Source organism: Comamonas sp. BIGb0152, assembly GCF_024809975.1.
In the GTDB taxonomy this organism is placed as follows: Bacteria; Pseudomonadota; Gammaproteobacteria; order Burkholderiales; family Burkholderiaceae_C; genus Comamonas.
Window position 1 is genome coordinate 1 of record NZ_JANUDY010000008.1, and the last position, 230686, is coordinate 230686.

Consider the following 230686-nt stretch of genomic DNA (forward strand, 5'->3'; position numbering starts at 1 on the left):
TTATTACAACGCCCGAAGACCGCACTCAGCCCTGGGCTACAAGTCTCCAGCATCCCGACTTGCCTTGAACAACCTATTGCAAATCAACACCTAGGCATGCACCCTTCTATGGCACCGCCGCCGGCGCGGCAGCCGCCATTCAGCGTTGGCGTCTGCGTATGCGCTGGGCGCCTACCATCGCCAGCAACAGGCCCATTCCGGCCAGCGTCCATTGGCTCAAGGTGGGCACCCGTTGGGCCTCGGCCGTGTAGATGGGATGGTCGTCATTGCGAACGGCCACTTCGGCTGCCGAAGGTGTGCCCAGCAGATAGTCATCGGTGGCAGCCGGTGGGGCCAAGGCAATGGCCGCCGTGACATCGCCATCGTCGACGATGTTGTTGGGGGTGGCCGTGATGCTGCAGGTCGCGCTAGTCTGCCCGGCATTCACCACGATGGCACTGCCGCAGCTGCTGCTATAGCGCGGGTGGGCTGCGGGTGGCGTCAGGGTGATCGCCATGCCCCCGGCAGGTGCGGGCTGGTCCAGGGTGATGGTGCAGGTGGCGACATTGCCCGCTGCATCGACCAGTGCATCGGGCGTGCACACCAGGGTAGCGGTCCACTTTGGCAAGCAGGCGGCTGCATCGCCGCTGGTGGCGCCTGCCGTGCTTTGGCTGGCGCCCACCGTGCCGGCTGGGATGGTCATGATGCGCGTGCCCAGGCCGTAGAAAGCCATCTTGTCCGTGGCATTGGGCAGGCGGGCCGCTGCACCATAAGGGGCATTGAAGGGTGCAGGCGCCACCGCTACCAGGGTCTCGACAGCACCCGAGGACAGGTTGAAGCGGTAGCTGACGGAGGTTCCGGAGAACAGGCCGCCCGTGGTTGCAATGCCGTAAGCCCATTGCCCGCTGGCATCGATGGCAAAGTCGCCCGACTGCGCGCCGGGAATATTGCTGGCCAGGTTCAAGGTACCCACATAGAGCGGCGGGGTCTGCGTCACATCTATCTTGAAGACCCGGTTGAGCAGTCCCCCGGTTTGGAAGTTGGCCAAATACAGGATGCCGGTGACCGGGTCGATATCGGCGGCGTTGAAGTTGGGGCCCAGGCGCAGGTCGACCGCACCGCTGACCAAGCTGCTCGCATCGGTGGGGTCGGTCTGGTAAGTCCCCAGCCCGCTCACGATGCCCAGGTTGTCCACGCCATCGCGGCCATAGCGCAGCATCTCGTAGTAGCGGGTGTGGCTGCGCCAGCCGCCCCCGGCAGCGCTGCTCCAGCCTGCAGCCGGGCTGGTATCCCAGCTGTTGTCACCATCCACAGCGCGCATGCTGTAGAGGTAGCCATCCTTGCCCATGCCGCCTGCCACAGAGGCACCTGCGGGCAGCGGTGGGTTGGGTGGCGTCGGCGATATTTCGCGGGGCGAAACGGTGGGCGCTGCAGCGCCGCTCCAGATTTGTGAAATCGCCACGCTGCCTGTAGCCGGCACCGTTGCCAAATCCAGCACGGCCGTTGGGGGCCTGCCTGTGGAGGCGGGGCCGGTGTAGCGCGTCAGATAAAAAGATTGTTCGCTTGCAGCGCAACGTGGAAGCGGGGCTCCCGCTGCAGCCATGGCCGCCGGGACCAGCGCAGCGCCAGCGGTGATCAGCACCCCCATGCGGACCAGTGTCGTATTTCTAATAAAGGACATACAGGGTCTCCTTATTTCAAAGAATTACATCGTAGCTAGCCTTGAAATAAATGCCGGAAAGGCATTGTTAATGAATTTATAACTACACATTAGGTTTATTTTTTTTAGATATTTAATTATGGGCGTAAAGTGCTGATGGTGCAAATGTAAAAAAAATCCGTGCATATAGAGATGGATGATATTACGGGGTTTGTTGCTATGTTTTCAATAGCTTTATTTTGTAAAAGGCAATCTATTATTATTAATTGATTGATACGCGCTATCTGATTAATTCACAATTGTTTTTGTTGAGGGAGATAAATCCGCGCAAGAGAGGCTGGTGCCGCCTCCGCCTTGCCGAGGTGTGGTGCTCCGCTTCCGCCGCGAGGGAGGCTCTGCAAAACCTTCGCCAAGTGGGATGGACGCGGATCGGGATGAGGCGCAAGGCGTCTTTTGCAGTCGAGCTGTAGCTATTGACAAGGAAGACAACGCAGCTGATCGCCCGAGACCGCGTTCAGCCCATGGCAGGGAGTTTTGCAGAGGTTCCCTAGGTGATGATGCAGTCGGGGGCGTTCCAGTGGTGGGTGCCAGGGCGGCGGTGCTGGCTTGCCCGGGCCTGCAGACGCTGGGTGGGTCGGGGCAGTGGGAGGGCGGCGCCACGGTGGGTAGCAGAAATGCCATAGGCTGGCTATCTGCGCGGGATGGGCCGGGTTGGAGGGCCTTGGTGAAGGCCCCGGCCGCAGCGCTGAATGGGGGCGCAGGGCAGGCTGGCCCTGGCCTGCTCCCAATGCTCCGGCCGGCCCGTTCCCGCCTGCCTTTTTAGGCGCGCGCCCAAAAGCTATCCGGAAAGGCCACTGCGCTCAGGATTTGACCAAGGGGCACTTGCCTTCGGACAGCGGCCGGAAGGCCTGTTCGCCCGGAATGGTGGCAATGATCTTGTAGTAGTCCCAGGGCGCCTTGGATTCCTCGGGCTTTTTGACCTGGACCAGGTACATGTCATGCACCATGCGGCCGTCCTCGCGGATCTTGCCGTCGTCGGCAAAAAAGTCCTTGATGGGCATTTTCTTCATCGCGGTCATCACGGCAGCGGTCTCGTCGGTGCCAGCGGCTTCGACCGCCTTGAGGTAGTGCATCACTGCCGAATAGGTGCCGGCCTGCGCCATCGTCGGCATCTTGTTCATGACCTTGAAGTATTTTTGCGACCAGGCGCGGCTGTCGGGCGTGCGGTCCCAGTAGAACGCGGTGGTAGCGTACATGCCCTGCGCCGTCTTCAGGCCCAGCGCATGCACATCCGAGATGAACATCAGCGCTGCGGCCACCTTTTGCTTGTCGGTAATGCCAAACTGCCGTGCACTCTTGATGGAGTTGATGGTGTCGTTCACGCCATTGGCCAGCGCAATCACATCGGCCTTGGAGGCCTGGGCCGTCAGCATGTATGACGAAAAATCCGGCGCATTGAGCGGGTGCTTGACCGAGCCGATCACCTTGCCGCCGTTCTTGTCGACGGCCGCCGTGATGTCGCTCGACAGTGCCTGGCCAAAGGCATAGTCCACCGCCACGATGTACCAGCTCTTGCCGCCGCCCTCGGTCACTGCCTTGACGGTACTGTTGGCCGTGGCATAGGTGTCATAGGTGTAGTGCACGATGTTGGCCGCGCAGTTCTCGCCGGTGATGGAGCTGGAGCCCGCCTCGGTGTTGATCAGCACCTTGTTCTTTTCCTTGGCCACGGTGGCCACCGCGTTGTGCACGGCGGTGTTGCCCAGTCCGATGACCATGTCCACGTTCTCGCGGTCAAACCATTCGCGCGCGCGGGTGGCGCCAATGTCGGCCTTGTTCTGGTGGTCCACCGACAGCAGCTCGATCGGCTTGCCCAGCACCTTGCCGCCAAAATCTTTGATCGCCATCGTGGCTGCAGCCACCGTGCCTTTGCCGCCAATATCGGCATAGGCGCTGGAGGTGTCGCTGATCACCCCGATTCGCACGGCGTTATCGGATACGCCCTGCGCCCATGCGCCAGACGCCAGGCCAACAGAGGCAAGCAGGGTGGTCAAACAAGTGGTTCTGAACTTCATGGAAATGGTCTCCTGGTATTTTTATCGTTGGCCACGGTCTGGCGGGTTTGCCCATTGCTGAAAGGTGCAGGGCAAGGGCGGCAGACGGGCGCGGGGTAGCGGTTTGCACAAGGGGCTGTGGCCGGTGGCCAAAGCCCGGTGGGGGCAGGGCGGCGTGTCAGGTCATGCGGCGCTCCTTGGCTGGTGGCCGGGCAGCTTCGGGGGAGGGTGTCTGGCCTTGCAGCTCGGCCAGGATCATGGCCTTGAGCTTGAACTTCTCGATCTTCTGCGTCAGCGTGCGCGGGAACTGTTCCACCACGCGGATATGGCGCGGCCGCATGAACTTGGGCATCTTGCTGTCGCACCAGGCCTGCAGCGCCTGGCGGTCGATCACCTGCTGCTCGCGGGCCACCACATAGACGACGACATCGTCCTCGTCGCCTTCATGGGCGGGGATGGCGAAGGCAGCCGTCATCTCCACCGCTGGGTACTGGTTGAGCATGTCCTCGATATGGAAGGACGAGATGTTCTCGCCCCGCACGCGGATGCGGTCGCCCATGCGGTCGACAAAGCTCAGGCTGCCATTGGCATGGCGCAGCGCCGAGTCACCCGTGTGGAACCACAGGTTGCGAAAGGCCTTGGCGGTCGCCTGCGGCTTGCCCAGGTATTCCACCAGCAGGTAATAGGGCAGCTTGGAGCGGAAGGCCAGCTGCCCGGCCACGCCCACCGCGCATTCGCCATCGCGCTCGTCCAGCACGGCGGCTTCCACAAACAGGCAGGGGTGGCCCAGGTAGCCCTTGCCCACCTGGCCGGCTTGCGCGGGCGCTAGCAGCTCCACACCTAGCGCTGCCGCCTGCGCGCGGATGGCCTCACGCGTCTGCCCGCGCCGGTAGGCGGGCGGGGATTCGCAGCTGGCGTCCGTCTCTTCAATGATGGTGAAGCAGGACATGCCCGACTCGGTCTGGCCAAAGCCGGCCGTCACAAAGTCAAAACCAAAGCGGCGAGCAATCTCCCCATGGCGCTCGGGCAGCGGCTGCATGTAGACCTTGTTGAGGCTGTTGTGGCGGTCGGTAGCGGCCGGCGCTGCCTTGGCCAGCCAGGAGATCATCGTGTCCACCAGCACCGCGCTGGTAGCACCGCTCAGCGCAATGCGGCGCCAAAAATCATTGGGGCTAAAGCGGTCCCAGCAGGCCAGGCCACTGCCGGCCCATACCGCCCGCACCACGTTGAACACCGCGCCGCCCACGTGGTACATCGGCAAGTCGTTGTAGACCACGTCATGGCCATTGAGCATCTGGCGGAACAAATAGGTGTACTGGTTCATCCAGCGGTGGCTTTGCACCACGCCTTTGGATGGCCCGGTCGTGCCCGAGGTGTAGATGATGTTGCACAGGTCGTCATAGGCCAGCGCCACATCCGGCTTGGGTGCCGGTTGCAGCAGCGCAGCCCAGTCCCGCTCTGCGTGCGGACCGCTGTAGGCCACGCCATCGGCCACTGCATCATGGCTGCCCGCGGGCGGGTCGTAGACCACGACATGGGCCAAGGGCGCCACCTGGCCCAGCTGCTCGCTGATCGCATTGAGGGCCGGCACCAGCGCACGCTCGGCCAGCAGCATCACCGGCTGGGTGTCGCCGACCTGGTAGGCCAGCAGGCGCTCGGTCAGGCCAAAATTGATAGGCGCAAAGATGGCACCGGCCTTCCAGATGCCAAACATCGCCAGCGCGCTGATGAGCTGGTTGCGCATAAACACCGACACCGGCATGCCCCGGCCGATACCGGCTGCGGCCAGGTTGCCGGCGATGGCATCGGTGATGCGGTCGAATTCGGCATAGCTCAGCCGCACATCGTCTTCGCCATACAGGTAGAAGAGCTGGTCGCCCTTAGTGCGCGCCCAGTGCGCCAGGCGCTCGGTCACCAGCTCGCCATCGCGCTGCAGCAGCTCCAAAAGCGCCTGGTTATCCAGCGCTGCAACCGCGTGCTCTTGCGCGTTCATGCGGCACTCGCTTTCTGCGGCTCCTTCAGCAGGCGCCGCAGCACCTTGCCGGTGCCCGTGGTGGGCAGCGCATCGCGAAACTCAATCTCCCGGGGCGCTTTGTAGACCGACATCTGCTCGCGGCACCAGTCGATCAGCTGCTGCGCGCTCACCGCCGGCGCGCCCTTGCGGGCAATGACCACCGCCTTGACCGCCTGGCCCTTGTGCGGGTCCTCAATGCCGATCACCGCCACCTGCGCGACCGACGGGTGCTTGATCATGATGGACTCGACCTCCTCGGGGAAGACGCTGTAGCCCGAGACCTTGATCATCTCCTTGAAGCGGCCGGCAAAGGTCAGGTAGCCATCGGCGTCGATCTTGGCCATGTCGCCGGTGTACACCCAGCCGTCCTTCAAGGTGCTGGCCGTCGCCTCGGGCTTGTTCCAGTAGCCCTTGAAGTTGCCCGGGCTGCGCAAAACCAGCTCGCCCACTTGGCCAGCCGGCAGGTCCTGGCCCGTATCCGCATCGATCACGCGGCATTCCACCCCTTGGATGGGAATGCCGTGTGCGCCCCATTTGATGGCATCGATCGGCATCGAGGTGTCCCAGGTGTGGGTCTCGGACATGCCATAGGTCACCTCGAACAGCTGGCAGTTGGGCGCAAAGCCGCGCCACTGCTCGGCCAGCGCCTGGTTGATGGTGATGCCAAAGCTGGTGCTGGGGTTCATGCGCAGGGCGCCCAGGTCATAGCTGCGTGCGTCTTCCACCTGCATCACCGCCGCGTTCATGCTGGCCACGCTGTACCACCAGGTCACCCGGTAGCGCGCCAGCGCCTGCAGCACCTGCACAGGGTCAAAGCGGTACAGCAGCACGCAGCTGATGCCCGTGTAGAGCGTGACATTGAGGCCGATCAGCATGCCCGCAATGTGGTTCAGCGGAGCGACCGCCAGCATGGTGTCGTCATCGCGGATGGGGTTGTTGTCTGCCGCCGCATGGGCCTTGAACAGCGCATTGCGGTAGCTCAGCATCGCGCCCTTGGGCAGGCCGGTGGTCCCCGAGGTATAGGTCATCAGCGCCACATCGTCCATGTCCAGCGGGCCCACATCGGGCGCTGGCTGCGGCGTGCGCAGGCAGTCCAAAAAGTCGGTGGTGCCTTCGATATGGCGCTTGGGTGTGTCGATTTCTGCGGGCAGGTCGATCGTCGGCTGGGCCGGCAGCAGATCGGCGTAGTGGGTGAGGAACACATGTTCAATCGCCGTCTTGGGTCGCGCCGCCTGCACGATCTCGTAGAGCACATCGGCGGCCACAATCACCTTGGCGCCCAGGTCGGAGAGCTGGTATTCCAGCTCATGGCCCTTGAACAGCGGGCTGCAGGGCCCCACCACCGCGCCCAGCTTCTGGATGCCGATATGCGCAATCACATACTGAGGGCAGTTCTGCATGAACAGCGCAACCCGGTCCCCCTTGACCACGCCGCGCTGCTGCAGCTGGTGAGCGAAGGTATCGCTCATCTGGTCCAGCTGGGCGTAGCTGATGGCAGTGCCGTACCAGATAAAGGCGGGCTTGTCGGGCTGGGTGCGCGCATGCTGGCGCAGGTATTCATGCAAAGGCTTTTCTTGTTGCCGGTAAGCGATGGGGGTCATGTTGTCTCCTACGGTCCTGGTGTTTTTTGGGGATCTCGGTCGCAGTCTTGAGGTGGATGCCTACCAGGGCGATACGCCCGATGCCGCCCGCCCCGGGCTGGCCGCTGGCAGGCTGGCCAGCATGCTGGCCAGCCAGTCGCGGGTCTGCGCCGGGTCGATCACATCGTCGATCTCGTTGTAGCTGGCCACATTCAGCGCCTTGCCCTGGGCATAGATCTCATCGGTCTTGGCCTGGAAGTAGGCGGCCTTCTCGCCCGGGTCCTCCAGCGCTTCCAGCTCGCGCCGGTAGGCCAGGCGCACCGAGCCTTCGATGCCCATGGGCCCTAGCTCGCCGGTGGGCCAGGCGACCGTGGCCACCGGCACAAACAGGTTGCCGCCCAGCATGGCCTGCGCGCCCAGGCCATAGGCCTTGCGCAGCACAATCGCCAGCACGGGCACCTTGATGTGGCTGGCCGTCACAAAGATGCGGGCAAAGTGCCGCACGGCCGCAGCCTTCTCGCTCTCGGGCCCCACCATAAAGCCTGGCGTATCGCACAGCGATACCACCGGCAGGCCGTAGTTGTCGCACAGCTCCAAAAAGCGCGATATCTTGTCGGCGCTGTTGGCATCGAGCGCGCCGCCCAGGTGGCTGCCGTCGTTGGCCAGCACACCCACGGCCTGGCCTTGCAGCCGGGCAAAGCCGGTGACGACGCTGCGGCCAAAGTGCTCGCGCAGCTCCAGAAAGCTGCCGCTGTCAAACAAGGTCCGCACCACCGCGCGGATGTCGTAGCCCTTGACCCGGTTCTCGGGCACCAGCGCGCGCAGCTGGCGCTGGTCGGCATGTTCGCCGGGCGGCAGCTTGCCTTGCACAAAGCCCAGGTAGGTCTGGGCCAGGGCCACGGCCTCGGTCTCGTCGCGGGCCAGCAGGTCAATCACGCCATTGCGGGTTTGCACGCTCACCGGGCCGACGTCGTCAGCCGCCACCACGCCCAGGCCGCCGCCTTCGATCATTGCCGGCCCGGCCATGCCGATGCTGGCATCCTGCGTGGCGATGATCACATCGCAGCAGCCCAGCAAGGCGGCATTGCCGGCAAAGCAGCGGCCCGAGACGACGCCGATGGTGGGCACCTTGCCCGACAGCCGTGCCATGTGCGTGAAGGTGGTGAACTCCAGCCCCGACACGCCCACATAGTCGGTATCGCCCGGCCGCCCGCCGCCGCCTTCGGCAAACAACACAAAGGGCAGGCCCAGGCGTTCGCTGGTGTGCACGATCCGGTCCATCTTGCGGTGGGCCATAAAGCCCTGCGTGCCGGCAAACACCGTGTAGTCATAGGCCATCACTGCGCATCGCGCATGCTCGGCCCCAAACAGCTGGCCGTTGATGCGGCCCAGGCCGGTGATGGTGCCATCCGCTGGGCTGACGCGAATCAGCTCCTCCTCGCTGCGGCGGCCGCGTTGCATGGCCAGGGTCAGGCCGCCGTATTCCACAAAGCTGCCAGCATCGAGCAACTGGTCCAGGTTCTCGCGCGCGGTGTTCTTACTGTGGCGCCGGCGCTTGGCCACGGCTTCGGGGCGGGCGGCATCCAGCAGCCCTTGCTGGCGCTGCAGCACCTTGGACAGGTCAGGGCGGATGGCATCCAGGTCGGCCTGTTGCAGCTCGCTGGCCAGCCCATCGGCTGATGCATCGGGCAGCACCCAGCCCAGCAAAGTGCCTGCCGCTACCACCTCGCCCAGCAGCGCCGTGCGGGCCACAAAGCGGCCCCCCAGGGCCAGGTCCACGCTGTGCTCCAGCTTCATGGCCTCCAGCACCGCCACCGAGGCACCCTTGGCCTGCACGGTATCGGCATCGCTCTCCAGCGCAATCAGCCGCCCGCGCATGGCAGCGCGTACTGCATGGGCGCCTTCGGGCAGCGCGGGCTCGTCGTTGGTGCGGGTCGGCGTGGCGTTCTGGCCGGTGGCTTGCGGATCAGGCTGGCGCTGCGCGGCCAGGGCCGCCGCTGCTGCATGCAGGGCCGGGCCTTGGCGCTCCACATAGGTGGTGTCGATCTGGCCGTGCAGCACCTGCGCATCGCGCAGCAGTGCGCGCAGGTAGTCCAGGTTGGTCTCCACCCCGCTGATATGGAACTCGGCCAGCGCGCGGTCGGCCTTGGCGCAGAGCACCGCGAACTGGTTGGGGCCGCTGACGATCACCTTGGCGAGCAGGGAGTCGTAGTTGCCCGAGGTCTCGTAGCCGGTATAGCCAAAGCTGTCCACGCGCACGCCCGGGCCGGTGGGCGGCTCAAAGCGCGCTAGGGTGCCGCCGGTGGGCAGGGCCTGGGCATCGGGCTGCATGCTTTCCATGTTCACGCGCGCCTGCAGCGCAAACTGGCGGGGCAGCGGCAGTGCCTGGGCCAGGCCCAGGTCTTGCAGGCTGGCGCCATCGGCCAGCGCAAACTGCAGTGCCACCAGGTCCAGCCCGGTGATGGCCTCGGTGATGGTGTGCTCCACCTGCAGGCGCGGGTTGCATTCGATAAAGATGTACTGGCCGCTGCGGCTGTCCACCAAAAACTCCACGGTGCCCAGGCCTTGGTAGTGCAGCGCTGCACCCAGCCGGCAGGCGTGTTGCAGCAGTTGCGCGCGCAGCGCTTCGTTGATGAAGGGGCTGGGTGCAATCTCCAGCAGCTTTTGGTGGCGGCGCTGCAGGGTGCAGTCGCGCTCAAACAGGTGTTGCACGGCGCCGCTGCCGTCGCCCACGATCTGCACCTCGATATGGCGCGCGCCGCTGATGAGCTGCTCCACATACAGATCACCCCGGCCAAAGGCGCCCAGGGCTTCGGAGCTGCAGCGCTCAAAGGCTGCGGCCAGGTCCGCCGGGGCCATCACCGCACGCATGCCCCTCCCGCCGCCGCCCGCCAAGGCCTTGAGCATTACCGGCCCACCGACCTGCTGCATAAAGTGTTGGGCTTGTGCCAGGCTGGTGGCACTGTGCGTGCCCTGGGCCACCGGCACCTGCTCACGCTCGGCCAGCGCGCGCGCCTGGGCCTTGTCGCCAAAGGTCTCCAGCGCCTGGGCCGACGGGCCAATAAAGCGCAGACCGGCTGCCGTGCATGCCTGCGCAAACACCGCGTTCTCGCTCAAAAAGCCATAGCCGGGGTGGACGGCATCGCAGCCTTCCTGGCGGGCGATCTCAATCAGATGCGCGCCATTCAAATAAGCGGCTGCACCCTGGGCGCCCAGCGCGCGCGCATGGTTCGCCGCGCGCCGGTGCAGGCTGGCTGCGTCGTCGCTGGCATAGACCGCAACGCTCTCGATGCCCCGGTCTGCGGCCGTGCGTGCAATGCGCACCGCAATTTCCCCCCGGTTGGCGATCAATACCTTGTGCATGGAACTCCTTTGTCTCTTCAATCGCGGTACGCCGCGCAAGGGGCCCGCAGGCTGCGGGCCCGCGCGCTCAGATGGTCTGGCTGACAAACTTGCTGCTGAGGTAGAAGGCCAGCGCATCGGCGCCGCCTTCGCTGGCGTAGCCCGAATCCTTGACGCCGCCAAACGGCTGCTCGGGGTAGCCCATCGCAATCGAGTTGATGCCCACCAGGCCGCTTTCGATCTCGTTCTTGAACCACTCGCCCCGCGTGGCCGAGCCGGTGAACACATAGGCGGCCAGGCCCCAGGGCAGGCGGTTGGCTTCTTGCAGCGCTTGCGCATCGCTGTCAAAGCGCGCAAACGCGGCAATCGGGCCAAAGGGCTCTTCGTTGAAGATGCGCGCATCCTGCGGCACATCGGCCAGCACCGTGGGCGCAAAAAAGTAGCCCTTGCCGTCCGGCGCCTTGCCGCCCGTCACCAGGCGGGCGCCCTTGGCCACGGCGTCGTCCACCAGCGCCTGCATGGCGGCCACGCGGCGCGGGTTGGCCAGTGGGCCCATGCGGGTGGCCTTGTCCAGGCCATTGCCCATCACATAGCCTTCGGCAATGCGCTGAAAGCCAGCGACGGCCTCGTCATACAAAGGCGCCTGCACCAAAAAGCGCGAGGGCGAGATGCAGGCCTGGCCGGCGTTCCAGAACTTCTGCACGCCCAAGAGCTTCAGGCTGCGCGCCAGGTCGGCGTCGTCGCAAATGATGGCCGGCGCATGGCCACCCAGCTCCATCGACACGCGCTTCATCGCCGCGCCCGCTTGCGCGCTCAAGAGCTTGCCCACCGAGGTGGAACCGGTGAACGAGATCTTGCGCACCACCGGCGAGGCAATCAGGTGCTCGGAGATATCCGCCGGCACGCCATAGACCAGGCCCAGCACGCCCGCGGGCAGGCCGGCCTGCTCCAGCACCTGGATGAAACGGGCGAGGGCGACGGGGGTTTCTTCCGAGCCCTTGACGATGATCGAGCAGCCCGCCGCCAGCGCGGCCGCGATCTTGCGCACGGCCTGGTTGATGGGGAAGTTCCAGGGCGTGAACGCCGCGACCGGGCCCACGGGCTCATGCTGCACATACTGGCGCAGCTCGGGCGAGCGCGGCGGGATCATGCTGCCGTAGCAGCGGCGCGCCTCTTCGGCAAACCATTCCAGCACCTCGCTGGCGCCTGACAGCTCGATGCGCGCCTCGGTCAGGCGCTTGCCTTGCTCATGCACCAGCATCAGCGCCATTGCTTCGGCATGCTCGCGCACCAGCGCGGCGGCCTTGCGCAGATAGGTGGAGCGCTCCATCGCCGAGGTTTTGCGCCAGGCGGCAAAGCCGGTTTGGGCGGCGGCCAGTGCGGCATCCAGATCGGCGCGGCTGGCCTTGGCGACGCGGCCAATCAGGCTCTCGTCGGCGGGGTTGACGATGTCCAGCCATTGCTGGCTGCTGCTGTCGCGCCACTGGCCGTCGATCAGCAATTGGACTTGGTAGTTCATGCGGTGCTCCTTGTTGTTGTGGGTTCAGCTTTGCAAAATGGCGCGGCCCGTGACCTTGCCGGCACGCAGCTCGTCCAGCACGGCCTGCACATCGCCCAGCGGGCGGCTGCTGAGCGGCAGCGGCGGCAACACCCCTTGCTGGGCCAGTGCCACCAGTTCGCGCAGCTCGGCCAGCGACCCCACATACGAGCCGCCGATGGAGATGGCACGCATGGGGATCAGCGGCAGTTGGATGCTGGCGCTGCCGCCAAACAGGCCCACGATGAGAATCTTGCCGCCCTTGCCGACAACGGCATTGGCAAACTCGAAGGTGCGTGTGGAGCCGACAAAATCGAGCACAGCCGACACGCCTTCGGCGCTGGAGCGCGCCAGGGTCTTGGCGGCATCGGCTTCTGCCGGGTCCACCACGCGGCTGGCGCCGGCATCTAGCGCGGCCTGGCGCTTGGCCGGGTCGATGTCGACGACGATGGGCCCCAGGCCATGCAGGGCCTTGGCCAGTGCCACGGCAGCCAGGCCCACGCCGCCCGCGCCGATGATGACCAGCGGTGCGTTCTCAGTCGCAGGCGCCACTTTTTTGAGGGCGGAGTAGGCCGTCAGCCCCGAGCAGGCCAAGGTGGCGGCAAAGGCGGCATCGATGCCGGTGTGGTCGATCAGGTAGCGCGAATGGGGCACGCGCACATGGGTGCTAAAGCCGCCATCGCGTGTGGTGCCCAGGCTCTCGGGGCGGGCACACATATGCTCGTCGCCCCGGACGCACAGCGCGCACTGGCCGCAGCCAATCCAGGGGAAGACGATCACCGAGCGGCCCAGCGCGCCTTCGGCATCGGGCCCGTTGGCAGCAACGGTGCCGACGATCTCATGGCCCAGGGTGCGTGGCGGCTTGAGCACTTTTTCCAGCCCGAAGTGGCGGCCATCGCCCAGGTCAAAAAAGCCCTCGGCCATGTGCAGATCGCTGTGGCAGACGCCGCAGGCGCTGATGCGTACCAGCACTTCGCTGCCTTGCGGCGCGGCTATGGCGCGGCGCGCCAGTTGCAGCGGTTGGCCAAAATCGACGACCTGGTAACTCAGCTGTTCGCCAGCGGTGGCGGTTGCGTTCGACATGCGCTTGTCTCCTGTATCAAAGGGCTCAGGTGCTGCTGGCGCGGCGCCGAAGCGCTTGCATCAAAACCGCCAGCCAGCAGTGGAAAACCCCAAAGATACTGATCAGTATCGTTTGGTACCATTGGGGATTTCACGCATGCCCTATGTCTGCATCCGCTGCAAAACGCATCGCCTTTCCACTATGCTGGGGCCCATGCGCTTTGCAAGCCGGCGTCTGTGGCGCGAGTCACCACGGCAGCCCCCGCGCCCACCAGGAGAAATTCAGCAGTGCAGCTTCAACCCACCGACACCAGCGCAGCCGATGCCAAAAACCAGATCCAGGAATACAAGGACACCTTGATCATCAATGCCGCTGCCGAGCTGTTTTACAAGCGCGGCTTTAAGAGCGCGACGCTCGACGACATAGCCGCATCCATCGGCGTGACCAAGCCCTTTATCTACAAGCGCTTCAAGTCCAAGCATGAGCTGCTGGAGCGCCTGTTTGACAAGGTGTTCTCCGGCCTTTACGAAGCGGTGAGCCAGTGCGAGCAATTGGAGGACAAGGACCCGGTGCGGCGCTTCGAATTTTTTATCGACACCTATACGCGCAGAAAGATCGAGCTGAGCACGTTCTCTGCCATCCTGCTGGAAGAGGAAAAAAGCCTGAGCCCGGAGAAAATCAGCGACATCCGCAGCAAGTACCATGGCTTTGATGCGCTGGTGACGCGGCTCATCGTCAATGGCGTAGAGGCTGGCGTTTTTGACGTCAGCAATCCCAAGGTAACGGCCTTTGCGATCAGCGGCATGGTGCAGTGGACGCACCGCTGGTACCAGCCCAACGGCAAGCTGTCCATCGAGGCGCTGTGCCAGGAGATGACGCAAATGGCGTTGCGCCTGGTGGGCTGGACGGGGCAGTACGTGCTGCCCGAGCCGCCTGCGCCGCAGCGCTGATCTGCCGCATGCATTGGGCGCGGTGGCCCGCCGCGAATGTCCTGCGTAAAGACAGTATTTACAATTGAATATAATTGAGATTCATTCTCAACTATAAGCTTTTGCACCAGGGCGCGGACATCGCATGGCATCTCCCGGATACTCCGCTTCGCCCATCGAAGCGCTCTACAAAAACCACCACGCCTGGCTGCAATCCTGGCTGCGGCGCCGCCTGGGCAATGCAGGCGATGCCGCCGACCTGGCCCATGACACCTTTATCCGGCTGATGCTGTCGCCCCGCCATGTGGGCGTAGCCGATGAGCCGCGTGCCTTTTTGACCCATGTGGCCAAGGGCCTGGTGGTCGATCTGTGGCGCAGGCGCGAGATCGAGCGGGCCTACTTGGAGACGCTCGGGAACTTGCCACAGTCGCATGCACCATCGCCCGAGACGCAGATGCTGGTGATCGAGGCCTTGGTGCAGATCGACCGCCTGCTCGCCAGCCTGCCGCCCCAGACGCGCACCGTCTTTTTGCTGGCGCAGCTCGATGGCCTGACTTTGCAGCAGATATCGGAGCAGGTGGCCATGCCGGTGATCACCGTGCGCCGCCATATCCACAAGGCCTTGCTCATGTGCCTGGAGGCTGCTTGATGGCAGGCGTTGCATCCCCAAATAGCTTGCTGAGCGAGGCGGCGGACTGGCTGATTGTGCTGCGCTACGAGACGCCCACTGCCAAGGAGCAGGCGAGTTTTGAGCAATGGCGCAGCCAGAGCCCCGCGCATGAGGCGGCCTGGCACAAGGCAGAAGCCATGATGGGTGTGTTTGCCCAAGTGCCACCCGACGTTTGCCAGCAGACCCTGGGCGCCGTGCAGCGGCCCGACCGCCGCAAAAGCCTGGCCTGGCTCGGTGGCTTGCTGGTGGCGGCCCCGGCCGGCGGGCTGGCCTGGCGGGAGCTGTCCTGGCGTGATTGGATGGCCGACCAGGCCACCGCCGTGGGGCAATCGCGCTCGATACTGCTGCCCGATGGTTCCACCTTGACGCTCAACACCGCCAGCGCGGTGGCTATCCATTTCAACCCGCAAGAGCGCCGGGTACGGCTGCTGGGTGGCGAGATCTTGTTGACCACCCATACCGACCCATCGCCCAGCTACCGCCCCTTTGTCGTGGAGACGCGCCAGGGCAGCGTGCAGGCGCTGGGCACACGTTTTAGCGTGCGCCGTGTGGATGCCGACACCAGCCGCGTAGCGGTATTCATCCACTCCGTCGCCATTACTAACCGGCAAGGCGCGACGCAGCTGCTGCAAGAAGGGCACACCGCTGATTTCAGCACCAGCCATATCGGCCCGCAAACCGATGTGCAAGCCAGCGCCGCGCTGTGGGAGCAGGGCATGCTGCTGGCCAAGAATATGCCGTTGGCAGACGTTGTCGCCGAGATCGCCCGTTATCGTGCGGGCCCGCTGCAGTGTGATCCTGCGGTTGCCCAGCTGCGGCTATCGGGGGCCTTGTCGCTCAAGGACACGGATGCTAGCCTGGCGCTGCTGGCGCAGTCGTTGCCGGTGCGGATTGAGCGGTTAGCGCATGGGCAGGTGAGGGTGGTGGGGCGATAAACGGGGTGCTGGGTTCGCCATCCATGGCTTTGAATCGAAGCGCTAACCAGCGCCGCCAAACTTCGGTCTCGCTTATCTGCAACCGGCGTTTTATGCTGGTCTTGTGTGCTTGCCAAAGCATCAGCGCTGTTTGATTGGATCCTGAATCACCGGATTTTGCAGCGGCTCATAACCATTGCCTTTACCGCTGAGCCAGCTCAGCTCGGTTCTCCCCGCTTGCCTTAAATAGGCCTGTGCTTCCAAAAAAAGTGGTGCGCATAAATCTTTGGCTGTCAATGGCCGTGATCGACCGGCTTTTTCTGCATTGAGAAAGTGCGCCCCGTGGGGCTCATCGGTATAGCTGCGCGCAAAAAAACTTTCTTCGCCTTCAGAGAATTGGTAGATGTGATACTCATAATGGTATTCATGGAATCCAGCCTCGTCCGGTTCGCTGGCATCCAGGTGATAAGTACAAATGACGTGCATCTGAAAATGATTCAATCCAGGGAGATAAAGTGGCAAACAAGAAGCGCATTCCGAAGCTGGCATCCATTCTCGCAGTATCTGTACTAGGTCTGTCCCTATCTCCCAGCTGGGCAGCACGCAGTTTTACGCCACAGGCCGGCACCTGGGTCATCAGCGATGAAGTAGACGGCAAACCAGGCCGAGGTTTTGCCATCGATGTGCAGGGCAATACTTTCTTTATGCAGGTATTTGGCTACGAGAAAAATGGCGATGCCACCTTCTACGCTGCATCGGGCCAGATGGAAGGCGACACCGTCACCGCCCCGCTGCTGCGCTACCAAGGAGGCCGCAGTTTTGGCAGCGAGCCACGCGATGCGCAAGAAGACAAAAGCATTGGCGATGTGACGCTCAGCTTTCGCAATGGCTTGCAGGGAACAATACAGCTGCCTGGCGAGCCAGCAAAGGACATAGAGCGCTTTATTTTTACCTCGCCAGATGCCGCCTATTACCAGACTGAGCAGTGGAAGAATGCAACGCGCTCTAGCCGGTGGCTTGCGCTGAATGCGCAAGGAGAAGTCGTGAATGCCTGGTTTGCCAGTCTTAAATCAAGTGCAACCGAACCCACGCGCTTGCAGCTGTACCGTGAAAACGGGTCTGAGATGCTGGAGTGCAATCGTTCAGTCCCAAGCGATATTTTCCGCTGTGTTGCGGCAGGGGTGACAGACCCTGCGATAGCACCAGAGGTCAAAGAGGTGAAGTTTCGCCTGGTGGGCGCGCAGGTGGCTGGCATTGTCAGTCTGCATGCCGAAGGCGCTGCCCCCCTGCAGTTGCTGGGTTTCAATACCCGCGTAGATTTTCCGTACCGCGGGGTGACCTTCACCGGTTGCTGTTCGAATGGGCTGGAGTCGTATTTGCCAGGGGCATTTGGCTATGCGCACAGGCCGAATTATCTGCCCAGCAATGGCACATGGGTAATCGTGGATGAATTGACGGGCAAGCCTGGGCGAGGGGTGAGTCTGGATGTGCAGGGCGGAAAAATGTTGATGCAGGTCTTTGGCTACCAGGCCAATGGCCAACCTACTTTCTCAATGGGGGTTGGAGATTATGCGGCTGATCCGGAAACGCACGGAACCAGCGGAGCACGTTTCAGCCTGCAGCAGTACCGGGGTGGCCGCAGTGTGGGCGGTGCAGCTGCTAGTGGGCAATGGCTGCGGGACGATGGAGAAGTAGAGATTCGGGTTTCTGGCGCCTCGGGCGTGGGCCTGGCCGAGGCGGTGATGAAGTTCCCGGGAGAGCCCGCCAAACCTATGCGCCGTATTTCCTTGCAACCTTGGCAAACAATAGAGGACAAGCTGTTTGGCGAATGGTATATCCCGCGCTCGTTCAGAGCTGGAGTGCCGGCTACTATCACTCTTAATCGCTTGGATGGCGAGTTAGCCACCACTGAAGATGGCTCGGTGAGATGCAAATTTAACGCGCAGGTATTGCGAGGTGAGTGCCAAAAAAGTGGTTCGACGGATACCGCGTATGTCATGGAGCTGTACGACGAGTTTGTCGTGAGCAACTTTTCAATTCGCTTACGTGATCGCCATGGCAATCTGACCGGACTTGGTCATGTGCCGATGGATTGAGTATGCGCTGCGGATTTAGGGCGTTCTGATTGATTAAAAACTGCATCCATGTTCGGATGCGTACATCGGGAGATGATGTGAGGAAATCCAGTTTTTTGCAGACCTTGCGCCCCACGCTGATGGCGTCTTTGCTAGCGTTGTCATGCGCGACCAGTTGGGCCGGGCGGGATTTCACCCCGCAATCAGGCACCTGGATCGTGAGCAGCGAAATCAATGGCAAACCCGGCCGAGGTTTAGCCATTGATGTGCAAGGCAACACCTTCTTCATGCAGGTCTTCGGATACGAGAAGAATGGCGACGCGACCTTTTACACCGCGACTGGCCAGATGCAGGGCAATAGCGTTACCGCTCCGCTGATGCGCTACAAGAATGGCCGTAGTCTGGGCGGGCCGATGCAGGATGCCGTCGAAGACCAGAGCGTAGGGCCTGTCACGGTCAGCTTTCGCAATGGTCTGAAGGGAACGCTACAGTTCCCCGGCGAATCAGCGATGGCAATCGAGCGCTTTATGGTGACCAGTGACGCATTGAGCGTCACCAACCCTTTGGCACAACAAGGCGGGCGCTCATTGCGGCTGTTTACGCTGGATGCACAAGGGCAGCCTGATTACACGACCCGAGCGCAGCTTTGGCGGAGCGATGATGGCACCACCCATTTGAGCTGGGTCAGGCCTGCGGTCGTAGGCACGATTGACCACAAGCCCGTATTCCGATGTGATGTGCTGCCAGGAACGGCTCGCATGAAATGCACTCCAAGAGGCGTTCAGATGCCTGATGTGAGACCTGCCGATATCGCTGATATCGAGAGCCTGGAGTTGCTGTTCGTTGGCTTTGATATTCAAGGTGTGTTGCGCATTGGCGGCAGCCATCCCCATACCCGGACCATCACTGGTTTTGATCTGGGCGCTGCCTTGAATGAAGCCCCCTACGTTGAAGGCCGCACCTCGATCACCCCGGTCCAGCACCATAGTTATCTGGCTTCCAATTTCGGATACGGCCCCGCCTGCCAGGTGACCTGTTACTCGTCCATCACGACCAACATCCTGATGCCGATGAACGGTACCTGGGTGGTGGAAGATGAATTGACGGGTAAGCCCGGTCGTGGCATTGCGCTGGATGTGCAAGGCGATACCGTCATCCTGCAGCTGTTCCATTACCGTGCAGATGGCCAGCCTACTTTCCACATGGGCAGCGCCATTTACCAGAGCAAAGGTGCAGGCAGCCGAGCCAGCGTGGCAACGATTCCCTTGCGGCAGTACCGTGGTGGGCGAAGCCTGGGCGGCCCAGGAAAAGCGGCCGAGCTGGAGGCCGAGGCGGGCAATGCCATTGTGGAGTTCTACAGCCCCCCACTGGAAAGCGGAGCCATAGACCGCAATGTTTGGTGGACACAAGGGCAGTTGCAACTGCCCGGCGAGCCGCCCGTCAAGATTCGGCGCCTGCAAACCGATGTGCCGGCGAGTTTTGCTGAACGTATGTTTGGCGACTGGTATGCACGAAGCAACGAAGCTGTTACCCGGTTTGATCGGGTCCAAGGCGAGGGTGTCATCACCGCGGATGGCAAACTTCTTTGCTTGCCTGTGGGCTTGACACCCGGATCCAACATGAGTTGTGGAGAGCCGGATGGCGATCGGTGGCTTTCGCACTATTCCACCTATCTGCCAGACATGGGGCGCTCTGGACCATTCTTGCGCCTGCGCGATCGATTTGGCAATGCGACGGGGCTGGGTGCGCTTGATTGACCGGGCTTTTGGCGCGTGCAGCTTGCATATCTTGCGCGTGGCCCAATACGCCATATTCAGCCCGCCGCCCCAAACCGCAGCACCGTACGCCCACTCGTCGCCCCCTCCAGCTGCCGCCCCGCATGCGCCAGCAGATCGTTCAGCCCGATAAAGCGCACATGGGGCTGCAGCGCGGCAAAGTCCGGCTTCCAGTCGCCCGCCAGTTTGTCCCACAGCCTGCGCCGTTGCGGCCAGGGGGCGTTGGCGACGATGCCGAACATCTGGGCGCGGCGCATGATAAAGGGCAGCACGCTGCCATCAAAGCTGTTGCCCGAGGCATTGCCCACGCTGGCCAGCAGGCCGCCATCGGCCAGGGACCGCAGCATCCATGACAGTACCGCGCCGCCCACGTTGTCGATCGCAGCAGCGAACTGCGGCTTTTCGATGGGGCGTTTGGAGTCGATCACTTGGCTGATGTCGATCACCTCGCTGGCGCCCAGCGCGCGCAGCGCCGCTTCGTTGCCGAGCTTGCGTGTCAAAGCCGCCGTGCGGTAGCCGGCGCGGTGCAGCATATGGATGGCCAGCCGGCCCACGGCGCCGCCCGCGCCGGAGACGGCGACCAGGCCGCTGTCGGGCTTCAGCCCCAGTTCCTCAAAACGCTCCAGCGCCATCGCGGCGGTAAAGCCGGGCACGCCTAGGATGGCGACCTGCTCAGCGCTCAGGCCTGCAGGAATGGCTTGCAGGTGCGCGGCAGGGGCCTGCACCAGCTCGGCAAAGCCGCCATCCACCTCAATGCCGCGCTGGAAGCCATGGCTGAGCACCCTGTCGCCAGGCAGGAACTGTTCGCTGCGCGATTCAATGACCTCGCCTACCACTTCGATCCCCGCCACCCGGGGGAACTGGGTGATGATCTTGGCCGCCCCGTGCAGCGACAAACAGTCCTTGTAGTTCACGCCCGCATAGTGGGCCTGGATCCGCACCTCGCCGGGTGCGAGTTCACCACTTTGCAAGCTCTCTATTTGCGAGCGGATGGTGTTGTCCACGCTGCGCGTGACCATGGCCTGGTAGCTGTTCATGGGTTCTCCTTGAGAAGGGGTAGATTCAGACCACGCCTTGCGCACGCAGCTGCGCCAGCTCGTCCGCAGACACGCCGAATGCGGCATACACCTCAGCGTTGTGCTCGCCCAGCGCCGGGCCGGTTCGGGGCACCGGCATGTCGCGGCCGATGATGCGCGGAACAATGCAGGGCGCAGGCAGGCTGCCATGGTCGGCATCGGGCAGGCGGATGATGGTTTCTCGCGCCTGAAAATGCGGGTCCGCTTCGATGTCGGCGATGTCATAGACCTTGCTGAACGGGATCTCGCAGGCCTCGAGCTTCTGGCTGATCAGCGCAAAGCCATGCTCGGCAAACCAGCCGCTCACGATGGCATCGAGCGCATGCACATGGGCGACGCGATGGGGGAGGGTGTCAAAGCGCGGGTCGTCTGCCAGCTGGGACTTGTCCATCGCCTTGCACAGCCGAAGCCAGACGGCTTGGGACGATGCCACCATCGAGAAGAACACGCCGTCCGCGCTGCGGTACATATTGGACGGTGCGGTGTAGGTGGCCAGATTGCCTTCGCCACGCCGGGCCAGGCCCAGCTGTTCATGCTCGACGGGCAGCGGGTCAAGAATGCGGAACAGCGCCTCGGTGGCCGACAGGTCCACTTCCACCCCCAGTGCCTCGGGATTGGCGCGCAGGCGCGCAATCTCTGCCGCGATCGAGAACGCGCAGAAGATGCCGGCGACCGAGTCACCAATGGGGTAGTTGCTGTGCATCGGCGCGCCGCCTGCCGGCGCCGTCAGGTTGGTCAAGCCACTCATTGCCTCAAACACCCGTGCAAAACCGGCGCGGGCGCGGTAGGGGCCCGTCTGGCCAAAGCCGGTCAGCCGCACCACGATAAGGCGCGGGTTGGCGCGGTGCAGGGTGGCAATGTCCAGGCCCCATCGGTCGAGGCTGCCGGTGCGAAAGTTCTCCACCAGCACATCGAACTGCGCCAGCATGGCCAGCAGCAGCTCCCGCCCACGCGGCTTGCGCACATCCAAGGTGATGCCGCGCTTGCCCCGGTTCGCCACCTTCCACCACAGCGGTGATCCGTCCTTGATGGGCTGCATGTGGCGCAGCGCGTCGTTGCCATCGGGCAGCTCCAGCTTGATGACATCGGCGCCATGGTCGGCACACATCGTCGCGCCGCTGGGCGCGGCCAGCACCGTGGCCATGTCAAGGATGCGAACGCCGGCAAGTGAGCCCGCGTTGTTGGGTTGGTGGGTCATGAGAACTAGTTCGGGATTAAGCGCAATAGCCGCTTTGTCCCACGGCGGTTTTGCGGGCGCAATAGCATGTTTCGCTGAGCGAAACACTTGGCTCAGACGATTGACGTCCACAGGCCGCAGCCCAATCATGACCCAACGAACCACCGCCAAACCTGCCGTGAACACCATCCCCCTGCCCGGGCTCGTCAGCCCGCATGACCTCTCGCAAGACCGCCAGTTCGCGATGAACCTGGCGCGCGGTCTGGAGGTGCTGCGCGCGTTCACGCCCGCCAGTCCGGTGCTCGGCAACCGGGAGATTGCCGACCGCACCGGCCTGCCCAAACCCACGGTCTCGCGGCTGACCTACACGCTTACCTTGCTGGGTTATCTGAGCCGCGACGGCCAGTTGCAGAAGTACCGGCTGGGCCCGGGCGTGCTCTCGCTGGGCCATCCGCTGCTGGCCAGCCTGCAGGTGCGCCAATCTGCCAAGCCACTGATGGAGTCGCTGGCGCGCAGCACCGGCTGCACCGTCAACATGGGCGTGCGCGACCGCGATCTGGTGGTCTATATCGACTCGGTGCGGGCCGATTCCACCAACCAGCACTTGCCTGATATCGGCTCCACCCGCCCGCTGCTGTCCAGCGCCATTGGCCGGGCGCTGATCCTGGCCTGTCCGGCGGCCGAGCAGCGTGCCATCCTCAATTACCTCCAGGTCAAGGACCGTGCTGAGTACGACGCCCAACTCCCCAACTGGCTGGCTGATGCAGCGTGCTTCCAGGACGAAGGCTACTGCCACTCCAAGGGCGACTGGCGCAAGGAGATCCATGCGATTGCAGTGCCGGTGCGCGCGCACCTGGGCGGATTGCCAGTGGCGCTGAACTGCACCTTGTCCACGCACCGGGCATCGAAGAATCTGCTCACCCGCGAGGTGGCGCCCCTTTTGAAAGAAGCCGTTTTTCAACTAGAGCTGGCGCTGGGCATGCGTTAGGGCACCCAGCCTGACCCTTGCACCGTGCGGCTATCGATCAACCCGAAGGATGTTTGATGATCCGAGACCCCCAGAAGTTTGAAGCCATGCTGGCCGAGCTGCGTGCCTTTCTGCGCAATGAATGCCAGCCGATCGAAGTACAAGTCGATGAGCAAGACCTGATTCCGGAGCCGGTGGTGCAGCGCATGCGCGAGCTGGGCCTGTTTGGCCACAGCATCCCGGAGGCCTATGGCGGCGCGGGCCTGACGACCGAGGAGCTGGCCCTGGTAAATATCGAGGTCTCGCAGGTGGCCACCACCTTCCGGGCGCGCTTTGGTGGCAACACCGGTATTGCGTCGGAGTCGCTGGTGGTCGATGGCACGGAGGCACAAAAGAACCACTACCTGCCGCTACTGGCCAGCGGCGAGGTGACGGGCTGCTTTGCGCTGACCGAGCCCGAGGCCGGCTCGGACGCCACCGCGCTGCGGACCACCGCAGTACGCGACGGCGATCACTTTGTGATCAGCGGGCGCAAATGCTTTATCACCAATGCGCCGATTGCCAACCTGTTCACCGTGTTTGCCCGGTCCGTGCCCGGCAGCAAGGGTGCCAACGGCATCAGTGCCTTTTTGATCGAGCGCGGCACGCCGGGGCTGTCCACACCTCCGGCGATGCGTAAGATGGGCCAGCATGGCTCGCCGGTGGGCGAAGTGGTGCTGGACCAGGTGCGCGTGCATGAAAGCGCCATCGTTGGTGGCTTGGAGGGCAAGGGCTTTCGCACGGCGATGCGTGCCCTCAACAAGCAGCGCATCAACCTGGCCGGGCTCTGCGTGGGGCCCGCCATCCGCCTGGTGCAGGAGATGGCCCAGCAGGCGCAGCGGCGCCAGCAGTTTGGCCAGCCGATTGGCGAGTTCCAGCTGGTGCAGCAGTTGATTGCCGAAAGCAATACCGAGGTGCATGCCGCCCGCGCGCTGGTGCTGGAGACCGCGCGCAAACGCGACGATGGCCAGGACGTGACCATGGAGGCCTCCATGTGCAAGCTCTTTGCATCCGAGGCCTGTGGGCGTGTGGCCGACCGGGCCGTGCAGATCTTTGGCGGCAGCGGCTATGTGGCCGGTAATGTGGCCGAGCGCTTCTACCGCGATGTGCGCCTGTTCCGCCTCTACGAAGGCACCAGCCAGGTCCATATCACCAATATCGCCAAACGCACGATGGCGGCGTTGAGCGCCTAGCGGCCATCACCGCGCGCCAAGACAAGCACAGAGACAAGAACAGGCGCAGACAGACAAAGCCGATTGAGCCCTTCTCAGGAGACAAAGCCATGCAGACCCTCTCACCCATTGCCCATGCGGCGCGCACTTTGCTGGCGTGCAGTCTGGTCGTTAATGCCGCTGCGCACGCGCAGCCTGCCGCCGACGGTTACCCTAACAAGCCGGTCAAGGTCATTGTTCCGTTCTCTGCGGGTGGTGTCGTCGACTCGGTCGCACGCATCATCAGCGACAGGCTCTCCAGCCAGTACGGCAAGCCCTTTATCGTGGAGAACAAGACGGGCGCAGGGGGTTCCATCGGCACCGACTACGTCGCCAAATCGGCCCCTGATGGCTACACCTTGCTGGCGGTCAGCCCCAGCCATGCCGTGGCGCCGGCGCTGCAAAAGAGCCTCACCTGGGATCCGGTGCGCGACTTCAAGGCGATTGCTGGTTTTGGCTATGTGCCCAATATCATCGTCGTACACCCCAGCCTGCCGGCCAAGACCATGGCCGAGTTCATCGCGCTGGCCAAGAAGAGCGACCCGTCTTTGACCTATGCCACCGCCGGCCTGGGCACCTCCAACCACCTCTCGGGCGAGCTGCTGGCGCAGGAGGCCAAAATCTCGCTCGCACATGTGCCCTACAAAGGCCAGTCCGAGGCCTTGAACGATCTGCTGTCCGGCAGGGTCAACATGATGCCGCTGACCTCGGCGCTGGCGATCCCGCATGTCAAAAGCGGCAAGCTGCGCGCGCTGGCCGTTACCACCGCCAAGCGCTCCAGCGCATCGCCCGATCTGCCCACCGTGGCTGAGTCGGCGCAGCTGCCCAACTACAACGTGGGCACCTGGTTTGGTTTTGTGGCCCCGTCCAAGACACCGGCGCCGGTGCTGCAAAAGCTGTCGGCAGACATCGACAAGATCCTGGCGCAACCGGAAGTCAGAACCAAGCTCGAATCGCTGGGCATGGAGATGGCGCCGCAAAACGCCCAGCAGTTTGACAGCTTCATCGCGCAGGAACGGGACAAATGGCGTGCCGTCATCCAACAAGCCGGTATTGAGCCCAATTGAATCCGACAAGAAGACAAGTCCACCCCATGCTCCCGTTCCAAACACCCCTCTGCCAGCGCCTGGGCATTGCACATCCCATCTTTGGCTTCTCGCATGAGCCCGATGTCGTGGTCGCCATTGCCCAGGCCGGCGGCTTTCCCGTGCTGGGGCTGGCGCGCGATGCGCCGCAGGATATTCCGGCCATCGTCCGTGATGTGGAAGCGCGCCTGGCGGGCCTGCCCTATGGCATTGACCTGATGCTGCCCGCCCAGGTGCCAGAGCAGGCCGATCCGCAAAGCCTGCAGGCGGCGTTGCCGCCTGCGCATGTGGCCTTTGTCGCCGGGCTGCGCGAGCGCTTTGCGATCCCGCCCCCTGGCAAGCCCAGCTTTTTTACCGCCCATGCCCGGTCGGAGGCGCTGTTCCAGGCGCAGATCGATGCGGTGCTGAACTCCAAGGCCTGCGCCGTGGCCACAGCCATCGGCCTGCGTGCTGAGCTGATTGCCGAGGCCAAGCGCCGGGGCAAACTGACGTTCTCGCTGATTGGCTCAGTGCGCCATGCCCGCAAGGCGCTGGACATGGGCGTTGAGGTGCTCGTGGCCCAGGGCTATGACGCGGGGGGCCACACGGGCACCGTGGGCACCATGTCGCTGCTACCGCAGATTGTGGAGCTGGCGCAGAACACCCCCGTGCTGGCTGCCGGCGGCATTGCCACTGGTGCGCAGATTCTGGGCTGCATCTGCAGCGGCGCGCAAGGTGCCTGGCTGGGCACCTTGTGGATGGCCGCGCAAGAGAACCATACGCCACCTGCGCTGCTGGATCGACTGATCGCCAGCAACAGCGAAGACACCATCATCTCCCGCGCCCACAGCGGCAAGCCTTGTCGCGTGCTGCGCAGTGACTGGATCGATGCCTGGAACGAGGCGGGCGCGCCGCCACCGCTGGGCATGCCCCACCAGCAAGCGCTCACGGGCGATGTGTTCGCCTCCATCCATGAACATAACAACGCCCGGCTGATCTACGAGGCGGCAGGGCAAAGCGTCTTTGGGATCCGGGAGCGTACGACCGTGGCCGCGCAGATGGACCTGCTGGTGGCGCAGATGGACCGGGCCTGGGATCGGATGGCAGGCTGGGCGCAGCAGCCCGCCTGAAAGGCGGGTCACCCCGCACCGGCCCTCAATCCAGGCGCGGGTGCAGATCGATGTACTGCTGTTTGCGTAGCTCCAGCGCCGCGATTTGCGCCTGCAGCTTGGCGATGTCGGCGTCGATGTCTTCCACGCTTTGCTCGATGTGGTCCAGCGTTTGCACCAGCAGCTCCTTGGCCTCTTGCTTGCTCGACGCCGCAGGGGTGGCGCCGCGCAAAGGCTTGTTGGCGGTTTCCTTCATGAAGATGCCGGTGACGATGCCCACCACCGCCACCGCCATCAGGTAGTAGGCAGGAAGGTACAGGCTGCCGGTGGTATCCACCAAGGCCGCTGCGATGGTGGGAGTGAGTCCGGCCACGATGATGGCAATGTTGAACGATGCGGCCAGCGCGCTGTAGCGGATGCGGGTGGGGAACATGGCGGGCAAGGTCGAGGCCATCACGCCGGTAAAGCAGTTCAGCACAATGGCCAGCATGAACAGGCCGACAAAGATCAGACCGATCTTGCCGCTGATGATCAGCGTAAAGGCCGGAATCGCCAGCACCAGCAAGCCGATGGAGCCCACGATGACAAAGGGTCTGCGGCCAAAGCGGTCGCTGGCCAGGCCGATAAGGGGCTGCACAAAGAGCATGCCGATCATCACCGCAATGATGATCAGCACGCCATGGTCTTCGGAGTAATGCAGGTTGTGCGACAGGTAGCTGGGCATGTAGGTCAGCAACATGTAGTAGGTGATGTTGGTGGTGAGCACCAGGCCGACCGATACCAGCAAGGGGCGCCAGTAGCGCGTGGCGATTTCTTTGAAGGAGATACGTGGGCGGTTCTCCACGTCTTGCTGGTCGTCCTTCTCCATCTGGGCCAGTTGCTGCTGAAACGCGGGCGTCTCTTCGGCCGCATGGCGCAGGTACAGGCCCACCAGCCCCAAGGGTGCCGCCAGGAAGAAGGGCACACGCCAGCCCCAATCGAGAAAGCTGGCGTCACTGAGCAGGCTTTGGAGCAAGACGACGACACCGGCCCCCGTGACAAAGCCCACGATGGAGCCGAAATCCAGAAAGCTGCCCAGAAAGCCGCGCTTGCGATCAGGTGCGAACTCGGCGACAAAAATCGCGGCGCCCGTGTACTCGCCGCCGACTGAAAAGCCCTGGGCCAGCTTGCACAGCAGCAGCAAAATCGGCGCCCATATCCCAATGCTGGCGTAGGACGGAATCAGCCCGATGCAGAAGGTGCTGATGGCCATGATGATGATGGTGATCGACAGCACCTTCTGGCGCCCGAACCTGTCGCCCATCACGCCAAAGAACAGGCCGCCCAGCGGGCGCACCAGAAACGGAATCGAAAAGGTGCCCAGCGCGGCAATCATCTGCACGCTCGGCGATGCGTCCGGAAAGAACACCTTGCCCAGCGCAAAGGCGACAAAGCCGTAGACGCCGAAATCGAACCATTCCATCGCATTGCCCAAGGCGGCGGCGGAGATGGCTTTTTTGAGCTTGACCTGGTCGACGATGGTGATGTCGTGCAACTCCAGGGTGCCGCTTTGGGTCGGGATGAGGGGCGGCGATGGAGGTGTCGGATCGGCCGCAGCATTGTTGTTGGTGGTGTCCATGCGGTTACCCAGTTGTGGTGGGTCGCCATCTTCGCCAATTGCAGCCGGCCCGTCTGTAGGACGAGGCGGGCGTGCGCTGCCACCCAAAGCCGCCAATGCTCCGGCCCCCCTAAACCGAAAAGGCAGCGCCCCAAGGCATACATGCGCAGGCGGATGCACCTGCAGGCAAGCATCGCAAGTGCTGATACAAGCCGCTTGTCAGGGCAAGCCAAGCCAAGCCAAGCGCTCAGGGTGGCTTGGCACACAAGCGGCGCAGACGATGCCGTCAGCCGATTGTCAATGGCGGCTCCGGAGACCGGGCGCCCTCACCAGGTGCAGCTCACACGGCAGCCAGCCGCTGCTTGGCCAGCTGGGTGCCTGCGGCCAGCGCCTTGAGCTTGCCCCAGGCCACGTCCCGCGACATCGGTGCCAGGCCGCAGTTGGTGCAGGGAAAGAGGCGGTCCGCTGGTACAAACTCCAGCGCGCGGGCGATGGTGTCTGCCACTTCCTCCGGCGTCTCGATGACGTCGCTGGCCACATCAATCACGCCCACCATCACGTCCTTGCCTACCAGCAGCTTCATCAGGTCGGGCGGCACATGGGAGTGGATGCACTCCAGGCTCACCTGGTCGATGCTGCTGCGCGCCAGCGCGGGGAACACCGTCTCGTACTGGCGCCATTCGTCCCCCAGGGTGCTCTTCCAGTCGGTGTTGGCCTTGATGCCGTAGCCGTAGCAGATGTGCACCGCCGTGGTACAGGTCAAGCCCTGCGCCGCACGCTCCAGCGCCTGCACGCCCCAGTCGGCTGCGTCCTTCATGTAGACGTTGAAGGCCGGCTCGTCAAACTGGATGATGTCCACGCCATCGGCCTGCAGTGCCAGCGCCTCTTGGTTGAGCAGCTCGGCAAAGGCCATGGCCATCTTGACCTTGTCGCCGTAGAAACGGTCGGCCACGGTATCCACAATGGTCATCGGGCCGGGCAAGGTGAACTTGAGCTTTTTCTTGGTGTGCGCGCGCGCCAACTGTGCCTCAAAGGCATGCACGCGGCCTTTTAAGCGCAAGGCGGCCACCACCTGCGGCACCATCGCGTCGTAGCGGTTGTCGCGGATGCCCATCTTCACCTTGTTGTCGAAGTCGATGCCCTCGACCTGCTCCAAAAAACCATGCACGAAGTGCTGACGCGCTTGCTCGCCGTCGCCCACGATATCGAGGCCGGCGTCTTCCTGGGCCTTGATCCACAGCAGGGTGGCATCGGCCTTGGCCTGGCGCAGCGCATCGCCTTCGGCCTGCCACTGGGGCCAGAGCTTGTTGGTTTCGGCCAGCCAGGCGGGTTTGGGCAGGCTTCCGGCGATGGAGGTTTCAAACATAAAACGAATCCTTGTAATCGATGAGGGAGTGTTGCGCGTGCGTGGGGCGCATTGTGCCCACGCAGCCGCGCGATGGGGTGCCATAGGCGACACGGCGGCAGGCAGCGTGCGCGGATGCACGCGGTTGCGCGCTATTGCCAATGGGTGGGCGCAGTCAGAGGGGGGTGTGGGTAGCCCACTGTTCCAGTACGCCTTGGTAAGGCTTGATGAAATGCGCTTCCGCAAACTTGCCTTGTTTGACCGCCAACTGGCTGCGCTCCTCGCGGTCATAGACGATTTGCGTCAGCGAATAATCCTGGTTCTTCAGACTGGGTTGGTAGAGCTTGCCTGCCGCAGCATTGGCGTTGTAGATCTCTGGGCGGTAGATCTTCTGGAAGGTCTCCATCGTGCTGATGGTGCCGATCAGCTCCAGATTCGTGTAGTCGGCCAGCAGGTCACCCTGGCAGTAAAAGGCCAGCGGCGCAACGCTGTTTGGTGGCATAAAAAACCGGACCTGCAGGCCCATCTTGGCAAAGTACTGGTCGGTCGATGACAGCTCGTTTTGCTGGTACTCGATACCCAGCACAGGGTGCGTGTTGCCGGTCCGTTGGTAGGTCTTGCTGGTGGACGCGCTGATGCAGATGACGGGCGGCTTGTGAAAGCAGGCCTGGTAGGTGCTGGAGGCGGCAAAGAGCTTGAACAGCTTGCCATGCAGATCGCCAAAATTATCGGGGGTGCTGAACGCTGCCCGATCCGCGTTGTGCGCTGCCAGCACCACACTGAAATCATAGTCCCGCACATAGGACGAAAAATTGTTCCCCGCGATGCCCTCCATGCGGCGGTTCGTCTGCTTGTCGAGAATGCTGGTTTTAAGAATCTCGATCAGCGGAAAGGCAGCCTGGCTGCTGGCGGCGCCCATGGCCATCTCGACCGAGATGATCTCCAGCTCCACGCCATAGCGATCGGCCCTCGGATTGTCCCAATGCGCCAGCGCATTGAAGCGGTTGTCAATCATCTGCAAGGTGTTGCGCAGGTTCTGCTGCCGGCTGGCGCCCCGGGCGAGGTTGGCAAAGTTGGTGGTGATGCGTGTGCTGTCCGAGGGCTGGTAATGCTCGTCGAAGCGAATGCTGCTGAGGTGGAATGAAAAGTCGTTGCGCATGGTGATCCAGGAAGGAAAGCTGAGAACCGTGAGAGCCGGCGGTGGCCCTGGAGCCATGGTGCCAAGCACCGCAGGCTGCGAGGTGGATGGGCTGGATGTTAGGGTTAATGACCCATGAAGTAAAATGGTTTTATTTCATAAATCCATGAGCGGAGTTCATTTGAATGTTGGAACGCATCCACCTCAGCATCGTTCAGCAGGTTGAACGACAAGGCTCTTTGACCGCCGCTGCCGGCGTGCTGAACCTGACCCAATCGGCGCTGAGCCACAGCATGAAAAAGCTGGAGCTGCAACTGGGCACCGACGTGTGGCTGCGCGAAGGCCGCAGCCTGCGCTTGACGCAGGCCGGCCAGTACCTGCTGGCGGTGGCCAACCGCGTGCTGCCGCAGCTGGACCTGGCCGAAGAGCGCCTGAGCCAGTTTGCGCAGGGCGAACGCGGCGCCCTGCGCATCGGCATGGAATGCCACCCCTGCTACCAGTGGCTGCTCAAGGTGGTGGCTCCCTATCTGGCCGCCTGGCCGGATGTGGAAGTGGACGTCAAGCAGAAGTTCCAGTTCGGCGGCATTGGCGCGCTTTTTGGCTACGAGATCGACTTGCTCGTCACGCCCGACCCGCTGTTCAAGCCGGGGCTGCGGTTTGAGCCGGTGTTTGACTATGAGCAGGTGCTGGTGGTGGCCAAGGGCCATGCCCTGGCTTCGGTCGCCTATGTGAAGCCCCAGCAACTCACCCAAGAGGTGCTGATCAGCTACCCCGTGGATATCGAGCGGCTGGACATCTATAACCAGTTCCTGCTGCCCGCCGGCGTCACGCCCCGGCGCCACAAGGCCATTGAAACCACCGACATCATGGTGCAGATGGTTGCCAGCGGGCGCGGCGTGGCGGCCTTGCCGCGCTGGCTGGTGGAGGAATACGCCACCAAGATGGAGGTGGTGCCTGTGCGGCTGGGCCAGCGCGGCATTGCCAAGCAGATTTTCCTGGGCGCACGCGAGGCGGACACCGCCATTGACTATGTGCGGGCTTTTATTGAACTAGCGCGCCAGCCGGCTGCAACCCAGCCCCCTGCCAAGAGGGAGCAGACCGCACCGTAGCGGGCGCTCGGCCTGGTGCTGGCGCCATGACACTGGTGGGCATCCGGGCATCCGGGCAGTCGCCATCACCTGCTTGTCTCTGCCACTAACCAAAGCAAATGCAGGCTGAGCAAATGCGAGGAAAAAAGATAGCGACACAACGGAGAAATGGCTGCAGAGCTGAATGGCGTGACCGATGTCCAGCAGATGGAGTGCTGAATGCAGAGGTACTTGCCATGGCGAACAAATTCCAACCCATGCTGGATGCGCAGAAGGCGCGTTTCTTCAGCGACCTGAGCAAATCAGCCCAGTGGCGCCTCGCACAGCTGGATCGCATGGAGCGGACCTCAAAGGCCTCCGTCAAACGGCTCTGACCTGGGCCAAACCACCATCAACAAACAGCTCGATACCGGCGATGAACTTCGCCTGTGGCGAAGACAGGAACAGCACGGTGTCTGCAATCTCATCGACTTCACCGACGCGGCCGATCGGCACCTGGCTGGCCATATAGTCCAGCAGGCCTTGCTGCTGCGCGGCATCGTTGCTGGCCAGTTCCACCAAGCCAGGGGTGCGGATGGGGCCGGGGCTGACGACATTGACGCGGATGCCGCGTTCCTTCAGGTCCAGGGTGCAGCTGCGGGCAAGATTGCGCACGGCGGCCTTGGAGGCGCTGTAGATGCTGAAGGCGGCGGTACCGATGGAGCCGACGACCGAGCCGGTCAGCACGACGGAGGCGCCATCACGCAGCAGCGGCAAAGCCTTTTCCACGGTAAACACGAGGCCCTTCACATTCGTGCCAAAGGTGGCGTCGAAATGCTCCTCGTTGATGGCGCCCAGGGGCAGCATCGAGCCACCGCCGGCATTGGCGTACAGCACATCGATTTGCGGGTGGCCTTGCTGCACGGCGTACTAGTGGCGCTGCTGCAGCCAAGCCTTTCAGTGTTTTTCTGTAGGCAGCGCAAACTCCCCCAGCCGCGCACGCAGATGCTCGGACAAATGCTCGACCAAGGTCGACACGCGCGCCGTGCCATGCTGCTTGCTGGGGTAGACCAGGGACAGCGGGCGCGGCGCAGGCTCCAGGCCGGGCAGGATGCGGACCAGCTCGCCGCGCGCAATCGCATCGAGCACCTGGTAGTGCAGAAAACGGCCAAAGCCCTGGCCGGCGATGCAGCCGGCGATATTGCCGCCGACGGTATTGCAGCGCATGCGGCCCTGCACCTTGACCCGCTCCAAGCGGCCCTTGCTGCCAAATTCCCAGAGGTTGGCGTCGCCCACACCGCCAAACTCTATGCAGGGCAGGGCGGCCAGGTCTTGCGGCTGCTGGGGCATGCCGCAGGCGGCGACCAGGGCGGGGCTGGCGGCAATCACCTGGTGGATGTCCACGACATGGCGCGCCACCAGACTTGAATCGGGCAGCGGCGCAATGCGCACCGCCAGGTCCAGGCCTTCTTCCACCAAATTGACCACGCGGTCGAGCAGCAAGAGCTGCACCTCTACCTGCGGGTAGCGCTGCAAGTAGCTGGCCACCAGCGGGGCCACATGCAACTCACCAAATTTGACAGAGGCCGTCAGGCTGATGCTGCCCGAGGGCTCGGCCTGCGCCCGGCGCATCGCCTGCTCCGAATCGGCAACCGCAGCGCGGATGGCCAGCGCATGCACGCGGTAAGCCCGGCCTTCGTCGGTGATGGCCAGGCGCCGGGTATTGCGGTTGAAGAGGCGCACGCCCAGGTGTTTCTCCAGTGCAGCCAGCGTGCGCACCACGCTGGGCAGGGACAGCTCCAGCGCCTCGGCGGCGCGGGTCAGGCTGCCCAAATCGGCGATCGCAAGAAAGACATCAATGGCGTGGAGGCGGTCCATGGTGCGGGTGATTACTGCAAAAAATGGAAGAATTAAATCAATTTTCTGGCATTTATCACGTTTGAGTAAATAGATAAATTTGCTTCCGAGACGGCAGCTCCAGTTTTGTCACTAGCCGTCCTCGAAAGGACTATTTATGAAAACCGTCATCGTTGTTTTTTCCGATCCCCAATCCGGCACGCAAGAAGCGCTGGGCCGCCTCGTGAACGCCCTGTTCCTGGCCTATGAGCTCAAGGAAAAGAACCGGGACTTCGACCTGGTGTTCCAAGGCACGGGCGTGCGCTGGCCCGCCGAGCTGGTCAAGCCAGAACACCCCGGCCATGCACTGTATGAAGCCGTGCTGGACCACATCGTTGCCTGCGGCGGCTGCGCCGACGTGTTTGGTGCGGGCGCAGGCCTGGCACCTACCGGTATCGAACTGGTGCGTGACAAGACCATCCCTGGCACCACCGGCGTGCTGGATCTGTCGCGTCACCTGGACGCGGGCCACACCTTGGTCACGTTCTAAGTCAGATTGCTGATATCCGTTGCGACCCTGCCGCCATCAAGGAGCCAATATGGACGAAACCATCTTTCACGCTGGCGAACGCCTGGTGCAGGAGCGCACCGGCGAGCGCGGCACCGCGCTCATCAACAGCCGCAGCGTCAGCCCTGGCATCCCAGCGGCAGCGCGCAACTTTGTGGGCCAGCAGCGCTGGTGCGTGGTGGGTGCGGCCGATGCGGCAGGCGCCATGTGGGCTTGCCTGCTGAGTGGCGAGCCCGGCTTTGTGCAGACCAGCGATGACCTGCGCAGCCTGCATGTGGCCAGCAGTGACCCGCAGGGCGTGCTGGCCCGCATAGCGCCCATGGCAGATCTGCAGCCCGAGCAATCCATCGCCGTGCTGTTGATTGAGTTGCAGACCCGCAGGCGTCTGCGCATCAATGGCCATGTGGCTCAGGCATCGGCGCAGGCGCTGGACGTGGCGGTGGGCCAGGCCTTTCCGGTCTGCCCCCGCTATATCCAAAAGCGCGAACTGCTGCCGCTGGAGGCCGCACCCGCAGCCGACAACAGCACCGGCACAGCTAGCACCTCGGGCACGGTGCTGGACGAGGCCACGTCGGCCTGGATCGCTGGCGCTGACACCTTGTTTATCGCCAGCCTGGGCCCCACCGAGGACGCCGATGTATCGCACCGGGGTGGCCGGCCTGGCTTTGTGCAACAACAGGGCCAGGTGCTGCGCATCCCTGATTTCAACGGCAACAGCATGTTCAACACCTTGGGCAATCTGGAGCTGGAGTCGCGCTGTGGCCTGGTCTTTCCGGACTTTGAAGGCGCGCGCCAGTTGCAGCTGACCGGCCATGCGCGTACCCATTTTGGCGTCGATGCCGACATCGACCAGACCGGAGGCACCGGGCGCTGGATCGAGTTCCAGGTGGACAGCTGGCGCAGCACGCTGCTGAACCTGCCCCAGCGCTGGCGCCTGCTGCAAGCCTCGCCCTACAACCCTTGAGAGTGCTATGCAACCCCTGACAAGCCTGGACCTGGTGGTTGCTGACAAGCAAGCCATCGCCACCGACATCGTGCGCCTGGTGCTGCGCCACCCCGCAGGCCAGATGCTGCCCGGTGCAGAACCCGGCGCGCATATCGCCTTGGATCTGGACGGCCGCGTGCGGCGCTACTCCTTGCTGCACACCGGCCCGGCACTGGACCACTACAGCATCGCCGTGCTGCGCACCGCGCAGAGCCAGGGCGGATCGCATTTCATCCACGACCAGCTGGCCGTGGGGGACAGGCTGCGCGTGCTGGAGCTGGCCCATGAATTCGCGCTGCAGCCCGATGCACCGTACACGCTCTTGATTGGCGGCGGCATTGGCATTACGCCGTTGCTGAGCATGGCCGAGCATCTGCAGCAAGCAGGGCAGAGCTTTGCCCTGCACCAGATCGTGCACGACCTCGCACGCCAGTGGCCGCTGGCTCCAAGCCTGCCTGCCCAGCCCCACATCGGCCGCAGCAGCCTGAACCTGCCTGGTTTGCTGGCCGCGCAAGTGCCCGGCAGCCAGGTCTATGTCTGCGGGCCCGCCGGTTTGGTGGGCGCCGTGCGCGCCGCTGCCTCCCAGCTGGGCTGGGCCAAGGAACGCATCCACAGCGAGAGCTTTGGCGCCGCTGCGGATGCCTGTGATGGCCCATTGCGGGTCAAGCTGGTCCAGTCGGGCCTGAGCATCGATGTAGAGCCCGGCCAATCCTTGCTGGATGCCTTGCTGGCTGCAGGCGCCTGGACGGGTTACGAGTGCCGGCGCGGCGTCTGCGGCGCCTGTCTGACCGAGGTGGTCAGCGGAACTCCTATCCACCGCGACAGCATCGCACCTGCATTGCGCGGCGATGCGATGTGCACCTGTGTGTCCTGGGCGGAGGGGCCGGAGCTGGCGCTGAATCTCTAGCACTCGGCAAAAATCCTTGTTGTGGTCTGAACACGGGCTCGGGATATCCGCGTTCATTCCATGGGGCAAGGATTCTGCAGCGTATCCCTAATGCAGCATCCGCAGTGGGGCGTCAATACTCTCTGCAAACTTACTGGCGGTATTAATGCAGGCTAGGCCGATCAATGGCGCGCTGGTTCGGAGCGATCAATCGCCGGCACCGTTGTGATGGTGGTCACTTTTCGTGCGGAATTTATAGTTGCTCGCCTATACTGATTCGATAATCAAATAGGAGAGAGAGTGCGCCTTCCCATCCGTATTCAAGCCTTACGCACGGCCGTGCTTGCAGCAGGCCTTGCTTTTTCCTATGTCTCCAGCTGGGCTGCGCGGGATTTCACGCCGCAAGCGGGCACCTGGATCATTAGCGAAGAGCTCGATGGCAAACCAGGGCGCGGCCTTGCCATTGATGTGCAGGGCAATACCTTTTTCATGCAGGTATTTGGCTATGAAAAAAATGGCGATGCCACTTTCTACATGGCCACTGGCCAGATGGCTGGCAATACCATCACTGCGCCGCTGAACCGGTACAGCGGTGGGCGCAGTTTTGGCAGTGCCGCAAGGGATGCCGTGGAGGATGGATCGCCCGGCAATGTCACTGTCAGCTTTGCCAATGGCCTGCAAGGCACGGTGCAGTTTCCCGGCGAGGAGGAGGTCGCCATACAGCGCTTTCATATGCAAACTGCTGAATTTGAAGACCGCTATTGGGTACAGCAGCGCGCCCGCAGTTTTTTCGTTTCAGCGGCGGACCCTGCGCAGCAGATTGAATTCGCTGCAGATATGTTTTTGGGCGCTTCGGGGACTAGCAGTGGCGGGCTGCAACTCTATCTCAGCAATATGCCTGGTGATTTGAGACAGCGCATGTCTTGCGAAAAACTGGCAGGGCGTGATGTATATACCTGCACCAAAGTGTCCGATGAATCCCCGCAAGAGCGGGGCAATGTGCAGGAGGCGCGGCTGCATATTGCCGGCATTAATGTCTATGGGACGGTGGATGTCGTGAGCAATGGCGTCAGCCATCGCCTGCCGCTGCAAGGTATTACGGTGGGAGGTGGTGGCGAATCGACTATTACAGGCTGCGGACAGTACGTGGACCTTTATGTCTCCGACATCATCAACTGCCGCCAGGTCAGCAGCCCCAGCAGCGGGACTTGGGTCGTGGAAGAGGAATTGCTGGGCAAGCCGGGACGGGGCTTTGCCATCGATGTGCAAAACGGCATGGTGCTTGCCCAGGTGTTCAATTACCTGCCCAATGGGCAGCCCACTTTCCATATGGGCAGCGGCCTTTACCAAGGCATCGACACCAGTGTTCCGCTCAACCGGTACGCAGGAGGTCGCTCGCTAGGGGGGCCTGCAGCCAGTGGAGCCCTGGTGGATTCGTCGGGCGACCTGTCGATTCGATTCTCTGAAAGCGCAACTGATAGTGGTTTCTCGGCCAATCGCGTGGTGGGGATTGTCCACCTTCCTGGAGAGGCGCCAAAGCGTATGGTGCGGATGTCCCTGGATGCCGAGGCTAGCTCGTTGCAAGCCTTGCTGGGGCAGTGGTGGATAAGGCGCTACGTCGTGCAGGGCGGCGCACGGGGCCTCAAGCGGATAAATTTGACGAGCTTGGAGGGGGAGCGCTTGTTCAACGACGATGGCAGCGTCGTGTGTACCCGTAATGCGCAAACGACTATCCCAGCCGCACAATGCACATGGACGGAGGATGGTGTGGAGATGATGGCATGGCTAAGCAACGAGCCCAATAACCGCACCCGTCGAGCCCTTCAGGTCACCGATCGCCTCGGCAACCGCATGGGGTTGGGGGAGGTGCCCCTCGATTAAAAGGGGAGGCGCATCCCCTGCAGATCACTTGCTGACTTTGTGTATCCAATTTGTAGCCTCAGGCTATTTTCGGGATGGAAGCAAGGCCAAACGCAGAGGTCATCCACCAGCCCAAGGTGAACTTGCCGCCGCAAGCGTGCCACGGCAACCCGGGAAGGTCGAGCAGCCCCAGAAGGACTTGCCGGCATTGGCACCCTGGCGTGCGGTGCGCAGTTCCATTGCGGCGCTGCAGCGCGGGCAGTTGGGTTTGGTGGAAGGTGGCTGGGGTGCTGCAGGCGCTGTTGCTGAGGCAGTCGCAACAGCGGTGCGCGCAGGTGCTGCAGGCGGGCTGCCACCGGCTTGGGCAGCCTTGGGCCCATTGACCAGCGATTGCCGAGCGCGCTGGACCATCGCCAACAGCTGGGGGCCATCGACCAAGGTGATATTGCGACCCCGTGCAAAGGCCTGGGCATCGTTGCTGAAGCGGCCGGAGGTGACCACAAAGCCGCCCGTCGCGCCCCTGGCGGCCATCACGCCATAGAGCTCACGCACGATCGCAACACCGACTCTCTGGGCCTTCCACTGCTTGCACTGCACGAGAAATTTCTCGCTGCCTTTGATCATCACCAGGTCCACGCCGCCGTCGGGCCCGTTGCCACCCAGCTCGATGATGCGGAAGCCTTGCAGGCGGTAAGCCTCGCCCACCAGCAGCTCAAACTCGCGCCAGCTGATATCGCCCAGCGCGGCCACATCCTGCGCCTGCGCCACGCCTTTGACGAGGGCCTTGCGCTGCTTTCTGCGCCAGGCCGACATGGCAGCGGCCACCAGGCACATGAAGGGCAGAAGGTACTGGCCGATGGAGGCCAGCCCATAAATGAGCCCCTTCTGAACGACGGCCGCCATCATGTCGCCGGGGCGGCCTGCGATATCTGCTGCCTGCGGCACCACCGCCCAACTGTGCAGGAAGAAATAGCTCGCTGCTGCCAGTGCCACGCAGAGCCACCAGGGCAGCATTGCCAGCAGATCCAGCATGTCTTCAAACCCGCTGCTTTTCTTGCGTCTTGCCATGGTCTCCCCCCTGTCCTTGTTTGTTGATGCATGCCTGTCTTGTGCGGCTTGCTGGTAGCTGCGCAGTGCTTTTTGAAGCGCTGCGCGCATACCGTCTGATGCTTTATATTACAAAATGTATCTTTGTGATCTTACGCTTGGCTGACGCCGGGAGCAGCGCTGTCACTTTGGTGGAGTCGTTGATGGATCCAGCGGTCCAGGCCCCAGGGCCCACAGCCTTGAACGATCAGCAGGATGGACATCAAGATATAGCCGCTCTCGGGCAAATACAGCAGCCAGCTGTACCAGGTCAGCAGGTTGATATGGGGAGGAATGTGGTGCAGGCCCACGGTGAAGAGCGCTACCGTGCTGATGCACAGCAGCACCAAGGCGCTAAGTCGGGTCAGCAGCCCGATGGCGAGCAAGAGCCCGAAGACCGTCTCGCAGGCGGCCACAAACACCGCCATGAAGGCGGGGAACGGAATGCCCGCCTCGATCATCGTCTCCAACATGAGGGCCTGGTTCTCCGGCACAAACACCTTGTTGAAGCCAGAGGCAAAAAAGAACAGGCCGAAGGCAATGCGGATCAGGGCCAGGGGTGCAAAGCATCGTCCACCGGGTGAGGACAGGGCAGGCAAATAGCGGTTCATCGATGGGCTTTCTTGAAGGGGCTCCGCCTTGGTGGTTGGAGCAAGGGCAAAGTTCCAGCCCGCTATCGCTGCTTGCTGCCTGTTGCGTTATCGCCATCTGGCAGCTTGCCCTGGCGCCGGGGCAGCGTGGATTGCAGCGCGCTCCCAAAAATTTTTAAGAAATTTCTGGTCCCAGGTGATCACTTTTCCAATCTCGTTCGGTGTACAGGGCAATGGCGCTATGCAGTGCCGCTCCTTTCTTTCCAGATCACCAGGACGACGAACCATGACTACCTCTTCCCACCGCCGCAGCCGGCACGGCGACCGCTTTGCGCTGGCTTTGCTGCATGGCGCCATCCGTGCCACCCTGGTCGGGGGCAGTGCCGCAGGCCTGGCGCTGGCAGCACCTTGGGCGATGGCGGCAGAGCCGGCCGCCGGCGCCAAGAGCTATGCGATCGCTGCCGGGCCGCTGTCGGATGTGCTGGCGCAGTACGCGGCAACGGCTGGCGTGCAGCTGGTGTTTGAGCCGTCCACCCTGGCGGGGCTGCGCAGCAGCGGCCTGCAAGGCCGCTATGGCGAGGCCGAGGGCTTTGCCCAGCTGCTGGGCGGCAGCGGTTTTGAGGTGGTCCGACAAGGTGGTGCCACCTATGTGCTGCGCAAAGCGCCGGCGGCCACCCCAGCTGCAGCCGGTGCGACACCCGCATCGGACATGACTTTGAACACCGTCACGGTGACGGCGGCCGCCAACCGCAGCGGCACGACCGAAGGCACGGGCAGCTATGCGGCGGCGCACTCTAGCACCAGCGCCAAGCTGAACCTGAGCCAGCGCGAAACGCCGCAGACGCTGACGGTGATCACCCGCAAGCAGATGGACGATGCGGGCATGACCTCGGTCGACGATGCACTGCGCGCGGTGAGTGGGGTGTTTGCAGTAGATGGCGGCAGCATTGGTGCCAACTACTACAGCCGGGGCTTTAGCATGCAGGCCCAGGTCGATGGCATGGCCACGCCATCGGGTATCGACAGCGGCAACCGCTCGCCCAAGTTTGACAGCGCCTTTGTGGACCGGGTGGAAGTGCTGCAAGGCGCGGCGGGTTTGATGGCGGGCGCAGGCAGCCCAGGCGGCACGGTCAACATGGTGCTCAAGCGCCCGACCGACACCTTCCAGGCCCAGGGCGAGGTGCAACTGGGCTCCTGGAAAGAGCGGCGTGTGGTGGGCGATGTGTCGGGCCCGCTGATCGATTCCGGCGTCATCCGGGGCCGCCTGGTGGCCGTGGCGGACAACAGCGAATCGTTTACCGACTATGTCTACCGCGACCGCTATGCGGGCTACGGCATTGTCGAGGCCGACCTGGGCCCCACGACCACCTTGAGCGCCAGCGTGCAGCTGCAAAAGGACACCAGCCGGGGCCATTTTGGCGTGCCCTTGGCAGCGGATGGCAGCGATGCGGGCCTGCCCCGCTCGTCCTTCTGGGGTGATGCCGACCACCGCTCGGTGCGCGACTACAACATCTACACCGTGGGCCTGGCCCAGCAGCTGGCCGGCGCCTGGAGCCTGAAGGCCAACTATTCCTGGCAAAAGACCAACAACGATATCGAGAACTTCAGCAGCCTCTCGGGCAACCTGAACCCCGCCACCGGCGATGGCCTGTTTATCGGCAGCCGCCAGCGCAACTACACCTCGGTGATGCATGCCAATGTGGTGGATGTCTATGCCACCGGGCCGTTTGACTTTTTAGGCCGCCGCCATGAGCTGACCTTGGGCGTCAACGGCACCAGCTACCGTGATGAGAACGCCGGCACCGGCTACTCGTCCACCACGCCGATCAATGTCTACAGCTTTGATCCCGAAGGCCTGGGCCCCATCCCCGATGGGCTGCGTGCATCGACCAGCAAGACGAAGACCAGCAATATGGGTGTCTATGGCGTCGCGCGCTGGAGCCTGAGCGATTCGCTCAAGCTGATCACTGGCACCCGCATCAGCAACTATGAGCGCAAGAACACCTTGACCGGTGTCGTGGCGCCCAAAGAGAAGGGTGTGGTCACGCCGTATGCCGGGCTGGTGTATGACATCAACGCCCAGTACTCGGCCTATGCCAGCTACTCGGACATCTTCAACCCCCAGACCAACCGCAGCCAGGATGGCAATGTGCTCGACCCGGTGGTGGGTGCCAACTACGAAGTGGGCATCAAGGGTGAGCTGCTGAACAAGCGCTTGAATGTGTCGGCCGCCGTGTTCCGCCTGGCGCAGTCCAACCTGGCGGTGCTTGATTCGTCAGTGCCCAATAACCCCAGCAACGCCTGCGGTGGCGCCTGCTACACCGCAGCGGGCAAGGTGGTGAGCCAAGGTTTTGACCTGGGCATGAACGGCCAGGTCAGCCGCGAGCTGAACCTGGCAGCGGGCTACACCTACACCAGTGCCGAGTATGTGGCCGGTCCGCAAAAGGACCAGCGCTTCCGCACCGAGCAGCCGCGCCACAGCATGCGCCTGGCGGCCAACTACCAGCTGCCGGGCACGCAATGGTCGCTGGGTGGCAATGTGGCTGCCACCAGCAAGGCCTATAAAAACGGGGGCTCGGGCGCCAATGCCTGGACCATCGAGCAGGGCGCGCTGGTGTTGCTGGGCCTGAACGCCAAGTACCGCATCACCCCCAAGACCCAGCTGAGCCTGGTGGTGAGCAACCTGACGGACCGCAGCTACCGCCATCTGTATGGCCGCGAGTACGCGCCGTTTGGCGAGCCGCGCAAGTTCAGTGCTAATCTGCGCCATGATTTTTAAGACGCCGATGACCTTCTCTACGATTCATCGGGGCGCCCGCGCGGCGCTGCTGGCCGGCTTGCTGGCCACTGCGCCGCAGGCTTGGGCGCAGGCCGCCCATGAAGGCGTTGCGCCCGCCGCCGCCGCTGCCCCTGCACCCACACCCGCCAGCCCCTATGTGATGCCCGCCACCCAGGTCTGGGACATGGCGTCTGACAACGGCGAGGTTTACCGCATCTTTGTGTCTGCGCCCGACAAGGGTGAGCCACCCAAGGGCGGCTACCCGGTGCTGTATGTGCTTGACGGCAATGCCTACTTTGGCTCGTTTGCGCAGGCGCGCTGGGTGCAGGACTACTTGCCCGTGGGCAAGGCCATCATCGTCGGGGTGGGCTACCCGGGCGACAAGGCTTGGGATGTGCGCCGCATGGCCGACTACACGGCGCAGCTACGCGAGCCGCTATCGCCCGAGGTGCGGGCCTTTGCCCAATACAAAAGCGGCGCACGCGCGCCGTTTCTGGATTTTTTGACCGGCAAGCTGCGCAGCGAGATCGCCCAGCGCTACCCCGTCAACCTGGAGCGGCAGTCGCTGTTTGGCCATTCCTTTGGCGGGCTGTTTGCGCTCTATGCACTGTATGAGCGCCCGCAGGCGTTCGAGGCGATTGTGGCGGCCAGCCCCTCGATGGAATGGAACGGCCAACACATTCTGGACGAGGAGCGCGTGTTTCGCGCCAAGGTGCAGGCCGGCAAGCTGGGCGCTACCAGCCGGCTGATGGTGGTCGTGGGCGATCGCGATGCCGATGGCGATCCCGAATCGGCCCGCATGCTGGCTGAGCGGCTGCAAGCGCTGTCCGGCTGGGGCCTGCGCGTGCGGCTGCAGCGCTACCCCAACGAGGTGCATGCCAGCGTGCCGGCGCAGGCGGCCAATGACACGCTGCGCTTTGCGTTTACGGTGCGTTAGGGGAAGCGCGCAGCGCCGGCAGTGCCGTTGCGCTACCAGGCCGCCGTCCATCCCTCCCAAGCGGGCGGAAAGCGGCGCGGCTTTTACTTAGCGCACCAAGCAGGGGCGCTTGTTGTCAAAGCGCCAGTTGGGTACCAGGTACTGCATGGCCATCGCGTCATCGCGTGCGCCCAGGCCGTGCTGCAGGTAGAGCTGGTGGGCGCGTTCGACGGCATCCATGTCCAGCTCAATGCCCAGGCCGCCTTGTTGGGGCAACGCAATGTAGCCGCCTTGGATCTGCAGCGGGTGCTTGGTGAGGCCCTGGCCGTCCTGCCAGATCCAGTGCGTATCGATGGCGGTGACCTTGCCAGGTGCGGCAGCGCCCACATGGGTGAACATCGCCAGCGACACATCGAAATGGTTGTTCGAGTGCGAGCCCCAGGTCAGGCCAAAGGCCTGGCAGAGCTGGGCTACGCGCACCGAGCCGGCCATAGTCCAGAAATGCGGGTCGGCCAGCGGAATATCGACCGATTGCAGCGACAGCGAATGTGCCATCTGGCGCCAGTCGGTGGCCACCATATTGGTCGCTGTTGGCAGGCCCGTGGCACGGCGGAACTCGGCCATCACCTCGCGGCCGGAGAAGCCTTCTTCGGCACCGCAGGGGTCTTCGGCATAGGCGAGGATGCCGTGCAGATCGCGGGTGATGCGCACTGCATCTTTGAGCAACCAGCCGCCATTCGGATCCAGGGTGATGCGGGCTTTGGGAAAGCGCGCATGCAGCGCGCGGATGGCCTCGACCTCGTCCTCGCCGCGCAGCACGCCGCCCTTGAGCTTGAAATCCTCAAAGCCATAGCGCTCGTAGGCCGCTTCCGCCAGGCGCACGATGGCCTGTGGGTCCATGGCTTTTTCATGGCGCAGGCGCTTCCAGTCGTCGGCCTCATCGGGGGCTGTTTGGTAGGGCAGGTCGGTCAGTTCGCGGTCACCCACATAGAACAAATATCCCAGCATCTGCACTGATGTGCGCTGCACGCCTTCGCCCAGCAGCGCTGCGACTGGCACACCCAGGTGCTGGCCCAGCAGGTCAAGCAGGGCCGATTCGGCGGCGGTGACGGCATGGATGGTGGTGCGCAGGTCAAAGGTCTGCAGGCCACGGCCGGCGCTGTCGCGGCCAGCAAAGTTGCTGCGCATCGCGTTCAAGAGGGCGTTGTAGTTGCCCACGGGCTGGCCCAGGATCAGTTCGCGCGCATCTTCCAAGGTATTGCGAATGCTCTCGCCACCCGGTACCTCGCCCACCCCCGTGCGGCCTGCGCTGTCGGTCAGGATCAGCAGGTTGCGGGTGAAGAACGGCGCATGGGCGCCGCTCAGGTTGAGCAGCATGCTGTCATGGCCGGCCACCGGCACCACGCGGTAGCCGGTGATGCGTGGGGTGGAAGAGGAGGTGGCGGTGTGGGTGGCTTGCATGGTGGGCGTGGGTACAAAAGATTAAAAAGCAGGTTGTGCAGCGGGCATGGACTGGGGGCCGCTGCACGACCAGGTGGTGTTGGCGCTTATTGTGCGGTGATACCGCCGGTGGTGATCACCTGCTTCCAACGCGCAAACTCCTTGCGCTGAAACTCGGTGAAGGCCTCGGGGCTGTTGCCCACAATCTCCAGGCCCATGTCGGTGAATTGCTTGCTCACAGCAGGGTCGTGCAGCGCTTTGACAATGCCGTCATGCAGCTTGGTTTTGATGTCGGCGGGCAGGTTCTTGGGGGCGGCAAAGGCTTGCCAGGCATAGACATCCATGCCGTCGATGCCGGCTTCGGCCATCGTCGGCACATCGGGCAGCACGGCGGAGCGCTTGTTGCCAGTCACCGCAATGGCCTTGAGCTTGCCCGACTTGATGTGGTTGAACACGGTGTTGACGTTCTGGAACGACATATCCACCTGGCTGCCCAGCAAATCGGCGGTGGCCGGCGCGCCGCCCTTGTAGGGCACATGCAGGCCCTTGGTGCCCGTCTTCTGCCAGAACAGCTCGGCGGTGAGGTGGTCTGACGAGCCCGCGCCCGAGGTTGCAAAACTGACCGTATCGGGCTTGGCCTTGAGCAGGGCCACCACGTCTTGCACGCTGTTGACCTTGGGGGCGAGGTTGGGGTTGACCACCAGCACATTGGCCGTTTGCACTGCCACGGTGATGTAGCTGAAATCGCGGGTCGGGTCATAGGCCAGTCCCTTGATCAGGTGGGGCGCCACCACCAGCGGTGCCAAGGACGAGACCAGCAAGGTATAGCCATCGGCCGGCGCACGCGAGACCTGGGTGGCGCCAATGCTGCCGGTGGCGCCGGCCTTGTTCTCCACCACCACCGTCTGCCCCCATTGCTGGCCCAGGTGGTTGCCCACGGCGCGGGCCACCGAGTCGGTGGCGCCCCCGGCCGGGAAGGGCACGACGATGGTGATCGGCTTGTCTGGCCAAGCCCAGGCGCTGGGGCTGGTTGCCAATGCGGCAGCGCTGGCGCAGACAAGCGCGGCAATTTTTTTCCAGGGGGTTGCTGTGGTGGCGGTCATGTTTGTCTCCTGCAAGTGAGGGTTGGCTGCAATCTCGGTGAGCGATGCTTCGCTTCGAATAGTTAACGTTAACATTGGAATTTGTTGTATTGTTAACGTTAACCTCATTGCAGAAATCAGTAATTACCCGATGTTGTCGCTGTTGTTGGATGGCGAAGAGCGGGGGAGGGGGTGCTCAGCTGCTGCTGCGCTGGGCGATGGAGAAACCGATATCGACGCGGCGTTCAGGAACCGGCTGGTCCAGCGATCGGGCCACCACCATGTCGGCCGCCAGCTGGCCGATGCGGGTGCCATCCAGCCGCACGGTGGTGAGCGGCGGCGCGGTGTCCTTGGCAAACTCCTGATCGCCCAGGCCTACCACCGCCAGGTCCTGGGGCACGCGCAGGCCCTGGTGCTGGGCTTCGATCAAGGCGCCCAAGGCCAGGGTGTCCGAGCTGCAGAACACAGCGGTCACCTCGGGCCGCTTGGCCACTATGTCTGCCAGGCCGCGCCGGCCGCCCCCCAAGGTGCTGGGCGCCGGCGTATACGCCACCGTCACTGCGGGCAGGCCCGCAGCTTGGGCTGCCTGTGCATAGGCGGCCACGCGCACCCGGGCCCGCGCATCATTGCCGCTAACCATGCCCAGCTGCCGGTGGCCTTTGGCGATGAAATGCTCGGCCACTGCGGCGCCAATGGCGCTGTGCGAAAAGCCCACCAGCATGTCGATAGCGGTATCGGCCAGGTCCCAGGTCTCCACCACCGGAATGCGTGAGGCCTGCAAGAGCGCCCGGCCTTCATCCGACGCGGCCATGCCGATCATCACAATGCCATCGGGCCGGCGCTGGATGATGGCGCGGATCAGGTCCGCCTCCTGCGCCGCGTCATAGCCGGTGCGGCCAATCATCAGCTGGTAGCCATGCTGGTTGAGCGCATGGTCCAGCGACTGGATCAGCTCCTGGAACACCGGCCCCACCAAGGTGGGCAGCAATGCCGCCACCAGCCGCGCCCGCGACAGCCGCAGGCCACTGGCCAGCGCATTGGGCACATAGCGCATGCTGGCGATGGCATCGCGCACGCGCTGCAAGGTTTCGGGGTTGAGCCGCTCGGGGTGGTTGATGGCCCGCGAGACCGTCATCGCAGACACGCCCGCAGCGCGGGCTACATCTTGAATATTGGACGGTCGGTCAGTGGGGTACACGGGCAGGTGAGGCAAGAGCGGAGAGTGCCGCTATCGTAGACCATGCCAGGTGCTGTGGGGCTGTGGAGCGGGATTCGGCTGGTATTTCGACGGCGGCAGTCGCCTTGCGTCAACAACGACGTGCCCAATGCTTGCCCACCGTGCTGGCTTAACCCACCCGCCCCACCTCCAACACCGACACGGCCCCACGCGCAGGCCATAGCGCCAGCAGCACTAGCAGCAGCGCCACCAGCGCATAAGGCGCGCCTGGGTTCAGGGCGTACACCATGGTGCCCACCAGCGGGCCCAAAATCATCCCCAGGCCATGGGCCGCCGCGACGGTGCCGGCGGTGGCGCCTTGCTCATGCGCGCCCACGGCATTGGCGGCCAGTGCCATGACGGAGGGGAACACCCAGCCCATGCCAGCAGCTGCAACAAAATAGCCGGCCCACAACGCCCAAGGCGTGCTGGCCAGCAGCAAGGATGCAAAGCCCAGCGCAGACAAGCCGCAGCCCATACGGATCAGGCGCTGGGGCGTCCATGTCAGCTTGCGCACCAGCAGCTGCGCCAGGATCAGTGCCAGGCCCACCACGGCCAGTGCCATGCCGGCGGCGCGTGCGGCGGCGGTAGCGTCCAGCTGCAGGCGGTCCAGCGCAAAAAAGCCCACCACCACCTGGGCCGTGGTCACGCTGAACATCGCGCAAAAGGCGACAGCCATCGGGCGGCGCAGGCGCGGGTCGCTGATCTTGAGGTGGCCGGCAGCGGCGTTGGCATGGTGCTCGGTACGCGGCAGCCAGCGCCACAGCACCAGCAGGGCCAGCGCCGGTAATGCGGCGGTGATGAGCAGCGGCAGCTCCAGGCTGTGCGCAGCCAACAAGCCCGCTACGCCGGGCCCCGCCACCATGCCGATGCCGCTGGCGGCCCCCAAGGTGGCCATGGCTGCGGCGCGCTGGGGGCCGGGTACATGGTCGGCAATCAGCGCTGCACCGGTGGCGGGTACCGCAGCATAAAAGCCGCCCGCCATGCCGCGCAGCAGCACCAGGCCGGCAAAGGCCAGCCATACCGGTGGCTGCGTGCGCAGTGCAAACACGATAAAGGCGCACAACATCGCATAGCTCAGCACAAAGCCGCCCAAGCCGCGCAGCAAGATGGGCCGCCGGCCCCAGCGGTCGCTGGCTGCGCCCCAGCGGCGTGCGAGCAGCACCCAGGCCAGGCCGCCTACGGTCACCGCCATGCCGGCCTGCCAGGGCGCCAGCCCCAGCAAGCGGGCAATGGGGCCGATCAGCGCCACAAAGGACATCATCGACAGGGTGCAAACAAAGTTCTCGAACATCAGCGGCTGCAGGCGCAAGCGGGGTGTGCCTGCGGCGGGCAGCGGCAAGCCGGGCGGGCCAGCGGGGGTGTAGGGGGCGGGCATCTGACTCCTTCAATAGAATGGTTTTTAAATGATAATCAATCGCATTCAATGCTAGACTTCGTTCCTGTGATTTGCCCCTCTTGCCATGAACGTCATCCCGCGCTGCGCCGTAGCGCTGGCGCCGCTCAAGCCCATGCGTTGGCAGGGCGTGTGAGCAGGGGCACCCTGTCTAACACTACTTTTCTTTCATCCTTGGGGTGCAGCAATCTGGCTGCATCTGTCTGACCACCCTCCAAACCGCCATGACTGCCACCATGACCCCTTTGCATACCGCCACCAGCGCCCGCCGCACCCTGCAACTGCGCCGTCCCGCTGTCCCGCAATCTTTGGACCTTGCCCAGGCGCCTGCCGCTTGCGACAGCCAAGCCGAGCCGCTCAGCATCGCCTTGCAACCGCGTGTGCTCAACGATGCCAACCTGCAGGTGCGCAGCGTTGACAGCGCCAGCCTGCTGGCCGGCCACAAGACCGTGCAGATTGCCCACAACGGCTCGGTCTACACCTTGCAGGCGACCAAGCTGGGCAAGCTGATATTGACCAAGTAAAAGCAGGGCCTCTGGGCCTTTATGTGCCGCATAAAAAACAGCCCGCTGGCCATCCGATGCCAGCGGGCTGTTGTGTTGATGGGCTTGGCACTTTGGTGCCGGAGCCCTTCACTTTTTTCTCGATCAGAACGACACGGTGGCCGACAGTCGGTAAGTACGCGGTGCGCCCGGCATCACAAAGCCATCGTTGAACATGCCGATCCAGTAGTTCTTGTTGGTCAGGTTCTCCACGCTGGCGTTAAAGCGCACGGGGGTGGCGCCAAACTTGGTGGCGTAGCGGGCCATGGCGTCAAGGCGGTTCCAGGATGGCACCTTCAGGCGGTTGCCCGAGTCCGCCCACTGCGAGCCGGTGTGGAAGAAGCGCCCACCCACCGACAGGCCTTGCACGGGGGTGTCCCAATCGAGGCCAATGCGGGTGCGCAGCTTGGGCACGCCATAGTTCTCCAGCCCGGTGTTGATCTGCTTGGACTTGATGTACTCGACACCGCCCAGCAGCGCCACGCTTTCGCTCAGCTTGCCAAACGCGCTCCACTCCAGCCCGCGCAGGCGCTGCTCGCCATCGAGCACCTGGAAGTTGGCACTGTTGGTGATGACCGAGGGCTTCTTGATCTGGAAAGCACTGAAGGTGTGGGTGGTCTGGCCGGCCTGCAGCTTCACCCCCACTTCGCCTTGCTTGGTTTGCATGGGGGCGAGGGTGTCACCCTGGTTGGCAAAGCCGGTGCCCACGGTGCGGCCGGGCTCCAGGCCTTCGGTGTAGTTGGCAAACAGCGCCACATTCTCACCCCAGGGGCGCACCACGGCGGCGATCATCGGCGAGACGCGGCTTTCGCTGTAGTTAGATGCAACGCCATTGACCAGCGGCGTCTTCACCGTCTGGTGGCGCAGGCCCAAGGTCAGCAGCACTTTTTCATCGGCAAAGCCCATGGTGTCGGCAATCGCGATCGAGCGGAATTCGTTCTCCGTCGTGTAGTCCTTCCAGATCGGTGCGGTGGGGAAGGTCGGCTCAGTCGGCCGGTACATATTGGTCGTGTAGCAGTAGTTGCAGGCGGTGTTGACCGTGCCTTCCTTGTGCTTGAGGATGTTGAACGACAGCTGCAGCCGGTGCTGCACGCTGCCGGTATCGAACTTGCCGATCACGCCGGCCTCGGCCGTGCGGCGTTCCGACTTGGTATGCACGTTGTAGATGGCCCCGCGTGTGGTGCCGTCGGCACCGGTGACGATGGCGCGGGTGCCAAACAGCAGGCCCTGGCCTTCGGCCTCGGACCCGCCTGCAGCCACATAGCCTTGCCAGTTTGTGTTGAAGTCAAACTCGGCGCGGGCCAGCAAGCCGCTGTTGTCGTATTTGCCGTGCGTGCCTTTGAACAGGTTCACATCGCCATCGGGTGGCGACAGTAGGGTGCCCACGCCGGGGATGGCCGCGCTGCCCAAAAAGCTGAACATGCCAGGGCTGCCGCCATCGATCTTGTTGACGCTGTTGTACAGATCCAGGTAGAGGCGGAAGTTGTCACCCAGGTAATCCAGGCCCAGCGCGCCCACATTGCGCTTTTGCTTTTCGTCCTCGGCACCCATATCGCCAGAGCCGTACACGCCATTGAAGCGCAGACCCAGACGCTGCTCGGGCCCAAAGCGCTTGCCCACGTCGGCATGCAGCTGGTAGTACGAATCCGAGACATAGGTGGCGGTCAGATCGGCAATGGGCTGGGCCAGCGCGCGCTTGGTCACCATATTGACCGAGCCGGCCACGCTGGCGAGCGGCGGCATGCCCGAGAGCAGCACATTGGGGCCGCGCATCACCTCGACGCGCTCAAACATCTCGATTGGTACCGAGTTGGCCGGCGCAATGCCGTAGAGGCCATTGGTTGCGATATCCATCGCCGTCACATCCAGCCCGCGCAGGTTGAAGTTCTGCAGCAAATGGCCCTTGTTGGTGGTGAAGACCACGGCCGCATCGTTCTCCAGCACATCCTGCAGCGACAGCGCCGACCAGTCCTCGGCCAACTCGCGCGTATAGGCATTGACGTGCACGGGTGCCTCCATGATCGAGGTAGCACCCAAGATGCCCAGCCGCGCACCCTTGGCCGCCTTGCGCCCGGGTGCGAGCGCGGGCAGGTCTTCGCGCTCATAGCGGTCGCGCACCGTGATTTGGGGCAGGTTGACGGGGGCGTTCGCGCTGGCTTCGGGGCTGGTACTGCCCACGTCTTGGGTGGAGGCTGCCTGCTGCGCCTGTTGGGCAGATACCCCGGAGCTGGCGGCTGCGGCCATCAAGGCCAGGACGATCAGGTTGGGCTGGTGTCTGCGTTTTGTTGTGTGTGACATGAGAGTGACGCTTAGCTTTATATATGAACAAGAATCATTCTCAATCGTATTTGCTCATGGTCATATTTGCAACTTTTTGTTGTATTTTTGGGATAAGCCTGCGGGTCTGGTGGGTTTCCCTGCATCAGCACGGCGAGTTTTCGCCGCTGGATCAAGGGCGAAGGGTTTGTATACTGCTTTGAATACCAGGAGACAAAATTGAATAACACCCGCCTTATTTACAGGATGCGCCCCGCCATCCTGTCCACCGTGCTGGCGCTTTCCTGCACCGTTGCTTGGGCCGCGCGCAGCTTCACCCCCCAAGCAGGCACCTGGGCCATTACCGAAGAATTGGATGGCAAACCGGGCCGGGGCTTGGCGATTGATGTGCAAGGCAATACCTTCTTTATGCAGGTATTTGGGTACGAGAAGAATGGCGATGCCACCTTCTACACCGCTACCGGGCAAATGGAGGGTGACTCCGTTACTGCGCCGTTGATGCGTTACAAAGCTGGCCGTAGTTTTGGAGGCAATGCGCAGGATGCGGTTGAAGATGGCTCGCCAGGCATGGTGACCGTTTCCTTCTTGAATGGCATCCTGGGGGCTATCCGCTTTCCTGGTGAGCAAAAAAAGCAAATCGAGCGCTTTTTGGTCAACGATCCAGATTTTGATGATGCGGTACTTGCTCCCTCACCAGAATCCACAAATATAGGTAAAACCGGCAAGTGGCTGCTTCTTGATCAGGGCGGTAATTTTGTAGATTTTTTGGATGCAGGTCTCAGCAAAGCAGAAGGGAAGAATTACCGACTTTCGTTGGCATCCCGCATTAGCGGTTCTCGATCGTCATATGACTGTCAGCGATTGCCCGGAGTGCAGTCTTTTAGCTGCCAAACTCGCGCTACAGACGCAGCGACAAGCCCGTATGCCGAGGTTAAATTTCAGATGATAGGACCGGAGATCGTGGGGATGCACACGAACAGCAGTGGCGATATTCTGGAGATTGCCGGTGTGCAGCGTGCAATGGGTTCCCTGGGTGGGGCCATCGCCCTGTGCGGCATGTATGAGTATGCGTATATGCCTGCAGGCTGTGATCAATGGCAAATGCCATCCAACGGGACCTGGGTGTTTGCTGACGAGTTGACGGGTAGGCCAGGGCGCGGGATCAGTGTGGATATGCAGGACAAGGTCGCAATTTTGCAGATCTTCAATTACCTGCCCGATGGCCGGTCCACGTTTCACATGGGGAGCGCAGTGATTGGCTATAACCCGGTGTCGGGAACGGTAAATCCGAGGATCGTACCCATTCAGCGTTACCAGGGAGGGCGGTATTTAGGCGGGCCAGCGTCAGCTGCGGCACCGGTGTCGTATGACCAAGAGGCCGGGGCAGCAGTCATCGAATTCTCTGGCAGAAATGAAGACAGGATTGCCCCCTATGTTGAAGGCACGTTCCAGCTTCCTGGTGAAGAAGTCAAGCCTGTCAAACGCTTGGATTTACAAGGGCTAACGCCGTTTAGTCGCTTTGCTGGCGAATGGGCGATGGCGTTTTCAAATGCAGTACCTCCAGGCATACCCATCCTTCGGAAGGTGCGCTTTTCATCTACGAATGAAGCATCTGCTAGCAGCGATGATGGATTGGTGAAATGCATGAAGAACCCTCACGATCTCTCACGATATGTCTGCCATCTCTATGCGGATTCGACGAGAGCCGTTGTCCATGGCAGTCTGTACGGGCGGTTCAATGGCTTTACGGCTGACGGTGATGCCATTCAGCTCAGAGACCAGTTCAGCAACTGGCGTGGGGTGGGGAAGATGTCGAATGATTGATGCGCTTGGCTCATACTTGGCTGCTGGGCTATTTATGCAGCCAGCTTGGGCTGCGCAGCGTGCCACATGCGGGCGCTGCAGCGGCTTAGGGAGTGGTTGAACACCGTAGCGCAGGTCAGCGCTTCTTCCGCGTATCCGGCAAAAACGCCGTCGCCAACCCCAGCAGCGGCAAAAACGAGGTCAGGCCATAGACCCAGACGATGCCATGCACATCGGCCAGCTCGCCCAGGGCAGCGGCTCCCACGCCGCCGATGCCGAACATCAATCCAAACATCAAACCCGAGACTAGGCCTACGCGGCCGGGCACGGCCTCTTGCGCATAGACCACCAGCGCGGCAAAGGCCGACGACATCACCAGGCCGATGACGATGGCGAGCACTGCGGTCCACACCAAACCCACATAGGGCAGGGCCAGCGCAAACGGCGCAACGCCCAGGAACGAGATCCAGATGACGGCCTTGCGGCCAATGCGGTCACCGACCGGGCCACCCGCAAAGGTGCCGGCTGCCACAGCGGCCAGAAACATAAAGAGAAACAGCTGGCTGCTCTGCACGCTCAGCTGGAAGCGCTCGATCAGATAGAACGTGAAGTAGTTGGTGAACGCCGCGATGTAGACAAACTTGGCGAACATCAGAATGCAGATCACCGTGATGGCGCGGATGACGCCAGCGCGGTTCAGGCCTTCACCCGCATGGTTTTTGGCCAGGCTCTTGGCCTTGGCGCTGCCGTTGTGGCGCACCCAGATGGTCAAGCGGTACAGCACAAAGATGGCGACCAGCGCCACCACCATGAACCAGGCCACGGCGCGCTGGCCGTGCGGAATGACGATGGCCGCCGTCAGCAGCGGGCCAATGGCCGAGCCGGTATTGCCGCCCACCTGGAAGGTGGACTGCGCCGTGCCAAAGCGCCCGCCTGATGCCAGGCGCGCAATGCGCGAGGCCTCGGGGTGGAAGGTGGCCGAGCCCACGCCCACCACGGCGGCTGCCACCAGCAGCATCTCGTAGCTTTGCGCGGTAGACAGCAGGCCGATGCCGATCAAGGTCATGCCCATGCCGGAAGGCAGCAAAAAGGGCTTGGGGTGCTTGTCGGTGTACATGCCAATCCACGGCTGCAGCAGCGATGCGGTGACCTGGTAGACCAGCGCAATCACGCCAATCTGGCCAAAGCTCAGCGAAAAGCTGGCCTTGAGCATTGGAAAGATCGAGGGCAGCATCGCCTGGATCATGTCGTTGAGCAGGTGCGCCAGGGCCGCGCCGCCCACGATGGGCAATAGAAAACCGTGCTGCTGGGGGGCTGCAGCCGGCGCTGCCAGTGAGGCGTTTGAATTGAGTGTGGCGGTTTCGGCGGTCATGGCGGCGGTTTAGCAAATCAAAAGGGAATGCCAAGATGGGTAGCAAGCCGGTAGCGTACGTGATCCAAGGATGGCGGAATCGCGTAACTTGGACAAGAAGTATCGAGTTCTTGCCAGTTCGCCGAATGACAGTCATTCGCTGGGCGGGCTGACCGTGCCAAATGCGGGCGCTTATGATGCCTTGGCACCCCCGGATCCGCATTCTCTTCAACACTAGGACGGCCCCCATGACACAGATTGCCCATCTTCGTGACGCCATCGCGGCGAGCCAGCTTCTCCAGAACGTGGAGGCAGACGACGGCTTTGTGGTTGGCAGCGTGCGGTTTCAGCCGGCCGCTGCGGACATCCCCGTCAACGTCGATCCGGAGCTGGCCGACAACCCGGTCATGGATACGGATACCCTCATTGCCAATACGCAGCGGTTTTTGGCGATGCCGGTGGACCGCTGGAAGCAGCTGATCGATGAGATTGCGCTGGAGGTGGAAGAGGCCGTAGAAGACGATGAGGTGGACGAGCCCAGGGATCTGCGCGACGACCTGCGCCTGCATTCGGTGGCTGTTTTTGCCGATGCCGTGCTGCTGTCCTTCGTGGCGCCGCAGCAGTTTCCCGACTGCTGGGTGCGCGCGCAGCTCGGTGTGGGCCTGGCGCTGGAAGACATCTCCATCGACGAGAACGATGGCGTGGAGACCATCGAATTCAAGTCGCTGGATGATCTGCTGGACAAGCTGAGCGCGAAACCCGACGAGTAGCGCAGGTGGCTGTAGCCATCTGCCACCAGCCGCCACCGCGCAACCAGCGCAAGGTTGCGGCTGTGCAGCTGGTTGATCTTCCAGTCCGCCGCTTTGAGTTCTGCTTGCGCCGCTGCGAACAGCGCATCCTGCCTTCCTCCGGTCCTGGTCGCTGTGCACCCAGCGTTGTTTCCGCCTAAACGGGCGTCGGTGTTTGCTGTTGGCCTTGCATCCATCCGATGAAAAGGTCTAATTTCTCGTTGAACACACCAGCCGCTGCCCAGGGTGCCTTGGCATGCACCAGAAAGAAATCGGCCCGCTCCGCCATGTCCGGGAATCGGTCTGAGAAATACCGCGCATAGTCATCCAGCGACTGGGGCCAGTACCCGCCTACGGCCGGGCGCAGCACGTTGGTGGCACGGACCAGCTTTCTCGCCGCCTCCTTTTGCAGCTGCCGTAGCGTGGCCAGGTCTTGCGCTGCAGCGATGCGCGCTCTGTAGCCTTGCAACACCTGCACGTAGTCGCCATTGACGGCCTGTGCCACGGCAAGCGAAGGTGCAAAGGCTGCAAACCGCAGGCCCAGATCCTGGCCCTGGATGCAACGGCATTCATGCTTGAGCCAGTAGCCCCAGCTGTACAGATTGGCGGGATCGGTCACATCGGCCAGCACGCCGAGATCGAAGTCCACCTTGCTCACTTGCGGGTGACGTGCCTGCAGTCCCAGGCGCAGCTGCTCAAGCGCCTGGGCTTGGGCGGGGGCCAGCGGACGGGCCAGGACCACCGTCAGGTCCACGTCCGAGACCCCGGGCGTGGCAGCGGCCCGGGACACACTTCCGTAGAGGTAGACACTGTGCAACAGGGGCCCCAGTGCCCGCAACAGGCTGGCCTGTGCGTCATCGACCAGTGCCACGAACGCGGGTTGCAGAGGTGGGGCAGGGGGCGTGTCAATCGTCGTGGTGCAGGTGCTGCGATGGGCGCTGGTCATGCTCGGCAGCATAGCGCAGCCCACACGCATGGAACTGCTAACCCGCTGTCAGCATCGCCAGGCACCCCGTGCAGATGCAAGATGGGCCATTATGAAAAAAGCGGACCACCCCGCCAGGATGTCCGCTTCATGGGCCGGTGCCGATTGGCAGATCAGCGTGTTTTACCTGTTCTGCGCAGGGCAATACCTGCCACAAGTGCCGTTGCCAACCATAGCCATAGTGGCCCGCCCAGCGGTACTGCTTGCACGCTCGCCGTCGCTGCAGCCTCTACGGTGATGCGCAAGATCGATGTGTCCGTGCCACCACGTGCATCCGATAGGGTGTAGCGCACTTCAGGAACCTCGCCTTTGAATTGCGCATCTGGCTGGAAGCTGAACTGGCCATCACTTTCCACGCGCAGCGTGCCTGTATTGGCCATGGTCGCGGTGTCGGTTGGCTGGTAGGTTTGGCCATTCACGGTAAACCCGGTGATGCGCATGGCATCTCCCTCAACATCGCTGGCATTGGCCAACAGATTGCCGGTCAGCGTTTGCCCTTGCGGGATCGTGAACGCCTCATCGCCATCGCTCGGATTTGTGTTGGGCACCACGGTGATATTGACGCGATATTCGTTGGTGCCGCCAAAGCCATCGTTCACGACAAAGCTGAAACTGTCGGGGCCGCTGTATCCATTGTCAGGGGTGTAAACAAAGGATCCGCCTGCTTGAATCGTCACGCTTCCATGCGATGGCAGGCTCGCACCAGGCGCATAGGCCACGGTGTCACCATCCACGTCCGATGCGGCTGGCAGCGTCTGTGACAGCGGCGTGTTTTGCGGCGTGGTCAAGCTGGTGTTGCTGGATACCGGCGGCGTGTTCAGGCCGACGATGGTCATCGTCAGTGAGGCTTCACCAAACAAAGGAATGCCGCTGGTGCGGGAGATGCTGACACCGTCGATGGCCATTTCTGCCCAGCCCCCACCGGCATCAGGCACCCCTCTGAGCTCCAGCAGCTGCGTGGTTGCGGTAGCCGTAAAACTCACGGTGATGAGCTGCCAAGGCGCTGCTGTTCCCACTGCAGGTGCGGTCAGCACTGGTGAGTTGTAGACGTCGCTGCCAAAGGTGACTCGAATGTGGCCGGGAACCGTGCCGATGCCCGCAAAATTATGCGCTGAGATCGTCTGGTAGAACTTCAGCGCATACGTGGTGCCTGCCACCAGCCCTGAAAGCGTCTGTTGGATGACACCACTGGAGCCCAACGGATCGTAGCCATTGCCTTGGAGCTTGAGGAAGTTGCCGCCATCTGGAGATGGGTCATACACCTCACCACCTGCCGTGTCTGATGGGTCGGAGATTTGGGCATTATGAGGCGAATACCAGCCTGGCTCTGAAGGACCTACCAAGTCGTTGTTGAATGATCCATCGACCGTCTGCGCTCCCACCTCTTCGATCCTGTAGACAGCGCTGTCCTGCAGTGATTGGGTACGCGTCAATGCTGCAACGGCAGGGTGGTTGGTGTCCAACAGATAGGCGTAATTGCCATCAGGGTTGATGGTCCAGTTTCCATAGCTTCCTGTGTGTACCAATGGGCCCGTCACGGGGGTGCCTGCAAAGCGGCTGAGCACGAACGCATCTCCGTTAGGGTCATAGTCGACGCCGCTGCCATCATCGTCGGTCAGCAGATTGCCTGTGACGGTTGCTGTGTGGGCCTTGTCTATGGTTTTGCCATTGTTGGTGGCGACGGGATTGGCATTGATCTCAATGGTGGCGGTTGCCGTATTGGAGTTGCTGGTGCCATCGTTCACTACGAATGTGATGATGCGGTCGGTGATATCGAGCGGCGACGCTGTGGGCTCAAAGCTGAGCATTTGCAGCGCACCGATATAGGTGGTGCTGGATGCTGGCCCGGTCAACACCAAGCGCAAGCTGCCGCCACCGCCGGCAGTAACCGTATAGGCAATGCCATTGGCAACACCGGCACTGCCAGCCGCAATCGTTTGATTGCCCAGGCGCACCACATCACCGGCCAGCAGGTTGGTGAAGGTCACCGTTGCACTCTGCATGGTGCTGCTGTCCACATCGTCGATGGTGGCAGCCGATCCCACGATGGCGACCGGCGGATCACCCTCGTCAAACCTCACTTGATTGCCTCGGCCGGGGGATGCATCCCGGTAGGCCTCGGCGACGACATTGTCAATGCACAGGGTATCGGTGCTGCTGGACTCCTCACCGGTATAGCTAAATGCCAGAGTCGTGTCGTCCTGCACGCTGGTTGGCAGGTTGAGCACGAGTGACGTAAACGACGCGGATGCCGCCAATGCCGTCAAATTGCCGGTGGCTCCGTTCTGGTAGGTGATGGTTGCCTCTGCGCCTGTGGCGGCTGAGGTGGTAATGGTTGCGTATGGCGTGCTACCCAGGTTCACCGTCAGAACATTCTGCTGACTGGGGGCGGCACCATCAGCCCAGCGTACATCGACGCTCACGCGCGCACCTCCCAGCGAGCTCGGCCCATAGGCCCAACCCGCAACGGAGGGTGCACTCAAATCGTGCGGGCCGGGGTCGGGTGTGCCATAGGATTGAGAGGGGTTGGTACAAGCCATGCCAATGTTCCTGTGCAGCCATTTATCAGTGGATGCCCAGGTACTTGTCTGCGTGAAATCGCCGTTCTCAACCAGGGAAATCAGTGAGGGGCCAGAGTTCAGATCGAGTATTGGGGGCTGCTGAGCAGAGGCATTGCTGGCTAAAAGTATTGCGGAGCTTCCCCAGAACAGGACATGGCCCAACGTGGCCGATAGCGCATTGCATGGCATGGTGAAAATCCTCAATACAAAAAGTGACTTATTGCCGCTTTGTGGACTGTAGATCGTTCTTATAAATTTGTACAGTTTGTTTCATTTAAGTGTTTTTGTACGCTAACGCTCGCTAGAAAGTACCGAGGAACCTGGTGCACAAGCCTCCCCCAATGGGATGGGTGCCGATTGGCATGAGCCGCAAGGCGTCTTGCGAAACCACCTTGAAAAGCGAGCACAAAAAGCAAACGCCACCCGAAGGTGGCGTGTGGATGGTGTGTCGGGTTGGGAGATCAGCTGATCAAGCCATTCTTCAACGCGTAGTAGGTCAAATCGCTGTTGGAGCTGAGGGTCATCTTCTCCATCAGCCGGGTGCGGTAGGTGCTCACCGTCTTGACGCTGAGCGACAGCTGCTCGGCGACATTGCTGGCGGTTTCGCCCTGGGCCAGTTTCAAGAACACCTGGAACTCGCGCTCGGACAGGTGCTCGTGCGGCGGGGCATCGTCCTTGCGGCCCAGCTGCTGGGCCAGCAGGTTGGCCACCATGGGGGTCAGGTAGCGCTTGCCCAGCGAGATGGTGCGGATGGCTTCCACAATTTCGCTGGGGTCACATTCCTTGTTCAGGTAACCGTTCACACCCTGGCGGATCAGGTTGATCGCATAGTGCTCGGCCGGGTAGCCACTCAAAATCAGGATGCCCATATCAGGCTCCTTGGCGCGCAGCATGGTCAGGGCATCGATGCCGCTTTGGCCGGGCATCGACAGGTCCATCACCAGCACGTCAATGGATTCATTGCGCACCAGGTCAATGGCTTCGCGTCCGTTGGAGGCTTCGCCTACGACGCGGATATCTACAAAGTCCGCCAGAAATTGCTTCAGGCCTGAGCGAACGATGGCGTGGTCATCGACAAGTCCTACGTTGATCATTGGTCTTCCTTGGTGGCGGCAGCGCAGGGGGCTGGCTGCGTGCTGTTTTATTGAAATAGGGCAAACGGATCGATAAACGTGCAGCGGGCGACAAAGGGCATCATGATTATCTTTGGCTGCGAATGCTGCAATGGTTATCGACCTGCGTAAATACCAAAAACCGTATTTATATTATATAAATTTGATACAAGATAAGGGCCTGCCGCAATGGCGGTTCATATACCTTGATATCAAAGCCTCAATGGCTAGAGCACTAGTTTAACCATGGTTTGCAAATGCCATGTGGGTGCGCGCAAACGGTCCTTGTCAGAGGAAGACTACAAAAAGCCAGGTGGATTTTTTTGACACCCGCCTAGCATGAAAGTTTTCCAGTTTTCAGCCTGTGGTATATTCCATCGGCATAAAAAGAAAATGTCCTACATGGATAAATTCCCTGGTGCAAATCGCGACTTGCAATAGTTTTATTGCAATAATATTTCATTATTGGATTTGCAATGAGAATAGTCTACATAGAAGACAATGACGAGCTGCGCGAGACCATTGGAAGCCTGATGGAAGCGCCGGGCCGCAGCGTGACTTGTTGCGCCAATGCGGAAGAGGCGCTACAGCTCGATGCGCAGGCGCCGTTTGACCTGGTGGTCACCGATGTCAGCCTGCCCGGCCAGTCGGGCACCGAGCTGGCGCAAGCCCTGCTCAAACAATCGCCCCAGCGTTGGATTGTGCTGTGCTCGGGCTACGACCTGGGCCACTACCCCGCCCAGTGGGGGCCCCATGTGCGCAGCTTGCTCAAGCCCTTCGAGATTGAAGAGCTCGAAGCCTTGCTCGGCCAGATTGAGGCCCAGCGCGCCGGTGCGGCGCTGCAGTAACTGGCCTCAAGAAAGTCGAAGAGGGCCGAGGATGTCCTCTGCGCCCATCACCACCGGATTCAAAGCACCGCCTGGCGGTGCTGCGCCAGGGGCTGGCGCGGCAGCCGGATCTCGAACCGGGTCTGCCCATCAGCGGACTGCACCTGGATGCTGCCCCCATGCGCCCGGGCAATCTGCTGGGCAATATAGAGCCCCAGGCCCAGGCCTTCACTTTGCCCCGGCTGGCGCTCCCCACCCCTGAACGGCTTGAACAGATCGGGCAACAAGGCCGGCGCAATGCTGCCGCCGTTCTGGATGGACAGCAGCAGCTCGCCGGGCTGGCTGCCATCCAGCGCCACCGTGATGGGCTCGCCCGCTGCGCCATGCTTCATGGCATTGCCCAAGATATTGCTCAGCACCTGGGCCAGGCGTTCGCCGTCCCATCGCCCCTGGGTGTCACCCTGCGCTGTGTAGTGCAGCACGCGGTCCGCTGCACACTGGCGGGCATCTTCCACTGCCGCCTCGCACAAGCGGGCCAGGTCCATATCGGCCAGGCTCAGGCGCAGGCCCCCGGCCTGGCGGATGCGGGTCACGTCCAGCAAATCCTCCACCATGCGCGCCATGCGCTGGCTGTTGCCCAGCAGCCGCTCGGCCAGCTCTTCGTTCTTGCTGGCATCGGTCTGGCGCTTGAGCAGGCTGGCGGTCATCTTGATGGTCTGCAAGGGGTTGCGCAGGTCGTGGCTGAGCACGGCCATGAACATCTCGTTGACGCGCAGCGCCTCGGTACGCTCCTGCAGCTGCTGGGCCAGCTCTTGCTTGCGGCGGTGCAGCTCGAAAAAGATATTCACCTTGGCGCTGAGCATGTCCGGGTCGATGGGCTTGTACAGAAAGTCGACCGCGCCGCTCTCATAGCCCTGGAACTGCCAGTTTTGCTCATGCGTGCCGGCGGTGATGAAGATCAGCGGAATATGGCGCGTGCGCTCGCTGCCCCGGATCAGTGCGGCCAGGTCAAAGCCGTTCATCTCCGGCATCTGCACATCCAGCAGGGCCAGCGCCACATCGCTGTGCAGCAGCAGCAGCTCCAGCGCCTCGCGCGCTGAATGGGCCTTGAGGAACTGCACACCGTCGCGCTGGAGCAGGGCTTCCAGGGCCACCAGGTTCTGCGGAATGTCGTCAACGATCAGGCATTTGATGCCATCAATGGTATTCATGGAGCTACAAGTCAAAAGCTAAGCCTACCCAGCGATGCACGGTGCATCGCCATTGGCAGGGCGGATATTCTTAAAACTACGCAATACTAGTTTTCTTTTGGTAAATCTTTTCCACCGGGGCCACATCATCAAAAGCATGGGCCTGGTTGGAAAATCGCAAGGATTCTTTCATGCCCAAACCCAAAAACCCCCGGTGGCATAAAGATTGCCTGAAGAGATCAAAGGCACGGTTCTGCAAATCCGAGTCAAAATAGATCAGCACATTGCGGCAGGATATCAAATGCATTTCTGCAAAAACACTGTCGGTCGCCAGGCTGTGGTCGGCAAATACCACGTTTTTGCGCAGCTCTTTATCCAGTACCACATGGCCATAATGGGCGGTGTAATAATCGGCCAGCGAGCGCGTACCGCCCGAGCGCAGATAATTTTCTGAGAAAGACTCCGCGCGTTCAATGGCAAAAATGCCTTGCTCGGCCACCCGCAGTGCCTGCGAGTTGATGTCGGTCGCATAGATCAGGCTGCGCTCCAGCAGGCCTTCTTCCTGCAGCAAGATCGCCAGCGAGTACACCTCTTCGCCGGTGCTGCAGCCGGCCACCCAGATCTTGAGCGAGGGGTAGGTGCGCAACAGCGGAATCACCTCGCGGCGCAGCGCTGCAAAATACGCCGGATCGCGAAACATGTCGCTGACCTGCACCGTCAAATAACCCAAGAGCGCCGTAAAGGCGGCGGGGTCATGCATGATCCGGTCCTGCAATTGCGACAGGGTTTTGCAGCCAAAAGTGGCCAGCGCTGCCCCCAGCCCGCGCTTGATCGAGCCCTGCGCATAACCGCGAAAATCATAGTGGTAGCGGTAATAAATACCGTCGAGCAGCAGGCGCTGCTCAATCTCGGCAATCTCGGCCTTTTTGCGTAATGGCATAGGGCTTTTACTTGGGCATCCACACCCGCACCAGGGACAGCAGTTTTTCCACGTCCAGGGGCTTGGCGATGTAATCGTTGGCACCGGCCGCCAGGCATTTTTCCTGGTCGTCCTTCATGGCCTTGGCGGTCAGCGCAATGATGGGCAGGCGCTTCAAATGCGCGCGGCTGCGAATCTCGCGCATGGCGGTATAGCCATCCATCTCGGGCATCATGATGTCCATCAGCACCAGGTCCACGCCGCTGTCCTCGCGGTCCAGCGCCTCCAGCGCTTCGCGGCCATTGCGGGCAATGTCCACCGCAATGCCGGTAGGCTCCAAAATGCTGGTCAGCGCAAACACATTGCGCACATCGTCTTCCACCACCAGTACCTTGCGGCCCTCCAGTGCGGCCTCGCGGCTGCGGGCCTGGGCCAGCATTTGCTGGTGCTCGGGCGACAGGCGCGACTCCACCTGGTGCAGGAACAGGGTCACCTCGTCGAGCAGGCGCTCGGGCGAGCGGGCATCCTTGATGATGATCGAGTGCGAGAAGCGCCGCAGCTGCGTCTCCTCATCGCGCGACAGCGCCCGGCCGGTGTAGACGATCACCGGCGGGAAGGACACGCCGTCTTGCTCCGACATGCGCTCAAGCAGCGCAAAGCCGCTCATGTCGGGCAGGTTCAGGTCCATGATCATGCAGTCATAGGTGCCCTGGGCCAAATGTGCCAAGGCCTGGGCGGCCGTGCCTGCGCAGACCACCTCGACCTCGCTGTTGCCCAGCAGGCTGTGCACGCTGTCGCGCTGGCGCTCGTCGTCTTCCACCAGCAGCACGCGGTGGATGTTCTGGGTGAACTTGGCCTCCAGGCGCTTGAGTGCCTGGGCCAGCTCCTCGCGCTGCACGGGCTTCAAGGCGTAACCCAGCGCGCCGCGCACCAGCGCTTCTTGCGAGTAGTCGGCCACCGAGACGATGTGCACCGGAATATGGCGCGTGGCCGGGTTGCGCTTGAGCTGGTCGAGCACGCCCAGGCCAGAGAAATCGGGCAGGTTGATGTCCAGCACAATCGCATTGGGCAAAAACTGCAGCGCGGCTGCCAGGCCATCGGCCGCATTGCGCGCCACCTGGCAGCTAAAGCCCATCTCGCGCGCCAGCTCTTGCAGGATGTCGGCAAAACGCGGGTCGTCCTCTACCACCAGAATATGCCGGCCCTGGATGATGGTCGGCAGCGCGGTCGCCATCGCCGTCGTCATTCCTGCAGCGATCCCCGCCGCGATGGCCACCGTGGGGGCCGGGGCCGTTGCAGGGGCTGCTGGCATGCTGGCGGCCAGGGTGCGGGGCGCTGCTGCCGGGGGCAGTTTCTGCAGTGGTGCGGCAGCGGGTGCAGCGCGCAGCGCGTCTGCCGCTCTGGGGGTAGCCGGCGTTTCTGCAGCCGGCGCAGCGGCCTGCACCAGTGGCATATGAAAGCTGAACACGCTGCCCTGGCCCGGCGTACTTTGCACGCTGACCTGGCCGCCCAGCAGCTGCGCCAGGTCGCGTGCAATCGACAGGCCCAGGCCCGTGCCGCCGTACTTGCGGTGGGTGCTGCCATCGGCCTGCTGAAACGCCTCAAAAATCAGCTGCTGCTGGTGCTCGGGGATGCCGATGCCCGTGTCGTGCACCGCAAAGTTCAAGGTGCCCGGCTGGCTTTGCGACAGCTGCAGGCTGACGCTGCCCTGGTCGGTGAACTTGATCGCATTGGACAGCAGGTTTTTCAGAATCTGGCCCAGGCGCAGGCTGTCGGTCTGGGCATAGGCGGGCACACCGGGGGCGATATCGCAGTGGAGGGCCAGGCCCTTTTGCTGGGCCAGCGGGCGCAGTGGCTCAATCAGGGACTGCATCGCGGTGCTCAGGTTCACCGGCTCCAGCACCACATTGGCCTGGCCCGCCTCGATCTTGGCCAGGTCCAGAATGTCGTTGATCAGGGCCAGCAAATCATTGCCAGCGGCATAAATGGTCTGTGCGTACTTGACCTGCTCGCCCGTCAGGTTGCCCTTCTTGTTATCGCCCAGCAGCTTGGCCAGGATCAGGGTGGAGTTCAGTGGCGTGCGCAGCTCATGGCTCATATTGGCCAGGAACTCGCTCTTGTACTGGCTGGCCACTTCCAGCTCGCGGGCCTTGTCGGTCAGCGCATCCTTGGCGCGCAGCAGCTGCTCGCGCTGGTGTTCCAGCTTTTGCGTCTGCTCTTCCAGGTAGGCATTGGTCTGCTCCAGCTCCTGCTGTTGCTGCTCCATCTGCGCTTGCGAGCGCTGCAGCACCTGGCTTTGCTGCTCCAGCTCTTCATTGCTGGCGCGCATCTCTTCTTGCTGCACCAGCAGCTCTTCGGACTGCTGGCGGGTTTCTTCCAGCAGGTTCTCCAGGCGCGAGCGGTCCAGCGCCGAGCGCACGGCGATCGCCAAAATCGGTGATGCGCCTTCGAGCAAGTCCAGCTCGGCCTGCGTGGTGTGGCGCAAAAAGCCCAGCTCCAGCAAGGCATGCACCTTGCCGTTCTCCACCGCAGGCGCCAGTACCAGCTCTACCGGCTGCGACTGGCCTGTGCTCGATTCGATCTTCAAATGGCGGTTATCCAGCCCGCCCACCTTGAGCAAGCTGCCACTGCGCAGCACCTGGCCGGCCAGGCCTTCGCCGGCCAGCAAGTGGGCCGGCAGCGTCTCCTTGGGCAAGGCATAGCCACCAAACAGCTGGTAGCGGTCATCCATGCCATGGCGGGCGTAGCCGGCACCCACCCGGGCGCCCAGGTAGGTGGCCAGGTAGTCCAGTGCGCGCGCGCCCACTTCTTCGAGCCGGTGGTCGCCTTGCAGGGTTTTGTTCAAGCCCGCCAGGCCATCGGCCACCCAGGCCTGGCGCGACTTGGTGCGGAACTCGCGCATCGACAGTGCTGCCGATATCAGCACCAGCACCAGCATCACCACCGAGCCGCCCCAGGAGATATAGGTCGAGGCAATCGCCGCCTGCTCCCAGGCGCGGCGGCGCTGGTCCAGCTCGGCGTTCTGCAACAGGTACAGGCCCGCGACCTCGTTGTTGAGTTCATCCATCACCTGCTTGCCCTTGTCGGTGCGCACCAGCGCCAGGGCTTCATCGCCCCGGCCGGCCTGCTTGAGCTCGATGGTGGCTTCCAGCTCGGCCAGCTTTTGGTGGGCCAGGGTGTCAATGGCCTGCACCCGCTCCTGGCGGGTGGGGGAGCCGCTGTTGCTGGTGGCCAGGCCGCGCAGCTGCGTCTCTAGCGCATCTTGTGCACGCCGGTAGGGCTGCAGATAGGCCGGGTCGCCGGTCAGCAAAAAGCCGCGCTGGCCGGTTTCTGCATCTTTGAGGGATACCGAGAATTCATTGAGCTGACGCAAGGCGCCTGTCATTCGATCAATGCTAGCCACCGCCTGGGCCCGTACATCGGCGGAGTAGACATTGACGATGGCGATGACCAGTGCGGCAATCGCCGCAGCGGCAAACCCCAGCAGCATGGGCAGCGGCAGAGGGAACAGGCTGCGCGGCTGCGAAGAAGGAGATTGGGGCATGGAGGTAGCGGAGGTGGGGGCGGCAACAGGCGCCAAAATCAACCGCAAATTGTACTTGTACCTTTGTTAACAAAGCTGTAGGCATCCTCCTACGGGCTGCCCCTGGCGGCTGGCGGCAATCCGCGCCCTGGCAGGGTGCCCGTGTGCCCGTTCCGCCGCGCAGGTGTTACCGCCGGTTTATGGCGTAAGACAAAAAAAAGGCCCGCACAAGGCGGGCCCAAGGGTCGTCTTCCTAAGAAGCGCTTTTCCTCCCTCCAGAGGAATCCGGATCATAAATTAAAATTATGACAAAACCAAGATGATAGCTAAGAATTATGTAAGTTTTTTGTAAGTTTCAGAGCCCAGGGTGCTGCCCCGTCTGCCATTTTCGCGGCCCTTGCATCGGTATCGCATCGGCAATGCGGCTGTATTGCGCCGCAACCCTGCGCAGGCTTGCGGGCAAAAAAAGAGCCGGCAGCCACCCCGGTTGGAGTGGCTGCCGGCCCATGGGCGAGCGGCCTTTTGGGGCCACACCTGGGGTGTGGCTGGCGCTAAAGGCGGCGCTGCTTAGGCGCTGCGCCCCATTTGCTGGCCTGTGCGGCAAGTGCGGCGTGTGCGGCGCATGCCCAGCACCCCCATCAGCGATGCCAGCGACACCAGACCCAGTGCGCCCAGCGATGGGACCGGGGTGGGCGCAGGCCGGGTGGCGCCCGCGTCTTTGATCAGCACCTGCGCGGCAGGGCCTGCCACGCTGTAGGCATCGACAACGCTGGGCGGGGCGATGGAGAGTTCTGCCACCACATCGCCATCATCGGCCGTGGTGTTGGGGGTGGCGGTGATGGTGCAGGCGGCCTGGGTGGCATTGGCTGCAATCAGCATGGGCGATACGCAGCTTGTTGTGTAGCGGGGGTTGGCGGCTGGCACACCCAGGTTGAGGCTCAGGTCCGAGGCGGCCGGCGCGTCCAGCACTACCGTGCAGGTACTGACCTGGTTTTCCGTGTCCGTCAATTCAGCCGGCGTGCAGGTCACGCTGGCTTCGGGGACCAGCGTTTCCGTTCGGGTGACGGTTTGCAAATACCAGTGCTTGTCCACCTGGATCAGCGCGTACTGGAATTCGCCCGCTTCTACATAGCCAGGCGCCGGCAAGCTGAAAGTGCCCTCCGAGGCACCGTCTACTTGCACCACCAAAATGCCGTTGCCCGTGGTTTGCGCACCCGCACCACCCAGGTTGCGGATGTGCAAGGTGGTCGTGCCGCTGGAGTCGCCGTTGATCACCAGCCGCTGGCTGGCGGCGTCCTCTGCCTCCAAGACGGTGTTGAGCTGAACGGCGCCGCCATTGCCCGCATAGTGGTTGGCGACGGTCAACACGGCATTGCTGCCACCCGACTGCAGGGTCACGGTACCCGCATTGGCCAGGCTATTCAAGGTTGGGCTGTAGCTATGGATATCCAGCGTGCCGCCACTGGCCACTACAAAATCAGATGCAGTGCTCAAACCGCTGGCCGAGCCTGCGCGCAGCACGCCTGCGTTCACGCTGGTCAGGCCGCTGTAGTCATTGCTGGCCGTGAGCAGGGTCGTGCCGGAGTTATTGACATTGACCTGGCCGGGCCCCGAGACCGGTGTGGAAAATTGATAATTCCCGGAGGCATCGCTGTGGTTGAAGTTGAGGGTTCCTCGGCCGTTGAGGCCAAATACCAAACTTGCAGCGCTTAATGCACCCGGTGTGGTGGCTCCTTCGATATTGATGGTGCCTGTACCGGTGGCAGCAGCGTTAATAACGTTAGGAAGCCTCAAGGTTCTTGCAACCTCGACAGCACTGGCTTCTCCGATGTTGAGGGCGGCCTCGCTGAGATTTGTATTATCTCCAATATCCAGATTGGCTCCCAGCACCCATTTTGAGTTAGCGCCACTGAGCGAGGCATTGCCAAAAGTCAGTATGCTGTCGGTTCCGCAGCTGACCAAGCCCCCACCGGTAATCCGCATGGTGGATATGCCTGATATGCCAAGCCAGCAGCGCGTACGGGCTGTGAAACTTGAATGGGCACCATCGACTTCAATCAACCCAGTGGTTACTACACCTGGCACTGTGGAACGACCAATGGCACTGTAAATTTCACTGGTGGTAGAGACTGTCGCGCCATTCAGCACTCTGAGCGTGCCGGATCCACCGTTATTGCCAATCCAAAAATCATTGTCGTAAACGGGCGGAATGGTCCAAGACGATTCGGGGCCGTCGACCAGTACCGTGCCCGTGCTGCCAGAGAAGCGGCCAATGTAGCCATTAGCAGACACCAGCTTGCCGCCATTGCGGATAGTCAGCACGCCGTTACCGCCTCGGCCGATAGAGACAGTGATTGTATTCCACAAAGCATCATCAGCAAGTATTACAGTGCCTGTGCTCCCTGCCCGTGAAGCGATATACGCTTCATTGGTGTTGTTAAGCACAGCACCAGATACAACGCTGAGGGCTCCCGTGCCGGTATTGCCTACGGTAATACCTTGGGTGCTGTAATTGGCGCCCATGTCACCCAGTGGGGTGCTATCGCCGGTGAAATGGATACTCTGTGCATGGCTGGTACCGGCCATAAAAGCCAAGGCAAGCCATGCGTGTTTTCTGTGAGGGAGGGAGGGGTATTTCATGATCTTCCATGTAGGGAGCGCGATAAAAAAGCATCCCCCTGCGCGAGCCTTAGGGCTTCTATGCAAAGGAAATGGGACGCTTCTTGAAGGCGTGTTGGCAGGGATGGCGGCTGAAGCCGCCCCATCGCTTATGCCGATTTGCGCATACGGCGCAGGCCCAGCAGACCCATGATGGATGCCAGGGACAGCAGACCCAGGACGCCCACGGTTGGGACAGGTGTCGGGGGGGTGATGGGGTCAATGTCGACGACCTCTTCTACAGGCAGCACCGTCAGCCGCACGGCGGGGGTGACGGCGTTATTTATTTCCCAGTTGGTGCCGCTGTCTGTGGTTTGCAGATAGCCCTGGGCCGCAGTCGAGAAACCGCCGCTGTAGGTATACGCATTCACAGGGCCGTCGTTATCAGATAGCGAAATGGCAGAGCCGGAAGGGCTGGAGAGGATCAGCGCATATTTCTTATGGGCCAGCAAGGTAATGCCGGGGATGCTGCCCAGTTGCGCCGCGGTATAGGTGTTGGCGTTCAGATTAGCGTCGTCGTTGGTATTCACGATGGGCAGGGAAGCGCTGGCCAATGCCGCGCCGCTGGGCAGCTCGGTGGTGTCGTCCAGCTGAAAAAGGCGCAAAGTGGCTTGGGCAGTCGGGTCTACGTTTGTCAAACCGAATGTGATTTCGGTAATTTGCGTGGGCACGGCGCCGGTGGTAAATGCCGGCCCACGCCACTGCACATCGCCGACTGGGTAACTCGAATAGAAATCGGTGGTAATGCCATCCACCACGGTCGTTGGCTGGCTTTGTGCTGAGGCCAAGGTGCTGCAGCAAGCGGCATAGGCCAATAGACCGATAGCGGCGTATTTTTTCAAATGGCTGTATGGGGACTTCATCAGGGTTCCTGTTCTTGAACGGAAAATTGGAAAATCGCGGCGGTGCTTGCCATCCATAGATGTATGCAAGGCGATGCGATGAGGGTCATAGCGTAAAGTAAATGAAAAAATAGGACTGATAACAAATGTCTATCAAATGTGCGTTATTGTTGCTAGTGTGACTATTCCTCTTTCAATGTAAATTGTTGATAGTTTTGGATTTTTACGAGTTTCCGTCTCGGTGATCGAAGGCCTGGATACGGCGCAGCAGTGGCAGCCCTAGGGCTATGGCAGGGCCCAGCCCGGTAAATCTAGAAACGCTTTATTCCCCGTTGAGACGGCATGGGAATGCCGACTTTGACCCTGTACCGCCCTGGGAGCGGGATGGCCTTCTGCCTGTGGCTGGTGCGGCGGCCGATGGCGAAGTGCCCAGCTCCCACGGCCGATCTGCATGCCGTGCCGAAGCCAAGCTGGACAGCGCCATTTTTTGGGGAAAGTAGCCGGTGGTTTTCACGAGAAGCTCCCATGCTTTTTATTGATCCAAATCAATGTGCGCAAACTATGTATACAAGATGAATTGCGCGGCATAGGTTATCACAATGAATTCATTAAGTTAATAGTAAAACCTACATTGATAGGGTATTACTTTCGTTCAAAAGCTTTAACGGGCATAGATATAAGTCGATGTAATGAAATGATATTTTTTGGAAGTGCTTGCTGCGGGCAGCCCCCATGCCGAGCAAAGCAGCTGGGTGCTTGCTTGGTTGCAGCCCATGCTGCGTGCCTGCGGACCGGCGGCCAGGCCTTCTCCCGCGGAACTCGGGTTTCAGTGGTTGGCCGCTGAGAGGCGTGTGCGGGGACCAGATGAAATAGCAGGTAACGGACTGCCAAAGCGCCCGAAATGTAGAGTAAGCGCCCGCACATGGGTCTGACCCCGTCCAGTTGTAGGCCTGGAAACCGTAAGCCCACAGTTGGTAGAGCCGTGTGGCAGAGGCGCGGCCCGCCGGCAGTGAAGCCCGCTCAGGGCATTGCTACGGTGCTAGGGTGCTAGGGAACCTGTGCCGACACTTCACCTAATGGGGGCGGGGGCTAGAAGCGGATCGGCCCGCTATGGACTAGAAAGGCGGCGCAGCGGATGGGCCGCGCCCACGTGCAGACGGCGGCAGGGCGTTTTGCAGCGCTTGCCTAGACAAGGCTGCGCTGCAAAGCTTTTGCCCAATGGGATGGATGCGGACTGGGATGGGGTGCAGGCCTTCTTTGAAGACCAGCGAGGCTGGTTGCGAGCAAGGCAACGCAGTCGATCGCTTGGGACGATCTACAGACGCCGGACCCAGGGCAGGGCCTGGTGCAGACAGTCCCAAGCCCTTTTTACGCAGATTTGCGTGTGCGGCGCAGGCCCATCAGACCCATCACCGAGACCAGCGAGATAAGGCCTACGGCACCCAAAGCGGGTACCGGCGTGGGGGCAGCGGGGGGAACTACCACCACCTCATCCACGGGCACCACGGTCAGCTTCATCGCGGGCGTGACCAAGTCATTCTTGAACCAAACCGTGCCGCTGTCGGTGGATTGCAGATAGCCGGCTGCTGCAACAGAGAAACCTCCGCCATAGGTGTAGGCATTTCCAGGGCCGTCATTGTCAGACAGCATTATTGTTCCGGCAGAAGGGCTGGAAAAGATCAGCGCATATTTCTTATTGGCCAGCAAGGTGGTTGTGGGGATGCTGCCCAGTTGCGCCGCCGTGTAGGTGTTGGGGCTGAGGTTGGCGCTGTCATTAGCCGTGACCACAGCCAGGGTAGCGCTGGCCAGTGCCGCCCCGGTAGGCAACTCGGTGGTGTCGTCGAGTTGAAAAAGGCGCAAGGTGGTTTGGGTGCTGGGATCCGTGACTGACAAGCCGAAGGTGATTTCTGAAATTCGGGTGGGCACGGTGCCGGTGGTGAATGCCGGACCACGCCAGTCGGTCTGGCTAATGATGTAGTTGGAGTAGTTATCGAACGTAGTGCTGTCCATGACGACTACCGGCGGCTGGCTTTGTGCCAAAGCCAGAGGTGCCCAGAAAGCGGAGCATGCCAATACACCGATGGCGGTATATTTGCGCAAAGAGAGGGGGCAAGGGCTGGCATGTGTTTCTCCGTCTGTTTAAAAAACTATCGATTTGAACCAATTAATGCACATGCCAAAGCATATTTGCAGGCGTGCCCAGATGTTGGTTAGACCTAGGGACCCTCTGCAAAACTCCCTGCCGTGGTCTGAACGCCGCCTTGAGCGATTCGCGTCCATCCCATTTTGCGAGGGTTTTGCAGAGCTTTCCTGGGGTAAATATTAATCGTTAATCCAGAATCGATGTTTTATAAAATTACAGTGTTGGAGAAATGGAATTTTCCATATTAATAGTTTTTGAGAATAATTAGCTGTTTTATCTGAATTTTTAAAATCTGGAGCCAGTGATGGCCCTTGCGGGCTTGGCCCAACTTGGCATATTCAGGGCGGGTTGCCGGGGCTGCACTGCCAGTTGCCGCCCATGCTTTGGCAGCTCAGGCCATTGGGGCCCACCAGGCGCTGGGGGCCCGAGCGGGTGAGGAAGCGGCCCTGGTTGTCATTGCAGCCGCTGGGGTTGCAACTGATGATGAACACGGGTTGGGGCGCTGCCGTGCTTGCGGCGGCAGGGGGTGTTGGCGGCGATCGGCGGGCCTGCGCATCCTGGCTATCCTGCTGCGCGGTGCAGGGGGTGGGTGTCTGGCGCTCGGACTCGCTGGCTTTTGGGGGCCGATTGCAGGCAGCAGCCTGGGCGGCCACGCAGCCAAGCGCTGCGGCCAGGATCAAGGCACGCATGGTTGGGCTGCTTTGCGCAGGGGCGAAGAGGTGGTGCTGAAGAGCATGGGGAGGGGGCTTTCTTGGGCGCATGGCGCTGTCATGCTTTCTGTCCTTTGTCCGACGCGCGCGCGCCAGGCGGATGGCTAGATTCACAGGTATGAACCCACCAGACCTCAAACCTACCAAGCCCACCAATTCCCACACCCGCGCTGGGCGATTCGCCAACAAGCGTTTTGCCATCATCGGCGCGGTGGTGCTGGTGTTTTTGTTGATCGCGATCTTTGTGCCGTTTTGATGGCGCATTGGCCTCGCGAAGCCGTGTACCGGGCAGCCAATAGGCTGCCCGCGTTGCTTTTGGCAGGCGGCTAATCCGATGGTCTTCCCCACCGTGATTGCCTTCACAAAGTTTGCCTGCTGAGCCCCTCAGCCTTAGAGTCGCTAACACGACCCAGCAAACCGCAGGTTTGCGGTTGAGACTAGGCGTCCCCGACTAGGCGTCCTGCCGCAGGCAGTACAGTAGTACGACAAGGCAGGGCAACGACGTATCAAGGGTTGTGTTAGCGACTCTTCGAGGCCTTCTGCAAAACTCTCCGCCGTGGTCTGAAGGCCGGCGCGGGCGATCCGATGCTTTGTCTCCCCTGCCAATAGCGACAGCTCGCCTTCAAAAGACGCATTGCAGCTCCTCCCGATCCGAGTCCATCCCATTTGGCGAGGGTTTTGCAGCGCTTCCTTAGGAAGAGCACTTTCACAAGGTCGTGTTAGCCCATTCAGTGCGCAGGGTTGGAGCACCCAGGGTGGTACCAAAATGCCGGTCTCCGCACCATGGGTGTGGAGGCCGGCATAGGCAGCGTGTTGAACAGTTGATTAATGCTATTGAAGAATGTCGACTTCGTAAATGTGGCCATCATAAGCGCCAGCTAGGAATTGGTATTTTTCCGTATCAAAGCACAATGATGATATGCCAGACGAAGTGGGCCGGATGAGTGGCTGCCATTTGCTTTCATCATTGTCATAGACCGCAACGTAACCATGGTAGGAGCCGGATGCAATAAATCTTCCATCAGTTGTTGTTGCTACACATTTTATGGAATGTTGATGAGGGGTTTCATAGTCAGTGGATGAGAAATTTTCCCAGATTCTGAGCTTGTGATCCCGGCCGACGCTGACAAATCTGTCTTGGGGCAATGCTGCACAACCATTGGCAATCCGGCTATGGGCATCGCATTTTCTGGATAGTTCGCTCAAAGTTGCAATCGAAAACCATGCAGCGCTGGTGTCTGCGCAAACGGAAAATATCATATTGTTGGAGGCTGCAATAGATTTCACGGCGTTTTCATGGAGCTTGAGCGTTGACACATGGTTAAGAGCCCCTTGCTGCGAGATGGAGAAAATGACGCCCTCTCCGGTATAGGTGCCAATAATCAAATGGCTGATGCCGTTGCGCGCGAACGTAGCACCACAGTTGAGCGGTGATCGGTGTTGGTATATTATTTCTCCCGTTTTGGCATTAAATAGTTCCCCCGTTTGGCCGCCCGTGTATATTTTGTCGCCGATGGGTGTGAGGAAGTTGCATAAACTGGGATTGCTATTGACTGGCTGGTGATTGATTTTTAGAACTCCAGCATCGCCAATAGATAGCAATTCAGAGTTATGTTTTATCGTTGCATTGATGCCACCGGTTGCGAAGACTTTGTCGAGGTTCCATTCGCCTGTTTGGATATGGAAGGTCGCATAGGTGGAGCCAAAGGTTGCGAAAACCAAGGTGTTTTCATCTAAAAAAGCGCAAGACCTTGGCCATATTTCAGGTGGCATAGTTGATTGTGCGATGGGGATAAGATTGCTTGATTCCGTTTTCCATACCCGCACTAACCGATCGTAGCTTAAGCTAACCAATAATTGATCGATCTCTTGGTATACTAATCGCTTGATGCCAGCGTTATGCGCTGGTGTTTTTTGGATCTTGGCACCGTCAATGATGATAATGATGCCAGCATCATTTCCTGCGTAAACTTTCCCATCGCTTGCGAGGGCAATGGTATCTGTCTCGACCCCTCCCAGGTAGATGTCATTCACCAGCTTCTCTGTGGCGAATGACCATTGTTTCAAGGTGCTGTCGTCGCTGGAAGACATTAGGTCATCGCCATTTTTGGACCAAGCGATGGATATCACATCGGCGGTATGGCCTTTAAAGCATTTTCTTAGCTGGCCTTTGAAGTCGTAGACCCTGACGTGGTGATCGCGTGACGCGGTTGCAATCAGCGCTTCGGTTGGGTGGAAGATGGCCATTTCCACATCGTCTTCATGATCGGATAGCACTGAAATTAACTTCATGCTGGGCACAGACCACAACCTGGCTGTGTGGTCACTGGATGCACTTATTAAATAGTTTCCGTCACTGCTAAATGACAGTTGGTTTGCTAAGTGGTCATGCCAAGCGCGGGCCAGTGCTATTTTCTGGTGGGCATCCCATAATATAATCTGGTTGTCGTATCCAGCGGTCGCAATGAAGCGACCGTCGTAGGTAGCGACGCCGCTGATGGGGGATAGATGGGAGATCATGGGATTTCCTTCTGGATCGGTGGAAAGTCAATCGAGTGAAGTGAATATTTGACCTTGGCTTCTAGATAGTTGCGATTTTCTGCGTCGACAAAAACGCCGGTGGGGATGCGTGATTCGACGACGATGCCCGAGTTGATGAGCTGTGTCTGTTTGTCTGGGTTATTGCTAAGCAGGCGGATTTTTTTAATGTCCAGCGCTTGCAGCATTTCCGCTGCGACTTGGTAACTGCGTTCATCGTCCTTGTGGCCAAGGGCACGGTTGGCTGCAAAGGTATCCAAACCCCGCTCTTGTAATAGGTAGGCTTCCAGCTTGCGATAGAGTCCAATTCCCCGGCCTTCTTGGCGCAAATACAATAGCAATCCACCTTCTAAATGCAGACGTTGTAGCGCCTCCTGGAGCTGAGGGCCGCAGTCGCAACGTGCGGAAGCCAAAACATCACCAGTGACACATTCGGAATGTAGGCGAACCAGCGTTGCTTTTGCATCCGAACGATCAAACCGCACTGCAAAATGCTCGCCCTGGTCGCTCAGGCCATGAAAGCTGATGATTTCTGACCTGGATTTGAGGCCGTTTGTGAGAATGATGGGCACTGAAACGATACTTCGAACTCTGGGCCTTTGCTTTGTATCCCCTGTATTTTTCGGGAATGCGCTCTCCAATTGTTGTCTATCCATGGTGAACCCTCGTTGATATAGTATTCGAATGCATGACTCGAATGAATTTTTCATCTCATGGGAATAAAGATACCATGTGGATATGCAATCGTCTGAAATTCAATTGTTTCCACGGGGAGACATTTATAATAATTTGCTTTTTATTTTATTTTTATATTTATAAATTGAGGTTGTAAATATTTCAGCTTCCGCCAAATAACACTTGGAGGGAAAGCGGAGAATTTTCGGTAGTTACTGACATTCGCAAGTGAATGTGCTCTTCGCTGGATTTTGAATGGCATATACCAAGGATTTTTGGCGGTAACGTGTCACAACCAGAGGCTTGGTTGTTTGCAGGCGTAGCTTTTCTTAGTGCCGCCAACACTAGCCTTGATACCTTGTTGCCTGGTCGGCCGAACCCCGCCTGGTCGATGCTCTGCGCCTCCCCCGGCAGCCTTGGTCTAAGCGCCATGGGCTTTGTTGATCAGATGCGTTCACAGGGTCTTGCGGTATGACATGGCTGTAGCGGTAGCTGTAGCTGGGGTTGGGGTTGGGGTGGGGGTGGGGGTGGGGGTGGGGCGATCTGCTCTGAGTTCTTTTTGGAACATGGCTGCGACGCCAGCAGTAAAAGACGCCTGGCACGGCATTCCGATCCGCATCCCATCCATTAGGTGAGGCCTCTGCCGAGGACCGCGAATGGCGCCGTAGCACGCACAACAATGGGCTTGTAGAAGCGCGTTTTTCCCGTCCTGCAAAACCGGTGCGGCCCGTCCTACGGCTATCGGACGGCGATGACTACCTGGGCGGCGGGTGGCGCTGATTAGCATTGAATCCAAGGCCGAGGCATGGCGCAAATGCCCATCCACCGGCCCCTTTGCAATCCCGCTTTCCAACTCAGGAGAAACCTATGAATACGATTAACACAGCATCGAGCGTGATCTCTTCGGACAAGGTGCAAGGCACCAAGGTGTACAACCCCAATGGCGACAAGCTGGGTTCGGTCGAAAGCCTGCTGCTGGACAAGCTGAGCGGCAAGGTGCGCTACGCGGTGATGGAGTTTGGCGGCTTTCTGGGCATGGGCACCGATGTGTACCCGCTGCCTTGGGAAACCCTGAAGTACGACACGGGCCTGGGCGGCTATGTGGTGTCGCTCACCAAGGAGCAGCTGGAAGGCGCACCGCGTTATGCGCGTGAGACGACGCAGGACTACAACGACGAATACGGCCGCAAGGTCAATGAATACTACGGCGTCCCTTGGATTTGATCGGGGCAGGGCTAATACAGCCCTTGATACGTCGTTGCCCGGGCTTGTCGTACTTGCAGTACTGCCTACGCCCGGGACGCCTAGTCTCAAGAACTGTCTTAGCCCCTTGAATGGGTACATTGCTGGGGGTCAAATTCCCTACTGCATTGGCCGTTGAATGGGTAGCGCAGTTCGTTGCCCAAATACAAAGCAGCCCGCTGATTATTCAGCGGGCTTTTTTTGCGTTGTTGGTATGGGGCATGCTCTGCGCGCTGTCTACGGCCGCGCGCCTAGTTGGGGGGCGCCTGATTTAGGGTTGTCTTGGTCTCTTTTCGGTTAGCTGGGCCGTGTTACCGGCTCATCGACCCCGTCCTGTATCAAGCGCCTGGTTTATTCTTGTCCGCCTAAAGAACCACAGGCAGCCTGATCGTGAATGTGGTGCCTGAATCTGAACGAGATAGGACGGTCAAATTTCCGTGGTGGGCTGCGACGATCTGCTTGCAGATACTCAAGCCCAGCCCCATGCTGGTAGCGGCAGACTTTGGGCCTTGGAAGTGGGCATCGAACATCTGGGCAATCACTTCGTCCGGTACCAGAGGCCCCCGGTTGTTGACCTCAATGACCATGTCTTTTCCTTCCAGGCTTCCGGTGATCTGAATCGGAAAGTCCGACCCACCGTAGGCAACAGCGTTTCCTAGAAGGTTGGATAAGAGCTGCTGAATGCGTGGGGTGTCGACACGCACGGCAGCTGGTAGCTGAAGCGATGCAATGAAATCATGGCGGGGATGCGCTTCTACAAACTCATCGATGACGGTTTGTAAAGCCGCAGAGAGGCTTGCCGTGGGTTCGGTGGCAATGGATATTTCGTTGCCGGCTCGACCTTTGGCGTAATCGACCAGATCATCTATGAGCTTACTCATTCGGCGAGCGCTCGTAGCCATTCGTTCGCCCAGCTTTGCCGCTTTGGGCTCGTCGCCTCGTGCGAGCATCTTCGCTCCCATCGTGATCGCTTGCAAAGGGTTGCGTAGATCGTGGGCGACAACAGCCAAGAAAACCTCTCGGGCGTTGCCAGTCTCTTTAAAGCTCTGAATCTCGTTGCTGAGCTGTTGAGATATCAGCTGATCTTGAAGAAGCTTGCCGAGAATGCCGGCGCAAGCGGTAAAAATCGCTCGGTTTTTCTCGCTCGTGATGGGCCTGGGCTCTGCGTCCAAGGCAAACAAATTACCGAAATAGGAGCCATCCGTTAACAGAATCGGCTCGCTGATGTAGGCGCGAAATCCGTAGAGCTTGGGCGTTTTATGGTCGTGAAAAACAGGGTGGTTCAGTGCGTCATCAAATGCAATCCCAACCTGGGATTGCATGACGTCCTTGCACAGTGTGCTGTCCACATCCAGTTCATCGCCGGCTTTCATGCCGAGGCCCATGTCGTCCACCACAGCGCATGCACGCCACATGTTGGAGCGAACCCAGGCCATGCCTACCAGCCCCATGCCAGTCTGCGCTTTAACGATTTCAAGAATGTAGTGTGCGGCCCTTGAGTTCGTCGCAGTCAGGACGCTCAGGTCGATGTCAGCTGGGGTGTTGATGGCGTCTCTCCTGCCTGTGCGCGGCAGTATAGCAAAGGCCTCGACCTGCGAGAGAGAGGCCAATTTTGACTTTCGGGGCGCTAGCGCGCGGGTGCTGAAAACATATCGCCTCACCTGGTGGGTACGCTGCCCCAGGTATTGGGAATCTTTGCAAGGGTCTGAGAATGAATCGATGAACCGCTCTCACTGATTTTGCAGATGTTCTGGGTCTTCCATGACCCACATTTGCCAGACCCATGAGACCCAGCAATCGGGCAGAGCAGGGGTTCTACGACCCCTTCACCAAGCCTATGGCAAGCAGCCCGCTGGTTATGCCAGCGGGCTTTGTCGTTGCCGCTTAGTGCTGCTTAGAAGTCGTACTTGGCCGTGAGCGTGAACTTGCGCGGGGCGCCGTAGTAGATCTGGCTGCCGGCAAAGTCGTAGTAGTTCTTGTCGAACAGGTTGTTGATGTTGAGCTGCACGGACAGCTGGCGCGATATGTCGTAGCTGGCCATCATGCTGGCCAGGGTGATGGAGCCCTGGTCGCGGCGGGCGTCAACGCCAGTCGACGTGGTGGTGGTGGCGTAGGTGGCGCTTTTCCAGGTGAGGCCACCGCCGACCTTGAGCGCAGTCCAGTTGCCGGGCAGGCGGTAGGTGGTGTAGAGGTGGGCCATGTTGTTGGGGCGCTGCGATTGCAGGCGGGTTTGGTCGGCGTTGCGTGCATCGGCCCGGGCAAAGCCGGCGATCAACTGCCAACCACGGGCCAGCTCGCCCGATACCTCGGCCTCAAAGCCTTTGCTGGTGACCCCTTTCTCGCCCCGGTAGGCGGGGTTGCCGGTGCCGCCAATCATGTTGTCGCCGTCTTGCACGGCGACATTGTCTTGGGCGATGTGGAACACGGCCAGCGAGGCATTGACCTTGCCATCCAGGAAGGCGGCCTTGATGCCGGCCTCATAGGATTTGCCGGTGACGGGGTCGAGGTAGCGGCCTTGGGTGTCTTGGTAGTTCTGCGGCTGGAAGATGTCGGTATAGCTGGCGTAGACCGTGTACGTGGCGTTGATGTCATACAGCAGGCCCGCGTACGGGGTGAAGACATCGTGCTTGCGGGTGGCGGTCAGGCTCTGGCTTTCCCAGCGGCTTTCGCGGCCGCCGATGATGAGCTTGAGGTCGTCGGCCAGCGACAGGCGCAGCGCGCCATACACGGCGCTTTGGCGCGTGCGGTCATCGCCCAGTGGGCGGAAGGCACCCCAGACGGGCTCGGGGTAGGAGCCATCCCATTCAAAGATATTGCCGATGGGCGTGGCGGTGTAGGCATGGTTGCCGTAGGCGTAGTTGGACTGGCTGGCGGTGAGGCCCACCACGGCCTCGTGCTTGCGGCCCAGCAGATCAAAGGGGCCGGTGGCCTGCAGGCTGCCGCTGTTTTGCGTAAAAGTCTGGCGCGAGTAGTTGGGGTAGGGCCCCAGGCCCAGGCCAGTGCCTTGCTCTGGCTGGTTGAGCAGGTACAGCAGTTTGGAGCTGTAGTCGGCATCCAAGCGGCTGGCGCTGGCTTTGATGGACCAGCCATTGTCAAAGCGGTGCTCCAGCCCGGCATAGGTGGTGTTGCTGGTGGTGTTCCACGATGTCCAATCCGCGCCGATGCTGAATGAGCGCGGCCAGTGGGTGGCACTGCCGTCTTGGTAGACCATGGGCAGGCCGCCCCAGGTGACGCCGGTGGGGCGCTTGGCCTGGTGTTCCAGCCCGATCCAGGCGGTGGTGTCGGGCGTCAAATCGGCCTCCACCGTGGCCAGCAGCGCGCGGTTGCGCGTGTGGTAGCGGTCCAGGTGCGAGTCGCGCTCATCGGCCATGGCGGCTACGCGTGCGCGAATGCGGCCGTCGTCGGTCAAAGGCGTGCTCAGGTCCAGGGTGGCGCGGCGCTCGTTCCAGGAGCCCAGGCTGACGCTGGCCGAACCGGTGAAGGTTTTGCTGCTGGCGCGCTTGCGCACCAGGTTGACCGAGGCGCCGGGGTTGCCGGCGCCGGTCATCAGGCCCGTAGCGCCGCGCACCACTTCGATCCGGTCATACAGAATCGGGTCGAGCATCGAGGCGCCAAAGAAGTCATTGGCAACAAAGGTCGGCACGCCGTCGTACTGGTAGTTGTCGATGTAGAAGCCCCGGGCGTCCAGATCGGTGCGGTCGCTGTCCGAGCTGATGGCCGAGATGCCGGTGATGTGGCGCGCTGCCTCGCCGATGCTGGTGATGCCCTGGTCCTCGATCTGCTGGCGGGTGAGCACGCTGACCGATTGCGGTGTCTCGCGTGGCGACAGCTGCAGGCCGGTGGCGGCGGCGCTGCTGCGGATGGTGTAGTTGCCGCTGCCTTCGGTGGTGGCGCTGCGCTCGGCCTGGGCAGTTACGCGCAGCTCGGGCAGGGTGATGCTGGGCGCGCCCGCTGCTGCGGCGGATGCCGGCTGCGCGGCTGTCTGGGGTGCGGCGGGGGCTGCGCGCCGCACCACATAGCTGCCACTGGCATCGCGCTGGGCCTGCAGCGGTGAGCCGGCCAGCAAAGCTGCCAGCGCCTGGCCCACATCGGTAGCGCCTTGCACGCCAGGGCTTTGCAGGCCGGCGACGGTATCGGGCGCAAACGATATCAAGGTGCCCGAGTCTTGGCCCAAGCGGTTCAGGGCAGCGGCCAAGGGGCCGGCGGGGATGGAGTAGCTGCGTACCGCCTGCGGGCTGGCGGGCTGCTGGGCCTGGGCGGTTTGCGGCAGCGCCCCGAAGGTGGCGCAAGCTGCCAAGCCCAGGCAGAGCAGGTGGGCGGAGACGGCAATGCCACGGGGTTGGACGGGGGCGGAGAAGCGAGGGCGGTACATGCGATAGGGTCCCGGTTGAACAAGCTAGCAAAAGCGCACCGCAATGGGTTTTGCGGCACTTCTGCAGGGCTTGACACGCGGCGCAGGCCAATTGGCCATGTTTTTTGGGGAAGGCTAGCGGTTTCGCTCCACCGTTACCCACCAGCGGGTGCGGCTGATGGTGTGCACCGGCAATGCGCGGCTGAGCGCTGCCAGCACCCGGTCGGTATCGCCCAGCGGGTAGCTGCCCGATACGCGCAGCGCGGCGGCCTCGGGGCTGCAGTGCAAATGGCCAGAACGGTAGCGGGCCAGCTCGGCGACAAAGTCACCCAGGCGCATGTCATCGGCCACCAGCATGCCCTGGGTCCAGGCCATCTCACTGGCGGGGGCTGCCGCTTCATGCAGCAGCTGGCTGGCACCTATGCGCCCTTGCTCGCCAGCGGCCAGGCGCAGGGTCTGGCTGCGGTCCTGGCGCAATTGCAGCTCGACCTGGCCTTCTTGCACCTGGACCAGGGTGTGGTCCGGGTACTGGCTTACGCTAAAGCGGGTGCCAATCGCCCGTGCCCAGCCTTGGCTGCTGCGCACCCGCAAAGGGCGGGCCTGGCCAGTCGCTGGGTCGGGGCTGGGGTCGGCGGCGCTTTCAATATGGATCTCGCCGGCGCGCAGCACGATCAGCCGCTCGCTGCTGCTGTAGCGCAGATCCACCGCCGAGGCGGTATTGAGCAGCAGGCGCGTGCCATCGGCCAGCACGCTGCGCTGCTGCTGGCCGGTGGCGGTGGATAGATCCGCCGTAGCGCTGAGCCAGGCCTGCGTGCCCAGCGGGCTGTGGCCGACGGCCAGCAAACCGCCGGCACCAGCGCCCAGCATGACCGCCAAACGCACCGCGTGGCGGCGCGACAGCGCGGGCGATGCGAGGGTCTGCACCGCCACCGCCGTGGGCACGCCGCGCAACTGGCTATCGACCTGGGCCATGCGCTGCCAGGCCTGGGCATGCAGCGGGTCGGCATCCAGCCACTGCTGCCACTGCTGGCGCTTGCGGCGGGCAGTGGCGCTGTCGCCGGGCTCCAGATCAAGCAGCCAGCGCACCGCGGCTTGGGCGACGGCGGGCGGGATGGCGGATGGCATCGATTGCGCGCCCAGCGGCATGCCGCCGGGCAGGTGCTGCGGGGCGGCCATCTCAGCCCTGGCCCGCAAAATAGCAGCGCTCTGCGGCCAGCGCCAAGTGGCGGCGCACGCTGGTGCGCGATATGCCCAGCTGCTGGGCAATCTCCTCTTGCGTCAGGTCCTCCAGCCGCCACAGCAAAAAGGACTTGCGCGCGACGACGGGCAGGCCGCCCAGCAGGCGGTCAATCGCCACCAAGGTCTCCAGCACCATCAACTGGGCATCGGGCGGCGGGGCCACAGGCTCGGGCAGCAGGGCCAGCGCATCCAGGTAGGCCCGCTCGATCTGCCTGCGCCGCAGGTGGTTGGACAACAGGCGTTGCGCAATTGTGGTGAGGTAGGCGCGTGGCTCCAGCAGCTCTTGCAGTTGTTGGCGCTGCGTGCCCAGCACGCGCACAAAGGTGTTCTGCGCCAAATCCGCCGCATCCCATGCACAGCCCAATTTGCGCCGCAACCGCGCAACCAGCCAGCTGTGGTGCGCCTCGTACAGGGTTTGCACCGGATCGACTGCAGCTGAGGGCGGGATGCCGGGGCTTGGGTGCATGGTGTTGGGGGAGTTATGGAATGAGAATGGTTCTTATTATATGTGTGTATCCAGGTGTGCGTTGCAGGCGCGGGTGGCGATGGCGAGTAGCGTTTCTGGCGCTTTGGCCCAGTGATTGACCTGCACTTGTAAGGATCCCGCTTGGCCTAGCGATGTCAGTTGTCAATCACCTGTCCGCCCCGTTCAACTAGATTTACACCGAATCCCTCCGTGTAGTTCTGCGTCAAGGCATCATCTCGTAACTCCTGAAGCACCTAATGCCTAGATGGTTGTGAGCTCGTTGCCATTACCTCGTACTGTTCATTACGCCGTAGCCCTTGGCCTGCCTAAGACACAAGCACCACATGAACACCATAGTCTTTGAGCGATAACACTTCACCTCCGGTGAACTGCCGCTGCTATATCCGGGCTACGTAAGAGGGCTTGTCATCTCTTACCATCAAGTAACGGGATGAAGGTGCGAGTAACGCATTTGGCCGCTTGTGCAGCGCTCGTCTTTTTAGCGAGTCGATTTACATTTGAGGAAATTGTCCTCCGGCACAGGTCACTTCATATTTTTAGGAAAATTAGGCGGATTTGTGGTTGAGTAGTTATGCATTGGAAATGCAGAAATGAATAAGGCCAGAATTTGCTGGCCTGAGAATATTTGCATCTATTTGCATTAGTGAAAATTGCTGTGAATTCTTCGATCTTTGATGCTTTTTCACCGATTTGAGTATTTTTTTTCTCTATTCCGGATGAGTAGTTTTCATTTCATGTATAAATTCAAATAAACCGGCCTTTGAAATGCGAGCGCTATTAGTAAGCTCTTTGGTCAGTGCTTCCGCGTCGACCTCAAATAGAGGGTCGATTTCATCTTTCCAAACCGAAAACTGCACCACAATAAGTGCTGCTGTAGGGTCAAGTGGATCTGCATTATTTCTATAGATGTTGCTAAAATAATGTGCATGTTTTAGAACTTCATAATCGAGGCTTAAGTAGAATTGGTGGCGCCAAAACTCTCTTTGCTCTTTCAGGATTGTGTTGAGTTCAGGAGTTACTACTGATCCAAAAATCTTCTCTGCTCGTAATAGATGGCGAGCGCAACTTGACCAGTTCATTCGGTCTGCTTTTGGTGGACCATCCTTTTTTCCATCCATCAGGACGCTGTATGCCCATTTATAAGATGTGATGATTTGTTCGATGTATTTTTCGTCACGCCTCCATTGCCGATCGGCTGTATACGCTCTTCTTGCTAAGTCGGTGCTGATTGCAACAGCTGCCAAAGCAAGACCTGCGAATAATGCATTTACCCCGCCAAATACGTCACCCAATGATGCAAGTTGATTCAGGATTTTACATTCTTGGTCATTTTTGCATAGCTTGTCTAGGAAATATTGACCACCACCAAGACCCCACAATCCCCAGAGTACTACTAGTATGGTCATCGTAATGGGTACCATCAACCAATAGGCATTTCTTTGAAAAAACCCTCGCACTGCTTTCCTTTGCGCTTCGCACTGATCCATGATCGATCTTTATATCAGTTGTTGAGAGACCAGTACTCTACCTTTAAATGGCATTCAAATCAGCCCGCTGAGGCATCTCTTTTTGGGTAGCTGCAACAGATTGCTTTAAAGTCTCTTAGCCGCCGAGAATTCCGTTTTCTACTCAGCCAACTTTGGGCGCTTGGTCAAGTCCAGCCTCCTATCACATTGCTGCAAATCAATCTTGGTGACTTTATGCCTTGTATGGGGATCTCTTTTTTCTTGATCGAGGGCAGAGAGGCGCGCCCCCACAGTGTGGATTACGTGTTAGATAGCTGCGAACGGGTCATATAGAGATGCATTGGGTTATGCCTCTGCATGGCGAAGCAGGGGGCCGAGCATGTGTGATCGCCGTTGAGCAGGGACTTGCTTATGCACAGGCCGGCACTGCCGGCATCTGAGAAGTGAAGCACGGCAAACTATTGATCCACGCAGGGTGCGACCTATCTCATGAAATTCCTGTGGATGCCCACGAGTCGCCCAGATTTGCCGTTTCGGTAGTAAAGGCTGCTTCCTGGATTGCTTCATTCCATAGCGGCCCGCCCCATAAAACGCTGGGAGACACAGCACATTGAAAGGCAGCGACAGCAGCAGCACCAGCCAACCCACTTGCACCCCGCTCTGCACGCCCCACCCAACATCCTCCCAAAGGCGATGACTCGGCGGAAAAAAGCCCGCCTGCATATCGTGCAGCGACCACAGTGCGCCACCCAAGGCGGAGCCCAGCAGCACGGTCAGCAGCAGCATCAGAGTTGTCAGCGCCCAAGCTGGCCACTGCCGCGCTCTTGGCCAGCAAGCCAGCATGGATGCCAAGCCGGCCGCAAACACCGCGCAAAAGAGGGCGATGTACTGGAAGGGATGCTGCGCGTGGTACATGAACATGCGGTAGAGGCCGCCAAACACCAGCTGCAGCCCAACGACATCACGCAGCACCAGATAGACCGCTGAACAGTACAGAGTCAGGCCGGCAAAGACGAGCGCAAAAACCTTGGCCGCCAGGACGGTGGGATCTGGAGGTCTCATGCGGGAGGCCGCGCAACGAAGGCCTGTTTTTCATGGCTGTCAAAACCGGCCTCGGCATAAAAGCGCAAGGTGGCCTCATCCTTGCTGCCCGTCATCAGCATGGCCTTGTGGCAGCTCTTGGCCCAGGCCTGCGCCAAGGCGGCATGCAGCAGGGCTCTGCCATAGCCGCGCTGGCGGTAGTCGGCGTGGGTGACGACGTTCTCGATCAACGCATAAGGTCGGCAACCCCGCGTGAGATTGGCGATCACCAGCAGCACGCAGCTGCTGACCAACTCTGGGCCGACAAAGCCGCCGAGGTACAGATTGCGCGGGTCCGCCATCAAGCCTTGCCAGATGGCTTGTACCTGTGGCAGCGGCGGCAGGGCGTCGTCTGCGGGGTGCAGATGGGTGTACAGCGCAAGCACAGATTCGACAAGGGGGCGAATGGCGAGAGGCGGTGGGGAGGGGTGCATGACGAAAGCGGCCCTTGCAGGCTAAGTGGGCCGTCGATCTTATGTCAGTACACATCCCGCCGATACCGCCCCTCGTCGATCAAGGCGTTCAGCCCTGCTTCACCCAGCAGCTCCGTCAGTGCCTGGTCCACGCCAGTGGCCATGCCCTCGTAGCTGCCGCAGACGTAGATGACGGCGCCACGGGCCAGCCAGGCCTGCAAGGGCTCGGCGGCGGCGCGCAGCGCGTCTTGCACATAGCAGTGCGGGCCTTGGCCGGGGGCTTGGTCGCGGGCATCGCGGGCGTCGCGTGAATAGGCGTAGTCGGCGCGCGCGATCTGGCCCTGGGCCTGCCAGACGCAGACCTCGTCTTCGGCGTAGGAGTCGTGCGCGCGGCGGCGCTCGCCAAAGACCAGCCAGTTGTCAAACTGGCCGTTGGCGATGCGCTGGCGCAGATGGCCGCGCAGGCCGGCATAGCCCGAGCCATTGCCCATAAAGATGGCGGGCCGCGCACCGCCGGCCAGTGGGGCAAAGCCGGGGTTGTCGACCAGGCGCACAGCGATGTGGCTGCCCAGCGCGGCATGGGCCGTGAGCCAGCCCGAAGCCAGGCCGAGCTGTGGGGCGGCGCCCGGCTGCTCGCGCAGGGTTTGGCGTACATAGAGGCGAATGCGGCCATCGGCCGGCAAGGAGGCCAGCGAGTAGCTGCGTGGGGCCAGCGGATGGAGCTGGTCGGCCAGGGCCTGGGCCGATGCTGCGGGGGCCGAGAGCGTGGGCAGCTCGCAGGCGCTGAGCGCATCGCGCAGGGTGCTGGCGCTGCCCCGCCACTGCACGGCGGCGTTGCCGTCAAGCTGGTGCGCTTGCAGCCAGGCATCGACCTGGGCGGGTGCATGCTGGGCCTTGACCTCCACCAGGCCACCGGCCTGCCACTGCAGCGCATGCTCGGGCGCAAAGCCCAACTCCACCTGATACAGCGGTTGGCCGCTGCTGCTGGGGTTGAGGTGGTGGCGGCTGAGCAGCTGGGCGGGCAGGAAGAGGGCATCGGGCGCATCGGAATCGGCCACGCTGGCAGCAGCATTGTCTGCAGCGGTGGCGGGCGCGGCGTTCACGCCCCAGTGCTGGACCAGCGCCTGCAGCCAGGCTTGCCAGGCAGCGTCGTCCTCGGCATCCATCGTTATGGGGGCAAACACGGGCTGTGCCCCCAGGCGCTCCAGCTGCGCGGCCAGTGCCAGGCCAAAGCCGCAGAACTGGCTGTACTGGCGGTCACCCAGCGCCAGCATGCCAAAGCGCTGGTGGGCAAATGGAGTGCCTTCGGCCTGCTGCAGCAAACGCGCCAGGCGCCGGGCACTGTCGGGCGGTTGGCCTTCGCCAAAGGTGCTGGCCACCCACAGCAGTTGGCGCTGGGGTTGCAGCTGGGCCATATCCAGACTGGCGGCGGGCAGCAGCTGCGCGGCCAAGCCCGCGCTGCGCAGGCGCGCAACGGTACGCACGGCCAGTTGCTGGGCATGGCCGGCCTGGCTGGCGTAGACCACGGCAATGGCCGCGCCGGCATGGGCCCCGGTCGCGGGGTCTGCCTGCGGCCCATCGTCCTCCAGCAGCGCGCGCTGGGCCTTGGCGGCGGCGCGGGAGCTGCGGCGGCGCTCCAGGTAGAGCAGCCAGCCGGTGATCGCAAACAGCGGCATCATCAGCGCCGCGACGGTGACGATGATGCGGCCCGTCATCCCAAAATAGGTGCCGGTGTGCAGCGGGTAGATGGCGGCCAGCGCGCGGCGGCCGGCGGGCAGGTCGGCAAAGCGGTCATCGCGCTGCACGCTGCCGTCCAGGCTGAGGCTGAGCTGGTTGCGCGCGCGGTCATGCGGGGCATTGGCGCCCCACCAGCTGAACTGCACGGGCTGGTCGGCGCGCTGGGGCAGGCGCATTTGCGCAAACTGCCAGCCACTGGCCAGCTGGGTAAAGCCCTGCCAGGCGGGCTCCAGGGTGGCGGGCTCGATCTGCAGCGGCGGGGCTTTGCGGGCGGCTTCTTGCGCGGCCGATTGCTCGGCCCGTGCTGCCGCGCGGGAGGGCGCGCCCATCCAGCGGTCCACCGGGGCGCGTACTGCGTCAAAAGCCCAGTACATGCCCGTCAAGGTCAGCATCACATAGACCACCAGCACCCAGGTGCCGGCGACCGAGTGCAGGCCCCAGAGAAAAGGCCGGCCCTTGCGCCGCACATTGAAGGTGAGCCAGCTGCGCCAGGACAGCGGCTTGGCTGGCCAGCGCAAATACAGGCCCGAGAGCGACAGCAGCAGCAGACACAGCGAGAGGCTGCCTGTTATCGGCTTGCCATCGTCGCGGGGCAGCAGCAGCCAGCGGTGCAGGCGCTCGTTCCATTCAAAGAATTCGCGGCCGCTTTGTGCCGGCAGCTGGGCGCCGGTGTAGGGGTGGAGGTAGACGCTCTGGCCCCGGCGCTCGCCCTTCTCAGGCGCAAAGGCCAGCTGGGCGCTGCGCCCAGGCTCGGCGTACAAGGTGATGCGCTCGATACGGCGCTGCTCGCCCGCTGCCCTTACCGCTGCCAACAGCTGGGGCGGGGTCAGCGCCGGGCTTTGTTGCAGCGGCACGCTGGCGGTACCTGGGTTGGCCCAGTCCAGCACCTCGTCCTGGAAGGAATAGGTGGCACCGGTGAGGCCAATGACGATCAGCACGGTGCCGGCCGTGATGCCGATCAGCCAATGGATCTGGAACCAGATATTTTTAAAACTCCACATGCTTGTCTTTGTTGTCTTTTGATTTTGTCGAACGGCCAGCGCTTAAAAATCCACGACCGCGCGCAGCACGGCCTGGCGGCGCTCGCCCAACGACACATAGATGGGGCTGCCCGAGGAGCTGACATAGTTCTTGTCGAACAGGTTCTTGACGTTGAGCTGCAGCTTGACCACGCGGCCGCTCCAGGGGCGCTCCCAGCTGACAAAGCTGTCGGCGACGGTGTAGCCGGCGTTGTTGAAGCTGTTGGCGGCATCGCCTGCGCGGCTGCCCACATGGCGCAGGCCGGCGCCGGCACGCCAGCGGCCACTGCTGCTGGCGGCAAAATCATAGGCGGCAAACAGCGACGCAGTGTGGCGCGCCACATTGGCCAGGCGGTTGTCCTGGTATTGCGGGTCGTCGGTCACCGCGGCATCGGTGTAGGCATAGGTGGCAATCAGCTGCCACTGCTTGCCCAGGCGGCCGGCGGCATCCAGCTCCAGCCCGCGCGAGCGGGCACCGCCCACGGCGCGGGCATAGCTTTGGCCGTCAATGGTCTCGTTCACCACCACATTGCGCTTGCGGATGTCGTAGAGCGCAGCGGTGGCGGTGATGCCAGCGGGTGACTCCCACTTGGTGCCCAGCTCCCAGGCCTTGGCGGTCTCGGGCGGTAAGGTGCCGATGACATTGCCAATGCTGCTTTGCGGCTTGAAGGATTCGCTGTAGCTGCCGTAGATGGACCATTCCGTGTTGGGCTGCCAGACCAGGCCCGCGCGCGGCACAAACTTGCTGCCGTCCGATTCGCTGCCCACCACAAAGGGCCGGCCTTTGCCCGCGATCTGCTCGTAGTGCTGCCAGCGCCCGGCCAGCTGCAGCAGCCACTGGGGTGAGAGGCGAATCGAATCCTGCGCAAACAGCGCCTGCTGGCGGATCTTGTCGCTCTGTGCGCTTTGCGCCTCGTCGATGCTGGTGGCATTGGGCAGCTTGCCGTAGACCGGGTCGTAGACATTGAAGCCGCCGCTGTTGCTGCCCCGGATGATGTCGCGGCGGAAGATATTGCTGTCTTCGGCATCAAAACCCGCCAGGATCTCGTGCGCCATGCCGCCCGCCTGCAGCTTGCCTTCCAGGTTGATCTGGCCCACATGCTGCTGGCTCAATGCACCGCGCGTGCCATCGGGCCGGCGGGTGAGGATGCCGGTCGTGGGGTTGAGCGACACCGGCCGGGCCTGGTAGTCGTCATAGCCGTTGCGGTTGTAGCTGTAGGCGGCGTTGAGCTTCCACTGCGTGTTCAGGCGGTGCTGGGCCTGCACGGTGAAAAAGTCCGAATCGCCCAAGGTGCGGTTGTAGGCCTCGTCAAAGCGCTGGCGGCGGTCGGTGGCCACCGGGCGGCCGGTGCGGCTGTCGATGACCGTGCCCCGGTCAAAGGGCTGCTCGTAGTCGGTGTGCTCGTAGGACATGCGCACATAGGTATCGCGCCCATACCAGGCCAGCGACGGGGCGATGACGGTCTGGCGGTTTTTGCCAAAGTTGCGCCAGTAGTCGACATCGCTGGTGTCGGCAATCAAGCGGTAGGCCAGGCCTTGCTCGCCCAGGGGGCCGGTCAGATCGACCGAGGCACCGCCGCCGCCGTAGCTGGACAGCGAGGCCCCTACCTGGCCGGCAAAGCTGAGCTGGGGCTTTTTGGTGACCATGTTGATCACGCCACCCGGGTCCATGGTGCCGTAGAGCACCGAGCTGGGGCCCTTGAGCACTTCGACCCGCTCCGTGGTGAAGGTGAGGTTGCGTGCCAGCACGGTGCGGATGCCATCGCGCAGGATGGAGCCATCGCGGTTAAAGCCAAAGCCGCGCTTGATCACCGCATCCTGCGTGCCGCCCAGGGTGTTGGCCTGGGTGATGCCGCTGACGTTGTAGAGCGCCTCGTCGATGGAGCGCACCTGCTGGTCTTGCAGCACCTGGGCAGGCACCACGGCAATGGCCTGGGGCACATCGCGCAAGGCCGCATCGCTGCGGGTGGCGGTGGTGGCGCGCTTGGGCTGGTAGCCGATCTCTTGTGCTTTTTCTTGCACGATGACCTGGGGCAGCACGGCTTCAGCGGCGGCGGGGGCATCTGCTGCGGTTTGTGCCGCAGCGGGCCAGGCGGCGATGGCCAGCGCGATGCTGCTGAGGCACGTCAATGGGCGGAGGGCGGTGGTGCGTAAAGGGATCATCGGAGCGTCACAAAAGAGGCGATGCCATCGGCAAAAAAGACCCGCATCGGGTGGCTGCGGGTCTTGTCATGCGGTGGCTGTTTGGCAGGGTTATCAGAACGCGTAGCGGCCCTGGACGTAGAAGGTGCGCGGCGCGCCGACCATGCGGCCGGGGTTGCCGTCAACATTGCGGGTGTAGTAGCGGTGGTCGGCGATGTTGTTCACACCGGCCATGATTTCGCTGCCCTTGTACTGCGGCACTTTCCAGCTGACCTGGGCGTTCCACAGACGGAAGCCGGGGATGCGGCCCACATTGGCATTGGCCGATTCGGCCTCGGTGTTGGCCAGGTCCGAGTACTGCTTGCTCTGGTGCGTGCTCGACAGGTTGAAGCCCCAGGCATTGCGCTCATAGCGCACGCCGACGGTGTCGGTGTTGCGGGCGTAGAAAGGCACGTCCAGCCCAGCAGTGCTGCCGGATTTCTGGATCGCCTTGGTGTAGGTGTAGTTGCCGTAGACGGTGGTGCCGGCGAGGGCGCTGGCCTTGTCAAAGCTGTATTCCAGTGCCAGCTCCAGGCCCTGGTGCTTGGTGGCGCCAATATTGGCAAAGGTGACGGGCACAACGCCGGGCGTCTGCAGGATCTGGTTGTCAAAGCGCAGGTCAAACACGGTGGCCTCGGCGCGCCACTGCTTGTCTTGCCAGCGGGTGCCGATTTCCTTGGTCTTGGCCACTTCGGGGCGCAGTGGGTTGGCCGCCGTTTGCGAGTTCAGCTGGATGTTTTGCACCGGGCCGAACGAGGTGGTGTAGTTGGCAAACAAGGTCCAGGCCGGGTTGACCAGGTAGGACACGCTGACCGAGGGCAGCCACTTGTTGTTGCGCGTGTCAAAGCTTTGCGCGCCGCTCAGGTCATCGCGCTGGGATTTGATGTGCTCAAAGCGCACGCCGGGCGTGATGCGCCAAGCCCCGATGGCGATGCGGTCGTCGATATAGCCGGCATGGGCATCGGTGGCGTTGTCGAACGAGGTGGTGGCGCCCATCACGTTGGTGGACAGGTTCAGCAGGCTGCTGTTGTCGTCACCGCGCTCGCGGATATAGCGGTAGCCTACGGTCACATCATGCGTGCTGCTGCCCAGCGCAAAACGCTGGGTGTAGCGCGGCTCGATGCCCAGGGTCTGGTAGTTGCGCGGCTGGTAGTTGATCTGGGTCTGCGCGGCGTTGATCAGGCGGCTGGAGCGCGAGCTGTCGTTGTAGTAGGCGCGGATCTCGAACTCCTGCGTGTCCGACAGCGTATTGATATAGCCCAGGTCCAGGCCCTTGCGCTCACCATCCCACATGTCGGTGGGGCGGGTGTTCTGGAAGGGATTGGCGTTGTACTGGGCCACCGTCAGGCCCCCAGGCGTGTTGGAACGCACATCGTAGTAGGACAGCTTGCCGTAGACCTCGGACGTGCCCGACAGCGCGTAGCGGAACTTGAGCGCCACGTCGTTCAAACGCTCATCGCTGTCCTTGCGCCATTCGGAGCCGCTCATGCCCGAGTACAGCAGCGCCCAGCCCAGGCCGTTGTCCAGCTGCGAGCCCAGGAAGGTGCTGTAGAGCGTGTTGCTCTCTCCGCCCTTGCCAAAGCCGTTGTAGCGCACGTTGACGTCGCCGGTGATGTCTTTGCTGCTGGGGATGGCGCGGGTGTTGAAGTTGATGATGCCGCCCACGTTTTGCGGGCCGTAGCGCACGGCGCCGCCGCTGCGCACCACATCAATCGACTCAATATTGGCCAGGCTCACCGGTGCGAACGACAGCTGGGGCTGGCCGTAGGGCGCCACAGCCAGCGGCACGCCATCGAGCAGCACGGTCGAGCGCGGCGAGTAGCGGCCCGTCAAACCGCGCACCCCTATGTTGAGCGATACCGCGCTGCCAGCGGTGCCGGAGTTATCGCTGCTTTGCACGCCGGGGATGCGGCGCATCACATCGCCAATGCTCGATGCACCGCTGTTTTGGATGACATCCTTGTCCACGATGGTGCGGGCCCCCGCAAAGGTCTTGAGCTGGTTTTGCAGGCCGCTGCCCAGCAAGTCGCCCGAGACCTGGATGGTCTCCAAGGTGCTTTCTGCCACTGGTTCGTCATCGGCAGGCGCTGCATCCCCTGTCTGCGCCAGGGCGCTGGCAGCTGGCAGCAGGCTGATCAGGACGGCTGCGGTGATCTGGCTCAGGGCTGGACGGGGGCCCGATGGCTTGCGCGAAGTGCTGGTGAATGCGGACATGGTGAAGGCAGCAAAAAACGAGGCGGGCACAGCACAACGGCGCCAGTCAGGGGCGCCGCAGCGTGGTTGGCCAGGGGATGAGTGTTAGGAATGAGAACGAATTGTATTTAAAAGCGATGCAGATCCTGCAGCTATCGCAACGCTTGCGGCCCAAAAAGCGGCGCTCCAGTGTGAATACCTACTTGTGGCGGGTGTATGTATGTTGCTTTGGGGCAACTACGCGGGGCATCTCCCTACTCGTAGCAGGGTGCCGGGCAGGGCGGGGATGGGGCGTCATCCTTGCTTTGAAGTTCGCTAGCAGCGCATTGCGGTTATTCGCCGCCTGCAAAGTTCAGCAGCCGCCAGAGGCGATCCGTAGGAAGCAGGGGGGTGGGTTCACTGATCCTCCCATGCGAGACGGGCATCTCGCTCCTGCAGCGGCAACCAGAATCGCAATGCCGCCAAGGCTTGCGCCAGCGATACCCTGTTTACTTGGAAGCCCTGATGCCCATGCACAACCCGGTTGATATCGCCGTTTGCGGCGACTTCGATGATGAGGTTTCCGTAATCTAATCCATCGCCTAGGCACGCGATGGTGGTCACATGTCCAGGGCTGAGATGGGCCTCCGTGATGGCAAAGGCAGAGGCTTCGCAGGCGGCGTTCGCGACCAGCTGAAACGGCTCAATGCCGCAGCGCTCAACCTCGATCTGGAAGTGGGTGTTGGGTCGCATGCAATGGGCCTGTTGCAAGACCACCGGATCTTGCCCGCACAAAGTCCACAAAGGCCCGCAGCGGGGCCGGCAATAGTTTGCGGCCGCTGTAGTACAGAAACGGCCCTGAGAAGCTCGGCCACCAGTCGGCCAGCACCGGCTCCAGCTTGCCGCTGTCTAGGTACGGACGCAGCCAGTCCTCAAACATGTAGACCACCCCGGCATCGCCGATGGCGGCATCTACCGCCAGATCGGCTGCGGCGCCCAGGCGTACCACCATGCGTGGGACGGGGTCCACCCGCAGCGATTCACCATTGCGCTCAAAGTCCCACGGCGGGACGGTGCCGCTGGCGAAGCGCCCTCGCAAGCATGCATGGTTCAGCAACTCGCGGGGGTGCGTCGGGCGCCCACAGCGGTCCAGGTAGGCGGGCGAGGCGGCGGCCGCGAAGCGCTGCACGCGCGGGCCAATGGGTACGGCCACCATGTCCTGCTCCAGGCGCTCGTCATAGCGGATACCGGCGTCGCAGCCGCTGGCCAGCAGGTCCACAAAACCATCCTCTGCGATAACGTCGAGTTGGATGTCGGGATAGGCCTGCAAGAAGTCCGGCACGAGGGCCGGCAGCACCAAGCGCGAAGCGCTCATGGGGACGTTCAAGCGCAAGGTGCCGGCAGGCTTGTCGCGGAAGCCATTGACCACGTCCAGCGCGCTTTCTACCTCTCTCAGCGCCGGGCCCAGATGCTCCAGTAGGCGTTGGCCGGCCTCAGTGGGCACCACGCTGCGGGTGGTGCGATGCAAGAGCCGCACATCCAATTGGGCCTCTAGCCGTCGTACGGCCAAGCTCAGGCCCGAGGCACTGCCGCCGCTGGCCCGGGCCCCTTCGCGAAAGCCCTTGGTGCGCGCCACAGCCAGGAACGCATGGAGGTCACCCAGATCAACTTTCATTGTTTCAAATCCTGCACAGCCTGTGCAGATTGTGCCTCCTTATCAATTAATGGTGTGCTGACTACACTGAATGCCAACCCTTCCCACTACGGAAACGACGACATGACGTACCCCCAAACCACCCCCGCTACCTTCGTCCTGGGCGACCGCGCTGTGCGTCGCCTTGGTTACGGCGCCATGCAACTGGCCGGTCCTGGCGTGTTCGGTCCCCCCAAGGACCGCGCTGCCGCATTGGCGGTGCTGCGGACAGCCGTCGAAGCAGGCGTGAACCACATCGACACCAGCGATTTCTATGGACCGCACATCACCAACCAACTCATCCGCGAAGCGCTTCACCCCTACCGTGATGATTTGGTCATCGTGACCAAGATCGGTTGCGTGCGCGGTGCAGACGGCTCATGGAACCTGGCTATGTCGGCCGAGCAGTTGCGTCAGGCGGTACACGACAACCTGCGTAACCTGGGCCTGGACAGGTTGGAGGTGGTGAACCTGCGGGCCATGTTCGATGTTCACGGCCCCGCCGAAGGCTCGCTCGAGGCGCCGCTATCAGCCCTGGCGGAACTACAGCAGCAAGGCCTGGTGCGCCACATCGGCCTGAGCAACGTGACGGCCAAGCAGATTGCCGATGGCCAACGCCTCTGCCGTATCGCATGCGTGCAGAACCAGTACAACCTCGTGCACCGGGCTGACGATGCGTTGATCGATAGCCTGGCCCTTGAAGGTGTGCCTTACGTACCCTTCTTCCCGCTGGGCGGCTTTTCGCCATTGCAATCGGCGGGGCTGTCGGAGGTCGCACAGCAACTGGGAGCCACGCCGATGCAGGTGGCCTTGGCTTGGCTGCTGCGGCGGTCGCCCAATATCCTGTTGATCCCCGGCACGTCGTCGGTGGGACACCTGCATGAGAACCTGGCGGCTGGCAGCTTGAACCTGCCGCAAGAAGCCATGAACCGGCTTGAGCAAGTAGCGGCGGGATGATGCAAGGCCCTGCTCCTCGAACACGGACCAGCGATGTCCGCGAGAGGCGGATGTTGAAGCATTCCGACAGCCGCTTTTGGCCGATAGCAGCCTCCCTAGCTTCAAACTGACCAAGCGCAACAGCAGCCTCGCTGCAACCTCAGGGGCCGCGACAGGCTGAAAGTTGCCCCGGCACGCCCTCTGGGTGAGCCCAGAGCGTTCCGAGTTCAAACTTCAGTGAGAAAAATTCAAAACGCACGGAGAACCGACACTCGCAAAGAGCCGACAACAGGGTGAGCGTCGGTTCTCCATTTGCATGCAGTAAGAGGATTTGTAAGGTCAATGAACCGCTATGGCGGCGCAAGGCACTGGCTCAGGCCTGCATCCACTCGGCCTGCCAGCGCGCTGCCAGGCGCTGGCTCAGTTGCAAGGGCAGTCCGCCCTGGTCAAAACCGACGACGGTGATCTGCTCGGCGCAGTTGGGGCGCTCGGGCACGGCGGCAAAGCGGCCATCGGTGAGCAGCCAGACATAGGCTTGCACGGGGCTCTGGCGGCGGGCGCGCTGCAGCATGCGCTCCAGCAAGGTGATGGCGCTGGCCAGCGGGCTGCCGCCACCGCCGCTAATGGGCCGTATCCAGCCCTCATTCAAGGCCTGGGCCTTGGCACCTGCCTGGATCACATAGGCGCTGTCGCCGCTAAAGCCCAGCACGCAGAGCTGGTCGCGCTGGCGGTAGGCCTGGTCAGCCAGGGCCTGCAGGTAGCCCTTGGCGCGGGCCAACTGTTGGCCGCGCAGCATGGAGGCCGAGGTATCGAGCAGCACGCAGTGCATCAGCTGCGCACCGGCCGGCTGCTTGCGGTAGCGCAGGTGTGGTCGCGCCAATGTGGCCTGGCCTTTGGCGGCCAGGCTGCGGGGCCAGTCAATGCGCTGGCTGGCCGCTGCCTGCCGGCGGCCGGTGTGCTGCGTGCTCTGCGCGCGCCCCAGCTTGGCCTTGCCGGCCAGGCTGAGGCGCGTCAGGCTTTTTTTGCGGTAAAGGGCCTTACGGCCTTGACTGGCTCGATGCCGGTGTAGCGCGGTGCGGCCATGCCGCCCCAGCCATCGGGCTGGCTGCGCTCGGCGTTGGGGTTGCTGCTGCTGGCGGCCTCGGCATTGCCGGCTTGTGCCTGGTTTGGCTGTTGCCGCTGCGGTTGTTGATGTTGGTCTTGTTGATCGTTGGGATCGTTGGCCTGGCCAGTGGGCGATGGCGGCTGTGCCGCATCGGCACTGCGGCGGTGGGCCAGCGCCAGTTCGGCCACGGCCTGCACATCGGCCAGGCTGACCTCGGCATGCCCTGCCAGCGCGGCTTGCGCACGCGCGGCGCGCAGCATCACCAAATCGGCGCGCACACCTTCGGCGCCCGATTGCTGGCAGAGTTGCGCTACGGCATCCAAGATGGCTTCGGGCCAGGCAACGCTGGCTAAATGCGCGCGCGCGGCCACAATCTGCTGGCGCAGCCGGGCTTGGGCCTCGGCATGGCGGGCGCAGAACTGGGCGGCGTCGGCATCAAAGGCCATGCGGGCGCGCACGATGCGTTTGCGGGTGTCCACATCGGGGACATTGGGCAGGCGCACAAACAGGCCAAAGCGGTCCAGCAGCTGTGGGCGCAGCTGGCCTTCTTCGGGGTTCATCGTGCCGATCAGCGCAATGCGCGCGGCATGCTGGTGCGATACACCATCGCGCTCAATGCGGTTGGTGCCGCTGGCGCTCACATCGAGCAGCAAGTCCACCAAGCCATCGGGCAGCAGGTTGACCTCGTCCACATACAAGATGCCCTGGTGCGCCTGGGCCAGCAGGCCGGGGCGGAACTGCACGGCAGAGGACTGCAGGGCAGCTTCCAGATCGAGCGCGCCTTGCAGCTGCTCTTCGGTGGTGCCCAGCGGCAGGTTCACAAAATGCCCGCTGGGCAGCAGGGCAGCCAGGGCCCGGGCGCTGGTGGATTTGGCGGTGCCGCGCGGGCCTTCGACCAGCACGCCGCCCAGTTGCGGATCGACCGCCAAGAGCAGCAAGGCCTGCTGCAGTGCGGCCTGGCCCTCAATGGCGCTGAAGGGAAAGTGCAGATCGTTGGCGGTGCTCATCGCATCTCCAGCAGGTGTTCGGTCTCGAGCAAATGGGTCTCCAGCAATTGGGGGTAGTCGCCAGGCGCTTGCCACAGGCCGCGCTGTATGGCTTCAAGCAGGCGCTCGCACATGCCGTGGAAGGCCTGCGGATTGTGCTGCTGCATAAAGGCGCGCGTGCTGGCATCGGCGACAAAGGCATCGGTGACGCGGGCGTATTGGTCATCGCGCACCACGCGGGCGGTGGCATCGAACGCGAAGAGGTAGTCGACCGTGGCGGCGATCTCGAACGCGCCCTTGTAGCCATGGCGCTGCACGCCTTCGATCCACTTGGGGTTGGTGGCACGCGAGCGCACCACCCGGCTGATCTCTTCTTGCAGGCTGCGCATACGCGGCGACTCGGGGTTGCTGTGGTCGCCAAAGTACAGGGCCGGTTGCTGGCCGCTGTAGTGGCGCACGGCAGCGGCCATACCGCCCTGGAACTGGTAGTAGTCGCCGGAGTCGAGCACATCGTGCTCGCGGTTGTCCTGGTTGTGCAGCACCAGCTGCATCTCCGCCAAGCGGCGCACAAAGGTCTCGGGCACATTGCTACCGTCGTCTTGCTGGCCGTAGGCATAGGCGCCCCAGTTGCGGTAGGCCGTTGCCAGGTCCTCGTCGCTTTGCCACTGGCCGCTGTCGATCAGGCCCTGCAGGCCCGCGCCATAGCTGCCGGGCTTGGCGCCAAACACGCGCAGGCCCGCCTGGTGGCGCGCCTCCTTGGCGTCCAGCCCTTGCTGCTGCAGCTGCGCTGCCTCCGCCAGCACGCGGGCGCGGATCGGGTTCTGCGCGGCGTCTTCGTCGTCCAGCGCCGCCACCTTTTGCACGGCGGCATCAAACAGGCGGATCACATTGCTGAACGCATCGCGGAAAAAGCCCGAGACGCGCAAAGTCACATCCACCCGGGGCCGGCCCAGCACATGCAAGGGCAGCACCTCAAAATCACTGACGCGCCAGCTGCCATCGGCCCAAGTGGGGCGCACGCCCATCAGCGCAAAGGCCTGCGAGATATCGTCGCCGCCGGTGCGCATGGTTGCCGTGCCCCACACAGACAGGCCAATGGTGACGGGGTATTCGCCATGCTCTTGCGTGTAGCGCTCGACCAGCAGCTGCGCGGATTTGAAACCCATGCCCCAGCTGGTTTGCGTGGGGATGGCCCGCGTATCGACCGAGAAGAAATTGCGGCCGGTGGGCAGCACATCGGGCCTGCCGCGCGTGGGCGCGCCGCTGGGGCCTGCGGGCACAAAGCGGCCCGCCAGGCCGCGCATCAGTTGCAGCAGCTCTTGCGGGCCACAGGCGGCCAGGCGCGGGCGCAGATCGTGCTGCACACGGGTCAGCACGGCTTGGGTATGGCCGTCAGTAAGGTCTGCCAGCGCTGGCGGCAGTGCTGCGCCGGGTGCCAGTATTTGCAAGGCCAGCAGCTCCAGGCGCTCGCGGGTATCGCCGTGGTGGCGCCAGGCTTGGTCAGTCAGGTCTTGCAGCAAGGCGGGGCGCGGGCCCGTCCAGGCAGCCGCCCAGTCGGCATCGAGCGGGTCAAAGTCCAGGCCCAAATCGCGGGCCATGGCGCGCACCAGGCTTTGGTTGGCGCCCTTGCCACCACCGACGGGGTGGCGGGCCAGGGCCAGCAGGGTATCGGTCTCCAGCCGGCCGGCGGGCGAGATGCCGAATATATGCAGGCCGTCGCGGATCTGGCTTTCCTTCAGCTCGCAGAGGTAGGCATCGGTGCGGTTAAGCAGCTGCTGCTCTTCCTCGTCGCTGCCGGGGGCCTGCAGGCCCAGGTCCTGGTGCAGGTCGTGCTGCACGATATGGGCAAGGATTTGCTGGCGCAGGATTTGTGCGCGCTTGTGGTCCAGGGTAGCGGCGTCGTAGTACTCGTCCACCATGCGCTCCAGATCGCGCGTGGGCCCGTAGCTTTCGGCGCGGGTGAGCGGGGGCATCAGGTGGTCAATGATCACGGCCTGGGCGCGGCGCTTGGCCTGCGTGCCTTCACCAGGGTCATTGACGATAAAGGGGTAGAGGTGGGGCAGGGGGCCCAGCACCAGATCGGGCCAGCAGTTGGCCGACAGGGCCACACTTTTGCCGGGCAGCCATTCAAGGTTGCCGTGCTTGCCCACATGGACCATGGCATCGGCCTGCCAGTGGCTGCGCAGCCAGTGGTAGAAGGCCAGGTAGTAGTGCGGCGGCACCAGGTCGGGGTCATGGTAGGCGGCCAGCGCATCGAGCTGGTAGCCACGCGCCGGCTGCACGCCCACAAAGATCTGGCCCAGGCGCAGGCCGGCCACCATAAAGCGGCCGTCGCGCAGCATCGGGTCTTGCGCGGGCGTGCCCCAGCGCGCGGTGATGGCCTGCTGGTTGGCGGCGGGCAGGCTGTCAAAGTACTGCAGGTAGTCGGCCAGGCTCAGGCTTTGCCAGGCGGCGCGCGTGGCCCAGGAGTCGGGCGCATTGGTGATGCCTTGCTGCAAAAGATCCATCAGCGCCTGGCTGTCTGCGGGCATGGCATCGACGGCATAGCCGTCTGCCGCCAGTGCGCGCAGGATCTCGATGACCGACGCTGGTGTATCGAGCCCCACGCCATTGCCGATGCGGCCTTCGCTGCTGGGGTAGTTGGCCAGCACCAGCGCCAGGCGCTTGTCGGCATTGGGCTTGCGGCGCAGCTGGCACCAGCGCTGGGCGAGTTCGACCACAAAGCCCATGCGCTCGGGGTGGGCCTGGTACTGCACCACATCGGACTGGGTCAGATCGCTGCGGTGTGACAGGCCCTTGAAGCTGATCGCCCGCGTGATGATGCGGCCATCGACCTCAGGCATCGCCACATGCATCGCAATATCGCGCGGCTGCAGGCCGTGGGTGCTGTCCAGCCAGGTCTGCTCGTTGCTGCCCGACAGGATGAGCTGCAGCACGGGGATATCGCCGGCCAGCGCATGGTCTCCGGGGGTGTCGAGAGAAGATTGGGAGAACGCGGTGGTGTTGAGGATCAGTGCGACCGATTCGCTGGCGCAGAGCGCCTGCAAGGCCGCCAGGCAGCCAGCATCCTTGAGCGACTGCAAGGCCAGCGGCAGCGGGTTCATGCCCTTGGCGAGCAGGGCCTGGCACAGGTCGGCAAACACCTGGGTGTTGCCCGACTGCAGATGCGCTTTGTAGAACAGCAGCATGACCACCGGCGCGCCGGGCTGCCACTGCAGCGGGCCGGGTTGCTGCCAGCTGGCAACCGTAGCCTCGTCGCTCGCTGGGTGGTAGACGGCCACCGCCGGCAAGGGGCGCGGGGGCAGCGCCGCATGCGGGCCGTCCAAGAGGCCGTGCCAGACAAAGCGGAACAGCTCGCGCGCATTGGCCAGGCCGCCTTCGCGCAGGTAGCGCCACAAGCTGCGGCAGTCTTGCTGCGCCACCGTGCTTTTTTGCAGCAGGTTCAGGTCTTCACTGCTGTCGCCCGAGAACATGGCCAGCGCAATCTTGTGGGCACGGCACAGCGCCATGACGCGCTCGGTGCCATAGGGCCAGTAGCTCTCGCCGCCCAGGTGGTCGATGATGATGAGCTTGGCATGCTGCAGCACCTCGTCCGCGTACAGATCGACCGATGCGGGCTGGCGCAGGTACATCAGATTGGCCAGCCGCACGCTGGGCAGTTGCTCGCCATCCATGCCGGCCCGCAGCTGCTCATAGGCTTGAGCGAGCAGGGCCAAGGTGGTGTCGGCGGCGCTCAGGATCACGATGTCGGCCGGGCTTTGGCCCAGGCTGGAGACAAAGGCCTCGTCGTCGACAAAGCCACCGGGCTGGACCGCGAGCAAATGCATCAGAGCGCTCCGACCGGGCTGGCCGCGAGCTGGGCGCGGATGGCGGCTTCGTCCAGGTCATGGCCGATGAAGACCAGGTGGCTTGCGCGCTTTTCATCGGCGCGCCAAGGGCGGTCAAAGTAGCTGTCAAAGCGCGTGCCCACGCCGTGCACCACCAGGCGCATGGGCTTGGCGGGCAGGGCCACAAAGCCCTTGATGCGGTAGACGGTCTGCTGGGTGACGATCTCGGCCAGCTGGGCCAGCAGTGCTTCGCGTTCCACCTCGCCCAGATGCACCACCACCGAATCAAAATCGTCATGGTCGTGCTCGTCATGCACATGGCCGGCTTCGTGCTCATGGTGGCCCTTGCGCGACTCAATGCTTTCTTCTGATGCGCTGGACAGGCCCAGCACCACATCCAGGTCAATGCGGCCATGGTCGGCCGCGACGATCTTGACCTGGGCGGGAATGTCTTCGCGCACCAGCGCTTCGACAGCCGCGCGGTCGGCGGCGCTGGCCTGGTCGAGCTTGGTCAGCACCACCAGATCGGCGGAGACGAGCTGGTCTTCAAACAGCTCGTGCAGCGGCGATTCATGGTCGAGGTTGGGGTCTTGCTTGCGCTGCAGATCGACCGCGGCGGGGTTGGCGGCAAACTGGCCGGCTGCGGCGGCCGGCACATCAACCACGGTGATCACCGCATCGACCGTGCAGGCGTTCTTGATCTCGGGCCAATTGAAGGCCTGCACCAGGGGCTTGGGCAGGGCCAGGCCGCTGGTCTCGATGAGGATGTGGTCGATATCGCCACGGCGCTCGATGAGCTTGCGCATCACGGGGTAGAACTCTTCCTGCACGGTGCAGCACATGCAGCCATTGGCCAGCTCATACAGTTGGCCGGCCTGCTCGCCGTTCTCGTCTTCGCAGCCAATGCCGCAGCCACGCAGAATCTCGCCATCAATGCCCAGCTCGCCGAACTCATTGACGATCACCGCAATGCGGCGGCCGTTGGCGTTGGACAGGATATGGCGCAGCAGGGTGGTTTTGCCGCTGCCCAAAAAGCCGGTAACGATGGTGGCTGGAATCTTTTTGCTGGTGCTCATGGTGGATGTCTCCAAAGAAAAGGGGGAGGGGCTGCCGGGCAAGCCAGGGGCTGGGCCGGGCTAGCGCTGTGCGCTCGGCAGTCTGAAACAAAGGGGATGCGGGGAGGGGGCCGGCGGGCGAGTGCGCGCCGACTAGCGGCACGCCCCCGCCAACGGCAAAGCCATGCCTGCGTGCAAGCAACCAGGAGGTTGGGAGGGCAGCGCCAAGCGGCTGCGGAGGGCAGGTGTCTGCATGGGAACTCCAGGAAAAGCGCGTCCTAGGCAAACCAGCGGGCCTGATGCCGGTGGGGGCTGGTTCGGGGGTGGCTTGGCACAAAGGTCTGACTTGGCAGCGCAGGCTTGGGAGCTATAGCTATACCCAGGGCCTGCGGCAGCGATACAGTGGCGCGACCGTGCCGGATTGTCACCGGCTTCTTTGCGAACAAGTGCGGGCCATTCTACTGCCTTTGCACTGGAGGAGGGCCGCTCGCCATGGCTGCTGGCGTGGGTTCTTGCGGGGTATCCCAGCGCTTCCAACACAAGCATTGCTGCGTCATCGCCGAGCCGGCCGCACGCGCATAAAAATGGCTACCCAAAGGTAGCCATGTGCCTGGATTTTTTGTTTTAACGCCGGCGCAGACGGGTCGCGCCAAACAGCGCCAGCAGCAAGGTCAAGGCAAGCAGCGCCCATTCTTGCAGGGTGGGTACGGCTTTGGCGACCGTGCCTCCCGATTGGTCGTCGTCTTTGACGAGCACTTGGGCTGGATTGACGCCGATGGTGTAGTCGTTCACATCGCTAGGGGCAGCGATGGTCAAGGTGGCCGTGACATCGCCATCACCGGCAAGGGTATTGGCCGTGGCAGAGATGCCGCACGTGGCCGATGTTTGCCCCGCAGGGATGGTGATAGGCGTGGCGCAGCTTGAGGTGTAGCGCGGGTTGTTAGCCGGCAGCGTCAGGTTGACATTCAAGCCGGATGCCCCTGCGGGGGTGTTGGACGAGATGGTGCAAGCCGATTGTTGGTTGGGCGAGTCCACCAGCTCGCTAGGGGTACAGGCGACACTGACCACGGGCGGGGTGTAGGAGCAGCTCAGTTCGGCCAAAGCTTCCGTGTTGAGTTGACCGATGGCCGTGTTGAACTGCGCAGGCGGGGTGATGCGGTTGGTAAGCAAGGGCGTTGCGACGCAGGCAGAGACACCGGATGTGTCACCGGGCCACTCAACCACCGCTGTGATTTCGCAGCCTGCAGTGGGCAGTGTGGCACCTGTCAGCGACAGCGTGCTTGAGCCTGCTGCTGCAGTCAAGGTCCCATCGGTGCAGGTATGCGATGCGCTGATGATTTTCAACGGGCTTGGCAAGACGTCCGTCACATTCATGCCTGGAATGGGGGCGCCCAAGCCCGGGTTTTTAACCGAGATGGTGAGCGTGGTCTGTCCACCTGGATTGACTGCCGTGGGTGCAAAAGCCTTGCTGACACTGGGCGCGTCTGCCAAGTACAGATCTGCGCCTGAGAAGTCAGCGCCCCCGGATCCAAAGGCGGTGACTGTGACTTCACGCACATAAGGTGGCAGCGTAATGTAGCCGCCGTTGCTCTGCCCGCCTCCGCCCGGGGGCGTCGAAGTTCGCAAGACGAAGTCTGGAGCACCGAACCACTGATAAACGGAATTTTGCGTATAGGTAGCGCCACTTGCAGGGTAGTTCGTCCGAGGAAAAAGTGTGACATTGCCCAGATCGCATGGCTCAATGACCTGTGTCGTTGGGTTGAGGCACTTGGCGCTGATGTTGCGAGAGGTCGAGGTGCGTTGGTCAAAAAACGTGACTCTCGTCGGAACAGCGGTGCTGGAGGGCGTAAAGACCGTAGTGAGCCCAGAGCCGGGCGTAGTCACTATCGCAGAGTGATCCGCCGGGACGCTGAACCCACCACCACCAGGCGGGCTCACTGCCATGGTCCCCAGACCGGATGCTGAGGTGTAAAGCGGGAGATTGTTTGGCTGCCCGTTGAAGACCATAAGGGTTTCGTTTTCCACCGCATGGGATTGACTCGCCATGAAGACAGAAGCAACTGCAAGGCCAAAAGTAAGAGAATTTTTCAGCATAAGTGACCCGATTAGTAGATGTTTGCAGTTTGTTCGAGATCAGACTTTTTTGTAGAACAATTTCTATGCAGATGTCTTAATATTGACTATCAATCACATTGTGTAGCTTTATTGAATAACAACATGCGATATAGAACGTTTCAATGTTTGCCTCGATGGGGCTTTTTTCCGCATAGGGAACTATCGATGGATTGTTTCAATATGTCAATATTTGAAACCATGGGCTTGTGTTGGTACCGTCATTGAACTTGGTCTGCGCAAATCTGTGAATCCCGGCCAGAAAATCGCCAGAGGATCCCGTGCATGCTATTTGCTAGCGCGGCCCAACCCGCTTCAAACCCCATGACCAAAAACCGCTACCGGCTGCTCGTCATTGCATCCATTCTCCTTCTCGTGCTCTCCATCTGCATGGATTTCAGGACGGAGCTGCTGTCCTCGCAACACCCGCTGCGGTTTCCTATGGCGCTGGAGGGAGAGATGGTCGTGTTGCTGTGCTTCATCATTTTGGGCTGGACCGCCGGCTTTTATGGCTGCATGCGCTTTCGTCCCTGGGCACCTGCGCTGAACCTGGTCACAACGGCATGCGGGCTGCTGTTTATTGTGGGCAACAACTGGCTGTCGGTGGAGTCTTCCTGGGCCCAGGTGCTGGATTTTGTGGCCAATGCCTCGGGAGGTTTGACGCTGATGCTGCCTTACTTCAACGACAAGGTCAGAAAGATGTTTTGGCCGGAGACGGATTGATACCCGGATCGCAGGTATCTCATAGGCGCTATTGTGCCGGGCCAAACCACCGCTGAATAGCTTGTGAAATGTGCTGGTAGGGCGCCACACCGTCGCCCACCCAGGCCACGATGCCGTCGGGGCGAATCAGCAGCGATTTCAAGCCCAGTTCATCGCTTGCGGAGCTGGCGATATAGCGCAGTCGGTCAGTCCATCGCATGGCCAAGCCGCGCAGCGCTGCGGTGTTATCGAAGTCCAGCAGCAGGCCGCAGCCGGTTTGCAGATGGCTGGCGAGGGTTGAGCCGTCAGTCAGCGCAAAGTCTGGCGCGCTGCGGCCTACCAAGGGGTGGGGGTCGCCCAGGTCGTAGCGCAGGGTAGCGCCCCAAACGCGGTCGGCGAAGTAGGTGGCGCCATCGCGCGTGTCGACCAGCGCGCGCACGATGTGGGCGAGGGCGCGTGTGGCGGGGCTGGGCCGCATGAGGGCGACCTGGGCGCGGGACCAGTCCAGCACCTGGGCGCCTACCGGATGGCGTTCGGCGGTGTAGCTGTCGAGCAAGCCTTCTGGCGCGTCGCCACGGAGGGTGGCGGCCAGCTTCCAGCCCAAATTCATCGCATCGCCAATGCCCAGGTTGAGGCCCTGGCCGCCCAAGGGCGAGTGGATGTGGGCGGCATCGCCCGCCAGCAGCACGCGGCCCTTGCGGTAGCGGGTTGCCTGGCGGGCGCGGTCGGTCCAGGTGGTTGCGATCCGCAGTGACTGGATGCGGGTATCGGTACCGCTGACACGGCGCAGCACGGTTTGCACATGCTCGGCGGTGATGGGGCTGCTGCCATGGAATGCGCCGCCGTCGAAATCGACCATGGCGATGGTGCCCGGTGGCTGGAAGGTGTACATGCCCGTGGCCGTGTAATGGCGGCCCGGTGTGAGTGCGGCGCTGTTCTCCAGCTCGGCCTCCACGGAGTAGCCGCTGAACTCGGGCTCGGTGCCTGCAAATTCGAAACCTGCCGCCTTGCGGACTGGGCTGCGGCCACCGTCGCAGCCCACCAGCCAGCGGCTTTGTAGCTGGGCATCACCGGCTTGCACCTGCACGCCGTCGGGTGACTGCACCACGTCGGTCACGCGAACCCCTCGGCGCACTTCCACCCCCAGCTCTGCAGCACGCTGTGCCAGCACCGATTCCAGGCGCTCCATCGTCGTGGGCATGCTTTCGCTGGCGGGGCTGGGCAGCCGGTAGGGCCAACGTGCGGTGTCGATCTGGTCCTGGAAAAAGGGCATGCCCGCAAAGTGCCCGCCGGGCTGGCGGGCTTGCTGCATCCAGTGGGGGCGCGATGCAGAGGGGGCGCTGTGCGATGGCGCGGTGACGGCGTCCAACAAACCCCGGCGCTGCAGCGCCTCCAGCGAGGGGATGTTGAGGCCGCGAATGCCAAAGGGCGCTTGCTTGAGGGGCGAGTGTGGATCGGAGGCTTGCTCCAGCACCAGCACGGAGCAATGGGCGAGCCGCAGCTCGCAACTGAGCAGCAGACCGACGGGGCCTGCGCCAACAATGATGACGTCGTAGTGGGGGATCGTAGGCATGGACATGTCCTCTCTCGGTGACCGTTCGGCCGGAGTGATTCTTTGTCTTGAGAACCCCTGGGACGAACCGATAAGTGCTTGTGAGCACTGCAAGTTCGTCGTGGGGACCCATGCGTGGGCAGAGTCAGCGCTTCCGTGCGGAAGGACTTGGGCTTACCAAACCAAGTCTGCCTTTTTCGACGGGCGGATTATAGCGTGCTGATGCTCGGGGGCCTCTGGCTCGCCCAGGACTCGATGGCATGGAGCGGCGCGGTGCCGTGCAAGCTGCAGCAAGGCCTTCAAATAGCAGCCATCAGTCCTTGCCCTGGGCGAGTTCGCGGTGCTGCTGAAGCAGCAGCTGCTGCGCCTGGTGCTCGCCCGGTTCAGGCGCCGGCCCGCTGCCGGCACTGCTCAAAAGCAGCCAAGGCATCGGTCTGAACGGAGCCGAGGCGCTGCGGACGGCTGCCGCATAATGGGCTTTTCGCCACCCTTTGGATTGCCCCATGCGCTACGCCCGATACCCTCTTATTGCCGGTTTGCTCGCTGCTGCATCCCTCTTGAGCGCACCGGTTTGGGCCATCAACAAATGTATCGATGCGCAGGGCCGCACCAGCTTTCAGGATGAGCCTTGCGCGGCGGGCCAGAAGGGGGAGACGATCACGGTGACGCCGTCAAGCCAGGGCGTGAACCCGCGCGAAAACAGCCGCCCAGTGACCAGCAGCCCGCCCGTGGCTGCGCCACCACCGGCTTCGGCTCCCCAGGCCGATGCGCCCGAGCCCCGCCCCGCCGATTGCCCCGACCCAGAACGCATGAAGACCATGCAGATCGAGGCCGAATCGATTGCGCTGCCGCTGCCGATCCGCAAGCAAAAGCGGGCGTCTTTTGAAGAGCTGAAGGCGCGCTGCGGGGGTTAAAGCAAACGCCCGCGATTGCGGGCGTGTGTGCTTAGACGGCCATTGGCGCCGTCAATGGCGCATGGTGCTGGTAGCCTTCCAGCCAAAAGTCCGAGGGCTCCACCTGCTCCAGCCATTCGGGCGCGTATTGGCCGGTGACTGCGTAGTCGGGGATGCGGTCCGAGAGCACCAGCTTGGGGGCCTCAAAGGGCTCGCGCTTGAGCTGCTCTTGCAGCATGTCCAGGTGGTTTTCGTAGATGTGGGCATCACCGATAAAGTAGGTGAACCAGCGCGGGGTGTAGCCGCTCAGACGCCCCATCAGGTGCAGCAGTGCCGCGCCTTCGGTCAGGTTGAAAGGGGTGCCCAGGCCGACATCATTGCTGCGGATATAGAGGCACAGCGAGATTTCGCGCTTGCTTTGGTCGACCAGGAACTGGTAGAGCAGGTGGCAGGGGGGCAGTGCCATTTCTTCGAGCTGGGCCCAGTTCCAGCCGTGGAACAGGATGCGGCGGCTGCCCGGGTCGCTCATGATGGTGTCCAGACACTGGCGCAGCTGGTCGATGGCCTTGTAGAGCACGATCTGGCGCTTGTTGTCGTCGTTCACCTCGCCAATCTGGGTGTAACCCTTGGCCAGTGCATCAGCAATCTGGGCCTGGCTTTGGGGCTGGGCCAGGTCGATCAGCTTGTAGGCCGGCCACTGGCGCCATTGCACGCCGTAGACGGGGCCCAGGTCGTCGGCCTCGAGGCGGTAGGGGTTGGCCAGCCAGGCCTGGTTTTCATTGGCGTTTTGGTCCCAGACTTTGCAGCCCAGTGCGCGGAAATCCGCCGCGCTGCGCGCTGCGCGCAGAAAACCCACCATCTCGCCGATGGCGGATTTGAAGGCCAGCTTCTTAGTGGTGACGGCCGGAAAGCCTTGCTGCAGATCAAACTTGAGCATGGCGCCGGGCATGCTGAGCGTGCGTATGCCTGTGCGGTTGGACTGCCAGGAGCCTTGGTCCAGGATGTTCTGGACGAGTTGGAGGTATTGCTTCATGTTCTTCTGGCCTGATCGAGAGTGGGGTCTTGCCGCATCGCGGCCTGGTGAGGCGGCGCCTGGCCCGGCGTGATCGATGCGATCAAGGGGGCGGGGCAGGTGCAAGGCCCAAAGGGCCTACTGTACGACGGCAGCCCTTGTTGCGTAGGCCGTAAGGATAAGCCCATGTGGGCGATGTCTGCGATCGCCCTGGCCGCCCGGAAATTGGTGTAGGGTGTCGGCTTTGGCGCCCGGGCCCACCGGGGCCGGCCGCGCAATGCGGCGGCAAGCGCAGGTGGGCGGTGGGACATCGACAGTTTGCAGGCGCAGGAGAGGGCGCTGCAAACGCTGACAAGGATGCATATGTGGATGATGACGAAGAAATGGGGCCTGGCCCTGGGTGCGGCGGCAGCGCTGGCGCTGGCCGGCTGCCAGACCACGCCGGGTGGCACGGACCGCAGCGGCCAGCAGGCCTGGAACCAGCTGCAGGCCCAGGTGGGCCAGTACCCGCATGAGGCCGCGTTTTTGCAGCAGGGCGTGATGGCCGCGCGCATGCAGCATTTGCTGGGCGAGCACCGCGCAGTATTCATGCAGAACATGCAGGTGACCGGGCCGCTGAGCAAGCAGGGCTCCGTCTACTACATCACTGGCAACCGCCAGCACGATGGCGGCCAGAATGCCGCTGCGGTGGCCATGGATGCCAAGAGCAACACCATGCGTATCTGGTGGCTGCAGGATGGCCAGCCGCGCGTGGTGCAAGACCCGGGCGCAGCGTTCTCCTGGCCCAAGGAGGTCAACCAGATGATCAGCAACGCGGTGGGCACGCCCGCGTCGTAATCGTCCCCCACCAAAAAACAGGGCGGCACCTCATCGAGGGCCGCCCTGTTTTGTTGTGGCGCTTGGCTTTTAGCCGCGTGTGATCATCGCATGCGGGTTCATGATGTTCTGCGGGTCCAGCGCGGCTTTTACCGCACGCATCATCGACAAGGCCACCGGCGACTGGTACTGCGGCAAGGTGTCGACCTTGAGCGTGCCGATGCCGTGCTCGGCCGAGATCGAGCCGCCAAACGCAGCGACCGCGTCATAGACGATGTGGTTGACCTCGTGCTCGCGCTCATCCAGGAACTGCTTGGCATCCACGCCCTCGGGCGCTTGCACGTTGAAGTGCAGATTGCCGTCACCCAGGTGGCCAAAGTTGACCAGGCGCATGCCCGGCACCTTGTCGTTCAGCACCTGGGTGGCATGCTCGACAAACTCCGGGATGCGCGAGATGGGCACGGAAATATCGTGCTTGATGTTCAGGCCTTCCTCAACCTGGGCGAGCGGAATGCTTTCGCGGATATGCCAGAGGTTGTGGGCCTGGCCCAGGTTCTCGGCCACGACGGCGTCCAGCACGATTTCCTGCTCAAACGCGGCTTCCATCAAGGCCTCGAAGCGGCTACGCGCATGCTCCTCGGATTCGCTGTCGGAGTTCTCCAGCACCACGGCGTAGGGGAAGGCGGGGTTGTCGATAAAGGGCACGCGCAGCTGGGGCATGTGCTTGTCCACCAGGGTCAGCGCAAAGCGGTTCATCACCTCAAAGCCGGTCAGGCCCGCTCCCAGGTACTGGTGCGCCAGCGCCAGCAGGCGCACGGCGGCATCAAACGATGGCAAGGCTGCCCAGGCGGTGAGCTGGCTGGCGGGCATGGGGTAGATCTTCATCGTGGCGGCGGTGATGATGCCCAAGGTGCCTTCGCTGCCGATAAAGAGGTTGCGCAGGTCGTAGCCGGTGTTGTCCTTGCGCAGGCCTTTAAGGCCTTCCCAGATTTCGCCTTGGGCATTGACCACCTCCAGGCCCAGACACAGCTCGCGCGTGTTGCCGTAGCGCACGACCTGGGTGCCGCCGGCATTGGTGCCCAGGTTGCCGCCGATGGTGCAGCTGCCTTCGGCCGCCAGCGACAGCGGGAACAAATAGCCCTGGCCCTCGCAGCGCTCTTGCAGGGTTTGCAGAATGCAGCCGGCCTCGACCGTGACGGTCAGGTTATCTTTGTCGATGGCGCGGATGGCCTGCATGCGGCCCAGGTTGAGCACCACTTGCTGGCCCGAGGTATCGGGCGTTGAGCCCACGACCAGGCCCGTGTTGCCGCCCTGGGGCACGATGGAGGTGCCGTTGGCCGCGCAGGCCTTGACGACGGCTGCCACTTGCGCGGTGTTGGCGGGGCGCACCACCGCCAATGCCTTGCCGTGGACGCGGCGGCGCCAGTCCTGTTCGTAGGCGCTCAGGTCGCCCTCGGTAAGCACATGGGCATCGCCCACAATCTGGCGCAAGCTCGCAATCAGGTCGGTCATTGGATGTCTCAACAATGGAAAAGAAAAGGGGTCTAAGAGGTGGTGGCGGCTGCTGCGGGCGCAGGCGCAGGCGTAACGGCCCGCTGGCGGCCCCGGATGTGCATCACGCAGGCTGCAAACAGCAGCAGGCACAGTGCGATCTCGGCCAGCGCGCACCAGCGGCTGGGCGGGGCATCGCCCCAGGCGCGCACCACGCCTTCGACAAAATAGAGCCACACCAGCAGGCTGAGCCAGCGGTAGGTATACATACGGTGTTTGAGCAGGCCGGCCAGCGGAATGCACAGCGGCAAGGCCTTGAGCACCAGCCAGGAGCCGCCCGGCCGCAAGGGCGCCAACCACAGCTCCCAGGCCAGGCACAGCAGCACCAGGGCCATCAACGAAAAGACAGCCAGCCAGCGCGAGTACTGCGCAGCGGCGTTTGCTGGGGCAGAGGTTACCAAATCAGGCAGATTAGCGGCTGTTTCAGGCAGGGATGTGGGCATGGAAATGGCATCATATCGGTATGTACGTCTGTGATGAGAAAAACGCGGCATCTTTGCAGGTGCAACCGCCCCAGGGATGGGCCTTGTGGTGGCAGCAGTTCGCTGCATTCCCCTGGCGCAATACGGTCAATACCTTGCGCACGCGCTTTGGGGAAGACCGCCTGGGGCTGACGGCCAGCAGCCTGACCTTTACCACCATGCTGGCCCTGGTGCCTTTTTTTACCGTGGCGCTGGCGTTGCTGACGGCTTTTCCGATGTTTGCCACGGTCGAGGCCCAATTGCAGCGCTGGCTGATTGAAAGCCTGATCCCCAGCAGCATTGCCAGCCAGGTGCTGGGCTACATCACGCAGTTTGCCTCCAAGGCCAGCCGCCTGGGCCTGGCGGGCCTGAGCTTTTTGCTGGTGACGGCGCTGGCGCTGATTCTGACCATGGACCGCACGCTCAACAACATCTGGCGCGTGCGCCAGTTGCGGCCACTGGGCCAGCGGGTGTTGATTTACTGGGCCGCCATCTCACTGGGCCCCCTGGTGCTGGCCTCCAGTCTGGTGCTGACCTCGTCAGTGGTGGCCGCCTCGCGCAGCGCAATTGGCGAGTTGCCGTACCTCATCCGCCTGGCCTTTGATTCGCTGGAGTTTGTGCTCTTGGCATCGGGCGTGACCGCCATGTACCGCTATGTGCCCAACACCCATGTGCGCTGGCGCGATGCGCTGGCCGGCGGCCTGTTTGTGGCCGTAGGCATCGAGGTGGCCAAGAAGGTGCTGACCTTGTACCTGGTGCATGTGCCCACCTACTCGACCATCTACGGCACCTTTGCCACCTTGCCGATTTTGCTGATCTGGATTTATGTGGCCTGGGTGATTGTGCTGCTGGGCGCCGTGGTCGCCGCCTATCTGCCCAGCCTGTTGGCCGGTGTGGCGCGGCTGCCGCTGGCCCAGAGCTGGGATTTTCAGCTGGCGCTGGAATGCCTGCGCGCGCTCAACCTGATGCGCTACCAGCCCGAGAAGGGCCTGTACCTGCACCAGCTGGCCAAGGGCCTGCAGGTGGAGGATGTGCAACTGCACCGCGCCTTGGATGTGCTGTGCCAGCTGGACTGGGTGGGGGCGGTGGTCGATGTGGATGAACGCAGGTCCGCCACCGGAGGGACAGAGAGCCAGCAGGACATGCGCTATGTGCTGCTGATTGAGCCGGCCCAGACCTTGGCTGCCCCCTTGGTCGCGGCCCTGATGCTGGACAGGAACGAGGCGACCGAGCCGCTGTGGTGGCACAGCGGTCTGGACCAGATGGCCTTGATTGCACTGCTGGAACGCCGCCAGTGGCTGCCCGATGAAGCGCCTGCGCAAGCGCCTGAGGCCGATGGGCCAGCGCAGGCGCTAGACCAGGCCCCGGATGATGCGCTGCAAGCGGCGCCGGTCAAGGCTTGAGGCTTGATGCCCCAGCAATTAATGCGCTAGATCGGGCGGCTAGCCGGGCACCCACCCGACAGACAGACAGACAGACAGAGCCGCATGGCACGCGCCCCGCTCAGTGGGCGGCAAAGCTCAGCTCATTGACGGCCAAGCGCTGGCGGGCCAGGGCCACCATATCGGCGGGGTAGCAGGTATAGGCGCTCAGCCTGCTGTCGTCGAGCTCATAGAGCACCACCAGCGCAGCGACCTCCCAGGCCCAGTGGGGGTGCTGCTCGCCGATGCCAATCAGCCGGCCAATGGCGGCAAGCGCCGGATGGGGCTGGCTGCTGTAATGCGTGTCAAGGTAGTGCTGCAAAGGCTCGGTGCCCAGCTCCGTTGGCTCGAAGAAGGCCATCAGATCGGCATAGGGCTTGGGGCAGAACACCTGGGCGGAGGCCTCTTCCTTGTCGCAGGCGACAGCGCTCAGGTAGTCGAGCAGGCAGTCGCAGCGGTTGCCCAGCAGGCGCTCGACAATGCCGGGGATCAGCTCCTGGCGCTCCAACAATACGGGCATGGCCAGCAGTTGCACTGCTGCCGGATAGTTGTTGGAGACGGGATCGATGGGCTGGCGCAGCTGGCTTGCAAGGCCGGCATCACTGCGCAGGAAGCCCGCGTATTCATTGCACCAGTGCAAGACATGCTCGAACAGGCTTTCCATGGAGCGCGGGGGCAGGCCACGGCTGTAGGCCAGGTCGAGCAACGCCAGCGACTGCAGTGCCGCCCGGCGCCAGCCATTGCGTGCCGCACGCTGGCTGTCGGCGTCCAGGTCCTGCACATCGAGGCCGTAGTAACCGTGGCTGGCAAACTCATGCAGGTTGGCCAGCCGGTCGGCCCAGGTCTCTGCCCAGCGATCCACATCCATCGGCAGACGGGGGCGCAACAAATGCCAGGGCTGTGCCTGGCAGTGTTTGAGCAAGCTGGGGAGGGCCGTGTAGTGCATAAATCCTGTCTATCCGGTTCGCGCCTGGTAGCGGTGAAACGATGCGGCCTCCATTGGCCGAACAGATAGGCTAACGCATTTACAAAGCTGGGTCGCCGTTTTGAGCAGAGGCTTACGCCTTATTACGCGAGATACATACTTGATCTCCTGCTATAAAAACAAAAGCAATTATGCAAAGGCAAAGGCGACGAACCTGGCCAACACCACGGCCGGGGACGGCAGGCAAGCCGCTACGGGGCGCTCAGAAAGCGGTGGAGGGCAAACAGGGTGGCATCCGGTGATTCAGCCATCTGGTTGTGGCCGTTGGGAACCATCTCGACGCGCACCTGCTTGCCGGCAGCCTGGGCTGCATCCACCAGGCTGCGAGCGGCCTTGGCCGGCGTCATCTGGTCTTGCTCGCCCAGCACAAACAGCACCGGGCAGGCCAGGGCCGCCATCGCATGGGGGCCGTTGCTGTAGCGGTCGCAGGCCACAAAGCCGGTGTGCAGCAAGTTGGTGTGTGGGTTGCTGGCCTGTACCCGGCGGGCCAGGGCCATGCCGGCGCCAAACACCCAGCTGCCGGCACCCGATGGTGGCGCCAAGGTGGCCCGCGAGAAGGTTTGCACCAAGCGGATGGCCTGGTCTGGTGCATGCAGGGCCTGGTCCAGCAAGGCGGGTGCTACCTTCATCGGAGCGGCGGTGCCCACCAAGGCCAGATGGCTGATGCGCGCGCCCAAGCGTGCGGCTGCTTCCATGGCAATCAAGCTGCCCCAGCTGTGGCCAATCAGCGCGGCCTGTTGCAGGCCTGCCGCATCCAGGAGCTGTTCGATGAATTGGGCGGCTTGCTCCACACTTTGCGGCGCCTCGCCCGTGCTTTTGCAGTGGCCGGGCAGGTCAATGGCCAGCACATTCCAGCCGTGGTTGGCCAGGTAGCGGCTTTGCAGCGCCCAGACGCTGTGGTCGCAAAGCACACCGTGGATGAAGAGGGCCGTGGGCTGGCTGGCATCGAAGGCTTTGCCGCCGGTGTAGGCATAAAGGTCGGCACCTTGAACTTGGATTCGCATGTCTGTGTTCCGATGGTGTGGCTGAGGCTAGATGTCAGCAATCAGGCGTTTGCCCAGGCTCACGGTCTGGTCGTTGCTGTAACCCAGGCTTTCGTAGAAGGCGATCACCGCCTCGTTGCCGCTGCGCACCTGCAAGTTGAGCTTGGGGCAGCCCAGCGCAGTGAGCGCCGCTTCGGCCTGCTGCATCAGCTGCCTGGCATGGCCCTGGCGTTGGTGTGCGGGGTGGACGGCCAGGTAGTTGATCCAGCCCCGGTGGCCGTCGTAGCCAACTATGATGCTGGCCATCACCTGGCCCTGGGCATCGACACCGACCCAGAACAGCTCGGGCGAGACGCTGAGCTTGCGCGCTATGTCTTTGTGCGGATCGTTCCAGGGACGGTAGAGGCCGCAGTCCTGCCAGAGCTGGATCACTGCTGGCGTATCTGGTGATGCAAAGGCGCGGATCTCCATCATGCGGCCTTCTCTGCGGCTTTGAGCGCGCGCTTCAAGTCATCGATCAGGTCCTCGGCATCCTCGAGGCCGATGGACAGGCGGATGGTGCCCTGGCTGATGCCCGCTTGCAGCAGGGCGTCGTCCTGCATGCGGAAATGCGTGGTGCTGGCCGGGTGGATGACCAGGGAGCGGCAATCGCCCACATTGGCCAGGTGGCTAAAGACCTTGAGCGTCTCGATGAACTTTTTGCCCTGGTTGCGGTTGCCGGCGATGTCAAAGCTGAACACCGAGCCCGCGCCACGCGGCAGCAGCTTTTGCGCCAGCGCGTATGACGTGTGGCTCTCCAGCATGGGGTGGCCGACCCGGCTGACCATGGGGTGGCTGGCCAGAAATTGCACCACCTTTTCGGTGTTGCGCATGTGGCGCTCCATGCGCAGCGGCAAGGTCTCAATGCCTTGCAAGATCAGCCAGGCGCTGTGCGGGCTCATGCAGGCGCCAAAGTCGCGCAGGCCTTCGCGCCGGGCGCGCAGCAAGAAGGCGCCGGTCGTGGACTCTTCGCTGAACACCATGTTGTGAAAGCCGTCATAGGGCTCGGTCAGCTCGGGAAAGCGGCCGGATTTTTCCCAGTCAAAGCTGCCGCCATCGACCACGATGCCGCCGATGACGGTGCCATGGCCCGAGAGGAACTTGGTGGCCGAGTGGTAGACGATGTCGGCGCCGTGCTCAAAGGGTTTGATCAGCCAGGGCGAGGTCAGGGTGGAGTCCACCAGCAGGGGCACGCCGGCCTCGTGCGCGATGGCCGAGACCGTGGGGATGTCCAGCACATCGAGGCCCGGGTTGCCCACGGTCTCGCCAAAGAACAGCTTGGTGTTGGGCCGCACGGCAGCGCGCCAGCCATCGATGTCGCCGGGTTTGACAAAGGTCGTCTCGATGCCAAAGCGGGCCAGCGTGTAGTGCAGCAGGTTCTGGCTGCCGCCATAAAGTGCGGTGCTGGCAACGATATGGCTGCCCGCGCCCATCAAGGTGGCAATCGACAGGTGCAGTGCCGCCTGGCCGCTGGCGACGGCAATGGCGCCTACGCCGCCTTCGAGTGCCGACACGCGCTGCTCGAGCACCGCATTGGTGGGGTTGCTGATGCGGCTGTAGACGTGGCCGGGGCGCTCCAGGTTGAACAGGCTGGCCGCGTGGTCGCTGGATTCGAAGACGAAGGAGGTGGTCAGGTGGATGGGGACGGCGCGGGCCCCGGTGGCAGGGTCTGGCTGGGCGCCGGCGTGCAGACTCAGGGTGTCAAAGCCGGGATCGGTATAGCCGGGCATGGCGTATCTCCGTGATGTTGTCGTTCTGGACGGGCATTGTCGGCTATATTTAGCAGACCTGCGCTGGCGGGCCTGTCGCCGATGCGTGTGCATGCAACAGGCCACAAAGGGCCACAATGGGCCGCAACCCGCGTGGATGAGAACGGTAAAAGGAGACACCCATGAAAGTCAGCGATATCCTCCGCCTCAAAGGCAACACCCTCTACACGGCCAGCGTCAACGACCCGCTGGGCGATGCGATCCAGACCATGGCCGAGAAAGACATCGGCTCGCTGGTGGTGATGGAGCACGGCGATATCGTGGGCATGCTGACCTTCCGCGAAGTGATTGTGGCCATCGTCAACAACGGCGGCACGGCAGGCAATATTCTTGTACGCAGCGTGATGGACGATGCACCGCTCACCTGCACGATGGAAACCGACATGGACGAGGTGCGCCGCATGATGCTAGACCGCCATGCCCGCTACATGCCGGTGATGGACAAGAAAATGCTGATGGGCGTGATCAGCTTCTACGACGTGGCCAAGGCCGTCGTTGACAGCCAGAACTTCGAGAACAAGATGCTCAAGGCCTATATCCGCGACTGGCCGGTGGACGGCGAATCCGATTGAGTGCCTGACCGGCGCAGCTGGGCGTGCAAGCCGGTCATCCGCCCACCCAGCGGCCCGCGAGGCCGCTTTTTTACGCCTGGTGCAAGCCCACAGTGCGCAGCCACCAAGGCTGGCATCAAAAGCGGATGATGCGCCCGGGAAGGGCGCCGAGCGTGTCGCTGGCTGCGGCGGTGTCCTTGGCCTGTTGCGCCGGCTCTGCAGGCAGCCCAACGTACTGCGCCCGGGGGCGGATCAGTTGGCCGCTTTGGCGCTGCTCCAGCGCGTGCGCCAACCAGCCGGCCGTGCGGCCCAGTGCAAACAGCACAAAGGCCGCGCCTGCCGGCAGACCCAGGCTGCGCTGGATGGCGACCAGCGCATAGTCCAGGCTGGGATGCAGGCCCGTGTGGCGGTGGACGGAATCCAGCAGGCTGCTGCGATGGGGGTCGTGTGCCAGCAGGCTCAGCAGCCGCTGGCTGCGCGGGTCGCCCGCTGGGTAGAGTGGATGGCCAAAGCCGGCGCAGTAATGCGGGCTGCCGCTGCTGCGGGTGTCGGCCAGCAGCTGGCCCAGCGATGCGGGCAGCGTGGCGCTGGCTTGCGGCGCAGCATGCCACTCGTCCCAGTGCTGGTCGATGACCGCCGTCATCCCCCCGTGCAGCGGTCCTGTCAGTGCCGCCAGGCCTGCGCCCAGGCTGGCATGGAGGCTGGCGCCCGTTGAGGCCACCACCCGCGCCGCAAAGCTGGAGGCATTGAGTTCATGGTCAGCGCACAGCACCAAGGCTTGGCGCAGGGTGTGTTGGCCTGCCGCATCCAGTTGCCAGGCAGTGGCCAGTTGCACATGAACCGGCATGCGCTGCTCGGCTTGGGCCGCCGCTACCCCCGCTACCGCCGCCGCCGCATCGGCCGGCAGGCCGGTCAGCACCCAGCGCATCTGTTGCAGCAACCGCGTTGGCCAGCTAGGGTCGTGCGCGTCTGGCTCCTGGGCCGGCAGGCTGTGCCAGGCGCTGAGTGCTTGCGCGGCCGGGGGCAAGGGCGCGGACGGCGGCCTGGCCCGATGCGCTGCGGCTACCGGCTCAGGGGTTGCGCCTGCCTCGCGGGTGTGCGGCGCGGGGCTGGGCTCTTGGCCCAGCAGCAGTGCGGCGGTTTCCTCCAGCCCCGCATGCTGCGCCCATTGCAGCGCGTTGCGGCCCCGGTAGTACAGCTGGCCGCCGGCGACCTGGGTGATGGCCGAATGCAGCACCGGCGTGCCCCAGTCCAGCGTTGAGCGGGCCAGCCTTGCTGGGTTGCGAACGGTTTGCCGCTGGCGCGCCAGGCGCTGCACATCGATGCGGGCATAGACATGGCCGCGCTGGCCCGGCTGCGTATGTGCCCGCAGCAGGCCCCGGCTGACATAGGCGTAGAGACTGGCGCGCTGCACGCCCAGCAGCGCAGCGGCTTGCTGGCTGTCGAGCCAGGGGCTGTCATGGTGGCTGGCGGGTGCTGGGGCTGGGGCTGGTGGGGCGCGGTCCATGGGCCATGCTACTGCAGTGCGGGCGGCCTTGCATGTGTACCCGGCCAATCAAGATTGACCGCTGGCGCAGGCGGGCTTGCAATGGCAGCAGTTCAGTCCCAATCCGGAGAATGCCTTGCCCGCTACCACCACCGCCACCACAAACACTACCACCGATGCAGCCCATGGCCTGCTGCATGCCGCCATACGCGATGCCGTGCAAACGCTCTGGCAGCAGGCCGGCCTGCCCGACCTGGCTGGGGACGAGAGCGGCTTGGCACTCAGCGGCGATGGCCGGGCCTATCCATCGAGCTTTTGCCTGGATGTTGCCGCACCGGCTGGCGTGGCTGCCAGCAGCTTGGCGAGCGCGCTGATTTACCAGCGCCGCCAGCACCAGGCCATGCCCCAAGTGGCCGTGGATGTGGGCCATGTGCTGGCCGAGTGCAGCGGCTATTTCACACTCGATGGCCAGCAGCCGAACTTGTGGGCGCCCATCTCGGGCCTGTATGCCTGTGGTGCCGATCTGGGTGAGCCGGGCTGGCTGCGCATCCATGCCAATTTTGAGCACCACCGCGATGGCGTGCTGCGCTTGCTGGGGCTGCCCACCGGGGCTGCCACCACCCGGCAGCAGGTGGCAGAGGCGCTAAAGGGCTGGGCGGCGCCAGCCGTGGAGGAGCGTGCTGCAGCCTTGGGCCTGGTGGTGGCGGCAGCGCGCAGCCTGCAAGCATGGCGCGCGCATCCGCAAAGCGCAGCGGTGGCCGCGCAGCCCTTGGTGTCCATCACGCAGCTGGACAGCGACAAGCCCGCAGCGCCCCTTGAATGGCCTGCCCCCGCACAGCCTCGACCGCTGGATGGCCTGCGCGTGCTGGACCTGACCCGCATCCTGGCCGGGCCGGTGGCGGCGCGCAGCTTGGCGGCGCAGGGGGCCGATGTGCTGATGCTCAATGGGCCGGGCCTGCCCAATATCGAGGCCATTGCTGATTTGAGCCGGGGCAAGCGTTCGGCTTTGCTGGACCTGAAATCAACGGAGGGGCAATCGAAGATGGCAGCTTTGCTAAGCCAGGCCCATGTGCTATTGCAGGGCTACCGGCCCGGCGCGCTGGATGCACTGGGCCTGGATCCGCCATCCGCCGCCCGGCTGCGCCCCGGCATCGTGTATGCCAGCCTGTCCGCCTATGGGCGCAGCGGCCCTTGGGCCGACCGGCGCGGTTTTGATTCGCTGGTGCAGACGGTCTGCGGCATCAACTGGGCCGAGGGGCAGGCTTTTGGCAGCGATGGGTTGCGGGCGCTGCCGCTGCAGATTCTGGATTACAGCGCGGGCTTTTTGCTGGCCTTTGGCATCCAGGCCGCGCTCTACCGCCAGGCGAGCGTGGGCGGCAGCTGGCATGTGCAGGTGTCGCTGGCGCGGGTGGCGCAGTGGCTGCAGGCCATGGGCCAAAGGCCGGTGCCTGCTGCGCCGGCGCAAGGCGAGGTGCCGGGCGCAGCCTACCTGGAAGCGCTGGACACCGGCTTTGGGCACTTGCAGGCGGTACGCCACAGCGCTGTGCTGCAGGGCCTGCCCAGCGCCTGGCCCCATGCCGGCCAGCCACCGGGCGGCGACATGCCCTGCTGGTGAGCCCTGCGGGGCTGCGCGGGGTACTGGCATCAGTGATAATGCGGGGCTATGAGCGGCAATACCTTCGGCACCCTGTTTACTGTTACCAACTTTGGCGAATCCCATGGCCCGGCGATTGGCTGCGTGATTGACGGCTGCCCACCCGGCATGGCGTTGAGCGAGGCAGACATCCAGTTCGACCTGGACCGCCGGCGCCCCGGCACCAGCAAGTTTGTCACCCAGCGCAATGAGCCCGACAGCGTGGAGATCCTCTCGGGCGTCTACGAAGGCAAGACCACGGGCACGCCGATTGCGCTGCTGATCCGCAATACCGACCAGCGCAGCAAGGACTACTCCAACATTGCGCAAAGCTTTCGCCCTGGCCATGCCGACTATGCCTACTGGCACAAATACGGTATCCGTGATCCGCGCGGCGGTGGTCGCTCTTCGGCCCGGCTGACGGCGCCCACGGTGGCCGCTGGTGCCGTGGCCAAGAAGTGGCTGAAAGAGAAGTTTGGCACCGAATTCCGCGCCTGCATGCTGCAGGTGGGTGAGGTGGCCCTGCCGTTTGAGGACTGGGCGCATGTGCCCAACAACCCGTTTTTCGCGCCGGTGGCCGACGTTAGCCGCTATGAAGACTATATGGATGCGCTGCGCAAAGCGGGGGATTCCTGTGGCGCGCTGATCCGGGTGCAGGCCAGCGGTGTGCCCGTCGGTCTGGGCGAGCCGCTGTATGACAAGCTCGACGCCGATATCGCCTACGCAATGATGGGGCTCAATGCCGTCAAGGCGGTGGAGATTGGCGCTGGTTTTGACAGCGTGGGCCAGCGCGGCACCACGCATGGCGATTCGCTCAGCCCCCAAGGCTTTCGCAGCAACAATGCCGGCGGCATTCTGGGCGGCATCAGCACCGGGCAGGACATCGAGATCCGCATCGCCATCAAGCCCACCAGCTCGATCATCAGCCCCCGCGAGTCGATCGATACCGACGGCAAGAGCACCGAGGTCATCACCAAGGGCCGGCACGACCCCTGCGTGGGCATCCGCGCGGCACCGATTGCCGAGGCCTTGCTGGCCATGGTGCTGATGGACCATGCCTTGCGCCACCGCGCCCAGAACAGCGATGTGGTGCTGAGCGTGGCGCCGATTGCGGCCGAGGCGCCGTAACGCCGAGGCGGCTGCGCGGATCTGCGGTCTGCGCGGGCCGCCGCAAGTGCAGCAACAAAAATGCGAACCCTGGGGTTCGCATTTTTTGTGGCTCAGTCCTTTTTACGGGCGCTGTCTTTCTTGGGCTCGGGCGGCGGGGTGGTCACCTCATCGACGATGGACTTGAACTGGTCAATGTCCTCGAAGCTGCGGTAGACGCTGGCATAGCGGATGTAGGCCACCTTGTCCAATTTTTGCAGCGCGGCCATGACCAGCTCGCCAATCAGATGGGTCTGCACCTCGCGGGCACCCAAGGTGCGCAGTTTGTCCTCAACATGCTCAAGCGCCATATCCACATTGTCAATGCTTACCGGGCGCTTTCTCAGCGCCAGGCTGAACGAGCCGCGCAGCTTGCTGCGGTCGTAGTCGATGCGCCTGCCGTCCTTTTTGACGATGACGGGCAGGCTGACCTCGGGCCGCTCATAGGTGGTAAAGCGCTTCTCGCAATGGCCGCACTGGCGCCTGCGCCGTACAAAGCCGCCGTCTTCTGCAACACGGGTTTCCACCACCTGGGTGTCGGGATGGCTGCAGAAGGGGCATTTCATAGGCGCGGGCGCAGCTCAGCGCATTAACGGTAGACAGGGAAACGAGCGGTCAGGGCGTTGACCTTGGCGCGCACGGCAGCAATGTTGGCCTCGTCACGCGGGTTGTCCAGCACGTCGGCGATCAGGTTGGCGGTCAGGCGCGCCTCTTCGTCCTTGAAACCACGGGTGGTCATCGCGGGCGTACCGATACGTATGCCGCTGGTGACCATCGGCTTTTCCGGGTCGTTGGGGATGGAGTTCTTGTTGATCGTCATGTGGGCAGCGCCCAGCACGGCTTCGGCTTCCTTGCCGGTGATGCCCTTGGCGCGCAGGTCCACCAGCATCAAATGGCTTTGGGTACCGCCCGAGATGATGCGCAGGCCGCGCTCGGTCAAGGTCTGGGCCACGATGCGGGCATTGGTCTTGACTTGCTGGGCGTAGGTCTTGAACTCGGGCGCCAGCGCTTCCTTGAAGGCCACGGCCTTGGCCGCGATCACGTGCATCAGCGGGCCGCCTTGCAGGCCGGGGAACACCGCCGAGTTGATGGCCTTTTCGTGCTCGGCCTTCATCAGGATCACGCCGCCACGGGGGCCGCGCAGGCTCTTGTGGGTGGTGGTGGTCACGATGTCGGCATGGGGCACGGGGTTGGGGTACTCACCGGCGGCAATCAGACCGGCATAGTGGGCCATGTCCACCATGAAGATCGCGCCCACGTCCTTGGCCACCTTGGCAAAGCGGGCAAAGTCGATTTCCAGCGAATAGGCCGAGGCGCCGGCAATGATCAGCTTGGGCTTGGTCTCGTGCGCCTTCTTTTCCATGGCGTCGTAGTCCAGCTCTTCCTTCTCGTTGAGGCCGTAGGAGACCACGTTGAACCACTTGCCGGAGATGTTCAGCGGCATGCCGTGGGTCAGGTGACCGCCTTCGGCCAGGCTCATGCCCATGATGGTGTCGCCGGGCTTCAAGAAAGCCAGGAAGACGGCTTCATTAGCAGAGGCGCCGCAATGGGGCTGCACGTTGGCGGCATCGGCGCCGAACAGTTGCTTGACGCGGTCGATAGCCAGCTTTTCGGCGATATCGACAAATTCGCAGCCACCGTAGTAGCGCTTGCCCGGGTAGCCTTCAGCGTACTTGTTGGTCAGCTGGGTGCCCTGGGCCCACATCACGGCAGGGGAGGCATAGTTTTCGCTGGCGATCAGCTCGATGTGCTGCTCTTGGCGCTGGTTTTCGGCCTGGATAGCCGCAAAGAGTTCTGCGTCGGTCTGTTCGACAAGAATGTTACGTTGGTACATGGCGGTCGTTGGAGTCAGTAGTGAGCCCTGCCTGCCAGCAGTGAAGATGGCAAAAACAGGGGCTGCCCAGGCGCACGGCTAACACGTGGCGGGTGCGGCGGGCGAATAGCTCGCCGTGGCACTGCACGGTACGCTCCCCGGTGGTTGCTGCAGGCCGGGCCCGCATTCCACGTCAACAATCCGGTCATACAGATGTCTATCGCCAGTCGCGTACCCGGCTAGTGTAGCCGAGGCCACAGCGGGCTGGGGCAATGGGTCTATCGTGCGGGTCGGTCAATTCCGGGCAAAAAGCAAAAAGCACCCGGATGGGTGCTTGCAGGGGGACGGAGTCAAGACCAGGCGGTCAGGAGCCCATGGCCACCGTGCTGGCATCGGCTTTTGCGGCAGCCGGGAGCGAGCTTGGCTTGTTGACCAGGGCAACCGTCTCTGCAACACCAGCCGCTGCGCTGTTGCTGGCCGCCTTGGCTTTGTCGGCCATCGTATCTGCAGCTGCGGGTGCTTCTGCCTTGGCAGACAACGAAGGCTTGGCTGCCGGGGCGATAGGCGCCTTGGGGGCGTTGCCACGGCCATCGGCCACTTGCTTGATGCGGAAGTGCTCGGCCATCACCTTGGCGGCATAGCCTCCGTCGGTCGGCAGGTTGGCAGCGCCCACATAGTATTTGAGCCCACCTTCAAGCGAGCCAGCCCGCTCAATGCACTCTTGCAGCACCTTGACGCCCACGCGCAAATTGGTAACCGGATCGAAGGCCGCAAAGTGGCCGCCGAAATTCTCGTACTTGTCCGTGTGGATCTTGGTCATCACCTGCATCAGGCCCTGGGCACCGACCGAGCTTTGGGCAAAGGGGTTGAAACTGGATTCGACAGCCATGATCGCGAGGATCAGGGTGGGGTCCAGCTTGGTTTCCTTGCCGACCAGGTAGGCCTCAGACACCAGGACCGCCAGCGGCTCGGGCGCAACCCGGTACTTCTTGGCCAGCCAGTAAGCGACAGCTGCCTGGTTTCTGGGCAACTGCTGCGGATTGGTGGCCGTGGCGCGATCGACCGCAGCCATCATGGCGGCATCATCGCCCACGGTGGCCTCTGCCTCTGCCTCTGCACCAGCCAGGTCCGGAGTCGTTGCAGTGTGGGTGCGGGCCTGCAGCCAGCTGCGCAGCTGCGCCTCTCCGGCATGGCGCAGGTCATCACGCGACACCAGGGTGAGGGCGCAGAACGCCACCACCAGACCAATCAAAGCAAAACTGTTGTGCGCCATGGTCATCAGACCACGACTGATGGTGGCGCTCAATGAGCGCACACCGGCATCCACTTGCGCGGGAGCCGTCATAGGGATTTTTCCTTTCTAAGTCCCACCACCTCCAATAGCCCGGCGGATAGTGCACCGGGCTGGGGTCTGGCAGGGTGGAGCCGCACTGTCCTGTGCGGTCACCGGCAGGCTGTCTGCGTTGCAGACGGCCCTTTGTCGTTTCAAGCACGCTCTTGCGTGTCAGGGGCTACGATCAAAACACCGTGAGGGGTGTTGACTAAAAAATCAGCAATTAATGCGATGGGGTGAATTCTAGAAGCTTGCTTAATAAGCAGTCAACACTATTGATTTGTAAAATCAGAATAAAAAGTAATAAGAAAAGGTGTATAGCAAGACCGGGCATCGGCGTTTGCGGCTGGGGCCGGCAAGGCGGCAAAGACCCGGCGGGAAGGCGGAAAAAGTGCCAACCGGTTCCGCCATCAGCGCAGCGCTGCGGCGGCTTGAATAGCCTGCATCAACTGTTTTTTATAAGGTGATGCAGATGGTTGAACTGCTGAAATCTGAATCTTTGTCAAATGCTGTATGCATTTAACGCTCTTTTTTTATCTGTGCCGCCAGCCATCGCGGGCCTAAAAGCGGCGCCAGCCCCGCGCAGCGGCTTGGCAAGTGAGATGCCATCCTGCGCAGGGGTGCAGCAGAAAATGCTGTCCTCATTTGGGCCGAGCGACTTTCGTCATCAAGCGGTCATCTGCGCAGGAGTCGATGGGCTTGTAAACATCAAAAAACTGTATAAAAACCAGGATAAAAATGCCAATAACCCGCTATCGGCACAGGTTTTTGGTATTTGTACCCTGGTATAAATGCTTTTTTTCCAAAAATCACTGCCATGGCGTTGGATTTTTGCGCTGCCCGCCGTCTTGTACGGGCTTGGCGGGCCCGCCGTGGAAGGGGGCGATGCGCTGACCGGGGTGATGGCGCCAAGCAAGAGCCGCTTTGGCACAACCCTGGCCCTGTGCGGAGGATGGAGGCGAATGGGGATGCACTGCAGGGCAACTTTTGCAGGCCTGCCGCAGCGGTGGACAAAGCAGGCCCTGCAGCGGATCGCCGGGAGCCATGTTCGATCCAAGCCAGGGCCTTGGGCTGGTCGCCCAGGGTTTCAGCGTCGTCGCTATGGAAACTCCGTGCATCCCTCTATATATATAGGCAGTGTTCCAGCGCTCCTTGGACGGTGGACTGTGGCGTCGCCGCCATCAACGATTGTGAACCAGCCGCAGATGCCGCCTTTGTGTGCTAAGTCAGCGTCGCCGCAGCGGCGTATTTGTGCACAATGGCCCATGGACGCGCCAGGCCGCTGCCACGCTGGGCAACAGGCTGTCGCCGCCGTCCCTGCAGTGGGGCCTTATGCATTGGGCCGTATTGACTCTGACTGAGGATCGTCGCCGTGAGCGAAACACAAGAAACCATCAAGAAAAAAGCCCTGGGCCTGCGCTGGCTACGCCGTCTGGGTTGGTGCCTGCTGGCGCTGCTGCTGCTGTGGGCATTGTCCTGGCTGCTATTGCCGTGGCTGCTGCGCACCCAGGGTGAGAAGCTCGCCACGGAAAAGCTGGGCCGTGCGGTCCACATCGGGGCGGTGGAGTTCAAGCCCTGGTCGCTGGAGCTGACGCTGCGTGACCTGCAGATTGCCGGGCCCCAGGCGGGCAGCGCGGCCATGCTGGCGGTGGAGCGCATCTATGTGGATGCCGACATCCAGTCCCTGTTTCGGCTGGCGCCGGTGCTCGATGCCATCCAGGTGGACAAGCCGGTGCTGCGTGTTGCGCAGACTGCGCCGGGCACATTTGATTTTGACGACATACTGCAAAAGCTGCGCAGCCCGCAGCCGACGCCCGATGACGGCAAGACGGCCCACTTTGCGCTCTACAACATCGAGTTGAAAGAGGGCCAACTGCAGTTCCGTGACGACACGGTGGGCCAGACCCATGAGCTCAAGGACCTGCAGCTGGGCATTCCGTTTCTGAGCAACCTCGAGTCCAAGCGCGAGATCAAGGTGCTGCCCCAGCTGGCCTTTGCACTCAATGGCAGCCAGTTTGCCAGCCGTGCCGAGGCCACGCCCTTTGCCGACGACCGCAAGGCCGAGGCCAAATTTGCGATCAAGGACCTCGACCTCCAGCCCTACCTGGCCTATATCCCCGCGTCCTTGCCTGTCAAGCTGGTTGCCGGTGTGCTCAATGCCGACCTGGCACTGGCCTTTGAGCAGCAGGACAAAACGCAGGTGCGCCTGAGCGGCGAGGTGCATGCCACCGGTGTGCAGGTGCACGATGCGGCCAACGGCGAATTGCTGGGCTGGGAGCGGCTCGATGTGCAGCTGGCGGATGTGCAGCCTCTGCTGGGCAAGGTGCATATCTCGCAGCTGGCGCTGGATGGCGCGCAGCTGTCCCTCAAGCGGGGCAAGAATGGCCAGCTGAGCCTGCTCGATGCCCAGGGCCAACCACTGCCCGGCCGCCAAAGCGAGGCGGTGGCGGACAAGGACCCTGGTGCTGCGCCGCAGGCGGAGAGCGGCGCTGCGCCAGCGCCGGCCAGCGCCAGCAGCAGCAGCAAAACGCCGTGGTCGCTGCAGATTGATGCGATCAAGCTGAGCCGTTTGCGCGGGGTGTGGCTGGATGAGAGCGTGCCCTTGCCTGCGCGCGTGCAGCTCGATGACTTTAGCCTGGAGGCGCAGCAGCTGGCCTGGCCGTTTCAGGAACCGTTCAGCTTCTCCGGCGAATCGGGGCTGTCGGGCGCGCAAGGCGTGCCGTCGACAGGCCGGCTGGTGTTTTCCGGCAAGGCGACGGACCAGATGGCCGAGGTGGACGTGACCACCACCGGCCTGCCTTTGCAGCTGGGCGCCTCCTACCTCACCGGGGTGATTGAGCCCGGCGTGACGGGCACGATTGACAGCCAGATGCACCTGAGCCGCGATGGTGCCGCGCTCAAGATTCAGCTGGCGGAGCTGCAAGTGTCCCAGGTGGCTTTGCAGTGCAACAGCCCCAGCAATTGTGCCTCGCCCCATGGGCCGGCAATCGGGTTGAAAGGCAAAAACAACCTGCTGGAGCTGCGCCAACTGTTGATCAAGGATGGCGTGATGGACACCGCCGCCCAGACGGTCAAGCTCGGCACGGTGCAATTGCTGGAGCCGGCACTGGGCGTTTCGCGCGACAAAAGCGGCCGCATGATGTTTGAAGACTGGCTTGCCGCATCGCAAGCAGGCAAAAGCGGCGGCAAGCCCGGGTCCAAGCCAGTGCCCGAGCCCAAAGCAGGTGCGGCGGCCAGCAAACCCTGGGATGTGCAGCTGGACCTGCTGGCCATCAAGGGTGCCAATGTGGCCTTTTTGGATGAATCGACAGCGCGCAAGGTGAGCGCGCGGCTGACGGGTTGGGATATGGAGCTGCGCAACTTTGCGCCTTTGGCTACCAAGGCCAAGCCCTCGCCGCTCAAAGTCTCGGGCCGCATCGGCAGCGGCCGGGCCGAGCCCGGTCGGGTCGCGTATGAAGGAACCGTCGGTTTGCTGCCCTTAGCCGTGGCGGGCCGCCTGAATGTGAGCCAGTTGCCCGTCCATGCGTTTGAGCCCTATGCCGCTGCGGTGTTACCGGTGCGCCTGATGCGGGCGGACGCCAGCTTCAGAGGATCGGTTGACTTTGCCCAATCGGACAAAGGGCCGGTGCTGCGGCTGAAAGGGGATGCAGGTCTGGACGATGTCCGCGTGCGGCCTTTGGTGGCTGCGCCAGCCTCTGCCAGCAACGAGGAGGGCGACACGGACAGCGCAGCGGCTGCCGAGCGCCGAGCTGCAGCGGTCGGGCGGTCTGGAACCCTGGGCATGGGGCTGATGGGTGCGGGCGATGACCTGCTGAACTGGAAACTGCTGAGCCTGCGGGGCCTGGCCGTGGACATGGTGCCGGGTCAGCGCATGAAGGTCCAGGTGGGCGAGACGGCCTTGACGGACTTCTATGCGCGCCTGGTGGTCCAGGAAAACGGCAAACTCAATCTGCAGGATTTGGGCGCCAGCGCGGGCTCAGCGCCGGAGGCCGCCACCCCTGCGGCGGCAGAGGCTGCCCAGGCCAGTGCTGGCGCTGTGCCCGCGCCCGCCCCCAGCCCCGAGCCGGCTACGGGCCCGGTCATTGACATGGGGCCTATCACCTTGGCCGGTGGTTCGGTCAAGTTCAGCGACCATTTTGTGCGGCCCAACTACTCGGCAGACCTGTCTGAACTGGCCGGCCGCATGGGCGCCTTCTCGTCTGAGACCAAGGCGGGCAGCTTGCAGCTGGCCGACCTGGAGCTGCGCGGCAAGGCCGAAGGCACCGCTTCGCTGGAGATCACCGGCCAACTCAATCCGCTGGTCAAGCCGCTGGCCCTCAATATCCATGGCAAGGTGCGAGATCTGGAGCTGTCGCCGCTGACGCCGTATAGCATCAAGTATGCCGGCCATGGCATCGAGCGCGGCAAGATGAGCGTGGATGTGCAGTACGACGTAACGCCAGAGGGGATGCTGACGGCCAGCAACAAGTTGGTGCTGAACCAGCTGACCTTTGGCGATGCGGTGCAGGGCGCGCCGGCCAGCCTGCCCGTCAAGCTGGCGGTCGCCTTGCTGGCTGACCGCAATGGTGTGATCGACCTGGACCTGCCCATCAGCGGCTCGCTCAACGATCCGCAGTTCCGCCTGGCGCCCATCATCTTCAAGGTCATCGGCAACCTGATCATGAAGGCCGTGACCTCGCCGTTTGCACTGCTCTCGGGTGCCTTTGGTGGCGGCAGCGAGGCCAGCCATGTGCCTTTTGCCGCCGGCAGCGCGCTGCTTGACTCCGCCAGCAAGGACAACCTGAACAAGGTGGCCAAGGCGCTGGAAGACCGCCCGGCGCTGCAGCTGACGGTGGCCGGCCAAGCCGATCTGGAGCGCGAAAAGGACGGCTGGCGCAAGGCGCGCATCGATGACCTGGTACTGGCGCAAAAGCGCCGCAGCGCGGTACGCGCTGGCGGCAAGCCCGAGGATGTGCAGGAGGTAAGCGCTGCCGAGTACCCCGCGCTGCTCAAGGACGTGTACAAGCGTGCGGACATCCAAAAGCCGCGCAACATGGTGGGCATGGCCACCGACATCCCGACCGCCGAGATGGAAACCTTGCTGCTCACCAGCATCAGCGTGCCGGACAACGCCATGCGCGAGCTGGCCCTGGCCCGGGGCGTGGCCGTGCGCGACTACCTGGCCAGCAAGGGCGTCAAGCTGGAGCGCCTCTTCCTGGGCAATGCCAAGACCGAAGGCTTTGGCGAGGACAAGGACTGGGCACCGCATGCCCAGCTCAGCCTGGCGCCACGCTGAGAGCCAGGTGCTCCAGGCGCTGCAAGCGCCATCAGAAGGGCTGGGCCGCAGGGCACCAGCCCTTTGTTTTTGGCCCTGTGGCTGGGGAATTACCTTATAGCGATGCCGGTGTGCTTGGAGTCCTTGCCAATCCCGGTCAAAATAGCACCCTGGATGCAGGCCCAGCCCTGCCTCCCTCTTTTTTATGTGCCAATGGCTGCGTTGCTTTGCGATGCAGGCCGTATTTACGACTGAACTGACTCCATGTTCCCCTTTATCTCGCGCAACAAGACGCCCGAAACTCCTGAGCCAACCCCCGCACCTGCCAAGGCGGCCGCTGCACCCCATCCACTCGATGGTGTCACCGGTGGTGCTTTTTCGGCAGCCACCTCGGGTGAGCGTGCGGCCAAAGTGCGCGAATGGCTGGCGACCAACCCTGGCGCCGAGCAGCTCCAGGAAGTGTTCAAGGAGCTGTCTGGCCGTGACAAGGGAGCTGCCAAGGCCATCCGCGAACGCCTGGAAGAGCTGCGCCGCGCCAAAGGCCAGGAGGCCATTGCCGCCGAATGGGCCGACAAGGCGGGCAAGCTGCTGGGCGCTTCCAAGCTGAACATTGCCGATGCTCTGGCCTGGCAGCGTGATGCGGCCAAGGCCGGTGCGCCGCTGTCCAAGGAGCCGCTGGCGGCACTCAAGATTCAGCTGGCCGAGCGCGTCAAAACCATTGAAGACCTGCAGCACCGCGTGCAGGTGCAGCGCGAGGCCGCTGTGCTGCTGGCCCAGCGCGTCGAAGTGCTGTCCACCAAATCCTACAAAGATGCGCAAGGCGCAGAAGCGGCGCTGGCCACCGACGTGCAGCACTGGCAAGACCAGGCAGCCGTGCTCGAAGGCGATGCCAGCTGGGGCAGTGTGGAAGCGCGTTACCCCACCATGCTGGATGCGTCCAAGTCGCAGCTGCTGCTGGTCTGGGATGCTTTCCAATCCGCACTCAAGCTGACCTTGGCTGCGGCCGAAGATGCACAAGCACCGCTGCCTACCGTGCCGGTCTGGGCCGATGAGATCCGCGCCGCACGTGGCCTGCCCACCGAAGCGGAACAAGCCGCCGCCCGCGCTGCAGCCGCCAAGCCTCCCGTCGATCCGCAGGAAGCCAAGCGGGGCAAGCAGGCTGTGCAAGAAGCCTTGAAAGCCTTGCAGGCCCACACGGCCGAAGGCCATGGCAAGGGCGCATCCAACGCTGCGCAGCAGCTGCGTGCTGTTCTGAAGCAGCACGGCAAGCAGATCGACCAGGAGCTAGAGTCGCAAGTCAATACCGCGCTGATTGCCGCTGGCGAGCTGGAAGGCTGGCAGCGCTGGAGCACGGACAAGGTGCGTGAGGAGCTGCTGGCCAAGGCCCAGGGCCTGCTGACCCGGCCCGAAGGCCAGGAGCTGGGCGGCCGCAAGCTGCAAGAGTCGCTGCGCCAGCTGCGCGAAGATTGGAAGAAGGCCGACCAAAGCGGCCCCACCAACCATGCGCTGTGGAAAAAATTTGACGAAGCCTGCAACGCTGCCTACAAGCATGTCGAGGTCTGGCTGTCCAAGGTGCGCGAAGAGGGTGCCAAGCACCGCGCTGAGCGCGAGGCACTGATCGCTGAGCTCAAGGCCTGGGTGGAAGCGCACCAGGCGTCGACCGACTGGAAGCGCGTGCAGCGCGACCTGTTCCAGTTTGGCGACCGCTGGCGCGCCAGTGGCCATGTGGGCGAAAAGGCCTATGCCGAGCTGCAAGATGCCTGGAAGGCCGCACACCATGCGGCCACCGCGCCTTTGCACGCCGCCCAAAAGGCCAGCATTGCACGCCGCGAAGCGATGATTGCCCAGGCCGTGGAGCTGGCCGCTGCGCCGAGCCTGAACATTGATGCCGTGCGCGAACTGCAGCGCCTGTGGCAGGCCGAGGCACAAGGCGTGCCGATGGATCGCCGCCATGAGCAAAAGCTTTGGGATGCCTTCCGCAAGCCCCTGGATGAAGCCTTTGCCCGCAAGACGCAGCAGCGCGAGCGCGTGCAGCACCACATGAGCGCCCGCGACCAAGCCGTGCTCGATGCCTCCAAGGCATTGGAAGCGGCCAACCACAGTGGCGATGCCGCAAAGATCCAGGCCGCCTTGGATGGCTTGCAGCAAGCACTGCAAGCCCAACAAGCGCCTGTGGAGCAAGAGCCTGCTCCAGCTCCAGTGCCGGCAGCTGCACCTGTTGCCAGCGCTGAGCCAGAGACTGCAGCCCCTGCTGCGGACCTGGACGTTGCTGCTGAAACAGAGGTTGACGCAGAGGCAGAAGTGCCACAAGACGGTGCCGCCGAGCCGCAGCCTGAAGAAGCTGCAGCCCCCGCACCTGCGCCAGCGCCCGTTGCCAAGCGCGTTATTGCACAGCGCAGTGGCGACGACCGCCCCGGCATGCGCCGCGATGCGCCGGCAGCGCCTGCGGGCCGTGGTGGCAAGCCGGGTGATCGCCGTGACAGCCGCGATGGCCGCGACAGCCGGGGCCCGCGTCCCGACCGGGGCCAGGAGCGCCGGGGTCCGGACGACCGCTTTGGCCGGGGTGACCGCATGGACCGTGCACCGCGCGAAGACCGTGGCCCGCGCCTGGGCGATGCCGCCTTCCGCGCCCAGCGCGATGCGGTGGAGCATGCCCAAGCTGCCTTGCGCAAGCTCGCTAGCCAGGCCCATGGCCAGGCATTGACCCAGATGATGGATGCCTGGAGCCAGCGCAATGCCGAGCTGCTGCCCAACGCCCAGGATCTGGGCCGCTTGGCCAGTGGCGCGCGCAATAGCTGGGGCCAGGCCATTGCGGCGCCTGCCGCCGGTGATGGCCGCGAAGCCATGTTGCGCCTGGAGATGGCGGCCGAAGTGCCGACACCTGCCGAGCACATCACTGCCCGCCGTGCACTGCAATTGCAGCTGCTGACGCGCCGCAATGATCCATCGCCGCAAGAGACCTGGCAGCAGGACGTGGCCAAGGTGCTGGCCACCGGCAGCGACGAGGCATCTGCCCGCCGCCTGCAAAACGCCTTGAAGGCGCTGCTCAAGAAGTAAGCGTCCCAATCGTTGCATCGAACGCCCTGTGCTCATCGCGCAGGGCGTTTTTTTATGCCGTTTGCGAATGTGCTGCTGAGGGATTGCTTCGGAGATGGAAGCGTTTGGAGCAGACAACAAAAAAGCCATTGCACGTTGTGCAATGGCTTGATGTTTGGTGCCCAGGAGAGGACTCGAACCTCCACGGAGTTACCCGCTAGTACCTGAAACTAGTGCGTCTACCAATTCCGCCACCTGGGCTTTCAGGATGGAGCAATTATAGGGGTGGGTTGGACGCAGTTTTGGGGAAAGCGCAAAAATTTTCTCAAAAAAGATAGCGATGAACGCTGGCCTGCTGGGTGCTGCCGAGCTTTTGGTGGCCAGCAAAGCGAAAAGGCTGCTGCACATGGTGTGCAGCAGCCTTTGCTGTTTGGTGCCCAGAAGAGGACTCGAACCTCCACGATGTTACTCGCTAGTACCTGAAACTAGTGCGTCTACCAATTCCGCCATCTGGGCTTTCAGGAAGCCGCAATTATAGGGGTGATTTTTTGCGCCAAATCTGAAATGGCGGAAAATTTTGGTGCGGCCCTGTTGTCAGCGGATCCAGCACGGCAGTGCGGGTGGATGCATTCCGCAAAGGCGCTGTGGCTGCCTGGTGCGCCGCCGTTTGTCTTGCCATGGGCCGCCGGAAAGCATCCCTGCAGTGAGATGGATGCCGTAAGGGTGGAAGGCGGTTGGGCTACAGGCAAAGAAAAAGCCGCTGCACAAAAAGTGCAACGGCTTATGTCTGGTGCCCAGGAGAGGACTCGAACCTCCACGATGTTACTCGCTAGTACCTGAAACTAGTGCGTCTACCAATTCCGCCACCTGGGCTGATGATGCAGGGCAGTGCCCTTTATCGACTTTCCTAAAAAACCACTGTAGAAACAGTCAGTAAAGACTGATTTTTCACCGTTTTCACAAAACAAGTTGTACTTGTCGTTAAACTTGGTGCCCAGGAGAGGACTCGAACCTCCACGGAGTTACCCGCTAGTACCTGAAACTAGTGCGTCTACCAATTCCGCCACCTGGGCATTTCAGGAAAGAATCAGATTGTATATCAAAAAAACGGCTTCCAAAACAGGAGCAGATAATTTGTCAGAAGAAATTGAAGGTGTAGTCCAAGGCCACCGTGAAGGCCACGGCTTTGTGATCCGGGATGACAACGAAAGTGACATCTACATCCCCGCCAATGAGATGCGCGCCGTACTGCACCGCGATCGGGTACGAGCCCGCATCGTGCGCACCGACCGCCGCGGCCGCCCCGAGGGCCGCATTGTTGAAATCATCGAGCGCTCTGCGCAACCCATCATCGGCCGCTTGTTGCAGGAAAGCGGCGTCTGGCTGGTGGCGCCTGAGGACAAGCGCTACGGCCAGGATGTACTGATCCCCAATGGCGCCATCGGCGCTGCCAAGACTGGCCAGGTCGTCGTGGTCGAGCTGACCGAGCCGCCGGCTTTGTTTGGCCAGCCCGTGGGTCGCGTGATCGAGGTGCTGGGCGAGATTGACGACGCCGGCATGGAGATCGAGATTGCGGTGCGCAAATATGGCGTGCCCCATGAGTTCTCCGAAGAATGTCTGGCCCTGGCCAAGAAGCTGCCCGACAAAGTGCGGCTGGCAGACCGCAAGGGGCGGATTGACCTGACGGATATCCCGCTGGTCACCATCGACGGTGAAGATGCGCGTGACTTTGATGATGCCGTGTACTGCGAGCCCACCAAGATTGGCCGCACCAAGGGCTGGCGCCTGTTGGTGGCGATTGCCGATGTGAGCCACTATGTGCAAAACGGCAATGCCATCGATGTCGATGCCTATGACCGTGCCACCAGCGTCTACTTTCCGCGCCGCGTCATCCCGATGCTGCCCGAGAAGCTCTCCAACGGCCTGTGCTCGCTGAACCCGAATGTGGAACGCCTGTGCATGGTGGCCGATATGCTGGTCTCCGCCGATGGCGAGGTGCAGGCCTACCAGTTCTACCCGGCGGTGATGCACAGCCATGCGCGCTTTACCTATACCGAGGTGGCGGCGATTTTGGCCAATACCCGGGGGCAAGAGGCGATCAAGCGCAAGGAGCGCGTGGCTGATCTGCTCAACCTGCACGATGTCTACAAGGCCTTGCTGCTGGCGCGTGGCCGCCGTGGCGCGGTGGATTTTGAGACCACTGAAACCCAGATCATCTGCGATGAAAACGGCCGCATCGAGAAAATCGTGCCGCGCACCCGCACCGAGGCGCACCGCTTGATCGAAGAGGCCATGCTGGCGGCCAACGTCTGCGCGGCAGACTTTATCCAGCAAGGCGGCCAGCCGGGGCTCTTCCGCGTGCACGAGGGCCCCACGCCCGAGAAGCAAGACATCTTGCGCGGCTACTTGAAGGCCATGGGTGTGGGCATGTCCATCAGCGACGATCCCAAGCCCGCCGAGTTCCAGGCGATTGCGCAGGCCACCAAGGACCGGCCCGACGCCCAGCAGATCCACACCATGCTGCTGCGCTCCATGCAGCAGGCGATCTACACACCGATCAACAGCGGCCACTTTGGTTTGGGCTACGAGGCCTACACCCACTTCACCAGCCCCATCCGCCGTTACCCGGATTTGCTGGTGCACCGGGTGATCAAGGCCATCTTGTCGGGCAAGCGCTACCAATTGCCCCTGCTGCCCACGCCGGGCGAGGCGGAGGCCAAGCTCGCCAAGCGCCTGGCCAGCCGCGTGGCTGCGCCCAAGCAAAAACTGCAAGCCGAGCGCGTGCAGCGCGTCTCGCGCGAAGTGCAAGCCTGGGAGGCTGCCGGCCTGCACTGCAGTGCCAATGAGCGCCGCGCCGATGAAGCCAGCCGCGATGTGGAGGCCTGGCTCAAGTGCAAGTACATGCGCGAACACCTGGGCGAGGAGTATGGCGGCATGGTCTCGGCGGTCACCTCGTTTGGCTTGTTCGTGACCTTGGACCAGCTCTATGTGGAAGGCCTGATCCATATCACCGAGTTGGGCGGGGATTACTTCCGCTTTGACGAGATGCGCCAGGAGCTGCGCGGCGAGCGCACCGGCATTCGCTACACGATTGGCACGCGCTTGCAGATCCAGGTCAGCCGGGTTGATCTGGATGCGCGCAAGATCGACTTCCGTCTGGTGCGCGATGGCGAGGATGGTTCCAAAACGCCGGCCTCGCCCGCCCGCGCTGCCAAGGTGGCAACGTCGCCAGGCAGTCGCCAGCGCGACGGACGGGATGAGGCCTATGACGCCCAGCGCGCCAGCCTCAAGCGTGGCAAGCCCAAGGGTGCACCGCACGGTGCCAGCAAAACGCGCGGCAATGACCGCAGCGCTGGGGCCAGTAAACAGCCGGGACAGAAGACCCCGCGCAAGCGCCGTTAAACGCGCATTGTGTGACTATGATTAAAGCCAGGCCATCACTGCGATGGCCTGGCTTTTTTGTTGACCCAAGGAGTACGAATGACCGAGAAGACGCGCAAGATTGCGGTGGTGACGGGTGCTGGCACCGGCATAGGTCGCGCAGCGGCGCTGGCCTTGATGAAGGATGGCTGGTCTGTGGTGCTGGCCGGCCGCCGTGCGCAGCCGTTGCAGGAAGTGGCCAGCCAGGCGGCAGATGCGAACCAGGCTTTGGTGGTGCCCACCGATGTGGCCGACCCGGTCGCGGTGAAGGCGCTGTTCGATGCGGCAGTGGCCCATTTTGGCCGGGTGGACATGCTGTTCAACAACGCCGGGCGCGGCGCGCCAGCCGTGCCGATTGACGAGCTGCCGATCGAGACCTGGCAGGATGTGGTCAATGTCAATCTCAATGGCATGTTCTATTGCTTGCAGCAAGCCTTCCGCGTGATGCGCCAGCAGTCACCGATGGGCGGGCGCATCATCAACAACGGTTCGATCTCGGCGCATGCGCCCCGGCCCATGTCGATTGCCTACACCGCCACCAAGCATGCGGTGATGGGCCTGACCAAGACCGCCGCGCTCGATGGCCGCAAGCACAACATTGCCGTGGGCCAGATCGACGTGGGCAATGCCGGCACCGAGCTGGCGATGCGCATGACCCAGGGCGTCATGCAGGCACATGGTGAGATTGCGCCCGAGCCGCTGATGGATGTGGATGTGGTGGGGCAGTCGGTGCTCTATATGGCCAATCTGCCGCTGGAGTGCAATGTGCTGTTCCACACCGTGATGGCGACCAAGATGCCGTTTGTGGGGCGCGGCTGAGGCGCGCTGCAAGCTAGCCCGGGCGCTGCAGGCTGCGCGCCAGGCGTGAGGCCGTCAGCATCCGCTGCGGCGGCCAGGTGTCGGCGGCATGGCCGTGCAGCCAGACGGCGTTGAGCAAGGGCTGCCAGGCATCGGCCCATGCAGCGCCTGGCGGCAAGGCGGCCAGGTGCGCGCCGATGCAGCCGGCCAGCACATCGCCGGTGCCGCCTATAGACAGGCGTGCATTGCCGCTGTGGTTGATGGCGTAGCGGCCGTCGGGCGCGGCCACCACCGTGCCGCTGCCTTTGAGCACCACCAGGCACTGCCATTGCTGCGCGGCTTGCCGTGCCGCGCCAATGCGGTCGCGCTGGAGGGTGGCGGTATCCGTGGCCAGCAGGCGGGCCAGCTCTAGCGGATGGGGCGTGAGCACCGTGGGCCCGGCTAGGCTGGCACGCTGTACCAAGGCTTGTTGCAGCGCTGCGCTGCTGGCGATGGCATTGAGCGCATCGGCATCCAGCACCAGGCTGCCCGCATGCGCCAGCGCCTGGGGCAGAGCTGCCGCCACCAGACTGCCCCCGCCGCAGCCGCAGACCAGGCTGCCGCGCAGCGCCTGCAGCCCGGGCAGCGAGCGCAGCATGATGTCTGCTGCGATGCCTGCCGGCCGCGCGGACTGGGTGCTGCTGCCCAGCAGGTGGAGCATGACGCGGCCTGCGCCGGCATGCAAGGCGGCGCTGGCCGCCAAGATGGCGGCGCCTTCCATGCCCTGGCCTTCTGCGCCCCATGCCTGTCCCCCCAACACCCCGACATCCCCAAATTGGCCCTTGTGGCTGTGGTGCACCAGCGTCGGTGCCTGCGCATGGCTGACCAGGCGGCCTCCATCCAGCCCTGTGCCATCCAGGGGAGCTGCCTGGTCGCAGCGCCAGATCGGGTTGTGTGCGTCGAGCGGGGCCAGCCAGACCTCGCCAGCCCAGTCGCGGCCGTGCAGCGTGAACAGGCCGGGCTTGAGCCCCAGCATGCTGAGGGTGAAGCGCCGCCCGCGCGGTGCTTGCGGTACCGCATCCGCCAGCCAGTCTGCCCATGCGCCGGTATCGGCGCTCAGGCCAGAAGGGGTGTCAATGCACAGCACATCGCGCTCGGTGTGCAAGAGCTGTTGCAGCCAGGATAGGGCAGGGCCCTGAGGCATGGAGGCGGTGTCCGTGCGCAAGCCGATACCCCAGAGGGCGTCGATGGCCAGGTCGAAATCAGCCGGCGGCGCATTGCTGCAGACCAGGCCTGCAGCCTGGGCGCGTTGCAGCGCTTGCGCAGCGTCGGCTGGCGCAGCGTCGGCTGGGCCCGTGCGCCCCGCGCCCGTCGCCAGCGACAGGTGCACAGCCTTGCCGGCAGCCCGCAGGTGGATGGCCGCTTCCAGGCCGTCGCCGCCGTTGTTGCCCGCGCCGCAGGCAATCCAGATTTGCCGGGCGTGGGGTGCCAGGGCCAGTGCCAAACGTGCCGTGGCTTCGCCGGCACGGGCCATCAAGGTATAGCGGGGGAGTTGGCTGGCCATGCCATGCTCGCGCGCCCGTATCTGCTGGGTGCTGAGCAGCGCAGGGTAGGGGCGGTCGGCGGCGGGGTGCATGGCGCTATCGTAGCGCAGGGGTCAGCGCAGGCGCTGCAGGCCAAAGGCTTGGGGGTCGACGGTGGGGCTGTGGCCCATCAGGCTTTGGCGCAAGTGGTGGGCGCAGCCCATGGACAAGCCCCAGCCATAGCCACCATGGGCGGTGTTGAGCCAGATGCCCGGGATGCCCGATGGGCCCACGACGGGCAGGCCGTCGGGCACGGTCAGGCGGGTGCCACGCCACATCTGCAAGATGGACTGGCTGGGTTGGATGCAGCCGGGAAACCATTCGAGCAGCACGCTGGTGAGCAGGTGGCGGGCCTCTTCCATGCGCTCGGCGCTTTCGGGGTAGCCCAGCTCTGCGCCGCCGCTGATGCGCAATCGTGACCCCTGGCGGGTCAGGATCATGCTGTTTTCCAGGTCAATCACCGAGCCGCGCGGCGCCAGCGATTCCTCACTGATCTGGATGCTGGCGCTGTAGCTGCAGATGGCGGCGCTGGGCAGTTGCACATCCAGCGGGCGCAGAAGGCGGTTGGTGTCGCCGCCGGCGCAGAGCACGGCGGCATCGAAGTGCTGCTCGCTGTCCGCCAGCTGCAGCCGCACCCCGCTGCCTGTGCTGTGGATGCTGCGCACGGCATGCTGCGTGTGCAATTGCAGGCCATGGGGCTGCATTGCCTGGAGCAGGCCTTGGGAGAAAAGGCGTCCATTGCCAGACCAGGCCTCGGGCAGGTGAATGGCGCAGGCCATCTGTATATCAGTGGCCAAGCCGGGCTCGATGGCGCGGGCCTCCGCTTCGTTGCAGCGCCGGTAGTCCACATGCGCGGCCGACAGGCGGCGGGTGAGTTCATACAGCGCTGCGGCACCGGGCTCCTTGCGCAGCGGCAGCAGCAGGCCCTGGCTGAACTGGCCACCGATGTCCAGCAGCTCCTGGACATGCTGCATGCGCTGCATCGCCAATAGCTCCAGTGCTTGCAGTGCAGGCAAGGTTTCGGCGTCGCGCTGCTTTTTTGCAAAGGCCTGCTGGCGGCGGGCCCAGCGGCGCGGGGCCGAGAGCACGGCGCCTTGCGCGCGCAGCTCTGCGAAGGGTGGGCGAGCCATGCCCAGCTGCAAGGACTGGCTAAAGGCGCTGGCACCCCAGGGGTTGATGACGCAGGGCCACATCAGGCCGGAGGGTGCAAAGCTGGCTTCTTCGCCGGCAGCGCGGTGCTGTTCAAAAACACGGACCTCGTTGCCGGCCTCCATCAGCTCAAATGCAGTTGCAATACCTGCAATGCCTGCACCAACGATCGCAATTTTCATAACAACACAAGGGGGGCGGTTCAGAGGAGGGACGGCACGGCGTATGCAAGCGTTTGCAAAAACCGTGCATTCGAGTGCCAGATTGTGCCCAGGTTTTCTATGCCCCCGCGGTTGCGGGCGCCACTGCTTGCCAAAAAAGGCAAGCAATGGTCAAACAAGGCCGCATGGGGTTTGTCGCAGCCTGACCGGAGCTATGTTAGAATCCTAGGGTTTTGCCGAGTGTAGCTTGCTGCGCTGGGTAAAAACAAAATCGCAAACCTGCCTACCTAAGGTGTTGCGGCTGCCAGCGTTCAAAGCATGGCGGCCGTGATAGTTGGGCAGAATTTTAGACCTAACCTTCGGAGAAGATATATGTCCGTTACGATGCGCGAGATGCTGGAAGCCGGCGTCCACTTTGGCCACCAAACCCGTTTCTGGAACCCCAAGATGGGCCAGTACATCTTTGGTAGCCGCAACAAGATTCACATCATCAATCTGGAAAAGAGCCTGCCTCTGTTCCAGGATGCACAGAAGTTCATCAAGCAACTGACCGCCAACCGCGGTACCGTGCTGATGGTCGGCACCAAGCGCCAAGCGCGTGAGACCCTGGCTGCCGAAGCACAACGTGCTGGCGTGCCTTACGTTGACCAACGCTGGTTGGGCGGCATGCTGACCAACTTCAAGACCGTCAAGACCTCGATCAAGCGTCTGAAGGACATGAAGGCTCAGCAAGAAGCCGGCCTGGAAGCCATGAGCAAGAAAGAGCAACTGATGTTTGCTCGTGAGCTGGAAAAGCTGGAAAAGGACATCGGCGGCATTCAAGACATGAACGCACTGCCAGATGCCATTTTCGTGATCGACGTGGGCTACCACAAGATTGCCATCGCTGAAGCCAAGAAGCTGGGCATTCCTCTGATCGGCGTGGTTGACACCAACCACAACCCAGAAGGTATTGACTACGTGATCCCTGGTAACGATGACTCGGCCAAGGCTGTGGAGCTGTATGCTCGCGGTATCGCTGACGCGATCCTGGAAGGCCGTGCCAACGCTGTGAACGACGTGGTCAAGGCTGTGTCCGGCGAAGAAGGCGACGAGTTTGTGGAAGTGGAAAACACCGCTGCTTAATCCACAGGGCTGCCCATTGGGCCGCGAATGAAAAGCGGGGCTCCAGATTAGCCCCGTTTTTTTTAACCTACGTTTCCACAAACCCCCTAATTGAACTGAATACGGAGAGAAAAATGGCAATTACCGCAAGCATGGTGGCAGAACTGCGCGCAAAGACCGATGCGCCAATGATGGAATGCAAGAAGGCCCTGACCGAGGCTGATGGCGACATGGCCAAGGCGGAAGAGCTGCTGCGCGTCAAGCTGGGCACCAAGGCCGGCAAGGCAGCATCGCGTATTGCTGCTGAAGGCGTGATCTCCGCTTTCGTCGAAGGCAACAACGGCGCCATCATCGAAGTCAACAGCGAAACCGACTTCGTCTCCAAGAACGACAGCTTCCTGGCTTTGGCCAATGCGGCTGCCAAGCTGGTTTCCGAGAAGAACCCTGCCGATGTGGCTGCGCTGGGTGCGCTGGCCTACGAACAAGACGGCTTTGGCCCAACTTTGGAAGATGTGCGCAAGGGCCTGATCGGCAAGATCGGCGAGAACATGTCTTTCCGCCGCTTCAAGCGCTTTGAAGGCACCAGCCTGGCGCTGTACCTGCACGGCACCCGCATTGGTGTGATGGTCGAGTTCGAAGGCGACGCCCAGGCTGCCAAGGATGTGGCCATGCACGTGGCTGCGATGAAGCCAGTGGCACTGACCAGCGCCGATGTGCCTGCAGAGCTGATCGAAAAAGAGCGCGCTGTGGCGGCTGCCAAGGCTGAAGAGTCGGGCAAGCCAGCGGACATCGCTGCCAAGATGGTTGAAGGCTCGGTGCAGAAGTTCCTCAAGGAAGTCTCGCTGTTCAACCAGATCTTCGTGAAGGCTGCGGACGGCAAGCAGACCGTTGAGCAGATGCTCAAGGCCGCCAACACCACGATCAAGAGCTTCACGCTCTACGTGGTGGGTGAGGGCATTGAGAAGAAGGTGGATGACTTCGCTGCCGAGGTCGCCGCGCAGGTTGCGGCCGCCAAGGGCCAGTAATCATCCTGACAAAGGGGCTACGGCCCCTTTGTTTCACCTATCGTTTTTTCACCCATCCCCACACACCTGGAGCTTTTCACCATGTCCAACAGCCCTGCCCACAAGCGCATTCTTCTCAAACTCTCCGGTGAAGCTCTGATGGGGGATGATGCCTTCGGTATCAACCGCGCAACCATTGTGCGTATGGTGGAGGAGATTGCCGAGGTCACCCGCCTGGGTGTGCAGGTGGCCGTGGTGATTGGTGGTGGCAATATTTTCCGCGGTGTGGCTGGCGGCTCGGTCGGTATGGACCGTGCGACGGCGGATTACATGGGCATGCTGGCCACGGTGATGAATGCACTGGCTCTGGCCGATGCGATGGACAAGCAAGGCCTGACGGCCCGCGTGATGTCGGCCATTGCCATTGAGCAGGTGGTCGAGCCCTATGTGCGTCCCAAGGCGCTGCAGTACCTCGAAGAGGGCAAGGTGGTGGTGTTTGCTGCAGGTACGGGCAACCCCTTCTTCACCACCGATACCGCAGCAGCACTGCGTGGTGCTGAAATTGGCGCAGAATTGGTGCTCAAGGCCACCAAGGTCGATGGTGTGTACACGGCCGATCCGATGAAGGATCCCACTGCCACGCTCTACACCAAGCTGAGTTTTGATGAGGCGATGAGCCGCAATCTGGGCATCATGGATGCCACAGCCTTTGCGTTGTGCCGGGATCAGAAGCTGCCTATCCGTGTATTCTCCATCATCAAGAGTGGCGCGCTCAAGCGTGTAGTGATGGGCGAAGAAGAAGGTACGCTGGTCTACGCCTGAGGGCTGACTGGTGAGCGCCAAGTGCACAAATAAGGTAGTTAGGAGTTGATAATGACAGTCGCAGAAATCAAGAAGAATCTCGAAGGCAAGATGGACCAATCGATTGCCGCCTTCAAAAACAACCTGACCAAGATCCGCACCGGCCGCGCCAACCCCGCGCTGCTCGATAGCATTCAGGTGGACTACTATGGCTCGATGGTGCCTTTGTCCCAAGTGGCCAACGTGGCCTTGGTCGACAGCCGCACCATCAGCGTGACACCCTGGGAAAAAGGCCTGTCTGCCAAGGTGGAAAAGGCCATTCGCGAAAGCGACCTGGGTCTGAACCCGGCCTCTATGGGCGATCTGATCCGTGTGCCCATGCCGCCGATGAGCGAAGAGCGCCGCAAGGAAATGACCAAGCTGGTCAAGGCCGAAGGCGAAAACGCCAAAATCGCCATCCGCAACCTGCGCCGCGATGCCAATGAAGGCGTCAAGAAGCTGGTCAAGGACAAGGAAGCATCCGAGGACGACCAAAAGCGCTCGGAAGCCGATGTGCAGAAGGTCACCGACAAGCACATCCAGTTGATCGACCAACTGGTGGTCGAGAAAGAAAAAGACATCATGGCGGTTTGATCCGCCTCGATGGATCTGTTTTCTCTCGCATGACTGCAGCTGTAATACCCCACCACATCGCCATCGTGATGGATGGCAATGGCCGCTGGGCCAAGCGCCGGTTCTTGCCGCGCCTGGCTGGCCACAAGCAAGGCGTTGATGCGCTGCGCCGCTGTGCCAAGGCCTGCGCGGAGCGGGGCGTCAAGGTGCTGACCGTGTTTGCCTTTTCTTCCGAGAACTGGAACCGGCCCACCGACGAAGTCGATGGCCTGATGAATCTGCTGGCAGGCGCCCTGGCCAAGGAAGTGCCCTCGCTGGCGCGCGATGGCATTCGTTTGTTCTTTGTGGGCGACCGGGCGTCTTTGTCGGCCAAGGTGCAGGCCGGCCTTGCGCAAGCAGAGGCAGCCACGGCACACAATGAGCGCATGGTGCTCAATGTCTGCTTCAACTATGGCGGCCGCTGGGATATTGCCCAGGCGGCAGCCAAGCTGGTGGCGGCCCAGCAGCCGATCACCGAGATGGCCATGAACCAGGCGATGGCGCTGGCCCATGTGCCGGACCCGGACCTGCTGATTCGCACCGGCGGTGAGATGCGCATCAGCAATTTTCTGCTCTGGCAGTCGGCCTACTCGGAGCTGTATTTCAGCGACAAGTGGTGGCCCGATTTTGATGAGCAGGCCCTGGATGCGGCGATTGCCGAGTTCCAGCAGCGCGAGCGGCGCTTTGGCAAGACCTCGGAGCAGCTGGCTCCATCCCCTGCTTAGTGCGCACATGACTGGTACCTGCCTCGGCGGGCCCCAGTCTTCTTTTTTTCCAGGAGAACCATTTGCTCAAACAACGCATTCTCACGGCCATCGTTCTCCTGTTGATTCTGGTGCCGGCCATTGTGGCTGGCAACCCCGTTCCCTTTGCCGCGCTGATGCTGTTGGCTGTGGTGGCCGCTGCCTGGGAATGGGCGCGTCTCAACGGCTTGAAAGCTGTGGCCAGCTATGGCCTGGCTGCGCTGGCCTTGCTGATGTGTGGCGCCGCCTGGGCCATGGGCTGGACGCAGGCCGCACTGCCGCAGCTGTGGCTGGTGGCGGGTGCTGCCTGGGTGCTGGTCGCGGCCTATCTGCTCAAGGCCGGGGTGCCTGGCTGGGCACCTATCCCCCGCGCGCTGCGCCTGGTGGTGGGTGTGCTGGCGCTGTGGGTGGCCTGGCTGGCGATCGCCCAGGCCAAGTGGATGGGGGTGAATTTTCTGCTGTCGGTGTTTGCCTTGGTCTGGATGGCCGATATCGGTGCCTATTTTGCAGGCCGCCAGTTTGGCCTGCGGTTTACCAAGAGCAAGCTCGCTCCGGCGATCAGCCCTGGCAAAAGCTGGGAAGGCGTTTGGGGCGGTGCACTGGGTGTTGTGCTGATGGCTTTGGTATGGAGCTGGGCGGACCGCCATGTCGGCGCGCAAGTACCCAGTCTGTATAGCCGCTTGTGGGATTTCTCGCCTTGGCTGATGGTGCTGGCCTGCGTGTTTCTGGCCGGTATGAGCGTGGCGGGTGACCTGGTGGAGTCACTGGTCAAGCGCAGTGCCGGCATGAAGGACAGCAGCCATCTGCTGCCTGGCCACGGCGGCGTGCTCGACCGCATCGATGCCATCTTGCCAGCGGTACCGCTGGCGCTGATGCTGCTGCAATTTTTGGATAAGTGAAACTCGCGATGACCATGCAAGTTACCGTGCTCGGATCGACGGGCTCGATTGGAACCAATACCCTGGACGTGGTGGCGCGCCACCCCGATCTCTACCAGGTGTTCGCCTTGAGCGCGCACTCGCGCGCCGACCTGATGCTGGCGCAGTGCCTGCAGTTCCAGCCGCGCTATGCGGTGATGACCAGTGCCACGGCCGCGCGTGCCTTGCGCGAAGGCCTGCAACAGGCGGGCAGCCGGGTCGAGGTGCTGGAGGGCGAAGCGGCGCTGGAGATGGTGGCCTCCCACAGCGATGTGCATGCGGTGATGGCGGCCATTGTGGGTGCGGCTGGCCTGCGCCCTGCGGTGGCGGCGGCCAAGGCGGGCAAGCGTTTGATGCTGGCCAACAAAGAGGCTTTGGTGGTCGGCGGCCAGCTCTTCATGGATGCCGTCACCGATGGTGGCGCGACCTTGCTGCCGATCGACAGCGAGCATTCGGCCATCTTTCAGTGCCTGCCGGAAGACCCGGCGGTCTGGCCTGCGCGGGTGGACCACATCATCCTGACCGCATCGGGTGGCCCGTTTCGCACCCGTGATCCCGCCACTTTGCGCGATGTAACGCCGCAGCAGGCGGGCAACCACCCCAACTTTGCGATGGGCCGCAAGATATCCATCGATTCGGCCACGATGATGAACAAGGCGCTTGAAGTCATTGAGGCGCGTTGGCTGTTCAATCTGCAGCCCGAGCAGATCAAGGTGGTCATCCATCCGCAGCAGATTGTGCACTCCATGGTGCAGTTTTGCGATGCCTCGGTACTGGCCCAGCTGGGCACGCCCGACATGCGCGTGCCCATTGCTTGCGGCCTGGCCTGGCCCAAGCGGGTGGCCAGTGGCGCGGCACCGCTCGATTTCGTCAAGCTGGCGGCATTGACCTTTGAAGAGGCCGATGCCCACCGGTTTCCGGGGCTGCACCTGTCTTGGCAGGCCTTGCGCGCCCCGCAGGGTACGACCACCGTGCTCAATGCCGCCAACGAGGTGGCCGTGGCCGCTTTCCTCGATGGCCGCATGCGCTTTGACCAGATCTACCAGGTCAATGCGCAGGCGCTGGAAGGGGTGCAGCCCCAGGCGCCGGACAGCATTGATGCGCTGCTGGCGCTCGATGTGGAAGTGCGCGCCTACGCCGAAACCTGTATCTCGGAGCTGGCGGTTTGAGAGGGCTATTGCCCGCCTCAGTAGAATCGCGTTTTTGATAGCAAGGACTTGAGCAATGTTGACCGTTGTCGCATTCGTCGTTGCGCTGGCCATCTTGATCGCCGTGCACGAATATGGCCACTACCGCGTGGCGGTGGCCTGTGGCGTGAAAGTACTGCGTTTTTCGCTGGGCTTTGGCCGCCCCTTGCTGCGCTGGAAGAAGAAGGGCGCAGACACTGAATTTGTCATCAGCGCCATCCCGCTGGGCGGCTATGTGCGCATGCTCGATGAGCGTGAGGCGCCGGTCGCTGCCGAGGAGCGCCACCTGGCCTTCAATGTGCAGCCGCTGCGTGCGCGTGCTGCCATTGTGGCCGCAGGCCCGCTTGCCAACCTGTTGCTGGCTGTGCTCTTGTATGCCTGCGTGAACTGGGTGGGTGTGCGCGAGCCCGCTGCCATTGTGGGCACGCCACCTGCCGCCAGCCTGCTGGCCCAAGCGGGTATGCAAGGTGGTGAAGAAATTGTGTCTATGGGTTTCCCCGATGCGGAGCCCGAAGCCGTGCGTTCGCTGGATGACCTGCGCTGGTTTGTGGCGCAAGCGGCACTGAGCGGCAAGGATGTGGCACTGAGCGCCCGCCCGGGTGCTGGTGCGGCAGAGCGCAGCTACCGGCTGCCTTTGTCCAGCATCGATGCGCGCGAAGCGGATGCCAAGTTGCTCGAAAAAATTGGTCTGACCCACCCCTGGACCGATGCGGTGCTGGGCGATTTTGAGGCCGGCAGCGCCGCTGCGCAATCGGCCCTGCGCAAGGGCGACAAAGTGCTGTCGATCGACGGCGCGCGCGTAGGCGATGGTGGCGAGCTGCGCCGCATGATTCGTGCCTCGGGCCAGCAAGCAGTGCCTGCCGTGCAGGACTGGCTGGTTTCGCGCAATGGCGCGCAACTGCATGTGCCCGTACAGCTGGCGCAAAGCGAAGACGGGGGCAGCAAGATTGGGCGCCTGGGCGCTTATATTGGCGCGCCACCGGCCATGGTGGATGTGCGCTATGGCCTGTGGGAAGGCCTGGCCAAGGGCGCACAGAAAACCTGGGAAGTCTCGGCACTCACCGTCAAGATGATGGCCAAGATGGTGATCGGCCAGGCCTCGTTGCAGAACATCAGCGGGCCGCTGACGATTGCCGAATACGCAGGCAAATCTGCTGAAATCGGACTGACCCAGTACCTGGCCTTCCTGGCGCTCATCAGCGTGAGCTTGGGCGTGCTCAATCTGCTGCCGCTGCCGGTGCTCGATGGTGGCCACCTGATGTATTATCTTTGGGAGGCTGTCACCGGCAAGCCACCCACCCTGCAATGGATGGAGCGCTTGCAAAAAGGCGGTATAGCCGTTTTGCTGCTCATGATGTGCATTGCGTTCTTTAACGATTTGTCTCGGCTCTTGGGCTGACTTTCTTGGCACTGCTGCATAATGAGCGGCTCTGGTTGCTATCACAAATGACATATTCCATCCCTTCTTCGCTTCTTCGCAAGACCACGGCTGCAGCTGCGTTGATGCTGCTTGCCAAGCTGTCGTGGGCTTTGGACCCATTTACCATTCAGGACATCCGTGTCGAAGGCCTCCAACGCGTAGAGCCCGGCACGATCTTCGCGTCCATGCCTTTGCATGTAGGCGACGACTACAACGATGAAAAGGGTTCCGCCGCGATCCGTGCCCTGTTCGCGCTGGGCCTGTTCAAGGACGTTCGGCTCGAAGCCAACGGCACGGTGCTGGTGGTCGTGGTCGAAGAACGCCCCACCATTGCCAACGTCGACTTCCTGGGCACCAAAGAGTTCGACAAGGACGCGATGAAGAAGGCCATGCGTGATGTGGGCCTGACCGAAGGCCGGCCTTACGACAAAGCCCTGACTGATCGTGCCGAGCAAGAGCTCAAGCGCCAGTACATCAACAAGAGCCTGTATGCGGCCGAAGTGGTGACCACGGTCACCCCTATCGAGCGCAACCGGGTCAACCTGACCTTTACCGTCACCGAAGGTGATGCGGCCAAGATCAAGGAAATCCATATCTCCGGCAACAAGGACTTCAAGGAATCGACCTTGACGGACCTGTTTGACCAGGACACCGGTGGCTGGCTCAGCTGGTACACCAAGAGCGACCGCTACTCCAGCTCCAAGTTCAATGCCGATCTGGAGACGCTCAAGTCCTACTACCTCTCGCGCGGCTACCTGGAGTTCCGCATCGAGTCGACCGAAGTGTCGATCTCGCCGGACAAGGAGCGCATCTCCATCAATCTGCAGGTCTATGAAGGCCCCAAGTATGTGGTCTCGGGCGTCAAGCTCGAAGGCAACTACCTGGAGCGCGAGGACGAGTTCAAGTCGCTGATCTCGATCAAGCCCGGTGAGCCCTACAACGCCGACCGCGTGACCGAAACCACCAAGCGTTTCACGGACCACTTCGGCAGCTTTGGCTACGCCTTCTCGCGTGTCGAGGCTGTGCCTGAGATCGATCGCGAAAACAACCGCGTTGATCTGGTGCTCAAGGCCGAGCCCTCGCGCCGTGCCTATGTGCGCCGTGTCAATGTGGCGGGCAACAACCGCACCCGTGACGAAGTGGTGCGCCGCGAGATTCGCCAGTACGAAGCATCCTGGTATGACTCGGACAAGATCAAGCTGTCGCGTGACCGTGTGGACCGTCTGGGCTTCTTCAACGATGTCTCGGTGGACACCCAGGAAGTGCCTGGCGCACCCGACCAGGTCGATGTGACCATGACCGTGCAGGAAAAGCCCACGGGCTCGCTGCAACTGGGCGCGGGTTACTCCAGCGCCGAGAAGGTCTCGCTGACCTTTGGTATCAAGCAGGAAAACGTCTTTGGTTCGGGCAACTACCTGGGCATTGACGTGAACACCAGCAAGTACCACCGTACCTTGGTGGTGAGCACCACCGATCCGTACTTCACGCCGGACGGTATCTCGCGCACCTATGACATGTACTACCGCACCGACCGTCCTTATGACGAGCAGGGCGGTAACTACCAGATCGTGACCACGGGCGGTAGCGTGCGCTTTGGCATTCCGTTCAGCGAGTCCGACACCATCTATGTGGGCGGCGGCCTGGAAAATACCCGCATCAAGCTGGGTACCAATATGCCGGCCGCTTACCTGGACTACGCAACGCGCTATGGCGACACCAGCCTGAACTTCCCGCTGACCCTGGGTTGGTCGCGCGACAGCCGGGACAGCGCGCTGGCACCTAATTCAGGACGGCTGCAGAAGCTCAGCTCCGAGTGGTCGCTGTTTGGTGATGCCCGTTATCTGAAGGGCAACTACCAAATCCAGCAGTACCTGCCTTTGAACAAGCGCTACACCATTGCGCTCAATGGTGAAGCGGGCTGGGGCAAGGGCATGGGCGGCCGTGTCTTCCCCGTGTTCAAGAACTACTTCTCCGGTGGTCTGGGCTCGGTGCGCGGCTTTGAGCAAAATACCCTGGGTCCCCGTGACGTGACCGGTGCTACCCTGGGTGGTGCCAAGAAGGTCACTTTGAATGCCGAGTTCATCGGCCCCATGCCAGGTACCGGCAATGACCGCACCTTCCGCTGGTTCGCGTTTGTGGACGCCGGTAATGTCTGGGGTGATGAGCAGGATTTGAAACTGAATGAAATGCGTGCGTCTGCAGGTATCGGGTTGAGCTGGATTTCCCCACTGGGACCGCTGCGATTGGCGTATGCTCAGCCAATTCGCAAATTCACAGGCGATAAAATCCAGAAATTGCAATTCCAAATCGGAACATCTTTCTAATGAAAACCGTATCTCGTTCTTTCCCATTGCTGGTGTTGGCAGCAGCGCTGTCTTTTGGCGCTGCAGCGCAGGCCCAAGAGTTCAAGGCAGGTTTTGTCAATACGGATCGTATCTTCCGCGAAGCCAACGCCGCCAAGGCTGCACAAACCAAGCTGGAGGCAGAGTTCTCCAAGCGTGAAAAAGACCTGCTGGACCAAGGCAACGTCCTGAAGACGGCTGGTGAGAAGTTCGAGCGCGACGCGCCGACCCTCTCTGAAAGCCAACGCGTGACGCGCCAGCGCCAGCTGGTGGACCAGGACCGTGAATTCCAGCGCAAGCGCCGCGAATTCCAGGAAGACCTGAGCGCTCGCAAGAGCGAAGAGCTGTCGCAGGTGCTTGAGCGTGCCAACAAGGTCGTCAAGCAAGTGGCAGAACAGGAAAAGTACGATGTGGTGCTGCAAGAGGCGGTCTACATCAACCCCAAGTTCGACATCACTGAAAAAGTTCTGAAGGCGCTGAACGCGACTGCCGCTGGCAAATAAGGCAGAGGTACGCGTGAGTCTGCAGCTAGCACAGATCATTGAGGTCCTGGGAGGCCAGCTTGAACAGGCGGACCCCAGCCTGGAAATCCAGGCGATTGCCTCGCTCGAAGATGCGGGCCCCCAGGACTTTAGTTTTCTCAGCAATCCCAAGCTGCAGGCGCAAATGCTCGCGTCCCGGGCGGGCTGCATCGCAGTCAGCCCGCAGATGCAAGCCCAGGCCCGCCAGCGTGGCGGCGCTTACTTGGTGGTCGACAACCCCTACCTTTTCTTTGCACGGCTGACGCAGCTGTGGCGCAAGCACCATGCGATACGCCCCATGCCCGCGGGCATACACCCCTCTGCCGTGGTGGAGGAGGGTGCCGTGATTCACCCCACTGTCTCGGTAGGCCCGCTGTGCCATGTGGCCAGTGGTGCCGTGATTGGCGCGGGTTCGGTGCTGACATCACGCGTCAGCATTGGTGCTGATTGTGTGCTGGGCGAGCGGGTGCTGGTGCAGCCCGGCGCCGTGATTGGCGGTGATGGTTTTGGCTTTGCCAGTGACCAGGGGCGCTGGATCAAGATCGAGCAACTCGGCGGTGTGCAAATTGGCGATGATGTGGAAATTGGCGCCAATACCTGCATTGATCGTGGAGCGCTGCGCGACACCGTGATTGCCAACGGCGTCAAGATCGACAACCAGGTACAGATCGGCCACAACGTGGAGATCGGTGAGCATTCGGCCATGGCCGGCTGCGTTGGCATTGCAGGCAGCGCCAAAATTGGCCGCCATTGCACCGTCGGGGGGGCCGGAATGATTCTGGGTCACCTGGAAATCGCCGACAATGTGCATATCTCGGCGGCCACCGTGGTCAGTCGTTCGATCAGACAGCCGGGCCAGTACACCGGCTTCTTCCCCATCGACGACAATGGCAGCTGGGAGAAGAACGCCGCTACCCTAAAACATCTCCATGCGTTGAGGGACCGAATCAAGGCCTTGGAGCAAACTCAGAAAAACGGCTAAGCCGAGTTCACAATGATGGATATTCAAGCAATTCTCAAGCAGCTGCCTCACCGCTACCCCTTCTTGCTGGTGGATCGCGTGCAGGAGCTTGAGCGCAACACTCGCATCAAGGCAATCAAGAACGTCACGTTCAACGAGCCGTTCTTCACCGGTCATTTCCCCGGGCGCCCTGTCATGCCTGGTGTGCTGATCCTGGAGGCGCTGGCCCAGGCGGCTGGCCTGCTGGCGTTCGATGCCATGGGCCAGGTGCCTGACGAGAACAATATCTACTACTTCGTGGGTATTGATTCCGCCCGTTTCAAGCGTCCTGTGGTGCCGGGAGACCAGCTGGTGCTGGAGATCACCATTGACCGCGTGCGTGGTGGTATCTGGAAGTTCAATGCCGTGGCCAGCGTCGAAGGCGAAGTGGCCGCCGAAGCGCAGCTGATGTGTACCATGCGCCACGTGGAATAGCGGTAGATGACGGCGGTCAGTCCCATCCACCCCACGGCGATCATTGACCCTGCGGCCCAGTTGCACCCCACGGTGTCAGTTGGGCCGTACGCAGTTATTGGCCCCCAGGTTCGCATCGGCGCCAACACCAAAGTAGGTTCGCACTGCGTGATCGAGGGCATCACCACGATCGGTGAGTCCAACCAAATCCATGCACATGCCGCGCTCGGCGGCGTGCCGCAAGACAAAAAATATGCCGGCGAGCCGACCCGCTTGGAGATCGGCGACCGCAACACCATCCGCGAGTTCTGCACCTTCAACACCGGCACCGCCCAGGATGGCGGGGTGACGCGGATCGGTGATGACAACTGGATCATGGCCTATGTGCATATCGCCCATGACTGCCAGGTCGGCAACCAGACCATTTTGGCCAACAATGCGACCTTGGCAGGCCATGTGCATGTGTCCGACTGGGCGATCATTGGCGGCCTCTCGGGGGTGCACCAGTACACCAAGGTGGGCGCCCATGTGATGGCGGGCTTTGCCAGCCATATCAGCCAGGATGTGCCGCCTTTTTGCATGGTCGATGGCCACCCGCTGGCAGTGCGTGGCCTCAACCTGGAAGGCCTGCGCCGGCGCGGCTTCAGTGCCGAGCGCCTGGCCGTCATCAAGCAAGCCTACCGTGTGGTTTACCGCAGTGGCTTGACCTTGCAGGCGGCGATAGAGGCTCTCGACAATCTGCACAGCAGCTGCGAGGCGGAAGCCCAGGCCGATGTACAGCTCATGCTGGATTTTCTGCAGCAATCCAAGCGCGGTATCGTGCGCTGATGCCCGCGCCCGCTTCTATGCACAAGCATCAAGACCTGTTTTTGGCCATGGTGGCCGGAGAGACCTCGGGCGACCTGCTGGCCGGCCTGGTGCTGCAGGGGCTGGCGTCCGATTTTCCTGGTATGCGATCGGCAGGCATTGGTGGCCCGCGCATGGCCCAGGCCGGTTTTGCGGCCTGGTGGCCCAGCGAGCGCCTGGCGGTGCATGGCTACAGCGCCGAGCTGCTGCGCCGCATCTGGGGCATTTTGCGTATCCGCAAACAGCTCGTACAGCGTTTGACGGCCCAGCCTCCGCAACTCTTTGTCGGCGTCGATGCGCCGGATTTCAACCTGGGTGTGGAAGAGCGCTTGCGTGCCCAGGGCATCAAGACCGTGCATTTTGTCTGTCCCTCCATCTGGGCCTGGCGCCCTGAGCGGGTGGAGAAAATCCGCCGCTCGGCCGACCATGTGCTGTGCATCTTCCCTTTCGAGCCCGCCTTGCTCGCCCAGCACGGTATTGCCGGCACCTATGTGGGCCACCCGCTGGCCAATGTGATCCCGCTGCAGCCCAACCGCGCTGCCGCACGCCAGCAGCTGGGCTTGCCGCAAGAGGGTGAAGTGCTGGCGGTGCTGCCAGGCAGTCGGGCCTCGGAAGTCAGCTATATCGCCAAGCCGTTTTTTCTGGCCGCAGCACGGCTTTTGCAGGCACGGCCTTCGCTTACAATCGTCGTCCCTGCCGTTCCGGCTTTGCGTGCACGCATTGATGCGCTGGCTGCTGAATGCGGGATATTGGATCGCATCCGCGTGCTCGATGGCCAGTCGCATCTGGCGCTGGAGGCCTGTGACTGCACCTTGATTGCCAGTGGCACCGCCACCTTGGAGGCCGCGTTGTACAAGCGGCCCATGGTCATCAGCTACCACATGCATGCCATCAGCTGGCATTTGATGCGCAAAAAGCAGTTGCAGCCCTGGGTGGGTTTGCCCAATATCCTGTGCCAAGACTTTGTGGTGCCCGAGCTGCTGCAAGCGGCAGCGACCCCCGAGGCCTTGGCCGAGGCGGTGGCGCAATGGTTGGACGCGCCACGCCTTGATCCAGCACGCCTGGCCCAGTTGGAGCAGCGTTTTCATGACCTGCACCTGGAACTGCGCAGGGATACCCCAAAGCTTGCTGCCGATGCCATCCAAAAAATTCTCTCTGCCTGACCAGGTAACCCTGCCTTGGCATCCGCCGGGCTTGGTCGCTGGTGTCGATGAGGCAGGGCGTGGCCCCTTGGCGGGCCCTGTGGTGGCTGCTGCCGTCATTTTGGATGAGCGCTCACCCATTGCAGGCCTGGCTGATTCCAAGAAGCTCACCGCGCGTTCGCGTGAGCGTCTCTATGACGAGATTTATGCCAAAGCCTTGTGCTGCTCGGTGGCGCAGGCGACGGTGCAAGAGGTGGACGGCCTCAATATTTTGCAGGCCACGATGCTGGCTATGCAAAGGGCGGTCAATGGCTTGCGCCTCAAGCCGGTGCGTGTGCTGGTGGATGGCAACCGGATTCCACAGCTTGACGTGCCTGCGGAGGCCATCGTCAAGGGCGATGCGCTGGTGCAGGCCATTTCAGCCGCGTCCATTTTGGCCAAGGTGCACCGGGATCGCTGGTGCCAGGATATCGACCGGCTGTACCCGCAGTACGGCTTTGCCATGCACAAGGGCTATGGCACGGCCGTGCATCTGGCAGCGCTGCAAAGTTTTGGGGCCTGCCCGGAGCATCGCCGCTCCTTCTCTCCGGTGGCCCAGGTGATGGGCCTGGTGAAGCTGGGCGCCTGAGCCGGTTTTCACGCTGTTGAAGCGCATGCAGGCCCCAGGTCTGCGCAAAGGAATTATCTGTGTCCCATGACAACCAAGCCGTTTTTATCCAGTCGCGTGACAACGCCTTGGTCAAGGATCTGCGCCGCTTGATGGAAGAGGGCGCCGCCTACCGCAAGCAGGGGCGCTACTGGATCGAGGGTGACCATCTTTGCCGTGCCGCACTGGCGCGCGGTGTCAAACCCGCCATCGGCGTGTTTTCCGAGCAGTTCTGGCAGTCGCCGGGCAATGTGTACGCCCGGGAGGCCGGCAAGAATATCGTCATCGATACGGCCTTGTTCGCCAGCCTCAGCCCTTTGCCTTCGCCCGCGCCTTTTGGTTTTCTGATGGATCTGCCCGTGCAGCAAGCGGGTATCCAGCCCGGGCTGGCGGCGGTGGTGCTGGATCGCGTGCAGGATGCCGGCAATGTTGGCTCCATCTTGCGCAGTGCCTCGGCCTTTGGCTTTGGCCAGGTGATTGCACTCAAGGGCTCGGCGGCGCTGTGGAGTGGCAAGGTGCTGCGCGCCGGCATGGGCGCGCATTTTGCGCTGCACCTGGTCGAGAATGCAGCGCTGGACGATGTGCTGGCGCTGCAGCTGCCGCTGCTGGTGACCAGCTCGCACCAGGGTGATTGGCTGCACCAGGCCAAGCTGCCCTGGCCTTGTACCTGGGTCATGGGCCATGAAGGCCAGGGGGTTTCCGAGCCCTTGCAGGCAGCAGCCAGCCAGCACATCCGCATCACCCAGCCCGGTGGTGAGGAGTCGCTCAACGTCGGTGCTGCGGCTGCCATCTGCCTGCATGCGAGCGCCGCAGCACGCGCCGCCTGAGCGTTGGTGGCAGCCTTTGAACTTCAGTGGTAACGAGTATGCGCTTTGCGTATTTTCACCGTTGTTTATACGCTCTGCGTTTTGGTGATGCTGCGCAGAGTGTGTAATTTTTGCGGCTTTGCCCCTGAAATCATCCCCTGCACCCACTCAGATTGCAGCTTGCACGCTACAATGGGTGGCTTTCAAGTAATCACGTCGCCCGGCTGCACTCAAAGCAATCTCTCATAAGCACAGTCTACGCGGTGGTCCTCAGGGCCACCACAGGCTCCGGGCGACCCGTAACCATCCGGAGAACCCAGTGTTTTTGTCTCAACAGAGCGCGTTTCCTCCCGCCATCCTGGCGCTCGCAGACGGCACGGTCTTTATTGGCAACTCAATCGGTGCGCAAGGCACCACGACCGGTGAAGTGGTGTTCAACACCGCGATGACCGGTTATCAGGAAATCCTCACCGACCCCAGCTACTGCCAGCAGATCGTGACACTCACGTATCCGCACATCGGCAACTACGGGATCAACGCGGAAGATATTGAGTCCGACAAAGTCTTTGCTGCTGGCCTGATCATCAAGAATCTGCCACTGCTGGCCAGCAACTTCCGCAGCACCGAAACCCTGTCGGAGTATCTCGTCCGCAGCAACACGGTCTCCATTGCCAACATCGATACCCGCAAGCTCACCCGCCTGCTGCGCGACAAGGGTGCGCAAAACGGCGCCATCGTCGGTCTGGCCGCTGGCGAGCAGGTGTCGCAGGCCCGCATCGATGAAGCGATTGCTGCTGCCAAGGCTGCGCCCAGCATGAAGGGGCTGGACCTGGCCAAAGTCGTCAGCGTCTCCCAATCCTACGAATGGGTGCAGACCGAGTGGCAGCTGTTCCGTGCCGACGGCACGCCGGGCTACGGCAAGTTGCAGGATCACCGCTTCCACGTGGTGGCCTATGACTATGGCGTCAAGAAAAACATCCTGCGCATGCTGGCCGAACGCGGCTGCCGCGTGACCGTGGTGCCAGCCCAGACCCCTGCGGCCGACGTGCTCAAGTACCAGCCCGATGGTGTGTTCCTGTCCAATGGCCCTGGCGACCCAGAGCCTTGCGACTACGCCATCGACGCTGCGCGCACCATCATGGACAGCGGTGTGCCGACCTTTGGCATTTGCCTGGGCCACCAGATCATGGCGCTGGCCTGCGGTGCCAAAACCTTCAAGATGCAAAACAGCCACCATGGTGCCAACCATCCGGTCAAGGATCTGGACTCGGGCCGCGTCTGCATCACCAGCCAGAACCACGGCTTTGCGGTGGATCTGGACACCTTGCCGGCCAACACCCGGGCCACGCATGTGAGTCTGTTCGATGGCACCTTGCAAGGCATGGAGCGTACCGACCGTCCCGCCTTCTGCTTCCAGGGCCACCCCGAGGCCTCGCCCGGCCCGCATGATGTGTCGTACCTGTTCGACCGTTTTGTGGACCTGATGCGCAAGCACAAGAAGGCCTGATGGCCGGCCTGAGCCGCTGCCAGCCCCAGCCCACCCAGAACCCTAGGAATTTGCTGCCGTGAAACTGTTTTCCTTTCCCGTCGCCACCTTAGAGAAAGCGATCAGCAAGCGCATCATGAGCTTGGCTCCCGAGCACAAGGAGTGGTTCATGGCGCGCTGGCAGCAAAAGCCCTATAAGAAATCCTTCCTCGACAACAAGGCCTTGCCCCTGGTCACCATCGTGTCCAAGTGCAAAACCATGAAAGACGAGGAATTCGACCAGGTGATGGCCGAGTGGGACGCCAAGTTCTACGAAGCCGAGGCGCAGGTGCTGCGCCCCATGGTGCAAGGGGATGGCCTGCTGCAGCTCATGCAGAAGAGCCTGCCCGAGGCCCGTGTCCTGGCCATTTTGAACAAATTAGATAACGACCGCGTATAACCCCAGCGCTGGGCGGCTGCCTACCAGGGCAGCCAGCCAGCGCGCGCGACTGCAAGGCGAGCCTCATGTCTAAACGCACAGATCTCAAAAGCATTCTCATCATTGGCGCTGGCCCGATCATCATCGGCCAGGCCTGCGAATTCGACTACTCCGGCGTGCAAGCCTGCAAGGCGCTGCGCGAGGAGGGTTACAAGGTCATCCTGATCAACAGCAACCCCGCGACGATCATGACCGACCCGGCTACGGCCGATGTCACCTATATCGAGCCTATCACCTGGCAAACGGTCGAGAAGATCATCGCCAAGGAACGGCCGGACGCCATCTTGCCCACCATGGGTGGCCAGACCGCGCTGAACTGCGCGCTGGACCTGTGGAAGCACGGCGTGCTCGACAAGTACAAGGTCGAGCTGATTGGCGCCAAGCCCGAAGCCATTGACAAGGCCGAAGACCGCCTGAAGTTCAAGGACGCGATGACCAAGATCGGGCTGGGTTCGGCCCGCTCGGGCATTGCGCACACCATGGATGAGGCCTGGGATGTGCAGCGCCAGGTGGGCTTCCCCACCGTCATCCGCCCCAGCTTCACCTTGGGTGGCACCGGCGGCGGCATTGCCTACAACCCGGAAGAATTCGAGGTCATCTGCAAGCGTGGCCTGGAGGCTTCGCCCACCAATGAGCTGCTGATCGAAGAATCGCTGCTGGGCTGGAAAGAGTACGAGATGGAAGTGGTGCGCGACACCGCTGACAACTGCATCATCGTCTGCTCGATCGAAAACCTGGACCCGATGGGCGTGCACACCGGCGACTCGATCACCGTGGCCCCTGCGCAAACCCTGACCGACAAGGAATACCAGATCCTGCGCAATGCCTCGCTGGCCGTGCTGCGTGAGATTGGTGTCGACACCGGTGGCTCCAACGTGCAGTTCTCGATCAATCCCAAGGACGGCCGCATGGTCGTCATCGAGATGAACCCCCGCGTTTCGCGTTCGTCGGCATTGGCCTCCAAGGCCACGGGTTTCCCGATTGCCAAGATCGCGGCCAAGCTGGCCGTGGGCTTTACCTTGGATGAGCTGAAGAACGACATCACCGGCGGCAAGACCCCCGCGTCGTTCGAGCCGACCATCGACTATGTGGTCACCAAGATTCCGCGTTTCGCCTTCGAGAAATTCCCGACGGCCGACAACCGCCTGACCACGCAGATGAAGTCCGTGGGCGAGGTGATGGCCATGGGCCGTACCTTCCAGGAATCGTTCCAAAAAGCGCTGCGCGGCCTGGAAGTGGGCGTGGACGGCATGAACGAAAAAACCCAGGACCGCGAGATTCTGGAAAAGGAACTGGGCGAGCCCGGTCCCGATCGTATCTGGTACGTGGGCGATGCCTTCGCAGCCGGCTGGTCGCTCGATGAAGTGCACAACATCACCAAGATCGACAAGTGGTTCCTGGTGCAGATCGAAGAGATCATCAAGCTGGAGCTGGCGCTGGACAAGCACACCGAAGCCCAGGGCGACGACAAGGCGCTGGCCGCGCTGTCGGCCGATGACCTGCGCAGCCTCAAGCAAAAGGGCTTCTCGGACCGTCGCTTGGCCAAGCTGCTGCACACCAGCGACAAGGCCGTGCGCGAAGCGCGCCATGCGCTCAATGTGCGCCCGGTGTACAAGCGGGTGGATACCTGCGCGGCCGAGTTTTCGACCAATACGGCCTACATGTACTCGACCTACGACGAAGAGTGCGAAGCCCAGCCTACCGACAAGAAGAAGATCATGGTGCTGGGCGGCGGCCCCAACCGCATCGGCCAGGGCATCGAGTTTGACTACTGCTGCGTGCATGCGGCACTGGCCATGCGCGAAGATGGTTATGAAACCATCATGGTCAACTGCAACCCCGAAACCGTGTCGACCGACTACGACACCTCGGACCGCCTGTACTTTGAGCCGGTGACCTTGGAAGATGTGCTGGAAATCGTGGCCGTCGAAAAGCCCGTTGGCGTAATCGTGCAGTACGGCGGCCAGACCCCGTTGAAGCTGGCGCTGGCGCTGGAAGAGGCCGGTGTGCCGATTGTGGGTACCTCGCCAGACATGATCGACGCGGCCGAAGACCGTGAGCGCTTCCAGCAACTGCTGCAAACCCTGAACCTGCGCCAACCGCCCAATGCCACGGCACGTACCGAGGCGCAGGCCATGGAACACGCCCACGCTCTGGGCTACCCGCTGGTGGTGCGACCCAGCTATGTGCTGGGTGGCCGGGCGATGGAGATCGTGCACGAAGAGCGCGATCTGGAGCGCTACATGCGCGAAGCGGTGAAGGTCTCGCACGACTCCCCCGTGCTGCTGGACCACTTCCTGTCCAACGCCATCGAATGCGATGTGGATTGCGTGCGTGACCGCACCGGCAAGGTGTTCATCGGCGGTGTGATGGAGCACATCGAGCAAGCGGGGGTGCACTCCGGTGACTCGGCCTGTTCGCTGCCGCCTTACTACCTGAGCAAGGCTACGGTGGATGAGATCAAGCGCCAGACCGCAGCCATGGCCGAAGGCCTGAGCGTGGTGGGCCTGATGAACGTGCAGTTCGCGATCCAGGAGCGCGACGGCAAGGACATCATCTATGTGCTGGAAGTGAACCCACGCGCTTCGCGTACCGTGCCGTTTGTCTCCAAAGCCACCGGCATCCAACTGGCCAAGGTGGCAGCGCGTTGCATGGTGGGCGACACGCTCGAAGAGCAGGGCATCACCAAGGAAGTGACCCCGCCGTACTTCAGCGTCAAGGAAGCCGTGTTCCCCTTTGTCAAGTTCCCAGGTGTGGATACCATCCTCGGCCCCGAGATGAAATCCACCGGTGAAGTGATGGGTGTGGGCAAGACCTTTGGCGAGGCCTATGTCAAGAGCCAGATCGGTGCCGGCACCAAGCTGCCGCGCTCGGGCAAGGTGTTCCTGACCGTGAAGAATGCGGACAAGCCACGTGCCGTGCAGATTGCCAAGGAGCTGGCGGGCATGGGCTTCCAGCTCTGCGCCACCCGTGGCACCGCTGCTGCGATTGCCGATGCTGGCGTCGAGGTGCAAACGGTCAACAAGGTGACCGAGGGCCGCCCGCACATTGTGGACATGATCAAGAACAATGAAATTGCGATGGTCATCAACACCGTGGAAGAGCGCCGCAACGCCATTGCCGATTCGCGTGCCATCCGTACCAGCGCCTTGCTGGCCCGCGTGACCACCTTCACCACCATTTTTGGTGCCGAGGCGGCCGTGGAAGGCTTGCGCAATATGGACGACCTCGATGTCTACTCGCTGCAGGAGCTGCACGCCAGCCTCGCCCAGTGATCTTCTAAGCTCCTTGCCGATTTTTGTTCTAAGGCTCAAAAATCGGCATAATAGAGACTGCCTCGCAACCGCCGCGCTCCCCAGCGCGGCGGTTTGCTTTTGAATCCCCGCCGCATAGCAGGCGGATGTCTACCAGGTGCCAGCGCCATCGCTGGCATCGCGACTGTTTGTGGAGACCGAGATGGCCACTATCCCAATTACCAAGCGCGGTGCAGAAAAGCTCAAAGACGAGCTGCAACGCCTCAAGACCATAGAGCGCCCTGGCGTCATTGCGGCCATTGCCGAAGCCCGCTCGCATGGCGACCTGAGTGAAAACGCCGAATACGATGCCGCCAAGGATCGCCAAGGCTTTATCGAAGGCCGTATCCAGGAGGTGGAGTCCAAGCTGTCTGCCGCGCAGATCATTGACCCTTCCCAGCTCGATGCCGGTGGCAAGGTGGTGTTTGGCGCCACGGTGGATTTGGCCGATGAAGACAGTGGCGAGTCCGTGACCTACCAAATCGTGGGTGAAGACGAGGCTGACCTCAAGCAAGGCCTGATCAACGTCTCCAGCCCCATCGCCCGTGCCTTGATCGGCAAGGAAGAGGGCGACACGGCCGTCGTGCAGGCCCCTGGCGGCGAGCGCCGCTACGAAGTGGTTGGCGTGCGCTACCTCTGATCGTTTGAGACTGCCCAGGAGCCAGCGATGAACCACCGCCTTCCCGTATTTGCCGCAGCCCTGTGGTGGGGTAGCCTGTCGGCCATCGGCTTCATGGCGGTGCCCATGCTGTTTGCCAACCTGCCCCAGGCATCGATGGCCGGCTTTATGGCCGCCAAGCTGTTTGCGGCGCAGACCTGGGTGTCGCTCGCTTGCGGCCTGGCACTGCTGGTGGTGGCCAAGGACAAGGCCTCCAACGCCATCCAGCCCTGGGCCCGCGCGGCGCTGGGCTTTGTGTTGGCGGGCATGCTGATGGCGCTGGTGGTGCAGTACGGCGTATCGCCCAAGATCGTGCAGCGGGAGAACCTCAAGTTCTGGCATGGCTTGGGCACGCTTTTGTATGCGCTGCAATGGCTGTGCGCAGCCGTCGTGCTCTGGCGGACGTCCGCACCGCCGTCGCGGGCTTGATCTGGCCCAAGGCGACGGCATCCAGCCGCGCTACACTGGGCGGGCCATGCAATCTCCCATCGTTTCCATCGACGCCAATGACTGGCGCAACACACCCGGCCGTACCGAATGGACGGCCGCCGTTGAATCGGGCAAGGTGCTGTACTTTCCCCAACTGGCTTTCACGCTGTCCGAGCAGGAGAAGGCGCTGCTGCGGCCCGATGTGCGCGATCCGAAATCGCGCAACATCAGCCTGAACGTGGATGGCGCTATCAAGGGCGTGGCCGGTGATGCCGCGACGCAGGCCGCCGTGGCGGCCATGGTCACGCGCTTTCGTGCGCAGGCCACTGCATTGATTGCCGGCTTGTTCCCCGATTACATGCCCGTGGTGCGCATGGCGCCCACCAGCTACCGCCCGTCCCAAGTCGAGACCCGCGCCCAGTCCTGGCGGGCCGATGACAAGCGCATGCATGTGGATGCCTTCCCGTCGCGGCCCAATTACGGCGAGCGCATCTTGCGCGTGTTCAGCAATGTCAACCCCGACGGCCTGCCCCGGGTCTGGCGGGTGGGTGAGCCTTTTGAGGACGTGGCGCGCAAGTTTCTGCCGCGTGCCAAGCCCTATGTGGCCTGGCAGGCCAAGGCCTTGGCCCTGCTGCATGTGACCAAGTCACTGCGCAGCGAATACGACCACCTGATGCTGCAGTTGCACGACGGCATGAAGGGCGATATGGACTACCAGCGCAATGCGCCGCAAGAGACCATGCCCTTTGCTGCAGGTTCTAGCTGGGTGTGCTTTTCCGACCAGGCGGTGCATGCGGTCATGTCCGGCCAGTACATGCTGGAGCAGACCTTCTTCTTGCCGCCCGGCAAGGAATACAATCCCGAGGCCAGTCCGCTGGCGATTTTGACGCGCATGCAAGGCCATGCGTTGGTGGCAGCCGGGCAGCGATAAGCCTGGCAGCTGCAGCCCCTTTGTGGGCAGAGAAAAAGGCGTTGATCGCGGGATCAACGCCTTTGGCTTTTTGGGGCAGGGCCGCTTAGCCCCAGGCCTTCTCAATCCAGCGCGCAGGCTGGATATGGTGAAAGCGCTTGTTGCGCAGGCCTTGCAAGGCGTCAGGAGGGTTCACCTCACCGTGGAAGATGACGATGCGTGCATCGGCCGGCGGCACCGGCTCTTTCCAGTAGTTGCTGGGCCAGGCAGGGATGCAGTAGTACTTGAAGCTCGGGCACCAGGCGGCAGGCCAGTAATCGAGCTTGCCTTGCGCATGCAGAAAGTGCGACAGGTACTCTTGCTCATTGCGGTACTGGGCGCGCAGCTGGTCCGTGTTGGCGCGAAAGTTGGCCAGCACATCGGCGTGGGCGCCCAAGGTAAAGCGGTAGACCGAGGAGTTGCCCACGATGCGCTTGCCAAAGCGCCAAAAGCGCGGGTAGTCATGGATGATGCGAAATTCGCCCGGCAGGCTGAAAAACGCGTCCATGCTGCCGACAATCACCACATCCAGATCCAGGAACAAGGCCTGGCCCTTGAGGCCGTGGAGGTCTTGCTCAAAGGTGGTGAGCTTTTTCCAGGCACCATCGCGCTGGCCCGGGGCCAGTTGGATGTTCAGGTCCGGAATCGGAAAGCACTCCACCTCGCTGCGAATCCCTTGCGTGTCATCGGTCAGACAGACAAAGCGAAAATCGCCACTCAGATGGCGGCGCACCATGGCGTAAAGCCTGTTTACATAGTCGGGGCCATATTTGGTACCCCATTTCATGCAAAGGATGTGGCGATCGGTCACACTAGCTGCCCTGCTGCTTTTTGATGGACTTTAGCTTGGGCTTCTTGGCGCGCTTGACTTGGCCGCCGGCCGTCAGGCGCTGGTTGCCCAGGATGCGGATCTGCTTGATTTCGGGCTTTTGCCAGACGTTCTTGCTGAACTTGAGCACCTTGACGTCGCGTGGACCGGCTTTGCGGTCTTCGTCAATCTGCTTTTCCTTTTCGGGCATCGGGCGCCAGAGCACCAGCAGCTTGCCGATGTGCTGGATGGGCGCTGCATTGAGCGAGTCGGTCAGCTTCAGGAAGATGGCTTCGCGGTTGGCGCGGTCATCGGAGAAAACACGGATTTTGATCAGGCCATGAGAGTTCAAGGCCAGATCGACCTCTTTTTCGACGGCTTCGGTCAAGCCGTCACCGCCAATCAGAACCACGGGGTCGAGGTGGTGGGCTTCGGCGCGGTGCTCGCGACGTTGGGCGGGAGTGAGTTGTATTTGGGGCATAGCCCGTATTATCGGGGCTCCCGGGAGAAAACATGAAAGTAAGTACTAAAACCAAGAAAGTCAACAAGACTTGGATCAATCAGCATATCAACGATCCCTATGTACGCGCTGCGCAAAAAGACGGCTACCGTGCCCGTGCAGTCTACAAACTCAAGGAAATCGATGAGCACTTCAAGCTGATCCGACCGGGCGATGTGGTGGTGGATTTGGGCTCCACGCCCGGTGCCTGGAGCCAGTACGTGCGCCGCCGCCTGTCGCCGGACGGCGCTGCCGTGGGTGCGCTCAATGGCGCCATCATCGGGCTGGACATGCTGCCCATGGAGCCCATTGAGGGCGTGGACTTCATCCTGGGCGATTTCCGTGAGCAGGAGGTATTGGCGCAGTTGGAAGCAACGCTGGCCCATCGCCGCGTCGATCTGGTGATCTCGGACATGGCTCCCAATCTGTCGGGGGTGGAGACCGTGGATTCTGCGCGTATCTCGCACCTGATCGAGCTGGCCGTTGATTTCACCTGCCAGCACATGAAGCCCGAAGGCACCTTGGTGGTCAAGCTGTTCCATGGCAGTGGCTACTCGCAATTGGTCGATCTGTTCAAACAGACCTTCCAGGTGGTCAAGCCCTACAAGCCCAAGGCCTCGCGCGACAAATCGTCTGAGACCTATTTGCTGGGCATGCGCCTCAAGCCTGAAGCCCAACGTTGAAGATTCTCTGCAGAACCTGCTGTGCGATGCCGGGGTTCTGCAGAGGCTGTCTAAACACTGAGACAATAGGCGTTAACAGGCTCTCAATGCAATCCTGCGTGCCACCAAGGGGAAAGCGCAAGCATTTGCCCTTGAAAGTTCTAAAATAGCGCATATCTGACATAACAGATTCTGTGTCTTTTCTGATTTCCTACTACTGGAGCCCCCTTGAACAATCAGTGGTTTTCTAAGATCGCCGTATGGCTTGTCATTGCCATGGTGCTGTTCACCGTGTTCAAGCAATTGGACAACCGTGCAGGCGCCAGCGCGAACAAGGTCCCGTATTCCGAGTTTTTGCAAGAGGTCCGCAATGGCCGTATCAAGGCCGCCACCTTGCAGGAAAGCCCTGCGGGTACGGTGATCACGGCGACCATGAGCGATGACCGCAAGGTTCAGACGACGGCGACGTACATGGACCGTGGTCTGGTGGGTGACCTGATCAACAACAACGTCAAGTTTGACGTGAAGGAGCGCGAAGAAGGCTCGCTGTTGATGAGCCTGCTGATCAGCTGGGGCCCCATGCTGCTGTTGATCGGGGTCTGGGTCTACTTCATGCGCCAGATGCAAGGCGGTGGCAAGGGCGGTGCTTTCAGCTTTGGCAAGTCCAAGGCGCGCATGCTCGACGAAAACAACAATACGGTCACGTTTGCCGATGTGGCCGGTTGCGACGAAGCCAAGGAAGAAGTCAAGGAAGTCGTCGACTTCTTGAGGGACCCCAACAAGTTCCAGAAGCTCGGTGGCCGCATCCCCCGTGGTCTGCTGCTGGTCGGCCCTCCTGGCACGGGCAAGACCTTGCTGGCCAAGTCCATTGCGGGCGAAGCCAAGGTGCCGTTCTTCTCGATCTCCGGCTCTGACTTCGTCGAAATGTTCGTCGGTGTGGGTGCAGCGCGTGTGCGCGACATGTTCGAGAACGCCAAGAAGAATGCCCCTTGCATCATCTTTATTGACGAAATCGATGCCGTGGGCCGCCAGCGTGGTGCCGGCATGGGTGGTGGCAATGACGAGCGTGAGCAGACCTTGAACCAGATGCTGGTCGAGATGGATGGTTTCGAGACCAATATGGGCGTGATCGTGGTGGCTGCCACCAACCGCCCCGATATTCTCGATGCCGCCTTGCTGCGCCCAGGCCGTTTTGACCGCCAGGTGTACGTGACCTTGCCCGATGTGCGTGGCCGCGAACAGATCCTGAATGTGCACATGCGCAAGATCCCGGTGGGCCAGGATGTGAACCCCAACATCATCGCCCGTGGCACACCCGGCATGTCCGGTGCCGACCTGGCCAACCTCTGCAACGAAGCCGCACTGATGGCTGCGCGCCGCAATGCCCGCACCGTGGAGATGCAGGATTTCGAAAAAGCCAAGGACAAGATCTTCATGGGCCCGGAGCGCAAGTCTGCGGTGATGGACCCTGAAGAGTTGAAGAACACCGCCTACCACGAAGCCGGCCATGCGCTGCTGGGCAAACTGCTGCCCAAGTGCGACCCGGTGCACAAGGTCACCATCGTGCCGCGCGGCCGTGCGCTGGGCGTGACCTTTACCCTGCCCGAGAAGGACCGCTATGGTTACGACAAGGAATGGGCGCTGAGCCGTATCGCCATGCTGTTTGGCGGCCGGATTGCTGAAGAGGTCTTCATGAACCAGATGACCACGGGTGCATCGGACGACTTCAACAAGGCCACCCAATTGGCGCGTGACATGGTCACCCGCTACGGCATGACCGATGCGTTGGGCCCGATGGTCTACGCCGAGCAAGAAGGTGAGCCCTTCCTGGGCCGCTCGATGAGCAAGCCCAGCAACATCAGCGAAGAGACCATGCAGAAGGTGGATGCTGAGGTGCGTCGCATCATCGACCAGCAGTACAGCCTGGCGCGTCAACTGATCGAAGAGCACAGCGACAAGATGCATGCGATGGCCAAGGCCATGCTAGAGTGGGAAACCATCGACTCCGAGCAGCTGGACGACATCATGGCCGGCAAGGTGCCGCGTCCTCCCAAGGATTGGACGCCACGCAACCCGCCGTCGAGCAACAATGACGGCGGCTCCGGTGGCAGCCCTACGGTGGTGACAGAGCCTGCGCCTACCGCCATCTGATACTGGTAGACCGTACTGAAAAGCGCTCCTTGAGCGCTTTTCTTCTTTTTGGACAAGGATTTTGATGCGCTATTGGCAAACCTCCCGCTTTCGTATTGACCTGGCCCAGCCGCAAGTCATGGGCATTGTCAATGTCACCCCGGACTCCTTCTCGGATGGTGGCAGCCATGAAGGGGTGTCTGCAGCCATGGCGCATGCCGAGCAGCTGTTGGCCGATGGGGCGCATATCCTGGATATCGGTGGCGAATCGACCCGGCCCGGCAGCCCGGCGGTGCCGCTGGACGAAGAGCTGCGCCGGGTGCTGCCCGTGGTCCAGGCGGCGGTGGCCTTGCAGGTGCCCATCTCGGTGGATACCTACAAGCCCCAGGTGATGCAGGCGGTGCTCGATCTGGGCGCCGACATCATCAATGACATCTGGGCCTTGCGCCAGCCCGGCGCCCAGGCGGTTGTGGCGGCGCATAGCCAATGCGGTGTCTGCTTGATGCACATGCATGCCAGCCCCCAGACCATGCACCAGCAGCACATGGACGCGCACAGCGATGTGGCCACCCAGGTGCTGGATTTTTTGCAGGACCATACCCACCGCCTAGAGGCGCTGGGCGTGGACAAGAGCCGCATCGTCTGGGATGCCGGCACCGGCTTTGGCAAAAGCCTGGGCCAGAACTTTGCGCTGCTGCAGCAGCAGCCCCGCCTGGCCGCCGCAGGCTATCCCTGGTTGGCAGGTTGGTCGCGCAAGGGCTCGCTGGGCAAGGTCACCGGCAGGTTGGTGGGCGAGCGCATGCCCGCCAGCATTGCTGCGGCCCTGCTGTCGGTCGAGCATGGCGCGGCCATTGTGCGTGTGCATGATGTGCGCGAAACCTGCGATGCACTGGCCGTGCTGCAAGCCATGCGCGCGCCGCAATCTTTGGATACGCAGGACTGACACCGCCCGGCGCGGCACCCGCTGCCCAAGCGCTACACTCTCTGAGCCCCCTTTGCGGGGCAGATGTGCAGCGCCGGCGCATGCCGCCTTTGGCCTTTCTCTCTGGCTCCCGACAACAACGAACACTATGGCACGACAGTATTTTGGAACCGACGGCATCCGTGGCACGGTAGGCAAGCCACCGATCACCCCTGATTTTGTGCTGCGCCTGGGCCATGCCGTGGGCCGGGTGCTGCGCCGTGAGCAGGAGCGCCCGACGGTGCTGATCGGCAAGGACACCCGCATTTCGGGCTATATGCTGGAGAGCGCGCTGGAGTCGGGCCTGAACTCGGCAGGCGTCGATGTGGTGCTGCTGGGGCCCTTGCCGACACCCGGCGTGGCCTACCTCACCCGTGCCCAGCGCGCCAGCCTGGGTGTGGTCATCAGTGCCAGCCACAATCCCTTTGATGACAACGGCATCAAGTTCTTCAGTGCCGAAGGCACCAAGCTGCCCGACAGCTGGGAGGAATCGGTCGAAGCGGCGCTGCAGGAGAGCCCGGATTGGGTGGCGTCCAGCGTGCTGGGCAAGGCGCGCCGGCTCGATGACGCGCCGGGCCGCTATATCGAATTTTGCAAAAGCACCTTTGACCATCGCCTGACCCTGCGTGGGCTCAAGATTGTGGTGGATGCGGCGCATGGTGCGGCCTACCACATCGCACCCAAAGTGTTCCATGAGCTGGGGGCCGAGGTCATCACCATTGGCTGCAGCCCTGATGGCCTCAACATCAACCAAGATGTGGGTGCCACCCATCCCGATGCCCTGGTGCGCTCGGTGCGCTCCAATGGCGCGGACCTGGGTGTGGCCCTTGATGGCGATGCAGACCGGCTGCAGCTGGTCGACGCCAAAGGCCGGCTCTACAACGGCGATGAGCTGCTGTACCTGATGGCCATGGACCGTTTGCGCCGGGGCAAGAAGCTGCCGGGCGTCGTGGGCACCTTGATGACCAATCTTGCCGTCGAGGCGGCCCTGCAAAAGCAGGGTGTGGAGCTGGTGCGCGCCAAGGTGGGCGACCGCTATGTGCTCGAAGAGCTGAAACGCCGCAACTGGGTGCTGGGCGGTGAGAGCTCAGGCCACTTGCTGGCGCTGGACAAGCACACCACGGGTGATGGCCTGGTGAGCGCGCTGCAGGTGTTGCAAGCCTGCGTGAGCCGCAACCAGAGCGTGGCCGAGCAGCTCGCCGGGGTGGATCTGTGCCCGCAGGTGCTGCTCAATGTGCGGCTGCAGCCCGGGCAAGATTGGAGCCGCAACACCAGGTTGGCCGATCTCCAGCGCAGCATCACCGAGGATTTTGCCGGCCAGGGCCGGGTGCTGATCCGCGCCAGTGGTACTGAGCCGCTGCTGCGGGTGATGGTCGAGGCCTTCGATGCGGCCCAGGCCAGCCGCTGCGCGGAGCAGTTGGCGGAAGTCGCTCGCCAGTCCTGAGCGCGGCAATCGCTTTGGGTGGTGGTGCCCGGGGCGCTGTTGCTGCTGCGCCCCATCATGGAACTGTCATGTGTTGCACATGGCTTTGTCATAAGGCGGCAGGACACTGAAAGCGCTCTGTATCAGCCCGTCGAGCAGCCGGGGCCGCGCAGCGGTCTGGCACCACGCAAGGGCGGCAGGGCGCTTCAGGAGCTCTGCCATGCACAACAAACACAGTTATTTCAGCGCATCCGAGACCGCCATTGCCACGCCCTCGGCGGCTAAGCAGCAGGCTCCGATGCCTGCATCCACGGCGGCCAATCCGCTGGATATCGAGGTCTCCTGGGCCTGCCACCTCGATGAGGTGCGCGAAGCCCAGCGGCTGCGCCACCAGATTTTTGCCGGTGAGATGGGCGCGCAGCTGCAGACCAGCCTGGAAGGCCATGATGTCGATGGCTTTGATGACTACTGCGAGCATCTGCTGGTGCGCCAAGGCCAGAGCAAGCAGGTGATCGGCACCTACCGCCTGCTGACACCCGCCCAGGCGCTGCGCGCCGGGCGCACTTATTCTGACGGAGAGTTTGACCTGAGCGCCATTGATGCATTGCGCCCGCGCATGGTTGAGCTTGGCCGCAGCTGCGTGCACCCGGACTACCGCCAGGGCGGGGTGATCATGGCCTTGTGGGGCGCGCTGGCGAGCTTCATGCTGCGCAACAAGCTCGATGTGATGATGGGTTGCGCCAGCATCCCCATGTGGCACAACGGCATCGTCAGCGGCGATGCGGCTGCCAGCATCTGGCGCCAGCTGCTGGCCAAGGGCCAGATCTCGCAGGACTACAGCGTGGTGCCGCACCTGCCGCTGCCGCTAGCGCAGCTCAACGACCATGTCGATGTGGAGCCGCCAGCGCTCATCAAGGGCTATCTGCGGGTCGGCACCGAAGTGATTGGCGCACCGGCCTGGGACCCGGATTTCAACACCGCCGATCTGCCCATGCTGATGCAGCTTGACCGCCTGCCTGCGCGCTACCGCAAGCATTTTTTTGGGTGAGCGGGGATGCGCAGCGGGTTGTTAGAACCCGCTTCTACAAGCCTAGTGGAAAGTCCTCATAATCAAAACACTGTCTGCAGCGCAGCAGTGTTTTTTGTTATCCAAAGGACTTATGGTGAGCTCTCTCTCGCAATCCCCTCAATCGCCCATCACGTTGCTGGTTTTCAACCCCATGGCCGAGCCGCTGTTGGCCCAGATCCGCGACCACGCCCAGGTCATCTATGCGCCTACGCCCGAGCTGCGCGCCACTGCGGTGGCCTCGCACGGTGCCCAGGCGCAGGCGGTGCTGACCATTGGCTCCATCGGCCTGACGGCGGACGAGATCGCGCAGATGCCGCAATTGCGCCTGGCCTGCACCCTGGGTGCCGGTTATGAAGGCCTGGCGCTGGATGCGCTGCGCGCGCGCGGCATTGTGCTGGCGACGGGCGCAGGCACCAATGACACCAGCGTGGCCGACCACAGCTTTGGCCTGATTCTGGCGTCCATGCGCAATTTCCGCAGTTTGGACCAGCAGGCGAGGGCGGGCGTGGACCGCTACAGCCTGCCCCATCCGCCCAGTGTTTCGGGTAAGAAGCTGGGCATTCTGGGGCTGGGCAACATCGGCCTGAAGATTGCCCGGCGCGCCGAGGGCTTTGACATGCCCGTGGGCTACCACAACCGCCAGCCCAAGGCCGGCGTGGTGCCTCGCTATTTTGATTCGCTCAAGGCCCTGGCCAGCTGGGCGGATATCTTGGTCTGCGCAACGCCAGGGGGTGCGGCGACCAAGCACTTGGTGAATGCGGAGATCCTGCAGGCGCTGGGCCCACAGGGTTACCTCATCAATATCGCTCGGGGTTCGGTGGTGGATACCGTGGCGCTGGCCGCCGCCTTGAAGGACGGGACCATTGCCGGTGCAGGCATCGATGTATATGAGAGCGAGCCGCATCGCCCCGAGCTGCTGATCGACCTGCCCAATATCCTCATCACCCCCCATGTGGCGGGCTGGTCGCCCGAAGCCACCCAGGCCAGCCTGGCGCAGTTCATTGGCAACCTGACGGGCGTGTTCTCCGGCCGGGGGGCGGTAGCGCCTGTTGACCTGGGCGCGTAAAGGCCCTGCAGGCACCTGGGCCGCGCCGGCCCAGGCTGCAGTGGCTTACTTGGCCGCGATGCTCAAGGCCTGCTTGAACTGGAAGGTGTAGGGCGTTTTCTGCCAGGCCAGCATTTCCTCTTCCAGCAGGTAGGCTGATTGGGGAAACTGCTCGATCCAGCCGGGCGAAACCTTGAGCGACCACTTCTCGGTCTTGTCGCGCAGGCACAGCTGCTCCAGTGCCGGGTCGCGGCGCGCATGGCACAGCAGGGTAGCCAGGCGCAGGCACAGCAATTCCAGTGCAAAGTCAGGGTCGTGCAAGAAGGCCTCGACCTTGCGCAGCTTGCCTTGCTGCGCAAGCACCAGCGCCGCCAGATGGGCCAGCTCGGTCTGAGTGAAGCCAGGCACATCGCTGTGGCCCAGCACATAGGCGCCGTGGTGGTGGTGGTCGGTATGGGAGATGAGGCAGCCGATCTCATGGAGCTGGCTGGCCCAGTCGAGCATCGACGACTGGAGCTGTGCAGGCGCGGTAACACCGGCATAGCGGCGCGCCTGCTCATAAAGCGTGGCCGCAGTGCGCTGCACGCGGCCCGCTTGCGTGCGGTCCACCTGGTAGCGCTCCTTGAGCGCGGCAATCGTGCGGTGGCGGATATCGCTGTATTCCTCGTGCTGCACCATGTCGCGCAGCAGGCCTTGGCGCAGCGCACCGCTGGCAATGCGCAGCTCCTTGATCTGCAGCAGATCAAACACCGCGCACAGCACGGTGACACCGCCGCCAATCACGGCGCGGCGCTCTTCTTTGAGGCCATCAAGCCGCAACTGGCTGGCATTGCCTGCGGCCAGCAATTGCTCGCACAGCCAGTGGAGTTGCTCACGGGTGACCACATCGGGCTGGCCGCCGTGCAGGGCCAGCACATCGGCAATGGCATTGGCCGTGCCCGAGGTGCCATAGGCGCTGTCCCAGCTGCTGGGCACAAAGTGCTGGGTCGCTTCTTCCATGACAGCCTGGGCGGCGATCTGCGCAGTCTTCAGCGCCGACTTGCTGAACTCGCCTTGCGGAAAGTAGCGCATCGACCAGGCCACGCTGCCCACGGGGAAGGAGGCGACGCGCTGCGAGGTGTAGCGCTGCCCCAAAATCAGCTCGGTGGAGCGGCCGCCGATGTCCACCACCAGGCGCCGCTCATCGGACGGCGGCAGCGAGTGGGCTGCACCCTGGTAGATCAGACGCGCTTCTTCCGGGCCGGAGATGATGCTGATCGGGTAGCCCAGGATCTGGTTGGCGCGCTGGATGAAGACATCGCTGTTGCGGGCCTCGCGCAAGGTCTGGGTGGCCACGGCGCGTACCTGCGCGGCCGGGAAGCCTTCCAGCCGCTCGGCAAATCGGGCCAGGCAGTCCCAGCCGCGCTGCATGGCCTCGGCGGTCAGCAGGCCTTGTTCATCGAGCCCGGCGCCCTGGCGCACCATTTCCTTGAAATACTGCACGCGTTCAATATGGCCAGCGGCGTAGCGGCCGATTTCCAGCCTAAAACTATTGGATCCCAGATCCACGGCGGCGAGCAAGGTGCCATCAAGCATAAGTGTCGTCATCAATCAGTTCTGCAAACGAGGCAGGCAGCATAGCACCTGGGCCCATGGCTATTTGGCGCTGGAGTGCCATGCTGACAAAACTTCTAAAGTAAGTCTTTTCCATGAATTTAATATGACAGTCCTGTGCGGTGTTGTTGTGTGACATCGATGGATTTCCAAGGCAATATGACCAGAAGTGTCATATCAATGTCATATACATTTTTTACAGTTCACTCCATTGCGTTTCATCACCAACAGGAGTTTTCATGAAAGTGTCCGCGATTCGAGTGCTGGTTGCCGGTTTGGTTGCTGCAGGTGCGTTTGCCCAGGTTCAAGCACAAGAGGCCACCGGCGCAGGCGCCAGCTTCCCCGCTCCACTGTATTCCAAGTGGGCTGCGGATTACAACAAGGCGACGGGCGTCAAGATCAACTACCAATCGGTGGGTTCGAGCGCCGGCATCAAGCAAATCGATGCCAAGACGGTGGACTTCGGTGCCTCCGACATGCCTTTGAAGGATGAAGAGCTGGCGCAAAAGGGCCTGGTGCAGTTCCCCACCGTGATCGGCGGCATTGTGCCCGTGGTCAACATCAAGGGTATCGCTGCTGGCCAGCTCAAGCTCAACGGCCAGGTGCTCGGCGACATCTACCTGGGCAAGATCACCAAGTGGAATGACGCCGCGATCACCAAGCTGAACCCCGGCGTGGCGCTGCCTGATGCCACCATCGCTCCCGTGCGCCGCGCTGACGGCTCGGGCACCACCTTCGGCTTCACCAACTACCTCTCCAAGGTCAACACCGAGTGGAAAGAAAAAGTGGGTGAGGGCGCTGCCGTGAACTGGCCTACCGGTGCCGGCGGCAAGGGCAACGAAGGCGTGGCCGCTTATGTGGGTCGCCTGCCAAACTCCATCGGTTACGTCGAGTACGCTTACGTCAAACAAAACAAGATGACCTTCGCCCAGCTGCAAAACGCCGACGGCCATTTTGTCAGCCCAGAAAGCGCCAACTTCAAGGCAGCTGCTGCCGGTGCCGACTGGAACAAGAGCTTCTACCAGATCCTGAACAACCAGCCTGGCAAGGATGCATGGCCTATCACCTCGGCCACCTTCATCCTGATGCGCAAGCTGCAGGAAAAGCCAGCCCAGGGCACCACCTCGCTGAAGTTCTTCGAGTGGGCCTACACCTCTGGTGACGGCACGGCGGATGGCCTGGACTACGTGCCTATGCCCGCCAGCGTCAAGGACATCATCTACAAGTCCTGGGGCGAGATCAAGGACGGCAGCGGCAAGGCTGTGTTCGCCAAGTAAGTCGAAAATGATGGGCCGCTCGGGTAGCGGCCCTTTTCCACACTGAATGGAATCACAAGTGTCGACATCCTTTCCTGTTCAAAACAAAACGGTTGCCGCCGGCAAAGCGCAGATGCAATCCAGCCAACCTCCAACGCGCAAGCCTTGGCTTTCCAACTCCTTCGCCGATGGTGTCTTTGCCCTGCTGGCGCGCGGCGCGGCGGTGTTGACCTTGGCCTTGTTGATGGCCATCATGGTCTCGCTGATCGTGGGCGCCTGGCCTGCCATCCGGGAATACGGTATCGGATTTTTCTTCAACAGCGAATGGGATCCCGTGCAGAACCGCTATGGCGGTCTGGTGATGATCTACGGCACCTTGGCCACCTCCTTCATCGCCATGCTGATTGCAGTGCCTGTCAGCTTTGGCATTGCGCTGTTTTTGACCGAGCTCTCGCCGGTCTGGCTCAAGCGCCCACTGGGCACCGCCGTTGAGCTGCTCGCCGCCGTGCCGTCCATCGTCTACGGTATGTGGGGTCTGATGGTGTTTGGCCCCTTGCTGGCCACCTATGTGCAGCAGCCGCTGCAGAAGCTGTTTCAGGGCGTTCCTTACATGGAAGCCTTTTTTTCCGGCCCGCCGGTCGGTATCGGTATTTTCTCTGCCGGTGTGATCCTGGCCATCATGGTCATCCCCTTCATCGCATCGGTGATGCGCGATGTGTTCGAAGTCACGCCCGCCTTGCTCAAGGAATCGGCTTACGGCCTGGGTTCCACCACCTGGGAAGTGATGTGGAAAGTGGTGCTGCCTTACACCAAGACTGGCGTGTTTGGCGGTGTGATGCTGGGCCTGGGCCGTGCGCTGGGCGAGACCATGGCCGTCACCTTCGTGATCGGTAACATGAACCAGCTCAACTCGCTGTCGATTTTCGAAGCCGCCAACAGCATCACCTCGGCGCTGGCCAACGAGTTCGCCGAAGCCGGCGAAGGCCTGCACCAGGCATCGCTGATCTACCTGGGTCTGGCGCTGTTTTTCATCACGTTTATCGTCCTGGCCTGCTCCAAGCTGCTGCTGAGCCGCCTGCAAAAGAATGAAGGAGCACGTTCATGACCACGGGAGAACGCTTGATTCAAGCATCCGATCTGGCCAGCCAGCGCGCTGCCAAATACCGTGTACGCAACCGCGTCAACCAAGTCGCGATTGCCCTGTCCCTCTGTGCCATGGCCTTTGGTGTCTTCTGGCTGGTCTGGATTCTGTGGGAAACCCTGAGGCTGGGCGTGGGTGGTCTGAGTGTGGCCCTGCTCACGCAGATGACCCCCGCGCCCAATGAAATTGGCGGTATCGCCAATGCCATCTGGGGCTCGATGGTAATGGTCACCATGGCCACCTTTGTCGGCACCCCCATCGGCGTGATGGCCGGTATCTACCTGGCCGAGTACAACAAGACCGGCTGGCTCGCCTCGGTGACCCGCTTCGTCAACGACATTCTGCTGTCGGCCCCATCGATCGTCATCGGTCTGTTTGTCTACACGATGATCGTGATCCGCTTCAAGAGCTTCTCGGGCTATGCCGGTGTGGTTGCGCTGGCCTTGATCGTGATTCCGGTGGTGATCCGTACCACCGAGAACATGCTGATTCTGGTGCCATCGAGCCTGCGTGAAGCCGCCTACGCACTGGGTACGCCCAAGTGGAAGGTCATCAGCATGGTGACCCTGCGTGCCGCCCGTGCTGGCGTGATCACCGGTGTGCTGCTGGCCGTGGCCCGTATTGCTGGCGAAACCGCACCGCTGCTGTTCACGGCGCTGAACAACCAGTTCTGGAACACCGACTTGTCCAAGCCGATGGCGAGCCTGCCGGTCACCATCTTCAAGTTTGCGATGAGCCCTTATGAAAACTGGCAGCAACTGGCCTGGGCAGGGGTCTTCCTGATCACGATGGCAGTGCTGGGTCTGAACATTCTTGCGCGCAGCTTGGCGCGCCAAAAATAAGTATTCACAGGTGAACTCTATGTTGACGAAAACCAATGCGGCTAACGCCAGTGCCCTGAACTCCAAGATCTCGGTGCGTGACCTGAACTTCTACTACGGCAAGTTCCACGCGCTCAAGAACATCAACCTGGAAATCCCGGAAAACAAGGTCACGGCCTTCATCGGCCCCTCGGGTTGCGGCAAGTCGACCTTGCTGCGCACTTTCAACCGCATGTACGAGCTCTACCCCGAGCAGCGCGCCGAAGGGCACATTGTGCTGGACGGCGAGAACCTGCTGACCAGCAAGCAGGACGTGGCCCTTATCCGTGCCAAGGTCGGCATGGTCTTCCAAAAGCCCACGCCTTTCCCGATGTCCATCTACGACAACATCGCCTTTGGCGTGAAGCTGTTCGAAGACCTGGGCAAGAGCGACATGGAAGAGCGCGTGGAATGGGCACTGCGCAAGGCGGCGCTGTGGACCGAAGTCAAAGACAAGCTGAGCCAAAGCGGCTCGGGCCTGTCCGGTGGCCAGCAGCAGCGCCTGTGCATTGCCCGCGGCATTGCCATCAAGCCTGAAGTGCTGTTGCTCGACGAGCCCTGCTCGGCGCTGGACCCGATCTCTACGGCCAAGATTGAAGAGCTGATCGCCGAACTGAAGGACGACTACACCGTGGTGATCGTGACCCACAACATGCAGCAGGCCGCCCGCTGCAGCGACTTCACCGCCTACATGTACCTGGGTAGCCTGATGGAGTTCGGTGCCACCGAGCAGATGTTCTTCAAGCCCCAGCGCAAAGAGACCGAAGACTACATCACCGGCCGTTTCGGCTAAGCCGGCCCGGTCCCGCCAACCACTACAACGAAAAGAGCCTGAAATGACAGAAAAACATCTCTCATCGCAGTTCGACAGCGAGCTCAACAGCATCTCCTCGCGGGTGATGGAGTTGGGCGGTCTGGTCGAATCCCAGATCCAGCAGGCCATCTACGCGCTGTCCCACTTCAGCATGGAAGCGGTGCAACGTGTCGAAGAGCAAGAAAAGCGCGTCAACCAGCTGGAAGTGGACATCGACTACGAACTGTCGACCATCATCGCCCGCCGCCAGCCCACGGCCCGTGATCTGCGCTTGCTGATCGCGTTCTCCAAGGCCACGGCCAATCTGGAGCGCATGGGTGACGAAGCCCACAAGATGGCGCGCATGGTCGGCTCCATCATCGACAGCGGCGCCGCCCGCTCGCTGCCGACGACGGACCTGCGCGTGGCCGCCGAGCTGGCCTCGGGCCTGCTGCGCAAGACCTTGGATGCCTTTGCCCGGCTGGACACCACGGCCGCGGTGTCGATCCTCAAGGAAGACGACCTGATCGATGCCGAGTTCGACGGTTTTGTGCGCAAGCTGATCACCTACATGATGGAAGATCCCCGCAAGATCTCCCCGAGCCTGGACCTGCTGTTCCTGGCCAAGGCGATCGAGCGCATCGGTGACCACTCCAAGAATGTCGCCGAACTCATCATCTACCTGGTCAAGGGCATTGATGTGCGCCACACCACCATGGATGAAATTGAATCGAGTGTTTTGTAGAGCCTGAGTTATGAAAAAACTGCCACGCGTACTCATTGTCGAAGACGAGCCCGCGATTGCCGAGCTGATCGCGGTGAACCTGCGACACAACGGCTGCCTGCCCATCTGGGCAGAAGATGGTGATGCCGCACAGCGCGAATTGGATGCGGTGCTGCCCGATGTGATCTTGCTCGACTGGATGCTGCCCGGCCAAAGCGGTCTGTCGCTGGCGCGCAAATGGCGTGCGGATGCCCGGGTCAAGGGCATCCCCATCATCATGCTGACCGCCCGTGGTGACGAGCCCGACAAGATCGCCGGGCTCGACGCCGGTGCCGATGACTACATCACCAAGCCCTTCTCGACCCAAGAGCTGCTGGCCCGCATCCGTGCGGTGCTGCGCCGGCGCATTCCTGAGCAAGTCAACGACAGTGTGACGATTGGCGAGCTGGTGCTGGACGCGGCGACGCACCGCGTCACTTACCAGGGCGAGCTGCTCAAGCTGGGCCCGACCGAGTTCAAGCTGCTGCACTTTTTGATGAAGCATGCCGAGCGCGTGCATTCGCGCTCCCAGCTGCTGGACAAGGTCTGGGGCGACCATGTGTTCATCGAGGAGCGCACCGTGGATGTCCATGTCAAGCGCCTGCGCGAGGCCCTGGGCGGCGCCAATGTGATGGTGGAGACCGTGCGCGGTGCTGGCTACCGCATCACCGGCCAGCCCCAGGCTTTGCAGCGCGCTTAGCCTTGCACCGTGCCCCGGATGCGGAGATACTGCCGCATTCGGGCACCTTCGGTTTTGTAGGCTGCACTGGTTGCAGCTTTTTTTTGTATTTGAGCGTTAGGCTTGCATGCTGTTTCGCATTGTCAGTTTTTTGGTTTTTCAGGCCCTGGGTGCAGCCCTGGGCTGGTGGCTGGGGCAGCTGCCCGGCGCACTGTTGGCGGCCATCATCGGTGCCTGGTGCTGGTTTGTCACCGATCTGTGGCGGGGCAACAAGGTCGTGGCCTGGTTGCGGCACGGCGATGTGGATACCGCCCCGCAATTGCTGGGCCTGTGGGGCGAGGCCACGGACCGGGCGCGCCGCCTGGTGCGCCAGCTCCAAAGAAATGAGACACAGGCCGAAGATCGGCTGCACCAGGTGCTGACGGCCATCCAGGCCTCACCCAATGGGGTGGTGCTGCTCGACGAGCACAGCCATATCGAATGGTGCAACCAGACCGCCTGTGACCACTTTGGTTTCAACCTGGAGCGCGACCACATGCAGGTGGTCACCAACCTGGTGCGCGCGCCCGAGTTCATCAGCTACTTCAACGCCAACAACTTCAGCAAGGATGTGGTGATGGTCAGCCCGGTGGTGCGGGCGGCCAGCCCGATGCGCATGTCGGTGCAGATGTTTCCCTACGGCGGCAACCGCAAGCTGCTGCTCTCGCGCGATGTCACCTCGCTGGAGCTGGCCGATGCGATGCGGCGCGACTTTGTGGCCAACGTCTCGCACGAGATCCGCACACCGCTCACCGTGCTGACCGGCTTTATCGAGACCTTGCAAACCCTGCCGCTGAGCGCCCAAGAGCAGACCCAGTACCTGGCGCTGATGTCCAACCAGGCCCACCGCATGCAGGGGCTGGTGGTCGATCTGCTGACCTTGTCGCGCCTGGAGGGCAACCCGCCGCCCAGCCTCAACGAATGGGTCAGCGTGGGCAGCTTGCTCAGGCGTTGCGAGGAAGATGCCCACGGTCTGGCGCGCCTGATTGCCAAGGACGGCGACAAGCCGTTGCAGCTGTACTTCCCGGCGGTCGATGCGGAAGAGGGCAGCTACGAACTCGCAGGCGCTGGCAACGAGCTGCAAAGCGCACTGTCCAACCTGGTCAACAATGCCGTGCGCTACACCCCGGGCGGCGGCGAGATTCGGGTGCAGTTCCTGCGCCAGCCCGATGGCTCAGGAAAAATCAGCGTCACCGATACCGGCCCGGGCATTGCGCCCGAGCACATCCCCCGCCTGACCGAGCGCTTTTACCGCCTGGACCGCAGCCGCTCGCGCGACACCGGCGGCACTGGCCTGGGCCTGGCCATCGTCAAGCACGTGCTGCAGCGCCACGGCGCGCAGCTACAGATACGCAGCACCATGGGCAAGGGCTCGGAGTTCAGCGTCGTGTTTCCACCATCGCGGGTGCGCAAGCAGCTGAGCGAAGAATTGGTTTAAATACTGTGCCGCACCGCATTGCGGGTCACGCGGTGCAGCAAGAGCACAAAGCAGGCGGCCGCCAGCACCAACGCGTAGGCCGCGCACATCCAAAAAGCGATGGGTGAGCCCATCGCTGGCCGGCCTGCCAGGCCGTGGTAGGCCAGCTGAAAACCGCCCCACAGCCCCACGCCCCACAGCAGGCTGCAGTACACCAGCAAAGGCGCCACCGTGATGCGGTAGCTGCGCAATACAAAGATCGAGACCGTCTGGCTGGCATCCGCCAGGTGGTAGAGGCTGACCCAGGCCAGCAGGGCCACGGCAATGGCGGCCACCTCGGGCGTCTGGGTGTAGACCGGCACAATCCAGGACTTGGTCAGCCACACCAGCGCTGCCAGTAGGGCGGCCAGCCCCATGGCACTGAACAGGCCCAGAAAAGCGACGCTGCGCGCCCGCGCCTCATCGCCTGCGCCGCGCCAATAGCTGGCGCGCGCGCTGGTGGCAATGCCCAGTGACAGCGGCACCATGTACATCAGCGCCGTGACATTGGCGGCAATCTGGTGCGCTGCCGATGACGCCGTGCCCATGCGTGCCACGTACAGCGCCATCAAGGTGAAGGAGGTGATCTCGACCAGAATCGACAGGCTGGCTGGTACGCCCAGCAGTGAGAACTGTGCCAGGGTCGGCCAGTGCGGCCGCTCCAGCGGCCGCCAGATGGCCGCAGGCGCATACACCGGCTGATTGCGCAGCAGCCACCAGCCCAGGCCACAGAGCAGAAAGTTCACGCAAAAGGTGGCCCAGGCACAGCCCACCACACCCATGGGCTCCAGCCCCAGGCCCCCAAAGGTCAGCCAGACGGACAGCGGCAGCTTGATGAGCAGCGACAGCGCCTGCAGCGCAGTGACCATCTTGGGTTTGCCCAGCGACTGGCTCAGGGTGCTGAAAATGCGAAACAGCAAGGCGGCTGGCAAACTCCAGCCGATGATGGCCAGATAGCTTTTGACCAGCGGTTGCAGCTGCTCGGGTACCTCGGTCCAGCGCAGGATGGGGGCGGGATTGAACAGCACGGCCCAGCCCAGCAAGGTGGCGGCCAGGCAAATATAGAGGGATTGGCGCAAAGACGCGCCGATATCGGCATGGCGGCGGGCGCCGTGCATCTCGGACCAGATAGGCATCAAGGCCTGCAGCAAGCCCATCAGCGAAACATAGACCGTCACAAAGATGGCCGAGCCCACCGACAAGGCGGCCAAGGAGGCCTCGGCATGGCGGCCCGCCACGATGGTGTCGACCACGCCAAAGCCCATGACCGCGATCTGGCCGACAAACACGGTGCTGGCATGCTTGGCCAGCACCTGCATGTCGCGGCCGGCCAGCAGACGCGCTAACTTTCCTCCCATGCGCGCCGTCAATTCTGCTGACGCCGGTAGACCACGATCTCCGCGTTCTTGTCGGTCGGGCGGGGGACAGCGGCCAAGCGCAGCCATTCAGCGCCCAGGGTCTCATTGCTGGGGCTACGCAGGGATTCCAGTGGCATGGCCAGCCATTGGCATGCCTGGCTGGCCTCGTCGTTGAGCGGCACCAGATGCCAGCCGCCCTGGGCCTGCATGGCCACAATCTGGGAGCGGCTCAGGCCGGCGGTGGCAATGCAGCCGGCCGAAGGCGGCGGCAGCACCTTGGCCAGTGCCTGCACCTGCGCGGTGTAGCTGCGGCCATAGTCAAGCATGGGCATCCAGATGCTCATCAGCAAAATCCAGCTGAGCACGGTGCCGCCAGCGGGCAGCACCAGGCTGCGCCAGATCTCGGGCCGGTTGCGGCGGGCGCGCCAGTACACCAGCGCACACCAAGCCAGGGTGGCCAGCGCGGCAATGACAAACTGGGGCAGCGAGAAATGGGCGACAAAATCGGGGGCGATACGTGCCACATTGGCCGCAGGCTTGGCCGGCGTGCCGGTGTACACCGCCAGCCAGATCACCCAGATGGTGATGGCCGCCGCGCTAAAGAACAGCAAGGTGAACCAGTCGATCAAGGCGGCCATGGCACGGCGGAACGTAGGCAGCGCAAAGGCCGCCAGCGCCGCAAAGGCGGGCAGGCCCAGCAGCAAGGCGCGGTCCGAAGGGGTGGTGATCACGGTGTTGACCAGCGCAAGCGTTACCAGCAGGATGGGCAGCCACAGATGGCGGTGTACAAAGCGCCAGTCGGCCACCTGGCGGCGCCAGATCCATAGCGACCACAGCGCCAGCGGCCAGGCGGGCCAGACATACCAGACCACGAGCTCAAACAGCGGGCGCAGCTGGCGGAAATTCTCGGCCGGCAGGATACGCCATTGCCACTGGTGCAGGTAGACCGCCAGCAGCAAAGCGGCCACGCCCAAAATAGCAAAGGCGCCTGCAGCCTGCAGGCTGCGTGTGCGCAGCTTGGCATCGACAGGCGTCAAAGCCAGAATCAAGGCCACGCCCAGGCCCAGGCAGACCGCGTAGGTGGGGGCGCCGCTGAGCGCCAGCATCACCAGGCCAATGGCACCCACGCACAGCGGCGTGCCAAAACGGATGGGAATACAGGCGGCGGCATAGAACACAAAACACACGCCCGACAACTGCACCACATAGCTGCTCGCTTCGTGCGACGGCTGGGCCAGGCCCAGGCAGGCGATCAGCGCCAGCAGGCCTCCATCGGCCATCGCGCGTGCATAGTCAATATGGGAGGCTTCGCCGCCAAAGGCAAAGGCCACGGGGCCGGCGCCAGGGCTGCGCGCGAGGTAGTACACGGCATACCAGGTGGCCATCAAGGCCAGCCACAGCAGGGCAGCAAAGGGCAGGCGGCTGGCCAGCTCGGGCGACATGAAGTCGCCAAAGGCCTGGATGGCCCAGGCACCCAGCCAGTAGGGGATCAAGCCCTCGGTATCCGGGCTCAGGCCCAGGATTTCAGGCGCGAGCCAGGGTGTCTTGCCTTCTGCCAGCGCCATGGCATAGCCAAAGCTGGTGATGTCCAGTGTTTTCCAGGGCGCGCGCGCCACAAAGCCGGGCACCACATAGGCCAGGCACAGCAGCAGCAAAAGTGCACGCGGCAGGGGCCGTACAGCGGCTTGGGAGACAATGGCAGGGGTTGGAAAATTCACACCGAAAAACCAGAAGGGGCGGGGCTCAGCAGCTTAGCAGGCCCGCCGCTACAAATGTAGGAGAACCGCGCATCCGCTGCGGGTCAATAAAAAAAGGCAGTACGGTTTCGCACTGCCTTCTGTCTTGCAAAAACAAACTGGGCACCAGGCTTGCAGCCGGTGCCCAGTTGTGTCGAGCAAATTACTTCTTGCCGAAACGGTTGCGGAAACGCTCCACACGGCCGCCCATGTTGTCCACCGACTTTTGGGTGCCGGTGTAGAAAGGGTGCGACTCAGACGAGGTATCCAGCTTGAACAGCGGGTATTCCTTGCCTTCGAAGGTTTCGTTTTCCTTGGTGTTCACGCAAGAGCGGGTCACAAACTTGAAACCGTTGGACAGGTCCACGAACAACACTTCGCGGTAGTCTGGGTGAATGCCTTCTTTCATGATTCTTCCTTTGGTCAAGTGCGGTAGCCGTGCCAAGCCGGATGCAACCTTTGCATCCCAGTAAACTGGGCGTACTTTCCGCAATAAAAGCCCTCCATTATTGCATAAGCCAAGCAGGCTGTCAGAAAAACCTCTGGCTTCCCTCCAGCGTTGGCTTTTTGCGCAGCCCTCTTGGCGCGACTCAGCAGCGCGCTTGGTGCGCGGCAAGAGGCTTGCGCCCTGTGTGCAGCCACACCGGCGCCATGGGGAAATCCAAACGCCCCAGTGCATGGATCTGTTCAAAGCCAGCGGCCGCCATATGCTGGCCGATCTCGCCCGGGCGGGGCAGGTAATGGCCCCGCAGCAGAAGGCCTGCATAAAACGGCAGCACGCAGGCGGCCAGCGCCGGGTCATCGGGCCGCTCGGCATGGGCCAGCAGCAGCAGGCCGCCGGGTTTTAAGGCCTCCCACATGCCGCGCACGGCCTGGGCCGGGTCCCGCAGAAAATGCAGCACGGACGAGCACCAGATCAGGTTATAGCCCTGGCCATAGTCCTGCGCTTGCAGGTCGCAGCCCCTGGCCGACATGCGCTCCGCCAGGCCCGCCTGGGCGATGTTATCTGCGGCGACGGCCGCAGTGGCGGGCTCATCGCAGACCAGCGCCTGCCATTGGGGCAACTGCCGCGCCAGTGCAATACCGATATGGCCGGGCCCGCCACCCAGATCGAGCAAGTGTCCGGTCGCGGGCAAGGGGCCCAATTGCGCGAGCAAGTGCGCCACGGCCGGCAGCGTGATGGCGCGCTGCTCCTGGCCGATCTGCACGCGGGCGGCCTGGGCCCAGCTGCCCTGGGGGACATTGAGGGCGGCACTGCCTTGGGCCAATAGCTGCGGCCACTGGGCCGCCAAGCCGGACAGGGACTGCTGGCGGTACTGCCAGGCCTGGGCGCAGTAGTCGGGCGAGCCCTGCAGAAAGTAGCGCTGCGCCAAAGCGGAGCTGCGAAACAGGTCTTCGGCCTGGGGATCCAGCGCCTGCTGTCGGCACAGCAGGTCCATGCTCCACAGCAGCTCCAGCCAGACGCTGCAGGCCCCTGGCTGCAGGTGCAGGCGCTCAGCCACGGCGCTGGCATTGGCGGGCTGGCACAGCTGCTCGAACAGCTGGTGCGCCAGCGCCTGATCCAGTGCCTGGCTTTGCAGGGGAATGGCGGCGAGACGCCACAGCGGCTGCAAGGGGTGCGGGGTTTGAAAATCCATTTGCATGCTCAGGCCCTATCAGTGGGGTGCTGGGAAGAGTCGATGCCGACAGCGGCAGTGCGGAGGTGATGGGGGAGTAAAGGCTGTGCCATGGCTGCAGTCCGAGAGATCGGAGGTGAATGCGAAGGTCTCACTATAAATTTCAAATGCAAATAGGTATCATTTGAAATTTAGGCAAAGCGGAGTATTGCTTTGGCATTCCGGAGTACTGCGCGCTGTCTGCCCACTGCCTCCACAGAAAGGCTGCCTTGGTCTACCGAATCACCCGCGCCGATGCGGGCCCACCTCGCCGCTTGGGTTCATCGGGCTGGTGGCGCTCCAGCCTGCCTGCGCAGCTGGGCCACTGTGTCACCGACCGGCTGCAGATTGCGCCCGGGCTGGCCCTCGTTTATATGCACTACCAGGCCCAGCAGCCCTTGCAGGAAAGCAGTCTGCTGGAGCGTGAGAGCCGCTGCCTGACCCTGACGCTGGCGCTGCAAGGCCAGTCCTCCACCATCGGGGTGGATGGCCAGCGTTTTGATTTTGTCGCGGGCCACAGCACCTTGGCGGCCTTTGCCAGCGTGCGCGGTGAGCGCTGCTTTCCGGCCGGCCAGACCGTGCGCCAGCTGCGGCTGGTGGCGGATGAATGCCTGCTGCAGCGCTATGGCCTGGAGGCGCTGGTGGCGGATGTGCGTTTGGACCAGTCAGCATGCCCCTTGCACTTTGGCGCCTATGGTGCCGCAGCTGCGCAGTGGGCGACGGCGCTGCTGCCGCCGCCGTGCAGCGGGGCTGGCGGGGACGATAGCGGTGCTCTGTTGGGCATCCAGATTGCAGCGCTCAGCTTGCTGGCCGAGCAAACGCGGCCGCTGCGCCCGCCGCCTGCTGCGCTTGGCCAGTTGCGGCCCGCCGAGCAGGACAAGATGCTCCAGGCCCGCGACATCATGCTGCGCGACCATGCCCAGCCTTTGACGCTGGCCTATCTGTGCGCGGCGGTGGGCAGCAACGCATTTGCGTTCAAAACCGGGTTTCGCCAGCTGTTTGGCACCAGCCCCTACCGCATGCTCACGCGCATCCGCATGGAGCGGGCCTGGGCGCTGCTGGACAGCGGCCAGCGCGTCTCGGCCGTGGCCTACCAGGTGGGCTACCAGCATGTCTCCAGCTTCAGCACGGCCTTTGAGCGCCACTTTGGCCGAACCCCCAAATCGGTGGCGGGCGGGCACAGGCCAGCGCGGGCATAAAAAAAGCCCCGTCGGGGACGGGGCTTGTCGCGTGATGGGCGCAGGCGGACTTAACCGCCGCGGCGCATCATGTCGAAAAACTCGACATTGCTCTTGGTCTGCTTCATGTTCTTGATCATCAATTCCATGGACTCGATCTCGTCCATGTTGTACATGAACTGGCGCAGGATGCGGGTCTTTTGCAGGATCTCGGGGGCCAGCAGCATTTCTTCACGGCGGGTGCCGCTCTTGTTGAGCTCGATCGCCGGGAAGACGCGCTTTTCGTACAAACGGCGGCTGAGGTGCAGTTCGCTGTTGCCGGTGCCCTTGAATTCTTCAAAGATCACTTCGTCCATGCGGCTGCCGGTATCGACCAAGGCCGTGGCGATGATGGTGAGCGAGCCACCTTCTTCAACATTGCGGGCCGCGCCAAAGAAGCGCTTGGGGCGCTGCAGTGCATTGGCATCCACACCACCGGACAGCACCTTGCCCGACGAAGGCACGACGTTGTTGTAGGCGCGGGCCAGACGGGTGATGGAGTCGAGCATGATGACGACGTCCTGGCCCATTTCCACCAGGCGCTTGGCGCGCTCGATGACCATTTCGGCCACGTGCACGTGGCGGGCGGCGGGCTCGTCAAAGGTCGATGCAATGACTTCGCCCTTGACCGAGCGCTGCATTTCCGTCACTTCTTCGGGACGCTCGTCGATCAGCAGCACCATCATGTGCACATCGGGGTAGTTGGCGGTGATGGCATGCGCAATGCTCTGCATCATCATCGTCTTGCCGCTCTTGGGAGCTGCGACGATCAACGCACGCTGACCGCGACCAATGGGCGCAATGATGTCAATCAGGCGGCCGGTGATGTTTTCCTCGGCCTTGATGTCACGCTCCAGACGCATCTGTTCCTTGGGGAACAGCGGCGTCAGATTCTCGAACATCATCTTGTGCTTGTTTTGCTCGGGCGGCAGGCCGTTGACCTGGTCGAGCTTGGTCAAGGCAAAGTAGCGCTCGCCATCCTTGGGCGTGCGCACTTCGCCTTCAATCATGTCACCGGTGTGCAGGTTGAAGCGGCGCACCTGGCTGGGGGAGATGTAGATATCGTCGGTGCTGGCCGTGAAGCTCGTGTCGAGGCTGCGCAGAAAGCCGAATCCGTCGGGCAGGATCTCCAGAACGCCGTCGGCAAAAACTTGTTCGCCGGCCTTGGCTCGCTTTTTGATGATCGCAAACATCAACTCCTGTTTGCGCATGCGGCCGGTATTTTCAATTTCAAGCTCTTCTGCCAGCTTGAGGACTTCAGACACATGCAGTGCCTTGAGCTCATTTAAGTGCATGGATAGACTCCAGAACGGAGTAACTGTTAGAGGTAGGGGGAATGCAGAGCCGGTGTAGTAAGCGGGAGACCGCGAAGCCGGAGACCACGCGTGATCTATTTTTGGGGAAATAAGATCGGTGATCTGAATGTGGATTATAGACAGGTTGTTGCAAGAACATCCCGCGTGAATTATCAACTATATGTATCCATGCCCGGCCGATATCGGCTAGTGCAACCGTATTTGTTATAAAAATACAGAAAAATCAAATGCTTGAGAAATGAAAAAGCACGGAGGAAATCCGTGCTTCTGGATGGCTATGGCCGTTGGGCATGCGGCTCAAACGCCCCGATTGTGGGGTGCCAAGCCGATGCGCAGGTCACTCAGGCCAGTTGTTCGTCCAGGAATGCGGTCAGCTGCGCCTTGTTCAGCGCGCCCACCTTGGTGGCGGCCAGTTGGCCATTCTTGAACAGCATCAAGGTAGGAATGCCACGGATGCCGAACTTGGCCGAGATGGCGCGGTTTTCGTCCACATTCACCTTGGCCACCTGCAGCTTTTCCTTGTAGCTCAGCGACACTTCTTCCAGCACCGGAGCGATCTGCTTGCAAGGGCCGCACCATTCAGCCCAGAAGTCGACCAGGACGTTGGTATCAGGTTGCAGGACATCGGCTTCAAAGCTGGCTTCGTTGGTGTGCTTGATCAGGGATTCCGACATGGCAGGTTCCTCGTTAAATTTCAGGTTTCTTGGCAGCAGGGGATGCGCCATGGGTAAAAGTTGAGGCCATTGTGACAGAAAGCAAGCCCAGCTGCAGGCAGCCCGGCCCGCATCTGGGGCGTTGTAGGGGCGCTGGATGTCAAGCACAATGCGCTCTCAGAGGGCGTAGGGGCCGGGCATGCAAAAGTGCTATGCCGGAGTTTGAAACTATCAATCACAGCAGCGGCTTGCAGGCCGCTGTGCAAGGGGAGATGCAATTGGCACTGCTGAACAGGGATACGGCTTCGGTCTATGACACACCGCCCCATGGCGATTTTGTGCGCTATGTGGACCAGCTGATGGCCCGGCAGAATCCGTCGGCAGCGCGCATGGCTGCCAGCCCGCAGCAGCAGGGGCGCGCCCACCGCGTGTCTGTGCAGCCCTCGTCCTCTGCGGCTGCCCGCCCCATAGCCGACCAGGCCCAGGAGTTGCTCGACCGCATCCGCCAGATGGACCAGACGCGCAAGACGACGCGCCAGGGCTCAGCGCCCCCATCGGCGGGCACAGCGCACAGCCCTGCGGGATCGATTTTCGCGCCTGCGGGCGCTGAGGCCTCGCGCCACCCACCTGCCAGCGGCCTCAAGTTTGTGGGCATCGCCATTGCAGCGATTCTGGGCATTATTTTTCCGCCGCTGGGCATTGTGATGCTGATCGCCGCCGCGAAAAAGGCCATGTCCAAAAAGGGCTGATGCCTGCGCTGCGCGCCGATGGTCCGCCGCTGGTGGGCCTCTCGGTGCAGGTGGGGGAAGGCCCTGGGCTGCAGGCCGCCGATTTGTATGCGTACGGTAAATGCCGCAATGCCGGTACACCAACTGGGCTGGCAGGCGTTATGTATATGCTAGCCTCGCCTGCATTGATACCTGAACCACCACCATGATTGTTGACCTGAAGATTCTCGACCCCCGCATGCAAGACCAGCTGCCGCAGTACGCCACACCCGGCAGTGCTGGCCTGGATCTGCGCGCCTGCCTGGACGCACCGCTGACCTTGGAGCCCAATGCCTGGCAGCTGGTGCCCACGGGCCTGGCCATCCATCTGCGTGACCCCGGCTATGCGGCGATGATCCTGCCCCGCTCGGGCCTGGGCCACAAGCACGGCATCGTGCTGGGCAACCTTGTCGGCCTGATCGACAGCGACTACCAGGGCCAGCTGATGGTCAGCGCCTGGAACCGCAGCACCCAGCCTTTTGTACTGCAGCCGATGGAGCGCCTGGCGCAGATGGTCATCGTGCCGGTGGTGCAGGCCAGCTTCCAGGTGGTGCAAGAGTTCGGCGATGTCTCCGAGCGTGGCGCCGGCGGCTATGGCTCCACGGGCACCAAATAAAGAAAGCCTGGCCGTTTGGCCTGGCACCCTGTCAATCTTGTGATCTGAAAGGAGAGCGCAATGTCTCAATCGAAATCCAATGGGCGTACCAGCCTGCTGCAACGCGCAGCCAAGCTGGGTCTGGCAGTTTCTGCCACCGCCGTGCTCGCCGCCTGTGTGCAGGCACCTCCTCGGTATGACAACCGCTACCCGCAAGGCCCGGCGCCGCAGCAGCAAGGCAGCTACCCGCAGCAGCAGCAGCAAGCGCCTTACGGCATGGAATACGGCACCGTGGGCAATATCGAAGAGCTGCGCTCGCAGTCGCGCAGCACCTCGGGTGTGGGCGCCATCTTGGGCGCGGTGGTCGGCGGCGTGCTGGGCAACCAGGTCGGCGGCGGCTTTGGCCGCATGGCGGCCACCGCCGCTGGTGTGGCGGGCGGCGCCGCTGCTGGCAATGCACTGGAGCAGTCGTCCAATGGCGGCCGCAGCACCGTCAGCGGTTACCGCATCCATATCAACCTGCAAAACGGCGGCCAGCGCATTTTTGATGTGCCCCACCCCGGCGATCTGCGCCCGGGCGACCGCGTGCAGATCAACCAAGGCCAGATCTCCCGCTATTGATCGCCGCGGCGCCTGCCGCGCTTGGGTGAACCCCGATGGGCAGGGCGCTGGCGCTGGGCCACAATGGCGCCGCGTGTCTCAGAAAAGCGTGTACACCGCAACGGTGTGCACGCTTTTTTTTGCGTTCTGTTCCTTCCGATTCTTGACCACACTAAGGTGCCCACCATGTTCCAAAAACAATCCAAAGTTCTTGCCGCGATGGCCGTCAGTGCCACGGCGCTCGCAGGCCTGTCCTCCTTGCCCGCCCATGCCGGCCCCCGGCTCGATGCCATCATGCAGGCCAAGGTGCTGCGCGTGGGTACCCCGGGCGATTACCGCCCGTTTGCAATGAAGGCTGATGGCAAGTATGTGGGCCACGATATCGAGGTGGTGGAGGCGATGGCCAAGGAGATGGGCGTCAAGGTGGAGTATGTGGATACCAGCTGGCCCAAGCTGATGCAGGACCTGCAGGACAACAAGTTCGATGTGGCGGTGGGCGGCATCACCCGCAATGTGGCACGGCTGAGCAAGGTGCAGATGCTTCCCGGCTATGCACCCTTTGGCAAGGTGGCGTTGGTGCGCGCCACCGACAAGGACAAGTTCACAACGCCCGACAGCCTGAACCAGGCCAGCGTGCGCGTGATCAAGAACCCCGGCGGCACCAACGAGGCCTATGTGCTGCAGAACCTAAGGAATGCCCAGGTCAGCACGCATGACAAGAATGCCGAGATTCCTGGCCTGATTGCCGAAGGCAAGGGCGACGCGATGATCACCGAAACCTACGAAGCGCTGCATTACAGCAAGGCCGATCCGCGCCTATTTGCTGCTTATCTGGACAAGCCGCTGACCCCTGTGAACCAGCTGGGTTTCATGCTGCCGGTGGACGATGCCGACTACCAGCGCGTGATGCAGTTCACCTGGGATGCGCTGGCGCTGCGCGGGGTGCTGCAGCAAGAAGCGCAGAAGTGGCTGAAATAAGGCCGCTGTTCCGCGAGCAAGCCTGTCTGGTCTGAAAGGCTGGGCAAAGCCTGGTTTTCCACCCAGACCCGGGCTTTTGCCCGGGTGCTGAACTAAGGGCTTCAATGCGCAGGTCGCAGGGAAGACTGTCGCCGTAATGTGGCAACTGTCGCTATTTCACGGCAGAACCTGCATTTGCTAGGGTCTCTTGACTATTAAATAAGAACTATTCTCATATAATTGCCCATCGCCAGCCCTTGACCGGTGCGGATGGACCGCCCTGTACCCATGCCATGCATGGGGGCGTCATCGCCAGCTTATTTGTTCAACCCTTGTTGTCTGAAAGCTCGGCCCGTGGCTGCTCATCCCCTTTGTGACACGCATGGCGTGTCTTCGTCCCTCCCTGCTTCACGCCGATCCGGCGCTGCCCGCCAGCCTTTGGCCCTGCAACCGCTGACCCTGGCTGCGCTGCTGTGCGTGGCCCAGGCGGCACAAGCCCAGGCCCAGACGCCGGCTGCAGCCGGTGCGGCCCAGGCACCCAGCGCCGTGCGGGTGGCTGCGGCGGAGGCGCCTTTGCTCAAGGAAATGGTGGTCAGTGGCTCGCGCTACGAGCAAGATCCCGACGAGCTGCCGATGAGCATCGACGTGATCAACGCCCGCCAGATGGAAGAGCAGCAGATGCGCGATATCCGCGATATTGCGCGCGACATGCCCAATGTCTCGGTCAAGCGCGCACCCGCGCGCTTTTCGTTGGCCGCTGGATCCACGGGTCGCGACCAGAATGCGGGCTTCAATATCCGGGGTCTGGATGGCAACCGCGTGCTGATGCTGGTCGATGGCATCCGCCTGCCACGCAGCTATGTGTTCAGCGCCAATGCCTTTGGCCGTGACTACCTGGATGTCGGCATGATCCAGCGGGTGGAAGTGGTGCGGGGTGCCACCTCGGCGCTGTACGGCTCGGACGGCATGGCCGGTCTGGTCAACTTCATCACCAACGAGCCCAGCAATTTGCTCAAAGATGGCCAGACCTTTGGCGGCCGAGCCAGCGTGGGCTATGACAGCGAAAGCACTGGCAAAAACCTGGGCCTGACCCTGGCGGGCAAGCCCAATGAAACGGTCGAATGGCTGCTGGGCGTGAACCTGGGCCGCAGCCATGAACTCAAGAACATGGGGGATATCGACACGCAGGACGCGCGCCGCACAACGCCCAACCCGCAGCGCGACAAGGACGCGTCGGTGCTGGGCAAGGTCGTCGTGCGCCCCCATGCCGACCAGAAGCACACGTTCACCGTGGAGCATGTCGACAAAAAGGCCGACTACCAGCTCTACACCGCACGCACCGCGCCGCCGGTCACAGCGGCTGCCGCCGTGATCGATTCCGGCGCGACCACGGACATGAAGCGCACGCGCGGCAGCTGGGCCGGCGAGTGGCGCAATCTGAGCGCGCCGGTGTTCGACGACATCAAGGCCAGCCTCAGCTACCAGAACGCTGATTCGCGCGAGTTCATCTACGAAGACCGTTTGACGGCGGCCGACCGCACCCGCGATGTGACCTACCAGGAAAAGACCTGGCAGGCCAATGTGCAGGCCAGCAAGCTGCTGCGCAGCGATGCGGGCCTGGCGCAAAAAATCACCTACGGTATCGACTATGTGCGCAGCGATGTCGAGAACCTGCAGACGGGGATCACGCCTCCGGTGGGCGAGACCTTCCCGCTCAAGCGCTTTCCCGATACCACCGAATCGAGCTGGGCGCTGTATGCCCAAGATGAGCTGGTGCTGGGTAACTGGACCTTCACACCCGGTCTGCGCTACGACCATTTCAGCATCAAGGCTGACCAGGCGGGCTTTGGCGCCACGGCCGTGTCGCTGTCGGGCAATGCCACCTCGCCCAAGCTGGGCGTGATGTACCGGGTCAATCCGGCGTGGAGCGTCTTCGGTAACTACGCCAAGGGCTTCCGCGCACCGAACGCCGGGCAGGTCAATGCCTTTTTTGAAAACCCGGTGGCCAACTACAAGACCATTCCAAACCCTGACCTGAAGCCAGAGACCAGCCAGAACCTGGAGCTGGGCGTGCGGGGTCGCCTGGGCAATGTCTCGCTGGATGTGGCGGCCTTCACCGGTCGCTACAAGGATTTCATCGACGACCTGGTACAGGTGGGCGGTGTGGGTTCGCCCTCCAACCCGCTGGTGTTCCAGTCGGTCAACCGGGGCCGCGTCAACATCAGTGGCTTTGAAGTCAAGGGCCGCGCGGACTGGGGGCGTTATGCCGGCATCGGCTGGAGCACGCCGTTTTCCTGGGGCCGCACCCAGGGCCATGACCGAACCAGCGCTGAGCCGCTGTCGTCCATCGACCCGCAGCGCCTGACCGTGGGCCTGCGCGCCGACGCCGCCATGTGGACCGCGCAACTGGGCTTGAACTACACCCAGGGCAAAAAGGCCAAGGACACCACCAACCCGAGCACGGGCACCCAGTTTCTCAGCCCCTCGGCCACCGTGGTGGACTTGACCACGCAATGGCGTATCCGCAAGGACCTGCGCCTGAACGTCGGCCTCTACAACCTCACCGACAAGAAGTACTGGCGCTGGGCCGATGTGCGCGGTCTCGCATCCAATGCGGCCTTTGTCGATGGCTACACCCAGCCAGGCCGCTCGGTCAAGGTCAGCCTGGTTGCAGAGTTTTAACGGCCTGCGGCGCGCTGCCAGTTTTTCAATAAGGAGTACCCCATGAATCCATCCCTGTCCCCCAGCGCTGCGCCGGCAGCGTTGACCGCTGCAGGTGCAGCACAGATCCGCAGCGATTTTTCGGCCGAACGTGCCAAGGGCCTGCGCGCCAAGGAAGCGGCAGAAGCCGCTGGCGTTAGCGAAGGCGAGGCCATCGCTGCCCATGCGCAGCAATGGCAGGCGGAGGCTGGCAGCATTCAGGTGCAGCCGCTGGCAGCGCCCGAGGGCGCATGGGTGGAGGTGCTCAAGGCGCTGGAAGCCTGCGGCCCGGTGATGGCCTTGACCCGCAATGCCAGCACCGTGCATGAGAAAACCGGCGTCTACGCCAACCTGAGCGCGGGCGGCGAGCTGGGTGCCCAGGTGGGCATGGCGCTGAACGAGGACATCGACCTGCGCCTGTTTTTTGCCAGCTGGCATGCCGGCTTTGCGGTGACCGAGACCTCCGCCCATGGCGGCAGCACGGTGCTGCGCAGCCTGCAGTTTTACAACCGCGCAGGCCGGGCGGTGCACAAGGTCTTTGCGCGCGATGCCAGCGACTTGCAAGCCTGGCAAGCGCTGGTGGACCGCTTTGCGCTGCCCGCAGGCGCCGATGCTGCCAGCCTGCCCGGCTTTGACGCGCCCACGCCGCGCAAGCCGGTCAGCGTGCCGGCCGACAGCAGCGTGGATGTGCCTGCGCTGCAGACTGCCTGGGCCGGCATGAAGGACACGCATGAATTCTTCAGCATCATCAAAAAAGCGGGTGCCGAGCGCCAGCAATCCTTCCGCCTGGTGCAGGGCCAGTTTGCCTGGCCGCTGGCCAAGGACAGCGTGACGGCGCTGCTCAACGAGGCAAGTTTTTCCTCCACCCCCATCATGGTGTTTGTCAGCAGCGGGGGCTGCATCCAGATTCACAGCGGGCCGGTGCAGCGCATCGAGCCGATGAGCAGCCCCAATGCCGAATGGATCAATGTGCTGGACCAGGGCTTCAACCTGCATTTGCGCAGTGATCTGATCGCCCACGCCTGGCTGGTGGAAAAGCCCACCAGCGATGGCACCGTCACCTCGGTCGAAGTGTTTGACGACTATGGCGACCTGATGGCCATGTTCTTTGGCGCGCGCAAGCCCGGTAAGCCGGAGCTGGCTGCGTGGCGTGCGCTGGCCACTGGCCTGCCGCGCCTGAACGCTGAGCCGGTGAGCGCCTGAGGACTGCAAGATGGCCTATCTGAATCGCCGTAACTGTTTGCTGTGGGCTGCTGGTGCCGCAACGGCTGGCTACAAGGGGCAACTCTGGGCGCAGGCCGCCCGGCCGGTGGCTGATGCCGGTGCCAAGTCGGTGCTGCAGCCCTTTGTGGGTGTGCAGCCCAAGGCCGCTGCCAAGCGCCTGATCAGCCTCAGTGGCGCGCTGACCGAAATCATCTACCTGCTGGGGGCCGAACAGCTGCTGGTGGGCAGCGACACCACCAGCAACTACCCGCAAGCGGCCGATAAAACGCCCAAGGTGGGCTATGTGCGCCAGCTGGCGGCCGAAGGTGTGCTCTCGCTCAAGCCTGACACCGTCATTGGCACGACCGAGGCCGGCCCACCCGTGGTGCTGCAGCAGATTGCCCAAGCCGGTGTGACGGTGGCGCTGGTGCAGTCGGACCATAGCTGGGATGAGGTGCTGCGCAAGATCCGCCTGGTGGGCCAGGCGACGGGCAAGCAGGCGCAGGCCGAACAGCTGGCGCAAAGCTTGCAAACCCAGTGGGACCAGACCCAGGCACAGGTGCGTGCCAGCCTGGCCGCCGGGCGCGCAGCGCGTGCGCTGTTTGTGCTGTCGCACAGCGGCTCGCCCCAGGTGGCGGGCCAGGCCACGGCGGCCGATGCGCTGCTGCGCCTGGGCGGCGCCAGCAATGTGATGCAGGGCTTTAATGGCTACCGGCCCTTGACGGCCGAGGCCATGGCGCAGGCGGCGCCGCAGGTGATTGTGACCACCACGCAGGGGCTGGAAGCGGTGGGCGGTGAGCAGAAGTTCTGGGCACGCCCCGAGCTGGCGCTGACCCCTGCGTTCAAGAACAAGTCCATGGTTGCGCTGGAGGCGAGCCAGCTGCTGGGCTATGGACCGCGTCTGCCGCAGGCGGTGCAAGCCTTGCACCAGGGCTTGCTGGCTATCAAGCCATGAGCGAGGCGGCGCGTGTGCGCGCCACTGCGCTGGCTGCGCGCCATCCCGGGCCCAGGGCTGCCACTGGCCTGCATGCCGTGCCCCCATCGCCCACGCCGCTAGCGGGCACCGCTAGCGCGGTAGCGAAGCGGCGGGGCGCGGGCCGGCCGCATCGGCGGCTGAAAAAATCCAGCACCCTGGGCCTGATGGCCTTGTTGGTGCTGGCCGCCTTTGTGTTTGCGGCCGGGCAGGGCGCTTTTGCGATTGATGCGGCGCGCCTGCCAGGTATTACCTGGAACGCCTGGCTGCACTGGTGGCAGGGCGCGGATGCCGCCAACCCGGGGGCTAGCACCGAGCAACTGGTGTTTGCCACCATCCGCCTGCCCCGCCTCATCATGGGCCTGGCGGCGGGTGCGGGCCTGGGTCTGGCAGGGGCGCTGATGCAGGGCCTGTTTCGTAATCCTCTGGCCGACCCGGGTTTGATCGGGGTGAGCAGTGGCGCAGCGCTGGCAGCGGCGGCGCTGATTGTGATGGGCGCGCTGTGGTTTCCCAGCGTGCCGCGCAGCCTGGGCAGCTGGCCGCTGATGCTGACGGCATTTGGTGGTGGCCTGGTCACCACCTTCATGATTTATGGCCTGTCCCAAACGGGAGGCGGTACGCGCATTGGCGTCATGCTGCTGGCGGGTGTGGCGATCAATGCACTGGCCATGGCGGGCCTGGGTTTGCTGAGTTTTCTGTCGACCGATGAGCAGCTGCGCAACCTGCAGCTGTGGCTGATGGGCAGCCTGGGCAGCACCCGCTGGCCGGTGGCCATCACCGCTTGCGGGGTGGTGGCCGTGGCCATGGCGATGGCCCAGCGCCTGGCCCAGCCGCTCAATGCCATTGCGCTGGGCGAGGCCCAGGCCAGCCTGATGGGCGTGGGGGTGGAGCGCACCAAGCGCCTGGCCGTTGTGGTGGCGGCCTTGGTGGTGGGCTGCATTACCGCAGCCTGCGGCATGCTGGGTTTTATCGGCCTGGTGGCCCCGCACTGGGTACGCATGCTGGCCGGGCCGGACCACCGCGTGGTGCTGCCTGCATCCGCCTTGCTGGGCGCTGCCATGGTGGTGTTTGCCGATGCCTTTGCGCGCACCGTCGTCGCTCCGGCCGAGCTGCCGCTGGGCGTGCTCACCGCCCTGGTCGGCGTGCCGCTGTTTTTGGCCATGCTGCGCCAGTTCCGGCGTCAGCTCTAAGCGATGCTGCAAATGTTCAATCCCTTCAAAGCTTTGGGTGCCAGCCCCCAGCGCCTTGCCGTCTCTGAGGGGCAGGCGCCCGGCAGCAGCTGGCAGCTGGACCAACTGGCCGTGGGCGTGCCAGGTGGCGATACCTTGGTCACCCTGAACACCCGCATCGAGGCGGGCCGAGTGACGGCCATCGTGGGGCCCAATGGGGCGGGCAAGTCCAGCCTGCTCAGCACGATGACGGGCCAGTGGCAGCCCCATGGCGGCCAGCTGTTTTTTGATGGCTTGCCGCTCTCGCGCTGGACATCCGAGCAGCTCGCGCGGCGCCGCGCGATGATGATGCAGGACGGCGGCGTGGCTTTTGACTTTACGGTGCAGGAAGTGGTGGAGCTGGGGCGCTATACGCACCGGCTCCAGCCCAGCAAGGACGAGGCGGGCATTGTGGCCCGCGCCATGGCGTTGACGGAAGTCGACCATTTCGCCGAACGCAGTGTACGCACCCTGTCAGGCGGGGAGCGGGCCCGCACCCATCTGGCCCGGGTGCTGGCGCAGCTGTGGGAGCCGGCCGCTTGCGGCGGCGCGCGCTGGCTGCTGCTCGACGAGCCGACCGCCGCGATGGACCTGGCCTGGCAGCACCAGACCATGGCCTTGCTGCGGGACCGGGCGCATGGCGAGCAAGCGGGTGGTGCGGGGCTGGGGGTGATTGCCGTGGTGCACGACATGAACCTGGCATTGCGCTATGCCGACGATGTGCTGCTGGTGCATGGCGGCGGTTGTCTGCATGGGCCCGCACATGAAGTGCTGACACCCGAGACCATTGCCCAGGTCTGGGGCGTGGGCTGCTATGCGGCCCAGGCACCGGACGGCACGGCCCAGTACCTGTTTGCGCAAAACTGAGCGGGCCGAAGCCCGCCGAGTTGCTTGGTTGCGTGGTTGCTTGGGCTGCTTATTCCAGCGGTTCGTCTTCGGGCGTGCACTGGCGCTTCAAGCTCTGGGCCTCGTAGTCCAGCGTCTGCTTCATCGCGCCGCCCAGCAAGGCCGCGTCGATGTGCAGGTGAAAGTTGTCCGCCGTGTTGGTTTGCTTGGCCTGGGCGGTGAGCATCTTGCCGCAGGTCACTGTCCAGCTCTTGTTGTTCTTGTCCAGCAGCTTGCTGTCTTTGATGCGGCATTGGCTGAAGTGCTTGGACAGAATCAGGTCGGGGTAGAGAAAGCCGTCCTTGTCCACCAGCTCGGGGCCAATGCAGCGGTCCTTGGTGCGTGCGGGTTTGGCAGGCTTGTTGCCGATGGCCGACTTGGTTTCGGTCACCGAAAAAGCGCCTGGCTGTGCAGCCTGGGCGGGAAGGGCGGCCAGCAGCATGGCAAACATGCAGGCGCTGGCCAGCGTGGCTAATCTTGCGTTCATGGGTTTATTCCTCAGCAGCGGCCCAGCACCTGGGCCGCTATCTCTTGGTTATAGCAGGCGGGTAGGGGGTCTGCTGTAAAGCTGTGCGAAGAAACAGTAACGCCGCGCATCCCTGGCCGCTGGGCAGCCTGCAGGCCCATTCACTCGTCTTGTTTCAGCCCCTGCATCACCACAGCGGCAATCTCCTCGATCGACTTGTGCGTGGTAGACAGCCATTGGATGCCCGCGCGGCGCATCATCGACTCGGCCTCGGCCACTTCCATGCGGCAGTTTTGCAAGCTGGCATAGCGCGAGTCGGGCCGGCGCTCATTGCGGATCTGGGACAGGCGATCGGGTGCAATGGTCAGGCCAAAGATCTTCTTCTTGAACGGAATCAGTGCAGGCGGCAGTTGCTGGCGGTCGAAATCCTCAGGGATCAGCGGGTAATTGGCGACCTTGAGGCCAAACTGCATCGCCAGGTACAGGCTGGTAGGGGTCTTGCCGCTGCGGCTCACCCCCACCAAAATCACATCGGCACCGGCCAGGTCATGGTTGGTCTGGCCATCGTCGTGCGCCAGGCTGAAGTTGATGGCCTCCATGCGGTCGAAGTATTCCTTGCTCTCGCTGATGTCGGTAAAGCGGCCAATGCGGTGGTGCGATTTGGCGCCCAGCTCGTCTTCCAGCGGTTGCACAAAGGTGGCAAACATGTCCATCACCAGGCCCTTGCAGTGCTCATGCACTACTTTCACCGTCTCCGGCTCGACCAAGGTGGTGAAAACAATGGGCTTTTTGCCCTCTTTCTCCGCCGTGTGGTTGATCTGGTGTACGGCCTGGTGGGCTTTGTCGACGGTATCCACAAAGGGCAGGCGCACCGCGCGGGTGGTGATGTCGAACTGCTTCATGATGGCGCGGCCAAAGGTCTCGGCTGTCACGCCGGTGCCATCAGAGATAAAGAAAATGGTACGTTGGTGCATGGTAGTCATCGGCAGTAACAAACAAATTCTGTCGCAGGCAGTGCACAGCCGGTGGGGGCTTTGTCATTGTTGACCACCGTGTTCAGCAAGTCGCAAGCAAAACGGCGGCAGCACGCCTACAATGACGCCCATTATTCACATTTCCCGCATGTACTCCGGCCTACCAGTACAAATACAAAGCCAGATGTCCGAGCCCAGCGTGGCCGGGCAGGAGTCTATGCCTGCGTGCCATTGCCCGACCAGCGGCCATGGGCGCCCGAGCCAGTTTTTAACTTCCGGAGCTTCACCATGTCCAACCTCTACAGCGCGACCGCCTTGGTCGTACCGTTTGAGAACCTGAGAATGACCGACGTCGAGGTCGTAGGCGGCAAAAACGCCTCGCTCGGCGAGATGATCTCGCAACTGCCGCAAGGCGTGCGCGTGCCGACGGGCTTTGCCACCACGGCCCACGCGTTCCGCGAGTTCCTGGCCCACGAAGGCCTGGCTGGCAAGATCAGCGCCAAGCTCGCGGCGCTGGATGTGGACGATGTGCGTGCGCTGGCCCAGGTCGGCGCCGAGATCCGTGCCATGGTCGAGAGCCAGCCTTTCCCGCTCGATCTGCAAAAAGCCATTGCCGAGGCCTTTGTGACCTTGCAAGCGGGCAATACCGAGGCCTCGTTTGCGGTGCGCTCGTCGGCCACCGCAGAAGACCTGCCTGACGCTTCCTTCGCAGGGCAGCAAGAAACCTTCCTCAACGTGGTGGGCATCGAGGATGTGCTGCACAAGATGAAGGAAGTGTTCGCCTCGCTCTACAACGACCGCGCCATCTCCTACCGCGTGCACAAGGGCTTCGCCCATGACGTGGTGGCTTTGTCGGCCGGCGTGCAGCGCATGGTGCGCTCGGACAAGGGCGCCGCCGGCGTGATGTTCACCATCGATACCGAGTCGGGCTTTGACCAGGTGGTGTTCATCACCTCCAGCTATGGCCTGGGTGAGACCGTGGTGCAGGGCGCCGTGAACCCGGACGAGTTCTATGTGCACAAGCCGATGCTGGAAGCGGGCAAGCAGGCGCTGATTCGCCGCAACCTGGGCTCCAAGCTGGTGCAGATGGTGTTTGCCACGCCTGAGGAAAAAGCCGCATCGGGCAAGCTGGTCAGCACCACCGATGTGAGCCCCGAGCTGCGCAACCGCTATTCGCTCACCGATGCCGAGGTGCAGGAGCTGGCGCAGTACGCGCTGGTGATCGAGAAGCACTATGCCCGCCCGATGGATATCGAATGGGGCAAGGACGGCACCGACGGCAAGATCTACATTCTGCAGGCACGCCCTGAGACGGTGAAGAGCCAGTCTAAAGGCCAAGCCGAGCAGCGCTACAAGCTCAAGGGCAGCGGTACGGTGCTGGCCGAGGGCCGCGCCATTGGCCAGAAGATCGGTACCGGCCGCGTGCGCCTGGTCTCCGATATCTCGCAGATGGACCAGGTCGAAGCCGGTGATGTGCTGGTGACCGACATGACCGACCCGAACTGGGAGCCGGTGATGAAGAAGGCCGCGGCCATTGTCACCAACCGGGGCGGCCGCACCTGCCACGCTGCCATCATTGCGCGCGAGCTGGGCATCCCTGCAGTGGTGGGTTGTGGCAATGCCACCGACCTGCTCAAGAACGGCACCTTGGTAACGGTCAGCTGCGCCGAAGGCGATACCGGCCGCATCTATGACGGCCTGCTGGAAACCGAAGTGACCGAGGTCAAGCGCGGTGAAATGCCGCCGATCAAGACCAAGATCATGATGAACGTGGGCAACCCCCAGCTGGCCTTTGACTTTGCCCAGCTGCCCAACGATGGCGTCGGTCTGGCGCGTCTGGAATTCATCATCAACAACAACATCGGTGTGCACCCCAAGGCCATCCTGGACTACCCCGCCGTGGATGCCGACCTGAAAAAGGCGGTCGAATCGGTGGCCCGTGGCCATGCCTCGCCCCGCGCCTTCTACGTGGACAAGATCACCGAAGGCGTGGCAACCATTGCGGCGGCGTTCTACCCCAAGCCGGTGATCGTGCGCATGTCGGACTTCAAGTCCAACGAGTACCGCAAGCTGATCGGCGGCAGCCGCTACGAGCCCGATGAAGAGAACCCGATGCTGGGCTTCCGGGGTGCGGCGCGCTACATCTCCAAGGACTTCGGCGAAGCCTTCAAGATGGAATGCGAAGCGCTCAAGCGCGTGCGCAACGACATGGGTCTGACCAATGTCAAGGTGATGATTCCCTTTGTGCGGACCCTGGACCAGGCCAAGCGCGTCACCGAGCTGCTGGCGGCCAACGGCCTGAGCCGTGGCGAGAACGGACTGGAAGTCATCATGATGTGTGAAGTGCCGTCGAACGCCATCCTGGCCGATGAGTTCCTGGAGTACTTCGACGGCTTCTCGATTGGCTCGAACGACCTGACCCAGCTCACCCTGGGCCTGGACCGGGACTCTGGCCTGGAGCTGTTGGCGGCGGACTTTGACGAGCGCGACCCCGCCGTCAAGAAATTGCTTGAGCGCGCCATCAGCGCCTGCCTGGCCAAGAACAAGTATGTCGGCATCTGCGGCCAGGGCCCCTCGGACCACCCTGACTTTGCGCTGTGGCTGGCGGACCAGGGCATTGCCTCGATCTCGCTGAACCCCGACAGCGTCATCGACACCTGGCAGCGCCTGGCCGCCAAGTAAGCGGCACGGCCTGGCCGCGACCACGGTGGCGGCCAGCCCACAAGGCTGAAAACCCAAAAGCCAGTCAGATATCTGACTGGCTTTTTTACGTGGGTAGCGGCTGCAGCCGGCAGGGCCGGCTCAGGCTCAGGCGCTCAGCTTGGCAGCCAGTGCGGCGACCTTGGCGCCTTGGGCAAAGGCCAGTTCCAGCTCGGGGGCAGAAGGCTGGCGCGAGCCGTCGGCGCCGGCTAGGGTCGCTGCGCCGTAGGGCGAGCCGCCCTTGGCCTGGGACAGGTCAAACTGCGATGGCAGGCCAAAACCGGCCGGCACGATCACCATGCCATGGTGGGCCAGCGTGTTCCAGAACGAGGTGACGGTGGTCTCCTGACCGCCCAAGGTGCCGGTCGAGGTGAAGACGCTGCCCAGCTTGCCCGACAGCGCGCCCTTGGCCCAGAGGCCGCCGGTCTGGTCGAGGAAGCTGCGCATCTGGCCGCTCATATTGCCAAAGCGGGTAGGGGTGCCAAAGATGATGGCGTCGTAATCCGCCAGCTCGGCAGGCGTGGCAACGGCTGCGGTCTGGTCTGCTTTGCCGCCAGCGGCTTGGAAGGCCTCTTGCGGCATGGTCTCAGGCACGCGCTTGATGACCACCTCGGTGCCAGCAATGCTGGCTGCGCCTTCGGCGATCTTGCCGGCCATGGTCTCGATGTGACCGTACATGGAATGGTAGAGAACCAGAACTTTAGCCATGGTGAATGTTTCCTTTGTCGATAAATGCGGACCGCTGCAGAGGCGGAGATCAGAACGTCTTGACGTCTTGGTCTACTGTAGGGCCTGGGCGGGCTGTTGAGGTGTCCATGGTTTGAACGCAGCGTTGCATGGATTTGAACAATCACCGGCTCTGCGCCCTGGGCCTCACCACTCGCTGCGCCCCAGCAGCAGCTTGCACAGCGCCTGCACCTTGGGCGAGGCATGGCGTGTGCGCGGGTAGACCAGGGACAGCGCACGGCTGCGGCCTTCCAGTGCAGGCAGCAGGCGCTCGAGCCGGCCATCGGCGAGCGCCTCGCGTGCGGTAAAGCCCATCACCTGGGCCACGCCCAAGCCGGCGATGGCGGCTTCTATCAAGGGGTCGCCGCTGTCAAAACGGATGGCATGGGGCGCGGGCCAGTCGGTGGTGCTGCCGTCTGCCAGGCGAAACTGCCAAGGCACGGCAAAGCCCCGGTAGTGGTTGTAGACCGACAGGCAGCGGTGCGCGGCCAGCTCTTGCAGGTTCTGCGGTCGGCCGTGGCGGGCGGTATAGGCGGGAGATGCCACCGTCACCCAGTGCAAGGGCGGCAGGGGGCGCGCGATCATGCGGCTGTCCAGCAGCGGGCCGATGCGCACGGCCGCGTCAAAGCCCTCATCCACCATGTCGACCAGGCGGTCGGTAAAGCTGGCCTCGATCTGCAGGCCCGGGTGCTGCTCCAGCAACTGGCCCAGCAGCGGGGTCAGCACCACCCGGCCCAGCACTGAGGGCGCAGTCATGCGCAGCACGCCCGTGGGCTCGCAGCGCCGGTCCAGCAGTTGTTGCCGGGCATCGTCCAGCCCAGCGATCAGCTCGGCACTGCGGTCAACCATCAGGCAGCCATCGGGCGTCAAAGACACATTGCGGGTGTTGCGGTGCAGCAGGCGCGTGCCCAGGTCGGCCTCCAGCTGCGCAATGGCCCGGGAGATGCGCGACTGTGTGGTGCCCAGGCTGTGCGCAGCCTGGGTAAAGCTCTTGTGCTCAGCCACCTTGATGAGGATGTGTACTGCGTTCAAATCCATGGGCCGCTCCTGCCAAACTATTGATTCATTTTTGCATAAGTAAAAGATAGATTTTCTGTTTATCTTCGTTATTGATTTAAATACCATGTCGCCATGACCGGTCATCACCCGCCTGCAGGCGCTGCCTCAGCACTGCAGGTCCGTATGTTTTGGAGTGATGAAGTGACCCTTGAAAAACCTGTGCACCCAACCGTGGTGCTGCGCCATCCGCGTGCCGCGCTGGCCCTGCTGTCGTTTGCGCAGCTGCTGATTGCGCTCGACGCGACGATTGTCTTTGTCGCGCTCGACGCCATGGGCCAGCAGCTGCAGCTCGATGCCCGCCACCTGCAATGGGTGATCAGCGGCTACAGCGTGGCCTTTGGCGGCTTTTTGCTGCTGGGCGGGCGCTGTGCCGATCTGCTGGGCCAGCGCCGCATGTATGTGGTAGCGATGGCGCTGTTTGGCCTGGCCTCGTTGGCAGGCGGATTTGCCCAGCTGCCCTGGCAGCTGGTGGCTGCCCGCGCTGGGCAAGGGGTGGCAGCGGCCCTGCTGTTCCCGGCTACCTTGTCGATGATCAACACCTTGTACGCAGCCGGTGCGGAGCGCAACCGCGCGCTGGCGGTGTGGAGCATGGCCAGTGCCGGCGGGCTGGCGGCCGGGGCCTTGCTGGGTGGGGTGTTGACCCAAACCCTGGGCTGGCACTGGGTGCTGTGGGTGCTGGTGCCGATTGCCTGGCCTTGCGCGCTGGCCGCAGGCCGCTACCTGCCTGCCATGCCAGCAGTGCCTGCAGGCCAGCGCCGCTTTGATCTGACGGGATGCATCAGCGTGACGGTGGGCGCAAGTGCCTTGGTGGCCGTGCTGGTGCAGGGGCCGCAGTGGGGTTGGAGCGACTGGCGCACGGCCAGCCTGCTGCTGCTGGCGCTGGCCGCCCTGGGCCTGTTTTGGCGCACCGAGGCGCGGGTAGCGGCGCCGCTGATGCCGCTGTCCATGCTGCGGGTGCGCAGCTTGCAAACGAGCATGCTGCTGGCCATGCTGTTCATGAGCAGCTATGGCGTGCAGTACTACTTTCTGGGCCTGTATTTTCAGCAGGTGCTGGGCTGGAGCCCGCTGCAGGCGGGGCTGGCTTTTGTGCTGCCCACCTTGGTGTGTACCTGGGGCATCCGCCTGGCCGAGCGCGGCCTGGCAAAGCAGGGCACGCGCACGGTGCTGCTGCGGGGTTGGGCGGCCGGTGTGCTGGGCATGCTCTGGATTGCAGCCGTGCTGCCGCTGGCCGGCAACTATGCCTGGCTGGTGCCAGGCTTTGTGGTGATGAGCCTGGGCCAGGGCGCGAGCTGGACGGGCATGTGGGTGCTAGTCGGCCAGGGCATTGCGCCCGCACGGCAAGGCGTGGCAGCGGGTGTGGCAGCGACTGCGCAGCAGGTCGGGGCAGCCTTGGGGCTGGCCTTGCTGGTGATGCTGGCTGCCGCGCCTCTGGCCGGGCTGGAGGGGGCTGGCGCCGAAACCATGCGCCAAGCCAATGCCCGGGGCCTGCAGCATGCGCAATGGGGTGCAGCCGGGCTTGCGCTGCTCGCTTGGCTGGTCTGCGTGGCCATGGCCAAGCCCAAACCCCAGATGGCCTGCAAGGCCAGCGCGGCCTCCGTCTGAGCGTGGGCTGAGCGAGGGCCTCGGCCTTACAGGGCTTGCACCAGGTAGACGCAGCGCTGGCCACCGTCGAGCAGGTACTCGCTGCGCTCCAGGGTGGCCAAGCCTTGGACCACCTCCTGGAACAGCGCCTGCTCAGAGCGGCAAAACCCCCGGCAGCTTTGCGCGGCGGCACAGATGGGGCAGTGGTGCTCCACCAGCAGCCAGCCTTGGGGGTGGGGCTCGACATGGGCCATATAGCCTTCCTCAGTGCGGACCTGGGCCAGCTGGGCCAGGCGCTCGGGCAGGCCGGGGGCCGTGCAGGCCTGGCGGTAGCGGCTGCGGGATTGGGCTTCGCGCTCACTGATCAGGCCATCCATGCCCTGCTGGCCGAACAGCTTTTCAATGGCGCCGATCAGCTGCACCGTGAGCTGGGCATGGGCATCGGGAAAGTAGCGCTGGCCAGCGGCGGTCAAGGTCCAGAGCTGGCGCGGCCTGCCGGCGCCTGCGGCCTTTTGCAGATCGGCCTGCACCAGGCCTTGGTCGGCCAGCTTGTTGATCTGCTGGCGCGCGGCCTCGGGCGTCATGTTCAGCGCCCGGGCCAGATCCGCCGTGCTGGCGGGGGCATGCCGCTTGAGCGCCTCCAGCATGCGCATGGTGGACGAGGGATCGATGGGGCTGGATGGCATTTATTTATGCAAGCAATAGCTTGTTTTATTGTGTTGGCAGGGGAATTATCAAAGACAATGCTTGCATTATTTCACAACAAGGATTGGCATGGCATTGTCTCCCTCTTCCTCTTCCAACGCAGCGGTTGCGCAAGCCCCTGAGCCGCCTGCTGGCTGGGCCCAACTGCTGGGTCGCCCCCACGGCCTGACCGCGCTGGCCCTGACCGGTGCCGTCGCCATGCATGCGATCAATGTGCATATCGTCACCACCATCCTGCCTTCGGTGGTGCAGGAGATTGGTGGCCTGGCCTGGTATGCCTGGAGCACCACCTTGTTTGTGGTGGCCTCGATCATTGGCGCTGCCTTGGCCGTGCGCTTGCTGGCCCGCCGGGGCGCACGCGGTGCCATGCTGGCAGGCTTGCTGGTGTTTGCGCTGGGCACCTTGTTGTGCGCTAGCGCGCCCAGCATGCCCGTGCTGCTGCTGGGCCGTGCCGTGCAAGGGCTGGGTGGTGGCGCCGTGGGGGCGCTGTGCTACACCTTGATCCGCCTGGTGTTCCCGCCCGCGCTGTGGCCGCGTGCGATTGCGCTTATCTCGGCGATGTGGGGCGTGGCCACGCTCAGTGGCCCAGCCGTAGGCGGGCTGTTTGCCCAGGCCGGCCATTGGCGCCTGGCCTTTGGTGCCTTGCTGCCCTTGCTGGTGCTGCAAATGCTGTTGGTGCAGCGGCAGCTGGCACCGCAGCGCTTGCTGCGCAACACACTGCCCAAAGATGGCGGCATTGCCGGGCTGCAGATTGGAGCGCTGGCGCTGTCGGTGCTATTGGTGGCCGCTGCCAGCGTCGCCACGCAGGGACTGTGGCAATGGCTACTGGCCGTTGCCGGTTTGCTGGTGGGTGCCGCTGCCATACGCCATGAGCGCCGCGCCAGCCGCCGGCTGCTGCCCCAGGGCGGCACCGCGCTCGGCCAGCCGCTGGGCATGCTGTATGCCGCCGTGGCCTTGCTGCTGATGGGAACCATGACGGAGGTGTTTGTGCCCTATCTGCTGCAGCACCTGCATGGTTTGCAGCCTTTGACGGCGGGCTATGTGACGGCCTTGCTCGCCGGGGGCTGGTCGGCGGCGTCCGTGCTGTTTTCGGGCAAGAGCGGTGCGGCAGGGCGGCGCTTGATGGTTGCCGGCCCGGTGCTGTGCACGCTGGCCTTGGTGCTGCTGGCGCTGGCCATGCCCTGGCAGGGCATGGCGGCGCTGGTGGTCTGCGGCCTGGCGCTGGCGGTGCTGGGCCTGGGGGTGGGCATGGCCTGGCCCCATGTTCTCAACGCCATCATGCACAGCGCCAGCCCGGAGGAGGCCGACAGCGCCGCATCGGCCATCACCACGGTGCAGCTGTACGGCATGGCGGTGGGCGCGGCGCTGGTGGGCCTGGTCGCCAATGCCTTGGGGCTGACCGCGCAGCCAGACCCGGCCGCGCTGGGGCGCTCTGCCGTGTGGCTGTTTGCGGTGTTTGCGGTCTTTCCCGCGCTGGGGGCCTGGTCGCTGCGGCGCTTTTTGCGCAGCCAGCAGCAGGGCTGAGGGCATAAAAAAAAGCGGAGCCACTGGTGTGGCGTCCGCTGTTTTTCGGGGAGTGGGCGGGTGCGGATCAGCTCAGCAGCAGCGCATCATCGGCCAGCTTTTCGCCGCGCACCTTCTCAAACATCTGCAGCAGATCGGGCACATCCATATTGGCGCGCTCCTCGCCGCTGACATCGAGGACCACCTGGCCCTGGTGCAGCATCACGGTGCGGTCGCCCACATCCAGCGCCTGGCGCATGCTGTGGGTCACCATCATCGTGGTCAGCTTGCCTTCCTCGACGATGCGGGCGGTGAGCTTGAGCACAAAGTCGGCGGTGCGCGGATCGAGTGCAGCGGTGTGCTCGTCCAGCAGCAAAATGCGCGAGGGCTGCAGCGCTGCCATCAGCAGGCTGACGGCCTGGCGCTGGCCGCCCGAGAGCAGGCCGATGCGGTCGCTCAGGCGGTTTTCCAGACCCAGGCCCAGCGTCGCGAGTTTCTCGCGGTACAGCGCACGGTTGGCGCTTTTGACGGCCTTGGACAGGCCGCGAAAGTTGCCGCGCTCATGCGCCAGCGCCATGTTTTCTTCGATGGACAGGTCTTCGCAGGTGCCGGCCATCGGGTCCTGGAACACACGGGCGACTTTGTGGGCGCGGTCCCAGACGGGCTTGCGCGTCATGTCTTCGCCATCGATGATGATGCTGCCCGAATCCACCATCAGGTCGCCGGAGATGGCGTTCAAAAAGGTGGATTTGCCGGCGCCATTGGAGCCGATGACGGTGACGAATTCGCCTGCCGGAATCTCCAGCGCCATGCCGCGCAGTGCGCGGGTTTCAATGGGCGTGCCGGGGTTGAAGGTGATCTTGAGGTCTTTTGCGCTCAGCATGTCTCTCTCCTTGTCAGTGCTTTTTCGCAAAACGACGTTTGAGCTGGGGGATGACCAGCGCGACCGTGACCAGCAAGGCGGTCACCAGGTTCAGATCCTGGGCCTTGAGGCCGATGAAATCCACATTCAGCGCCAGCGCGATGAAGAAGCGATAAACGATGGCGCCGATGACCACGGCCAGGGTGGCCAAAATCAGCTTGCGCGACGGCAGAATGGACTCGCCCACAATCACCGCCGCCAGGCCGATGACGATGGTGCCGATGCCCATGGAACTGTCGGCGCCGCCCTGGGTTTGGGCAAACAGCGCGCCGGCCAGGCCCACCAGGCCGTTGGAGACGGCCATGCCCAGCAAAATCATGCCGCCGGTATTGACGCCTTGGGCACGGGCCATGCGGGCATTGGTGCCGGTGGCGCGGATGGCCAGGCCCCGTTCGGTCAGAAAGAACCAGTCCATCGCCAGCTTGGCCAGGACCACGATCACGCACATCAGCAGGGGGCGGAACACATAGTCTTCGATGCCGGCCGGTTGCAGCTGGTTGAAGAGCGTGGGGTCGTTGATCAGCGGAATATTGGGGCCGCCCATGATGCGCAGATTGATGGAGTACAGCGCGATCATCATCAGGATCGAGGCCAGCAGGTCCATGATCTTGAGCTTGACGTTCAGCCAGCCGGTAATCAGGCCTGCCACCGCGCCTGCCAACGTGGCACCGATGGTGGCCAGAAAGGGGCTGTAGCCACCGGTGATCATCACCGCGCAGACGGCGGCACCCAAGGGGAAGCTGCCATCGACCGTCAGGTCAGGAAAGCGCAGCAGGCGAAAGGAGATGAACACACCGAGCGCCACCAGCGCAAAGATCAGGCCGATCTCGATGGCTCCCAAAAATGAAAATAAGGTCATGGAGTTTTCTTGTCAGAGGTAGTCCGGATAACAAACAAGCCCCGCTTCTGGCGGGGCTGCGTCTTGTCACCCCCTGCGCTGCGCTGGTTGCACAGCGGCAGGCGAGGCGGCATCCATCACTGAATGACTTTGGCAGCCGACTTGATCAGCTCGTCGGACAGCTTGATGCCTTGCTTTTCAGCGGCGCCGGGGTTCACGTACAGCTCCATCTTGGTCGAGACTTCGGTCTTGATGTCGCCTGGCTTTTCACCCTTGAGGATGCGTGCCACCATGCGGCCGGTCTGCTCGCCCAGATCGCGGTAGTTGATACCCAGCGCTGCCACAGCGCCACGGGCCACGGAGTCGGTGTCCGAAGCCACCAAAGGCAGCTTGGAGTCCTGGCCCACCTTGACCAGGGCTTCATAGGAGGACACCACGTTGTTATCGGTGTTGGTGTAGATCACATCGGCCTTGCCCACCAGCGAGCGCGCTGCGCTGGAGACGTCAACCGAGCGGGGAGCGGCCGCTTCAACCAGGGTCATGCCCAGCTTGGGCAGCAATTCCTTCAGCTCTTTCACCACCACGGCGGAGTTGGCCTCCCCCGGGTTGTAGACCATGCCGACGCGCTTGGCATTGGGCACTACTTTTTTGAGCAGCTCCATTTGCTTGTCCAGCGCCAACAGATCGGACACGCCGGTCACATTGGTTTTGGAAGGCTCCCAGCTGGGGATCAACTTGGCGGCGACGGGATCCGTGATAGCGGAGAAGACGACTGGCACCGTCTTGGTAGAGGCGACTACGGCTTGTGCGGATGGCGTGGCAATGGCAACGATGGCATCGGGCTTGTCACCGACAAACTTGCGGGCGATTTGTGCGGCCGTGCCTGGGTTGCCCTGGGCGCTTTGGTACTGCCACTTGAGGTTCTTGCCCTCTTCGAAGCCTTCGGCCTTGAGTGCCGCCTTGACGCCGTCGCGCACTGCATCCAGCGCAGGGTGTTCGACGATCGCTGTCACCGCCACAGATTTCTGATCTGCAGCCTGCGCAGGAGCGATGGCCGCGATTGCCAACGCCACAGCGCCCAGAGGGGCCCAAGCCAATTTCTTCATGCGTATATCTCCGCCAGGTTTGTTGAATAGCGCGCGGCAGTGGCTGCGCCAAGCTGCCGCTTTATCCGCCCCTGTCATGACAGGTGGCAAACGGGTAGCAGCAGTCTACACCCCGCTACCCGGGGGACGACACATTTGTGATCTATGGGATTGCCCTAGTTGCAAGGGCGGTTGAAAAGCTGTGCTGCATTGCGCGGGTTGCCCTGGTCTTGCAGTAATATTTCTTTTATTGGTCTTATGCGTCAATAAAAGTGTGTATGACTTCGAAATATGCAGCGGGCTGGCAATAAAACTGTGTCGCCTTTTCTGCCCTCAGGAGGCTGCTGAACAGGGTATTGGTGGCACCCAGGGTATTCACCGGGGTGGCGTTTCTTGGTCCGGGCCGGGCCAGCGCAACGGCGCTTTGAGCAGCTGCATGCGGTTGGCAAGCTGCTCCAGTGAGCTGCGCAGCTCAGGCTCCAGATCGCTGCGGCGGCTCAGGATGGAAAACGACTGGGGACCTGGCCCGCTGACCATCGCCCATTGGTAGTAGGGATCCAGGGCCACCACGTAGTAGCTGACACCAAAGGGCCCGAAACGGCTGATGCTGAAATGCACGGGCATGCGCAGCTGGTAATGGCTGCTCAGGGCCGCTCCCTTGGGATCGACCGGGGCCATGTAGTCTTGCCGGCGATCCCAGCGATTGGTGAGCGGGTCGTAGGAGGTGGCAATCACCCGCACCCCGCCGTCGTAGCGCTGCAAGAACTCATAGCGCTCGCGGGTGCGCAGGGCGTCCTGGGGCTCGTCGACTTTGGCGACCTTGTACCACAGGCCCATGAAGCGCTCCAGGTCCAATTCTGCGGCGGAGGTGAGGGGCGCGGGCGCTGGGGGTGGGGCGCGAGCGGGCACAGGCACCGCCGCAGACACAGCCGAGCTGGTCGCAGCAGGCGGCGTGGCTCTTTTGGGGCGTTTGGCGTGGGCCGGCGGGGCGGCCATGGCGCTGCTGGCGAAGACCAGGCCGGCGAGCAGGCCGCAACAGGCCTTCAGCCAGCTGCGGCCTTGGGCAGCGCTGGACGAGCCGGATGCTGGGTGGGGCATATGTCGGGCAGAGCGGCGGGGGAGGCGAGACCAGACAAGCATGGCCCATTGTCAGCCTGCGCAGCAAGGCCTGCTTGTCGTCCAAATCCGGCAATGCAGGGCAGTTCGGCCGGTATTTGCCCTGCCATGAAAACCCGGGGGGCTTACATGCCTGCGTAGTTGGGTCCGCCGCCGCCTTCCGGTGTCACCCAGACAATGTTCTGGGTGGGGTCCTTGATATCGCAGGTCTTGCAGTGCACGCAGTTTTGTGCATTGATCTGCAGGCGCTGGGCGTCGCCGCCCTGGCTCTCGTCGGGCACAAACTCGTACACGCCTGCCGGGCAGTATCGCTGCTCGGGGCCGGCATACTTGGCCAGGTTGATCTGCACCGGCACGCTGGCATCTTTCAAGGTCAGATGGGCGGGCTGGTCTTCAGCATGGTTGGTGCTGCTGATGAAGACGCTGGAGAGCCGGTCGAATGTCAGCTTGCCATCGGGCTTGGGGTAGACAATCGGTTTGCACTCGGCCGCCGGCTTCAGGTAGGCATGGTCGGGCTTGTTGCGGTGCAGGGTCCAAGGCATGTTGCCGCGCAGCAAGAACTGCTCCAGGCCGTTCATGATGGAGGCCGTGACCAGGCCCTTCTTGAACCAGCTCTTGAAGTTGCGGCTCTTGTTGAGCTCTTCATGCAGCCAGCTCTTTTCAAAGGCTGCCGGGTAAGCGCTCAGTTCATCGCCTTGGCGGCCAGCGGCGATGGCCTCAAAGGCGGCCTCTGCCGCCAGCATGCCGGTCTTGATGGCAGCGTGGCTGCCCTTGATGCGGCTGACGTTCAGGAAGCCTGCATCGCAGCCCACCAGTGCACCGCCTGGGAACACCGTCTTGGGCAGGCTCATCAGGCCGCCGGCCGTAATCGCACGGGCGCCATAGCCAATGCGCTTGGCCGGCTTGATGCCCTTGGCCTCATCGCCTTCCAGGTAGTAGCGGATGTTGGGATGGGTCTTCCAGCGCTGCATCTCCTCGAACGGAGACAGGTAGGGGTTGGCGTAATCCAGACCGGTGATGAAGCCCAGGGTGACTTTGTTGTCATCGAGGTGGTAGAGGAAGGCACCACCGTAGGTGTCGTTGTTCATCGGCCAGCCGGCGGTGTGCATCACAAAACCGGGCTGGTGGCGCTGGGGATCGATCTCCCACAGCTCCTTGACCCCCAGGCCATAAGTCTGCGGGTCCTTGCCCTCGTCGAGCTTGAACTTGGCAATCAGCTGCTTGCCCAGGTTGCCGCGCGAGCCTTCGGCAAAGATGGTGTACTTGCCATGCAGTTCCATGCCGAGCTGGAACTCGCCGGTGGGCTCACCGTTCTTGCCCACGCCCATGTTGCCAGTGGCCACGCCCTTGACCGAGCCGTCTTCGTTGTAAAGCACTTCGGCAGCAGCAAAGCCGGGGAAAATCTCGACGCCCAGGCCCTCGGCCTGCTCGGCCAACCATTTGACGACAAAGCCCAGCTGAACGATGTAGTTGCCTTCGTTGTGAAAGCAAGGAGGCAGCAGCCAGTTGGGCGTGCGCAGACCGGATTTTTCGCTCAGGAAAATCATCGCGTCTTCGGTCACCGGCTGGTTCAACGGTGCGCCCTTGGCTTTCCAGTCCGGGATCAGCTCGGTCAATGCGCGCGGATCCATGATGGCGCCCGACAAGGTGTGTGCACCAGGCTCCGAGCCTTTTTCCAGCACGACGACCGAGACATCGCTGCCCTTTTCAGCCGCCAGCTGCTTGAGACGGATGGCCGTGGCCAGGCCGCCTGGGCCGCCGCCGACGATGACAACGTCGTACTCCATCGATTCGCGGGGGCCATATTGGGCCAGTATTTCTTCGTTGGTCATCGGGGCTCCGTACAAATTCTTTTGAAACTGATCTAGCAGGCATGCGGCAATCGGGGAGGGCTGCCCTGGGTTGCATGCAGTGCCATGGATTTTAGGGGGATGTTGCAGTGCGGCAACCGCCTGGATCCTAGGGTTAGCCCTAGATTTGCTGCCTTCTCCGCTCTGATTTCTGAGACAGGGGCTTTGTGGCTGTGAAAGTCGGCGACAAGGCCGGGTCGCTGGCCCCTGCCGCCTGGCCGTAATATGCCAGTCTATGAAAATCTTGCTTCCTGACCACAAACGCTGGGTTCATGACTCGGCCATGGATGTTCGCTGGGGGGATATGGACAGCCTGGGCCATGTCAACAACACCGTGTATTTTCGCTACATGGAAAGCGCAAGGGTGGAGTGGCTGCGCTCCTCGCGCGACACGCCCCATGGCGAGGGACAGGGCCCGGTGGTCGTCAACTGCTTTTGCAATTACTTGCGGCAGATCGAATACCCGGCCCAGCTGGTGGTCAAGATGTTCGTCAGCGATGCTGCGCGCACAGCCTTCGAGACCTGGTACCACCTGGAAAAAGCCGATGAGCCCGGCCAGATTTATGCCACTGGCGGTGCCACCGTGGTGTGGGTGGATTTTGCGCGCCAAAAAGCAGTGGATCTGCCCGCCTGGATGCGGGGCATGGTGGAAGGCTGACATCGCCCCAAGGGATGGGGGGATGCGCCGCGAAATGGCCTTGGTTTGGATGCATGGCTATGCATCTTTACGCGCATGACCGATGAGGCCCAAATGGGTGAATGTGAAACCTGCGGCGTACTTGAGGCCATAGCCCAGTGCGCGGTCAAAGCCGATATGGGCCAGCCAAATAATACCGGCGCTGACTGCGACAGGCGCAGACAAAAGAGCGCCCGCCGTCAGCACCACCAACGCGCCGACAAGAGAGTGTGCAAGGTTGTACGCAATGGCCCCTAGTCTGGAGCCCGCAAGATAGCCAGCAAAGGACAGGTCGGGGGCAAAAAAGAACAAAGCGAAGCTGCCCCAGCCACTGCCGAATTTTGCGTAGGCCAGAATAGCCGCCACGAGAATGCAAAGTCCTTCGAGTCGAAGCAGAACCCGAACACCGCCTGAGACTGCATTGGTCATAAAAATGATCCTCGTATCTGAATACTGAATAGATGGAGACGACAGACCCAAGGCGGTTGTTGTCTGGAAGAACATCGGCTATTGCCATGTGCCCATGCATGATGGATGGTTCTGGCCGCTCAGCGACCGTCTCCACCTATCCCCATGGCTGCCCTTCGCCGTCGCCCCATGCCTGGGGGCGGTCATGCACCATCGCGATGTCAAACGCTTGGGGCGGTGCGACTGCATGGCGGTATTCCCTGCCCTCGCATACATGGCGGGAACGCAGATCGCCAATGGCGTATCCGTGCTCACGCATAGGCGCCCTGCTGACAGTTGGCACCGCCGGCCACGCCTCTCACCCCTGACGCGGGGACGCTATCACCGCCCATCCAGGCTACGTGGCACTGGCCTTGGGCAGGGGCGCCTGCCAGCGCGCCACAAACCAGAAGTAAAAACCGGCTGCGGCAAAGATGGCAGCCATCACGCCCAGCAGCAGTTGCACATCGGGGTTGTCTCCGTAAGGCCCCCAGACCACGCGGCCCAGCAGCACCAGTACGACGATCGCCGAGATGACTGCGCAGCGCCGGTTGCGCGCCCGCGCCCTTTGCTCCGCTTGCGCGATGAACAGCTCGGCATGTTCGCTGTTGAAGCCCGCTGCCTCCAGCTTGACCAACAAATCCTCGCGCGACTTGCCTTTGAGGATGTCGCGCGCAATCAGGAAACGCAGAACTTTGTTGGATGCGGAATCGGCCATGGCGTGAAAAGAGTAGCAGGGAGTGGGTGAATAACAGCGCAAGCGCAGCGCGCCGCCCATTGTGCCTGCCTGTCACAAACCCCTTCAATACCGACGCATTGACACTAGGGTTAACCATGATTTATGACGTTAAATAGTTATTTTTTGACTAAATGACTAGATAAACAAAATAATATGACGTTTTAATATGTTCATATTGACATCGTATGCTTGTAACATTTCTCCATCATTCACCCTGATCGAGAGCGAAAAATGAGCGAGAAAACCAGCAAAAAATCCCGTCATCCATCCGCTGATACCGCGGGCAAGCTGAGCACTGCGGACAAGAAAGTCACCATTCTGGGCGCCGGGAAAATTGGCTTTGCGATGGCGGTGCTGCTGCAAGCCGCTGGCGGCTACCAGCTGCGCATTGCCGACCAGTCCAAGTCCCAGCTCAAGGCCGCTGCGGCGCTGGGTCTGGAGACGGTGCACATCGGCAAGGGCGGCGATTTGATGCCCGCGGTGCAAGGCCAGTTTGCGGTGCTCAATGCGCTGCCTTTTCACATGGCTATCGAGGTGGCCGGGGTTGCAGCCGCGCATGGGGTGCACTACTTTGATTTGACCGAGGATGTGCAGTCCACCCATGCCATCCGCAAGCTGGCCGCCAAAGCCGGCAGCGTGCTGATGCCCCAGTGCGGTCTGGCCCCGGGCTTTATCGGCATTGTGGGCAATGATGTGGCCAAGCATTTCGACACCCTGCACGACCTGAAGATGCGCGTGGGCGCGCTGCCCCGCTACCCGCAGGGCAGCCTGCGCTACAACCTGACCTGGAGCACCGAGGGGCTGATCAACGAATACATCAACCCCTGCGAGGCCTTGGTGGATGGCCAGCCGCTGGCGGTGCATGCGCTCGAAGGCCTGGAGACCTTTGCGTTGGACGGCATCGAGTACGAAGCCTTCAACACCAGCGGCGGGCTGGGTACCTTGACCGAGACCTGGGCCGGCAAGGCGCGCAATGTGGACTACAAGTCCATCCGCTATCCGGGCCACTGCGCCATCCTGAAAATTTTGCTCAATGAGCTCAAGCTGCGCGACAAGCGCGAGCTGCTCAATGAGATTTTTGACAACGCCATTGCCGCCACGCGCCAGGACGTGATCGTGATCTTTGCCAGCGCCAGCGGCTACAAGGGCGAGCGTCTGATGCAGGAGTCCTACTCAGCCCGCATTGTTGGCACGACGGTTGCAGGCCATGCGCTCACTGCCATCCAATTGACCACAGCGGCAGGTATTTGCTGCGCACTGGACCTGGTGGCCAGCGGTGTGCTGCCCCAAAAGGGCTTTATCGCGCAAGAGTCCATTGGGCTGGCGGATTTCATGGCCAACCGTTTTGGCCAGTACTACCGGCAGCAAGACCTGAACGCCGCCTTGGCAGCCTGAGGGCCCAGGCAACGCCCTTCGCTGGCTGGCCAGCGAGTGGTCGCCAACTCCCTTGCGCCATGCGGGCAGGGGCTGCTGCCAGCGGCCCCCGCCCGCTGTGGGGCCCACACATCTATCCCTTTAAAAAATGCTGCTTTCGTCCCTGATGGGGGAGGAAAGCAGCTATTATTTTTGAAGTTTCAGAAAGTATGTGCTGTGACTAATTGCTAGTCTCCACGCATTTCTGTGCTTCGCAACAGATGACTTGCATCAAGCAATGTCCCTCCGGTGATCGATAGCGATTGCTTTGTTGCGAAAGCCACGATAGATTGCGTCGGCTCCTCACACAAGTTGTGACGATAGTGACCAAATAAATCGGATGGCACGGTGGATGCCCGCAATGCATGGTTCGCCATGGGGTCGCGGGCATCGTTTTCCTCTTTGTGGGGCTTTTCAGTACACATGCGGTCTGCTGCAGCAACCTCGGGAGTGGGGCGCAGCGGGCTCAGATACCAAGGAATCGTCATATGGCAGATCACAATACCGACAAAATGCTGGTCAGTCCCTCTCGACGCAAAGCGCTGGCCAGCATGGGCTTGGCAGCAGGCTCTGGTCTGGTCTGGTCGCTGCCCACTATGGCGAGGGCGGCTGCGACCCCGCTCAAGTGCGCCGGCGCCTACACCGACACGCTGTTCCACACCCGCAACCTGACGCAGTTTGCGCGTGAGGCTGGCAGCCTGAGCCAGGGCGGCCTGCAGATCGAGGTGGTCACCAATGCCAAGCTGATGCCCATGAACCAGGTCATGCCGGCGCTCAGCAAGGGCGATTTGGCGATTGGCGAGATCTTCATGTCGAACTTCAGCGACCAGTACCCAGCTTTTGCCATTGACTCGCTGCCCTTTATTGTGCGCAGCTTTGACGATGCCAAGCGCCTGTGGGCCGCCACGCGCGAGCCGATTGAGGCCTTGCTGAAAAAGCAGGGCATCCGCTTGCTCTACACCGCACCATGGCCAGGCCAGGGCCTGTTCTCGCGCACGCCGGTCAACAAGCTCGATGACGTCAAGGGCCAGAAATTCCGCGTCAACAACGTGGCCTCCAAGTACATTGCCGAGGTGGCGGGTGCCACCCCGGTCGACACCCCGGCCAACGACCTGGCCAAGGCCATCCAGGCGGGCAAGGTCGATGTGATGCTGACGTCGAGCACCACGGGCGTGGACAGCCAATCCTGGAACGCCATGGGCATCTTTATCGACATGCGCGCCTGGATTCCGAAGAACCTGATTCTGATGAGCGAGAAGAGCTGGTCGGGCCTGTCCGAAGGGGCCAAGACGGCGCTGGATACCGCTGCCAAGCAGGCCGAATCGCGCGGCTGGCAACTGGCCAAGGACGCCGATGATGCCGCGCAGAAAGTGCTGGTCGAGCATGGCACCAAGATCAGCCAGCCCTCTTATGAACTGCGCCGCGCACTGGATTTGATGGGCGAGAAGTTTGCCCGGGAATGGTCGTCCAAAGCCGGCATGGATGGGGCTGCAGCGCTGCTGAACTACTACTTCCCCAAGAAGTAAGCCGCACGCCAGCGGGTGCCTCAACCGCGCTGGCGCAAAGCGGGCAAGAAACCGCCGAAGCCTTCCTGGGGCATCGGCGGTTTTGTTTTGGCGCGGCCGGCCTTACTTGGCGTAGATCTGGGTGATCTGGTCGGCAAACTTCTGCATCAGTTGCGGGCGGCGCAGCTTCAGCGTCGGCGTCATCAAGCCGTTGTCGACGCTCCAGGGCTCGGTGACCAGGTAGACCGCACGCGGCACCGCATATTTGGCTAGGCCCTGGCACTGCTGGGCGATACGGGCCAAGGCGGCCTGGCGCACCGCACTGGCCTGCAGGCTCACGGAGTTCTCGGGGTCTAGGCCCAGACGCTCGGCCAACTGCTTCCATTCCTCCCGGTTGACGACGGCAATGCAGGCGATAAAGGGCTGCTGCTCGCCCACCACAAAGCTCTGCTCGAAGAGCGGATCGGCGCACAGCGCCTGCTCGATGTCCGAGGGCGGCACCTTCTCACCCGTGGCGGTGACGATGATTTCCTTGATGCGGCCGACAATGCGTACCTCGCCATTCACCAACTCGGCCTGGTCGCCGGTGCGCAGCCAGCCGTCCTCGGTAAAGGCCTGGCGCGTGTCTTCGGGGCGGCCCCAGTAGCCCATCATGATGTTGGGGCCGCGCGCCTGCAGCTCCTTGTTCTCGCCAATGCGTACTTCCATGCCATCGAGGGGCTTGCCCACGGTAGAGGGGTCGTTGCGCTGCAGCGAGTTGGCGGTGAGCACCGGCGAGGTCTCGGTCATGCCAAAGCCTTGCAGCACGTTCAGGCCCAGGCCCAGAAAACTGTGCGACACCACCGAGGGGATGGCCGCGCCGCCGGTCACCGCAATGCGCAGGCGGCCGCCAAACAGGTCCAGGATGGGCTGGGCCACCTTTTTTTGCAGCAGGGACCAGGGCAGCCAGCGGGCCCAGCCGCCTTGGGGCGCATCGGTATTGCTCAGGCCATGGGCCTGGCAGTGGCGCGCCCAGCCCTTGGAGACCGCGGCGGCAAACAAGGCGCGCTTGAAGGCCGAATGCGACAGCTTCTCCTGAATCTTGGCGTAGATGCGTTCATAGATGCGAGGCACAGACACCAGGATGGTGGGCCGGATGCTGAGCATGTCCTCGGCCAGCAAGGCCACCGAACGGGCATAGACCACCGTGCTCGCCACCGCCATCGGCAGGTAGTAGCCGCAGCTGCGCTCAAAGGTGTGCGAGACCGGCAGGAAGGACAGGAAGACATCGTCCTGCGTTGGCACCACGCGCCCCAGTACGGCCTTGACGTCGCTGAGCACATTGTGGTGGCTGAGCATCACGCCCTTGGGCTTGCCGGTGGTGCCGCTGGTGTAGACGATGGCGGCCATGTCCTGGGCCTGGGGCGCCTGGACCGCTTGGGGTGGTCGGGCACTGTCTTGTGCCTGCGCCAGCCAGTCCTGCAGGCGTACCAGGCGTGGGTGGCCATCGCTGGCAGGCGGCTCGGGCAGGGCGGGCTGCTGCGGGTCATCGATCACCACGCAGCGCAAGGCGGGCAGGGCTGTGCCGGTGGCCACGATCTGTTGCCAGGTCTCCAGCCGGTTGATGAGCAGCAGCGACGCGCCGGCATCGGCCAGGATAAAGGCGATGTTGCCCGGGTTGTCATTGGCGTGCAGGGGCACGGTGGCGCATGCGGCGGCCAGGCCGGCCTGGTCGATGCAGATGGCGTGGACGCTGTTGGTCAGCAAGGTGGCAATGCGCGCGCCGCGCGCCAGGTGCAGTGCCTGCACCGCCTGGCCCCACAGCGCCACCTTGGCCTGCATGTCGCCCCAGCTGAAGGATTGCCAGGCGTTCGATGCCGTGTCGAACCAGCGGTAGGCCTCGCGCTGCGGGCTGGTGCGGCAGCGGTAATCGAAAAGCTCGGGCAGGGTGGTCAAAGCGCGCAGATCGGCGGGCAGGGGCACTGAAAGTTGGGCGGTCATATTCTCAAATTCTCCTGGGTGTCATCATCGCATTGGCGCACCACAGTCTTGGCCATTTGGGGCGCCAACCTGGGTCTGGATTGCTGCGATTTGCAAGCTTGCGATGGTAGGCAGAGCCCCGTCCACAATCCTGCATTTTCATGCTTGTGTGGCCTTTGTGTCGCTTGGGTATCAATTTTTGATACTTTGTGGCGCCGCCCGGGCGCGCTGAGCAGCTGGCGTTGGCGCAGCGTTCAGCGGGCTGCTGGAGGGGGTGCAGGGCTGCGGCCCTGGCCAGCGGGCGTGCCATCGGGGGCGCTTGGCATGGCGGCGCCGGCATCGCCCTTGCTGCCGGGCTCCTGCAGCCAGGGTGCGGCGCTCAGCACATAGTGCAGGCACAGCGCCAGCAAGGCGGCCCCTGCGGCCCACCAGCAGGGGTACCAGCGCCGCGCATCGCGATGCTGGGCGAGGCCCTCATGGGGATCGCAGGCCAGGTCAAAGCGCGAGTCCTGTGCGGGCTCGGGCGGTGGCTGCGCGGCCAGGCTGGGGTCGGCGCGGGCCAGTTCGGCGTCGTCCATTAGCGGCGCGCGCTCCCATTCGTCCAGGGCGCGGCGTGCGGCGCTCCAGTCCGCGTCATCCACCAGCAGTCGCAGCAGGCTGCCGGCAGGCAACTCGCCGATGGCGCCTTGCAGGTGTTCGCCACTGACAAAGCTGCGGATGCCGTGCTGGCGCAGCACGTCCTGCAGAACATGGGCTTGTACGGCACTGGCCGGCTCATAAACGCTGCGCATTGTTGGTCTCCTGTCGCAGGGTAGTCATGCAAATACTATAGCGCCTGTTGCTTTGTGGCTATGGCGGTCATGACCTAGGTCAAGCGAATCCCGTCTGTTTGGTGCCCGGGATGGCGGGCTGCGCGCTTTCCCTAGTCAGCCGCTGCGGTGCGGGTGGTATGTTGGTGCCCAGGGTGGCGCAGGGCGAGGCCCCACACCCCAGGCACAACCGGTTTTTGGAACAGGAGACTTTGGATGATGCACCCCGCTTTGCGTTTTCGTCTCTCCCCGCTGTGGATGGCGGCATGCCTGGCAGCGGCCAGCACTGCGGCCCAGTCCGCTTGCCTCGATGATGGCCAGATTGCGCCGTGGCTGCAGGCCTACGAGGCCAAGCTGCCGGTGCCCAATGCGGCACCCATGACTGACGCGGAGGGCAAATGCAGCCGCAACAAACTCAATGCGGCCTGGCAGGCCCAAGGCAAAAAGCCCATTGGCTACAAGGCGGGGCTGACCAGTGCGGCCATGCAAAACCGCTTTCAGACCGACAAACCTGTGTGGGGCGTGCTGTACGAAGGCGCGCTGCTGCCCAACCGCAGCGCGGTGCGTGCCGCCTTTGGCGCGCGCCCCATGTTTGAGGCCGACATGCTGGTGCGAGTCTCCAGCAGCGCCATCAACCGCGCCACCACGCCGCTGCAGGTGCTCAACAACATCGACCGCATCGTGCCCTTTATCGAGCTGCCCGACCTGGTGGTCGAGAACCCGGCGCAGCTCGATGGCGCGGCCGTGGAGGCAATGAATGTGGGCGCCCGCATGGGGGTGATGGGCAATGCGCTTGTGGTGCCGCAGTTCCGGGCCGAGCGCTATGCGCTGCTGAATGCGCTGCAGAGCATGCAGGTCGATGTGACCGACCAGACCGGTACGCGGCTGGGTGGCGGGCGCGGCGGCGACCTGATGGGCCAGCCGCTCAATGCCGTGGTCTGGCTGGCGCAGGCCCTCAAGGCTGAAGGGCAGCGGCTCAAGGTGGGTGACTGGATCAGCCTGGGCTCCTACTCGGCATTGATGCCACCGCAACCCGGGCAGCAGATTCGGGTGGACTACAAGGGCCTGGAGGGCGCGCAGCCGGTAGAGTTGCGCTTCGAGTAACCGCCCCTGGCGCGCAGCCGCCTTGGGCCAGGCCCTGCGCGCTCGCAGGGCTTTTTACATGGGTGACCGACGAGCCCCGTTGTGAATGGCGATTGGCCGATAATCAGCCGGCTCTGTCCCTGAACTGCAGCCCATGCATGCCTGCTGGGCTCCGATGTATGTCTGACGCCTCACCCCGCTCCAAAGCCCATCTCCCTGCCGACCTGCCCATGCCCGCCGATGTGATCGCCGAGCTGACGCCCACCATGCGCAGCGTGGTCGAGCGCATGGCCCGCGCCCAGCACACCCCCATGTGGGAGATGACCGTGGAACAGGCGCGCCAGGCCTATGGCATCGGCGCGGGTGTGCTGGAGATTGCCAAGCCCGCGCTGGCACGGGTGGAAAATTTGCATATCCCTGCGCGCGATGGTTTTCAGATACCGGCGCGCCTGTATGCCAGCAGCTGGGACCCGCTGCAGCCGGCCCTGCTGTTTACCCATGGCGGCGGTTTCACCATTGGCAGCGTGGACACGCATGACATCCTGTGCCGCGAGCTGGCCCATCTGGCCGGCTGCATGGTCATCTCGGTGGACTACCGCCTGGCGCCCGAGCACCGCTTTCCCACCGCCAGCAACGATGCCTGGGATGCTTTGCAGTGGTTGGTGGCCGAGGGCATGGCGCTGGGCGCCGATACCGGCCGCCTGGCCGTGGGTGGCGACAGCGCAGGCGGCACCTTGGCAGCGGTCAATGCCATTTTGGCGCGCGATGCCGGTATTGACCTGGCCTTGCAGCTGCTGATCTACCCGGGCTGCGCCGCGCACCAGGACACGCCCTCGCACGCCCGCTACAGCCAGGGCCCGATCCTCACCAAACCGATGATCAGCTGGATGTTCAGCAACTACCTGCGCTCGCTGGCCGACCGCGATGACTGGCGATTTGCGCCGCTGCTGGCGCCGGACCTGCGCGGCCTGGCCCCTGCCAGCATCCATCTGGCGCAATGCGATGCGTTGGTGGATGAAGGTGTGATGTATGCCGAGCGGCTGCGCGCTGCCGGTGTCGAGGTAGACCTCCACACCTACGCCGGGGTCGCCCATGAGTTTGTCAAGATGGGCCGGGCCCTGAAGGAAGCGCGGGCCTGCCATGCGCAGATGGCCCAGGCGCTGCGGGCGGCCTTTGACTGAGTGCGGAGCGGATGGCGGCCCGCTGGGCCGCTGTCAGACTGCCTCTTGATTGCACATTTTTCGAGTACAGAAAAGACCATGACCACCGCTTCCCAGATCCTGTTCGATGCACCCGCCAGCAGCTTGGCCGACTTCCGCTGCCGCAGCCGCCAGCGTGTGCGCTGGTCCGAGGTCGATCTCCAAAAGGTGGTCTTCAATGCCCACTACCTGAGCTATGTGGACATTGCGATGTCCGAGTACTGGCGGCAGCTGGCCGTGCCCTATGAGGAGGGCATGCAACGCCTGGGCGGCGAGCTGTTCTTGCGCGCCTCGCAGCTGGAGTTCCATGCCTCGGCACGGCTGGACGATGTGATCGACATCGGCCTGCGGGTGGTCAAGCTGGGCAACACTTCGGTGCAGTATGAAGCGGCGATTTACTGCGCGGGCAAACTGCTGGCCAGCGCCACCATGGTCTATGTGTTTGCCGATGCGGCACAGCAGCCCGTGCCGCTGCCTGAGGCCTACCGCCGCATGGTGCAGCGCTTTGAGGCAGGCGAGGACGTGGTGGACTTGAAGACCGGTAGCTGGAACGTGCTGGGCCAGGAGGCGATGCGGCTGCGCATGCAGGTCTTTGTGCGTGAGCAGGGTATTCCGGCCGAGATTGAGGCGGATGCCTTTGATGTGAGCGCGCTGCATGCGGTGGCCCTCAATGGCCTGGGCATGTGCGTGGCCACTGGCCGCATGCTGCCCAGCGCGCAAGAAGCGCACCGCGCCGATGGGATGCGCATTGGCCGCATGGCCGTGGCCAAGCCGCTGCGCGGTGGCAGCCTGGGCCGCCAGGTGCTCGATGCGTTGGTGGATGCTGCCACGCGCCAGGGCAAGCGCCAGGTGGAGCTGCACGCCCAGCGCACGGCGGAGAGCTTCTACCGCCGCGCAGGCTTTAGCGTGGTGGGTGAGCCCTACGAGGAAGCGGGCATTGCCCATATCTCCATGCAGAAAACCCTGCGCTGAGGGGCCTGGTACTGCGCTTGCAGTGCCCATGGCACTATGCAGCAGGCCAATAACTTGGCCAATAAAAAGCCGGGTCTGGTTTCCCAGACCCGGCAAGTGTGATGGTCAAGATGCGCTTGAGTAGTTGTTGCATATTGCTTGCACAAGCCTGTATGTTGGCTCCTGCTCGCAAAGTCCTGCAATTTTAGCAAATTACCGCGCAAATGCCATAAAAATTCTGTAACGGCTGCCGCTGCGGCATTTCTGCCTGAGAAATTGTCGTATTTGTGATGAAGCAGACAGTTACTTTTGCGTCAAATATCTTCTTTCAGCACATAGGGCAGGCTGAGCACTTGCAAGGCTGCGCCCGTGCTGCTGCCCAGGTGTAGGGGCTCGCCTGCGGCGGAAATCTGCATGGAAACCAGGGCCTCAAAGCCCGATGCGGCCGCTGCCGCTTGCACCACAGTGCCTACGGGCTGGCTGGCATCGCTTTGGGCAAAGACTTCCTGGCCCGGCTGGGGTTGCGCTGCAGAGGCGAGGCGGTACATGCGGCGCTTGAGGGTGCCGCGGAACTGGCTGCGTGCCACCACCTCCTGGCCGGGGTAACAGCCTTTTTTGAAGCTCACGCCATCGACTGATTCGAAATTCAGCATCTGCGGCACAAAGGCATCCACCACGGGTGTGGTGATCAGGGCCACACCGGCCCGCACCATGGACAGCTGCCAGGCCTCAGGCGTTATTGCGGGGCTGGCGCTGATCTGCGCGGGCAGTGCGCTGGCTGCAGGCGCGGCGAGCAAGGCGCGGCTCTCGCCCTCGGCGGCGTAGAGGCGCACGATGGAGGCATCGTCAACGGCCAGCACCTGCCAGGGGGCCAAGGCACGGGCCTCGGCGGGGACGGCATCACCGGCCAGGCCCAGCAGTTGCACAGCCTCGGTGGCGTCGCTCAGCTTGCACTTGGCGCGCAGCACAAACATCGACAGGCGTTTGAGCGTGCTGGGCAGCACATCGCGGCTGGTGATGAGCCAGAACTCCGCTGCGCTGCGCTTGACCACGATAAAGCTGGCCTGCATGCGGCCCTTGGCCGACAGAAAAGCGGCCAGGCGTGCCTGGCCTGCGGGCAGCAGCAACACATCATGGCTGAGCTGGCCTTGCAGGAAATTGGCGGCGTCTTCGCCCTCGGCCCGGATCACGCCCAGGTGCTGGAGAGAAAGCTGCCCTTGTAATGCTTGAGTCATGGGCTGAATTATGATGCTCGCTCCATTGCACTGAGGCGGTAGGGTTGTGAAGCGTTTATTCATATTGATTGTTGTACTGATGCTGGCCGCAGCAGGTGCTGGCTATGTTTGGTTGAACCAGGCCCTGGTGTTGGGTAACGGCGCACAGGCGCTGGAGCTGGAGATTGAGCCGGGCACCTCACCGCGTGCGGTGGCCCAGGCCGCACAAGCCGTGGGCATCGAAGTCAACCCGGACCTGCTGTACTGGTGGTTCCGCCTCTCGGGCCAGGACCGCAAGATACGTGCGGGCAACTACGAGATCCCCGCAGGCACGACGCCGCGCAGCCTGTTGGCCCGCCTGGTACGCGGTGAAGACAGCCAGCGCGTGTTGACCATTGTCGAAGGCTGGAACCTGCGCCAGATGCGCGCGGCCATGGCCAAGGAAGAGCACCTGCGCCACGACAGCGCGGCGATGTCACCACAAGAGATCATGGCGGCGCTGGGCCGGCCCGAGGTAGCGGCGGAGGGGCGGTTTTTCCCCGATACCTATGCCTTCGCCAAGGGCAGCAGCGATCTGGCCTTGATGCGCCGCGCGATGCTGGCCATGGACAAGCGGCTCGAAGCCGTCTGGTCATTGAACCCGTCGGACAGCCCGCTCAAGACTCCCCAGGATTTGCTGACCCTGGCCAGCATTGTCGAGAAGGAAACCGGCAAGGCCGAGGACCGGGCCATGGTGGCGGGAGTGTTCGTCAATCGCCTGCGCATCGGCATGCTGTTGCAAACGGACCCCACGGTCATCTATGGCCTGGGCGAGACATTTGATGGCAACCTGCGCAAGCGGGATCTGCAGACGGATACGCCGTGGAACACCTATACCCGCGCCGGCCTGCCACCCACCCCGATTGCGATGCCGGGCAAGGCCTCGCTGATGGCCGCTGTCCAGCCCGAGAACACCAAGGCCCTGTACTTTGTGGCCAAGGGCGATGGCAGCAGCCATTTCAGCCAGAGCCTGGACGAGCACAACCGCGCGGTGAACACCTATATTCGCGGCAGGTAATTGCGGGCACTGGCGCAAGCCGGACCGCTGAGGAAAGCCAGCCATAGCGCTGGCTTTTTCGCTTCAGGGCGGGCTGGGATGGGGGCGCCCTTATTGGCTGGCGCCGCCCAACGCCTCGGCGTAGAAGGCATAGCGTCCCCGGCCCTGCTGTTTGGCCTGGTAGAGCGCCATATCGGCCTTGCGCAGCAGGCTGTCGGGGTCCTGCGTATCGGCAGCCTGGCTGAGCAGGGCGATGCCGACCGACACGCCAATGCTGACCCGCTGGCCCTCGATCTCATAGTCGGCGCTGAGCCTGTCGATCACGCGCTGCGCCAGGCTGGCAGCGGCTTGCGCCGAGGAGGCGTTTTGCACAATGCAGAACTCGTCACCGCCCATGCGCACCACCAGATCGGTGTCGCGCAGCAGCTCACGAAGGCGCTCAGCCACGGCGCACAGCAGGGCGTCCCCGCTGGCATGGCCCAGTGTGTCATTGACTTGCTTGAAACGGTCCAGATCCAGGTACAGCAAGGCTCCGGCGGTGCCGCCGGGGGTGCAAATGGGCTTTTGCAGCAGGCTGCGGTTGGGCAGGCCGGTCAAGGGGTCGTGCAGCGCCAGGTAGGCCACTTCGGCCTGTGCACGCTTGCGGTCGTCCACGTCTTCGAGCACGCCCAGCCATTCGGCGATGCATTGCTGCGCATCCAGGATGGCCGCGCCCCGTGCCCGCATCCAGCGCCACTGCCCATCCTGGGTGCGCAGCCGCAGCTCCACATCCAGGCTGCGGCTGGCGTCCAGCAAAAGCGCTTCGGCCTGGCCTTTCAGCTGCGCAGCATCTTCGGGGTGCACATGGCGCAGCCAGCCCAGCTGCAGCGCCTGGGCATCGGGCGTGCCGCCCAGGGCTTGCCAGCCCACGATGGACAGCACCCGGCCCTTGGCGTCCAGGCTCCACTGGACCGAGGCGCCGGCATGCGCCAAGGTGCGGGCGCGTTGCTCGCTGGCAGCTAAGGCGGCGGCGGCCTGGTGCTGTGCGGCCAGGGTGACATCCAGCTGCGCGCGCGCCTGGCTCAGGCTTTGGCGCAGCATTTCGAACTCCCGCACCATCACCACCGGGCCATCGCCTGCGCTGGGGCTGGCGGTGTAGGAGGCGCCGGTGCGTGTGCTGATGGTCAGCTGGCGGATGGGGCGCAGCAGCTGGCGCGACAGCCAGGCGCAGAGCAGGCCGGCAATGGCCAGCGCCAACAGGCTGGCCAGCACGATGTCGATCACCGGTCTTTGCCAGCGGGCGTTGAAGGCCTCCAGCGGCTCGCCAGCGACCACCACCCAGCCAGGCGTCTTGGGCAGTTGGTAGAAACTGAATATCACCCTACCGCCATCGGCCCGCTGCGCCTCGAAACTGCCCCGGTGGGCCGCCACGGCCTGCAGTCGCTCCCAGTCTGGAACCGTGGTGCCAATGAAGCGCTCGGCATGGGCCGAACGCGCCAGAATGCGGCCCTCGCCATCGGTGATGGCGATCAGCACGCCATCGCTGGTCTGGCTGGGGGCCGTGCTGACCAGCTCGGCCGGGGGCGTGGTGAGCACCAGCACCTGCTGCGATGCGGGGCCTACGCGCACGGCCATGGCCACGACGGGTATGCCGTTCTGGAAAAAAAGCTGTGAAAAGGCCGGTGTGCTGCTGCGCAAGGCTTGCGCGGCCAGCGAGCGGTGGCCAGGCAGCAGCTGCGCCGCGCTGGAAGAGGCCATGTCCGGCTGCGCCTGGTCAGGGCTCAGCAGCATCAAGCTGCTGCGCTCGTCCAGGCCGGTCAGGCGCATCCACCGGTCCAGCGCGCTGGCGCTGAGAAAGTTGCCGTCTGCCGCTAAGGACTGCAGCATGGCAGCTCTGCCGAGCAGGTCGGATTCGGCGGCATGGCCGAGGTTGCTGGTGATATCCAGCATGCGGTTGAGGCTGCTGTCCCGGTAGGACTGCGCGACATGCTGCACGGTGTAGATACCGGCGGCCAAAATGGGCAGGGCCGCCGCCAGCATCAGCAGCACCAGGTAGGTGCTCAGGCTGCGCGCGCGCGCAGCCACCGGCTCCAAGGCAGGGCCGTTGGAGAGCGTTGCTTCAGGGGGCGACAGGGTGGAGGAATGGGATGCGGGCATTGGCGACGGCGGGACAGATCCCTTGGCTTAGGGCCAGATGCGTGTGGGGTTGGGAGGGTGTCGGCGCAATAAGGCCGACATGATTATCCGGTGCCTTTTCATATATTTCAACGAACTAGCCGGGGCATGACAATTGTTATAGGACTGGGGTTGCCCTGCCTGCGGGTGGGCGCTCAAAGCTGCCTGGTCTGTGTCCTATGCGCAACAGCTCAGGCCCAGTTGGAGGCCAGCATGGCCAGGCCCGCCAAGGTCAGCAGGCCCAGCACCACGCGCTTGAAGGCCACATCGCTGATGCGCTCGTACAGCCGCGCGCCCCAGATGGATGGCAATACCATGGCCGGCAGCGCGATCGCCAGCATGGGCAGCATGCGCTGGCTGACGAGGCCGGTGGCGACATAGCTGGCAAAGGTGACGGACAGCATCGTGAGGTTGAAGTTCTGGATCACCTGGCGCTGGGTGTCTCTGGCCATGCCGGTGATCTGGCACCACAAGGTAGGCACCACGCCTGAAAAGCCGCCCAGCGCCGCCATGGCCCCGCCGGCCAGGCCCGCCAAGCCATTGGCGAGCGAGCGGCCAGGCCCTTGGCTCAGCGGCCCCGAGGCGATGCCGCCCAGCCGGTGCGAGACGGCCATCAACGGGCAGAAGATGACCAGCAAGGCACCCAGCACGGTCTTGAACAGCTGCGCATCCAGGAGCGGCAGCAGCCGCAAACCCAGGGGCAGGCCACAGAGCCCGCCCAGCAAAAACGGCCAGAGCATGCGCCAGTCAAAGCCGCGCCGCACCTTCAAGGCCTGGATGATTTGCCCGCACAAGCCACCAAACACCGCCAGCACTGCGGCCAGCGAGGGCTCCAAGGCCCAGGCCCACAGCGCCATGGCTGTCATGCTGTAGCCAAAGCCCGAGAGCCCTTGGACAAAGCCCGCAAGGGCTGCGCCGATGACGATGAGGAGAAAGGTATCCATGGCGGAGCGTTTTCCTGGGCCACGACCGGCTGGGTTGCCGGTGGGCTTGCCACAAAAAAGCGACCCGGTGGGTCGCTTGGCCTGGGTTTAAGCCTCGTAGCTGTCCAGCGGCACGCAGCTGCAAAACAGGTTGCGGTCGCCATAGACGTTGTCGACCCGGCCCACCGGGCTCCAGTACTTGGCGCGGCGCAGGGCTGGCACCGGGTAGGCAGCAGCCTCGCGGCTGTAGCCATGGCTCCATTCGCTGGCCAGCAGGGTCTCGGCGGTGTGGGGCGCGTTCTTGAGCAGGTTGTCATCCTGCGCGGCGCGGCCCGCCTCAATGTCGGCGATCTCGCCACGGATGGCGATCATCGCTGCGATAAAGCGGTCCAGCTCGTACAGGCTCTCGCTCTCGGTAGGCTCAACCATCAAGGTGTTGGGCACCGGGAAGGACAAGGTCGGCGCGTGGAAGCCGTAGTCGATCAGGCGCTTGGCGACGTCTTCGGCCATCACGCCGCAGCTGTCCTTGAAGTGGCGCAGGTCCAGAATGCACTCGTGCGCGACGTGGCCGTGCTCACCGGCGTACAGGGTCGGGAAGTGTTCTTCCAGGCGCTTGCTGATGTAGTTGGCGTTCAGGATCGCCGTCTCGGTGGCGCGCTTGAGGCCGGGCTCGCCCATCATGCGGATGTACATCCAGCTGATGGGCAGCACGGCGGCATTGCCCAGCGGTGCGGCGCTGACGGCGCCCACCTTGCCGGGCACGCCAGCGGTGGCATGGCCAGGCAGGAAGGGCACCAGGTCCTCCACCACGCAGACGGGGCCGACACCAGGGCCGCCACCGCCGTGGGGGATGCAGAAGGTCTTGTGCAGGTTCAGGTGGCTGACATCGCCGCCGAACTCGCCGGGTGCGGCCAGGCCGACCTGGGCGTTCATGTTGGCCCCGTCCACATAGACGCGGCCGCCATGGCTGTGCACCAGCTGGCACAACGCCTTCACCTGGGTCTCGAACACGCCATGCGTGCTGGGGTAGGTGATCATGATGCAGGCCAGGTTGGCGCTGTGCTTTTCGCAGGCCAGCTTCAGATCGGCCATGTCCACATTGCCGTTGTCATCGCACTTGGTGACG

Annotated in this window: 185 protein-coding genes, 4 tRNA genes, 3 pseudogenes and 1 riboswitch (1 of these 193 cut by a window edge); of the genes and pseudogenes, 91 read left to right on the top strand and 101 right to left on the bottom strand. The window is 62.7% G+C overall.

From position 1 onward, the window contains the following. Positions 1-139: 139 nt before the first annotated feature. The 7 genes from M2375_RS15610 to M2375_RS15640 all read right to left on the bottom strand — a co-directional run bounded on the left by M2375_RS15610 (position 140) and on the right by M2375_RS15640 (position 13246). Positions 140-1660 carry an IPTL-CTERM sorting domain-containing protein gene (locus tag M2375_RS15610; RefSeq protein ID WP_259168766.1) on the bottom strand — a complete coding sequence of 507 codons (1521 nt, stop codon included), beginning with the start codon at positions 1658-1660 and terminating at the stop codon, positions 140-142. Positions 1661-2499: 839 nt separating this feature from the next. Next, the gene (locus M2375_RS15615) at positions 2500-3711 is read right to left on the bottom strand and encodes an ABC transporter substrate-binding protein (RefSeq protein WP_259168767.1); all 1212 of its coding nucleotides are present in this window, start codon (positions 3709-3711) and stop codon (positions 2500-2502) included. 157 nt (positions 3712-3868) lie between these two features. Continuing rightward, positions 3869-5683, bottom strand: coding sequence for a class I adenylate-forming enzyme family protein (locus M2375_RS15620; protein ID WP_259168768.1), 1815 nt, complete (start codon positions 5681-5683; stop codon positions 3869-3871). Then, positions 5680-7305: an AMP-binding protein gene (locus tag M2375_RS15625; protein WP_259168770.1), complete on the bottom strand. Its 1626-nt coding sequence runs from the start codon at positions 7303-7305 to the stop codon at positions 5680-5682. Before M2375_RS15625 ends, M2375_RS15620 begins: the two co-directional genes overlap by 4 nt. 60 nt (positions 7306-7365) lie before the next feature. After that, positions 7366-10647 (bottom strand): carboxyl transferase domain-containing protein, encoded by a 3282-nt coding sequence (locus M2375_RS15630; protein WP_259168771.1) that lies wholly within the window; start codon positions 10645-10647, stop codon positions 7366-7368. Positions 10648-10714: 67 nt separating this feature from the next. Continuing rightward, positions 10715-12145, bottom strand: a complete 1431-nt coding sequence (locus M2375_RS15635) for an NAD-dependent succinate-semialdehyde dehydrogenase (RefSeq protein ID WP_259168772.1) — start codon at positions 12143-12145, stop codon at positions 10715-10717. Between the two features lie 24 nt (positions 12146-12169). Further along, a complete protein-coding gene (locus tag M2375_RS15640; protein WP_259168774.1) occupies positions 12170-13246 on the bottom strand; it encodes an alcohol dehydrogenase in 1077 nt (358 codons plus the stop codon). A 267-nt stretch (positions 13247-13513) separates the two neighbouring features. Here M2375_RS15640 and M2375_RS15645 point away from each other — a divergent pair, with 267 nt between their 5' ends. The 3 genes from M2375_RS15645 to M2375_RS15655 all read left to right on the top strand — a co-directional run bounded on the left by M2375_RS15645 (position 13514) and on the right by M2375_RS15655 (position 15760). Further along, positions 13514-14176 (top strand): TetR/AcrR family transcriptional regulator, encoded by a 663-nt coding sequence (locus M2375_RS15645; protein WP_259168775.1) that lies wholly within the window; start codon positions 13514-13516, stop codon positions 14174-14176. Positions 14177-14300: 124 nt separating this feature from the next. Continuing rightward, complete coding sequence (locus M2375_RS15650) at positions 14301-14804, top strand: sigma-70 family RNA polymerase sigma factor (RefSeq protein WP_259168776.1); 504 nt, start codon at positions 14301-14303, stop codon at positions 14802-14804. Continuing rightward, positions 14804-15760 carry a FecR domain-containing protein gene (locus M2375_RS15655; protein WP_259168777.1) on the top strand — a complete coding sequence of 319 codons (957 nt, stop codon included), beginning with the start codon at positions 14804-14806 and terminating at the stop codon, positions 15758-15760. Before M2375_RS15650 ends, M2375_RS15655 begins: the two co-directional genes overlap by 1 nt. A gap of 120 nt (positions 15761-15880) precedes the next feature. Here M2375_RS15655 and M2375_RS15660 read toward each other — a convergent pair whose 3' ends face one another. Next, positions 15881-16225 carry a hypothetical protein gene (locus M2375_RS15660; protein WP_259168778.1) on the bottom strand — a complete coding sequence of 115 codons (345 nt, stop codon included), beginning with the start codon at positions 16223-16225 and terminating at the stop codon, positions 15881-15883. A gap of 29 nt (positions 16226-16254) precedes the next feature. Here M2375_RS15660 and M2375_RS15665 point away from each other — a divergent pair, with 29 nt between their 5' ends. Together M2375_RS15665 and M2375_RS15670 are read left to right on the top strand one after the other, a co-directional pair. After that, on the top strand, positions 16255-17835 hold the full coding sequence (locus M2375_RS15665; protein ID WP_259168779.1) for a hypothetical protein: 1581 nt from the start codon (positions 16255-16257) through the stop codon (positions 17833-17835). Between the two features lie 77 nt (positions 17836-17912). Further along, positions 17913-19571 carry a hypothetical protein gene (locus tag M2375_RS15670; protein ID WP_259168780.1) on the top strand — a complete coding sequence of 553 codons (1659 nt, stop codon included), beginning with the start codon at positions 17913-17915 and terminating at the stop codon, positions 19569-19571. A gap of 56 nt (positions 19572-19627) precedes the next feature. On the opposite strand, the gene M2375_RS15675 is transcribed toward M2375_RS15670, so the two are convergent. Both M2375_RS15675 and M2375_RS15680 read right to left on the bottom strand, forming a co-directional pair. Next, positions 19628-20626, bottom strand: coding sequence for a YhdH/YhfP family quinone oxidoreductase (locus M2375_RS15675; RefSeq protein WP_259168781.1), 999 nt, complete (start codon positions 20624-20626; stop codon positions 19628-19630). 25 nt (positions 20627-20651) lie between these two features. Then, a complete protein-coding gene (locus M2375_RS15680) occupies positions 20652-21863 on the bottom strand; it encodes a CaiB/BaiF CoA-transferase family protein (RefSeq protein WP_259168782.1) in 1212 nt (403 codons plus the stop codon). 127 nt (positions 21864-21990) lie between these two features. On the opposite strand from M2375_RS15680, the gene M2375_RS15685 reads away from it, so the two are divergent. The 4 genes from M2375_RS15685 (at position 21991) to M2375_RS15700 (ending at position 26253) form a co-directional block, all read left to right on the top strand. Beyond that, positions 21991-22830 carry an IclR family transcriptional regulator gene (locus tag M2375_RS15685; RefSeq protein ID WP_259168783.1) on the top strand — a complete coding sequence of 280 codons (840 nt, stop codon included), beginning with the start codon at positions 21991-21993 and terminating at the stop codon, positions 22828-22830. A gap of 56 nt (positions 22831-22886) precedes the next feature. Further along, a complete protein-coding gene (locus M2375_RS15690) occupies positions 22887-24041 on the top strand; it encodes an acyl-CoA dehydrogenase family protein (protein ID WP_259168785.1) in 1155 nt (384 codons plus the stop codon). An 89-nt stretch (positions 24042-24130) separates the two neighbouring features. Next, on the top strand, positions 24131-25126 hold the full coding sequence (locus M2375_RS15695; RefSeq protein ID WP_259168786.1) for a tripartite tricarboxylate transporter substrate binding protein: 996 nt from the start codon (positions 24131-24133) through the stop codon (positions 25124-25126). Positions 25127-25152: 26 nt separating this feature from the next. Continuing rightward, on the top strand, positions 25153-26253 hold the full coding sequence (locus M2375_RS15700) for a nitronate monooxygenase family protein (RefSeq protein ID WP_259168787.1): 1101 nt from the start codon (positions 25153-25155) through the stop codon (positions 26251-26253). A gap of 25 nt (positions 26254-26278) precedes the next feature. Here M2375_RS15700 and proP read toward each other — a convergent pair whose 3' ends face one another. The 3 genes from proP to M2375_RS15715 form a co-directional block, all read right to left on the bottom strand. Then, positions 26279-27850, bottom strand: a complete 1572-nt coding sequence (gene proP / locus M2375_RS15705; protein WP_259168788.1) for a glycine betaine/L-proline transporter ProP — start codon at positions 27848-27850, stop codon at positions 26279-26281. Between the two features lie 319 nt (positions 27851-28169). Next, the gene (locus tag M2375_RS15710; RefSeq protein ID WP_259168789.1) at positions 28170-29195 is read right to left on the bottom strand and encodes a methionine synthase; all 1026 of its coding nucleotides are present in this window, start codon (positions 29193-29195) and stop codon (positions 28170-28172) included. 154 nt (positions 29196-29349) lie between these two features. After that, on the bottom strand, positions 29350-30333 hold the full coding sequence (locus tag M2375_RS15715) for a DUF1852 domain-containing protein (protein WP_259168790.1): 984 nt from the start codon (positions 30331-30333) through the stop codon (positions 29350-29352). 164 nt (positions 30334-30497) lie between these two features. Between M2375_RS15715 and M2375_RS15720 the strand changes: the two genes are divergently transcribed. Together M2375_RS15720 and M2375_RS15725 are read left to right on the top strand one after the other, a co-directional pair. Continuing rightward, entirely contained in the window at positions 30498-31421 is a 924-nt protein-coding gene (locus M2375_RS15720; protein ID WP_259168791.1) for a LysR family transcriptional regulator, read from the top strand. Positions 31422-31636: 215 nt separating this feature from the next. Beyond that, the gene (locus M2375_RS15725) at positions 31637-31774 is read left to right on the top strand and encodes a hypothetical protein (protein WP_259168792.1); all 138 of its coding nucleotides are present in this window, start codon (positions 31637-31639) and stop codon (positions 31772-31774) included. Here M2375_RS15725 and M2375_RS15730 read toward each other — a convergent pair. Together M2375_RS15730 and M2375_RS15735 are read right to left on the bottom strand one after the other, a co-directional pair. Next, positions 31761-32300 (bottom strand): annotated as a pseudogene (locus M2375_RS15730) (SDR family oxidoreductase); the annotation flags it as partial. The gene M2375_RS15725 and the pseudogene M2375_RS15730 overlap by 14 nt on opposite strands. Before the next feature lie 36 nt (positions 32301-32336). Further along, positions 32337-33257, bottom strand: a complete 921-nt coding sequence (locus M2375_RS15735) for a LysR family transcriptional regulator (protein WP_259168794.1) — start codon at positions 33255-33257, stop codon at positions 32337-32339. 136 nt (positions 33258-33393) lie between these two features. On the opposite strand from M2375_RS15735, the gene M2375_RS15740 reads away from it, so the two are divergent. From M2375_RS15740 to M2375_RS15755, 4 genes are all read left to right on the top strand, one after another. Beyond that, positions 33394-33765 (top strand): DsrE family protein, encoded by a 372-nt coding sequence (locus tag M2375_RS15740; protein WP_259168795.1) that lies wholly within the window; start codon positions 33394-33396, stop codon positions 33763-33765. Positions 33766-33814: 49 nt separating this feature from the next. Then, on the top strand, positions 33815-34747 hold the full coding sequence (locus M2375_RS15745; RefSeq protein ID WP_259168797.1) for a pyridoxamine 5'-phosphate oxidase family protein: 933 nt from the start codon (positions 33815-33817) through the stop codon (positions 34745-34747). Between the two features lie 7 nt (positions 34748-34754). Further along, entirely contained in the window at positions 34755-35675 is a 921-nt protein-coding gene (locus M2375_RS15750; RefSeq protein WP_259168798.1) for a PDR/VanB family oxidoreductase, read from the top strand. A gap of 279 nt (positions 35676-35954) precedes the next feature. Further along, complete coding sequence (locus M2375_RS15755) at positions 35955-37535, top strand: hypothetical protein (protein ID WP_259168799.1); 1581 nt, start codon at positions 35955-35957, stop codon at positions 37533-37535. Positions 37536-37634: 99 nt separating this feature from the next. Here the strand turns inward: M2375_RS15755 and M2375_RS15760 are convergent, their stop codons facing one another. Both M2375_RS15760 and M2375_RS15765 read right to left on the bottom strand, forming a co-directional pair. Then, positions 37635-38582 (bottom strand): restriction endonuclease, encoded by a 948-nt coding sequence (locus M2375_RS15760; RefSeq protein ID WP_259168800.1) that lies wholly within the window; start codon positions 38580-38582, stop codon positions 37635-37637. 131 nt (positions 38583-38713) lie between these two features. After that, positions 38714-39211 (bottom strand): DoxX family protein, encoded by a 498-nt coding sequence (locus M2375_RS15765; RefSeq protein ID WP_259168801.1) that lies wholly within the window; start codon positions 39209-39211, stop codon positions 38714-38716. A 265-nt stretch (positions 39212-39476) separates the two neighbouring features. On the opposite strand from M2375_RS15765, the gene M2375_RS15770 reads away from it, so the two are divergent. Together M2375_RS15770 and M2375_RS15775 are read left to right on the top strand one after the other, a co-directional pair. Further along, positions 39477-41969 carry a TonB-dependent receptor gene (locus M2375_RS15770; RefSeq protein ID WP_259168802.1) on the top strand — a complete coding sequence of 831 codons (2493 nt, stop codon included), beginning with the start codon at positions 39477-39479 and terminating at the stop codon, positions 41967-41969. Positions 41970-41976: 7 nt separating this feature from the next. Further along, complete coding sequence (locus tag M2375_RS15775; RefSeq protein WP_259168803.1) at positions 41977-42906, top strand: alpha/beta hydrolase; 930 nt, start codon at positions 41977-41979, stop codon at positions 42904-42906. An 87-nt stretch (positions 42907-42993) separates the two neighbouring features. Here M2375_RS15775 and gudD read toward each other — a convergent pair whose 3' ends face one another. From gudD to M2375_RS15795, 4 genes are all read right to left on the bottom strand, one after another. Next, positions 42994-44346 (bottom strand): glucarate dehydratase, encoded by a 1353-nt coding sequence (gene gudD, locus M2375_RS15780; protein WP_259168804.1) that lies wholly within the window; start codon positions 44344-44346, stop codon positions 42994-42996. 86 nt (positions 44347-44432) lie between these two features. Next, a complete protein-coding gene (locus M2375_RS15785; protein WP_259168805.1) occupies positions 44433-45428 on the bottom strand; it encodes a tripartite tricarboxylate transporter substrate binding protein in 996 nt (331 codons plus the stop codon). A 175-nt stretch (positions 45429-45603) separates the two neighbouring features. Further along, positions 45604-46605 (bottom strand): LacI family DNA-binding transcriptional regulator, encoded by a 1002-nt coding sequence (locus M2375_RS15790; protein ID WP_259168806.1) that lies wholly within the window; start codon positions 46603-46605, stop codon positions 45604-45606. A gap of 148 nt (positions 46606-46753) precedes the next feature. After that, entirely contained in the window at positions 46754-48001 is a 1248-nt protein-coding gene (locus M2375_RS15795; RefSeq protein WP_259168807.1) for an MFS transporter, read from the bottom strand. A 380-nt stretch (positions 48002-48381) separates the two neighbouring features. On the opposite strand from M2375_RS15795, the gene hemP reads away from it, so the two are divergent. Continuing rightward, on the top strand, positions 48382-48543 hold the full coding sequence (gene hemP, locus M2375_RS22535) for a hemin uptake protein HemP (RefSeq protein ID WP_404979339.1): 162 nt from the start codon (positions 48382-48384) through the stop codon (positions 48541-48543). A gap of 123 nt (positions 48544-48666) precedes the next feature. Here the strand turns inward: hemP and M2375_RS15805 are convergent, their stop codons facing one another. Then, a complete protein-coding gene (locus M2375_RS15805; protein ID WP_259168809.1) occupies positions 48667-50859 on the bottom strand; it encodes a TonB-dependent siderophore receptor in 2193 nt (730 codons plus the stop codon). A gap of 198 nt (positions 50860-51057) precedes the next feature. On the opposite strand from M2375_RS15805, the gene M2375_RS15810 reads away from it, so the two are divergent. After that, a complete protein-coding gene (locus tag M2375_RS15810) occupies positions 51058-52662 on the top strand; it encodes a hypothetical protein (RefSeq protein ID WP_259168811.1) in 1605 nt (534 codons plus the stop codon). A 115-nt stretch (positions 52663-52777) separates the two neighbouring features. On the opposite strand, the gene M2375_RS15815 is transcribed toward M2375_RS15810, so the two are convergent. Further along, a complete protein-coding gene (locus M2375_RS15815) occupies positions 52778-54013 on the bottom strand; it encodes an MFS transporter (RefSeq protein ID WP_259168813.1) in 1236 nt (411 codons plus the stop codon). Between the two features lie 227 nt (positions 54014-54240). On the opposite strand from M2375_RS15815, the gene M2375_RS15820 reads away from it, so the two are divergent. After that, positions 54241-54762: a hypothetical protein gene (locus M2375_RS15820; protein ID WP_259168814.1), complete on the top strand. Its 522-nt coding sequence runs from the start codon at positions 54241-54243 to the stop codon at positions 54760-54762. A gap of 175 nt (positions 54763-54937) precedes the next feature. On the opposite strand, the gene M2375_RS15825 is transcribed toward M2375_RS15820, so the two are convergent. From M2375_RS15825 to M2375_RS15835, 3 genes are all read right to left on the bottom strand, one after another. Further along, complete coding sequence (locus M2375_RS15825; RefSeq protein ID WP_259168815.1) at positions 54938-55726, bottom strand: nucleotidyltransferase domain-containing protein; 789 nt, start codon at positions 55724-55726, stop codon at positions 54938-54940. A gap of 152 nt (positions 55727-55878) precedes the next feature. Further along, positions 55879-58188 (bottom strand): Ig-like domain-containing protein, encoded by a 2310-nt coding sequence (locus M2375_RS15830; RefSeq protein ID WP_259168816.1) that lies wholly within the window; start codon positions 58186-58188, stop codon positions 55879-55881. A 599-nt stretch (positions 58189-58787) separates the two neighbouring features. Next, entirely contained in the window at positions 58788-59420 is a 633-nt protein-coding gene (locus M2375_RS15835; RefSeq protein WP_182323988.1) for a response regulator transcription factor, read from the bottom strand. Between the two features lie 494 nt (positions 59421-59914). Between M2375_RS15835 and M2375_RS15840 the strand changes: the two genes are divergently transcribed. Further along, complete coding sequence (locus tag M2375_RS15840; RefSeq protein WP_259168817.1) at positions 59915-60286, top strand: response regulator; 372 nt, start codon at positions 59915-59917, stop codon at positions 60284-60286. Positions 60287-60345: 59 nt separating this feature from the next. On the opposite strand, the gene M2375_RS15845 is transcribed toward M2375_RS15840, so the two are convergent. The 8 genes and pseudogenes from M2375_RS15845 to M2375_RS15880 all read right to left on the bottom strand — a co-directional run bounded on the left by M2375_RS15845 (position 60346) and on the right by M2375_RS15880 (position 72229). Continuing rightward, complete coding sequence (locus M2375_RS15845) at positions 60346-61476, bottom strand: hybrid sensor histidine kinase/response regulator (RefSeq protein ID WP_259168820.1); 1131 nt, start codon at positions 61474-61476, stop codon at positions 60346-60348. Positions 61477-61552: 76 nt separating this feature from the next. After that, complete coding sequence (locus tag M2375_RS15850) at positions 61553-62395, bottom strand: protein-glutamate O-methyltransferase CheR (protein WP_259168821.1); 843 nt, start codon at positions 62393-62395, stop codon at positions 61553-61555. A 7-nt stretch (positions 62396-62402) separates the two neighbouring features. Continuing rightward, positions 62403-65918 carry a response regulator gene (locus M2375_RS15855; protein ID WP_259168822.1) on the bottom strand — a complete coding sequence of 1172 codons (3516 nt, stop codon included), beginning with the start codon at positions 65916-65918 and terminating at the stop codon, positions 62403-62405. Positions 65919-66464: 546 nt separating this feature from the next. After that, the gene (locus M2375_RS15860) at positions 66465-67691 is read right to left on the bottom strand and encodes an autotransporter outer membrane beta-barrel domain-containing protein (RefSeq protein ID WP_259168823.1); all 1227 of its coding nucleotides are present in this window, start codon (positions 67689-67691) and stop codon (positions 66465-66467) included. Between the two features lie 387 nt (positions 67692-68078). Continuing rightward, positions 68079-68537 (bottom strand): annotated as a pseudogene (locus tag M2375_RS22540) (hypothetical protein); the annotation flags it as partial. A gap of 128 nt (positions 68538-68665) precedes the next feature. Then, positions 68666-69418, bottom strand: a complete 753-nt coding sequence (locus M2375_RS15870; protein ID WP_259168825.1) for a hypothetical protein — start codon at positions 69416-69418, stop codon at positions 68666-68668. Between the two features lie 1347 nt (positions 69419-70765). Then, positions 70766-71407, bottom strand: coding sequence for a hypothetical protein (locus tag M2375_RS15875; RefSeq protein ID WP_259168826.1), 642 nt, complete (start codon positions 71405-71407; stop codon positions 70766-70768). Between the two features lie 471 nt (positions 71408-71878). Then, positions 71879-72229: a hypothetical protein gene (locus tag M2375_RS15880; RefSeq protein WP_259168828.1), complete on the bottom strand. Its 351-nt coding sequence runs from the start codon at positions 72227-72229 to the stop codon at positions 71879-71881. 139 nt (positions 72230-72368) lie between these two features. On the opposite strand from M2375_RS15880, the gene M2375_RS15885 reads away from it, so the two are divergent. Then, the gene (locus M2375_RS15885; RefSeq protein ID WP_259168829.1) at positions 72369-72506 is read left to right on the top strand and encodes a hypothetical protein; all 138 of its coding nucleotides are present in this window, start codon (positions 72369-72371) and stop codon (positions 72504-72506) included. Positions 72507-73081: 575 nt separating this feature from the next. Here the strand turns inward: M2375_RS15885 and M2375_RS15890 are convergent. Further along, a complete protein-coding gene (locus M2375_RS15890; protein ID WP_259168831.1) occupies positions 73082-74770 on the bottom strand; it encodes a WD40 repeat domain-containing protein in 1689 nt (562 codons plus the stop codon). Next, positions 74767-75318 carry a GTP cyclohydrolase II RibA gene (gene ribA, locus M2375_RS15895; protein ID WP_259168996.1) on the bottom strand — a complete coding sequence of 184 codons (552 nt, stop codon included), beginning with the start codon at positions 75316-75318 and terminating at the stop codon, positions 74767-74769. The genes M2375_RS15890 and ribA overlap by 4 nt, the downstream gene beginning before the upstream one ends. A 1012-nt stretch (positions 75319-76330) precedes the next feature. Between ribA and M2375_RS15900 the strand changes: the two genes are divergently transcribed. Then, a complete protein-coding gene (locus M2375_RS15900) occupies positions 76331-76687 on the top strand; it encodes a PRC-barrel domain-containing protein (RefSeq protein ID WP_182323966.1) in 357 nt (118 codons plus the stop codon). Between the two features lie 383 nt (positions 76688-77070). Here M2375_RS15900 and M2375_RS15905 read toward each other — a convergent pair whose 3' ends face one another. The 12 genes from M2375_RS15905 to M2375_RS15960 all read right to left on the bottom strand — a co-directional run bounded on the left by M2375_RS15905 (position 77071) and on the right by M2375_RS15960 (position 94525). Then, positions 77071-78315, bottom strand: coding sequence for an ATP-binding protein (locus tag M2375_RS15905; protein WP_259168833.1), 1245 nt, complete (start codon positions 78313-78315; stop codon positions 77071-77073). A gap of 284 nt (positions 78316-78599) precedes the next feature. Continuing rightward, positions 78600-81077 carry a TonB-dependent receptor gene (locus tag M2375_RS15910; protein ID WP_259168834.1) on the bottom strand — a complete coding sequence of 826 codons (2478 nt, stop codon included), beginning with the start codon at positions 81075-81077 and terminating at the stop codon, positions 78600-78602. A gap of 114 nt (positions 81078-81191) precedes the next feature. Next, positions 81192-82232, bottom strand: coding sequence for a FecR domain-containing protein (locus M2375_RS15915; protein ID WP_259168835.1), 1041 nt, complete (start codon positions 82230-82232; stop codon positions 81192-81194). Between the two features lies 1 nt (position 82233). Beyond that, on the bottom strand, positions 82234-82761 hold the full coding sequence (locus M2375_RS15920; protein WP_259168836.1) for a sigma-70 family RNA polymerase sigma factor: 528 nt from the start codon (positions 82759-82761) through the stop codon (positions 82234-82236). A 728-nt stretch (positions 82762-83489) separates the two neighbouring features. Beyond that, positions 83490-84269, bottom strand: a complete 780-nt coding sequence (locus M2375_RS15925; RefSeq protein WP_259168837.1) for a hypothetical protein — start codon at positions 84267-84269, stop codon at positions 83490-83492. Between the two features lie 324 nt (positions 84270-84593). Continuing rightward, the gene (locus M2375_RS15930) at positions 84594-85310 is read right to left on the bottom strand and encodes a hypothetical protein (protein WP_259168838.1); all 717 of its coding nucleotides are present in this window, start codon (positions 85308-85310) and stop codon (positions 84594-84596) included. After that, positions 85307-85762 carry a GNAT family N-acetyltransferase gene (locus M2375_RS15935; RefSeq protein ID WP_259168839.1) on the bottom strand — a complete coding sequence of 152 codons (456 nt, stop codon included), beginning with the start codon at positions 85760-85762 and terminating at the stop codon, positions 85307-85309. Before M2375_RS15935 ends, M2375_RS15930 begins: the two co-directional genes overlap by 4 nt. Positions 85763-85806: 44 nt before the next feature. Then, entirely contained in the window at positions 85807-88479 is a 2673-nt protein-coding gene (locus M2375_RS15940) for a sulfite reductase flavoprotein subunit alpha (RefSeq protein ID WP_259168840.1), read from the bottom strand. A 42-nt stretch (positions 88480-88521) separates the two neighbouring features. Beyond that, positions 88522-90627 carry a TonB-dependent siderophore receptor gene (locus M2375_RS15945; RefSeq protein ID WP_259168841.1) on the bottom strand — a complete coding sequence of 702 codons (2106 nt, stop codon included), beginning with the start codon at positions 90625-90627 and terminating at the stop codon, positions 88522-88524. A gap of 126 nt (positions 90628-90753) precedes the next feature. After that, positions 90754-92892: a TonB-dependent siderophore receptor gene (locus tag M2375_RS15950; protein WP_259168842.1), complete on the bottom strand. Its 2139-nt coding sequence runs from the start codon at positions 92890-92892 to the stop codon at positions 90754-90756. Positions 92893-93267: 375 nt separating this feature from the next. Beyond that, entirely contained in the window at positions 93268-93603 is a 336-nt protein-coding gene (locus tag M2375_RS15955; RefSeq protein WP_259168843.1) for a hypothetical protein, read from the bottom strand. Continuing rightward, entirely contained in the window at positions 93569-94525 is a 957-nt protein-coding gene (locus tag M2375_RS15960; protein ID WP_259168846.1) for a LysR family transcriptional regulator, read from the bottom strand. Before M2375_RS15960 ends, M2375_RS15955 begins: the two co-directional genes overlap by 35 nt. 102 nt (positions 94526-94627) lie before the next feature. Here M2375_RS15960 and M2375_RS15965 point away from each other — a divergent pair, with 102 nt between their 5' ends. After that, positions 94628-95500, top strand: a complete 873-nt coding sequence (locus tag M2375_RS15965; RefSeq protein WP_259168847.1) for an aldo/keto reductase family oxidoreductase — start codon at positions 94628-94630, stop codon at positions 95498-95500. Positions 95501-95852: 352 nt separating this feature from the next. Here M2375_RS15965 and M2375_RS15970 read toward each other — a convergent pair whose 3' ends face one another. From M2375_RS15970 to M2375_RS22545, 6 genes and pseudogenes are all read right to left on the bottom strand, one after another. After that, positions 95853-96359, bottom strand: coding sequence for a VWA domain-containing protein (locus M2375_RS15970; RefSeq protein ID WP_259168848.1), 507 nt, complete (start codon positions 96357-96359; stop codon positions 95853-95855). A gap of 131 nt (positions 96360-96490) precedes the next feature. After that, positions 96491-97591, bottom strand: coding sequence for an ATP-binding protein (locus M2375_RS15975; RefSeq protein ID WP_259168849.1), 1101 nt, complete (start codon positions 97589-97591; stop codon positions 96491-96493). After that, positions 97588-101397: a cobaltochelatase subunit CobN gene (cobN, locus tag M2375_RS15980; RefSeq protein ID WP_259168850.1), complete on the bottom strand. Its 3810-nt coding sequence runs from the start codon at positions 101395-101397 to the stop codon at positions 97588-97590. Before cobN ends, M2375_RS15975 begins: the two co-directional genes overlap by 4 nt. Next, positions 101397-102473 carry a cobalamin biosynthesis protein CobW gene (cobW, locus tag M2375_RS15985; RefSeq protein ID WP_259168851.1) on the bottom strand — a complete coding sequence of 359 codons (1077 nt, stop codon included), beginning with the start codon at positions 102471-102473 and terminating at the stop codon, positions 101397-101399. The genes cobN and cobW overlap by 1 nt, the downstream gene beginning before the upstream one ends. A gap of 603 nt (positions 102474-103076) precedes the next feature. Next, positions 103077-103622 (bottom strand): IPTL-CTERM sorting domain-containing protein, encoded by a 546-nt coding sequence (locus tag M2375_RS15990; protein ID WP_259168852.1) that lies wholly within the window; start codon positions 103620-103622, stop codon positions 103077-103079. A 60-nt stretch (positions 103623-103682) separates the two neighbouring features. Next, a pseudogene (locus tag M2375_RS22545) lies at positions 103683-104546 on the bottom strand (hypothetical protein); the annotation flags it as partial. A gap of 342 nt (positions 104547-104888) precedes the next feature. On the opposite strand from M2375_RS22545, the gene M2375_RS15995 reads away from it, so the two are divergent. Further along, complete coding sequence (locus tag M2375_RS15995) at positions 104889-105287, top strand: hypothetical protein (protein ID WP_259168853.1); 399 nt, start codon at positions 104889-104891, stop codon at positions 105285-105287. Positions 105288-105315: 28 nt separating this feature from the next. On the opposite strand, the gene M2375_RS16000 is transcribed toward M2375_RS15995, so the two are convergent. After that, the gene (locus tag M2375_RS16000; protein WP_259168854.1) at positions 105316-106839 is read right to left on the bottom strand and encodes an FAD-dependent monooxygenase; all 1524 of its coding nucleotides are present in this window, start codon (positions 106837-106839) and stop codon (positions 105316-105318) included. 482 nt (positions 106840-107321) lie between these two features. On the opposite strand from M2375_RS16000, the gene M2375_RS16005 reads away from it, so the two are divergent. Beyond that, positions 107322-107732 (top strand): DUF4124 domain-containing protein, encoded by a 411-nt coding sequence (locus M2375_RS16005; RefSeq protein ID WP_259168855.1) that lies wholly within the window; start codon positions 107322-107324, stop codon positions 107730-107732. A gap of 31 nt (positions 107733-107763) precedes the next feature. Here M2375_RS16005 and M2375_RS16010 read toward each other — a convergent pair whose 3' ends face one another. Further along, positions 107764-108744 (bottom strand): thymidylate synthase, encoded by a 981-nt coding sequence (locus M2375_RS16010; protein ID WP_259168856.1) that lies wholly within the window; start codon positions 108742-108744, stop codon positions 107764-107766. Between the two features lie 351 nt (positions 108745-109095). Between M2375_RS16010 and M2375_RS16015 the strand changes: the two genes are divergently transcribed. Further along, the gene (locus M2375_RS16015; RefSeq protein WP_259168857.1) at positions 109096-109560 is read left to right on the top strand and encodes a hypothetical protein; all 465 of its coding nucleotides are present in this window, start codon (positions 109096-109098) and stop codon (positions 109558-109560) included. 69 nt (positions 109561-109629) lie between these two features. Here the strand turns inward: M2375_RS16015 and M2375_RS16020 are convergent, their stop codons facing one another. Then, complete coding sequence (locus M2375_RS16020; RefSeq protein WP_259168858.1) at positions 109630-111051, bottom strand: FAD-binding oxidoreductase; 1422 nt, start codon at positions 111049-111051, stop codon at positions 109630-109632. 32 nt (positions 111052-111083) lie between these two features. Continuing rightward, complete coding sequence (locus M2375_RS16025; RefSeq protein ID WP_259168859.1) at positions 111084-111533, bottom strand: DUF2069 domain-containing protein; 450 nt, start codon at positions 111531-111533, stop codon at positions 111084-111086. A 20-nt stretch (positions 111534-111553) separates the two neighbouring features. Between M2375_RS16025 and M2375_RS16030 the strand changes: the two genes are divergently transcribed. After that, positions 111554-112954, top strand: a complete 1401-nt coding sequence (locus tag M2375_RS16030) for a YihY family inner membrane protein (protein WP_259168860.1) — start codon at positions 111554-111556, stop codon at positions 112952-112954. A 100-nt stretch (positions 112955-113054) separates the two neighbouring features. On the opposite strand, the gene M2375_RS16035 is transcribed toward M2375_RS16030, so the two are convergent. The 4 genes from M2375_RS16035 to M2375_RS16050 all read right to left on the bottom strand — a co-directional run bounded on the left by M2375_RS16035 (position 113055) and on the right by M2375_RS16050 (position 116709). Then, positions 113055-113918 (bottom strand): PoNe immunity protein domain-containing protein, encoded by an 864-nt coding sequence (locus tag M2375_RS16035; protein WP_259168861.1) that lies wholly within the window; start codon positions 113916-113918, stop codon positions 113055-113057. Positions 113919-114148: 230 nt separating this feature from the next. After that, entirely contained in the window at positions 114149-114961 is an 813-nt protein-coding gene (locus M2375_RS16040) for an alpha/beta fold hydrolase (RefSeq protein ID WP_259168863.1), read from the bottom strand. A gap of 27 nt (positions 114962-114988) precedes the next feature. After that, positions 114989-115411: a GNAT family acetyltransferase gene (locus M2375_RS16045; protein WP_259168997.1), complete on the bottom strand. Its 423-nt coding sequence runs from the start codon at positions 115409-115411 to the stop codon at positions 114989-114991. Then, the gene (locus tag M2375_RS16050) at positions 115411-116709 is read right to left on the bottom strand and encodes an O-acetylhomoserine aminocarboxypropyltransferase (protein WP_259168865.1); all 1299 of its coding nucleotides are present in this window, start codon (positions 116707-116709) and stop codon (positions 115411-115413) included. Before M2375_RS16050 ends, M2375_RS16045 begins: the two co-directional genes overlap by 1 nt. Positions 116710-116870: 161 nt before the next feature. Here M2375_RS16050 and M2375_RS16055 point away from each other — a divergent pair, with 161 nt between their 5' ends. Next, a complete protein-coding gene (locus tag M2375_RS16055; RefSeq protein ID WP_259168866.1) occupies positions 116871-117320 on the top strand; it encodes a CBS domain-containing protein in 450 nt (149 codons plus the stop codon). A 115-nt stretch (positions 117321-117435) separates the two neighbouring features. Here M2375_RS16055 and M2375_RS16060 read toward each other — a convergent pair whose 3' ends face one another. Next, entirely contained in the window at positions 117436-118806 is a 1371-nt protein-coding gene (locus M2375_RS16060) for a citrate synthase family protein (protein WP_259168867.1), read from the bottom strand. A gap of 115 nt (positions 118807-118921) precedes the next feature. On the opposite strand from M2375_RS16060, the gene M2375_RS16065 reads away from it, so the two are divergent. Together M2375_RS16065 and aroC are read left to right on the top strand one after the other, a co-directional pair. Then, positions 118922-120400, top strand: coding sequence for a CoA transferase (locus tag M2375_RS16065; RefSeq protein WP_259168868.1), 1479 nt, complete (start codon positions 118922-118924; stop codon positions 120398-120400). 48 nt (positions 120401-120448) lie between these two features. Further along, a complete protein-coding gene (gene aroC, locus M2375_RS16070) occupies positions 120449-121546 on the top strand; it encodes a chorismate synthase (RefSeq protein WP_259168869.1) in 1098 nt (365 codons plus the stop codon). Between the two features lie 92 nt (positions 121547-121638). Here the strand turns inward: aroC and nrdR are convergent, their stop codons facing one another. From nrdR to M2375_RS16085, 3 genes are all read right to left on the bottom strand, one after another. Further along, a complete protein-coding gene (gene nrdR, locus M2375_RS16075; RefSeq protein ID WP_259168871.1) occupies positions 121639-122130 on the bottom strand; it encodes a transcriptional regulator NrdR in 492 nt (163 codons plus the stop codon). A gap of 23 nt (positions 122131-122153) precedes the next feature. Continuing rightward, entirely contained in the window at positions 122154-123398 is a 1245-nt protein-coding gene (gene glyA, locus M2375_RS16080) for a serine hydroxymethyltransferase (RefSeq protein WP_259168872.1), read from the bottom strand. Between the two features lie 57 nt (positions 123399-123455). Continuing rightward, positions 123456-123618, bottom strand: a riboswitch (ZMP/ZTP riboswitch). Between the two features lie 123 nt (positions 123619-123741). After that, positions 123742-124722 (bottom strand): lytic transglycosylase domain-containing protein, encoded by a 981-nt coding sequence (locus M2375_RS16085; protein ID WP_259168874.1) that lies wholly within the window; start codon positions 124720-124722, stop codon positions 123742-123744. A 494-nt stretch (positions 124723-125216) separates the two neighbouring features. On the opposite strand from M2375_RS16085, the gene M2375_RS16090 reads away from it, so the two are divergent. The 3 genes from M2375_RS16090 (at position 125217) to M2375_RS16100 (ending at position 133021) form a co-directional block, all read left to right on the top strand. After that, positions 125217-125501 carry a hypothetical protein gene (locus tag M2375_RS16090; protein ID WP_259168875.1) on the top strand — a complete coding sequence of 95 codons (285 nt, stop codon included), beginning with the start codon at positions 125217-125219 and terminating at the stop codon, positions 125499-125501. Positions 125502-126082: 581 nt separating this feature from the next. After that, on the top strand, positions 126083-129985 hold the full coding sequence (locus tag M2375_RS16095; protein WP_259168876.1) for a DUF748 domain-containing protein: 3903 nt from the start codon (positions 126083-126085) through the stop codon (positions 129983-129985). A 243-nt stretch (positions 129986-130228) separates the two neighbouring features. Next, positions 130229-133021, top strand: coding sequence for a DUF349 domain-containing protein (locus M2375_RS16100; RefSeq protein ID WP_259168877.1), 2793 nt, complete (start codon positions 130229-130231; stop codon positions 133019-133021). 155 nt (positions 133022-133176) lie between these two features. Here M2375_RS16100 and M2375_RS16105 read toward each other — a convergent pair. The 4 genes from M2375_RS16105 to M2375_RS16120 form a co-directional block, all read right to left on the bottom strand. Next, positions 133177-133261, bottom strand: a tRNA-Leu gene (locus M2375_RS16105). A 170-nt stretch (positions 133262-133431) separates the two neighbouring features. Next, positions 133432-133516 (bottom strand) — tRNA-Leu (locus M2375_RS16110). 272 nt (positions 133517-133788) lie between these two features. Continuing rightward, a tRNA-Leu gene (locus M2375_RS16115) sits at positions 133789-133873 on the bottom strand. A gap of 115 nt (positions 133874-133988) precedes the next feature. Next, positions 133989-134073, bottom strand: a tRNA-Leu gene (locus tag M2375_RS16120). A 19-nt stretch (positions 134074-134092) separates the two neighbouring features. Between M2375_RS16120 and rnr the strand changes: the two genes are divergently transcribed. Together rnr and M2375_RS16130 are read left to right on the top strand one after the other, a co-directional pair. After that, entirely contained in the window at positions 134093-136402 is a 2310-nt protein-coding gene (gene rnr, locus M2375_RS16125) for a ribonuclease R (protein ID WP_259168878.1), read from the top strand. A 78-nt stretch (positions 136403-136480) separates the two neighbouring features. Next, positions 136481-137239: an SDR family oxidoreductase gene (locus M2375_RS16130; RefSeq protein ID WP_259168879.1), complete on the top strand. Its 759-nt coding sequence runs from the start codon at positions 136481-136483 to the stop codon at positions 137237-137239. A gap of 13 nt (positions 137240-137252) precedes the next feature. Here M2375_RS16130 and M2375_RS16135 read toward each other — a convergent pair whose 3' ends face one another. Beyond that, positions 137253-138833: an NAD(P)H-hydrate dehydratase gene (locus M2375_RS16135; RefSeq protein ID WP_259168880.1), complete on the bottom strand. Its 1581-nt coding sequence runs from the start codon at positions 138831-138833 to the stop codon at positions 137253-137255. 21 nt (positions 138834-138854) lie between these two features. After that, positions 138855-140111, bottom strand: a complete 1257-nt coding sequence (locus M2375_RS16140; RefSeq protein ID WP_259168881.1) for an FAD-binding oxidoreductase — start codon at positions 140109-140111, stop codon at positions 138855-138857. Between the two features lie 351 nt (positions 140112-140462). On the opposite strand from M2375_RS16140, the gene rpsB reads away from it, so the two are divergent. The 22 genes from rpsB to M2375_RS16250 all read left to right on the top strand — a co-directional run bounded on the left by rpsB (position 140463) and on the right by M2375_RS16250 (position 162909). Beyond that, complete coding sequence (gene rpsB, locus M2375_RS16145) at positions 140463-141215, top strand: 30S ribosomal protein S2 (RefSeq protein ID WP_259168884.1); 753 nt, start codon at positions 140463-140465, stop codon at positions 141213-141215. Between the two features lie 113 nt (positions 141216-141328). Continuing rightward, positions 141329-142219, top strand: a complete 891-nt coding sequence (gene tsf, locus M2375_RS16150; protein WP_259168885.1) for a translation elongation factor Ts — start codon at positions 141329-141331, stop codon at positions 142217-142219. Between the two features lie 81 nt (positions 142220-142300). Further along, positions 142301-143020, top strand: coding sequence for a UMP kinase (gene pyrH / locus M2375_RS16155; RefSeq protein WP_259168887.1), 720 nt, complete (start codon positions 142301-142303; stop codon positions 143018-143020). A gap of 51 nt (positions 143021-143071) precedes the next feature. Beyond that, a complete protein-coding gene (gene frr / locus M2375_RS16160; protein ID WP_259168888.1) occupies positions 143072-143632 on the top strand; it encodes a ribosome recycling factor in 561 nt (186 codons plus the stop codon). Positions 143633-143661: 29 nt separating this feature from the next. Next, positions 143662-144375 (top strand): polyprenyl diphosphate synthase, encoded by a 714-nt coding sequence (gene uppS, locus M2375_RS16165; protein ID WP_259168889.1) that lies wholly within the window; start codon positions 143662-143664, stop codon positions 144373-144375. Between the two features lie 62 nt (positions 144376-144437). Next, positions 144438-145292, top strand: a complete 855-nt coding sequence (locus M2375_RS16170; RefSeq protein WP_259168890.1) for a phosphatidate cytidylyltransferase — start codon at positions 144438-144440, stop codon at positions 145290-145292. A gap of 8 nt (positions 145293-145300) precedes the next feature. Beyond that, positions 145301-146479 carry a 1-deoxy-D-xylulose-5-phosphate reductoisomerase gene (gene ispC, locus M2375_RS16175; protein ID WP_259168891.1) on the top strand — a complete coding sequence of 393 codons (1179 nt, stop codon included), beginning with the start codon at positions 145301-145303 and terminating at the stop codon, positions 146477-146479. A 55-nt stretch (positions 146480-146534) separates the two neighbouring features. Continuing rightward, positions 146535-147896: an RIP metalloprotease RseP gene (gene rseP / locus M2375_RS16180; protein ID WP_259168892.1), complete on the top strand. Its 1362-nt coding sequence runs from the start codon at positions 146535-146537 to the stop codon at positions 147894-147896. A 104-nt stretch (positions 147897-148000) separates the two neighbouring features. After that, positions 148001-150241 (top strand): outer membrane protein assembly factor BamA, encoded by a 2241-nt coding sequence (gene bamA / locus M2375_RS16185; RefSeq protein ID WP_404979340.1) that lies wholly within the window; start codon positions 148001-148003, stop codon positions 150239-150241. Next, positions 150241-150762, top strand: coding sequence for an OmpH family outer membrane protein (locus tag M2375_RS16190; protein ID WP_259168894.1), 522 nt, complete (start codon positions 150241-150243; stop codon positions 150760-150762). Before bamA ends, M2375_RS16190 begins: the two co-directional genes overlap by 1 nt. A 13-nt stretch (positions 150763-150775) precedes the next feature. Further along, complete coding sequence (gene lpxD / locus M2375_RS16195; RefSeq protein WP_259168895.1) at positions 150776-151762, top strand: UDP-3-O-(3-hydroxymyristoyl)glucosamine N-acyltransferase; 987 nt, start codon at positions 150776-150778, stop codon at positions 151760-151762. A gap of 12 nt (positions 151763-151774) precedes the next feature. Continuing rightward, a complete protein-coding gene (gene fabZ, locus M2375_RS16200) occupies positions 151775-152215 on the top strand; it encodes a 3-hydroxyacyl-ACP dehydratase FabZ (protein ID WP_021026566.1) in 441 nt (146 codons plus the stop codon). A 6-nt stretch (positions 152216-152221) separates the two neighbouring features. Beyond that, positions 152222-153022 carry an acyl-ACP--UDP-N-acetylglucosamine O-acyltransferase gene (gene lpxA, locus M2375_RS16205; protein ID WP_259168896.1) on the top strand — a complete coding sequence of 267 codons (801 nt, stop codon included), beginning with the start codon at positions 152222-152224 and terminating at the stop codon, positions 153020-153022. A 17-nt stretch (positions 153023-153039) separates the two neighbouring features. After that, the gene (gene lpxB / locus M2375_RS16210) at positions 153040-154203 is read left to right on the top strand and encodes a lipid-A-disaccharide synthase (protein ID WP_259168897.1); all 1164 of its coding nucleotides are present in this window, start codon (positions 153040-153042) and stop codon (positions 154201-154203) included. Then, positions 154175-154810 (top strand): ribonuclease HII, encoded by a 636-nt coding sequence (gene rnhB / locus M2375_RS16215; RefSeq protein WP_259168899.1) that lies wholly within the window; start codon positions 154175-154177, stop codon positions 154808-154810. Before lpxB ends, rnhB begins: the two co-directional genes overlap by 29 nt. A gap of 59 nt (positions 154811-154869) precedes the next feature. Beyond that, complete coding sequence (locus M2375_RS16220) at positions 154870-155655, top strand: RNA methyltransferase (RefSeq protein ID WP_259168900.1); 786 nt, start codon at positions 154870-154872, stop codon at positions 155653-155655. A gap of 304 nt (positions 155656-155959) precedes the next feature. Further along, a complete protein-coding gene (carA, locus tag M2375_RS16225; RefSeq protein WP_404979341.1) occupies positions 155960-157141 on the top strand; it encodes a glutamine-hydrolyzing carbamoyl-phosphate synthase small subunit in 1182 nt (393 codons plus the stop codon). 58 nt (positions 157142-157199) lie between these two features. Further along, positions 157200-157559, top strand: coding sequence for a hypothetical protein (locus tag M2375_RS16230; protein WP_259168904.1), 360 nt, complete (start codon positions 157200-157202; stop codon positions 157557-157559). A 65-nt stretch (positions 157560-157624) separates the two neighbouring features. Beyond that, the gene (gene carB, locus M2375_RS16235) at positions 157625-160873 is read left to right on the top strand and encodes a carbamoyl-phosphate synthase large subunit (RefSeq protein ID WP_259168905.1); all 3249 of its coding nucleotides are present in this window, start codon (positions 157625-157627) and stop codon (positions 160871-160873) included. Positions 160874-161054: 181 nt separating this feature from the next. Continuing rightward, a complete protein-coding gene (greA, locus tag M2375_RS16240) occupies positions 161055-161531 on the top strand; it encodes a transcription elongation factor GreA (protein WP_259168906.1) in 477 nt (158 codons plus the stop codon). 27 nt (positions 161532-161558) lie between these two features. Continuing rightward, positions 161559-161978 (top strand): DUF4149 domain-containing protein, encoded by a 420-nt coding sequence (locus M2375_RS16245; protein ID WP_259168907.1) that lies wholly within the window; start codon positions 161559-161561, stop codon positions 161976-161978. Positions 161979-162024: 46 nt separating this feature from the next. Beyond that, positions 162025-162909 carry a Kdo hydroxylase family protein gene (locus M2375_RS16250; protein WP_259168908.1) on the top strand — a complete coding sequence of 295 codons (885 nt, stop codon included), beginning with the start codon at positions 162025-162027 and terminating at the stop codon, positions 162907-162909. A gap of 85 nt (positions 162910-162994) precedes the next feature. On the opposite strand, the gene M2375_RS16255 is transcribed toward M2375_RS16250, so the two are convergent. Together M2375_RS16255 and M2375_RS16260 are read right to left on the bottom strand one after the other, a co-directional pair. Beyond that, entirely contained in the window at positions 162995-163714 is a 720-nt protein-coding gene (locus M2375_RS16255) for a glycosyltransferase (protein WP_259168909.1), read from the bottom strand. 25 nt (positions 163715-163739) lie between these two features. Further along, on the bottom strand, positions 163740-164216 hold the full coding sequence (locus tag M2375_RS16260; protein WP_259168910.1) for a YhbY family RNA-binding protein: 477 nt from the start codon (positions 164214-164216) through the stop codon (positions 163740-163742). Between the two features lie 32 nt (positions 164217-164248). On the opposite strand from M2375_RS16260, the gene M2375_RS16265 reads away from it, so the two are divergent. From M2375_RS16265 to M2375_RS16290, 6 genes are all read left to right on the top strand, one after another. Beyond that, on the top strand, positions 164249-164917 hold the full coding sequence (locus tag M2375_RS16265; RefSeq protein WP_259168912.1) for an RlmE family RNA methyltransferase: 669 nt from the start codon (positions 164249-164251) through the stop codon (positions 164915-164917). 207 nt (positions 164918-165124) lie between these two features. Beyond that, a complete protein-coding gene (gene ftsH, locus M2375_RS16270) occupies positions 165125-167047 on the top strand; it encodes an ATP-dependent zinc metalloprotease FtsH (protein ID WP_259168913.1) in 1923 nt (640 codons plus the stop codon). Between the two features lie 64 nt (positions 167048-167111). After that, positions 167112-167969, top strand: coding sequence for a dihydropteroate synthase (gene folP, locus M2375_RS16275; protein WP_404979336.1), 858 nt, complete (start codon positions 167112-167114; stop codon positions 167967-167969). Between the two features lie 127 nt (positions 167970-168096). Continuing rightward, positions 168097-169431 carry a phosphoglucosamine mutase gene (gene glmM, locus M2375_RS16280; RefSeq protein WP_259168915.1) on the top strand — a complete coding sequence of 445 codons (1335 nt, stop codon included), beginning with the start codon at positions 168097-168099 and terminating at the stop codon, positions 169429-169431. 277 nt (positions 169432-169708) lie between these two features. Further along, entirely contained in the window at positions 169709-170458 is a 750-nt protein-coding gene (locus M2375_RS16285) for a GNAT family N-acetyltransferase (protein WP_259168998.1), read from the top strand. A gap of 112 nt (positions 170459-170570) precedes the next feature. After that, entirely contained in the window at positions 170571-171545 is a 975-nt protein-coding gene (locus M2375_RS16290) for a 2-hydroxyacid dehydrogenase (protein WP_259168916.1), read from the top strand. Between the two features lie 45 nt (positions 171546-171590). Here M2375_RS16290 and ppx read toward each other — a convergent pair whose 3' ends face one another. Together ppx and M2375_RS16300 are read right to left on the bottom strand one after the other, a co-directional pair. Continuing rightward, a complete protein-coding gene (ppx, locus tag M2375_RS16295) occupies positions 171591-173111 on the bottom strand; it encodes an exopolyphosphatase (RefSeq protein WP_404979337.1) in 1521 nt (506 codons plus the stop codon). Continuing rightward, a complete protein-coding gene (locus M2375_RS16300) occupies positions 173092-173256 on the bottom strand; it encodes a hypothetical protein (RefSeq protein WP_259168917.1) in 165 nt (54 codons plus the stop codon). Before M2375_RS16300 ends, ppx begins: the two co-directional genes overlap by 20 nt. A 100-nt stretch (positions 173257-173356) precedes the next feature. Here M2375_RS16300 and pstS point away from each other — a divergent pair, with 100 nt between their 5' ends. The 7 genes from pstS to phoR all read left to right on the top strand — a co-directional run bounded on the left by pstS (position 173357) and on the right by phoR (position 180086). Continuing rightward, entirely contained in the window at positions 173357-174394 is a 1038-nt protein-coding gene (gene pstS / locus M2375_RS16305; RefSeq protein WP_259168918.1) for a phosphate ABC transporter substrate-binding protein PstS, read from the top strand. A gap of 112 nt (positions 174395-174506) precedes the next feature. Beyond that, positions 174507-175478: a phosphate ABC transporter permease PstC gene (pstC, locus tag M2375_RS16310; protein WP_259168919.1), complete on the top strand. Its 972-nt coding sequence runs from the start codon at positions 174507-174509 to the stop codon at positions 175476-175478. Beyond that, positions 175475-176356 (top strand): phosphate ABC transporter permease PstA, encoded by an 882-nt coding sequence (gene pstA / locus M2375_RS16315; RefSeq protein ID WP_259168921.1) that lies wholly within the window; start codon positions 175475-175477, stop codon positions 176354-176356. The genes pstC and pstA overlap by 4 nt, the downstream gene beginning before the upstream one ends. 19 nt (positions 176357-176375) lie before the next feature. Next, a complete protein-coding gene (pstB, locus tag M2375_RS16320) occupies positions 176376-177167 on the top strand; it encodes a phosphate ABC transporter ATP-binding protein PstB (RefSeq protein WP_259168922.1) in 792 nt (263 codons plus the stop codon). Between the two features lie 43 nt (positions 177168-177210). After that, positions 177211-177912, top strand: a complete 702-nt coding sequence (gene phoU, locus M2375_RS16325; RefSeq protein WP_259168923.1) for a phosphate signaling complex protein PhoU — start codon at positions 177211-177213, stop codon at positions 177910-177912. 10 nt (positions 177913-177922) lie between these two features. Next, entirely contained in the window at positions 177923-178630 is a 708-nt protein-coding gene (gene phoB, locus M2375_RS16330) for a phosphate regulon transcriptional regulator PhoB (protein WP_259168924.1), read from the top strand. A 106-nt stretch (positions 178631-178736) separates the two neighbouring features. Continuing rightward, a complete protein-coding gene (gene phoR, locus M2375_RS16335; protein ID WP_259168925.1) occupies positions 178737-180086 on the top strand; it encodes a phosphate regulon sensor histidine kinase PhoR in 1350 nt (449 codons plus the stop codon). Here the strand turns inward: phoR and M2375_RS16340 are convergent. The 4 genes from M2375_RS16340 to M2375_RS16355 form a co-directional block, all read right to left on the bottom strand. Beyond that, positions 180083-181462, bottom strand: coding sequence for an MATE family efflux transporter (locus M2375_RS16340; RefSeq protein ID WP_259168926.1), 1380 nt, complete (start codon positions 181460-181462; stop codon positions 180083-180085). The genes phoR and M2375_RS16340 overlap by 4 nt on opposite strands. A gap of 8 nt (positions 181463-181470) precedes the next feature. Further along, positions 181471-183180: a hypothetical protein gene (locus M2375_RS16345; RefSeq protein ID WP_259168927.1), complete on the bottom strand. Its 1710-nt coding sequence runs from the start codon at positions 183178-183180 to the stop codon at positions 181471-181473. 181 nt (positions 183181-183361) lie between these two features. Further along, positions 183362-183607, bottom strand: coding sequence for a type B 50S ribosomal protein L31 (locus M2375_RS16350; protein WP_182323750.1), 246 nt, complete (start codon positions 183605-183607; stop codon positions 183362-183364). 181 nt (positions 183608-183788) lie between these two features. Beyond that, a complete protein-coding gene (locus M2375_RS16355; protein WP_259168928.1) occupies positions 183789-184835 on the bottom strand; it encodes a class I SAM-dependent methyltransferase in 1047 nt (348 codons plus the stop codon). A gap of 248 nt (positions 184836-185083) precedes the next feature. On the opposite strand from M2375_RS16355, the gene M2375_RS16360 reads away from it, so the two are divergent. Further along, positions 185084-186052 (top strand): AraC family transcriptional regulator, encoded by a 969-nt coding sequence (locus M2375_RS16360; RefSeq protein ID WP_259168929.1) that lies wholly within the window; start codon positions 185084-185086, stop codon positions 186050-186052. 50 nt (positions 186053-186102) lie between these two features. On the opposite strand, the gene rho is transcribed toward M2375_RS16360, so the two are convergent. Together rho and trxA are read right to left on the bottom strand one after the other, a co-directional pair. Next, the gene (gene rho, locus M2375_RS16365) at positions 186103-187365 is read right to left on the bottom strand and encodes a transcription termination factor Rho (protein WP_259168930.1); all 1263 of its coding nucleotides are present in this window, start codon (positions 187363-187365) and stop codon (positions 186103-186105) included. A 362-nt stretch (positions 187366-187727) separates the two neighbouring features. Then, the gene (trxA, locus tag M2375_RS16370) at positions 187728-188060 is read right to left on the bottom strand and encodes a thioredoxin TrxA (protein ID WP_259168931.1); all 333 of its coding nucleotides are present in this window, start codon (positions 188058-188060) and stop codon (positions 187728-187730) included. 191 nt (positions 188061-188251) lie between these two features. Between trxA and M2375_RS16375 the strand changes: the two genes are divergently transcribed. From M2375_RS16375 to M2375_RS16415, 9 genes are all read left to right on the top strand, one after another. After that, positions 188252-188788 (top strand): hypothetical protein, encoded by a 537-nt coding sequence (locus M2375_RS16375; protein ID WP_259168932.1) that lies wholly within the window; start codon positions 188252-188254, stop codon positions 188786-188788. 184 nt (positions 188789-188972) lie between these two features. Continuing rightward, complete coding sequence (dut, locus tag M2375_RS16380) at positions 188973-189422, top strand: dUTP diphosphatase (RefSeq protein ID WP_259168934.1); 450 nt, start codon at positions 188973-188975, stop codon at positions 189420-189422. Positions 189423-189482: 60 nt separating this feature from the next. Beyond that, positions 189483-190022, top strand: coding sequence for a glycine zipper 2TM domain-containing protein (locus M2375_RS16385; protein WP_259168935.1), 540 nt, complete (start codon positions 189483-189485; stop codon positions 190020-190022). A 165-nt stretch (positions 190023-190187) separates the two neighbouring features. Then, positions 190188-190979, top strand: a complete 792-nt coding sequence (locus M2375_RS16390; protein ID WP_259168936.1) for a transporter substrate-binding domain-containing protein — start codon at positions 190188-190190, stop codon at positions 190977-190979. Positions 190980-191345: 366 nt separating this feature from the next. After that, positions 191346-193640 carry a TonB-dependent hemoglobin/transferrin/lactoferrin family receptor gene (locus M2375_RS16395; protein ID WP_259168937.1) on the top strand — a complete coding sequence of 765 codons (2295 nt, stop codon included), beginning with the start codon at positions 191346-191348 and terminating at the stop codon, positions 193638-193640. 42 nt (positions 193641-193682) lie between these two features. Continuing rightward, a complete protein-coding gene (locus M2375_RS16400) occupies positions 193683-194861 on the top strand; it encodes a hemin-degrading factor (RefSeq protein ID WP_259168938.1) in 1179 nt (392 codons plus the stop codon). Positions 194862-194871: 10 nt separating this feature from the next. Beyond that, entirely contained in the window at positions 194872-195816 is a 945-nt protein-coding gene (locus tag M2375_RS16405; protein ID WP_259168939.1) for a hemin ABC transporter substrate-binding protein, read from the top strand. A 185-nt stretch (positions 195817-196001) separates the two neighbouring features. After that, complete coding sequence (locus M2375_RS16410; protein WP_259169000.1) at positions 196002-197024, top strand: iron ABC transporter permease; 1023 nt, start codon at positions 196002-196004, stop codon at positions 197022-197024. Between the two features lie 12 nt (positions 197025-197036). Then, positions 197037-197909, top strand: a complete 873-nt coding sequence (locus M2375_RS16415) for a heme ABC transporter ATP-binding protein (protein ID WP_259168940.1) — start codon at positions 197037-197039, stop codon at positions 197907-197909. 49 nt (positions 197910-197958) lie between these two features. On the opposite strand, the gene M2375_RS16420 is transcribed toward M2375_RS16415, so the two are convergent. Both M2375_RS16420 and M2375_RS16425 read right to left on the bottom strand, forming a co-directional pair. After that, positions 197959-198414 (bottom strand): hypothetical protein, encoded by a 456-nt coding sequence (locus tag M2375_RS16420; protein WP_259168941.1) that lies wholly within the window; start codon positions 198412-198414, stop codon positions 197959-197961. A gap of 140 nt (positions 198415-198554) precedes the next feature. Beyond that, positions 198555-199376, bottom strand: coding sequence for a pyruvate, water dikinase regulatory protein (locus tag M2375_RS16425; RefSeq protein WP_259168942.1), 822 nt, complete (start codon positions 199374-199376; stop codon positions 198555-198557). Positions 199377-199655: 279 nt separating this feature from the next. On the opposite strand from M2375_RS16425, the gene ppsA reads away from it, so the two are divergent. Further along, positions 199656-202049 carry a phosphoenolpyruvate synthase gene (gene ppsA / locus M2375_RS16430; protein ID WP_259168943.1) on the top strand — a complete coding sequence of 798 codons (2394 nt, stop codon included), beginning with the start codon at positions 199656-199658 and terminating at the stop codon, positions 202047-202049. A 126-nt stretch (positions 202050-202175) separates the two neighbouring features. On the opposite strand, the gene wrbA is transcribed toward ppsA, so the two are convergent. Continuing rightward, positions 202176-202775 (bottom strand): NAD(P)H:quinone oxidoreductase, encoded by a 600-nt coding sequence (gene wrbA / locus M2375_RS16435; protein WP_259168944.1) that lies wholly within the window; start codon positions 202773-202775, stop codon positions 202176-202178. Positions 202776-202940: 165 nt separating this feature from the next. Continuing rightward, positions 202941-203831, bottom strand: coding sequence for a LysR family transcriptional regulator (locus tag M2375_RS16440; protein WP_259168945.1), 891 nt, complete (start codon positions 203829-203831; stop codon positions 202941-202943). 162 nt (positions 203832-203993) lie between these two features. On the opposite strand from M2375_RS16440, the gene M2375_RS16445 reads away from it, so the two are divergent. After that, positions 203994-205454, top strand: a complete 1461-nt coding sequence (locus tag M2375_RS16445; RefSeq protein ID WP_259168946.1) for an MFS transporter — start codon at positions 203994-203996, stop codon at positions 205452-205454. Positions 205455-205480: 26 nt separating this feature from the next. Here M2375_RS16445 and M2375_RS16450 read toward each other — a convergent pair whose 3' ends face one another. Beyond that, positions 205481-206119 carry a metalloregulator ArsR/SmtB family transcription factor gene (locus tag M2375_RS16450; RefSeq protein WP_259168947.1) on the bottom strand — a complete coding sequence of 213 codons (639 nt, stop codon included), beginning with the start codon at positions 206117-206119 and terminating at the stop codon, positions 205481-205483. Between the two features lie 88 nt (positions 206120-206207). On the opposite strand from M2375_RS16450, the gene M2375_RS16455 reads away from it, so the two are divergent. Continuing rightward, positions 206208-207662: an MFS transporter gene (locus M2375_RS16455; protein ID WP_259168948.1), complete on the top strand. Its 1455-nt coding sequence runs from the start codon at positions 206208-206210 to the stop codon at positions 207660-207662. A gap of 67 nt (positions 207663-207729) precedes the next feature. Here M2375_RS16455 and M2375_RS16460 read toward each other — a convergent pair whose 3' ends face one another. The 5 genes from M2375_RS16460 to M2375_RS16480 form a co-directional block, all read right to left on the bottom strand. Beyond that, entirely contained in the window at positions 207730-208524 is a 795-nt protein-coding gene (locus M2375_RS16460) for an ABC transporter ATP-binding protein (RefSeq protein ID WP_259168949.1), read from the bottom strand. Between the two features lie 13 nt (positions 208525-208537). After that, on the bottom strand, positions 208538-209422 hold the full coding sequence (locus M2375_RS16465; RefSeq protein WP_259168951.1) for an ABC transporter permease: 885 nt from the start codon (positions 209420-209422) through the stop codon (positions 208538-208540). A gap of 116 nt (positions 209423-209538) precedes the next feature. Next, positions 209539-210507 carry an ABC transporter substrate-binding protein gene (locus M2375_RS16470; protein ID WP_259168952.1) on the bottom strand — a complete coding sequence of 323 codons (969 nt, stop codon included), beginning with the start codon at positions 210505-210507 and terminating at the stop codon, positions 209539-209541. A 354-nt stretch (positions 210508-210861) separates the two neighbouring features. Further along, complete coding sequence (locus tag M2375_RS16475) at positions 210862-211584, bottom strand: lipocalin family protein (protein ID WP_259168953.1); 723 nt, start codon at positions 211582-211584, stop codon at positions 210862-210864. 143 nt (positions 211585-211727) lie between these two features. Beyond that, on the bottom strand, positions 211728-213434 hold the full coding sequence (locus tag M2375_RS16480) for an electron transfer flavoprotein-ubiquinone oxidoreductase (RefSeq protein ID WP_259168954.1): 1707 nt from the start codon (positions 213432-213434) through the stop codon (positions 211728-211730). Between the two features lie 253 nt (positions 213435-213687). Here M2375_RS16480 and M2375_RS16485 point away from each other — a divergent pair, with 253 nt between their 5' ends. Further along, the gene (locus M2375_RS16485; RefSeq protein ID WP_259168955.1) at positions 213688-214110 is read left to right on the top strand and encodes a thioesterase family protein; all 423 of its coding nucleotides are present in this window, start codon (positions 213688-213690) and stop codon (positions 214108-214110) included. 57 nt (positions 214111-214167) lie between these two features. Here M2375_RS16485 and M2375_RS16490 read toward each other — a convergent pair whose 3' ends face one another. Further along, positions 214168-214557 (bottom strand): DUF4260 domain-containing protein, encoded by a 390-nt coding sequence (locus M2375_RS16490; RefSeq protein ID WP_259168956.1) that lies wholly within the window; start codon positions 214555-214557, stop codon positions 214168-214170. Positions 214558-214933: 376 nt separating this feature from the next. Further along, positions 214934-215293 (bottom strand): hypothetical protein, encoded by a 360-nt coding sequence (locus tag M2375_RS16495; protein WP_259168957.1) that lies wholly within the window; start codon positions 215291-215293, stop codon positions 214934-214936. A gap of 252 nt (positions 215294-215545) precedes the next feature. Between M2375_RS16495 and M2375_RS16500 the strand changes: the two genes are divergently transcribed. After that, entirely contained in the window at positions 215546-216709 is a 1164-nt protein-coding gene (locus M2375_RS16500) for a saccharopine dehydrogenase C-terminal domain-containing protein (RefSeq protein ID WP_404979338.1), read from the top strand. 206 nt (positions 216710-216915) lie between these two features. Here M2375_RS16500 and M2375_RS16505 read toward each other — a convergent pair whose 3' ends face one another. Further along, a complete protein-coding gene (locus tag M2375_RS16505; protein WP_259168958.1) occupies positions 216916-217215 on the bottom strand; it encodes a hypothetical protein in 300 nt (99 codons plus the stop codon). Here M2375_RS16505 and M2375_RS16510 point away from each other — a divergent pair, their 5' ends adjacent. Further along, positions 217216-218253, top strand: coding sequence for a TRAP transporter substrate-binding protein (locus tag M2375_RS16510; RefSeq protein ID WP_259168959.1), 1038 nt, complete (start codon positions 217216-217218; stop codon positions 218251-218253). It abuts the gene before it with no gap. A 102-nt stretch (positions 218254-218355) separates the two neighbouring features. On the opposite strand, the gene M2375_RS16515 is transcribed toward M2375_RS16510, so the two are convergent. Then, positions 218356-220212: a long-chain fatty acid--CoA ligase gene (locus M2375_RS16515; protein ID WP_259168960.1), complete on the bottom strand. Its 1857-nt coding sequence runs from the start codon at positions 220210-220212 to the stop codon at positions 218356-218358. A gap of 233 nt (positions 220213-220445) precedes the next feature. Beyond that, entirely contained in the window at positions 220446-220982 is a 537-nt protein-coding gene (locus M2375_RS16520) for a DUF2007 domain-containing protein (protein WP_259168961.1), read from the bottom strand. Positions 220983-221219: 237 nt separating this feature from the next. On the opposite strand from M2375_RS16520, the gene M2375_RS16525 reads away from it, so the two are divergent. The 3 genes from M2375_RS16525 (at position 221220) to M2375_RS16535 (ending at position 224254) form a co-directional block, all read left to right on the top strand. Continuing rightward, positions 221220-222104, top strand: coding sequence for a 2-keto-4-pentenoate hydratase (locus tag M2375_RS16525; protein ID WP_259168962.1), 885 nt, complete (start codon positions 221220-221222; stop codon positions 222102-222104). Between the two features lie 245 nt (positions 222105-222349). Then, positions 222350-223264 (top strand): alpha/beta hydrolase, encoded by a 915-nt coding sequence (locus M2375_RS16530; RefSeq protein ID WP_259169002.1) that lies wholly within the window; start codon positions 222350-222352, stop codon positions 223262-223264. A gap of 78 nt (positions 223265-223342) precedes the next feature. After that, positions 223343-224254 (top strand): YbgC/FadM family acyl-CoA thioesterase, encoded by a 912-nt coding sequence (locus M2375_RS16535; RefSeq protein ID WP_259168963.1) that lies wholly within the window; start codon positions 223343-223345, stop codon positions 224252-224254. Positions 224255-224547: 293 nt separating this feature from the next. Here the strand turns inward: M2375_RS16535 and M2375_RS16540 are convergent, their stop codons facing one another. Further along, positions 224548-225468: a folate-binding protein YgfZ gene (locus M2375_RS16540; protein WP_259168964.1), complete on the bottom strand. Its 921-nt coding sequence runs from the start codon at positions 225466-225468 to the stop codon at positions 224548-224550. A 46-nt stretch (positions 225469-225514) separates the two neighbouring features. Between M2375_RS16540 and mltG the strand changes: the two genes are divergently transcribed. Beyond that, entirely contained in the window at positions 225515-226504 is a 990-nt protein-coding gene (gene mltG, locus M2375_RS16545; RefSeq protein ID WP_259168965.1) for an endolytic transglycosylase MltG, read from the top strand. Between the two features lie 90 nt (positions 226505-226594). Here mltG and M2375_RS16550 read toward each other — a convergent pair whose 3' ends face one another. The 3 genes from M2375_RS16550 to gcvP all read right to left on the bottom strand — a co-directional run. Next, on the bottom strand, positions 226595-228619 hold the full coding sequence (locus M2375_RS16550) for a diguanylate cyclase domain-containing protein (protein WP_259168966.1): 2025 nt from the start codon (positions 228617-228619) through the stop codon (positions 226595-226597). Between the two features lie 209 nt (positions 228620-228828). Continuing rightward, positions 228829-229581, bottom strand: coding sequence for a sulfite exporter TauE/SafE family protein (locus M2375_RS16555; RefSeq protein ID WP_259168967.1), 753 nt, complete (start codon positions 229579-229581; stop codon positions 228829-228831). An 87-nt stretch (positions 229582-229668) separates the two neighbouring features. Then, a protein-coding gene (gene gcvP / locus M2375_RS16560; RefSeq protein WP_259168968.1) for an aminomethyl-transferring glycine dehydrogenase crosses the window boundary here: on the bottom strand, positions 229669-230686 show its end. 1877 nt of this gene lie beyond the right edge of the window; the window shows 1018 of its 2895 coding nt (coding positions 1878-2895); its start codon lies beyond the right edge, outside the window; the stop codon is at positions 229669-229671.

Coding starts and splice junctions, on each gene's coding strand:
- M2375_RS15715 (WP_259168790.1), bottom strand. CDS start 30,333: ATGCGCAACGACTTTTCATTCCACCTCAGCAGCATTCGCTTCGACGAG.
- M2375_RS15920 (WP_259168836.1), bottom strand. CDS start 82,761: ATGCACCCAAGCCCCGGCATCCCGCCCTCAGCTGCAGTCGATCCGGTG.
- M2375_RS16090 (WP_259168875.1), top strand. CDS start 125,217: ATGCTGTATGCATTTAACGCTCTTTTTTTATCTGTGCCGCCAGCCATC.
- M2375_RS16010 (WP_259168856.1), bottom strand. CDS start 108,744: ATGAAGCAATACCTCCAACTCGTCCAGAACATCCTGGACCAAGGCTCC.
- M2375_RS16040 (WP_259168863.1), bottom strand. CDS start 114,961: ATGCGAATCCAAGTTCAAGGTGCCGACCTTTATGCCTACACCGGCGGC.
- M2375_RS15640 (WP_259168774.1), bottom strand. CDS start 13,246: ATGTCGAACGCAACCGCCACCGCTGGCGAACAGCTGAGTTACCAGGTC.
- rpsB (WP_259168884.1), top strand. CDS start 140,463: ATGTCCGTTACGATGCGCGAGATGCTGGAAGCCGGCGTCCACTTTGGC.
- M2375_RS16265 (WP_259168912.1), top strand. CDS start 164,249: ATGAAAGTAAGTACTAAAACCAAGAAAGTCAACAAGACTTGGATCAAT.
- M2375_RS15850 (WP_259168821.1), bottom strand. CDS start 62,395: ATGCCATTACGCAAAAAGGCCGAGATTGCCGAGATTGAGCAGCGCCTG.
- M2375_RS16050 (WP_259168865.1), bottom strand. CDS start 116,709: ATGCCCGGCTATACCGATCCCGGCTTTGACACCCTGAGTCTGCACGCC.
- frr (WP_259168888.1), top strand. CDS start 143,072: ATGACAGTCGCAGAAATCAAGAAGAATCTCGAAGGCAAGATGGACCAA.
- M2375_RS15820 (WP_259168814.1), top strand. CDS start 54,241: ATGACACAGATTGCCCATCTTCGTGACGCCATCGCGGCGAGCCAGCTT.
- cobW (WP_259168851.1), bottom strand. CDS start 102,473: ATGAGCACCAGCAAAAAGATTCCAGCCACCATCGTTACCGGCTTTTTG.
- M2375_RS16505 (WP_259168958.1), bottom strand. CDS start 217,215: ATGACGATTCCTTGGTATCTGAGCCCGCTGCGCCCCACTCCCGAGGTT.
- M2375_RS15805 (WP_259168809.1), bottom strand. CDS start 50,859: ATGTCACACACAACAAAACGCAGACACCAGCCCAACCTGATCGTCCTG.
- M2375_RS15875 (WP_259168826.1), bottom strand. CDS start 71,407: ATGGACAGCACTACGTTCGATAACTACTCCAACTACATCATTAGCCAG.
- proP (WP_259168788.1), bottom strand. CDS start 27,850: ATGGACACCACCAACAACAATGCTGCGGCCGATCCGACACCTCCATCG.
- M2375_RS15795 (WP_259168807.1), bottom strand. CDS start 48,001: ATGCCCGCCCCCTACACCCCCGCTGGCCCGCCCGGCTTGCCGCTGCCC.
- M2375_RS16085 (WP_259168874.1), bottom strand. CDS start 124,722: ATGACGGCTCCCGCGCAAGTGGATGCCGGTGTGCGCTCATTGAGCGCC.
- M2375_RS16485 (WP_259168955.1), top strand. CDS start 213,688: ATGAAAATCTTGCTTCCTGACCACAAACGCTGGGTTCATGACTCGGCC.
- gudD (WP_259168804.1), bottom strand. CDS start 44,346: ATGCAAGCCACCCACACCGCCACCTCCTCTTCCACCCCACGCATCACC.
- M2375_RS16535 (WP_259168963.1), top strand. CDS start 223,343: ATGACCACCGCTTCCCAGATCCTGTTCGATGCACCCGCCAGCAGCTTG.
- M2375_RS15925 (WP_259168837.1), bottom strand. CDS start 84,269: ATGGATCAGTGCGAAGCGCAAAGGAAAGCAGTGCGAGGGTTTTTTCAA.
- M2375_RS16415 (WP_259168940.1), top strand. CDS start 197,037: ATGTTCAATCCCTTCAAAGCTTTGGGTGCCAGCCCCCAGCGCCTTGCC.
- M2375_RS16385 (WP_259168935.1), top strand. CDS start 189,483: ATGTCTCAATCGAAATCCAATGGGCGTACCAGCCTGCTGCAACGCGCA.
- M2375_RS15685 (WP_259168783.1), top strand. CDS start 21,991: ATGACCCAACGAACCACCGCCAAACCTGCCGTGAACACCATCCCCCTG.
- M2375_RS16465 (WP_259168951.1), bottom strand. CDS start 209,422: ATGACCTTATTTTCATTTTTGGGAGCCATCGAGATCGGCCTGATCTTT.
- M2375_RS16035 (WP_259168861.1), bottom strand. CDS start 113,918: ATGCACTACACGGCCCTCCCCAGCTTGCTCAAACACTGCCAGGCACAG.
- M2375_RS16030 (WP_259168860.1), top strand. CDS start 111,554: ATGTACGTCTGTGATGAGAAAAACGCGGCATCTTTGCAGGTGCAACCG.
- M2375_RS16520 (WP_259168961.1), bottom strand. CDS start 220,982: ATGCGCAGCGTTTATGAGCCGGCCAGTGCCGTACAAGCCCATGTTCTG.
- M2375_RS15950 (WP_259168842.1), bottom strand. CDS start 92,892: ATGTCCGCATTCACCAGCACTTCGCGCAAGCCATCGGGCCCCCGTCCA.
- greA (WP_259168906.1), top strand. CDS start 161,055: ATGGCCACTATCCCAATTACCAAGCGCGGTGCAGAAAAGCTCAAAGAC.
- pstC (WP_259168919.1), top strand. CDS start 174,507: ATGCAATCCAGCCAACCTCCAACGCGCAAGCCTTGGCTTTCCAACTCC.
- M2375_RS15745 (WP_259168797.1), top strand. CDS start 33,815: ATGGACGAAACCATCTTTCACGCTGGCGAACGCCTGGTGCAGGAGCGC.
- M2375_RS16490 (WP_259168956.1), bottom strand. CDS start 214,557: ATGACCAATGCAGTCTCAGGCGGTGTTCGGGTTCTGCTTCGACTCGAA.
- M2375_RS15760 (WP_259168800.1), bottom strand. CDS start 38,582: ATGGCAAGACGCAAGAAAAGCAGCGGGTTTGAAGACATGCTGGATCTG.
- M2375_RS15815 (WP_259168813.1), bottom strand. CDS start 54,013: ATGACCGCCGAAACCGCCACACTCAATTCAAACGCCTCACTGGCAGCG.
- M2375_RS15770 (WP_259168802.1), top strand. CDS start 39,477: ATGACTACCTCTTCCCACCGCCGCAGCCGGCACGGCGACCGCTTTGCG.
- M2375_RS15785 (WP_259168805.1), bottom strand. CDS start 45,428: ATGACCGCCACCACAGCAACCCCCTGGAAAAAAATTGCCGCGCTTGTC.
- M2375_RS16510 (WP_259168959.1), top strand. CDS start 217,216: ATGGCAGATCACAATACCGACAAAATGCTGGTCAGTCCCTCTCGACGC.
- lpxB (WP_259168897.1), top strand. CDS start 153,040: ATGCACAAGCATCAAGACCTGTTTTTGGCCATGGTGGCCGGAGAGACC.
- phoB (WP_259168924.1), top strand. CDS start 177,923: ATGAAAAAACTGCCACGCGTACTCATTGTCGAAGACGAGCCCGCGATT.
- M2375_RS16480 (WP_259168954.1), bottom strand. CDS start 213,434: ATGACCAACGAAGAAATACTGGCCCAATATGGCCCCCGCGAATCGATG.
- M2375_RS15735 (WP_259168794.1), bottom strand. CDS start 33,257: ATGGACCGCCTCCACGCCATTGATGTCTTTCTTGCGATCGCCGATTTG.
- M2375_RS16495 (WP_259168957.1), bottom strand. CDS start 215,293: ATGGCCGATTCCGCATCCAACAAAGTTCTGCGTTTCCTGATTGCGCGC.
- phoU (WP_259168923.1), top strand. CDS start 177,211: ATGACAGAAAAACATCTCTCATCGCAGTTCGACAGCGAGCTCAACAGC.
- dut (WP_259168934.1), top strand. CDS start 188,973: ATGATTGTTGACCTGAAGATTCTCGACCCCCGCATGCAAGACCAGCTG.
- M2375_RS16450 (WP_259168947.1), bottom strand. CDS start 206,119: ATGCCATCCAGCCCCATCGATCCCTCGTCCACCATGCGCATGCTGGAG.
- rnhB (WP_259168899.1), top strand. CDS start 154,175: ATGCCATCCAAAAAATTCTCTCTGCCTGACCAGGTAACCCTGCCTTGG.
- M2375_RS16245 (WP_259168907.1), top strand. CDS start 161,559: ATGAACCACCGCCTTCCCGTATTTGCCGCAGCCCTGTGGTGGGGTAGC.
- M2375_RS15630 (WP_259168771.1), bottom strand. CDS start 10,647: ATGCACAAGGTATTGATCGCCAACCGGGGGGAAATTGCGGTGCGCATT.
- M2375_RS16045 (WP_259168997.1), bottom strand. CDS start 115,411: ATGGAGATCCGCGCCTTTGCATCACCAGATACGCCAGCAGTGATCCAG.
- M2375_RS15845 (WP_259168820.1), bottom strand. CDS start 61,476: ATGAATACCATTGATGGCATCAAATGCCTGATCGTTGACGACATTCCG.
- M2375_RS15655 (WP_259168777.1), top strand. CDS start 14,804: ATGGCAGGCGTTGCATCCCCAAATAGCTTGCTGAGCGAGGCGGCGGAC.
- M2375_RS15935 (WP_259168839.1), bottom strand. CDS start 85,762: ATGCACCCCTCCCCACCGCCTCTCGCCATTCGCCCCCTTGTCGAATCT.
- M2375_RS16005 (WP_259168855.1), top strand. CDS start 107,322: ATGCGCTACGCCCGATACCCTCTTATTGCCGGTTTGCTCGCTGCTGCA.
- M2375_RS15940 (WP_259168840.1), bottom strand. CDS start 88,479: ATGTGGAGTTTTAAAAATATCTGGTTCCAGATCCATTGGCTGATCGGC.
- M2375_RS15610 (WP_259168766.1), bottom strand. CDS start 1,660: ATGTCCTTTATTAGAAATACGACACTGGTCCGCATGGGGGTGCTGATC.
- M2375_RS15740 (WP_259168795.1), top strand. CDS start 33,394: ATGAAAACCGTCATCGTTGTTTTTTCCGATCCCCAATCCGGCACGCAA.
- M2375_RS15620 (WP_259168768.1), bottom strand. CDS start 5,683: ATGAACGCGCAAGAGCACGCGGTTGCAGCGCTGGATAACCAGGCGCTT.
- M2375_RS16190 (WP_259168894.1), top strand. CDS start 150,241: ATGAAAACCGTATCTCGTTCTTTCCCATTGCTGGTGTTGGCAGCAGCG.
- M2375_RS16500 (WP_404979338.1), top strand. CDS start 215,546: ATGAGCGAGAAAACCAGCAAAAAATCCCGTCATCCATCCGCTGATACC.
- trxA (WP_259168931.1), bottom strand. CDS start 188,060: ATGTCGGAATCCCTGATCAAGCACACCAACGAAGCCAGCTTTGAAGCC.
- M2375_RS15930 (WP_259168838.1), bottom strand. CDS start 85,310: ATGAGACCTCCAGATCCCACCGTCCTGGCGGCCAAGGTTTTTGCGCTC.
- M2375_RS16025 (WP_259168859.1), bottom strand. CDS start 111,533: ATGCCCACATCCCTGCCTGAAACAGCCGCTAATCTGCCTGATTTGGTA.
- M2375_RS15975 (WP_259168849.1), bottom strand. CDS start 97,591: ATGAGCACCGCCAACGATCTGCACTTTCCCTTCAGCGCCATTGAGGGC.
- tsf (WP_259168885.1), top strand. CDS start 141,329: ATGGCAATTACCGCAAGCATGGTGGCAGAACTGCGCGCAAAGACCGAT.
- M2375_RS15890 (WP_259168831.1), bottom strand. CDS start 74,770: ATGATCTCCCATCTATCCCCCATCAGCGGCGTCGCTACCTACGACGGT.
- M2375_RS15720 (WP_259168791.1), top strand. CDS start 30,498: ATGTTGGAACGCATCCACCTCAGCATCGTTCAGCAGGTTGAACGACAA.
- ppx (WP_404979337.1), bottom strand. CDS start 173,111: ATGACGACACTTATGCTTGATGGCACCTTGCTCGCCGCCGTGGATCTG.
- M2375_RS16425 (WP_259168942.1), bottom strand. CDS start 199,376: ATGACTACCATGCACCAACGTACCATTTTCTTTATCTCTGATGGCACC.
- M2375_RS16290 (WP_259168916.1), top strand. CDS start 170,571: ATGGTGAGCTCTCTCTCGCAATCCCCTCAATCGCCCATCACGTTGCTG.
- nrdR (WP_259168871.1), bottom strand. CDS start 122,130: ATGAAATGCCCCTTCTGCAGCCATCCCGACACCCAGGTGGTGGAAACC.
- M2375_RS15660 (WP_259168778.1), bottom strand. CDS start 16,225: ATGCACGTCATTTGTACTTATCACCTGGATGCCAGCGAACCGGACGAG.
- M2375_RS16390 (WP_259168936.1), top strand. CDS start 190,188: ATGTTCCAAAAACAATCCAAAGTTCTTGCCGCGATGGCCGTCAGTGCC.
- ispC (WP_259168891.1), top strand. CDS start 145,301: ATGACCATGCAAGTTACCGTGCTCGGATCGACGGGCTCGATTGGAACC.
- M2375_RS16000 (WP_259168854.1), bottom strand. CDS start 106,839: ATGCCTACGATCCCCCACTACGACGTCATCATTGTTGGCGCAGGCCCC.
- M2375_RS15765 (WP_259168801.1), bottom strand. CDS start 39,211: ATGAACCGCTATTTGCCTGCCCTGTCCTCACCCGGTGGACGATGCTTT.
- M2375_RS15625 (WP_259168770.1), bottom strand. CDS start 7,305: ATGACCCCCATCGCTTACCGGCAACAAGAAAAGCCTTTGCATGAATAC.
- M2375_RS15690 (WP_259168785.1), top strand. CDS start 22,887: ATGATCCGAGACCCCCAGAAGTTTGAAGCCATGCTGGCCGAGCTGCGT.
- M2375_RS16440 (WP_259168945.1), bottom strand. CDS start 203,831: ATGGATTTGAACGCAGTACACATCCTCATCAAGGTGGCTGAGCACAAG.
- M2375_RS16550 (WP_259168966.1), bottom strand. CDS start 228,619: ATGCCCGCATCCCATTCCTCCACCCTGTCGCCCCCTGAAGCAACGCTC.
- M2375_RS16355 (WP_259168928.1), bottom strand. CDS start 184,835: ATGGATTTTCAAACCCCGCACCCCTTGCAGCCGCTGTGGCGTCTCGCC.
- M2375_RS16340 (WP_259168926.1), bottom strand. CDS start 181,462: ATGGGAGGAAAGTTAGCGCGTCTGCTGGCCGGCCGCGACATGCAGGTG.
- M2375_RS15675 (WP_259168781.1), bottom strand. CDS start 20,626: ATGAACAGCTACCAGGCCATGGTCACGCGCAGCGTGGACAACACCATC.
- M2375_RS15910 (WP_259168834.1), bottom strand. CDS start 81,077: ATGTACCGCCCTCGCTTCTCCGCCCCCGTCCAACCCCGTGGCATTGCC.
- M2375_RS16420 (WP_259168941.1), bottom strand. CDS start 198,414: ATGAACGCAAGATTAGCCACGCTGGCCAGCGCCTGCATGTTTGCCATG.
- glmM (WP_259168915.1), top strand. CDS start 168,097: ATGGCACGACAGTATTTTGGAACCGACGGCATCCGTGGCACGGTAGGC.
- M2375_RS16515 (WP_259168960.1), bottom strand. CDS start 220,212: ATGACCGCCCAACTTTCAGTGCCCCTGCCCGCCGATCTGCGCGCTTTG.
- M2375_RS15615 (WP_259168767.1), bottom strand. CDS start 3,711: ATGAAGTTCAGAACCACTTGTTTGACCACCCTGCTTGCCTCTGTTGGC.
- rseP (WP_259168892.1), top strand. CDS start 146,535: ATGTTGACCGTTGTCGCATTCGTCGTTGCGCTGGCCATCTTGATCGCC.
- rho (WP_259168930.1), bottom strand. CDS start 187,365: ATGCACTTAAATGAGCTCAAGGCACTGCATGTGTCTGAAGTCCTCAAG.
- M2375_RS16135 (WP_259168880.1), bottom strand. CDS start 138,833: ATGCACCCCGCCGCCGACCGCCCCTACCCTGCGCTGCTCAGCACCCAG.
- M2375_RS15995 (WP_259168853.1), top strand. CDS start 104,889: ATGACCAAAAACCGCTACCGGCTGCTCGTCATTGCATCCATTCTCCTT.
- carB (WP_259168905.1), top strand. CDS start 157,625: ATGTCTAAACGCACAGATCTCAAAAGCATTCTCATCATTGGCGCTGGC.
- M2375_RS16130 (WP_259168879.1), top strand. CDS start 136,481: ATGACCGAGAAGACGCGCAAGATTGCGGTGGTGACGGGTGCTGGCACC.
- M2375_RS16530 (WP_259169002.1), top strand. CDS start 222,350: ATGCGCAGCGTGGTCGAGCGCATGGCCCGCGCCCAGCACACCCCCATG.
- M2375_RS16410 (WP_259169000.1), top strand. CDS start 196,002: ATGGCCTTGTTGGTGCTGGCCGCCTTTGTGTTTGCGGCCGGGCAGGGC.
- ppsA (WP_259168943.1), top strand. CDS start 199,656: ATGTCCAACCTCTACAGCGCGACCGCCTTGGTCGTACCGTTTGAGAAC.
- M2375_RS15915 (WP_259168835.1), bottom strand. CDS start 82,232: ATGGCCGCCCCGCAGCACCTGCCCGGCGGCATGCCGCTGGGCGCGCAA.
- M2375_RS16460 (WP_259168949.1), bottom strand. CDS start 208,524: ATGCTGAGCGCAAAAGACCTCAAGATCACCTTCAACCCCGGCACGCCC.
- M2375_RS15965 (WP_259168847.1), top strand. CDS start 94,628: ATGACGTACCCCCAAACCACCCCCGCTACCTTCGTCCTGGGCGACCGC.
- M2375_RS16060 (WP_259168867.1), bottom strand. CDS start 118,806: ATGGACCGCGCCCCACCAGCCCCAGCCCCAGCACCCGCCAGCCACCAT.
- M2375_RS16260 (WP_259168910.1), bottom strand. CDS start 164,216: ATGCCCCAAATACAACTCACTCCCGCCCAACGTCGCGAGCACCGCGCC.
- uppS (WP_259168889.1), top strand. CDS start 143,662: ATGACTGCAGCTGTAATACCCCACCACATCGCCATCGTGATGGATGGC.
- M2375_RS16475 (WP_259168953.1), bottom strand. CDS start 211,584: ATGCCCCACCCAGCATCCGGCTCGTCCAGCGCTGCCCAAGGCCGCAGC.
- M2375_RS16100 (WP_259168877.1), top strand. CDS start 130,229: ATGTTCCCCTTTATCTCGCGCAACAAGACGCCCGAAACTCCTGAGCCA.
- folP (WP_404979336.1), top strand. CDS start 167,112: ATGCGCTATTGGCAAACCTCCCGCTTTCGTATTGACCTGGCCCAGCCG.
- M2375_RS15695 (WP_259168786.1), top strand. CDS start 24,131: ATGCAGACCCTCTCACCCATTGCCCATGCGGCGCGCACTTTGCTGGCG.
- fabZ (WP_021026566.1), top strand. CDS start 151,775: ATGATGGATATTCAAGCAATTCTCAAGCAGCTGCCTCACCGCTACCCC.
- glyA (WP_259168872.1), bottom strand. CDS start 123,398: ATGTACCAACGTAACATTCTTGTCGAACAGACCGACGCAGAACTCTTT.
- M2375_RS15700 (WP_259168787.1), top strand. CDS start 25,153: ATGCTCCCGTTCCAAACACCCCTCTGCCAGCGCCTGGGCATTGCACAT.
- M2375_RS15635 (WP_259168772.1), bottom strand. CDS start 12,145: ATGAACTACCAAGTCCAATTGCTGATCGACGGCCAGTGGCGCGACAGC.
- M2375_RS16555 (WP_259168967.1), bottom strand. CDS start 229,581: ATGGATACCTTTCTCCTCATCGTCATCGGCGCAGCCCTTGCGGGCTTT.
- M2375_RS16140 (WP_259168881.1), bottom strand. CDS start 140,111: ATGAAAATTGCGATCGTTGGTGCAGGCATTGCAGGTATTGCAACTGCA.
- cobN (WP_259168850.1), bottom strand. CDS start 101,397: ATGCATTTGCTCGCGGTCCAGCCCGGTGGCTTTGTCGACGACGAGGCC.
- M2375_RS15650 (WP_259168776.1), top strand. CDS start 14,301: ATGGCATCTCCCGGATACTCCGCTTCGCCCATCGAAGCGCTCTACAAA.
- M2375_RS15710 (WP_259168789.1), bottom strand. CDS start 29,195: ATGTTTGAAACCTCCATCGCCGGAAGCCTGCCCAAACCCGCCTGGCTG.
- M2375_RS15725 (WP_259168792.1), top strand. CDS start 31,637: ATGGCGAACAAATTCCAACCCATGCTGGATGCGCAGAAGGCGCGTTTC.
- M2375_RS15825 (WP_259168815.1), bottom strand. CDS start 55,726: ATGACCAGCGCCCATCGCAGCACCTGCACCACGACGATTGACACGCCC.
- M2375_RS16540 (WP_259168964.1), bottom strand. CDS start 225,468: ATGACTCAAGCATTACAAGGGCAGCTTTCTCTCCAGCACCTGGGCGTG.
- pyrH (WP_259168887.1), top strand. CDS start 142,301: ATGTCCAACAGCCCTGCCCACAAGCGCATTCTTCTCAAACTCTCCGGT.
- M2375_RS16405 (WP_259168939.1), top strand. CDS start 194,872: ATGGCCTATCTGAATCGCCGTAACTGTTTGCTGTGGGCTGCTGGTGCC.
- M2375_RS16455 (WP_259168948.1), top strand. CDS start 206,208: ATGGCATTGTCTCCCTCTTCCTCTTCCAACGCAGCGGTTGCGCAAGCC.
- phoR (WP_259168925.1), top strand. CDS start 178,737: ATGCTGTTTCGCATTGTCAGTTTTTTGGTTTTTCAGGCCCTGGGTGCA.
- M2375_RS16020 (WP_259168858.1), bottom strand. CDS start 111,051: ATGACCGACCTGATTGCGAGCTTGCGCCAGATTGTGGGCGATGCCCAT.
- M2375_RS15750 (WP_259168798.1), top strand. CDS start 34,755: ATGCAACCCCTGACAAGCCTGGACCTGGTGGTTGCTGACAAGCAAGCC.
- M2375_RS16250 (WP_259168908.1), top strand. CDS start 162,025: ATGCAATCTCCCATCGTTTCCATCGACGCCAATGACTGGCGCAACACA.
- pstA (WP_259168921.1), top strand. CDS start 175,475: ATGACCACGGGAGAACGCTTGATTCAAGCATCCGATCTGGCCAGCCAG.
- M2375_RS16375 (WP_259168932.1), top strand. CDS start 188,252: ATGCCGGAGTTTGAAACTATCAATCACAGCAGCGGCTTGCAGGCCGCT.
- M2375_RS15960 (WP_259168846.1), bottom strand. CDS start 94,525: ATGAAAGTTGATCTGGGTGACCTCCATGCGTTCCTGGCTGTGGCGCGC.
- M2375_RS16525 (WP_259168962.1), top strand. CDS start 221,220: ATGCACCCCGCTTTGCGTTTTCGTCTCTCCCCGCTGTGGATGGCGGCA.
- M2375_RS16400 (WP_259168938.1), top strand. CDS start 193,683: ATGAATCCATCCCTGTCCCCCAGCGCTGCGCCGGCAGCGTTGACCGCT.
- M2375_RS16055 (WP_259168866.1), top strand. CDS start 116,871: ATGAAAGTCAGCGATATCCTCCGCCTCAAAGGCAACACCCTCTACACG.
- wrbA (WP_259168944.1), bottom strand. CDS start 202,775: ATGGCTAAAGTTCTGGTTCTCTACCATTCCATGTACGGTCACATCGAG.
- M2375_RS16350 (WP_182323750.1), bottom strand. CDS start 183,607: ATGAAAGAAGGCATTCACCCAGACTACCGCGAAGTGTTGTTCGTGGAC.
- M2375_RS15885 (WP_259168829.1), top strand. CDS start 72,369: ATGAACCCACCAGACCTCAAACCTACCAAGCCCACCAATTCCCACACC.
- M2375_RS15775 (WP_259168803.1), top strand. CDS start 41,977: ATGACCTTCTCTACGATTCATCGGGGCGCCCGCGCGGCGCTGCTGGCC.
- pstS (WP_259168918.1), top strand. CDS start 173,357: ATGAAAGTGTCCGCGATTCGAGTGCTGGTTGCCGGTTTGGTTGCTGCA.
- M2375_RS15955 (WP_259168843.1), bottom strand. CDS start 93,603: ATGCGACCCAACACCCACTTCCAGATCGAGGTTGAGCGCTGCGGCATT.
- M2375_RS15870 (WP_259168825.1), bottom strand. CDS start 69,418: ATGAAGTCCCCATACAGCCATTTGAAAAAATACGCCGCTATCGGTCTA.
- lpxA (WP_259168896.1), top strand. CDS start 152,222: ATGACGGCGGTCAGTCCCATCCACCCCACGGCGATCATTGACCCTGCG.
- aroC (WP_259168869.1), top strand. CDS start 120,449: ATGAGCGGCAATACCTTCGGCACCCTGTTTACTGTTACCAACTTTGGC.
- M2375_RS15855 (WP_259168822.1), bottom strand. CDS start 65,918: ATGCCCCAATCTCCTTCTTCGCAGCCGCGCAGCCTGTTCCCTCTGCCG.
- M2375_RS16470 (WP_259168952.1), bottom strand. CDS start 210,507: ATGAAGAAATTGGCTTGGGCCCCTCTGGGCGCTGTGGCGTTGGCAATC.
- M2375_RS16255 (WP_259168909.1), bottom strand. CDS start 163,714: ATGAAATGGGGTACCAAATATGGCCCCGACTATGTAAACAGGCTTTAC.
- pstB (WP_259168922.1), top strand. CDS start 176,376: ATGTTGACGAAAACCAATGCGGCTAACGCCAGTGCCCTGAACTCCAAG.
- M2375_RS15900 (WP_182323966.1), top strand. CDS start 76,331: ATGAATACGATTAACACAGCATCGAGCGTGATCTCTTCGGACAAGGTG.
- M2375_RS16300 (WP_259168917.1), bottom strand. CDS start 173,256: ATGTCACACAACAACACCGCACAGGACTGTCATATTAAATTCATGGAA.
- M2375_RS15835 (WP_182323988.1), bottom strand. CDS start 59,420: ATGATCAACGTAGGACTTGTCGATGACCACGCCATCGTTCGCTCAGGC.
- M2375_RS15680 (WP_259168782.1), bottom strand. CDS start 21,863: ATGACCCACCAACCCAACAACGCGGGCTCACTTGCCGGCGTTCGCATC.
- M2375_RS16285 (WP_259168998.1), top strand. CDS start 169,709: ATGCCTGCATCCACGGCGGCCAATCCGCTGGATATCGAGGTCTCCTGG.
- M2375_RS16015 (WP_259168857.1), top strand. CDS start 109,096: ATGACGAAGAAATGGGGCCTGGCCCTGGGTGCGGCGGCAGCGCTGGCG.
- M2375_RS15880 (WP_259168828.1), bottom strand. CDS start 72,229: ATGCGTGCCTTGATCCTGGCCGCAGCGCTTGGCTGCGTGGCCGCCCAG.
- M2375_RS15840 (WP_259168817.1), top strand. CDS start 59,915: ATGAGAATAGTCTACATAGAAGACAATGACGAGCTGCGCGAGACCATT.
- bamA (WP_404979340.1), top strand. CDS start 148,001: ATGCTGCTTGCCAAGCTGTCGTGGGCTTTGGACCCATTTACCATTCAG.